The following is a 225750-nucleotide window of genomic DNA, read 5'->3' as shown; positions in this document are numbered from 1 at the left end:
CCGCTTCTTCGGCGCCGTCAGCGAATTGCCGAAAGGCCTGCTGCGAGATTTCCTCGAGGTCGGCGAGCGCGATCGTTTCACCATCGTGGCGACGATGATGGTTGACGGCTTCGAGACCATCGTGGCCGAAGCGCGCTATGCCTTCCATACCGAGACCGCGACGCTCGAGTTCGGCCTCTCGGTCGATGATCGCTGGCACGGCCACGGCATCGCCACCGCGCTGATGAAGAATCTCGAATGCCGCGCCGCCGCGCTCGGCGCCGAGCACATGTTCGGCGACACGTTGCGCTCCAACGAGGCCATGGTCTCGCTCGCGCGCAAATCCGGCTTCGCCTTCGTCAACCATCCCGACGACTGGAAGCTGGTGCGCTTCGACAAGGAGATCAGCGTTGGCCCGAAAGAGATCCCTTGCGCGAGCTGGCGCCTCGCCGCCCTTTCCCGTCAGGCCGACAACCCCTCAGCCTCGGCCTGACAACACTCCGAGCCCGGCCTGGCCCAGCCAGAGCCGGGCATTTTTTTCGAGACGAACTCAATCGTATCCCGCAAGAGCGCCGACCCATTCCTCTGCAATCCAGATGCCCCGTTCGCTCGAAGCGGTGAGTATCGCCTCGATGTCTTCAGGTTCCGCCTTGGCCGACGGTATCAACTCGTTCAAGTGATGGAACGTGACATAGCCCGTCTTCTCCGCCAGGACGGCGGATGACCCCAGAGATATCCATTCAGCGCTCCTTGAAATAGGGTACCTGCTATGAAGTAGGGTACCTGCTATATGGAGTCAGCTGATAGTCGGGGTTGCTCGGAGGACCAATCCTACTTCCCCGTGAATACCGCCTTGCGCTTCTCGATGAAGGCCTGAACCGCTTCCTTGTGGTCGGCGGTCGTGGTGAGGCGGACCAGCCGTTCGGCTTCGTGGTCGCGCGCGGTCTCGAAGTCGAACAGCAAGGCCTCGTCGAGATTGTCCTTCATGTAGCGCAGCGCGAGGCGTGGGCCTTCGGCGAGCGATTTGGCCAGCGCGAACGCCTCAGTCTGCAATTTGTCATCGGGCACGACGCGGTTGACGAGGCCGATCGCTTCGGCGCGTGCGGCATCGACACGGTCGCCGGTGAACATCAATTCGCGCGCCCGCGCGGTGCCGACGAGGCGGGTGAGCAGCCAGGCGATGCCGTAATCGCCTGACAGCGCGATGCGGGCGTAGCCGGTGGCGACGAAGGCCGATTGCGCGGCGATGCGAATGTCGCAGGCCATGGCGATGGCGAGGCCGGCGCCGACCGCGGGGCCGGGCAGGGCGGCGATCGTCGGCTTGCGCACCGACACCAGCGCTCCGGTCAGCAGCCTCTGCCGCTCCTGCAGATCGGCGACCTTGTCGTCAAAGGACATGTCGAGCTTTGCCCTGTCGCGATGCGCGCCCATGCCCTTGACGTTGCCGCCGGCACAAAACGCTTCGCCCGCGCCAGTCAGCAGCAGCGCGCCGACATCAGGATTCTCGCCGCAGCTCCGGATCATGCTGCGCAGCGCCGGCGTGAGCGCGTCCGACAGCGCGTTGCGCGCTTCCGGCCGGTTCAGCGTGATAATCGCGACGCGGTCGCGGATGACGCAGAGCAACTCGTTGGTGCCGGTGTCGATGGTGGTTTCCGTGGTCATTGATCCTCCCTGCCGTCATTGCGAGCGAAGCGAAGCAATCCAGAAATGTATCCGCGGAGACAGCCCTGGATGCTTCGTCGCAAGGGCTCCTCGCAATGACGGTTGTTGTGGCGACGTTATCGCCTCAAAAATTCTCCACCCACGGCCGCAGCTCCAGCTCCCAGCTCCAGGCGCTGCGCGGCTGCTGCAACACGTTCCAATAGCTGTACGCGATCGCACCGGGATCGAGCATCGAGTCGGGCTTGTCGTCCGGTTCGGTGCGCGCCGCGCTCCTAATTCCGCCGTCGATGACGAAATGCGCGACATGGATGCCCTGCGGCGACAGTTCGCGCGCCATGCTCTGCGCGAGGCCGCGCAGCGCGAACTTGCCCATCGCGAACGGGGCCGACTGCGCATAACCTTTGACGCTGGCGGAGGCGCCGGTGAACAGGATCGCGCCGTGCTTGTTCGGCAGCATGCGTTTGGCCGCCTGCTGCGCCACGAGGAAACCGCCATAGGCGCTGACCGCGATCGCCTGCGCGACGTCGGCCGGGACGAGGTCGATGAACGGCCCGCGCGTGCGGCCGCTGGCGTTGTAGACGACGAGGTCGGGCGTGCCGATCTCGCGTTCGACGAGGCCGAACAGCCGCTCCACCTCGTCAGGCTCGGTGGCGTTGCAGGCATAGGCCTTGGCCCCGATCTCGGTGCAGAGCGCGCCGAGCTTCTCGATCCTTCGCGCGGCGAGCGCGACGCGGATGCCTTGCGCTGCAAGCAGGCGCGCCAGCGATGCGCTCAGGCCTTCGCCGGCGCCGACGATGAGGGCGATCTTGTATTTCGGATGTTCCATGGCGTGATCTCTCAGGACGGGGAGCCGTTGATCTATGCATGGCCCGCGCGAACAACCAGCCAGAGCGCCCACAATTCCGCAGGGCGAATTGCTCCCTCGCCACGGTCATGCCGCCCTGACGATTTGCGGCTTTATCGGCGTCCGCCTCTGGAGCATGATCGACATCATCCCAAGCGGCAAGCGCAAAGAATTGCCGTCGGGCGGAAACGACGAGGACGATCATGCACAAACCGGCCACAGCGCAGCCACAAAATGTCGCGGCCGCACCATCCGGCCTGCTGGCGCCCGATACGTCAGGCATGAATTTCTACCGCGCCGATCCGGCGCTGGCGGACCTCTTGCGCATCCATCTGCCGGATAATCTGTTCCGCCATATCGAGCCGCATCTCGACCGCCTCGGCGAACTCGCCGGCGGCCATCTCGACGAATGCGCGCGGCTGGCCGACCGGCACACGCCCATCCTGCATCAGCGCGACAAGTTCGGGCGCGACGTGCAATGGATCGAATATCACCCGGCCTACCGCGAGTTGGAAAAGGCTGCATTCGGTGAGTTCGGCATCCACGCGCTCTCGATCCGCAAGGGCATCATGGGCTGGCCAGACAAATATCCCGTCGTCGCCAAGCATGCTTTCACCTTCCTGTTCAACCAGACCGAATTCGGCATGGGCTGTCCGATCAACGTCACTGACGGCTGCGCGAAGCTGCTCGCAAATTTCGGCAGCGAGGCGCTGAAGGCGAAATATTTGGACGGCCTGACCTCGACCGACATGAGCAAGCTGACCCAGGGCGGCCAGTTCATGACGGAGAAGGAGGGCGGCTCCGACGTCGGCACGCTGACCACGCGCGCGGTGCAGGAGGGCGATCATTGGCGTCTCTACGGCGAGAAATGGTTCTGCTCGAACGCCGATGCTGAGGTCGTGATGCTGCTGGCGCGCCCCGAAGGTGCCGGCCCCGGCACGCGCGGCGTCGGCCTGTTCCTGATGCCGCGCTTCCTCGATGACGGTGCGCAGAACCAATACCGGATCGTGCGCCTCAAGGACAAGCTCGGCACGCGCTCGATGGCGTCAGGCGAGATCAAGCTCGAAGGCGCGATCGCCTATGCCGTCGGCAAGCTCGACCGCGGCTTCGTGCAGATGGCCGAGATGGTGAACTCGTCGCGGCTCTCCAACGGGGTCAAATCGGCCGCGCTGATGCGCCGCGCCTATCATGACGCGATGACGGTGGCGACCAACCGCGTCGTATTCGGTCGGCGCATCATCGATCTGCCTCTCGGGCGGCGGCAAATGATGAAGATCATGCTGCCGGTCGAGCAGGCGCTGTCGATGAGCTTTCTCACCGCGGACGCGCTAGACCGCGCCGAAGCCGGAAGCCAGGACGCGGCGGCGCTGCTGCGTATCCTGACCCCGACGCTGAAGTTCCGTGCCACGCGTGACGCGCGAAAGGTCTGCGGCGATGCGCTCGAGATGCGCGGCGGCATCGGCTACATCGAGGAATTCGCCACCGCCCGCCTGCTGCGCGATGCCCATCTCGGCTCGGTCTGGGAAGGCACCGGCAACATCGTCGCAATCGATGCGCTGCGACGCGCCGTGGGCCGTCACGGCGCGGAGTCCGCGCTTGCTGCCGATCTGCACGCCCGGCTCGACGACAGCGTCTCCGTGCCGCAGGCCTGGCGCGACCATCTGCGCGGCCTCACAGATCGCGCGGTCGGCTTCGCACGCGAGGTCGCGGGCAGGTCCGAGAACGAGGCTGATGCGCGCCGCGCCACCAGCCTGCTCTATCATGTTGCAAGCGCCGTCGCGCTCGCCTGCGAGGCGCATCGCATCCACGAGAGGCGCGGCGATGCGCGCCGACTGCTGCTGTCACGCCTCGTCATTGACCATCGGGTTTCGCCGAGCGACCCGTTCCGGCTGACGGAAAATGCAGCGCAGACGAAGATCGCCGAACTGCTGCTCAGCGATCGCGCAGGTGGCATGAGCGAGGTTGGCGAGCTGGTTCTGGCAGCGTAGGCTCTCCGTCCACCTCTCCCCATGGGAGAGGTGGAGTCCCTGCAAGGCAACGAAATCATAACAACGAGGAAACACCGATGAAGGCCGCCGTCCTCTACGAAGTCAACAAGCCGCTCGTCATCGAGGACATCAGCCTGCCGAAGCCGGGTCCGCGCGAGGTTCTGATCCGCACCGCCGTCGCCGGCCTCTGCCACTCCGATCTGCACTTCATGGAAGGGCTCTATCCGCATCCGCTGCCTGCGGTGCTCGGGCACGAATCCGCCGGCGTGGTCGAGCAGGTCGGCTCGGACGTCACTTACGTCAAGCCGGGCGACCATGTCGTGACTTGCCTGTCCGTGTTCTGCGGCACCTGCGACAACTGCACCACGGGCCGGACCGTGCTCTGCACCGACACCACGGTCAAGATGATGCCGGGTGTCTCGAACCGGATGCAATGGTCGAAGCCGGAAAAGCTGCACCAGTTCCTCAATCTCTCCTCCTTCGCCGAGCAGATGCTGGTGCACGAGAACGCCATCGTCAAAATCAGGAAGGAGATGCCGCTGGATCTCGCCGCACTGATCGGCTGCGGTGTCATCACCGGCTACGGCGCGGTCGTGAACACCGCGAAGGTGACGGCCGGCGAGACCGTGGCGGTGATCGGCTGTGGCGGCGTCGGCATGGCCGCGATCAACGGCGCACAGATCGCCGGCGCCGGCCGCATCATCGCCATCGACACCAATCCGGCCAAGCTCCAGCTCGCGACCAAGCTGGGGGCGACCGACATCATCAACCCGGCGGACGGCGATGTCGTGAAGCAGGTGCGCGATCTCACCAATGGCGGCGTGCATCATTCCTTCGAGGTGCTCGGCCGCAAGGAGACCGCCGAGCAGGCTTTTGCGATGCTCGCCTCCGGCGGCACCGCAACGATCGTCGGCATGATCCCGTTCGGACAGAAGATCGAGCTGCACGGCTTCGACTTCCTGCGCGAGCGCAAGATCCAGGGCTCCTCGATGGGCTCGAACCACTTTCGCGTCGACATGCCGCGCCTGGTCGATTTCTACTTGCGCGGCCGGCTGCACCTCGAGGACTGGATCTCGGCCAAGCTGAAGCTGAACGAGATCAACGAGGGCTTTGCCAGCATGAAAGCCGGCAAGACGCTGCGCAGCGTGATCGTGTTCGATAGCTGAGGGGCGCGCGGAGCGCGAACCCGGAATCTCGAAATTGTTCTGCTCCGTCATTGCGAGGAGCTCTTGCGACGAAGCAAATCCAGACTGTCGACTCGGAAAGATGCTGGATTGCTGCGCTTCGCTCGCAATGACGATCAAGGCTAATCGTCAAATAATGGCGGCGGTTCGAACCCGCCAAATTCGCGCTCGATCAGCTCGGCGAGCTTGAGGGGCGTGCGGTCCTCGAGGAAGGGGCCGACGATCTGCACGCCGACCGGCAGGCCGTCTTTCGACAGGCCGAGCGGAACGGCGGTCGCAGGCAGGCCCGGAAGCGTCGCAACGCCCGGCCAGGCAAGCTGGTCGGAATAAGGGTAGTCTTTGCCGTCGATGCTGATGCGTCGCAGGCGCTGTTCCGGCAAATGATCATGCGGAAAGGCCGGTGTCGGCATGATCGGCAAGATCACCGCGTCGAAGCTGTTGAACAGCGCGCGCCATTGCGCACGCAGGCCGGCGCGGCTACCTGCGTCGAGCACCCAGGCGCGGTGGCTCGCGGTGATGCCGCGCAGTCGTTCGGCGCCGAGGCTCCGGTCCTCCGGCGACAGCCGGCTCGCCCGTGCCTGCGCATCCGCCAGCGCGTCGGGAGGTAAGAACGCGCCGAGGAAGCCCAGCAGCATGCGCATGTAAAGCCACGACGTCTCCGCGAAGTCCGGGAGCAGCGCGCTCTCGCGCGCGACGGTGACGCCGGCCCTCGCAAGATCGGAGAGGCCTACGCCGCCCCGATCAATATCCCCACTGCCAGCACGATGGCGCCGCCGAGCACGATCTGGAATACGGCCTGGAGGAACGGCGTGTCCATGTAGCGCGAGCGGATGAAGGCGATCGCCCACAACTCGAAGAACACGACGACGCAGGCGATTCCGGTCGCGATCCAGAATGCGTTCGCCCAGCTGTCGGGCACGAGATAGGGCGCGGTGTGGCCGAGCCCGCCGAGCGTCGTCATTGCGCCGCAGGTGATGCCGCGCAGCCAGGGCGAGCCGCGCCCCGTGAGCGAGCCGTCGTCGGACAAGGCTTCCGCAAATCCCATGCTGATGCCGGCACCGATCGAGGCGGCGAGGCCGACGAGGAACGTCTGCCAGTTCTGGTGCGTGGCGAACGCGGCCGCGAACAGCGGCGCCAGCGTGGAGACCGAGCCGTCCATCAGGCCGGCGAGGCCCGGCTGCACATATTGCAGCACGAACATCCGCCGGCGCGTGCGGTCTTCCTCCGCGCGCACGTCGGGCTTGAGGATTTCGCCGGTCAGCCGTGCGGCGGTGTGCTCATGGCTCTTCTCGGCTTCGGCGAGATCGCCAAGCAGCCGGCGCACGTTGACGTCCTCGGCCTGCTCGGCGGCTTTCGCATAGAAGCGCTCGGCCTCGAGCTCCATGGTCTCGACTTCCCTGCGGATGGTGTCGAGCGGCAGGTTCTTGGTCAGCCAGATCGGGCGGCGGCGCAGAAAACCCTTGACGTCCTCGCGGCGGATCGGCGGCAGGTGCTGCCCGAAGCGCTGCTCATACATTTCCAGCAGCATGTGACGGTGGCCGCGCTCCTCCTCGGCCATCTGCTCGAACAGCTTTGCCGAGTCGGGATAGCGCTCCTTCAGATCCTCGGCAAAGGTCATGTAGATGCGGCTGTCCTCCTCCTCGGAGGAGATCGCGACCGCCAGCACCTCGCGCTCGGTCAGATCGGCAAAATTCTTCACGGCGGCCCTGTTTCAATTGTTTAGAATTATTCTAAACTATATAGGACGCCACCGTTTCCGGGTCAAATCAGGCCGTGCCGGCCTTTGCGAGAAAGTCGAGCAGCAACCGGCTCACCTCGGCCGGCTGTTCCTGCTGCACCCAATGGCCGGCGCCGTCGACGAGATGGCAGCCGAGCATCTTCGTGCACGCGCGCCCCTGCATCGTCTCGAACACGCCGGGACGCTGGTAAGTGCCCCAATCCTGCTTGCCCGAGATGAAGCAGGAGGGCACGTCGATGCTGCGGCCCGAGAACAGCTGCATCTCGTTGTTGAGCATGCCCGACGTGCCGTAGCGATACCATTGCAGCCCGCCCTGGAATCCGGTGCGGCTGTATTCGGCGCTGTAATAGGCGAGATCGCTGTCCGGCAGCCATTGGTTGGCGGCGACCGCGGCCGGCGACGGCATTTCCTTGGCGACGGTCTCGGCCATGGTCTCGCCGAGGTCCATCACGTAATAGGTCGGCAGCTTTGCGAGCTCGTCCGCCGACCACGACTTCAGCGGATAAGGCTTATTGTCGGCCCAGTCCGCGCTCTTGTGATGATAATAGGCGCGCAGGAAATCATGCACGCCCTGCGGCGCCCGGTGCATGTCGGCGTTCGCCTCGCGCGTCGAGTAGTACCATTGATAGTGTTTTCGCGGCCGCGGCAGCGCGGCGAGCTCGCGATGCACGGGATCTTCGAGCGCAGGCTTGCGCGGGCCATCGACCGTGTCGAACGGCAATGGCGGCGCGCCGCCGAACGGCGCGCTCATCAGCGTCACCGAGCGAAACACATCCGGCCTTATCAGCGCACACCACGCCGCGACCGGGCTGCCGAAATCATGACCGGCCAGGTCGACCTGCCTGTAACCGAACGCTGACACCAGTGAAAGCGCGTCGCGCACGAGGTTCGGAAGCGAGAACGGCGTAAGATCACCGTCATAGTCCGCGGACCATCCGGTGGTGCGGCCATAGCCGCGCTGGTCGGGCGCGAGCACGTGGTAGCCGGCGGCGGCCAGCGCCGGCATCACCTTGCGCCAGGAGAAGGCGAGCTCGGGAAAGCCGTGCAGCAGCAGGACGCAGGGACGGTCCCTGGTTTCGAAGCCGGCCTCGAGCACATGCATGCGCAGGCCGTTGATGTCGTCGACATAACGCGAGCGGATGCCGGCGGGAAGGGGAATGTCGGGCAGATCGGCCATGATTGCTTCCTCGTCATGGCCGGGCTTGTTCCGGCCATCCACGTCCTTCGTCGCCATCGATTGTAAGAACGTGGATGCCCGGGACAAGCCCGGGCATGACCGAAAAGAAAGGTCGCCTTAAACCGCCACGCAGACGAACCCGTTGCCCTTGCGCCTGATCTTGCCGACCGACGGCGAGGGGAAATGCGCGGTGCAGCACAGCGTGTCGCTGTCGCAATAGCGCTCCAGGAAGCTGCGGCGCGTTTTCGCCGCCGCGTCCGGATCGACGTCGAACTTGATCGAGAGCTCCGGATAGTGCGTCTGCAACGGCGAATGCATGAGATCGCCGGAGAATACCGCGTCGTCCTTGCCGCGGCCCATCGTGAAGGCGACGTGACCGGGCGTGTGGCCCGGCGTCGGCAGGATGCGGACGTGGTCGCCGATCGCATGGTCGTTGCCGACGAGCTCATGGCGTCCCGCCTCCACGACCGGCAGCACGCTATCGGCGAAAGGGGGGATCTCCGCCTTCGCATTCTGTGCGGACCAGTGATCGAACTCCTGCTTCGCGAAGATGTAGCGCGCCTTCGGGAAGGTCGGGACCCAGCGACCGTTCTCCAGCCGCGTGTTCCAGCCGACGTGATCGACATGCAGATGCGTGCACATCACGAAGTCGATGTCATCGACCGAGAACCCCGCGGCGTTGAGAGCACGCAAATACGTGTCGTCGGTCTTCATGTTCCATTTCGGCCGCTGCGGCCGCGGCTTGTCGTTGCCGATGCAGCTGTCGATCAAAATGGTGTGGTGCGGCGTCTTCACCACATAGGACTGGAAGCACAGCAGCAGCACATCCTGCTGGTCCAGCGCCTTCGCTTCGCGCATCCATGCCCGGTTCTCGGCCAGCACTTCGCCCGTCAGCCCCGGCAGCATCTCAAGCGCCGGGACGAACGAGGTTTCCTGCTCGATGACACGATGGATGGTGAGATCGCCGACCGAGTATGTGAGGCTCATGAGAACTCCTGCGACTACGCCGGAGGCGGCACCGAAATCTTCATGGAGGGCCGCTCCAGCATCTTCTGGTGGAAGGCGTCGAGCTTGGGATAGGCCTTGCGCCAGCCGCAATCGGCGAAGCGGAAGTCGGCATAGCCGAGCACGCAAACGAGGCCGATCTGCGAGATGTCGAACGGGCCGTTCAGCACCTCCGGCATGTTCTCGAAGCGCGCCATGCCGGTCCAGGCCCTGTTCCAATGATCGTCCGACCAGGCCTGCCATTGCAGGCCCTGCGGCCGCACCATCTTCTCGTAGCGGCACAGCAGCATGGAATCGAGCATGCCGTTGATCAGCGAGTGGTTGGTCTTGGCCTTCCAGCGCCGCGGGCCGTAGTCCGGGACCAGGCTGCCGCCGGCCAGCTCGTTGAGATATTCGACGATGACATAGGAGTCCAAGATCACGTCGCCGTCGTTTGTGATCAACACCGGCAGCTTCTTCAGCGGCGTGATGCGCGAATAGTCCTCGTTGGCGGTGCCCGGCGCGACGGTGGCCGGCACGAGCTCGATCTTGTCGATCAGCCCGAGCTCGATCGCGGCGATCCGCACCTTGCGCGCAAAGGGCGAGGCGGGGGAGAAGGTGAGTTTCATGAGGACTATTCCCTGCAATCGATCTTTTGCGAACGGTGTCTCCTCCGTCATGGCCGGGCTTGACCCGGCCATCCACGCGTCGCGGTGTGGTCAGACTGCGAGACGTGGATGCCCGGGTCAAGCCCGGGCATGACGACGGAGTGTGATGCGCGTGCGGCCTACGCCGCCACGATCTCCTGGCGCTGCTCGCCGAGGCCCTCGATGCCGAGCGTGACGACATCGCCGACATTGAGGAAGGTCGGCGGCTTCATGCCGAGGCCGACGCCGGGCGGGGTGCCCGTCGTGATGATATCGCCGGGCAGCAGCGTCATGAACTGCGACACATAGGAGATGCACTTGGCCATGGAGAAGATCATGGTCTTGGTCGAGCCGGTCTGGCGGCGCTGGCCATTGACGTCGAGCCACATCGACAGGTTCTGCACGTCCTTGATCTCGTCCTTGGTGGCGAGCCACGGCCCGAGTGGCCCGAACGTGTCGTGCGACTTGCCCTTGGTCCACTGGCCCAGGCGCTCGATCTGGAATGCGCGCTCGGAGACGTCGTTGCAGACGCAATAGCCGGCGACATGGTTGAGCGCATCGGCTTCCGAGACGTACTTCGCACGGGTGCCGATGATGGCGGCGATCTCGACCTCCCAGTCGAGCTTGGTCGAGCCACGCGGCTTCTCGACCGGATCGTTCGGGCCGGACAGCGAGGTGTTGGCTTTCATGAAGATGATCGGCTCGCTCGGGATCTCTGCGCCCGTCTCCTTGGCATGGTCGCTGTAATTGAGGCCGATCGCCACGAATTTGGAGATGCCGGTGACGGGCGCACCGAGCCGCGGCTTGCCGGAGACGGAGGGCAGCGAGGCGGGATCGAGTGCCGCCAGCTTCTTCAGGGACTCAGGCGAATAGGCCTCGCCGGTGAGGTCCTTCACATGCGCCGACAGGTCGCGCAACTGGCCGGATCTGTCGATCAGGCCGGGTTTTTCCGCACCCTTCTCGCCATAACGAACAAGCTTCATTCTCGTTTCTCCCTGGAGATTGGACCGATCGGTTAATAGCTTCATGGAACAGGGCGGCAGGAAATTCAACCGCTCATAACGGGCCGTATTGCAGGCTTCTGGATTCGATGGGTGCGATCGTGTCCCGGACGCGGTGCAGCGTGCAACGCTGCTCCGCAGAGCCGGGATCCAGATCACTTGTGCCCGATTTGGCGCGGTATGGACCCCGGCTCAGCAGCGCATCACTTCGTGCTGCGCAGCGTCCAGGGCATGAGACCTACGCCAGCGCCACAAACCTGAACGCGTCCCCGTCGCGCCGGATGTGCCCGGCCGCGAAATGCCCGCCGATCACCAGCGTCGGCGTGTCGGCGAAGCGGCCGAACAGCGCTGCCCGCGTCTTGGCAGACTGCGCCCGGTCGGAATCGGCGGTCGAGGACCAGTCGAGATGCGCCATCTGGCAGGGATGATGGGCGACATCGCCGGTGAGCAGGCCCTGTTCGCCCTCAGACTGGATCAGGACACTCATGTGGCCGGGGCTGTGGCCCGGGGTCGGGACAACGCTGATCTCCTCACAGAGCCGGTGGTCGCTCGGAATCAAATCGGCCCTGTCAGCATCGACGATCGGCTGCACGGAATCGCCGAACACGGCCTGCTTGTCCGGCTCCGTCGAATGGTCGCGCCAGTATTCGTATTCGGTCTTGCCGAAAACGTAGCGCGCCGTCGGGAAAGTCGGCACCCATTTGCCGCCGGACCATCTCGTGTTCCAGCCGACGTGATCGACGTGAAGATGCGTGCACAGCACGGTATCGATGCTGTCGGGCGGAAAGCCGGCCGCCGTCATCGTCTCCAGAAATGGCGTGCTGCGGTTGTTCCAGGTCGGGACGTTGCGCCCCTGCTTGTCGTTGCCTAGGCCGGTATCGACCACGATACGCCTGCCGGGCGTCTCCACCACCAGCGAATGGATCGACATTTTCAGCCGGCCTTCTTCAGTTGCGAAATGCGGGATCAACCAGGGCAGCTTGCGGATTTCCTCGTTGCTCGCGAGCGGCAGAATGAAGCGGGTCGAGCCGACCGTCTCCAATTCCACAACTTTGGTGATTTTGACCCTGCCAACCTTCCACCGCATCCGGCACCTTCCCGTGTTCTTGCTTTGGCGCCGAAAGATGCGGCTTTCCGCCATCAAGCGCAATGGATCATCTGGCGCAATGCGGCGTTATCGCGGGAACCGGAGGAGGAGCCATGCCAGAGCTTGCAATATCCGCCGACAAGGTCGCCTTCATCATCGAGAAGGCACGCGAATTCGACGTCAAGGAGGCGGGCTCCGATCCGGATTCCGGCTCCAACCCGAGCGATGACGATGCGGTCGATGTCCTCGATGACGATGGCTCCGACCCCGTCATCCAAGAACTCGGAAGCTTCATGATCGCTTTGAATGAGGACGAGCAGCTCGATCTCGTCGCGCTGACCTGGCTCGGTCGCGGCGACGGCACGATCGAGGATTGGGACGATCTGCGGGCCCGCGCCGTCGAGGCGCGAGGGGAGTATCGCAGCCCGCGTCGCGAAACGGTGCACTATCTGCTTGGCGAGCCGATGCTGGGCGACCTGCTCGCCAATGGGCTCGACGAATTCGGCATCGACTGGACCGGCGAGCGCCTCACCGCCGATTCCTCCGATCCCAGCGCGCGGGACGAGGACGAATCGACGAAGCGGCGGTGACCAATATCATGTCGTGTCGCTTGCGAGCCCATCGCCGCGCCCCTTAAGAATGCGGCGCGGGAGCACACCTGCGGTGCCGACTACAGCGTGCCCGGGAACGCACCACCATCCAGCAGAATGTTCTGCCCGGTGATGAAGCCGGCCTTGGCGCCGCACAGGAAGGCGCAGGCGTAGCCGAACTCGTCGGGCTGGCCGAAGCGGCCGGCGGGGTTGAGCTTGGCGCGCTCGGCCAGGATCTGCTCAGGGCTGACGCCGCGCTTGTCAGCTTCGGCCTTCGCGGTGCCGGTGAGCCGATCGGTCTCGAACGGGCCCGGCAACAGGCCGTTGATGGTGACGTTGTTGATCACCGTCTTGCGCGAGAGGCCGGCGATGAAACCGGTGAGGCCGGCGCGCGCGCCGTTGGAGAGGCCCAGGATGTCGATCGGCGCCTTCACCGCGGCCGAGGTGATGTTGACGATGCGGCCGAACTTGCGCGCCATCATGCCGTCGACCGTCGCCTTGATCAGCTCGATCGGCGTCAGCATGTTGGCGTCGATCGCCTTGATCCAGTCGTCGCGGGTCCAGTTGCGGAAATCGCCGGGCGGCGGGCCGCCGGCATTGTTGATCAGGATGTCGGGCTCGGGGCAGGCCTTCAGCACCGCCTCGCGGCCGGCCGGCGTCGTGATGTCGCCGACTATCTCGGTGACCGTCACATCGGGATAGGCCTTGCGGATCTCGTCAGCCGTCTTCTTCAGGGCCTCGGCGCCGCGCGCGGTCAGCGTGACATGAACGCCGGCCTCCGCCAGCGAGATGGCGCAGGCGCGCCCGAGGCCTTTGCTGGATGCGCAGACGATGGCGCGGCGACCTTTGATCCCAAGATCCACTGTTTCACTCCCGTAAATGTCAGGCAGGTTTTGGACGGGACGCACTCTAGCCAACTGTGACGCCTCTGATAAGAGAGACGCTCGCACCAAAATGCATGCGCCTCCGTGCGGCGATGCATATGCGCCTGATCAGATGCGCCGCTCCTGCTTGAGGCGGTCGATCGCGGCCGCAGCCTCCGGCGGCAGCGACTTGAATCCCATTTGGCCGTCAGCCGAGAACAGCGGCCGCAGATGCGAGCCGGCGAGGAACTGCGGCTGCCGGTTGGCCGGCACGATCTGGTCGAACACCAGCACCAGGGTTGTGGCCACGAGGCCGACCCTGATGGCGCCGAGCGCGGCGCCGCCGAGCCGGTCGCCGATGCCGGCCTCGCCGATGGTGTCGTTCAGCGCGATGCGGCCCATATGGCCGAACAGCATGCCGACCACCACGAAGATGGCGAAGAACCAGATCCAGTTCTGCAGCAGCGGCGAGTTTGGATTGGCGGCGATTTGCGGTGCGATCATCGGCATCAGCGCCACCGCGACCGGCGCGGCGAGGAGATAGGCGAGAATGGTCATGCCGCTGCGCAGCAGACCGGTCCTGAAGCCGAAGCCGACCGCGACGGCGAGCACGGCATAGACCGCGAGATCGAAACTGTTCATGAGCGAAAGCCCTGCCTGACGAATGAACGCCGAACCGATCATTCCGGTTTCAGATCGTTAAAATCGTCTGTATTGATGGCTCCAAAAGCGAAGGGTTATCGCCAATGTCAGACCTATTCGACGTCAGTCAAGAAACCATCCTCGTCACGGGCGCGAGCCAGGGGCTGGGCCGGCAGTTTGCCCGGGTGCTGGCGGCGCATGGCGCGGCCGTCGCGCTTGCCGCGCGGCAGACTGACAAGCTGAATAGCTTGGAGGAGGAGATCCGCGGCAAGGGCGGCCGCGCGGCTGCGGTCGCGCTCGATGTCACCGACACGGCCTCGATCGCGAAGGCCGTCGATGCGGCGGAAGCGGCGCTCGGTGCCGTCACGGTGCTGATCAACAATGCCGGCATCGCCATCGAGAAGCTCGCGACCGAGCAGACCGAGGCCGATTGGGATGCCGTGATCGGCGCCAATCTCAAGGGCGCCTATTTCCTCGCGACCGAGATCGCCCGCCGCATGATCGCGCGCAAGCAGTCAGGCAACATCGTCAACATCGCCTCCGTGCTCGGCACCGGCGTCTTGAAGGCTGTCTCGCCTTACGCGATCTCCAAGGCCGGCATCATTCAGGCGACCAAGGCGATGGCGCTGGAGCTCGCCGGGCAGAACATCCGCATCAACGCGCTCGCGCCGGGCTATATCGACACGGAGATGAACCACGCGTTCTGGTCGACGCCGGCAGGCGAGCGCCTCGCCAAACGCATCCCGCAGCGCCGCGTCGGCGCCGAGTCCGATCTCGACGGCGCGATCCTGCTGCTGGCATCGAAGGCGTCGCGCTACATGACGGGGAGCGTGGTGACGGTGGACGGCGGGTTCCTGCTGAATTGATTTTCTCCATCGTCCCGGAGAAGCGCGATTCACTCAGGTGTCGTCCCGGCGAAGGCCGGGACCCATAACCACAGGATCAAGTTGGCAGCGCGCGCAGCGCCGGCGTCTCCATCGCAGACCCGTCGGCTCGCAATGACGGTGTTTGACGATCTACGACATGAGCCGCATCAACTTCTCCAGCCGCGCGATCTTGCCGCCGTAGGGCGGATAGAGATCGGCGAGGCGGTTGAACTTGGAGCGATAGAACACCGGCTTCAGCTTGCTGAACGTCCTAAAGCCCCATTCGCCGTGATAGACGCCGCTGCCGGAGGCGCCGACGCCGCCCATCGGCTGGTTGATTTGCGTGAAGTGAAACAGGCAGTCGTTGATCGTGACGCCTCCCGAGACGGTGCGCGCCAGCACCTCATCGCGCGCGCTGCGTTCCTTGCCGAACCAGTACAGCGCCAGCGGCCGGTCGCGGGCGTTGACGAAGGCGATCGCCTTCCGCCGCATCGCGAGTGCCGAGCACCGGCAGCACGGGCCCAAAGATCTCCTCCTGCATCACCGCCATCGCCTCGGTCGCACCAAGGATCAGCGTCGGCGGGAATTTGCGATGCGCCTTCCAGTTGGGATCATCGGGCTTTGCCGGTTGCAGGATTTTTGCGCCACGCTGCGCCGCGTCCGCGACCAGGCCTTCGAGCCGGGCATAATGCCGGTCGGAAACGATGGAGGTGTAGTCCTCATTTGAGGGATCGGTGCCGAACATGCGCCGCATCTGCGCGCGCACTTTCTCGGCCAAGGCCTGCAACGAGCGCTCCGGCACCAGCACATAATCCGGCGCGATGCAGGTCTGTCCGGCATTGAGCAGCTTGCCGTAGGCGATGCGCTCGGCTGCCTCGTCGAGATCGGCCGAGGCGTCGATGATCGCAGGCGACTTGCCGCCGAGCTCGAGCGTAACGGGCGTCAGGTTGCGCCCCGCGGCCTCCGCGACCAGCCGACCGACCCGCGTCGAGCCGGTAAACATGAGATGGTCGAATGGCAGGCCCGCAAAGCCCGTGGCGATCTCGTCCTCGACGCCGGTGACCAGCACCTCCGCGGCATCGAACTTCTCCCCGACCGCCTCTTTCAGCAGCGCCGCGAAGTGCGGGACCAGCTCGCTCGGCTTGATGATGACCCGGTTGCCGGCGGCAATGGCGCCGATCGCGGGCGCGAGCGTGAGCTGGAGCGGGTAATTCCAGGGCGCGATGATGCCGACGACGCCGAGCGGCTGTGGCATCAGCCGGTTGCGTGCGGGCAGGAGTTGCAGCGCGGTGGCGACGCGCTGCGGCGTCATCCAGGTCTTGAGGTGCTTTGTCGCATGCCGGATCTCGGAGAACACCAGCATGATCTCGGCGATGGTGGTCTCGACCGCCGAGCGGTGGCCGAAATCGGCCGAGATCGCCTGCCGGAAGCGCTCTTCATTGTCGGCGACGACGCTGCGCAGCCGCGCCAGCCGGTCGAGCCGCTCGGCAAGGTCCGGCGCCGGCTCGCTCCGCGACCGCACGATCATGGCGTGCAAGGCCTCCTCCAGCGTCCGCAGCGGGGCGGTCGTCAGGGATTTGTCCACGGCTTTCCTCCCTCGACCGGCGTTCCAGCCTTAATCTTGTTGCCGCAAGCTGGCCCTTTGTGGAACTTCTGGCAAGAGCGCGCGGAACGGAGCCGAAATCCGTCCATCTCCCTGTCATAAAGTCGAAAAAAACGTTCCCGCAGCCCTTTCCAAAGGCACCTCGCCTTGATACATACGCCCCGCACCCGACGGGCACTGCCCCCGGGTTGCCTTCCAAGGAAGCCTTTGGGACGGAAGAAGCAAGCTGCGCGAACAGCGCCGGCCTCAACCGACCGTCCCGGCATTTTGGCGAAGGCGCGCAAGTGTTTAACGCGGGGTGGAGCAGCCCGGTAGCTCGTCAGGCTCATAACCTGAAGGTCATAGGTTCAAATCCTATCCCCGCAACCAAATTCGGATTTCACCGGATCCGATGCGAAAATGGCCCGCTTGATGCGGGCCATTTTTTGTTTGGGCGGAGATTATTGCAGGGCCGTTTGGCCTCGTCGGCAGGCTCGGCTCGGCGAGACGTTGCAGCGGTGCGGACTTCTGGTCGCTCAGTCGAATGTGCAGCTCCCGCAATTCCCGAAGGCGGTTACATCCACCACATTCATCTATCTGCCGATGAATAGAATCATTCCGGCCTCGTTCGGATTGAACCCGCGGGGAAAGACAGTGCGATCATCGTATGTCGCGCCGCTCAGCCTTGCCCCGGCAAGACGTACACCCGTCAAATCGGCGCCCCTGAACCATGTGAGACGCCAGTTAGGCAACTCGCTGACGGCATTGGCACCGGAAAGATCGGCGCCGACCAACTTCGCGTTGGTGAAATCCGCACCGCCGATATTGGCCTGACGCAAGTCGGCACCTGACAGATCAGCTCCAATGAAATCGGTCGAACCGCCTAGATTGTCGAGCCCACAATTGGCACCGCGAAGGTCGGCTCGGCGCAGATTGGCGTCATTGAAGGTCGCGCCGCGCAGATCGCAACGCGCCAAAATGGCGCCTTCGAGCACCGCATCGTGAAACATCGCCCAGTAAAAGTTCGCTTCGGTCATGTCGACGCCAGCGAGCTGCGCGAACATCATGTCGCGGCCCTGCTGCACCGTCCTGGCCAGCGAGCAGTCGTTGGGCGGCAGGCGCACCGTGCGGTCCAGAGGATCATCCTCTTCAGGCAAATCATTGGGATCATCAAATCTAACCATGCACCTCTGTCGCGCGATCTGACGTTTTCGTTCGATCCGGGAGCGATTGCGAAAGATCAATGGCTTGAAGGAGGTTCACTGCGTTCGTGACGCGGGAGGTGCCTCGATCTGATCGCAACTTGAAGCGAATGCCGGTATTGGTATTTGCGCCGCCCCGATACGGAAATGGCCCGCGCGAAGCGGGCCATTTCCGTTTTAGATTCGGCCGCTCTCAAAAGTCCCTGATTGCCTTTCGGTCCCGACCAGCTTCGGGGGTGCTTCCCCGCACACCAAGCGATCAGGCTGAAACTTGATCGTCTTTCCGCCCTCGACGAACTCCGCAGAATTGCGCGGCGTTCCAGCCGACCCACGTCTTCGAGGGTCCCAAGATCAAGGGCCGCACGTCGACAGCACCGATCAAGAGCAGCGAGCTCACCATTCAACGATGCGGTTGTGGCGACAGCGCTTGACCGACACGGAGCTGACGGCGGCGTCTTTACTCCGTGGGGCCCGGAGCGTGCGAGATGCGATTGCTGTGACCCTTGATCAAAGCCGAAGACGGCGAAAGATCAGTCCCTGTACGGGCAGACCATCGTCAGATAGAGCAGGGTTGGCGCCTTGTCCTCGCCGTTGGCATATTCCCACTTGAGCCGGATCTCGTGTCGGTGCGCAAACGCATCGCTGGCTGCATGCGTGATGATGTTCGTCTTCATCGGGATCGGCGGCTCGGAGTTGAAGCATTTGCGGACGCTGGCATCGAGCAGATCGCAGCGAGTCAGCGGAATGACGCCGGGCTCGTCGTTGGAGAGCGGCGTGCAGTTCGGCTGGGTGCTGAGATCGACGCGAGCCCGGCCCTTCTCCTTGTGCCAATACGCAGCGCTCCCATCCGGCCATCTGTCGGCCGGCGTCAGGATCAGGTGGTATTGACCATACTCGAGGGTCGGCAGATGAATATCCGGCGACGCCTTCAGAATGTCCACGCTCCGCTGCATGTTTTCCAGCGGGAAATAATTATCGTTCATCAAATCCTTGAATGAAGCCCCGGTGTAAGTTCTCGAGCCCATCGCCTTTCCCTCAATATTTCCTTGGCTTTGCGAATAGACATACAACTCCGGCAACGCTGATCAGTCTGGCCGACCTCACGCCGTCGAAAATGTGCCCCATCTTTGCTGGGATTGTTTACGCTACCACTCAGGACTGTGCTTCGTCCAGATCGCCAACCGCACCGTGCCCGCTGACTGAGGAGCGAGCGCGATTGCTAAGCGGTTCTTGATAGGTATTGTTGTCGAAAGTTGCGGGTGGATTCTGATCGACAGAAGAACCGCGACCCTTGAGGCGCAGGGATGCATTGCTTCGCATGTCAGTCGGCGATCGATCCGGACGATAGCTGGTGCTCCAAATGCGGGGCCGCAGTGCGCAAGCAGGTCGATCCCGATAGCGAACGTCGTTTTGTGACGATCCTGCGAGCTGATGTCGTGGATTCCACGGGTCTTGTTGCCGAATTGGAGCCGGAGGAGGCCGTCTCGCGCCTCGAGCCGGCGCTGGCAGCGATGAGGGCCGCGGTACGTCAGTTTGGCGGAATTGTCAGCAAGGAGTTGGGGGACGGGCTGGCGGCGGTCTTTGGCGCCCCGATCGCCGACGACAACCATGCACCCTTGGCCTGCCACGCGGCCATCGAGCTGGTCCGGCGTGTAGGCAGCCTTGGCGATCCCGGACTTCAGGTCCGCGTCGGCCTCCACTCGGGCCATGTGGTGGCCTACATGGTCTCCAGCGAGTTTTCCAAGGTTTATGAGATTGGTGGCGCAGCCCAGCATTTGGCCGCGCGGCTGGAGTCGGCGGCTGAGGCAAACCAGATCTATGTGTCGGAAGCCTGCCAGAAGCTAGCAGACGGGCACGTCCGCTTTGATTTTCTTGGTCGCAAGAGCCTGCGTGGCTTCAGCGAAGCCCTGCCTGTGTATCGCATTGTTGGAGCGAGCGATCTTTCGAGTTGGCGGGTGCGGCGTGCGCGTAGCGTTTCCCGGTTCGTTGATCGCACGATGGAGCGGGCGCTGCTCTGGCGTGCCGCGGAAAGGGTTCCGACGAGTCGGCAGACCGTTCTGCTGATGGGCGACGCCGGCATTGGAAAATCGCGGCTTGCACACGAGTTTGTGCAGGATCTTCGGACCGATGGTTGGCTGCTGGTCGACGCCGAATGCAGCCCTAACCTTCAGGGGGCGCCATTCAGCACCTTGAAGCGTCTGGTGCTTTCTATTCTCGAGGCCGTCGCAAAGGACTGCGCTCGCCGTGGAGATCCTCGAGAGGATTTGTCGGCGGTGCATCGGCTTGCAATCGATGCAGTGCTGGATTTGCCCATTTCCGATCCGCGCTGGAGCGAACTGGAGCCTTACGCGCGTGGTCGCGCGATTTCCGAGGCAAGTTGCGCGATCGTGGAAAGCGTGGTCCGTGGAAAGAGCGCCATTCTGCTCATAGAGGACTTACACTGGGTCGATCGAGCCAGCGACAACGTTATTGCGGCGATTGCGTCGCTCCAGACTCCCAATCTGTTCGTGTTCCTGACGAGCCGACCGAACGGAATGCCGGAATGGATCGCGCGTTGTCGTGCCGAGGTCATTGCGATGCGTCCATTGGACGATGATTCAGGATTGGCGATGCTGACCGACATGCTTGGCACATCAGCGACAAATGGCGACTTGAAGAACCGGATCATTTCCCACACGGCAAACGTCCCGCTATTCATCGAGGAGGTCTGCCGGGGCCTGAAAGATAACGGTACGCTGCGCGGTCAGTGGGGCGATCTGGCTCTCGTTCGGCCGATTGAAGAGCTGGGTATCCCCGCGAGCATCCAAGGCGTGATTGCAGCGCGGCTGGATCGCGTGTCGAGGCAGGAGCGCCTCGTCTTGCAAGTGGCTGCCGCATTGGGGCCGCGATCGAACGAAGCGGTCGTGCAGAAGGTCTCGGAGTTGCCTGAAAGCGCCTTCCAAGATTGCCTTGCGGCGCTCGACCGCGCTGAGCTTCTCGTTCGGATCGATAGCGACCTCGAGAACTCGCTTGAGTTTCGGCATGAAATGGTCCGCCAAGTTACGTATGAATCGATGGTCGAAAAGGTGCGCGAGAGCATACATGCGCGCGTTCTTGCGGCTTTCGAGAGCGACGGTACGTGGAGAGATGATCCCGACTCACTCAGTTACCATGCGGTACGTGCCAAGGACTGGCCGAAGGCGTTCAGCTACGGGAGAAGCGCCGCACAAAAGTGTCTTTTGCGTTCGGCATATGCTGATGCGGTCGACTATTTCCAGACGGCGATGAGTGCGCTCGACAAAACCCCGATGACGCGTTCGCGCGAGATGAATGCCATCGATCTTCGGATGGAAGCGCGCATGGCTTTCATCTGGTCCGGCCGGATTGCCGAGTGGGTCGAGCTGGGAAAGGAGGCCGACCGCAGGGCCAACGAGATCGAAGACGTCGGTAGGAAGGTTGCCGCCATGACAGTCATGGCCGGCGGGCAGAACTTCTACGGGACGCCCACCGAAGCTGTTGCTCTCGGTGAGGAAGTTGTTGGTCTTGCCGAGGAAACAGGTAATCCGGGGTGGCGCAACCTCGCACTATACAATCTCGGCCAAGCGTACTTTCTTGCCGGGCGCTATCGCGAGGCAGAGCAGACCTTCGCACGGGCCCGTACTCATCTCTTGGGGATGGAAGCGAGTGCGCCTTTCGCCACGCCCCCGAAATACACACTCCTCCTCTGCTGCATGATGAAGAGCTTCACCCACACCGTCATGGGCCAGCTCGACGCCGCCGAGCAGCTCCAGCGCGAAGCCGCCACGATCGCCGAGGAGACCGGCCGCCCCTACGACCGCGTCGCCGCCGCCTATAGCGGCGGTTGGCTGAAGCTCGGGCAGAACGATCCGGCGGCGGCCGCCGCCATTCTCGAAGACGGTTTTGTCCTGGCGCAGAAGCACGGCATCCGGCTGTTCGTGCCGGTGCTCGCCTGCCATCTCGGCATCGCCTATCTGGAGCAGGGGCTGTTGGAGCGGGCGCGCGGCATGCTGACCGAGGCGCGCGAGGAGGCGAGGGCGGTCGGCTATACCTCGGCGGTGCTGCGCAGCTCGATCTATCTCGCGCTCGTCACCCACCGCCTCGGCGATATCAGGGCCGCGCAGAACATGCTGCGCGAGGCCCGCAACACCGCCTGTCAGCAGGGGTTTTCGGGCCTCGAGGCCGAAGCCCTGTTCGGCGAAGCCATCGTGACCCCGCCATCGGATGCGGCGAACAAGGCCGCTATCTTTGTCGCTCTGCGCGCCGCCATCGCGCTCGCCTCCGACAGCGGCGCGCTGCCGCTGAAGCACAAGGCCGAAGCGATGCTGAGTGCGATGCTGGCGAGCGGCGACGAGTTCACCTGACTCTGCCTCGGGCCGGTCCGCGATGCTGCTGCGGCCGACCTCAGCGCCGCTGCGAGCGAATTGAGGCCGATCGACCGGTTGTACGTCCCCGCGAGCCTCACTTCACGAGCGGGCAGCCGCCATCCTTCAGCGGCCGGAACGCCTGGTCGGCCGGGACTTCGGCGAGAAGCTTGTTGTAATCCCACGGGCCCTTCGATTCCTCGGGCTTCTTCACCTGGAACAGGTACATGCTGTGCACCATGCGGCCGTCCTCGCGCAGCACGCCGTTATCGGTGAAGGCATCCCTTACCGGCAGCGCGCGCATCTTGGCCATCACCGTCTTTGTGTCCTTGGTGCCGGCGGCCTGCACGGCCTTGAGGTAGTGTAGCGTTGCACTGTAGGTCGCGGCCTGATTCATGGTCGGCATGCGCTTGACGCGCTCCAGGAAGCGCTTGCCGAAGGCGCGGGTCTTGTCGTTGAGGTCCCAGTAATAGGCCTCGGTGATGATCAGGCCTTGCGCCAGCTTTAAGCCAAGGCTGTGCACGTCGGAGATGAACATCACGATCGCAGCCAGGTTCTGGCCGCCGGCGACGATACCGAACTCGCCGGCCTGCTTGATCGCGTTGATAGTGTCGCCGCCGCCATTCGCCAGGCCGATGATCTTGGCCTTGGACGCCTGGGCCTGAAGCAGGAACGAGGAGAAATCCGCCGTGTTGAGCGGATGCTTGACGCTGCCCAGCACCTTGCCGCCGGAGGCCTTCACGACGTCACCTGTGTCGCGCTCGACCGAATGGCCGAACACGTAATCGGCGGTGAGGAAGAACCAGGTATCGCCGCCATTCTTGACGATGGCGCTGCCGACCGTGTGCGCGTTGGCATAGGTGTCGTAGGTCCAATGCGCGGTGTAGGGCGAGCAGGATTTTCCGGTGATATCGGAGCTCGCCGCATCCGTCACGATCATGATCTTCTCGTACTGCCTCGACAGCTCCATCACCGCGAGCGCAGTGGCCGAGGTCGGCAGGTCGATGATCATGTCGACGCCTTCGGTCTCCCACCATTTGCGGGCGATGGTGGAGGCGACGTCGGGCTTGTTGAGCACGTCGGCACTGATCATCTCGATCGGCTTGCCGAACATCTGACCGCCAAAATCCTCAATCGCCATTTTGGTGGCCTCGACGTTCCCCATGCCGCCGATGTCGGAATAGACGGATGAGAAGTCGGAGAGCACCCCGATCTTGAGCGGCGCCTGCTGGGCATGAGAAGGGCAGATGGCAAACGCAGCGAGTGCGGCCGCAAATGCGGCGAACATAGTCCGGCACATGGTATTCCCCCTGATATTATAGTTGGTGCACGAATCCAGATTTGCTGCTCCGGAGTGTCAATTCTTGCGTGCTGGCGCCGCGCGGGCCGGCTAATTTGACGCAGCCAATCGTGCCGACTACGTTTGCGCAAACACAAAACGCTTGAATGCGGTGGGCCGGCGGATGCTCAGGCCACCATTCACGCAGGGTAAAGATTCAGGGGGAAGGACATGACCGGCGACACCGCAGCCAGCATCTCGAAAGCGCGCGAGCATTCCATCGGCGATCTCCTGCGCCGCTCGGCGGGCCGGGAGCCGAACAAGCTCGCGGTGAGCTGCGGCAATGTCGGCTGGAGCTTTGCCGAGATGGATGCGATCTGCAACCGGCTCGGCCGCGGCCTGCTGGGACTCGGCGTCAGGAAGGGCGACCGCCTCGCCGTGCTCTCGCGCAATTCGCACGCCTTCGCCGCGCTACGCTTCACCGTGGCGCGGATCGGCGCGGTGCTGGTGCCGATCAACTTCATGCTCAATCCGGACGAGATCAATTTCATCCTGAAGAGCTCCGGCGCCAAGCTGCTCGCGACCGGACCCGATTTCGTCGAGCCCGGACGCGCGGCCAGCGCCAAGGATTGCGCGGTCGAGAAGATGATCTGGCTGCCCGGCGAGGATCCGGCCACGGCGCCTGCGGGCCTCACCACCTTCGACGATCTCCTCGACGCCGACGGCTCCTTCCTGGACGCTTCCGTCGACAGCCGCGATCTCGCGCAGATCGTCTACACCAGCGGCACGGAATCACTGCCCAAGGGCGCGATGCTGACCCATGAAGCCGTGATGTGGCAGTATGTCAGCTGCATCATCGATGGCGGCATGAGCGTGGAGGACAAGTTCCTGCACGCGCTGCCGCTGTATCACTGCGCCCAGCTCGATGTGTTCCTGGGACCGCAAATCTATCTCGGTGCCTCCGGCGTGATCACGGGCAAGCCGACGGCCGACAACATTCTGGCGCTGATCCAGGCACACAAGATCACCTCGTTCTTCGCGCCGCCGACGATCTGGATCGCGATGCTGCGCTCGCCGAACTTCGACAAGACCGATCTGTCCACCTTGCAGAAAGGCTATTACGGAGCCTCGATCATGCCGGTGGAGGTGCTGCTCGAGCTGCAGCGCCGCCTACCCAACGTCAAGTTCTGGAATTTCTACGGCCAGACCGAGATCGCGCCGCTCGCGACCGTGCTGCGGCCGGAGGATCAGCTGCGCAAGGCCGGTTCGGCCGGCAAGCCCGTTCTCAATGTCGAGACGCGCGTGGTCAACACGGCGATGGAGGACGTGAAGATCGGCGAGGTCGGCGAGATCGTGCACCGTTCGCCGCACCTGCTGTCCGGCTATTACAACGATCCCATGAAGACCGCGGCGGCCTTCTCCGGCGGCTGGTTTCACTCCGGCGATCTCGCCACCGTCGACGAGGAGGGCCACATCACCGTGGTCGACCGCGTCAAGGACATGATCAAGACCGGTGGCGAGAACGTCGCGAGCCGCGAGGTCGAGGAGATGGTCTACCGCATCCCCGCCGTCTCCGAAGTCGCCGTCGTCGGCCTGCCTGATCCGCGCTGGATCGAGGCGGTGACCGCGATCGTCGTGGTCAAGAGCGGCGAAACGCTGGACGAAGACACCGTGATCAAGCACTGCGCCGGCCAGATGGCGCATTTCAAGGTGCCCAAGCGCGTCATCTTCGTGGATAGCCTGCCGAAGAACCCGAGCGGCAAGCTGCTCAAGCGTGAGCTGCGCCAGCGTTTCGTTGGCGGCGAGACGCTCGACAGGGCGATCCAGAAGAATTTTGGCTGAGGGCTGGATTGCTTCGCGGCGCTCGCGATGACTGAGAGGAGGAGGTTGCGGGAACCCAATCTTCTCCGCGTTGCGGCCCTCAATACTTCTTCACCGCCGCGCCAAAGGCCAGCCACAGCGCCATAGACGCGAGGCCGAAGCCGCCGAGCAGCAGGAAGGTCGGGCCGTAGCCGATCCATTGCGCGATCCAGCCGCCGAGTGCGGGACTGAGGCTCGCGCCGACGCCCTGCACCGTGATCACGGCGCCCTGGCCGAGATTGATGCGGCCGGTGCCGTTGAGCGAGCGCGCGACCATGCCGGGGACGGCGACAGTTTGCAGTCCGGTGCCGATGCCGTCGAGCACCTGCATCGGCACGACACCCCACCATCCCGTGACGAAGAAGGCAAGCACGCCGCGGACGGGTAAGAACATGAAGGAGACCAGGATCACCGGCCAGTAATTGCGCTTGCTCGCCGCCTTCATCGCGATCAGCGAGGTCACGATCATCATGCCCTGTGCGATCACGATGGTGGTTGCGACGAAGCTCGGGCCGTTGGCCTGGCCGTCGGCCACCGCCGCAAGTCCATAGAGCGGCACGATGGCGGCGTTGCCGAGATGGAACAGCGCGAGTGTCAGCGCCAGCACGAGCAGCGGCTTGTGCTTGAGCAGCATCGTGAGCGCATCCGGCGGAGCTTTGGAATCGTCCTCCTTGCTGCCGCGCGCGGCGCGATCATCGATCGCCTGGGCTGGAATCATCAGCACGCAGGCGATCGCGATGGCGCCGAATATGGCGGCCAGCAGGAACACGGCGACATACCCGAACTTGTAGCCGAGATAGCCCGACAACGCGGCGCCGACCATGTTGCCGGCGTGGTTGTACGCCTGGTTGCGGCCGTTGAGCGCGTTGAAGCCCTTCTGCTTGGCGATGCCGAGCGTGATACCCGTCACCGCCGGCACGATCGCCGCACTCGCCAGCGATTGCGCGACCTGGGAAAAGGTGACGGCCCAGAAGTTTTGCGAGATCAGGATGATCGCGGAGGCAAGGACCACGCAGATGCCGGGGATGACGACCCACATGCGCTTGTTGCGGCTGGAATCGATGAAGCCGCCGATCGGAGTGGTGATCAGCATGCCCGCAACGTTGCCGATCGTCATTGCGGTGCCGATCAACCCGCTGGCCCAGCCGCGCTCCTGCAGGAAGACGCCGACGAACGGTCCGATGCCGGACTGCATGTCGGCCATGAAGAAGTTGAGCGCGAACAGGGGCCAGATACGAGACGGTGAAGGGCGCGATGTCATCGAGACGCTCAACGCAATGTTGCCGATCGACTGGGATCTCGCATGAGGCGGAGACTGCGGGCTCATAGGTGCCCGGGCGGACCAGAACCTAACCTGCGCTCATGACGTTGGTTCCGATCGCCCTTGCGATCGCGGCCCCGCGACGTCATGTCATACTTGCGACGGTCTCAATAGGACTACGGCCATGCCACTCTGGACCTGCGAAACCTGCGGCGCGCAATTTCCGGATAGCGGACATCCGCCCGCATCCTGTCCGATCTGCGAGGACGAACGCCAGTATGTGAACTGGAAGGGGCAGACCTTCATGACGCGCGAGACGGTGGCCGAACGTCACCGCGTCGTCTGGCGCGACGATCTCGGCCTCACCGGTCTCGCCCTCGAGCCGAGTTTCGCCATCGGCCAGCGCGCGCTGCTGGTGCCGCAGGCGGATGGATGCATGATGTGGGACTGCGTGCCGCTGGCGACGCCGGAGGCGATCGCTCACGTCCGCTCGCTCGGCGGGTTGAAAGCGATCGCGATCTCGCATCCGCATTATTATGGTGCGCTCGCCGACTGGAGCGATGCCTTCGGCGGCGTGCCGGTCTATCTGCACGCGGACGATGGCCAATGGGTGACGCGTCCACATCCGTCGATCGTGCACTGGACCGGCGATCAGCATCGCATCTCCAATGACGTGCTGCTGCTGCGCACCGGCGGCCATTTCGCCGGCGCCACCATGCTGCACTGGGCACGCGGTACGGACGGCGCGGGCGCTCTGCTCACCGGGGACATCGCGCAGGTGACGATGGACCGCCGCTTCGTCAGCTTCATGTACTCCTATCCAAACTACATGCCGCTCAACGCAGCCGCGGTGCGGCGGATCGCTGCTGCCGTCGAGCCGCTCGCCTTCGATCGCATCTATGGCGCCTGGTGGGGACGCAACATCGCCAGCGCTGCCAAGGCCGCGTTCGCGGCATCGGTGGCGCGATATATCGCGGCCATCGCCTGAGACCCGGCGCCCGATCGGATTTGTCTTGCCGGTCCATAATAAATGTACTATAAGTACAGTTATTGAGTGTGACGCAATGGCGCGTCTGCTGCTGGCATGATCGATGCATCGCCGCTGCCGCGTCGCGTCGTGGGGGCCGCGAGCGAGAGTGGGACGCACAATGGCTGAGCGCGATTATGAGATCTTCGAGGCCGGCGACGTCGTGCTCCAATCCGGCGTCGTCTTTCCGAAGCTGAAGCTCGCCTACAAGACCTACGGAACGCTCAGCCCGGCCAGAGACAGCGTCATCCTCTATCCGACCTCGTTCAGCGCGCAGCACTTCGACACCGAGTGGCTGATCGGGCCTGACGGCGTGCTCGATCCCTCGCGCTATTTCATCGTCATCCCGAATCTGTTCGGCAACGGCCTGTCATCCTCGCCGTCGAACTCCGCCGCGCCGTTCCCCGAACTCAGCTATCACGACGCCATCGCCGTTCAGCATCGCCTTCTCGCCGAGCGCTTCGGCATCACAAAGCTCGCGCTGGTGTATGGCTGGTCGATGGGCGGCATGCAGGCCTATCACTGGGCGGCACTGCATCCTGATATGGTCGCGCGTGCCGCGGTCGTCTGCGGCAGCGCGCGTTGCGCGCCCTACAACTACGTCTTCCTGGAAAGCGTGAAGGCCGCCTTGACCGGCGATCCCGCTTTCCGGGACGGCCGGTTCGTCGAAAGGCCCGTCGCCGGCTATCGCGCCATGGGACGCGTCTATGCCGGCTGGGCGATGTCGCACGGCTTCTATCGCGACGAGCTCTGGCGCGAGGCCGGCTTCACCTCGCTCGAGGACTATCTCGTCCGCGCCTGGGATGCGACTTTCGCGCGGCGCGATGCCAACGATCTCCTGGCGCAGATCGGCATCTGGCAGCGCGGCGACATCAGCCGGTGCTCGGCCTTCGGCGGCGATCTCGATCGCGCGCTCGCCGCGATCAAGGCGCATATGCTGCTGATGCCGGGCGCGACCGATCGCTATTTCGACGTCCGCGACAACGAGGACGAACTCGGCAAGCTGATCAATGCAAAGTCAGCCGTGCTGCATCCGATCCCATCGCTGCACGGCCATCGCGCCGGCAATCCCGTCAACAATCCCCGCGACCAGGCCTTCATCAAGGCCGAGATCGCCGGGCTCCTCCGCAAGTAAGACAGGCACCCGATCATGACTGATGCAACCGTTTCCGAGTCCGGCCATCGCCTGAAGCCGCTGAGCCCGGCGATGCTGCGCGAACTGTCGGCCCGCTCCAATTTCCAGGGCGCGGTGCGCAGCCTTTGCCATTACGGCGTGGTCATTCTGGTCGGGTCGTTGATCTGGAAAGTCAGCTCGAGCTATGGCGTCCTTTGGGCGCTGCCGCTGATGGTAATACAGGGCTATTTCGTCGCCTTCCTGTTCATGGCGGTGCACGAGACCGCGCACAAGACCGCGTTCAAGAGCCGCGGCCTCAATCTCACGGTCGGCTATCTCTCGGCCTTCATCATCGGGCAACCTTACGAATATTACTGCTTGTTCCACTGGGACCATCATCGCTACACCCAGGATCCCGAGAGGGACCCGGAGCTGATCGTCGGCGTGAAGCCGAAATCCGACACCCAGATCGTGATCGCCTATAGCGGCTTGCTCCAGGTTGCGGGCCGCCTCCGGCTGATGCTCGGCCATGCCGTCACCGGCAACGTCACGGTGCCCTGGATCCCCGAGAACAAGCGCGCCATTATCGTGACCGAAGCGCGCGTCTATGCCGCCCTCTATGTTCTGCTGCTCGCGCTCTCGCTGTGGTTCTCCTCCGCGCTGCTGCTCATGGTCTGGGTCGTTCCGCTGGTCATCGGGCAATTCTTCCTGCGGCCCTATCTCTTGGCCGAGCACACCGGTTGCGATCGTACCCGCAGCGCCTTCCAGAACACCCGCACCACCTATACCGCTGCCATCGTCAAATGGTTCGCGTGGAACATGCCCTATCATGTCGAGCATCACGCCTATCCCTCGATTCCCTTTCACGCATTACCGAAACTGAACGAGATCGTCGACGGCGAGATCGTCCATCGCGGGCGCGGCTACATCAGGACGACGCGCGAGACCTGGGCGTGGTTTCGCCGACAGCGGCAGGCCGGCTGACACCAAAATCGCTTGAACGAACGCAAAACCCCGGCCGCAATGCGACCGGAGCTTTGTCGTGAACGCGAGTTATCAGTAGATCCCGTAGGCGCAGACATTCACGACGCGCACGCGCAGGCCGTGGCGGGTCCGGACGACGCGCTCCTGGTAGCAGTTGCTGACGCCGGTGTTGACGTAGATGCCGCCATAGCCCCAGCCCGGGCCCCAGCCATGACCCCAGTGATGGAAGCCGTGAGCCGAAGCGGCGGTGGGCGCGAGAGCGGCAGCGCCGAGCGAGCCGGCAGCGATCAGACCAAGAGCGAGCTTACGAAACATCTTCATTCTCCAGTTTGGCGCGAGGCCGTTGTTGTGTCCCTGCGTCTGCGTCGGCGCGAGCCGCGAACTCGTTCATGGCGCGAGGGAAGAATCGTGTTTCAGGATTGTTTCGTCGCTGCGGCAAATGTGCCGCTGTCAGGCTCTTCGTACCGCGCGATAGCGCACAGCCATCGCCTGTGTCAGCTCGGCCATCTTGTCGCGGAGATCGGCGGGTTCCAGCACTTCGGCCTCGGGCCCGAGCCGCAGCAATTCGGCTGCGGCGTGCCACGACGTCTTGCCGACCGGCAGTCGCGCAATGCGCCAGCCGTCTGCGTCGGCCGTCTCATCGAGCTGCGTGCGTGTCTTGACGTAGGGCTGGCTCAGCGCGTCGAGCAGCTTGACGCCGAACGGCGACAGCCGCACGATCGCGACGTTGGGATGCATCTCGGCCTCGAGGCGAAGTGTCGCGGCCTGCCAATAGGCGGCGAGATCGAAATCGGCGGGGCGATCGAAGCGGTCGTCGAGCGCCGTGCAGTCGAGCACGCGCGCGACGCGATAGGTTCGCACGCTGCCGTCGACTTGCCCGGCGAGGTACCAGCTGCCGCCTTTCAGCACGAGGCCGAGCGGGGCGACGCGGCGCTGCCTCTCCGCGCGCCAGCTCTGGTAGCGGATCTTGATCAGCGTGCCGCGCAGGACGGCGCCGGCGATGCTGCGCAGGTGCTTCGGGTCTTCCGCTTCGCCGAACCAGCCCGGCGCGTCGAGGTGAAAGCGCTCCTGCATCCGCCCGGCGTCCTCGCGCAGATTCGCGGGCAGCGCCGCCATCAGCTTGTTCTGCGCGGCGATCATCGCCGCGTCCAGCCCGAGCGCTGCGGCCGGGCCGGGCAATCCCGCCAGGAACAGCGCGCCGGCCTCGCTCTGCGACAGCCCGTTCAGCCGGACGCGATAACCGTCGAGCAGGCGATAGCCGCCTTCCGCGCCGCGGTCGGCGTAAACGGGAACGCCGGACGCGGCGAGCGCGTCAATGTCGCGATAGATCGTGCGCACCGACACCTCGCAGGCCTCGGCGAGCTCGGGCGCGGTGACCTGTCCCCGGGCCTGGAGGGTGGTGAGGATCGACAGCATCCGGCTCGCGCGCATGATCCCTTAAACCATACCTGACACAAGATGTCAGGTATGGTCCGCTACAAGCTGCGCCGTTGCCAACCCGCCAGATGGAGAGTGCCATGACCGATCCGATCCGCGTCACCCTGTTCTATTCGCCGCAGACGCGCGCCACCGGCACGCGGGTGCTGCTGGAGGAGCTGGGAGCACCTTACGATCTCCATATTCTCAACATGAAGGCCGGCGAGCAGCGCAAGCCCGCCTATCTCGCCATCAACCCGCTCGGCAAGGTGCCGGCGGTTCGCCACGGCGAAGCGCTGGTGACCGAGCAGGTCGCGATCACCATCTATCTCGCCGATCTGTTCCCGCAGGCTGGGCTGACGCCCGCCCTGAACGATCCGCTGCGCGGGCCTTATCTGCGCTGGATCGCCTATTACGGATCGTCGTTCGAGCCGGCCCTGATCGACAAGTTCATGCAGCGCGAGCCGGCGCCGATCACGCAATCGCCCTATGCCGATTACGACACCATGCTGGGTGCGCTCGAGGCCCAGCTGGCGAAAGGACCCTATCTGCTCGGCGAGCGCATGACGGCGGCCGATATCTTGTGGGGCGTCGCCTTCAGTTGGACCATGATGTTCGGCATCGTCCCGAAGAAGGACGTCTTCGTAAGATATGCCGAGCGCATGACCGCGCGGCCGGCGTTCCAGCGCGTCACCGCCGCCGACGCCGAGATGGCGGCGCAGCATGCCGCTGCGGCGGGTGGATGAGAGTTCAAAACCGCGGTGCTCTCTTTTCGGCGAACGCCTTGATGCCTTCCTTGATCTCCTCGCCGCGCATGCTGTCGCGGTGGCGCTGGTCGGCGGCTTCCTCATCGAGCTCACCGCGGGCGAACTCGTTGATCGCGCGTTTCATGCCGCGCATCGCCTGCGGCGCGTTGCCGGCGAGGAGGCCAGCGAGCTTGTCGACCTCCTCGTCCAGGAATTCCACCGGCACCATCGCGGTGAGATAGCCGATGCGCAGCATCTCCGGGGCGCTGATCTTTTGTGCGGTCAGGAACAGCTTCTTCGCATTTTCCACGCCGAGGCGGGTCACGTAGCGTTTGATACCGCTCGGGTAATAGTGCAGCCCAAGCCGCGCCGCCGGCATGAACATTTCCGCGGTATCGACGCCAATGCGGAAATCGCAGGCGAGCGCGAGGTCGGTCGAGCCGCCATAGACGCCACCATTGAGCCGGCAGATCGTCGGCACGCCGAGATCCTCGAGCCGGTTGACGACCACCTCGAAGGCCGAGCCCGCGCTCTGCTGCTCGCTGGCGCTGACAGCGCGTTCTGCCACCGAATTGAGATCGTAGCCCGCGGAGAAGGCGCGTCCGGTGCCGGTCAGCACCAGCACGCGAATGTCGCGATCGGCCTCGACCCGGTCGAACAGTCTCGTCAATTCGCCGAGATCCTCCGCCTGGAGCCGGTTGAGATGCTTCGGCCGGTTGAGGCGGATGGTGGCGCGGGCGCCGGTGATCTCGAGCAGGGGGCTGGATGCCGCCTCGGCTGTGTCCGACATTCTTGTCTCCATTACTTGTTCTCGAGCGCACGCCGTTTTGCTTCCGCGTCGATAGTTTCGGCGAGATCGGGATGCCGCGCCATCAGCACGCGGAAATCGACGAGGTCGAGCACCAGAAGCCGCGACACTTTCGTGGTCGAGACGTTCGCGCCGCGCTTGTTGTTGCCGAGCAGCGCCATCTCGCCGAAGAAGTCGCCTTCGCCGAGCTGCACCTTCTTGCCGGGCAGATCGACCTCGACCTCGCCGGCGGCGATAAAATACATGCAGTCGCCTTGCGCACCTTTGCGGATGACCGTGGTGCGCGCCGGCAGCTCGATGGTGCGCAGCATGTGGGTGACGTCGGCGATGGCCGCGGGTCCCAGGGTCGCGAAGAACGGTACCTTGCTGACGGACTCCCAGGTCTTGAGGAAATTGTCGCGCCGCGTCTCCGCGGCGAATCCGGTCGCCAAAATACCGGTCCAGAGGCCGAACACGCCGAGGCCGGAGATCATCACCAGGGCCGCCACCAAGCGCCCTAGCGGCGTGACCGGCACGACGTCGCCATAGCCGGTCGTCGTCAGGGTCACCACCGCCCACCACAGCGCGGCCGGTACGCTGCCGAAGGTCTGCGGCTGCACGTCGCGCTCGAGGAAATATTCGGCGACGGAAGCGAGGAAGACCACCATCAGGAAGATCACGAGCACGCTGAGCAGCGGCCCCGATTCCAGCACCAGCACGCGGCGCAGCTGCCGCAGGCCGGGAATGCCCGGCACCACCTTCAGCACCCAGAGCACGCTGAGCAGCCAGGCCGTCTTCGGCTCAACGCCGAGGAGAAGCGCGACCGGCACGGCCAGCGCCCCGATCGCGTCGACGATGCCGGCGGAGGAGGACACATAGAGCGAAAGACGCCCCTGCCGCGCCATGTGGCGCAGCCGCACCAGCCATTCGAACACGAAATAGGCGAGGCAGGTCCAGAGCAGGGCGTCGACCCAGCCGCGCGCCTCTTTGGCCTGGCTGTCCGTCAGCAACACCATGCTGAGCACGCCGACGATCACCGCGACATAAGCCGCCTTGGTCATGTTGCGGCCGGCCGTGGCGGCCGTGAACTGGGCCAGAGCGGAGATCAGCGGCTTGGACATGCGGGAAGGCTATTCGGTCTCGGGGCAAGTCTCGAGGCCCCGGTTGGGACGTCGACACCAAAGTGCCCGCCCGGGCGGAGGCCGTCAACGATGGCGCAGGCCGTTTTGCAGGCGCCGCTGCGCCGGGCCTTGCCGGTCCGTGCCGCCATCGCTGGCGGAGTGGCTATCTGAAGTGTGGCGGCTCGTCGTAGCCGCGACGGCTGCTGAAGAACAGCAGTACCATCAGCCCGACGCCGACGATGACGGAAAACCCCGCACCCAGCGCCAGCGCCACATAACCTTCAGTCGGGATCGGCTCACCTTCGACCGCCATCGCGGAATAGGCGAAGTAGCCGGCCGCCGCAAGCATTGCCAGAAGGAGGGTGATCAGGAGTGCACGCATGCCGCGTTCTCCGGTTGTAACTGAAAGCCAACGGTTGCGGATGGGCAGGGTTCCAGACCGCCGGCTCACGATCAGGCGGGACATCATAGCCTCAGTGCCGTGCCCCGGGCGCGGCGCAGCACGTATTGATGGCAGCGCATGGTGTGGTGGGTTCCTGGGTCCCGGCTCGGCGCCGCAACGCCTTCGGCATTGCAGCTTGTCCGGGACATGAGGGTGGTGGGTTGGCCCAGCCCGGTGGATCAGGCGCTCTGGGCGGTCTTCACCACCACGACATTGCTGTCGTCCAGCGGGGCCGGGCCGGCATCGCGCGCGGTCTTTTCAGCTTCGCTGGCATGACGTTTCAGATAGTCGCGGCGCATGCCGATTTCGTCGCGGACGAATTCGTAGCCGAGCTTGAAGGTGTCGAGCCCGTCGGTACTGATCGTGCCGTCTCTGAGGCCGATCACGGCGCCGCGCAAGATGGCCTCCAGCTCGTCTTGGAGGCATTCGAGCTGATCCAGCGAGTGGGCGTGCTCGATCCGCTCGCCGATATCGAGAATCGCAGTCGAGAGCTCGCTGGCCTTCTCCGGTGCGATGCGGGTGATCTTGGCGTAGATCGCCGCGAAGATCGAGCCGATGACGCTGAGCGCGGCGGCGCCCAGATACATCATGTCGCTGTACTTATCCATGAACGACTTGGTGTCGTCGTTGATGTAGTCGGCGGCGCCCCGATGCGCGATCACGAAGGCGTCCTTCTCGACGGAGGCTGGCTCTATCCTGGTGGCAAAGCCGTTGTCGAGTCCGAGTGCGGACTTGTTCTCGTAAATGGTGCGTGCGAGCTCGCCGGCGGTGGTCGGGGACATCCTGGATTGTGCGACCAGCAGCCATTCGAGCCCGATCGTGTCGAGATCGTCGTCGGGAATTTGCGGCGAGGTCGACAATGTACCCGCTGTCAGCGTCTCGTCGGAAATACCCGGGAATTTGCGCGCCAGCGCCTTGGCCTCGTCGATCGCGTTCAGCGTGAAGCCGCCGCGTTTGGCGGCTTGCTCATAGGACTTGTCCCGCACCGCCTTCGAAGCGTGGACGATGGCGACCACTGCGCCGAAGCCGTTTGACGGCGCAAACAGCTTGTCGAGTGTTGTGCCCTGCGGCGCCATCTGGATCTTCGCAGCGTCAGGGCCGTCGGGAACGTCGAGGATGCTGCGGACGAAGGCGAGCGAGGCTTCGTTCTCGGCGACGACCGCGACCCTCTTCTTCTTCAGCTCGGCGAGCGACTTGATCTTCTTGTTGCCGGGACCGAGCAGGAGCACGAGGTCGTGCTCGAGGATCGCGAGTGTGCGCGCCCGCAGCGGTACCCTGGCATCTGTGCGCAGCACGGTGAGGTCGGCTTGCCTGCGGTCGAACTGGACGACCGCCTTGGCGTTGTCGGCGTTGCTGACGATCTTGATCCGGAAGCGCGAGGCGTTGTTCTTCAGGAGAGCAGCGAGCTTGGCCGCGAACAGTGCCTCGTCGCTGTTGGGTCCACCGACGGCAAAGGTGAGCGTTTCCGAATTGTGCACCAGCGTGCGGCCGGCCCAGACGGTGGCAAGCGACAGCAGCAGGGTCAGCACGACGTAGAGGAAAACCTGCTGCTGGTTGGTCTTGATCACCTTGGTGCGCCGGGGCGGAGGCACGGTCGGCGATGCGGTGGGGCCTTCAGTACCCATGGCAGCACTCTGGCCTTACTCTTTGATGGCGGGTAGTGCGCTCATGGGCGGACGCCCCGTAATTCGTAAACGCCTGAAAAAAAGAACGATATTCTCTAGCGGCGATGATAGCGCCGGGCTAGCGGAATGCAAAGTTCGAGCCGGAGGGTAACCTTACCCGATGTGGCCGCGGCTATTGGTCATCCTATCACGTTAGCCACAGTTGGCGATTTTCCGGTTCCACCCGGCTGCATTCCGCCGCGGGAGATGTCATAAATCACGCGTCCCGGCGATTTGACCGGTCCAAGAAGAAGTCGCGCTGAACGCTCCAATTCTTCTCGTCACGTCAATGAGGGCGTCAGCTTGTCGTTTCCAACCATGTTATCGGCGATTCCGGTTGAAGCGCTCATTGGCTGGATGTTGCTGCTCACCTTCAAGCACATCATTGCCGATTTCGTTCTCCAAACCGCCTGGATGGCGCACGGCAAGGACCAGAAGCATGGCTGGGCCCTGCCGCTTCTGGTGCACTGCCTGGTCCACCTTGCCGTTGCGCTGCCCCTGATCGTGATCGTGGCGCCAAAATTCTGGTTCGTGGCCTTCATTGATTTCGCGATCCACATCACGATCGACCGCGCCAAGGGATTCGTCTCCGCCAATTTCGGCGTCGACCTCGCGCATCCCTGGTTCTGGACCCTGATCGGAGTCGACCAGGCGCTGCATCACCTGACCGGCTTCGGCCTCTCCATCTTCATGGCGGCGAACTGAGGGCTGCGCAGTCATTCCGGGGCGGTCCGCAGGACCGAACTATGGAGCGCAATTGCGCTCCTGAGAGAATCTCGAGATTCCGGGTTCTCGCTTCGCGATCCCCGGAATGACAGCAATCAGCAAAGCCCGCCCTCCTGATTCGCGGGTCACGCGCAACTACCCCGGACGACTGCCGCCCGGCGTGGTTAACCTTTCGTTAGAGAATTGCGCTGCATCTTCCGCACACGAGGGAGAACTGCAATGTTTTCAAGCCGCGACACCTTTGAAGGCGATTTCTGCCCGGTCCGCGACGAGCTCCTTGGCGAGATGTATCGCGCCAGCGAGAGTGGCCTGCCGAGGCTGGTTGAGAGTGTTTCCCCTGATGTTCGCGCCAGGCTGGCGCTGTTCTGCTACCGCCGCAGCCATCTGCACTCGCTGGCGGTCGCGATCGCAGCAAGCTGCAGCGAGCGCGACCTGATCGAGAACGGCGGCCGCGTCGGCTCGACGCTCTACACGCTGTCGCGCGAAGGCACGGCGAAATCCTCATCGTCGCTGTCGGGCGGGCGCAAGCCGATCACGCTGTCGACCAAACCGCTCTCGGTACTCGCACCGCTCGATGACGAGCTCGACGACGAGATCAGCGAAGCCGTTCCGGCCTAAACGGCCTCTATCATCGGCAACCCGAACTTCCGCCGCGCCATCGCGCATTCGGCATCGCCCGGCATGCAGGTGCGGCACACGTCCGGCCGCACTTCATAGATGCCGCAGGCCGTCGCTTTTCCGATTTCCCCCTGCAAGGCCGCGCAGCGATCACCCTCGCAGCGCATGCCGGACTGGCGCGCGTTGACCAGCGCGTCGGGAATCGCGGCAAGCTCCTCGTCGCTCTCGATCGAGAAGCGCGGCCAGTTCTCCGAATAGCTGCAGCAGGCGCCGCAACCCTGGCAACAGCTCGACAGGTCGATCTCTTCCATCGTCCTCACGTATCCTTTGGCGGACCCCAGACCAGGCTCTGCCGCCATCTTGCGCGCAGCACGTCGCGCCGCTCCGGATATTTCTCGTCGAGATAGGTCGCCTCGACCACGCGATCGGTGCGGAAGCTGCGGAAGTCGCCGCGCAGCTCGCACCAGGCTGCCAGCAGCCGCACCGCTTCGAGATAGCCGACCGAAATCGGCCAGATCACGCGCTCGCTGGGGCGGCCTTGCTCGTCGCGATAGCGCAGCATGATCTTCTTGCCTTCGTGGATATGAGTGCGGGTGCGCGCCATGTCCAGGCGGTCCGGCTCCCTGTTCCAGCTCGGCCGCGCCCGGCTCGCCGGCTCCAGCACGAAGGGCCGCAGGCGCTCAGGCACGGTGTCGGCGATCTTGGCCATCAAGTCTTCGGCCGCGCGCGCCAGAGCGGAGTCGGCGTGGCCTGCGACCCATTGCGCACCCAGCACCGCCGCCTCGATCTCGTCGGGTGTCAGCATGAGCGGCGGGAGGTCAAAACCCTTTTCCAGGATGTAACCCATCCCGGCCTCGCCGCGGATCGGCACGCGCTGGCCGATCAGGGTTGCGATGTCGCGATAAATGGTGCGCTTCGAGGTCTCGAGCTCGGCTGCGATCGCGTCCGCCGTCAGCGGCTTACGCGTGCGCCTCAGCACCTGGATGATTTGAAACAGCCGGTCGGCGCGTCTCATGACAGGTCTCTTATCGCTGCTTTTTCTCGGTGGTCTTTCTCAGAAGGCGGCGTGCGGCTGCTGACAGAATGTTGGCAGCAGGTGAGTTCTATACCGGGGCAACACATCGACTGAAGAGGATTTGTCCATGATCATTCCAACCCATTTCGGCCCGGCCGGCCCGTTGTGGCGGAGCCAGCCTTTCCAGGTGCAGGCGTGGCAGGCTTGGGCATTCAGCCGCCTCGTTTCGCTCGATTTCACCATTGTCGACCTCCGCCTTGCGCTCGGGACCGCCGTGACGCGTTCGCTGGTTCATGCCGCGGATGCGCTGGTCCGCCATTTCATGGGGCTCGCCTGGCGAGGGGCCCGCTTTGCAGAAGATATCACGGCTGCTGCCACCATGGTGGCAGCAGCAGACCGCTAGGTTCCTTCTCGTTCGACAGGTTCAGGAGAGCTCGCATGATCACGCTTTACGGCTTTGGCGCTGGCTTCGGCCTGCCGGAAATCAGCCCCTTCGTCACCAAGACGGAGGTGCAGCTCAAGATGGCGGGGCTGCCATACCGGAAGGAGCGGGCAATGCCGCCGGCTTCGCCCAAGGGGCAGCTGCCTTTCATCGACGACGGCGGCGAGGCGGTGGCCGATTCCACCTTCATCCGCGCCCACATCGAGCGCCGCTACGGCTTCGATTTCGATGCCGGCCTCTCGTTGCAGGAGCGTGCGCAGGCTTGGGCGTTCGAGCGCATGATCGAGCATCACGTCTACTGGGCGCTGGTCGGCGCCCGCTGGGTGGATCCGGTCAACTTCGCCAAGGGCCCTGCGCATTTCTTCGACGGTGCGCCGGAGCACAGCCGCGAAAAACTCCGCGAGGACGCACAGTTCCGCATCGCCGAGAACTATCTGCTCTCCGGCCTCGGCCGCCATGCGCCCGATGACGACGTCGATCTCGCCGTGCGCTCGCTGTTCGCGCTGTCGGTGCAGCTCGGCGACAAGGCGTATCTGATGGGCAACAAGCCCTGCGGCGTCGACGCCACCGCCTTCGGCGCACTCGCCGGGATCTTGACGCCATTCTTCGAATCTGGACTGCGGCAGCGGGCCGAGGGATTTCCAAACCTCACGGCGTATGTCGACCGCATGATGGACGATTACTATCCGGAGTTCGCCTGGACCCCGCTGCGGCAGGCGGCTTAGCGCTTGCAAGTCGGTTATTCGTGAAGCGCCGAACTCCCGACATCGTCATGGCCGGGACAAGCCCGGGCATGACGACCCAGGCGGCAATTTGATCCCGAAGAAGAACAAAAGAGCCGGCCCGATGGGCCGGCTCTCGTCGTCTCAAAACTGTCGCTCTGCCTACTTCACCAGCGAGTACTTGCCGTTCTTCACCGTCAGCAGGATGCGCGAGCGCTCGTCGAGGCCGTAGCGGTCCTTTTCGGTGAAGTTGTAGACGCCTTGACTCGCTGCAAGCTCCTTCTCTGACAGCAGTGCCTGACGAATCGCTTCGCGGAATTCCGGCGTTCCGGGTTTTGCGGTTTTCAGCGCGGTGGGGATCACGCGCTTCAGGATCTCGAATGCATCGTAGGAATGGCCGGCGAACTGGCTGCGGCTGTTCGGACCGTACTTGGCTTCATAGGCCGAGTTGAGCGCGAGGCCCGGCTTCTTGGTGGCAGCTTCGTCCGGCTGGTCTTCGGGGTCCATCACAGGACCCGAGGCCATCAGCACGCCCTCGGCCGCTTTGCCGGCGATGCGGATGAAATCCATGCTGGCCGCGCCATGGGTCTGGTAGATCAGGCCCTGATAGCCGCGCTCGCGCAGCTCGGTCTGCGGCAGCGCGGCGGCGGTGCCGGAGGCGCCGACCAGGATGGCGTCGGGATTGGCCGCGACGAGCTTTAGCACCTGTCCGGTCACCGAAGTGTCAGGACGGGCGAAGCGCTCCTCGTCGACGATGGTCATGCCCATCGGCACCGCCTGCGCCTTGAGGTCGTTGAACCAGAGATCGCCGTAGGAGTCCGAATAGCCGATATAGCCGAGCGTCTTCACACCCTTGGCTTTCATGTGGTCGTACAGAACCTTGCCCACGATCGGAATCGGCTGCGGCATTGCCACCGACCACTTCATGCGCTCCGGCGTGATCGGGAAGGGTGCCAGACCAAAGTGCGGGATGCCGGCTTCGTTGGCGACGTTGGAGACCGCGATCGTCGGCGGCGTCAGCGCCGAGCCCATGATGATGTCGGCCTTGGATTCGGTCACGAAGCGCCGGGCGTTGGTGGTCGCGGTGGTGGGATCGCCGCCGTCGTCGAGCACGATCACCTTCAGCGGCACGCCGCCGATCTCCTTGGGCACGAATTCCAGCGCGTTGCGCTCGGGAATGCCAAGCGCCGCGCCCGGTCCGGTCGTGGTGGTGGTGATGCCGATGGTGATTTCGCTGGTCTGGGCCAGCGCAGGCAGTGCCGGCAGCGCCAGTGCGGCCGCAGTGATGGCAGCGGTCAAATAAAAGCGTTTCATCTATTCCTCCCTTGACGTCGTTCTTTGAAAGCAGAAATCGGGGGCCAATTCAGCCCCCTCTTTTGGTGATGCGGCGATTTAGCGTCCCGTGAATTTGGCGACCATCTCCGGCGGAAACGGTGCCGATTTCAGCTTGTCGGGGTTGGCAGGATCGCGGCCGACCAGGACGCGGGTCTCGAACCCCTCGATCGCCAGCGCCTCGCCCTTGTAGACGTCGTGCTTCACCTCGAAGCTCGAGCGCTTGATGCTCTCGATTCTGGTTTCGATGGTGATCCAATCGCCATAGGTCGAGGGGATGTAGAACTTGGCCCGCGTGTCGACCATGGGAATGCCCACCAGGCCGTACTTGCGGACCAGGTCCTGCTTGGAGAAGCCGGCGACCTCGAACAGGGTCGAGGTCGAATCGTCGAACATCGCGAAATAGCGCGGGTAATAGACGATGTTGGCAGGGTCGCAATCACCCCACTGGATCTGGACCTCGCGCCGGTTCACGAACATGGCTTATGCATCCACTAGCGCTGTGCCACGCCTCTCCCGGAGGGAGAGGTCGAATTGCTCCTTGCGATGCGCAGCATCGTCAAGAGCAATTCGGGTGAGGGGTTACGGTCCCTCGATAGGGCAGGGCCCCTCACCCAGCGCTGCGCGCCGACCTCTCCCGATGGGAGAGGTAAGGTCGAGGTCGCTGTTGCAATCCCGCTCATCAATTTACTTCGGCGCCATGCGCAGCGAGCCGTCGAGGCGCACCACTTCGCCGTTCAGATAGGCATTCTCGACCATGTGCAGGGCGAGTGCGGCGAACTCGTCGGCATTGCCGAGCCGGCGCGGGAAGGGGATCGCGGCAGCGAGCGAGTCCTGGGCTTCCTGCGGCAGGTTGGCGAGCAGCGGCGTCAGGAACAGGCCGGGCGCAATCGTCAGCACGCGAATGCCGAACTGCGCGAGCTCGCGCGCGATCGGCAGCGTCATGCCGACGATGCCGCCCTTGGACGCCGAATAGGCGGACTGGCCGATCTGGCCGTCATAGGCCGCCACGGAGGCGGTGTTGATGATGACGCCGCGCTCGCCGCTCGCCTGCGGCTCCAGCTTGGACATCTCGGCCGCGGCGAGGCGCAGCATGTTGAAGGTGCCGATCAGATTGACCTTGATCACCTTGTCGAAGTCCGAAAGCGCCATCGGACCGTCACGGCCAACGACGCGTTTTGCCACGCCGATGCCAGCGCAGTTGACCAGCACGCGCGCCGGGCCGTGGGCCTTCGTCGCCTGCGCGATCGCGGCTTCAGCGGACGCGGCATCGGAGACGTCGCAGGTCACGGCCACGCCCTTGATCTCGGCCGCAACCGTTTCGGCAAGCTTGGTATTGAGATCGCACACCGCGACCTTGGCGCCCTGCGCCGCCAGCTTTCGCGCGGTGGCCGCGCCAAGCCCTGATGCGCCGCCGGTGACGATGGCTGCCTGATCCTTCAACAACATGGCGTTCTCCTTTGGTGATGATTTCTCAAGCGACCGATATCACACGGTCCGACGGATTGGCAGCGTAGAGCTCGTCGATCAATGCGGTGCGATGTTCCAGCACGGCGCGCTGGTTGATCGAGCCCTTGTCGGTGACCTCGCCCTTGTCGATCGACAGCGGCGTGTCCATCAGGATCGCGCGCGTGATCCGGGTCGAGGAGCCCGTGGCCTGGCTGAGGAAACCGGTCAGGCGCTCGCGGAAAGCCTCGCGAACCAGCCGGTCGCGCGTCGCGACGACCAGATCGTCGGCCGGCAGCGTCGGGTTGATCAGGCGGCAGCCGTCGAGATCGAGCACGACCAGCGCGCAGATCTCGTCGCGGTTGAGGCCGGCGATGACGACGTCGCGCACCAAGGGCGCGCAGGCCGCAACGAAGCGCGCGCGCAAGGGGCCGACGCTGACCCAGGTGCCGCTCGCCAGCTTGAAATCCTCGCTGACGCGTCCGTCGAAGTCGAAGCCGGCGTTGAGATCATTCGGGTCGGCGGGCTTGAGCGCGTCGCCCATCTTGTAAAATCCTTCCTCGTCGAAGGATTTTGCGGTGATGTCGGGCTGGCGCCAGTACCCCGGCATCACGTTCGGTCCCTTGGCGCGCACCTCCAGCTTGCCGTTGTTGGGCACCAGCTTGGCCTCGTTGCCTGACACCGGGAGTCCGACATGACCGGAGCGGCTGGTGCGCGGATTGACCGACATGAAGAACGGTGCGGTCTCGGTGGCGCCAAGGCCGGTCAGCATCGGCACGCGATAGCCCTTCTCCTTCACCGCGAGCTCGTCGAGACTATTCCAGACGAACGGCGATAACGCGGCGCCCGAGAAGAACATCGCGTGCAGCCGGTCGAAGAACTTTGCGCGCAGCCCCTGGTCCTCGCGCAAATAGGGCAGCAGCGATTCGTAGCCCTTGGGCACGTTGAAATAGACCGTCGGCGAAATCTCCTGGAGATTGCGCACGGTCTCCTCGATGCCGCCGGGCACCGGTTTGCCGGCGTCCAGATACATCGAGCCGCCATTGTAGAGCGTCAGCCCGATATTGTGGTTGCCGCCAAAGGTGTGATTCCACGGCAGCCAATCGATGATGACGGGCGGCTCGTCCTTGAGGAAGGCGAGCGTTTCGCGCAGCATCACCTGATTGGCGCAGATCATGCGCTGGGTGTTGATGACGGCCTTGGGATTGCCCGTCGAGCCCGAGGTCAGCAGGAATTTTGCGATCGTGTCGGGGCCGATCCTGCTATGGACGTCGTCGAGGTCGCCGCGGATCGGCGCGGCCATGAGGTCGGCAAGCAGGGTGACGTCGCGGCCCGGCACGCTGCCGTAGGACGCGGCGATCTCGGTGCCGAGCGAGACGTTGGCGGCAAGCGCATCGGCGAACTTGTCGGCGTCCTCGGCGAAGACGAGGCCCGGCGTCAGCAGCTTCATCAGGTAAGATAGCTTGCCGTAATCCTTCGACACCAGCGAATAGGCCGGCGACACCGGGCAGAACGGAACGCCTGCGTACAAAGCGCCGAAAGCCAGCAGCGCGTGGTCGATCGAATTGCCGGAGAGGATCACGACCGGCCGCTCCGCCGACAGGCCGCGCTGGATCAACGCGGAGGCAATGTGCCGGCTCGCGGTGAGCAGCTCGGCATAGGTGATCTTGCGCCAGCCGCGGCCGCCTTCACGTTCGGCCATGAAGACGCGGTCCGGCGTGGTCGTGGCCCAGTGATGCAGGCGATCGGTGATGCGGACCGGATAGTCGCCGAGCGGCTGCTTGGGCCTGAGATAGATCGTGCCGTCTTCACGCCGCTCGATGTTGACGACGGGATCGCCGAACGAGATCGGCCGCAGCGGGAAAGTGCTCGCGCCGCGCTCCATGCTGGAAGAGGACGGCTGCGCACTCATGACTTCGGCTTCACCTTTGCGGTCTTGTGCTCGAGGAATTCGCGGATCCTGCGCTTTGCCTCTTTATCGCTCTGCGCGACGGTCGCCATCAGCGACTCCATCAACAGGCCGGTCTGCGGATTGGCCTCGGCGATCATCGGCAACGCCTGGAGCACGGCGAAATTCGTCAACGGCGCGTTGGACGCAACCTTGGTCGCGAGCTCCAGCGCCTTGCCGAGCCCGTGGCCGGCCTCGGTCAGGTATTGCGCGAAGCCGTAGGACGCGCCTTCGGTCGCGCTATAGACGCGGCCCGTCAGCATCATGTCCATCATCCTGGCAACGCCAATCAGCCGCGGCAGCCGCACCGAGCCGCCGCCACCGACGAAGATGCCGCGCTGTCCCTCCGGCAGCGCGAAATAGGTCGAAGGCTCGGCGACGCGGATATGCGCAGCACAGGCAAGCTCCAGCCCGCCGCCGATCACGGCGCCCCTGAGCGCCGCGATGACGGGCACGCGGCTGTACTGGATGCGGTCGAACACCCGATGCCACATCTGGGAATGGAGCAGGCCGCCCGTGGCGTCATGCTCGGTCAATTCGGACAGGTCGAGACCGCTGGAGAAATGGTCGCCGATGCCGTGGATGACGACCGCGCCGATGTCCTCGGGCAGGTTCGCGAAACACTCGCCGATTTCCAGGATGATGCCGTCATTGAGCGCATTGCGCTTGGCGGGCCGGTTCAGACCCACGGTCAGAACCCGGTCTGCCCGCTCGATCCGGAGTAGCCCGGAGGCGCCCGCGTTCGCGGTCTCGGCGTTTCCCTGTGTCATTTGCGTCCTTGTCAGAATAGTTATGTTGTATAACGAATTTTGAGGGAGTCAATATGGGACAGGGTTCCCGCCCCAAGGGGGCGAGGACAGTGGCGACGGCCGCGCCGCGTCTTTGGTCGCAACACCCCGTCGCTAGCCCATCGCCACTCCGTCGCCCTTGGCGCCGTGCTCGCGCTGGTCGAGCCACAGCGTGCCGAGTGCAAACGCCAGCCAGCCGAAATCGTAGGCAAAGCCCATGATGAGGACGATCCCGCCGGGAAGCGGTCCGACGGCGGCACGATCGACGAACTCCGCCAGGTTCGCGGCCGGCGTCGGATGGATGGCGATCTTGCCGTAATAGGCGACCGCCTGGATGACGAGGATCCAAACATAGTTGCGACGCAGCCGCCGTCCTGCGGCGCGGACGAACGAGATGTGGTGACGGGGTGCGGTGTAGTCGCGCGCGAGAATGGCCTGCCAGGTATCGTCGTGTGCTTCGCCCGTGAACATCGGGGCGTAGAAATTCTTCTCCAGCCAGCGCGCGCGAGCCCGCCAAACGTTGAAATAGCGATAGCGCCGCGCCTCCATGGCGAGGAACACGGCGACCAGCAGGCCGACGAGCACCATCGGCAGTGGCGATGCTCCCGGGGTCGAAAAAGTCGTCGACAGCGCGATCCCCATCGTGACGATCGCCCAGTTGGTCGTGTTGTCGAGCCGCGTTCGCCAGATGGTCGAGCGATAGACCTCGCCGCGGTAGAGGTGGGCAATAGCGCCCATTTCGGCAGGATCGAAGCGGTGCTGCGGGCTCGAGCCGCTGGAAGCCATGAGGGACATGGTGGCACTCCCCTGGTCTGCGCAACCTTGCGCCGGACCATCCTGAAACCAGCCGAGCCCTGGGTCAAAGGCGGATTGCGATCCGACTTTCACGTCGCGTCGGGCGCACGTCTGCCTTCTCGCGGTGCGTTTCACTCGTTGTGCCAGACAGCGCTCCCTCGAAATGCTTGGAGGCGCAGGGTAGCTAGCCGCCGGCTGGTACCCGCGCCCCCTGTGCGCAGTTGAGGTATTGCTACTATCGGTTGCAGGAAATTGAATGCCTGCGGGCCAACTTCGTTGGCCGTCCAAGGGACGCACGGACTCCCTCACATCACCTGATGCACGTCGATCACCACGCGGTCCGCATGGCGCGCGGCGGAGGCCACGAAGATGTGCTGCATCAGCCAGCGATACATCTCGTGACCCGTCTCGAATTTCGGTACGGTGCGGAAATAGATCAGCTTCGGATCGACCGGCTCGCCGTGCTTCAGCTTCTGCAACAACTCGACCGGTCCGAAGCGCATGCCCTTGTTCTCTACATAGACGATTGCGCCATCGTCAGTCTCGAAGGCGTATTTCGCCTCCAGATCGATCAGCTCGTTGGGACGGATTGTCTGGAAGTCCGCGCCGAACGGCATCACCTTCCCGATGATGGTGCCCGTCACCTCGCCGCCGATGATCGGGATGATGCGACGAACGCCGATGCCGGTCTCGCCGGCGGTGATGACGTCGCCGATGCGCGCTGTGATGGTGAATACGTATTTGGTCTCGAGAGTGGGGGTCATCGATCACTCCAACTGTCATGTCAGAAGGCGCCGGCGTCTTCGCCTCTCCCCGCAAGCGGGGCGAGGGGGCTCACCGCCGTTGTGGCGACTGTCCAGCCTCAAAACGTCAATGCGCCATCATGCGCGTCGGCAGCCAGGTCGCCAGCAGCGGGAAGGCGATCAGGATCACGAGGCGCACGAGATCCGTCGCCACGAACGGGATCACGCCCTTGAAGATGGTGGAGAACGAGACGTCCTTCACCACGCTTTTGATGACGAAGACGTTCATGCCGACCGGCGGATGGATCAGGCCGAGCTCGACCGTCATCACGATGATGACTCCGAACCAGATCGGGTCGAAGCCGAGATGCATGATCACGGGGAAGATGATCGGCACGGTGAGGATGATCATCGCCATGGCGTCCATCAGGCAGCCGAGCACGAGGTACATCACCATGATCAGCGCCAGCACGCCGTAGGGTCCGAGGCCGAGCCCGGTGAGGAATTCAGTGACCTTCTGCGGCGTCTGAGTCACCGTGAGGAAATAGCCGAAGATCAGCGCGCCGATCAGCACGGTGAACACCGCGGCCGCAGTGCGCGTCGCCTGCAGCAGCGAGGCCAGCACCTTTTCGCGGTCGAGCCGGCCGGTCAGCACGCCGATGATGAAGGCGCCGGTGGCGCCGACGCCGCCGGCTTCCGTCGGCGTGAAGCGCGGCAGGAACGGCAGGCCATAGAGGCCGCCGATGACGAAGACAAACAGCAGCACCGGCGCCCAGATCTCCTTCAACCCGGCAAAGCGCTCGCGCCATGGCATCACCTTCCCCTTGGGCAGGAAGTCGGGCCTGAAATAGCCGATCAGGAAAATCGTGATCATGTACATGGTCATCGCCAAGAGGCCCGGGATGATGCCGGCGATGAACAGCTTTCCGATGTCCTGCTCGGTGATGATGCCGTAGACCGCAAGCACGGTGGAGGGCGGCAGCATCGCGCCCAGCGTGCCGCCTGCCGCGATCACGCCGGTGGCAAACGATTGCGGATAGCCGAAGCGGCGCATCTCCGGGTAGGCGACGGCGGAGAAGGTCGCGGCGGTCGCAACGGACGAGCCGCAGATCGCGGCAAAGCCGCCGCAGGCGCCGACCGTGGCAATGCCGAGCCCGCCGCGCAGATGTCCGACGAAACCGTTGGCGGCGCGGAACAGCTCGCGGCTCATGCCGGAATGGGAGACGAACGAGCCCATCAGCAGGAACATCGGAATGACGCCGAAGGTGTAGTCGGTCACGGTCCGCATCGAGGTCTGGCCGACCAGTTTCAGCGCCGGCGTCGCGCCGACCAGATAGGAGAAGCCGGAGACGCCGACGAGGCCCATGGCCATGCCGACGGGCACGCGCAGCAGCATCAGGAGAAATAAGGAAACGAAGCCGATAACGGCGACGGCATCGGTGCTCATGGTTACTCCGTCGCCTTGATCTTGGGGTCGTGCATCTCTTCGGGGTGGAAGATCAGCCGGTAGGTGCGGATCGCGATCAGCAGCACGGCGGAGACGTCGCCGATCCAGGCGACCGCGAAGAACGGCCAGGTCGGCATGTGCATGTCGAAGGTCTGGACATTGTCGTTGTAGGTGCCGCGCACCTTGTCGAACAGCGTCCAGGTCTGCACGGTGACGACGAACAGCAGCACCAGTGTTGCGAACACGTCGATCCAGCGCTGGTAGCGCGGACCGACATTGCCCCAGACGAGGTCGACCGTGATGTGGGTTCCGCGATAGGAGGTCGCCGCGATGCCCCAGAAAATGAGGATGCCGAGCAGCATGCGGCCAATGTCGAAGCTGTCGGGGATCGAATAGTTCAGCGTGTTGCGCAACAGCACCGACAGGAAGATGTCGAGCGCGACGAGGCCGACGAAGCCGGCCGCGATCCATTCGATCGAGTCGATCACGCGATCCATCCAGGCGCGCTTCATGGGGTGGTCCTATCGAGTGGCGTCATTTTGGGCTCAGGTCTCGCTGCGCATTTCGCCTCTCCCCGAATTCGCGCGCAGCGTGAATTCCGGGTGAGGGGGACTCTCCGCGAGTCTATCTGTCAGCAACTTTGCGGAAGCAGCCCCTCACCCCAACCTTCTCCCCGTAAGAACGGGGAGAGGGGGAGAGAGAGCCTGCCATCGCCTCACTCCGCGAGCGCGTTGTACTTTTTCAGCGAAGCCTTCAGATCCGCCAGCGCCGCGTCGGGATCGGCGCCGGCCTTCTTGGCGCCCTCGCCCCAGGTCTTGACCAGCGGTTCGGCGGCCTTCTTCCAGGCGGCGGTCTGCTCAGCCGTCAGCTTGTAGACCTCGTGGCCGGATTCCGCCTTCACCTTGTCGATGCCGGCATCCTCGAACTTGCCCCAGTGCTCGCCGACCGCGCCCGCCATCTCGATCGAGCAGTTCTTGTCGATCGCGGCCTTCTGCTTGTCGGACATCGCACTGTACTTGTCCTTGTTGATCACGAACACGAAGGTCGTGGTGTAGAGCGGCGCCTCCATGTCGTACTTCGTCACCTTGTCGATGCCGAACAGCACGAGGGAACCCCAGGGGAAGGTGACGCCGTCGGCGACGCCGCGCTCGATGATGTCGCGGACCTCGGGCGCCGAGGACTGCACGTTGGTGCCGCCGAGCGAGGTCACGAAGTTCGCCATGGTGGCGTGGGCGGGGCGGATCTTCATGCCCTTCACGTCCTCCGGGTTGACGATCTTCTTGGTGCGGGAATGGAACGAGGAGGGCGAATGGACGAAGGCGAGGCAGTATTTGACGTCCTTCATCTCCTTCTCGGCATATTTGCGATACCAGGCGTCCAGCCCCATCGAGCCGCCCTTGGCGTCCGAGATCAGGAACGGCAATTCGCCGGCGCCGATGATCGGGAAGCGGCCGGGCTGGTAGCCGGGATTGACGTAGGTGACGTCGGCGATGCCGTCGCGCGCCATGTCGTAATGGTCGAACGCCTTACCGAGCTGCTGGGCCGGAAACACCTTGCCGGTAATGGTTCCGCCGGAATCCCTGTTCACCGCGGCCACCCAGTCTTCCAGCGATTTCTGCAGCGGGTGCGACGCCGGCACCCAGTGCGAGACCTTCAGGTCGAAGGTCTTGTCCTGCGCGAGCGCTGGGCTCACGCTTGCTGCCAGCAGCAACGCCAGACAGGCTTTTTTCATCACGCGTTCTCTCCCTGTTTTCGACGGCGGGCTTCGATGGCCCGGTCTCGTTAATTAACATGTTATCTAATCGACCGGCACGTTCAAGCCGGAACTGACGCGCGCCTTGCCGCGCCATCTACGTCAGCCATGTTGCATGGGTTTGTCGCTGCTCGGACGACGAACGCTCCCCTTTTGCCAGACCGTTATATGATATAATTATCGTCTGCGGGCCTTCGCCACAAGCAGGCCGCGACGAAGCCTACAGCATCGGGAGGAGCAAGTATTGCGGACAAAAGTCGCAATCATCGGGGCCGGACCGGCCGGATTGTTGCTTGGGCAACTTCTGCACACATACGGCATAGACAACGTCATCCTGGAGCGGCAGAGCCCGGACTATGTGCTCGGCCGCATTCGCGCAGGTCTCCTGGAAGAAGGAACCGTCGCACTGCTCGATCAGGTCGGCGCTGGGGCGCGGGCCCATGCCGAAGGCCTGGTGCATGAAGGCATCGAGCTCGCCTTTTCCGGCAGCCGTCACCGCATCGACATGAAGGGCGCGACCGGCAAGACGGTGATGATCTACGGCCAGACCGAGGTCACGCGCGACCTGATGAATGCGCGGAAGGCTGCGGGTCTCGTCTCGGTCTATGAGGCCAAGGACGTGCAGCCGCATGATTTCGACGGCAGTCACCCGCGCGTGACCTACGTCAAGGACGGCGTCACCCATACGCTCGATTGCGATTTCATCGCCGGCTGCGATGGCTTCCACGGCGTCAGCCGCGCCAGCGTGCCGTCTTCGGCCATCGAAGAATTCGAGCGGGTCTATCCGTTCGGCTGGCTCGGCATCCTCTCGGACACGCCGCCGGTCAGCCATGAGCTGATCTACTCCAACCACGCCCGCGGCTTTGCGCTGTGCACCATGCGCTCGACCAAACGCAGCCGCTACTATGTGCAGTGCGCGCTCGACGATCATGTCGATCAATGGCCGGACGACCGCTTCTGGGACGAATTGAGACGCCGGCTCGACCAGGAGGCGGCCGATAGCCTGGTCACGGGACCCTCGATCGAGAAGAGCATCGCGCCCTTGCGCAGCTTCGTCGCCGAGCCGATGCGCTTCGGCAAAATGTTCCTGTGTGGCGATGCCGCCCACATCGTGCCGCCGACCGGCGCAAAGGGATTGAATCTCGCCGCCAGCGACGCGCATTATCTGTCGAGCGCCTTGCGCGAGTTCTACGACGAGAAATCCAGCGCCGGCATCGGCGCCTATTCCACCAAGGCGCTGGCCCGCGTCTGGAAAGCCGTGCGCTTCTCGTGGTGGATGACCTCGATGCTGCACAAATTCCCCGACACCGGCACCATCGGCGCCCGCATCCAGCTCGCCGAGCTCGACTATGTCACGCAGTCCAAGGCCGCGATGACTTCGCTGTCGGAGAATTACGTGGGACTGCCGTTTTGAGACGGTGCCCGCCCCACAATAGGTGTCATGTCCCGGCTTGATCGGGGCATCCAGTACGCCGCGGCCTCTCGGTGTCGACGCGCCGCCTCTGGAATACTGGATCACCCGCTTTCGCGGGTGATGACAGTCTTGAGAATTTTGCGACAGCGTCGCCATTTCAAACACTCGCGCAAATCCCGTTTAAAACTTTGTAGGCGGTGAAACCGTCATTCACATCGCGTTCAATGGCGGCAGCCAACGACACGCGAGACAGCCATGACCTCCACTGACATCCCCGCCGGCTTCGAGCCGCATTTCCGCAAGGCGCCGCTCACCGATCCCTGGGAGCCGCTCTATTCGAAGAAGACCGAGAAAGGCGTCACGGTGGGGCTGCGCCTGGCAATGCCGCACACCAACGCGCGCGGACTGATCCATGGTGGGCTGATCGCGGCGCTTGCAGACGCCGCCATGGGCTACAGCTGCGCCCACGCGACGAACTGGACGACGTCCTTCGTCACCATCTCGCTCTCGGTCGACTATGTCGGCGCGGCCGAGATCGGCCAGTGGCTCGCGGTCGAGGGCGACGCAATCAAGACCGGCAATACGATCTGCTTCGCGCAGTGCCTGATCAAGGCCGACGACGCCGTGATCGCGCGCGCCAGCGGCACGTTTCGCGTCGTGCCGAAGAAGGGGTAGCCGCGCTCTCGTGTCCCGACTCTGCGCCGCTGCGCGCTTGTCCGGGACACGCCTTACCCAAACCGCCACTCCGCCGTCTCCACCACGAGATCGATGAACGCGCGCACCTTGGCCGAGAGCAGGCGCGAGGTTGGATAGACGATGTGGATCGGCAGCGCCGGCTGTTCGTATTTCGCCAGCACGACTTTCAAGCGCCCGCGCTTCAGCCCCTCGGCCGCCTGATAGGCCAGCACCCGCGTCACGCCGCCGCCGGCCGCGGCATATTGCAGGGCGGCGTCGGCGCTGTTGCTGGTGAAGCGCGGCGACGGCGTCACCTCGATGTCGCGGCCGTCCTGCACGAAGTGCCAGCTGGCGGACGGGCCGAACTGGATGGTCTGATGTTCGCGCAGCGCCTCCGGCGTCTTCGGCTCGCCATGGCGCTTCAGATAGCTGGGCGCGGCCACCACGATCCGCCGCATCTCGCCGACCTGGCGCGCCACCAGCGAGGAATCGGCGAGATGGCCGATCCGCACCGCGGCATCGACGGCGTCTTCCACGAGATTGACGAGGTGATCGGAGAGCCTGAGCTCGGCGGCGACCTCAGGGTAGCGCTTGAGATAGGCGGTCATGACCGGCCCGACATGCAGCCGGCCGAAGCCGACCGGCGCCGACACAACCAATCGCCCAGTCGGCCGGTTGCGCTCCTGCCGCGCCGAGCCGTCGGCCTCCTCGACATCGGCGAGGATGCGCCGCGCGCGCTCCAGATAGCGCGCGCCGACGTCGGTCAGCGTCACTTGGCGCGTGGTCCGCTGCAGCAGGCGGGCGCCGAGATGCTCCTCCAGCGCCGCGATCATCCGTGTCACCACCGACGGCGACAGGCGCAGCTTGCGTGCCGCCGGCGCAAAGCCGCGCAGATCGGCGACAGTGACGAAGACGTGCATGGCGTCGAGGCGGTCCATGGCATTATTGCATATGCCGCAATGATGAAGTGTCAAGCGGCTAGATTGTTCTAGTCGGCGGAAGCTCCATCTTGATCGACGAAGACGCAGAGATGCGCCGGAATTTTAGGAGAGGTTCCGATGACCACCGCAACCCACACCTATGCCAGCGACGTCGCCTTCTCGCCGGCGGTGAAGGCGATCCAGGCCCGCAAGGGCTCGCGTGAGGCCTATGCGGATAGCGAGCAGCGTGGCTGGCGCACCGAGGTCGACGATAACCTCGCCGCGTTCCTGGCCGACGCCAACAGCTTCTACTTCGCCACCGCCTCAGCCGAGGGCCAGCCCTATATCCAGCACCGCGGCGGGCCCAAGGGCTTTCTCAAGGTGCTGGACAAGCAGACGCTGGCATTCGCCGACTATGCCGGCAACCGGCAGTTCATCACCCAGGGCAATCTCTCGGAGAATCCCAAGGCCTATATCTTCGTGATGGACTACGCCCATCGCCGCCGCGTGAAGATCTGGGGCGAGGCGCGCGTCGTCGAGGACGACGAAGCGTTGACCACGTCGCTGATGCCGAAGGGCTATCGCGCGCGGCCGGAGCAGGTCATCCTGTTCAAGATCGCCGCCTGGGATACGAATTGCCCGCAGCACATCCCGCAGAAATTCGACGCAGGCGATGTCGCCGCGGCGCTCGCGGCGAGGGACCAGCGGATCGCGGAGCTGGAGGCGGAGCTCGCGGCGTTGAAGGGGGAGAAGGGGACGGGAGCGTCGTAACGCCCTGCTTACTTACCCTCCAGGGGAGGGTAAGAGTCACAACACGCTCGCGCCTTCGTGCTGGAAGCCGAGATAGCTCGCCGCCACGCGCTCGTTCGCGGCGATGTCGCTGGCCTTGCCGCTGAGCACGAACTCGCCGAGCTCCATCACATAGGCCTGGTCCGCGATCTTCAGTGCGGCCTGGGCGTTCTGCTCGACGAGCAGCACGGAAACGCCGCTGGCGCGCAGCTCGGTGACGATGCGGAAGATGTCGGCGACGATGATCGGCGCGAGCCCGAGGCTCGGTTCATCCAGCATCAAGAGCTTCGGCTCGCCCATCAGCGCCCGGCCCATCGCGAGCATCTGCTGCTCGCCGCCGGACAAGGTGCCGGCGAGCTGCTTGCGGCGCTCCTTGAGCCGCGGAAACAGCGCATAGATCCGCTCGATCGAGGACCTCGCCCGGCTCCGCTCGATGCGGAAGGCGCCCAGCTCGAGATTGTCCTCGACATTCATGGTCACGAACAATTCGCGGTGCTCCGGGACGAGACCGAGGCCCATCGCGACGCGGTCCTCGATGTCGAGCCGGGCGAGATCCTGGCCGGCAAAGGTGACGCGGCCCTTCAGCGGCAGGATGCCCATGATGGCGGACAACAGCGTGGTCTTGCCGGCGCCGTTGGCGCCGACGATGGTGACGATCTCGTTGGTGCCGACCTCGAGCGAGACCGAGCGCACGGCCTCGACCTTGCCATAGGCGACATGCGCATCGGTGACGGACAACAGCGCGCTCATGCCGCCACTCCGAGATAGGCCTTGATCACTTCGGGATTGGTCTTGATCGTGGCGGGCGTGCCCTCGGCGATCTTGGTGCCGAAATCGAGCACCACGATGCGGTCGGCGAGGTTCATCACAAAGCCCATGTCGTGCTCGACCAGCAGCACGCTCATCCCGCCGTCGCGCAAGTCACGCAGCAGCGTCGCGAGGCGCTGCTTCTCCATGTGGCGGAGGCCCGCGGCCGGCTCGTCGAGCAACAGCAGCATCGGATCGACACACAGCGCGCGGGCGATCTCGACGATGCGCTGCTGGCCGAGCGAGAGGCTGCCGGCAAGCTGGTGCATCTGCTCGGCGAGGCCGACGCGCTCGATCTGGCGCGCGGCTTCCGCGAGCAGCTTGGCCTCATCAGCGCGGTCGAGCCGCAGCATCGAGGAGATCGGACCGGAATGGCCGCGCAGATGCGCGCCGATCGCGACGTTCTCCAGCACGGTCATGTCGGGGACCAGCTTGACGTGCTGGAAGGTCCTGCTGATGCCGAGCTTGACGATCTCCTGCGGCGGCGCGTTGTCAACCTTCCTGCCGAGCACCGAGATCGAGCCTGATGTCGCCGACAGCACGCCGGTGATCAGGTTGAACGTCGTGCTCTTGCCGGCGCCGTTCGGACCGATCAGCGCGACGATCTCGCGGGCCTGGACGTCGAAGGAGACGTTGTTGACCGCGACCACGCCGCCGAACTGTTTTCGCGCTTTCTCCACCTGAAGCAGAACGCCGGACTCGCCAACCGTGCGGGCGCGATGTTCCAGCTTCAGCGAGGTGTCAGGCTTCCTGCCACCCGTGCGCTCGGGCAGGAACGATATCAGCCAGGGCCACAGGCCGCCGGGCGCGAGCTGCAGCAGCGCCACCAGCATGATGCCGAACACGATGGTCTCGACCTGGCCGGAGCCGGGCAGGATCAGCGGCAGATAGCTTTGCAGCACCTCTTTCAGCACCACGACGATCGCCGCGCCGAGCACGCCGCCCCAGACATACCCGGCGCCGCCGACCACCGCGATGAAGAGATATTCGATGCCGGCCTGTGCGCCGAACGGCGTCGGGTTCACCGCGCGCTGAAGATGCGCGTAGAGCCACCCCGAAAGCCCCGCGAGCACCGCGGCATGGATGAACACCAGGAGCTTGGCCCGCGGCGTGTGCACGCCGAACGCCTCGGCCGCGACATGGCCGCGCCTGAGCGCGCGAATGGCGCGGCCGGTGCGGGAGTCCAGCAGGTTCATCGTCAGCAGCGCCGAGACGATCACCGCGACCCAGATCGCGTAGTAGATCGAGCCGGGCGAGAGCATCTTGAACGCACCGATCGACAGCGGCGGGATGGCCGAGATGCCGTCGTTTCTCCCTAAGAATTCCAGCTTGCTGAAGAGATAGAACAGGCCAAGCCCCCAGGCGAGCGTGCCGAGCGGCAGATAATGGCCGGAGAGGCGGACCGTGATCAACCCGAGCAGCACCGCCAGCGATCCGCTGACCACGAGCGACAGCGGCAGCGTCAGCCACGGCGACAGGCCGTAGGCCGTCGACAGCACCGCGGTGGTGTAGGCGCCGAAGCCGACGAAGGCGGCTTGCCCGAACGAGGTGAGGCCGCCGACGCCGGTCAGCAGCACGAGACCCATCGCGACCAGCGCCGCGAGACCGATATTGTCGAGCAGCACGATCCAGAACGGCGGCATGCCGGGGACGAACGGGATCGCCGCCATGAGAGCTGCGAAAACGAGAATGGGAAGCCGGCTCTGCATGCGCGTCAGTCCTTCTCTTCCTCGACTGCGGGAGCGGCGAGCGAGCGCAGCAGCAGCACGGGGATCAGCAGCATGAAGACGATCACCTCCTTGTAGTTGGAGGCATAGAAGGACGAGAACGCCTCGACGATGCCGACCACCAGCGCCGCGGCGGCGGTGAGGGGATAGCTGACCAGCCCGCCGATGATCGCGGCGACGAAACCCTTCAGGCCGATCAGGAAGCCCGAGTCGTAGTAGAGCGTCGTGATCGGCACGATCATGATGCCTGACAGCGCGCCGATGACCGAGGCCAGCAGGAAGGCGATCTGCCCCGACAGCGTGGTGCGGATGCCCGCAAGCCGCGCGCCCAACCGGTTCACCGCGGTCGCGCGCAGCGCCTTGCCGTAGAGCGTCAGGCCGAAGAACAGCCAGAGGGCGACGATGAAGGCGATGGTGATGGCGTAGACGGTGATGCTCTGGCCGGTGAAGCGCAGCGCGCCGGCAGTGAAGGCGCCGGACAGCACGGCAGGTCCGCGTTGGCCTTCGGCGCCGAAGAACAGCAGGCCGAGGCCTTGTAGCGCGAGATGCACGCCCACCGAGGCGATCAGCAGCACCAGCACGGAGGTGTGCGCCAGCGGCTGGAACGCGATGCGGTAGAGATAGAGGCCGATCATCGCCACGATCACCAGCGACAGCGCGATGCAGACCGGCACCGGCGGCTTCTGCGCGGCGAAGTAGAGGGTCAGCGCCAGCACGATGGAAGGCAGCACGATGTTGGTGATGAAGCTGCGAACCACCAGCCGCGCATGCAGCGCCCTGCGCGCCACGAACAGGTCGAAGGCGAAGGCGCCGATGCCGAGCGCGAGCGCGAGCTTGGCCGTGCCCGGCATCTGGCCCGCCGCCAGCGAGGCATAGGTCAGCGCGCCGTAGGTGACGAATTCGCCCTGGGGAATGAGGATGACGCGGGTGACGGCGAACACCAGCACCAGCGCCAGGCCGAGCAGCGCATAGATTGCGCCATTGGTGATGCCGTCCTGCACCAGGAACAGCATGATGGTGGTATTCAAGACCGGACGCTCCCCCTAATCCGGACCGGTCCTCTCGATTGCGGTGGACGGTCCGCTCACAGCCATTGAAAAACGCATGCGATATTTGATATGGTCCATAACAATTATCAAATATAACATCAAGGGTGGGAAGCGACCCCTCCCGAATTTAGCGGGATTACGAGCACGAGGCGATGACCGTTTCCAAAACCGCTGAAAAGACCTCCGAAAAGCCGGCTGACGCGGCCAAGGGCCGCAAGGATGCGGCCGAGCCGCAGAGCGAAGCTCTCCAGCTCGGCGAGCTATCCGAGCAGCTTGGCTATGTCCTGAAGCGGGCGCAGCTCAAGGTATTCGAGAACTTTCTGCGCTGCATGGCCTCGCTGCAGCTGACGCCGGCGCAGTTCTCGGTGCTGCTGCTGGTCGAGAAGAACCCCGGCCGGAACCAGACCGAGATCGCCTCCACCCTCGGCATCCTCAGGCCGAATTTCGTGGCGATGCTCGACAATTTGGAGAGCCGCGACCTCTGCGCGCGGATCCGCTCCACCAACGACCGCCGCTCGCACATCCTGGTCCTGACCGACAAGGGCAAGGCCGTGCTGGCGCGCGCGAAAAAGCTCGTTGCCACCAAGCACGAGGCCCGGTTGAACGATCTGCTCGGCCAGGCCAACCGCGAGGCCCTGATCGCGATGCTCGCGAAGATCGCGAACGAGTTTTGAGCCCCGCGGCTACCGGCGGTGGATCCTCACTCTCTGCCGTCATCGCCCGCGAAGGCGGGCGATCCAGTACTCCGAGACGGTTGTGATTTGTCGATAAGCCGCGGCGTACTGGATTCCCCGCTTTCGCGCCTCAATCCACCAGGATCACGCGGATATCATTCACATTGGTCAGCGTCGGCCCCGGCTGCAGCAGATCCCCCGTGGCTTCGAAGAACGTCGTCGCGTCGTTGTTGTCGAGATAGGCCTGCGGCTGAAGCGCCAGCGCCTTCATCTTCGCAAACGTCGCTGCGTCGATCAGCGCGCCGGCGGGGTCGGTGGGGTGGCCGGCACCACCATCGGCGCCGTCGGTGTCGCCGGCGAGCGCCGAAATGTCCGGCGTATCCTGGAGCAGCTCGGCGAGCGCCAGCGCGTATTCCTGGTTCGGTCCGCCGCGGCCATGGCCGCGCACGGTCACCGTGAGCTCGCCGCCGGAGAGGATCGCGACGCGCTTGCCCTGGGCGCGGGCTTGCAGCGCCAGCCTGGCATGATCGGCGGCGACCTCGCGGGCCTCGCCTTCGAGATCGGCGCCGAGATCGATGGTCTCGTAGCCGGACTGGCGCGCGAGCTTCACCGCGGCGTCCAGCGATTGCTTGGGCCGCGCGATCAGCTCGAAATGCGCACGCGCAAACGCCGCGTCACCCGGCTTGCAGCTCTCGTTATTGGGATCGTCGAGCGCGCGGCGCACCGCATCGTCGACGTCGAGCCTGTACTTGGCCACGATCGCGCGCGCATCCGCCAGCGTCGTCGCGTCGGGCACGGTGGGGCCCGAGGCGATCGCGGAGGGCTCGTCGTGCGGCACGTCCGAGATCGCGAGCGTGACGATCTCGGCGGCATTCCTGCCGGCGCGCGCCAGCCGGCCGCCTTTGATGCGCGACAGGTGCTTGCGAACGACATTCATCTCGCCGATCGGCGCACCCGAGCGCAGCAGCGCCTTGTTGACCGCCTGCTTCTGCACGAAGCTGATGCCCTCCACCGGCGCGATCCAGTTCGCCGAGCCGCCGCCGGTGAGCAGCACCAGCAAGAGATCGTCGGGCCCGGCCTCGCCGGCGAGCGCCAGCGTGTCGGCGGCGCCCTTCAGGCCGGCCTCGTCGGGCACGGGATGACCGGCCTCGACCACGCGGATGCGGCGCGTCGGCACGCCGTAGCCGTGGCGCGTGGTGGCGATGCCGACCAGCCGCTCCGGCGCGAGCTTGAGCGTATCGAGATAGTGCCGCTCCGCCGCCGCGGCCATCGCGCCGGCGCCCTTGCCGGCGGCAAGACAGATCACGCGTCCCTTGGGGGCAGGCCGCAAATGAGGGGCCAGCACCACGTCGGGATGGGCGGCGGCGACGGCGGCGTCGTAGAGCGCGCGGAGCAAAGGACGGCGGTCGGTCATGGACGATGGCCTTGAGCAGACTGAGGTGGCGGCGACAAGGTCGCCGGCCATCTGCCTACCGCATCGTGCGGCAAAGCGTAAGCGGCCTTTATCATCATTCGATTGTGCAATCGCATGATCATAATCCACGCGCAAGCAAAGCCCCCTGCGATCGTCTCGCGGGGGCTCGTCGTGTGTTTCGCGCTAGCCGCCGGCTTCCGCGTCGATCACGTCGCCGAACAGTTCCCATCGCTCGCCCTTGAAGCGTTGCAGCTGCAGTGAGCTGATCGGGGCGAAGTCGGTCGCCGACGTGTTGATCTTGATGCCGGGTAGCAGCACCTCGGTGCGGAAGTCCTTCAGGCTCGCGGCTTGTTTCATCACATTCGCGCGCGTGAGATCGTCACCGCAGTTCTTCAGCACCTGGACCAGCGTCTGCGCGACGCCGTAGCCGACGATCGTGCCGTTGTCCGTCTTGTCGCCTTCGGGGAAGTACTTCGTCATGAAATCGAGAAATGCCTTCATCCCGGCGTCGTTGGCCCATTGCGCATCGGTGGTGTCTTTCAGATAGGCCGCCGAGATGATGCCTTGCGCGTTCTCGAAGCCGGCGGGCTTGATCACGCTGCCGACCGAGGCGGAGACGTTGTTGAGGAAGTGGATCGGCTTCCATCCGATCTCGGCGTTCTTCTTGATCGCCTGTGCCGCGAATTTCGGCGTGGTGATGTTGACGAAGATATCGGCGCCGGTGGCCTTCAGCTTGACGATGTGGTTGTCGATCGTCGGTTCGGACGTCTCGTAGCTTTCCTCGGCCACGATCATGCTGGCGGCCTTGGCGCCGAGGCCATCCTTCAGGCCCTTGAGATAGTCCTTGCCGTAATCGTCGTTCTGGAACAGGACGGCGATCTTCGCGTTCGGCATCTCCTTCAGGATGTACTTCGCATAGATCTGCGTCTCGCTCTGGTAGTTGGGCTGCCAGCCCATGGTCCAGGGGAAATCTTTCGGATCGTTCCACTTGGTGGCGCCGGTGGCGACGAACAGCTGCGGCACCTTCTTCGAGTTCATGTATTTCTGGATCGCCGAGTTCGACGGTGTGCCGAGCGAGTTGAAGATCAGCAGCACTTCGTCGCTCTCGACCAGCTTGCGGGCCTGCTCCACCGTCTTCGGCGGCGAGTACGCATCGTCATAGCTGATGAAGTTGATCTTGCGGCCGTTGATGCCGCCCTCGTCGTTGACCTTCTTGAAATAGGCGGCTTCGGTGCGTCCGATGATGCCATAGGCGGAGGCCGGTCCGCTGTAGGGCATGATGTTGCCGATCTTGATCTCGGTGTCGGTCGCGCCGGTATCGTATTTCTTCTGGGCTGATGCAGATGAGGCCGAGGCCGCGATGAGCGCGAGCGCCAATGATGCGGCCGCAAGCTTGCCGGTGACAGCAGGCATTCCAATCTCCCTGTTTTTCTTGGTGTGTGCGTCCCTTTTCTTGTCTCGGGTTTTTTGGTGGCGCGACCGCAATTCAATACGATTTGCCCGAAAGCTTCAAGGAAAAGCCCCTGCGACTTGGCCGCAGGGGCTGCGTCTTTAGTCGTTATTCGCGCCTGTCGATCCCCTAGCCTCCGACGTCGCTGCTGAGAACGTCGCCGAACCGCTCCCAGGCTTCCCCCTTGAAGCGGATGAGCTGCAACTGGGAGATCGGAGCAAAGTCGGTGGGGCTGGTGTTAACCTTGACGCCCGGCAGCAGGCCGAGCGGTTCGAAATCCTTCAGGCTGGCCGCCTGCTTCATCACGTTCTCACGCGTCAGATCGTCGCCGCAGGCCTTCAGCACCTGCACGAGACCCTGGGACACGATGAAGCCGTACATCACCGAGGCGTCGGCCCGGTTGGCCTCGGGATAGTATTTGTCCAGGAACTCGTTCCAGGCCTTCATCGCGGGATCGTTCTTCCACTGCGGATCGGTGGGATCCTTGAAATATTGCGAGGAGATGATGCCCTGCGCGTTCTCGAAGCCTGCCGGCTTGATCACGCTGCCGATCGACGCCGACACGTTGTTGAGGAAATGGAGCGGCTTCCAGCCGATCTCCGCATTCTTCTTGATCGCCTGCGCCGCGAATTTCGGCGTCGTGATGTTGAAGAACACGTCCGCGCCGGACGACTTCAGCCTGACGATGTGCGAGTCGATGGTCGGCTCGGAGACTTCATAGCTGTCCTCGATGATGATCATCGAGGCCTTGTTCCCAAGTCCGTCCTTGAAGCCTTTCAGATAGTCCTTGCCGTAATCGTCGTTCTGGTAGAGCACGCCGATCTTGGCGTCGGGATGGTTCTTCAGGATGTACTTTGCGTAAATCTGCGATTCGCTCTGGTAGTTGGGCTGCCAGCCCATGGTCCAGGGGAAATCTTTCGGATCGTTCCACTTGGTCGCGCCGGTGGCGACGAAGAGCTGCGGCACCTTCTTGGAGTTCATGTATTTCTGGATCGCCGAGTTGGGCGGCGTGCCGAGCGAGTTGAAGATCAGCAGAACCTCGTCGCTCTCGACGAGCTTGCGGGCCTGCTCCACCGTCTTCGGCGGCGAGTAGGCATCGTCATAGCTGATGAAGTTGATCTTGCGACCGTTGATGCCGCCTTCAGCGTTGATCTTGCGGAAATAGGCTTCTTCCGTCTTGCCGATCACGCCGTAAGCGGAGGCCGGTCCGCTATAGGGCATGATGTTGCCGATCTTGATTGCGGTGTCCGATGCGCCGGTATCGTATTTCTTCTGCGCTGACGCTACGGTGGACAGAGCGGCAGACAGCGCGAGGGCAGCCGCAAGGGCCCCCAAACGCACATGCATTGCAGGCATCTCGATCTCCCTGGGTCTGTTGAATGTGTCGCTTGTTCTTGATTGGGAGCGCTCGTCTCGTGCCCTCCGGCTCACATTGAATACCCTTCTCCCGCACCCAGCAAGAAAAACGCCCCCGGCGAAACCATCGTCGAGAGCGTGATTTGATCGATGCGGTGCGGAATATTTCCATGCGGCAGTACTGCCGCGCCCGCGATCGCGCGAACCTGGAGTTGCGTCACTCCGATCTAATTAACTCCAAATTGCGGCTGCTCGCGACGGCTCTATTGTCCGAGCTCGCTCGAGATGATGTCGCCGAACAGCTCCCATTTCCGGCCCTTGAACCGCATCATCTGGAGCTGTTCGATCGGGGCGAAATTGTCCGGCGCGGTATTGATCTTGATGCCGGGCAGCAGCGTGTCGGGTGCGAAGTCCTTCAGGCTGGCGGCCTGCTTCATGACGTTCTCGCGGGTGAGATCGTTGCCGCACATCTGCAGCACCTTCACCATGGTCTGCGCGGCGGCATAGCCGAACGCGACGCCGGCATCGAGCTTGTTGGCCTTGGGGTCGTATTGGGCGAGGAAGTTGTAGAATTTCTTCATGCCGTCATCGGCATCCCACTGCGGATCGGAGCCGTCCTTGGTGTAGCTCGCCGACAGGATGCCTTGCGAGATCTCGAACCCCGCCGGTTCGATCACGCCGCCGACCGAGGCCGAGACGTTGGAGATGATCTGGACCGGATGCCAGTTGATCTCCGCGGCCTTCTTGATTCCTTGCGCCGTGAATTTCGGTGTGGTGATGCTGATGAAGACGTCGGCACCGGAGGCTTTCAACTTGACCACGTGCTCGTCGACCGCCGGCTCCGAGGTGTTGTAGGCCTCTTCCAGCACGATCATCGAAGCCTTGGCGCCGAGGCCTTCTTTGAGTCCCTTCAGATAGTCCTTGCCGAAATCGTCGTTCTGGTAGAGCACGCCGATCTTCGCCTGCGGCCTCTCCTTCATGATGTACTTGGCGTAGATGCGCGCTTCGCTCTGGTAGGAGGGCTGCCAGCCCATGGTCCATGGATATTGCTTGGGCTCGTTCCATTTCGACGCACCGCTCGCTACGAACAATTGCGGCACCTTCTTCTCGTTCATGTATTTGCGGATGGCGCTGTTGGTGGAGGTTCCGAGCGAGCCGAAGATCAAGAGCACCCCGTCGCTCTCGACCAGCTTGCGCGCCTGCTCGACCGTTTTCGGCGGCGAATAGGCGTCGTCATAGGAGATGAATTTGATCTTGCGGCCGTTGATGCCGCCCTCAGCATTGATCTTGTTGAAATAGGCTTCTTCGGCCTTGCCGATCGCGGCATAGGCGGAGGCCGGACCGCTATAGGGCATGATATTACCGATCTTGATCTCGGTATCGGAAGCTCCGCTGTCATATTTTTTCTGCGCCAGCACTTCGCTGCTCATTGCAGTGCACAACGCGAATGCGACCCAGAGCGTCGCAACCTGAAAACGAACGGCAGTCATTGTTCTCCTACCCCGAGCTGGATCGGCGCCGCATTGAACAAGATTGCGGCCAGACGTCAACAAAAAGCCCCCGCAGTTGCCTGCGGGGGCTCTTCGCGCTGAATTGTTGCATCAGCGTGTCATTCGGAGGCGACGTCGCCGCTGATGATCTCGCCGAACAGTTCCCACCTCTCGCCCTTGAAGCGCATCATCTGGAGCTGCGCGATCGGAGCGAAGTCGGCGGCGCTGGTGTTGATCTTGACGCCGGGCAGCAGGGTATCCGGCGCAAAGTCCTTCAGGCTCGCCGCCTGCTTCATGAGGTTGGCGCGGGTGAGGTCGTCACCGCACATTTCCAGCACCTTGGCCAGCGTCGACGCGGCGCCGTAGCCATAGACCATGCTGGTGTCGGACTTGTCGGCACCCGGCATGTACTTGTCGACGAACTCGTTCCACCTCTTCATGCCGGGATCGTTGACCCACTGCGGATCCGTCGAATCCTTGGCATAGGCCGCCGACAGCACGCCCTGCGCGCTCTCGAAGCCGGCCGGCTTCATCACGCTGCCGACCGAGATCGACACGTTGGTGAGGATCTGGAGCGGCTTCCAGCTGAGCTCGGCGGTCTTCTTGATGGTCTGGGCCGCGAACTTCGGCGTCGCATAGATCAGCAGCACGTCGGGATTGGCCGCCTTGATCTTGACGATGTGGCCGTCGATCGAAGGCTCGGAGACCTCATAGCTCTCTTCCATGATGATCATGGAAGAGGCCTTGGCGCCGAGCCCGTCCTTGGTGCCCTTGAGGTAGTCTTTGCCGAAATCGTCGTTCTGATAGAGGATCGCGACCTTGGCATCGGGCTTCTCCTTCATCAGCCATTTCGCGTAGATGTGCGCTTCGCTCTGGTAGGAGGGCTGCCAGCCCATGGTCCAGGGGAAGTTCTTCGGATCGTTCCACTTGGTGGCGCCGGTGGCGACGAAGAGCTGCGGGATCTTCTTGGCGTTGAGGTATTTCTGGATCGCCGTGTTCGAGGGTGTGCCGAGCGGATTGAAGACGGTCAGCACCTCGTCGCTCTCGACCAGCTTGCGGACCTGCTCGACGGCTTTCGGCGGCGAATAGCCGTCGTCATAGGTCACGAAATTGATCTTGCGGCCGTTGATGCCGCCCTTGTCGTTGATCATCTTGAAATAGGCTTCTTCGGTCTTGCCGATGATGCCGTAGGCCGACGCCGGACCGCTGTACGGCATGATGTTGCCGATCTTGATCTCGGTATCGGACGCGCCGGTGTCGTATTTCTTTTGGGCGAGTGCAGCGCCGGAGGTGAGAGTGATGGCCGCCGTTGCCGTGACCAGCGCGGCGGATCGCAGTGTTCTTCCGAAAAGCAATTGGGTCTCCTTGGTTAACGACTGTCCTTGAGAGTTTTCAGTTCTTCCTGAGCTTGCCAGCGAGTTGCTGGCCCAGGATTGCGGCCTGTCTTGCGCCGTGCGGCACGAGGTAGATGACGAGGAACAACAGCACCCCGAACACCGCGCCGGAAAGGCCCTTGGAGATGCTTTCCGCCATGTTCGGCACGAAGATGATGAAGGCCGCGCCGACGAACGAGCCGGGCAGCCAGCCGACGCCGCCGACGACCATGCCGAGGAACAGCGAGATCGCGAGCGTGATGGTGTAGCTGTCGGGCGCGACGAATTGCACGGCGATGGCGCCAAGCGAGCCGGCAACGCCGGTGATGCCGGCGGACACTCCGAAAGCGAGCGTCTTGTAGAGCGCGACGTTGACACCCATCGAGGAGGCCGCGATCTCGTTGTCGCGGATCGCCATGAAGGCGCGGCCGGAGCGGGAGCGCAGCAGGTTCACCGAGAAGATGTAGATCGCGACGGTCACGACGAGCGTGAAGTAGTACAGCCACATGTCCTGCGACATCGGCAGGCCGAACGGTGCGTCCGGCTTGGTGACGACGAGGCCTTGCACGCCGCCGGTCCAGTGCTCGAGGAAGTTCAGTTTCAACAGCTGTGGCATCGCGGTGGCGAGTGCGAAGGTCGCGAGCGCGAGATAGACGCCCGACAGCCGCAGCGCCGGCTTGCCGAACAGGTAGCCGAATGCGAAGCAGACCGCGGCGGAAATCGGAATGGTCAGCGCGTAGTTGATGTTGGCGTGCTCCATAAGCACCGCCGAGGTATAGGCGCCGACGGCGTAGAACGCGCTCTGGCCGAGCGAGAACTGGCCGCTTCCGCCGGTCAGGATGTTCAGCGCCAGTACCGCGAGCCCGTAGATCAGGAGCATCGTCATCTGGAAGATGATGAAGTTCTTGACGAACACCGGCACGATCAGCAGCGCCGCCAGCACCAGCAGCGAGGTGCCGGTGCCCAGCGTCATGGCCCGCTTCGGAACCGCCTCGACCGCTTCGTGGCCTTCGGCGACGACTTCTTCTGCAGCGCTCATGATCAAACTCGCTTGACGATGTGCCGGCCGAACAGGCCAGCGGGTTTGACGACCAGGACGGAAATGATCAGCGCGAGCGCGATCGGAAGTTTCAGCTCGTTGCCGACCCCTGGGATGTAGGTGCCGGCGAGATTCTCGAAGACGCCGACCAGGAAGCCGCCGACCACGGCGCCGAACGGGCTCGACAATCCGCCGAGCACCGCCGCGGCGAAGCCGTAGATCAGGACGCCGCCCATCATGTTCGGCTCGAGGAACACGACGGGAGCGATCAGCATGCCGGCGATCGAGCCGATCGCGGTCGCCATGCCCCAGCCGAGCGCGATCATCCAGCTCGTGTTGATGCCGACGAGGCGGGCCGATTCAGGCACCGAGGCGGCGGCGCGCATGGCGAGGCCGATCCTGGTGTACTGGAAGAAGAAATAGAGGCCGAGCAGCAGCAGTACGGTGACGCCGATCATGCCGGCCTGGTGGGTGGAGATCAGCTGGCTGCCCAGGAACGGCGCGGAGCCGAACGGGGTCGGATATTGCTTGATGGTGAAGTCCCAGATCAGGCCGGCCGAGGAGTTGATGATCGCAAACAGGGCGATGAAGCCGGCGACGTTGGTCAGCACCGGTGCCTTGGCGAGCGGCTTGAACAGGATGCGCTCGATCGCGATGCCGGCGACAAAGGAAAATGCCAGCGTAATGATGAAGGCAGCCCAGTAGGACACGCCCCACTGCATCAACTGCCAGGAGATGAAGGTCGAGAACATCGCCATCTCGCCTTGCGCGAAATTGAGATGGTCGATCGCCTGGTAGATCATGACCACGGCGAGCGCCATGCAGGCATAGATCGCGCCGGTGGCGATGCCGGCCAGGACCTGGTTGGTGAAAAGCTCCATGGACCTCGGGCTCCCCTATAGCGCTGCGAGTTGGGATTGAGCGAGAACGGCGTCGGCGACGACACCTCTTCCCAGCGGGGAGAGGTCGGATTGCGAAGCAATCCGGGTGAGGGGGCGCCGCTCCAACGAGAGACCGTAACCCCTCACCCGATTTGCTTTCGCAAATCGACCTCTCCCTTCGGGAGAGGTGTAGCGAGCGCGCGGATAGATCGATTCCATCGATGCACCCACCTCAATAACCCAGATAGGATTTGCGGATTTCTTCGTTGTTCGCGATGTCCTTGGCCTTGCCCGACATCACGATGCGCCCGGTCTCGATCACATAGGCCTGATCGGCGAGCTCGAGCGCGAGCTGGGCGTTCTGCTCGACCACCAGGATCGACACCTTGTCCTCGCGGTTGATCTTGCCGAGGATGCCGAACAGATCGCGCACCACCAGCGGCGCGAGCCCGAAGGAGGGCTCGTCCAGCAGCATCAGGCGCGGCCGCAGCATCAGCGCCCGAGCGACCGCCAGCATCTGCTGCTCGCCGCCGGACAGCGTGCCGGCCTGCTGGGTGTGGCGCTGCTTCAAGACTGGGAAATGCGCATACATGCGCTCGATGTCGGAGACGATGCCGGCGCTGTCCTTGCGGGTGATCGCCCCGAGCTGGAGGTTCTCCTCCACGGTCATGTTGGTGAAGGTGCCGCGGCCCTGCGGCACATGGGCAATGCCGTACCGCACGATGTTCTCGGTCGAGCGGTTGTTCAGCGGCTTGCCGTCGAACTCGATCGCGCCGGTCGAGCGCACCATGTTGCAGATCGCGCGCAGCGTCGTGGTCTTGCCGGCGCCGTTGGCCCCGAGCAGCGTCGTCAGCGATCCCTCGTTGAGCGAGAAGGACAGGCCATGGAGCGCCTGGACCTGACCGTAATAGGCGCGCAGATCCTTGACGTTGAGCAGTGTCGTCATTGGTCTTTGCTCCCGAGATAGGCCTTGATGACGTGAGGGTCCGCCTGCACCTGGGCGGGGGTGCCTTCCGCGAGCTTCTTGCCGAAATTGAGCGCGACCACGTGGTCGGCGATCGACATCACGAGGCCCATGTGGTGCTCGACCAGCAGCACGGTCATGTGGCGCTCATCGCGGATGCGGCGGATGAGGTCGCCCAGCACATAGACCTCCTCATGATTGAGACCGCCCGCCGGCTCGTCGAGCAGCAGGATCTTCGGGTCGGCGGCCAGCGCGCGCGCCAGCTCGACCCGCTTCTGCGTGCCGAAGGGCAGGCCTGACACCACGGTGTGGGCGACGTCCTCGAGATCGAGATAGGCGAGGATCTCGTGCACCTTCTTGTTGACCTCGGTCTCGCTGCGCCGGACCCAGGCCAGCCTTAAGGAGTCGCTGATGATGTCGCTGGAGGTCTTCGAATGCGCGCCGACGCGGACGTTGTCCATCACCGACAGATTCGGGAACAGCGCCACGTTCTGGAAGGTGCGGCCGATGCCGATCTCGGCGATCCGGTGCGGTGGCCGCGACAGGATGCTCACGCCTTCCATCAGAATGTCGCCGGACGACGGCTGGTAGAGCCGGCTGAGGCAGTTGAACAGCGTGGTCTTGCCGGCGCCGTTGGGCCCGATCAATCCGAGGATCTGGCCCTTGTGCATGTCGAAGGACACACCGTTGAGCGCAACGATGCCGCCGAACACGACGCTGACGTCGCGAACTGCGAGCAGGGGCGATGTCCCCCGCGCGAGCTGTGCCTGCGTCATCTCGTCTCGCTCACGTTCTTCAGTGAGCGATGGGGCGATGCGAACCGCTCCCGGTGACGACAAAGGCTATCTGAATCCCTCGGCCACACGCGCAACTTTTCCTCCTGATTTCAGCTTTTTGCTGATGTCTTTTTTGGAATGCGGCATCAGACCCCCGAGCGCCGCTTCGATGTTCCTTACCATCGCAAGCAGACGCGGTCCAATGTCGTTGATCAAACGCTCTTCCGTGAAACGGAATGCTGGCGCGCCGCAATTGAATGCGTAAGGTCCGGTTCCGTCGTTGAGCTTGAGCGCCACTCCGGCGGCGCCGATGTCGTCGTGCCAGTCTCCGACCGAAATGGCGAAGCCATACTTCGCTATGATCTCGCCGGACCGCTCCAAGCCGTCGCGCATCTTCGGCCAGCGGCTGCCGTAATGTTCGCGCAGAATGCGCGACACTTCAGCGCGACCCTCGTCGTCGAGGGCCCAGTAATAGGCGCGCCCCATCGCGGTAGTTGCAATCGGCACGCGCGAGCCGACGTCAAGTTGAACACCGACCGTCTCGCTGCCGCGACTTTGCCCGAAATAGATCATGCTGTGACGATCGCGGCCGCCGACGGCGACGGCGCCGCCGGTCGCGCGCATCACTTCCTCGCGGAACGGCTCGGACAAATGCCGAACGCCCAGATTGGCTAATGCCGCGTAGCCGAGGGACATCGCTGCAGGGGCGAGCTGGTACTTCTCGAACCGGGGAACCGGCGTCAGATAACCGAGCTTGGTCAACGTGTAGGTCAGCCGCGACACGGTCGGCTTGGGCAGCTTGGTGCGGGCCGCAATCTCCTGATTGCCGAGCAGGCCGTCATTGGGTTGGAACGCGCGCAATACATCCAGTCCGCGGGAAAGCGCGACGACGAAATTCCGATCGGTCGCAGCCTTCTTTCCTGTACGCTTCATCCCTGATCTGCTTCTTGCGCGGAGTCGTTGACAACGTCCGTGCTTCAAAATAACCCTGCCGTCAAGATGCGGAATTAAATTCCGCACCGCGAAATCGAACAAAAGTAAATCCCCACCAAGGAGGGACACCGTGAGCGAAGTGGTCAAGCTTGAGCGTCATGACGAAGTCGGGATCGTCACGGTCAACAGTCCGCCGGTCAATGCGCTGAGTGCCGCAGTCCGCGGTGGTATCCTCGAGTGCATCAAGGCCGCAATCGCCGATCCCGCCATCAAGGGCATCGTGCTGACCTGCGCCGGCCGCACCTTCATCGCCGGTGCCGACATCACCGAGTTCGGCAAGCCGCCGAAGCCGCCCGCCCTCAACGACGTGCTGTCCGAGATCGAGAATTCGCCCAAGCCGGTCGTTGCCGCTATCCACGGCACGGCGCTCGGCGGCGGTCTCGAGGTCGCGCTCGCCTGCCATTTCCGCGTGGCGGTGAAAGAAGCCAAGCTCGGCCTGCCCGAGGTGAAGCTCGGCCTGTTGCCCGGCGCCGGCGGCACCCAGCGCCTGCCGCGCGCGGTCGGGCCCGAGCTCGCCGTCAAGATGATCGTCGGCGGCGACCCGATCGGTGCGGCGGAAGCGCTGAAGAACGGCTTGATCGAGGAGATCGTCGAAGGACCGGCGTCCGGCGGCGAAGCCTTCGTTCGCAAGCTCATCGCCGAGAAGCGTCCGCTGCGCCGGCTGCGCGACGACGATTCCAAGCTCGCGGCCGCCAAGGCCGACCGCTCGATCTTCACGAATGCGGTTGCCGCCATGACCAAGAAGTCGCGCGGCCTGGAGGCGCCGTTCGCGGCCGCCGACGCCGTCGGCTATGCCATCGACCTGCCCTTCGACGAAGGTCTGAAGAAGGAGCGCGAAGGCTTCCTCAAGCTCGTCGCCAGCGATCAGTCCAAGGCGCAGCGCTACGCGTTCTTCGCCGAGCGCGAGGCCAACAAGATCGCGGGCGTCCCTGATGGCACCAAGCCGCGTCCGGTCAACCGTGTTGCCATTCTCGGCGCCGGCACCATGGGCGGCGGCATCGCGATGTCCTTTGCCAATGCCGGTATTCCGGTCACCCTGATCGAGACCGGCGAGGAGCAGCTCAAGCGCGGCATGGGCGTGATGCAGAAGAACTGGGAAGCGACCGCTGCGCGCGGCGGCATTCCGGCCGATGCGCCCGCCAAGCGCATGGCGCTGATCGACGGCAAGGTCGGCATCGAGAATGTCGGCGATGCCGATCTCGTCATCGAGGCCGTGTTCGAGACCATGGCAGTGAAAAAGGAGGTGTTCGGCAAGCTCGACCAGTACGCCAAGCCCGGCGCCGTGCTCGCCTCCAACACCTCGTACCTGAACATCGACGAGATCGCCAAGTCGACCAAGCGTCCGCAGGACGTGCTCGGCATGCACTTCTTCTCGCCGGCCAACGTCATGAAGCTGTGCGAGATCGTCCGCGCCGACAAGACCGCGCCGGATGCTCTCGTGACGGCCGTCACGATCGCGCGCAAAATTGCAAAGGTGCCGGCCGTTGTCGGCGTCTGCGATGGCTTCGTCGGCAACCGCATGCTGGCGCAGCGCGGCAAGCAGGCCGAGAAGCTCCTGTTCGAGGGCGCCCTGCCGCAGCAGGTCGACGCGGTCGTCACCAAGTTCGGCATGCCGATGGGACCGTTCGCGATGGGCGATCTCGCCGGACTCGACATCGGCTGGCGCTCGCGGAAAGACCGCGGCATCAAGTCGGAGATCGCGGACGCGCTGTGCGAAGCCGGCCGCTTCGGCCAGAAGACCGGCAAGGGCTACTACAAGTACGAAGCCGGCTCCCGCGCGCCGCTGCCCGACCCGGAGGTCGAGAAGCTGATCGACGAGACGCTTCTCCGCCTCGGCCGCAAGAAGCGCGTCGTCAGCGACGAGGAGATCCTCGAGCGCATGATGTACCCGATGATCAACGAGGGCGCGAAGATCCTCGAAGAGGGCATCGCGGCGCGCCCCTCCGATATCGACGTGGTCTGGCTCTACGGCTACGGCTGGCCGATCTATCGCGGCGGCCCGATGTACTGGGCCGACACCGTCGGCCTCAAGCACATCGCCGACCGTCTCGCCTTCTATGCCAAAGAGACCAACGACCCCAGCCTCGAGCCCGCGCCGCTGCTGAAGAGGCTCGCGGCGGAGGGCAAGACGTTCGCCTCGCTCGCGGCGGCGTCGAAGGCGGCGTGATGGCCGCTGCTGCCCCTGCCCGAAGGGCGAACTATGGTGCGCAGCTGCGCACCTGAGAATCCCGAGATTCCGGGTTCGGCTCTTCGAGCCGCCCCGGAATGACGGTCTGCGTGGTTTAGAGAAGCAATGATCCATCCCGGCGAACAGTTTTATCCCGAGGGCGTGCGGTGGGACGACACCATCGTCCAGGGCACGCTGCCCGACCTCTTGTCGAAAGCCGCCGCCGATTACGGCCCGCGCACTGCGATCGAGTTTCGCGACCGGCCCATGACCTACACCGAGCTTGCCGCGATGGTGGATCGCGCCGCCGCGGCGTTCTTGCGGGCCGGCTGCGGCAAGGGCACGTCGGTGGCGTTGTTCCTCGGCAACACGCCCGACCACCCCATCAATTTCTTCGGCGCGCTGAAGGCAGGCAGCCGCGTCGCGCATCTGTCGCCGCTCGACGGTGAGATCGCGCTGACCCACAAGGTCTCCGACTCCGGCTCGCGCGTGCTCGTGACCTCGAACCTCCAGGCGCTGCTGCCGACCGCGCTGAAATTTTTGGAGAAGGGCCTGATCGATCGCCTCGTCGTCTGCGAGGACGATCATTGGGGCAAGGTCGGCACGCCGCAGGCGGCGATCCCCGATGATCCCCGCATCGTCACCTCCAAGACCTTTGTCGAGGGCGCGACCGCACCGGCACAGTGGCCGTCCGTGACGGCCGACGACGTGGCGCTGCTGCAATATACCGGCGGCACCACCGGCCTGCCCAAGGGCGCGATGCTGACCCACGGCAATCTCACCGCGGCGGTGTCGATCTACGACGTCTGGGGCAAGCCGGCGCGCGCCGCCCGCGGCGACGTGATCGAGCGCGTGATCTGCGTGCTGCCGCTGTTCCACATTTACGCGCTCACCGTCGTGCTCTTGTCCTCGCTTCGCCGCGGCAACCTGATCTCGCTGCATCAGCGCTTCGACGTCGAGGCCGTGATGCGCGATATCGAGGTGAAACGCGCGACTTATTTTCCGGGCGTGCCGACGATGTGGATCGCGATCGCCGCGCTCCCCGATCTCGACAAGCGCGACTTCTCCTCGCTTGCCACCATCGGCTCCGGCGGCGCGCCGCTGCCGGTGGAGATCGCGAGCTTCTTCGAGCGCAAGATCGGCAAGAAGCTGCGCAGCGGCTGGGGCATGACCGAGACCTGCTCGCCCGGCACCGGCCACCCGCCCACCGGCCCGGACAAGCCCGGCTCGATCGGCCTGATGCTGCCCGGCATCGAGCTCGACGTCGTCGCGCTCGACGATCCCAAACGCGTGCTGCCGCCGGGCGAAGTCGGCGAGATCCGCATCAAGGGCCCGAACGTCACCAAGGGCTACTGGAACAAGCCGGAGGGATCCGCTGAGGCCTTCGTCGACGGCCGCTTCCTCACCGGCGACATCGGCTATGTCGACACCGACGGCTATTTCTTCCTGGTCGATCGCAAGAAGGACATGATCATCTCCGGCGGCTTCAACGTCTATCCGCAGATGATCGAGCAGGCGATCTACACCATTCCGGGCGTGCACGAGGTGATCGTGCTCGGCATTCCCGACCAGTATCGCGGCGAGGCCGCGAAGGCCTTCATCAAGCTCAAGCCGGACGCAAAGCCGTTCTCGCTGGACGAATTGCGCGCGCAGCTCGCCGGCAAGCTCGGCAAGCACGAACTGCCGGCCGCGGTCGAGTTCGTCGACGATCTGCCGCGCACGCCGGTCGGAAAATTGTCGCGCCACGAATTGCGCCAGCAGCAGAAACCGTCACAATCCACCAAAACCGCATCAGGAGGTCGTTCTTGACCGACGCCGTCATCGTTTCCACTGCCCGCACCCCGATCGGCAAGGCCTATCGCGGCGCGCTCAACGCCACCGAGGGCGCAACCCTGCTCGGCCACGCCATCGGCGAAGCCGTCGCGCGCGCAAAAGTCGACCCGAAGGAGATCGAGGACGTCGTGATGGGCGCAGCCCTCCAGCAGGGCGCGACCGGCGGCAACATCGCGCGCAAGGCGCTGCTCCGCGCCGGTCTGCCCGTCGCCGTCGCCGGCACCACCATCGACCGGCAATGCGCCTCGGGCCTGCAGGCCATCGCGCTCGCCGCGCGTTCGGTGATCTTCGACGGCGTCGAGATCGCGGTCGGCGGCGGTGGCGAGTCGATCTCGCTCGTGCAGAACGACAAGATGAACGGCTTCCACGCCCAGGATCCGGCGCTGCTCAAGATCAAGGGCGAGGTCTACATGCCCATGATCGACACCGCCGAGGTCGTCGCCAAGCGCTACGGCATCTCGCGCGAACGCCAGGACGAATATTCGCTGGAGAGCCAGCGCCGCACCGCTGCGGCCCAGCAGGGCGGCAAGTTCAAGGAGGAGATCGCGCCGATCACGACGCAGATGGCGGTCACCGACAAGGCAACCGGCGCCGTGTCGATGAAGGAGGTCACGCTGTCGCAGGACGAAGGCCCGCGCCCCGAGACCACGATCGAGGGCCTCGCCGGCCTCAAACCGGTGCGCGGCGAGGGCTTCACCATCACCGCCGGCAATGCCAGCCAGCTCTCCGACGGCGCCAGCGCCTCCGTCATCATGAGCGACAAGGAAGCCGCCAAGCGCGGCCTTGCGCCGCTCGGCATCTTCCGCGGCTTCGTCTCCGCCGGTTGCGAGCCGGACGAGATGGGCATCGGCCCGGTCTTCGCCGTGCCGCGCCTTTTGAAGCGCCACGGTCTCACCGTCGACGACATCGGCCTCTGGGAGCTCAACGAAGCCTTCGCGGTGCAGGTGCTGTATTGCCGCGACAAGCTCGGCATCGATCCCGACAAGATCAACGTCAATGGCGGCGCGATCTCGGTCGGCCATCCCTACGGCATGTCGGGCGCGCGCCTCACCGGCCACGCTTTGATCGAAGGCCGCCGCCGCAAGGCCAAATATGCGGTCGTCACCATGTGCGTCGGTGGCGGCATGGGCGCTGCCGGGCTGTTCGAGGTGCTGCAGTAACGGGCCCCGTCGTTCCCGGGCATTCGCGGCACGCGAATGAACCCGGAACCTCGAGCCAAAATTTCGAGATTTGCGGGTTCGCGCTTCGCGCGCCCGGAATGACGAATAGGGAATAACGTTCACAGGAGGATCCGATGGATCTCGCATTCACGAAAGAAGAGCAGGCGTTTCGCGAGGAAGTGCGGCAGTTCTTCCGCGACAACGTGCCGCCGGATACGCGGCGCAAGCTGGTCGAGGGCCGGCATCTCACCAAGGACGAGATGGTGACGTGGTGGCGCATCCTCAACAAGAAAGGCTGGGGCGTCAGCCACTGGCCCAAGGAATATGGCGGCACCGGGTGGACCGCCGTGCAGCACTACATCTTCAACGAGGAGCTTCAGGCGCATCCCGCGCCGCAGCCGCTCGCCTTCGGCGTCAGCATGGTCGGCCCCGTCATCTACACCTTCGGCAACGAGGAGCAGAAGAAGAAGTATCTGCCGCGCATCGCCAATGTCGACGACTGGTGGTGCCAGGGCTTTTCGGAGCCCGGCTCCGGCTCCGACCTCGCTTCGCTGAAGACGAAAGCCGAGCGCAAGGGCGACAAGTGGATCATCAACGGCCAGAAGACCTGGACCACGCTGGCCCAGCACGCCGACATGATCTTCTGCCTCTGCCGCACCGACCCCTCCGCGAAGAAGCAGATGGGCATCTCCTTCATCGTGTTCTCGATGAAGTCGAAGGGCGTCACCGTGCGTCCGATCCAGACTATCGACGGCGGCCATGAGGTCAACGAGGTGTTCTTCGACGACGTGGAAGTCCCGATCGAGAACCTGATCGGCGAGGAGAACAAGGGCTGGGACTACGCCAAGTTCCTGCTCGGCAACGAGCGCACCGGCATCGCGCGGGTCGGCGTCTCCAAGGAGCGCATCCGCCGCATCAAGGATCTCGCCTCCAAGGTCGAATCCGGCGGCAAGCCGATCATCCAGGACCCGGCCTTCCGCGAGAAGCTGTCGGCCTGCGAGATCGAGCTGAAGGCGCTCGAGCTGACGCAGCTGCGCGTCGTCGCCGACGAAGGCAAGCACGGCAAGGGCAAGCCCAATCCGGCCTCGTCCGTGCTGAAGATCAAGGGCTCCGAGATCCAGCAGACCACCACCGAGCTCTTGATGGAAGTAATCGGCCCGTTCGCCGCGCCTTACGACGTGCACGGCGACGACGGCTCGAACGAAGCCATGGACTGGACCGCCCAGATCGCGCCGAGCTACTTCAACAATCGCAAGGTCTCGATCTACGGCGGCTCCAACGAGATCCAGCGCAACATCATCGCCAAGGCGGTGCTGGGGCTGTGATTGCAACTCGTCGCCATGCACTCGACGTCATGGCCGGGCTTGACCCGGCCATCCACGCCTAGCGGCACGGAGAAACGTGGATGCCCGGCACAAGGCCGGGCATGACGACATCAGATACCGGGAGAGTAGAGAAACATGGATTTTGATTTGAACGAGGAGCAGCGGCTTCTCAAGGAAAGCATCGACGGCCTCTTGACCGATTCCTACGATTTCGAGAGCCGCAAGAAGTACATGGCGGAGAAGGGCGGCTGGAGCAAGACCGTCTGGCTCAAGCTCGCCGAGCAGGGCCTGCTCGGCCTACCCTTCAGCGAGGCCGACGGCGGCTTTGGCGGCGGCGGCGTCGAGACCATGATCGTGATGGAGGCGCTCGGCAAGGCGCTGGTGCTGGAGCCGTATCTCGCCACGGTCGTGATCGGCGGCGGCTTCCTGCGCCATGCCGGCACCGATGCGCAGAGGGCCGCGCACGTGCCCGGGATCATCGACGGCAGCAAGACGCTGGCCTTCGCGCAGCTCGAGAAGAACTCGCGCTACGATCTGTTCGACGTCACCACGACCGCGAAGAAGAAGGGCGATGGCTGGATCATCGACGGCGAAAAATTCGTCGTGCTCAATGGCGAGAATGCCGACACGCTTGTCGTCACCGCCCGCACCAGGGGTGACCGCCGCGACAAGACCGGCATCGGCGTGTTCCTGGTCCCGGCGAATGCCAAGGGCGTCGCCAGGAAGGGCTATCCGACGCAGGACGGCCTGCACGCCGCCGACATCACCTTCACCGGTGTCGAGGTCGGCCCGGATGCCGTGCTCGGCAACCCCGAGGATTCGCTCGCACTGATCGAGCGCGTGGTCGATGACGCCCGCGTCGCACTCTGTGCCGAGGCGGTCGGCCTGATGGATGAATCGCTCAAGACCACCGTCGAGTACATCAAGACCAGAAAACAGTTCGGCGTCGCGATCGGCTCGTTCCAGTCGCTCCAGCACCGCGCCTCCGACATGTTCGTCGCCGCCGAGCAGGCACGCTCGATGTCGATGTTCGCGACCATGGCGAACGATTTCGAGAACGCCAAGGAGCGGTCCAACGCGATCGCCGCGGCCAAGGTGCAGATCGGCAAGTCCGCCAAATTCGTCGGCCAGCAGTCGATCCAGCTCCACGGCGGCATCGGCATGACCATGGAGGCGAAGATCGGCCACTACTTCAAGCGCCTCACCATGATCGAGAACACGTTCGGCGACACCGACTACCACCAGCGCCGCGTCGCGGACGCGGGCGGGTTGATCTGAGTATCACCACCGTCACGTCACTGCGAGCGAAGCGAAGCAATCCAGGATCTTTCCGTTGAGGCAGTCTGGATTGCTTCGTCGCAAGAGCTCCTCGCAATGACGGAGGCCGTTGAAGCATCGAGGCAACGACAATGAAAAACACCCCGTTCGATCTCACCGGCAAAGTCGCGGTGGTCACCGGCTCCAGCCGCGGCATCGGCCGCTGCTCTGCTGAACTCCTGGCGAAGCTCGGCGCCAAGGTCGTGGTTTCCTCGCGCAAGCTTGAGCCCTGCAAGGAGGTCGCCGACGGCATCATTGCTGCCGGCGGCGATGCCCTCGTCATCCCCTGCAACATCGCGCGCAAGAACGAGGTCGAGGCGCTGATTGCAGGCGCGACCAGGCATTACGGAAAGATCGATATCCTCGTCTGCAACGCCGCGGTGAATCCCTATTACGGCCCGCTGCTCGACATCACCGATGAAGCCTTCGACAAGATCATGGGAAGCAACGTCAAGAGCAACATCTGGCTCTCCGCGCTGGCGATCCCGCAAATGGCCGAGCGCGGAGGCGGCTCCGTGATCATCATCTCCTCGATCGGGGGCTTGCGCGGCTCGACCGTGATCGGCGCCTACGGCATCTCCAAAGCCGCGGACTTCGCACTGTGCCGTTCGCTCGCCGGCGAATGGGGCCCGAAAGGCGTCCGCGTCAACTGCATCGCGCCCGGCCTCGTCAAGACCGATTTCGCCCGCGCCCTCTGGGAAGACGAAGCCAACCTGAAGCGCCGCACCGCCACCACGCCGCTCCGCCGCATCGGCGAACCCCACGAAATTGCCGGCGCCGTCGCCTATCTCGCCTCCGACGCCTCGAGCTTCATGACCGGGCAGACCATCGTCATCGACGGCGGAGTGACGACGGCGGCGGTGTAGGGTTTGACCACTTGCAATTGTATTGAACTGGCGCTTCACTTCACCCTCCCCTGGAGGGGACCCCTCCAGGGGAGGGTAAGAGAAGGGCCGCGCGAGCCGCTACGTTCGGCGGTGCTTCAAGGGTGTCGTCTCTGCCTCGCGCGATCCGTACAGCTCGACATAGATGCATTCGAGAACGGCGGTCAGATCACTCGTGATCTCCGAATTCCAGAATCGGATGACTCGATAGCCTTCGTTCTCAAGCCAGCGTTGACGTTCGAAGTCGCGTGCGGCCGTATCGTCTTCATTGTGGTGGCCGCCATCGAGCTCGATGATGAGGCGCTTGGCTGGACAGAAGAAGTCGACAATGTAAGGACCAATTGGAGCTTGGCGGCGGAAGTGTGAGCCTTGGAGCGGGAGCTCCTTCAGCGCACGCCATAACATCCGCTCGTGCGGCGTGGTGTTGGCTCTCAGCTTCTTCGCGGCCGCGCGTCGGATTGATGTTGACACCATTGCTGTGGCTTCACCCCACCCCGCTCGCGCTAGGCGCGAGCGACCCTCCCCCTCCAGGTAGGGGAATCGCATATGGTGCTGGCAGGGTGTTGCCAAGCGGTTGGAACTGGATTCTTTGGGTGTCTCTCGATTCCAGAGGGAGACCTGAATGCGCAAGCTCAAGCGCCTGTTTCGACCGCTCAAGGACCCGCGCGCCAGCAACACCCGACATGATCTTGTGGAGATCCTCGTCATCGCCTTGGCGGCGACGCTGGCTGGCGCCAAGACCTGCACCGAGTTCGAGTTCTTTGGCCAAGGCCGCGAGGAGCTGTTGCGGCGCTTCCTGGAGCTCAGGCACGGCATCCCAAGCCACGATACGTTCAGCAATGTCTTCCGTGCTCTGGACCCGAAGGGGCTTGAAGCGGTTCTGCGCAAGTTCAGCAAGAGCTTCGGCATCAAGGGGGTGGTCAGCATCGACGGCAAGGCGCTGCGCGGGGCCTACACGCGGGGCCGGCAGGCCACGCCGCTGCATATGGTCAATGTCTGGGCCGCAGGCACTCGCATGGCATTGGCCCAGAGAAAGGCTCCCAACCGCAACGAGGTTGCCGGGGCTCGCGAAGTCCTCGCGCTGCTCGATCTGGACGGGGCTCTTGTCACCGCCGACGCCTTGCATTGCCGGCCCGATACCGCGCAGGCCATCCTCGATCGGAAGGGGCACTACGTGTTGGCCATCAAGAGCAACCGTGGCCGGCTCTTCAAGGCCGCCAAGACGTTGGTCGATACAGCCCGAAAGCCCGCGCGAGCGAGTCAACGAAGAGCCACTGCCCACGGTCGCGCCGAGCGCCGGCAGGCCATCGTCGCGCCGGCTCCTCAGTTGGCGAAGCAATACGACTTCCCCGCTATCGCCGCAGTCGGTCGCATCGACAGCTGGCGCGCAAACTCTGGCAAGACCGCCAAGCATACGGTCCGATACTTCCTCGCCTCGCGCCTGCTGTCGGCCAAAAAGCTGCTCGAGGTCGTGCGTGCTCACTGGAGCATCGAGAACAACCTGCACTGGGTCCTCGACGTCCTGTTCGACGAGGATGCCTGCCGCAGCCGCAAGGATCACGCCACCGAAAATCTCGCCCTCATCCGCAAGCTGGCCATCAATACCCTGCAGGCAACGCCCGGTCCTGCCCGCATCAGCCACAAAATGCTCCAAGCCAGATGGAATAATGACTTCCTTCTCTCCGCCCTCGCCCATATGCGATAGCCCTACCCCTCCAGGGGAGGGTAAGCGAGACCTACCTTGACCTTGCCGTCCTAATCCGCTCCCTTTGGCGCGACACAACGACTCCTCTCTGGGAAAACGCCAAGGTTAACTTCCATGTCTTTCGTCCTCGCCATCGACCAGGGCACCACCTCTTCGCGCGCGATCGTGTTTCGCGGCGATATTTCCATTGCGGCGAAGGCGCAAGCCGAGTTTCCGCAGCATTTCCCGGCCTCGGGCTGGGTCGAGCACGAGCCGGAGGACATCTGGACCTCGACCGTGATGGTCTGCCGCGAGGCCATCGAGCACGCCGGCATCAGCGCGAAAGACATCGCCGCGATCGGCATCACCAACCAGCGCGAGACCACCGTGGTGTGGGATCGTGCCACGGGCCAAGCCGTGCACCGAGCCATCGTCTGGCAAGACCGCCGCACCGCCGACATCTGCGCCAAGCTCAAGGCCGACGGCCATGAGCCCGTGATCTCTGAGAAGACTGGCCTGATCATCGATCCCTACTTCTCCGGCACCAAGGTCGCCTGGATCCTCGACCACGTCCCCGGCGCACGGGCACGCGCCGCGCGCGGTGAGCTGATGTTCGGCACCGTCGATTGCTACCTGCTCTGGCGCCTCACCGGCGGCAAGGTGCACGCCACCGACGCCACCAATGCTTCGCGCACGCTGCTGTTCAACATCCATACCGGCCAGTGGGACGACGAGCTCCTGGAGATCATCGGCGTGCCGCGCTCTATGCTGCCCGAGGTGAAGGATTCCTCCGCCCGCTTCGGCGAGAGCACCCCGGATTTGTTCGGCGGACCGATCGCAATTGCCGGCATTGCCGGCGACCAGCAGGCCGCAACTATCGGCCAGGCCTGTTTCCGCCCGGGCATGATGAAATCCACTTACGGCACGGGCTGTTTTGCCTTGCTCAACACCGGCACCACGCCGGTCGCCTCCAAGAACAAGCTGCTCACCACCGTCGCCTATCAGCTCGAGGGAAAACGCACCTACGCGCTCGAAGGCTCGATCTTCGTCGCCGGCTCCGCCGTGCAATGGCTGCGCGACGGCCTCGGCATCATCAAGCACGCCGCCGAGACCGGACCTCTCGCCGATCAGTCGGACTCCATGCAGAGCGTCTATCTCGTCCCCGCATTCGTCGGCATGGGCGCGCCCTATTGGAATCCGCGCGTGCGCGGCGCGCTGTTCGGCCTCACCCGCAACACCGGCCCTGCCGAGCTCGCCCACGCCGCGCTGGAGAGTGTTTGTTACCAGACCTTCGACCTCTGGGCCGCGATGCGCGCGGACTGGCCGAGCTCGGAAACCGCCAGCGTCGTGCTGCGCGTCGACGGCGGCATGACCGCCTCCGACTGGACCATGCAGCGCCTCGCCGATCTCCTGGACGCGCCGGTCGATCGCCCCGTGATCCAGGAGACCACGGCGCTGGGCGCCGCCTACCTCGCCGGCCTCAATGCGGACGTCTATCCCGAGCCGACCAAATTCGCCGACAACTGGCGCCTCGAACACCGCTTCAAGCCGAACATGAGCGAGGCGACGCGGCAGCGGAAGCTCGCGGGATGGGCGAGGGCGGTGAAGGGCGTGCTGGCGAGCGATGAGGGGGAGGGGTAGGCGTAGACACAGCCTCGCAGCTCGATGCCGCGAGGCGCGCGCAACTGCCTTCACGTCGTCATTGCGAGGAGCTCTTGCGACGAAGCAATCCAGACTGCCTCCTCGCAAAAGATTCTGGGTTGCTTCGCGGAGCCTGTCGTCGGGCCGCGCTATGCGCGGACCCGTTGGCTCGCAATGACGGAGTGCGGCGCTGCTGTCTTTCCTCAAAAGACACCGCCCGCTAGCCCATTACGAAGGGAAGCAACGAACCATGATCCTCCCCGACGGATATTCCGACGTGCCCGCCGGCAAGATCGCCGCCGTCGTGACCCATCTGGAGATGACCGCACCTCCCGCGCGCCGCGACGATCCGCCCGGCGCATGGAGCTTGCGCAAGGTCGAAGCTCCGCCGCTTCCCTGGTACCGCGATCTCCACCGCCGCGTCGGCGAGGACTGGCTGTGGTTCTCGCGCGCACGCATGACCGACATGGAGCTCGCCGCAATCATCCACGCGCCGGGCATCGAGGTCTATGCCTTGGCCGTCGACGGCCGCGATGAAGGCCTGCTCGAACTGGACTTCCGCGAGCCCGGCCAATGCGAGCTGGTCTATTTCGGCGTCACCGCCCCCTTGATCGGCACTGGCGCCGCCCGCTTCCTGATGAACCGCGCGCTGGAGCTTGCCTGGTCACGCGACCTCCGCCGCGTCTGGGTCCACACCTGCACGCTCGATCATCCCTCCGCGCTCGCGTTCTATCAACGGTCCGGCTTTCGCCCCTTCCGCCGCCAGATCGAGATCGCCGACGACCCACGCCTCGACGGCACCGCGCCGCGGACGGCGGCGAAGCATGTGCCGATCATCGAGTAGAGCCCCGGCCGCCTCCTCCTCCGTCATTGCTGTCGATGTTCAATAATTCGCTGATTGGATCGCGGTGGTCTTGGTAGCGGCGAGCACATGCGGGTGCTGACCGCTGCGAAGCTGGTGCGAGCCAAACGGATCAAGCAGTGGACGATGTATAGGCGCAACGAGACCGCGATCGCTCCGATCAAGCGCGCGATCCAGGACGGCCTATGAGCGTGGAGCGCATGAGGCCGTCGCCGCGTCATTGCGGCTGGCGCAATGCTCCATTTCCGATATATTTGTTGCGCCGCATCGACCTGGTCGTGGAGACTGGCCGGCCCTGCCTTGTCCAATGATCGAGAAGAGCGAGAACCATGTTCCTGATCGGCCAATATGATTCCCCCTTCGTCCGCCGCGTCGCGATCGCGCTGCGGCTTTACGGGCTCGCCTTCGAGCACAGACCGTGGTCGACCTTCGGCGATGCCGACAGGATCGCGCCCTACAATCCGCTGCGCCGCGTGCCGACCCTGGTGCTCGACGACGGCGAGGCGCTGATCGAAAGCATGATCATCCTCGATTATCTCGACGATCTCGTCGGACCCGAGAAGGCGATGCTGCCGCGCGGCAGCACCGATCGCCGCAAGCATTTGCGCATCTGCGCGCTCGCCTCCGGTCTCGGCGACAAGGCGGTCAGCCTGCTCTACGAGCGCGTGCTGCGGAAGGAGCAGCTCGCGCTGTGGGTCGAGCGTTGCCAGGCGCAGATCGCGGACGTGCTTGCCGTGCTCGAAGCCGAGCGCGCCAAGGTGACGACGCCGTACTGGCTGGGGATGCGCATCGGCCATGCCGACATCGCGGTCGCCTGCGTCGTCCGCTTCACCCGCGAGGCACACCCGCAGCTGTTCGAGCCTGCGCGGTACCCGGCGCTCGCGGCACATAGCGAGCGTTGCGAGGCACTGGCCCCGTTCAAGGAGATCGTGCAGCCATTGGCGCCGCCGAAGGGCTGAGGCGGGCTCGTGTCCCGCTCTGCGGCGCAGCGTGCAACGCTGCGCCGGGACCCAGGCGGCACGCGTCGCTGGAGACGTGGGACCGCGGCTCTGCAGCGCATCGCTTCGCGCTGCGCAGCGTCCGGGGCACGAGACCGAGAGCAGGGTGAGGGGCGCTCCCATCCGCCGGAGTGCGAAGGCCGGCACTGCAGCTGATGATGGAATATTACCCCTGTTTTGCCCGACGTCGCAACCCGTTTTCGGCAAGACCGAAATTGCGCAACCTTTTCAACCCCATCGCTACTGTGCATGGGGTTGTTTTCTCATTTTTTGTTTTTAGGCGCGCTTATCCGGCCCCCGCGCGCTTCTTCTGCCAGACGAGGTGCACCGCGCAGGTGCAGCCCGGCGGATGCGAGGCGAGGTCTTTCGGCATCTCGTCGTTCGCCGGCTTGGCCGGGAAGGCCTTGTCTGTTCCCTCCTGCGACGGGATGTAGTTCAGCACCGGCGCGAGCCAGCGCTCGGCTTCCGCGACGCTCATGCCCTTGCGTGCCGCGTAGTCCTCGACCTGATCGCGCTCGATCTTGCCGACGCCGAAATAATAGCTCGCAGGGCTGGCGAAATAGAGCCCGGACACGGACGAGCCCGGCCACATCGCAAAGCTCTCGGTCAGCTTCACGCCGGCGGTGGCTTCCGCATCGAGCAGCGCGAACAGCGTTGACTTCTCGGTGTGATCGGGCTGGGCGGGATAGCCGGGCGCGGGGCGGATGCCCTGATACTTTTCGAGGATCAGTTCCTCGTTGGTGAGCGCCTCGTTCGGCGCATAGGCCCAGAACTCGCGGCGCACGCGGGCATGCATGCGCTCGGCAAAGGCTTCGGCGAGGCGGTCGGCCAGCGCCTTGCACAGGATCGAGGAATAATCGTCATTCGCGCTTCTGAAGCGGTCGGCGACCGCATCCTCGCCGATCCCGGCGGTGACGACGAAGCCGCCGATATAGTCGGGAACGCCGGCGGGCGCGATGAAGTCGGCGAGCGCCGCATTGAAGCGGCCCTCGCGCTTCTCGAGCTGCTGGCGCAGCGTGTGCAGCGTCGCGATGCTCTTGGTCCGGCTTTCATCGGCATAAAGCACGATGTCGTCGCCTTGCGCATTCGCCGGCCAGAAGCCGATCGTGGCGCGGGCCCGGAACCATTTCTCCTTGACGATGGTGTCGAGCATCTTGCGCGCATCGTCGTAGAGCGAGCGCGCGACCTCGCCGACCTTGGCGTCATCGAGGATGGCGGGGAAGCGTCCCGCGAGCTCCCAGGTCTGGAAGAACGGCGTCCAGTCGATGTAGGGCACGAGCTCGGCGAGGTCGTATTCGTCGAAGCTGCGGGTGCCGAGGAAGGTCGGCTTCACCGGCTTGTTCGCGACGAAGTCGACCGGCACGCGGTTGGCACGGGCGTCGCTGAGCTTCAGGCGCTTCTTGTCGGCCTGCGCGCGCAGATGCGCCTCCGAGATCTTGGCGTATTCGGCCCGCACTTCGGCGGCATAGGTCTCGCGCTTCTCCGGCGAGAGCAGCGCAGAGGCGACGCCGACCGCGCGGCTGGCGTCGTTGACGTGGACGACGGGACCGGCGCGATAGCTCGGATCGATCTTGACAGCCGTATGCACGCGGCTCGTCGTGGCGCCGCCGATCAACAGCGGCAGCTTCAAGCCTTCGCGCTGCAACTCGCCGGCGAAGAACGCCATCTCGTCGAGCGAGGGCGTGATCAGGCCTGACAGCCCGACGATGTCGGCCTTCTCCGCCTTCACGGTCTCGACGATCTTCGCCGCCGGCACCATCACGCCGAGATCGATGACCTCGAAATTGTTGCACTGGAGCACGATGCCGACGATGTTCTTGCCGATGTCGTGGACGTCGCCCTTGACGGTCGCGAGCACGATCTTGCCGGCCGACGAGGAGCCTTCGGTGCCGATGCCGCTGGCGAGGTTGCGCGCCTTTTCTTCCTCCATGAACGGCATGAGATAAGCGACGGCCTGCTTCATCACGCGCGCGGACTTCACCACCTGCGGCAGGAACATCTTGCCGTCGCCGAAGAGGTCGCCGACCACGTTCATGCCGGCCATCAGCGGTCCCTCGATGACATCGAGCGGGCGCGAGGAATTCTTGCGGGCCTCCTCGGTGTCCTGCTCGATGAATTCGGTGATGCCGTGCACCAGTGAATGCGACAGGCGCTTCTCCACCGGCCATTCGCGCCAGGCGAGATCGGCTTCCTTGGTTTCCGACTTCTTGCCGCGGAATTTCTCCGCGAGCGCCAGCAGACGCTCGGAGGCGCCGGGATCGCGGTTGAGGACGACGTCCTCGCAAGTCTGCCGCAGCTCCGGATCGATATCGTCATAGACGATCATCTGCCCGGCATTGACGATGCCCATGTCCATGCCGGCCTTGATGGCGTGATACAGGAACACCGAGTGCATGGCCTCGCGCACCGGCTCGTTGCCGCGGAACGAGAAGGACAAATTGGAGACGCCGCCCGAGACATGCGCGCCCGGCAGGTTCTGGCGGATCCAGCGCGTCGCCTCGATGAAGTCGACGCCGTAATTGTTGTGCTCCTCGATGCCGGTCGCGATCGCAAAAATGTTCGGATCGAAGATGATGTCCTCAGGCGGGAAGCCGACCTTGTTCACCAGGATGTCGTAGGCGCGCTTGCAGATCTCGGTCTTGCGCGCGAACGTGTCGGCCTGGCCGACCTCGTCGAATGCCATCACCACGACGGCCGCGCCGTGGCGGCGGGCGATCCTCGCCTCGTGGATGAACTTCTCCTCGCCTTCCTTCATCGAGATCGAGTTGACGACCGGCTTGCCCTGCACGCATTTCAGGCCGGCCTCGATCACGGAGAATTTCGAGGAATCGATCATGATCGGCACGCGCGCGATGTCCGGCTCGGCCGCGACGAGATTGAGGAAGGTCACCATGGCGGCTTCGGAGTCGAGCAGCCCTTCGTCCATGTTGACGTCGATGACTACCGCGCCGTTCTCGACCTGATCGCGCGCGACCTGGAGCGCGGCGGCGTAGTCCCCGGCGGTGATCAGCTTGCGGAAGCGCGCCGACCCCGTGACGTTGGTGCGCTCGCCGACATTGACGAAGGGGATCGCGTCCGTCAGCACGAACGGCTCGAGCCCGGAGAGCCGCAGGCGCGGCGCGATCTCGGGCACGATGCGAGGCTTGTGCGGGGCCACCGCGGCGGCGATCGCGGCGATATGGTCCGGCGTGGTGCCGCAGCAGCCGCCGACGATGTTGACGAGGCCATCGCGCGCGAACTCGCCGATCAGCCGCGCCATGTATTCGGGCGTCTCGTCATACTGGCCGAACTCGTTGGGCAGGCCGGCATTGGGATAGGCACACACGAGCGTATCGGCGACGCGGCCGATATCGGCGATGTGCGCGCGCAGGTCTTCGGCGCCCAGCGCGCAGTTGAAGCCGATGGTGATGGGCCTGGCGTGCCGCACCGAATTCCAGAACGCTTCCGGCATCTGCCCCGACAGCAGCCGGCCGGACTTGTCGGTGATGGTGCCCGACACCATCACGGGCATGTCGATGCCGAGCCCTTCGGTGATCTCGGCGATCGCATAGAGCGCCGCCTTGGCGTTGAGCGTGTCGAAGATGGTCTCGACCAGCAGGAGGTCGACGCCGCCGTCGATCAGGCCGCGGATCTGCTCGCCGTAGGATTTGCGCAAATCGTCGAAGGTGACGGCGCGGTAGCCCGGATTGGACACGTCGGGCGAGATCGAGGCGGTGCGGTTGGTGGGGCCGATGGCACCTGCAACGAAGCGCGGCTTGCCGTCCTCGGCCTCGACGCGGCGGGCAGCATTGCCGGCGAGGCGGGCGCCTTCGCGCGCCATCTCATAGACAATGTCGGTGAGGTCATAATCGGCCTGCGCGATCGAGGTCGTCGAGAAGGTGTTGGTCGCGACGATGTCGGCGCCGGCACGCAAATAGGCGGCGTGGATGTCCTCGATCGCCTGCGGCTGGGTCAGGATCAACAGATCGTTGTTGCCGCGAAGGTCGCGATGGAAATTCTTGAAGCGCTCGCCGCGGAAGGCGGCCTCGTCGAGCTGCAGATTCTGGATCATCGTGCCCATGGCGCCGTCGAGCACGAGGATGCGCTCGCGTGCGGCGTTCAGCAGGGCAGTTCGCTTGGCGGAAACGGGTAAGGTCATTTTCTCTTACGCTGCCTTCTGGGCGGTCTTGGCACGGATGCCGAGCAAATGGCTGATCGCGAACACGAGATCGGCGCGGTTCATGGTGTAGAAGTGGAAGGTATCGACACCGTGCTTGGCGAGCTTCTGCACCTGGCCGGCGACGACGGTCGCCGCCACCAGCTTGCGGGTCTCGGCGTCGTCATCGAGGCCCTCGAACTTCGCGGCGAGCCAGTCGGGCACGGTGGTGCCGTTCCGGGTGACGAAATTGCGCGCCTGCTTGAAATTGTGCATGGGCATGATGCCCGGCACGACCGGAATGTTGATCCCGCGCGCGCGGACGCGGTCGAGATAGCGGAAGTAAAAGTCGTTATCGAAGAACACCTGGGTGATCGCGCGCGTTGCGCCGGCGTCGACCTTGGCCTTCAGCGTGTCGATATCGGCATCGAAGTCGCGCGCCTCGGGGTGCTTCTCGGGATAGGCGGATACCGACACCTCGATATCGCCGTGCCGCTTCTTGATTCCCGCGACGAGGTCGGCCGAGCTCTGATAGCCGTCGGGATGGCTGGAATAGGGTGTTCCGATGCCGCCGACGGGGTCACCGCGCAAGGCCACGATGTGACGCACGCCGACCTCGTGATAGCGGTCGACGATCGCGTCGATCTCGCCGCGCGAGGCGCCGACGCAGGTCAGGTGCGCCGCCGGCAGCAGCGCGGTTTCTTTGAGGATGCGCGCAATGGTCGAATGGGTCCGCTCGCGGGTCGAGCCGCCGGCGCCGTAGGTCACCGAGACGAATTTCGGCTCGAGCGGGGCGAGCCGCTTGATGGTCTCCCAGAGATTGCGCTCCATCTCCTCGGTCTTGGGCGGAAAGAACTCGAAGGAAATCGCAGGCCGCTTCAGGTGCCCGTCTTGCCCATTGGCTTGGCCAGGCGTCGTCGCGTCAGTCATGGCACCACTCACTCCAGGGTCTCGCTCAGCCACAGCGGCCAGCAGCGGCATCCAGCTCGGGGAGGCCTAAGATAGGGCAAAGTCCGTTGGATCGACAGCCCATCAGGGATGGGAAGTGGCCCACTTGGGCCAGGAATTGACGAATTATTGAACGTTGATCGATCTGAGTGGGAAGTCGGCGCAAAAAATATTTCTATTACAAATCAGTGCATTGGCTGGGGTCTGATCGACGTTAAGCGCCTCTCTCCTACGTGGGCGGCGCCAGCATTGCGTCATTGTAGCTGTCTCAATCCCACCCTTCCGCTCGGTCGGGCGTGACGAGCGCTCCGCTGGCACGCATCTGACCTGCGGAGCTGGCCCATTGCCGCTGCGCGGACGTCCATTACCTTAAGCCGCCATGATCCCGCTCTCAGTCCTCGACCTCTCCGTGGTCACCACCGGCACCAAGCCTGCCGCGGCGCTGCGCAACAGCATCGACCTGGCGCGCCACGTCGATGGGCTCGGCTATGTCCGCTACTGGCTCGCCGAGCATCACAACCTCGCGTCCGTCGCGAGCCCCGCGCCCGATGTGATGATCGGGCAGATCGCGGCGGTGACGAAGCACATCCGGGTCGGCTCCGGCGGCGTGATGCTGCCCAACCACGCGCCGCTGGTCGTGGCCGAGCGCTTCAAGATGCTGGAGGCGCTGTTTCCCGGCCGGATCGATCTCGGTCTCGGCCGTGCGCCGGGCACCGATGGCGCCACAGCCTACGCGCTCAGGAGCCGGCTCGACCGTCGCGAGGGCGACGATTTCCTGGAGCGGCTGCACGAGCTGATCCTGTGGGAGACCCGCGAATTCCCCGCTGGGCACCCCTACAACAGCGTCGTTGCGATGCCCGACGATACCAGGCTGCCGCCGATCTGGCTGCTTGGCTCCAGCGATTATTCCTCGGAATTGGCCGCCCAGGTCGGCATGGGCTTCGCCTTTGCCCATCATTTCGCCTCCCACGACGCAATCGATGCGATGGTACATTACCGCAACCGTTTCCAGCCCTCAGCCTGGCGCGCGGCGCCGCATGCGATCCTCGCGGTTGCTCTCATCGCGGCCGATACGGACGAGGAGGCCGAAAGGCTCGCCTCTTCCTTCGACCTCAACCGCCTTCGCCGTGACCGTGGTCAATATCTGCCGCTGCCGAGCGTCGAGGAGGCGATGGCCTATCCGTATACGGACGCCGAGCGCACCTCGATCCTGCGCAACCGCTCGCGCCTGTTCGTCGGCAGCCCCGCGACGGTGCAGAAGAAGCTGCAGCCGCTGATCTACGCGAGCAAGCCGGACGAACTGATGGTGATCACCGCAGTGTACGACCACGAGGCGCGAAAGAAATCTTATTCGCTGCTGGCGGAGGCGTTCGGGCTTGGTAGGACAAGTGGCTTAAGCGATTGATCGTCATTCCGGGCGATGCGAAGCATCGAGCCCGGAATCTCGAGGTTCCCAGGTGCGCAAGTGCGCACCATAGTTCACGCTTGGCGTGCCCCGGAACGACAGTCTCAATCCTGCGTCTCGCTGAATGTCGCCCGGAACGGATGTCCCGGATACACGCCGACGATGCGGAATTCGCGCGAGAAGAATTTCAGCTCCTCGATCGCGAAGGCGAGGCCCTTGTCATCGGGGTGGCCGTCGACGTCGGCATAAAACTGCGTGGCGAAGAAATTGCCGTCGACCATGTAGCTCTCGAGCTTGGTCATGTTGACGCCGTTGGTGGCGAACCCGCCGAGCGCCTTGTAGAGCGCCGCCGGCAAATTGCGCACGCGGAACACAAAAGTGGTGACGAGCGGGCCGGTGCCTTGCGGCGCCCATTTCGGCTCGCGCGCCAGCACCACGAAGCGCGTGGTGTTGTGGGCCTCGTCCTCGATGTCGTCGGCAAGGATGTCGAGGCCGTAGATCTTGGCGGCCAGGCGCGAGGCGATCGCAGCGACGGTCTTGTCCTTGCGCTCGGAGATATCGCGGGCACTGCCGGCGGTGTCGGCGTGCACGATCGGCTTGATGCCGAGTTTGCGGATGATGCGCCGGCACTGGCCGAGCGCATGCACGTGGCTCTCGACGCTCTTGATGTCTTCGAGCTTGGTGCCCTTCACCGCCATCAGCTGATGCCGGACCGGCAGAAACCATTCGCCGATGATGAAAAGTCCGGAGGCCGGCAAGAGATGATGGATGTCGGCAACGCGGCCCGCGACCGAATTCTCGATCGGAATCATGCCGAGATCGGCCTCGCCCGAGGAGATCGCCGACAGCGCGTCCTCGAAGGTGGCGCAGGGCATCGGCTCGGCGTCGGGATAGGCCTCGACGATGGCGATGTGGGAATTGGCTCCGGGCTCGCCCTGGAATGCGATCTTCATCTTGCTCATGGTCGGCCTTGTAGCAGCGGCTCAGGATTTGGAAAGGATGCTGCGCGCGGTTTCGAGATCGGGCGGCGTATCGACGCCCCGGGGGACGCTGTCGACGATCATGATGTCGATGCGCATGCCGGCCTCCACCGCCCGCAGCTGTTCCAGGCTTTCCTGGCGTTCCAGGGGCGAAGGCGGCAGCGACACGAACCGCTCCAGCGCGGCGCGGCGATAGGCGTAAAGGCCGATGTGGTGGTATCGCGGTCCGTTGCCGTAAGGAGCTGTGGCGCGGGTGAAATAAAGTGCCCGCAACCGCTTCGGCCCGATCGGCGAACCGATAGCCTTCACCACGCTCGGGGCGAGGTCCTCCTCCTCGGTGTGGATCTGCGAGGCCAATGTGACGATGTCGACCGCGGGGTCGTCGAAGGGCGGCAGCACCTCGCGGATCGTTGCCGGCGTGATGGTCGGGAAATCACCCTGGAGATTGATCACGATCTCGGCCTTGCCCTCGGGATCGAGCTTTTGCATGGCCTCGTGAATGCGGTCCGAGCCGGAAGGGTGGTCGGCGCGGGTCATCACCGCCTCGCCGCCATGGGCGGTCACCACCGAGGCGATCTCGTCGGTGTCGGTGGCGACCGCGACCCGGCCGATTGCCGCGGCCTCGGCACGGCGCAGCACGTGCACGATCATCGGCAGACCTGCGATATCGGCGAGCGGCTTGCCGGGCAGGCGGGTGGCGGCCATGCGGGCCGGGATCAGCACCAGGATGCGAGGATCGGTCATTTGGATTCAAAGGTCCGGGGTCGAGAGCCTGGAAACCGGGCGTTTTCCGCGCCGAGAAATGGAGTGGGGACGGGCTGAAAGCCGGGTCGCTTATACGGGTTGCCAGACCCCGGGCAAACCGATATCTCAATGACAAAACTCGGGGAAACAATAAGGAACGTTTTGATTCTCCCGAGGCTCGTCCTGGCGGCCATCCGGGCCGCTGTTTCCTTCTTGCGGTGGGGCCTGGCCGGAAATGGACTCTTTCGAACTCAATAAGATTCTCGGTGCCGTGCTCGGCACCTGTCTCGTTCTGCTGGTGACGAGCTTCACCGCCCAGGCGCTATTCTCCCCCAAGATGCCGGAAAAGCCGGGCTTTGAGATCGCGGTGAAGGAAGATGCCGGCCACGGCAAGGAAGGTGGTGCCGCCGCCGCAGCGTCCTCCGAGCCGATCGAAAAGCTGCTCCAGACTGCCTCCGTCGAGAAGGGCGCTGCCGCCGCCAAGAAATGCGGCGCCTGCCACACATTCGAGAAGGGTGGCCCGAATCGGGTCGGTCCGAACCTCTATGGCGTTGTCGGCGAGCCGAAGGGCGAAGGCCGCGGCTTCAACTTCTCGGCCGCCATGAAGGCCAAGGGTGGCACCTGGACCTTCGACGATCTCAACAAGTTCATTGCCAACCCGAAGGGCTTCATTCCGGGCACCGCGATGGGCTTCGCCGGCATTCCGAAGGACTCCGAGCGCGCCGACGTCATTGCCTATCTGAACTCGCTGTCGGACCATCCTCAGTCGCTGCCGACCGCGTCGAAGTAAGGCCTCCAGAACTCATTCGGAATGTGCGGCCGGGCTGAAAAGCCTGGCCGTTTCCTTATCCGGACCTCGCGACGACGTTATCGGGGCGTTTGGCCGCATGCGATGGGTCGTCGGGGCTTCCAAGATGAGGAAAAAGCAACATATTCCGTCGAAACCTCGCCTATATTGGGAACTTAAAGGAGTAGCCTCCTTCAAGACAGGGATGTTGATTTGGCCATTACCCGACGCGATCTCCTGCTCACCGGCACTGCTGCCGCAGCGCTTCCCGCCCTTGGTTCCGTCGCGGGCGTTGCCGTCGGCTCGGCGCATGCGCAATCAGCAGCTGAGCTGCCCTGGCGCCATGCGCTGTCGCTGTTCGGAAAGGTCAAGTACCCCGCCGACTTCAAGCGCTTCGACTACGTCAATCCGGACGCGCCCAAGGGTGGCGTGGCGCGCCAGATCGCCGTCGGCACATTCGACAATTTCAACATCGTCGTATCGGGTGTGAAGGGGCAGGTGGCCGGTGCGATCGCCTTCATCTACGAATCCCTCACGACGCCCTCGCTTGACGAGGTCTCGACCGAATACGGCGCGCTGGCGGAAGCGGTCAGCCACCCCGATGACTTCTCCTTCGTCACCTATCGCTTGCGGCCGCAAGCCAAATGGCATGACGGCAAGCCCGTGACGCCGGATGACGTGATCTTCTCGCTCGATTCCTTCAAGAAGAACCATCCGATGTACTCGGCGTACTACAGCCATGTGGTAAAGGCCGAGAAGGTCGGCGAGCGCGAGGTGCGGTTCGTCTTCGACGCACCCGGCAACCGTGAACTGCCGCAGATCGTGGGACAGCTTATTGTCTTGCCGAAGCATTGGTGGGAGGGGACGGACGCGCAGGGCCGCAAGCGCGACGTTTCCGCCACGACGCTCGAAGTGCCGCTCGGTTCCGGCCCTTACCGGGTCAAGGAATTCGTTGCAGGACGATCGATCGCGCTGGAGCGCGTCAAGGACTATTGGGGCGGCGATCTGCCTGCCAATGTCGGCCGCAACAATTTCGACGAGCTGCGCTACGAATACTTCCGCGACGCCACTGTCGCGATCGAGGCCTTCAAGGCCGACCAGGTCGATTGGCGCACCGAGAACAGCGCGAAGAACTGGGCGACAGCCTACGATTTCCCGGCGGTGACCGAAAAGCGCGTGATCCTCGAGGAATTCCCCAATCGCAGCTCGGGCGTGATGCAGGCCTTCGTGCCGAACCTGCGCCGCGCCAAGTTCAGCGATCCCCGCGTGCGTCGCGCGCTCAACTACGCATTCGACTTCGAGGAGATGAACAAGCAGATCTTCTACGGTCAGTACAAGCGCATCAGCAGCTATTTCGACGGGATCGAAGATCTGATGGCGACCGGCCTGCCACAGGGGAAGGAGCTCGAGATCCTCGAGACCGTCCGCGCCCAGGTCCCGCCCGAAGTCTTCACCACCGCCTACACCAATCCGGTCGGCGGCAGCCCCGAGGCCGTGCGCGACAATCTTCGCGAGGCGCTGCGCCTCTTCAAGGAGGCGGGCTACGAGGTGCGCGACCGCAAGCTGATCGACGTCAAGACCGGTGCCCAGTTCTCTCTGGAACTGCTGAATTCGGATCCGAGCTTCGAGCGGATCGCGCTGTTCTACAAGCCGTCGCTGGAGCGGCTCGGCATTGCCGTCAGCGTGCGTACCGTCGATCCAACTCAATACGAGAACAGGACCCGCGAGTGGGATTTCGACATGGTCACCAACTCCTGGCCCGAATCGCAGTCGCCGGGCAATGAGCAGCGCGAATTCTGGTCCTCCAAGACGGCCGACATCGCCGGCTCGCGCAATCTTGCCGGCATCAAGAATCCGGCGGTTGACAAGCTGATCGAGCGGGTCATCTACGCCACCGATCGCGACGATCTCGTTGCCGCGACCAAGGCGCTCGACCGCGTGCTGCTGTGGAATCACTACGTCGTGCCGCAGTGGAATTATCCAAAGCTGCGTACCGCGCGCTGGGATCGCTTCGGCCGGCCGGGGGAATTGCCCAGATATGGCCTGTCCGGCTTCCCGTTCATCTGGTGGTATGACGCAGAGAAGGCAGCGCGGATCGCAAAGAAGTCGTGAAGGACAACCCCCGCATGACGCAGATGTCACGCCGCCATGTGTTGGTCTTGGGCGTTGGCGGCGCCCTCGGGGCGTCGCTGGGTGCGCAGCCGCTACGCAGTGCGCGAGCGTCGGAAGCGGCGACCGAGGCGCACGGCATCTCGGCGTTCGGCGATCTCAAATATCCGGCCGACTTCCATCATTTCGATTACGTCAATGTCGACGCGCCGAAGGGAGGCACGTTCTCGCTGATCCCGTCGGTGCGCTCGTACAACCAGTCCTACCAGACCTTCAACTCGCTCAACGCTTTCATCCTGAAGGGCGACGGCGCGCAGGGCATGGACATGACGTTTGCACCGCTGATGGTCCGCGCAAACGACGAGCCCGATGCGATGTACGGGCTGGCCGCCCAATCCGTGCGGATATCGCCGGACAAGCTGGTCTATCGCTTCACCATGCGGCCCGAGGCGAAATTCCACGACGGCACGAAGCTCACTGCGCATGATGCGGCGTTCTCGCTGACGGCGCTGAAGACCAAGGGCCATCCGCTCATCATCGTGCAGATGCGCGACATGGTCAGCGCCGAAGCGCTCGACGATGCGACGCTCGTCGTCACTTTTGCCAAGGGACGCGCCCGCGACGTGCCGCTCTATGTCGCCGGGCTTCCGATCTTTTCGAAGGCGTACTACGCGTCTCGCCCGTTCGATGAATCGTCTCTGGAGACTCCGCTGGGCTCTGGTCCGTACAAGGTCGGCAAGTTCGAGGTCAATCGCTATATCGAGTATGAGCGGGTGAAGGACTGGTGGGCTGCCGATCTGCCGCCCTGCCGCGGCACCTACAATTTCGATGTCGTGCGCTATGAGTTCTATCGCGACCGCGATGTCGCCTTCGAGGGTTTCACCGGCAAGAGCTATCTCTACCGCGAGGAGTTCACCTCGCGCATCTGGGCGACACGCTATGACTTCCCGGCCGCGAAGGATGGCCGCGTCAAGCTGGAGGTCGTGCCCGACGACACGCCGTCCGGCGCGCAAGGCTGGTTCATCAACACGCGGCGCGACAAGTTCAAGGACGCGCGCGTGCGCGAGGCCCTGATCAACGCCTTCGATTTCGAATGGACCAACAAGACCATCATGTACGGGGCTTATGCCCGTACCGTGTCGCCGTTCCAGAACTCGGACCTCATGGCGGGCGATGGGCCTCCTTCGCACGAGGAGCTCAAGCTGCTCGAATCCTTCCGCGGTCAGGTTCCCGACGAAGTGTTCGCTGCGCCGTTTACGCCTCCGGTGTCAGACGGCTCCGGGCAAGACCGCAGCCTGTTGCGCAAGGCGCAGCAACTGCTGAACGAAGCCGGCGTGCCGATCAAGGACGGCAAGCGGGTGCTGCCGAATGGCGAGGTGTTCAGGATCGAGTTCCTGCTGGATGAGCCCTCGTTCCAGCCGCACCATGCGCCCTACATCAAGAATCTGGCGACGCTCGGCATCGAGGCGAGCGTGCGTCTCGTCGATGCCGTGCAACACAAGGCGCGCCAGGAAGATTTCGATTTCGACATGACCATCCAGCGCTTCAGCATGTCGGCGACGCCAGGCGATGCCATGCGCGCGTTCTTCTCCTCGCAGGTGGCGAACACCAAGGGCTCGTACAATCTCGCGGGCGTCGCCAGTCCGGCGATCGATGCAATGATCGAGAAGATCATGGCGGCTGACAGCCGCGAGGAGTTGACGATCGCCTGCCGCGCGTTCGATCGTCTGTTCCGCGCCGGCCGCTATTGGGTGCCGCAATGGTACAACAAGACGCACCGGCTGGCTTATTGGGATCAGTTCGGCCATCCGCAGAAATTGCCGCGCTATGCCAACGGCGTCGGCGCGCCCGACATCTGGTGGCATGAACCCGCCAAGGCGGCCAAGCTCGAGCAGGCAAAATAGCCATGAGCGCCTATATCGCCCGCCGCATCCTCCTGATGATCCCGACGCTGCTCGGAATCCTCTTCGTGTCCTTCGTCGTCGTGCAGTTCGCGCCGGGCGGCCCGGTCGAGCGCGTGATCGCGCAACTCTCAGGCGCCGATACCGGCGGCACGTCGCGCATTTCGGGCGGCGGCGATTTTGCGCAGCGCGCACCTGGGCAGGTCGGTGCCGGCGGCGATGCCATCAATTCGAAATATCGGGGGGCGCAGGGGCTCGACCCTGATTTCATCAAGAAGCTGGAGGTGCAGTTCGGCTTCGACAAGCCGGCACCGGAACGCTTCCTGCTGATGGTGTGGAATTTCGCTCGCTTCGATTTCGGCAAGAGCTATTTCCGCGACGTCAGCGTGCTCCAGCTCATTAAGGAGAAGCTGCCCGTCTCGATCTCGCTCGGACTGTGGCTGACGCTTCTGACCTATCTGATCTCGATTCCACTCGGCATCCGCAAGGCGGTGAAGGACGGCACGCGATTCGACACCTGGACATCGACAGTGCTCGTGCTCGGCTATGCGATTCCCGGTTTCCTGTTTGCGATCCTCCTGATCATCCTGTTTGCCGGCGGCTCCTTCTTCAACTGGTTCCCGCTACGCGGACTGACCTCGGACGGTTGGTCGCAGTTTCCCTGGTACTGGAAGATCCTCGATTACTTCTGGCACCTGACGCTGCCGCTGATCGCCATGGGGCTTGGCGCGTTCACCACCATGACGTTCCTGACCAAGAACTCGTTCCTGGACGAGATCCGCAAGCAATACGTCATGACTGCGCGGGCCAAGGGCTGCACCGAGAGCCGGGTGCTCTATGGCCACGTCTTCCGCAACGCCATGCTGATCGTGATCGCCGGCTTCCCCGGAACCTTCATCCACGCCTTTTTTTCCGGCTCGCTGCTGATCGAGACCATCTTCTCGCTGGATGGGCTCGGGCTGCTCAGCTTCGAGAGCGTGCTCAACCGCGACTACCCGGTGGTGTTCGGCACGCTCTACATCTTTTCGCTGGTCGGTCTCGTGATCAATTTGATCTCCGACCTGACCTATATGTGGATCGATCCTCGGATCGACTTCGAGGCGCGGGAGGTCTGATGACGATTACCGCGCCGACGCCGATCGAGACCACGGCCAAGTCTCCGCTGGGAGGGGTCGTACCGATCACGCGCAAGCCCTACGCGCCTTCGCCACTCAACAGGCGGCGTTGGCAGAACTTCAAGGCCAACCGGCGCGGCTATTGGTCGTTCTGGATTTTCATCGGCTTGTTCGTGGTCTCGCTGTTTGCGGAACTGATCGCCAATGATCGGCCCTTCCTGATCAAATTCGACGGCCGTCTCTATTGGCCGGCCTTCGTGACCTATTCTGAGACGACCTTCGGCGGCGATTTCGAGACGGCGGCGGACTACCGCGATCCCTATTTGCAGAAGCTGATCAAGGACAAGGGCGGCACCATCGTCTGGCCGCTGATCCGCTATTCCTACGACACGCATAATCTCGACCTGCCGACACCGGCACCGTCGCCGCCGACCTGGATGCTGACGGAGAAGCAGTGCAAGCCGGTGGTGGAGAAGAAGGGGCTGAAGAGCTGCCGCGACCTCGAATACAACTGGCTCGGCACCGACGATCAGGGCCGCGACGTGGTGGCGCGATTGATCTACGGCTTCCGCATCTCGGTGCTGTTCGGCCTTTGTCTCACCATCGTTTCGTCCGTTATCGGCATCGCGGCGGGAGCGGTGCAGGGCTATTTCGGCGGCCGGGTCGATCTCATCTTCCAGCGCTTCATCGAGATCTGGACGGCGATTCCCTCGCTCTATCTTCTCCTGATCCTGTCCTCGGTCCTCGTGCCCGGCTTCTTCGTGCTGCTCGGAATCCTCCTGCTGTTCTCCTGGGTCTCGTTGGTCGGTCTGGTGCGGGCCGAATTCCTGCGCGGGCGCAATTTCGAATACATCCAGGCGGCGCGGGCGCTCGGCGTGTCCAACCCGGTCATCATGTTCCGTCACTTGCTGCCGAACGCGATGGTCGCGACCATGACCTTCCTGCCCTTCATCGTGTCGAGCTCGGTGATGACACTGACGGCCCTCGATTTCCTCGGCTTCGGCCTGCCACCGGGCTCACCTTCGCTCGGCGAGCTGCTGTCGCAGGCCAAGGCCAACGTGCAGGCACCGTGGCTCGGCTTCTCAGGTTTCTTCTCGGTTGCGATCATGCTGTCGCTGTTGATCTTCATCGGCGAAGCCGTGCGCGACGCCTTCGATCCGCGCAAGACGTTCAGGTAAGGTCATGGACGCCATCAACCAGCCCCTGCTCAGCGTGCGCGATCTCTCGGTGGCCTTCCATCAGGCCGGCGCCACCACGCTCGCGGTCGACAAGGTCTCGTTCCAGATCAAGCGCGGCGAATGCGTCGCGCTGGTCGGCGAGTCCGGCTCCGGCAAGTCGGTCAGCGCGCTCTCGATCCTCAAGCTGCTACCGTACCCGAACGCCTCCCATCCTTCGGGCAGCATCCGTTTCAAGGGGCAGGAGCTGATCGAGCAATCCGAGCGGCAGATGCGGGAGATCAGAGGCAGCGACATCTCCATCATCTTCCAGGAGCCGATGACCTCGCTCAATCCGCTGCACACGATCGAGGCGCAGATTGGCGAGATCATCCAGCTGCATAATCCGACCAGCAATGCCGAGGCGCGCAGACGGACGCTGGAGCTGCTCACGCAGGTCGGCATCCCCGAGCCCGAGACGCGGCTGAAGAGCTATCCGCACCAGCTCTCCGGCGGTCAGCGCCAGCGCGTGATGATCGCGATGGCGCTCGCCAACGAGCCGGATCTGTTGATCGCGGACGAGCCGACCACGGCGCTCGACGTCACCGTGCAGGCGCAGATCCTGGCGCTGCTCGCCGAGATCCGTTCGCGGCTCGGCATGAGCCTCTTGTTCATCACCCACGATCTCGGCATCGTCCGCCGCATCGCCGATACCGTGTGCGTCATGAAGGGCGGCGTGATCGTCGAACAGGGGCCGGTCGAGCAGGTCTTCAAGACCCCGAAACATCCCTATACGCGCGACCTGCTCGCCGCGGAGCCGAAGCCGGATCCCGCGCCGCCGCAGCCGAGTGCGCCGGTGGTGATGTCGGCCGATGATCTCAAAGTCTGGTTCCCGATCAGGCGCGGCCTGATGCGCAAGACGGTCGGCCACATCAAGGCAGTCGATGGCGTCAGCGTCGCCGTGCGCAAGGGCGAGACGCTCGGGGTGGTCGGCGAATCCGGCTCGGGCAAGACCACGCTGGGGCTCGCACTGCTGCGGCTGATCTCCTCGAATGGCCGTATCGTGTTCTTAGGCAAGGACATCCAGGGCCTGCGCTTCAAGGAGATGCGCCCCTTCCGGCGCGACATGCAGATCGTGTTCCAGGATCCGTTCGGCTCGCTCTCACCGCGCATGTCGGTCGCCGACATCGTCGCCGAGGGCCTGTCGGTGCATCAGCCGAAGCTGTCGCGTGAGGAGCGCGAGGCACGCGTCGTCAAGGCGCTGGAGGATGTCGGGCTCGATCCGGAGACGCGCTTCCGCTATCCGCATGAATTCTCGGGTGGCCAGCGCCAGCGCATCAGCATCGCGCGGGCGGTGGTGCTGGAGCCGGATTTCGTCGTGCTGGACGAGCCGACCAGCGCGCTCGACATGCTGTTCCAGGCGCAGATGGTCGATCTGCTGCGCGAGCTCCAGCGCAAGCGCGACCTCACCTACATGTTCATCTCGCACGACTTACGCGTCGTCGCCTCGCTCGCCAGCCATCTCATCGTGATGCGCGGCGGCAAGGTGGTCGAGGAGGGGCAGGCGGCCGAACTGTTTCGGAATCCGAAGACGGATTACACGCGCGCGCTGTTCGCGGCCGCGTTCCGGCTGGAGACCGCGGGGAACGGGGCGGTCGCGACGTAGCGTTCGTGATTCCGGGGCGCGCGCAGCGCGAACCCGGAACCCAGAGATTATGGTGCGAGGTGCTCAGGTGCGCAATTGCGCACCATAGTTCAGGCGCGATGCGCGTGCCCCGGAATCACAAGAACAATCAGAGCCGCTTGATCGCGACGACCTCGCTGCCGGCCTGCTTGATCCGCGCAATCGCGGGCTCGATCGGTTCGATCACGGTCGCCATGTGATGGGCATTGGCGTGAACCATGGTGCTGCCGTCGCGGACGATGGCGACATGGCCCTTCCAGAAGATCAGATCGCCACGCAGCAGGCTGCTCCGCTCATGCGGCTCCAGCGCACGGCCGAGACCGGCGAGCTGCATGTCGCTGTCGCGCGGGCAGCCGATCCCGGCTGATGCCAGCGAGACCTGGACCAGGCCCGAGCAATCGATGCCAAAACTGCTCTTGCCGCCCCAGAGGTAAGGTGTGCCAATGAAGCGCTCGGCCACTGCGACGAAATCCGGCTCGTAATGATCGAGCGGCGCGAGGTGAGTCCGTGGCAAGAACGTTCCGTCCCGCGTCACCGCGAAGGCCCCGTCCTCGCGCGCGATCGTGAGCCTTGATCCCAGGACCAGCGTGGCAGCCGGCGGCAGCTTGATCGACGGGCCGGGAAACGCAAACGTCCGGAGTGCGCTGACCTTGTGCGTCGGCGCGGCCGTCGGCTTCAACAGCGCCGCGTCGGGCAGCCAGCCGACATAGCCGTCGCCATTGAGCTGGCCCCAGGCCCAGCCTTCGCCGTTGCGGTCGTAGACCGTGACGCGCTCGCCCCGCAGCGCCTCCGTCATCAGCATCGCATTCGAGGATGGCTGCTCGCGCAACGGCGCGAGCGCGTCGATGACCTCGAATTCTTCGCCGGTGACGAAGCGCTCCGCCGCAACCTTGCCTTCGAGATACTTCGCGGCGATGTCGCCCCGCGCCGGCGTCAGCCTTGGATCGTGTCCTGGATCACGCATAGCGCTCGCTCAGCAATGCGTAGATGGCGCGCGCGGCCTGGCACTCGCCGCCTTCGGGCCGCGCCGGCTTCGCCGACGGCGTCCAGCCGTAGATGTCGACATGCAACCAGCTCTTGGCGTGCTCGACGAAGCGCTGCAGGAACAGGGCGCAGGTGATCGAGCCGGCAAAGCCGCCCGACGGCGCATTGGTGATGGTCGCCGTCTTGGAGTCCAGCCAGGAATCGTAAGGCGGCCACAGCGGCATGCGCCACAACGGATCGTTCTCCTTCGCCGCGCAGCGCGCGACGTCGACGGCCAGCGTCTCATCATTGGTGTAGAAGGGCGGCAGGTCCGGCCCCAGCGCGACGCGCGCCGCGCCGGTCAGCGTGCCCAGGTCGATCAGCAGGTCCGGCTTCTCCTCGTCGGCCAGCGCCAGCGCATCGGCGAGCACCAGGCGTCCTTCCGCATCCGTGTTGCCGATCTCGACCGTGATGCCCTTGCGCGAGGTAAAAATGTCGAGCGGGCGGAAGGCATTTCCGGCGACCGCATTCTCCACCGCCGGGATCAGCACGCGCAGCCGCACCTTCAGCTTCGCATCCATCACCATGCGCGCCAGCGCCAGCACGTTGGCGGCGCCGCCCATGTCCTTCTTCATGATCAGCATGCCGCTCGACGGCTTCAGGTCGAGGCCGCCGGTGTCGAAACACACGCCCTTGCCGACCAGCGTCACCTTGGGATGATCAGGATCGCCCCAGCCGATGTCGATCAGCCGTGGCGCGCGGCTCGAGGCCATGCCGACGGCGTGGATCAGCGGGAAATTCGTCTTCAGATCCTCGCCGATTGTGCAGGCGAAGCTTGCCCCGAACTCGGCCGCGAGCGCCTGCGCGGCCGCCGCGAGCTCCGACGGGCCCATGTCGTTGGACGGCGTGTTGATGAGGTCGCGCGCGAGCATCGCGGCATCGGCAATACGCTCGATCTCGGCCGGGTCGACACCGTCAGGTGGGACCAGCCGGACCTCGGGGCGATCAGCCTTGCGGTAGCGGGCAAAGCGGTAGCAGCCCAGTGCGAAGGCGAGCGCCGCCAGTCGCGCATCGTGCGGTGCATTGGCAAAGCGATAGGTGCCCGGCGGCAGCAGGCCGGGCAGGGCGCCCGGCCGGAACAGGTCGCGCGATCTGGCGCCCTCGTCCTCGAGACCGAACAGCACCTGCGCGATCGCGCCATCCGGCGCGGGCAGCGCCAGATAGCTGCCTGGCTTGGCGGCAAAGGCGCTCGCCCTTGCGAACTGGCGGTGCGCCGGTGGCAGCGTCTCGGCGACCTGATCCCAGCTCGACTTGGTGACGAAGGTGATCGGGGTGGCGGTGGGTGAGGTCTCGAAGACAGAAGGCATTGGCGGGTCCGGATCGTCGGATCAAGCGGGTCATGCGAACGGACCAGACTTCGCAGAGTTTCGCCGCCGCTGCAATCGGCTTTGCCGTCACCGTTCAGCTAGCCGCTACTCGCCGCAAGGAGGCCATGCTAGGTTCCGGAGAGCGGCCGCCTGAAGTGGAGATCGCCGGCGACCGATGAGGAAGCGCCGGGAGGAAATGCGATGGAATTCGTGTGGAGCGTGGTCACGTTCATCGGCCAGGCCATCGAGGCGATTTTTGGCTATGTCGAGCATCACCATTGGATCTTCGCGTTCCTTGCCGGCGGCTACGTCTTCTATCTCCACGACCGCTCCGTGCACGCGCGGTTCGACGCGCTCGACAAGCGCGTAGACGAAATCCGCAAGCGGCTCGCCGTCGAATATTGACCTGGCGAGACGAAACCGTCCTCGGCGGATCTCGTATCTCACGTCGACGACTGCCGTTCGCAAAAGCACCGCCGCAGGGCTTTACTAGCGTTGTGGTTGTGGCATTATTGACGAATATTTAAAATTGTGCCGTCCGCTCCGCATACACCGAACGCGGACACGCGGCGGCACGCGGTTGATACCTGTCCAGGTTCGTTCTTGGCTGATACGGCCTGAATCTGTTCGTCGAAGCATTTCTCTCATCGTTTGGGCGGCGCAGCATTTGCAGATGAGCGGCGCAAAATGGATAGATCGTTCGTCATTGTGCAGATTTCCGACCTGCATCTGGACGGGTCGGGCCGGCTGCTATCGACCGTCGAGACACTCAGGGCCGCGATTCGCGAAAAGATGACGGGCGTCACGGATGTCCCCGATCGCATCCTGCTGATCACGGGGGATCTGGTGGACGATCCGAATCCGCGCGCGCTCGACGAGGCGCTCGCCGTGATCGCGACTTTCCGGCAGACCGGGCTGTTCACCGACATCCAGGCCGTTGCCGGAAATCACGATGTCAAGCGGCCGAGCCAGCGTGCCGGCCGTCACGACGCCTATGATTACCTGCATCTGCCACGAACCTCGAAGAGTGTCTATTACCGGCAGGCAGGCCTCGAGCTGGCGCTGCTCGATTCCAATCGCGCAAGCCTGATGGCGCTCGCGAGCGGCAAGATCGACGAGAGCACTTACAAGGCGATGGTCGCAGAGTCCGCCCGGCTCAGCGCCGAACTCGCGGCCAGCATGGGTTCTGCGGGGCGCGCCGATTATGCCGAGCCGGCGGAAAACCTGGTCCGTGTGCTCGCCCTGCACCATCATCCGCTGCCGCAGGCGACCGGCGAAGGAAAGCGCTTTCTCGGCGTGCCCGACGAACCGCTGATGTATCTCGCCGCGCCCGCGACCTTCCTCGAGGCTGCCATCTCGCTCGATGTCGATCTGGTTCTGCACGGTCATCGCCACGTCGAGGGACTGACCCGCTATTCCGTCCCCGATCCGCGCGCGACATCGAGCGAGAGCAGGGAGGCGTTCTGGCGCACGATCTACGTGCTCTCATGTCCATCCTCGACCGGCCAAGCCGGCGACGCCGCCGGCTTCAACCTCATCCATTTCGGCCCCGCGTCCCGTGGCTGGCGCACGGAACATCGTTTCGCGATCACCCGCTATTCAAGGCTGCGCAACGATGCCGCCTTCACGCTGCTCGATTCGAACCTGCCTGACGGCGTCATCAGACTGCCGGCAGCGCGGAACTTTTCCCGTGATCCGGCCGTCCAGGCGGCGATCGAGGTCGCCTCATCCGCCTCAGTGAAGCGGGATCAGATCGCGGCGATCACCCGCCGGCTGTTCATGCGCCGCAGCTTTTATGATGAAGCCGACCCGAACTGGGCGGATGCGCTCTACGCCTACGTCGTCTCGTCGCATGCCTGGACTGAGCTCGAAGGCAAGATCGCGAGGTCCGCGCCCAGATCTGACATCGACACGCTTGCGGCGGTGAGAATGCTGCTCGGCCGATTGGTCGAGCAATCCGCCGAGGTGCTCGGCATCGATAGCGCTCAGCTCGGTGAACTCTGCGGGAGGGGTCTGATCAACTGTGACGACTTCCTGCGCCAAGTGCCGCGGTTGCCCTGCGAGGGCGTCGACGTTCAGTGGCAGGCGCGGCAGAGACTGCAACTGCTGCGGGACTTGGACGAACAGGTGAAGACGCTCGGCCTCCATCTGGATCTCGGCGGTGAGGTGCCGTCGTAACAATCGCCGCCGTGAGAGGAGTAGGCCCGAGACGGCGTTAACCGGCCGTTAGGGTTAACATTCTATTGCTGACGCGTTCGGCTCGATCAAGCGGCTCGAGAGTCAAGGCGTCATGCGTCAACGGATCAGTCTTACCCGGCTACTTGCCTCCACGTCGCTGGTCGCGATGCTGGCGATGGGACTCGGCGGCTGCACGGCCATGTCGAAACTCTCCGAGGTGACCGGCTCGGTCGGGCCTCGGGCGGAGGCGGTTCCCACCGATCGTGCGCCCACCGATCCAGCGCGTGCGGTCGAAGTCTATGGCGAGCGCTACCGCGCCAATCCCAAGGATGCCGACGCCGCGCTCGCCTACGGACAGGCCCTGCGTGCCAACGGTCAGCGCGCCCAGGCCGCCGCCGTGCTTGAGCAGGCGACCATCGCCAATCCCGGCAACAAGGCGCTGCTTGCCCTGTACGGCCGCGCACTCGCCGACAACGGCAATTTCCAGCAGGCTTACGACGTTCTGTCGAAGGCGCATTCGCCCGACAATCCCGACTGGCGCCTGCTTTCGGTACAGGGCACCGCGCTGGACCAGATGGGCCGTCACGAAGAGGCGCGATCCTATTACGCGAGCGCGCTGAAGATCGCACCGGGTGATCCCGGCGTGCTCTCTAATCTCGGCCTGTCCTACATGTTGTCGAGAGACCTGCCGAAGGCCGAAGAGGCGCTGCGGCAGGCCTACGCCTCGCCGCGTGCGAGCGCCCGGGTGCGGCAGAACCTCGCTTTGGTCGTCGGTCTCCAGGGCCGCTTCGCGGAAGCGGAGACCATCGTGAAAGCGGACCTGCCACCGGACCAGGCCGCGGCCAATGTCGCCTATCTCAAGGACATGCTGAGCCGCAGCGACGCCCCGCGCGGCGCACCGAAGCGGACGCCGGTTGCCTCGCTGAGCCAGCCCGACTGATCGGATCCGACCGTCTGATCTCGGCTTGATTGGTGAACGGCGCGGTTCGCTCGGGCTCAGTGCATCTCTGTGATCTTGATGCCGGTCGGTCCGAGAATGACCACGAACAGCACCGGCAGGAAGAACAGGATCATCGGCACCGTCAGCTTCGGCGGCAGAGCGGCGGCCTTCTTCTCTGCCTCGTTCATGCGCATGTCGCGGTTCTCCTGCGCCATGACGCGCAGCGACTGGCCGAGCGGGGTGCCGTAACGCTCCGCCTGCTGAAGCGCCAGACACACCGACTTGACGCCCTCGAGCCCGGTGCGACGTGCCAGATTCTCATAAGCGACCTTGCGATCCTGCAAATAGGACAATTCGGCCGTGGTCAGGGTGAACTCCTCCGACAGCGCGATCGACTGGCCCACGATTTCGTTCGCAACCTTGCGGAACGCCATTTCGACCGACATGCCGGATTCGATGCAGATCAGGAGCAGATCGAGCGCGTCGGGAAACGCACGCTTGATCGAGAGCTGGCGCTTGGAGATCGCATTCCTGAGGAACAGCATCGGCGACTGGAGGCCGAGATAGGCCGCGCCGATGCAGATGCCGATCTTGACCGGCATCGCCTGCTCCATATGCGCGATCACGAAGACGTAGAGGGCCGAGCCGATCAAGAGCACGATCGGGGCGACCATGCGGGCGAACAGGAAGGTGATGTACGGCGCCTGGCCGCGGTAACCTGCCATGATGAGCTTGTCTCGCGCAGCCTCCTGCGCGAGCCATTTGGTCAGATTGAAGTCCTCGACCACCTTGGAGACGAGTTGCTTCGGCGTCTGGCGCAGCGAGACCTTTTCGTTCTTGTGAAGACGCTCACGCTCGCGCTGCCGGATGCGTTCGCGTTCGCTCGCCACCGCTTTCATCCGCTTGGAGAGGCCCTCGCCGGCGAACAACGGCATCACCAGGGTATAGACGGTGGCGCTCGCGGCGATGGCCGCGAGCAGCATGGTCATGAAGCGGACGTCGTGCAGTTTCGAGACGAGGAATTCGACCATACGGCACCGTCAGAAATCGAAATTGATCATCTTCTTCATCACCATGATGCCGATCGACATCCAGACGACGCAGCCGACCAGCATCAGCTGTCCGGTGGGATGAGTCCAAAGCAGCGAGATGTATTGCGGCGTCGTGAGGTAGACGAGGAACATCACGATCGGCGGCAGCGAGCCGATGATGCCGGCGGAGGCCTTGGCCTCCATCGACATCGCCTGGATCTTTTCCTTCATCTTCTTGCGGTCGCGAAGCACTTTGGAAAGATTGCCGAGCGCTTCGGAGAGGTTGCCGCCCGACTTCTGCTGGATCGACACCACAATGCCGAAGAAGTTGGCCTCCGGAAGCGGCATGCGCTCATAGAGCCGCGCGCAGGCCTCGCCGAGCGGCATCCCGATCGCCTGCGTCTCGATGATGGCCAGGAATTCGCTGCGGAGCGGCTCGGGCGAGTCCGCGGCCACGACCTTGATCGACTCGAACAGGGGCAGGCCCGCCTTGATGCCGCGGACGATCACGTCGACCGCGTCGGGCAGCGCAGCCAGGAACTTGGTTTCACGACGCTTCTTCAGGAAGCCCAGAGCCCAGCGCGGCAGGCCGAAACCACCGGCAAAGGCGAGACCGGCAGCGCCGATCAGGCCGCCGCCGGCGAACAGAGCGACCGCGAAAAATACGCCCGCCACGACGGCGGATACGGTCCAGAATTTCTGCGGCGTCCAGTCTAGCCCCGCCTGCGACAGGCGGACGCTGAGCGGAGCGCTCTTCTCCTGCGCGCGCCGCGCCTCGAGGTCCTTGAGCGTGGTCTCGACCTGCTCACGGCGCGAGCGTTGGGTCTTCTCGGCCTGGCGGGCCGTGGGAGCTTCGGCGCGCGCGACCGAGGCGCGCCGGCTTTCCGCCTTTCGTTCTCCGGACAGCAGCGGATAGAGGAATACCCAGGCGATGCCACCGACCGCTGCGGTGGCGAGGAAGGCGAGGGCGAGGACCTGCATGTTCATGGCGGTGCTGACCTGCTCACGTCTTCGGCGCGACTTCCGCCGCGTCGAGCGCCGCGGCAAGGCGCTTCTCCTCGCCGTAATAGCGGGCGCGTTCCCAGAACTTCGGACGGCCGATGCCGGTCGAGCGGTGGCGGCCGATGATCTTGCCGTTGGCGTCCTCGCCGACCATGTCGTAGAGGAAGATGTCCTGGGTGATGATGGTGTCACCTTCCATGCCCATCACCTCGGTGATGTGGGTGATGCGTCGGGAACCGTCGCGCAGGCGTGCGGCCTGGATGATGACGTCGATCGAGGCGCAGATCATCTCGCGGATGGTGCGCGAGGGCAACGAGAAGCCGCCCATCGTGATCATGGATTCGCAGCGCGACAGCGCCTCGCGCGGGTTGTTGGCGTGCAGCGTGCCCATCGAACCGTCATGGCCGGTGTTCATGGCCTGGAGCAGGTCGAAGGCTTCGGGTCCGCGAACCTCGCCGACGATGATGCGTTCGGGCCGCATACGCAGGCAGTTGCGCACCAATTCGCGCATGGTGACCTGGCCCTCGCCTTCGATATTGGGCGGGCGGGTTTCCAGCCGCACCACATGGGGCTGTTGAAGCTGGAGCTCGGCGGCGTCCTCGCAGGTGATGACGCGCTCGTCGTGCTCGATGTAATTGGTGAGGCAGTTGAGCAGGGTGGTCTTGCCCGAGCCGGTACCGCCGGAAATCAGCACGTTGCAGCGAACGCGGCCGATGATCTGAAGGATCTCGGCGCCTTCGGGCGTGATCGCGCCGAACTTGACGAGCTGATCCAGCGTCAGCTTGTCCTTCTTGAATTTGCGGATGGTGAGCGCGGGGCCGTCGATCGACAGCGGCGGCACGATGGCGTTGACGCGAGAGCCGTCGGCGAGGCGCGCGTCGCAGATCGGCGAGGATTCGTCGACGCGCCGGCCCACCTGGCTGACGATGCGCTGGCAGATGTTGAGAAGCTGTTGGTTGTCGCGGAAGCGGATGCCAGTGCGTTGGATCTTGCCGCCGACCTCGATGTAGACGGTGTTGGCGCCATTGACCATGATGTCGGCGATGTCGTCGCGCGACAACAGCGGTTCGAGCGGGCCGTAGCCGAGAACGTCGTTGCAGATGTCGTCGAGCAGCTCCTCCTGCTCGGCGATCGACATCACGATGTTCTTGATCGCGATGATCTCGTTGACGATGTCGCGGATTTCCTCGCGCGCGGACTCCGAATCGAGTTTGGCGAGCTGGGCAAGGTCGATGGCCTCGATCAGTGCGCCGAAGATGGTCGCCTTGACCTCGTAATAATTGTCCGAGCGCCGGCTCTCCATGGCCGGAGGCGGCGGGGCCTTGGCAGGGGCAAGCGGCGGCGAGGCGACGGCCGGCGGAGGCGGAGCGCGCGACACCGTCGGCGCTTGAGCCTGGGCAGGCTCGAGCGACACGGCGCCGGGCTTGGGCGCCCGAAAGTCGGTGTCTGTTCCGCTACGCTTACCGAACACTTAACAACTCCATGCGGCGGCTTATCTTCCCCGCAACTTCTCAATCAGAGGTGAAAGCAGGGACGACTTTTGTTTCTTGGTCTCGCTGCGGCCGGTCAGACGCTGGGCGATCTGCAGGAACATCTCGATCGACTTGTGGTTCGCGGATATCTCCGCGATCATCTGGCCGTTGTTGGCCGCCGAGCCGAAGATCTGCGGCTCGAACGGGATCGAGACGACCGGCTGGCTCTCGATCGCCTTGGCGAACTCCGCGGCGGCGATTTCGGGCCGTTTCGGCACGCCGACCTGGTTCAGGCAGTAGAGCGGCGGCCGGTCGTTGGGGCGCGCGGCCTTCAACAGATCGAACAGGTTCTTGGTATTGCGCAAATTGGCGAGGTCGGGCGCGGCCACGATCAGGATATCGTCCGCTCCGATCAGAGCGCGCTTGGTCCAGCCCGACCATTGATGCGGAACGTCGAGCACGATGCAGGGCATGGTGGAGCGCAGCGTGTCGAACACGGCGTCGAAAGCGTCGGTGCCGAAATCGTAGACCCGGTCGAGCGTGGCAGGCGCCGCCAGCAGGCTGAGATGGTCGGTGCATTTCGACAGCAGGCGGTCGATGAAAGCCGTGTCGACGCGGTCGGGCGAGAACACGGCATCGGCAATGCCCTGCGGCGGATCCTGATTGTAGTCGAGCCCGGCGGTGCCGAAGGCGAGGTCGAGGTCGGCGACGACGGCGTCCATCGCGAGGTCGCGTGCGATTGCCCAGGCGACATTGTGGGAGATGGTGGAGGCTCCGACGCCGCCCTTGGCGCCGACCACGGCGATGATGCGGCCGACCGCCTTGGCTTCCGGCGCCGAGAACAGGTTGCAGATCGAGCGCACGACATCGATCGCGCCGACCGGCGCGAGCACGTAATCGCTGACGCCGCGGCGCACCAGCTCGCGATAGAGCGTGACGTCGTTGATGCGGCCGATCACGACCACGCGGGTGCCGGCGTCGCAGACGGTGGCGAGCTGGTCGAGGCCGCCCAACAGATCGCTGCGGCCGTCGCTCTCGAGCACGATCACGTTCGGCGTCGGGGCCGAGCGGTAGGCCTCGATCGCGGCCGCCATGCCGCCCATCTGGATTTTCAGATGGGCCTTGCCGAGACGGCGATCCTCGCCGGCCGACTGGACCGCGGCGGCAGTCTCCACGGTCTCGCAGAAGGCCTGGACCGAGACGCGCGGCGCGGGCGCGATATGCTCCTCGACCGGCGGAGGAGCTGCTGCCGGCTGCTCTTCTTGTGTCTGGCGCGCGTAGCTGATCATTTGCCGGTGTCGCTCAGTTTGGCCTTGTCGGCGTCGGGATAGGTGGTCGCCGTCGTGCTTCCCTTGCGATACTTCTCCAGGCTGGTGATGCGCCGCGCCGTATACGACGGAGTTTCGGGCCGCGGCTGCTCGAGGTCCGACGGATTGTCGACCATGGCCGCGAGGTTGCGCTGATAGGCGCAGCCGTAATTGTAGTAATCCTTGTTCTCGAACCAGCGCTTGTTCTTCATCGAGGGGCCGATGTCCTCCGGCCACAGGCCGCAGGGGCCGGCGACCGCCGCGATCTTGGAATAGGTCAGCCGGATCGGCGGCAGGAAACGCTTGTCTTCCGGTTGATACGGGTGGACGCTGACGCCGCGTGCCGGAACGCCCGCCGCCGCCAGCATCGCCTGGATCTCACGCATCGTATCGGCAACCGGACGAGCATTGGGCGTATTGGAGGGCACGTCGATGCGAATGGCGCCGGTGCCTTCGTGCAACCATGCCGATGCGACGCCCATTACGTCGGCGCGCTGGGCGGCGGTCAATCCACCGCGGGCATGGCCGACGAAGACGACGATCGAGCGGTTCTGCTCCTCGACCGCGATCGGGTGGCGCTGCTTGTAATCGTCGGGAATCGAGGCCGTGAGGACCTCGTCGTGCTGGCAGCCGCCGAGCACGAGCGCCATGCCGACGAGCGCGCCACCGAGGCGGATGGCGCGTTTGCGAAGCTGGGGTGGTCTTGTGATCATCGTGAAGTCCCCGTTCCGCCTCAGTCGGTAATGAAGCCGTAGGTGCCGCGGTAGCTTTTGGCCGGTTCGGTCCGTCCGGGCACGCCGTAGAGCCGGTTGATATTGCCGATCAGCTGGGCCTGCGGATCCGCAGGCGGTGCGAAGCCGTCGTCCGGCCGCGACAGATCCTTTGGTGCCACCGCGCGAACGACATAGGGGGTCACGATCACGACCAGCTCGGTCGCGTTGTTGACGAAGTCGCGGCTGCGGAACAGCGTGCCCAGGATCGGGAGCTGCATCAGTCCCGGCAATCCGCTGATCGCCTGCTTGGTCTGCTGCTGGATCAGACCGGCCATCGCCATCGCGCCGCCGGAGGGAATTTCCAGCGAGGTCTCGGCGCGGCGGGTCCTGATCGAGGGCACCGTCAGCGAGTTCACCGAATTCGAGGTCACCGCCTGCGACAGCGTGATCGCATTCTCGTTCGACAGTTCCGAAACCTCGGTCATCACCCGCAGGCTGATCTTGCCTTCGCTCAGCACCACGGGAGTGAAGTTCAGGGAGATGCCGAACTTCTTGAAGCTGATCTGGGTGGTACAGACATGCGTGGTGGGGTCGCAGGCATAGCCTGCCGGGACCGGGAATTCACCGCCGGCGATGAACGTCGCCGACTCGCCGGAGATCGCGGTCAGGTTCGGCTCGGCCAGCGTGCGGATCACGCCCGCGGTTTCCATCGCGCGCAGGGTGGCCTGCACCGACGGCGCGGCGCCGAACTTCGTGGTCAGGTTATTGCTGTCCACGAGGTTCTTGCCGAGAGCCGTGAACGGATTGGAGTTGGAAAAGCTCACCACCGACGTGCCGTAGTTGAGGTTGGCGGTCAGGTCGATGCCGAGCTGCTTGATGATGCTGCGCTGGACTTCCGCCACCGTCACCTTGAGCATGATCTGGTCGCGGCCGCGCACCACGATCGAGTTCACCACCTTCTCGGGGCCGCCGGCCAGGCGCGCGGCGAGATCGTTGGCCTGCTGCGCCTCCATCGGGTTGGCAGCCGTGCCGGTCAGGACGATACCATCGCCGAGGCCATCGATCTGGATGTCGGCATTGGGCAGGACCTGCTTCAGCGCGGCCCGTACGCCATTGAGGTCGCGCTTGACCGCGATGTCATAGGCCGCAATCTGCTGACCGGCGGAATCGAAGAAGACGATGTTGGTCTGACCGACCGCGGCGCCGATGATATAGGCGCGCTGCGCCGAGCGGACCACCGCATTGGCGATCTTGGGATCGGCGACCAGCACGTCCTTGATGTCGCGCGGCAGGTCGATCACGATGGACTTGCCGACGCCGAGCGAGAGGAAACGCGCGTTGATCTGGCCGTCCATCGCGGCCGGAGCCACGGGGCGGTAGTCGGCAGCGACCGCCGGGTTGAGCGCCAGCGCGAGGGCGGCCGAAAACGACAGGGCGCGGACCAGCGAGGTTCGCATCGTCGCCGAATTTGCCCTGCATTTCATATCGACTGTCTTCATCGTGCCTTAGCCGTCTGACTTGGAATGCCGTAGCGAATGATCGAAACACCCTCTCGCTTCTGCGCGGAGTCATCGAGCGTGATTTCGCTCATCTTGACGTCGACGATACTGCGCAGCGCCAGTGACAGCGTGCCGCTCTGCCGCGCCGCGGACAGCGTTGCGGTCTGCGCGGGAGTGAGCTCGAGGGTGACGGTCTTGCCGATCACCGCGTTCTGGCCGTCCTTCTCCTTGGGCGCCTGGTCGATGGCGAGGACGCGGATATTGGCCAGGATGATCTCGGAGGTGACGACGTCGGGGGCGCCGCTGCCCTGGTCCGGGTTCTTCGACCGGCGCGTGAGCAGGACGTCGACACGGTCGTTGGGCAGGATGAACCCGCCTGCGCCGGTCTCCGGCGAGATCTCGGTCGAGATCGCCCGCATGCCGGTGGGCAGGATTGCCGCCATGAAGCCGGAGCCTTCGGCCTTGACCAGTTTCTGGTCGCGGATCGGCTCACCCTGAATGAACGGAGCCCGCGCGATCGAACCGGCCACCTGGGTCGCACCATCGGGGCGCTCGTTGCGGCGGATGAAGGTGGTGCTGGCGGTCGCGGCCGGCCAGGTCTGCCATTGCACGTCTTCGGGCTTCACGGTCTGGCCGAGGCCGATGTCGTTCTTGGCGACGAGGACGTCGACGGTCGGCAGCTGCGCGACCGGAAGCGGAGGCGGCGCAGAATTGTCGGTGCCGCTCGCCAGGTACGCGGCGATGCCGCCGGCGCAGATGGCGACCGTCAGGACGACAATGCGTGCCCTATTCATACGCTTCAACTTTCCAACAATACGCCGCGACGCTACCGCCGCCGTGATCGGCAGTTGACCAGCTATTCGTCAAAGCATGGTTAATGAGGCGTATCTAAATCGCCTTAACGCCGGGTTTACCCCATAGGCGTTAAGGTAGCGCGAGCATCGATTGATACGGACGTTTTCGAGGAGGCTCGCGCAGGTGCCGCCCAAGCGCTCGCTTTCTGCGGCGAAAGCAACGGATGGTTGGTTGTGGAATGATCGCTTGTAGCAAGGATGCAACGAGTTGTTGCAAAACACGCCAAGCGCCAGGTGCCGTCAGGCGGCCTGCGTCCAGCGGGGAGAGTCCTCGAAGTCGCGGGCAAGCGGCTCGAGCAGCAGGATGATCAAGAGGTGTGCCAGCAAGTAGGGCTTGGCGGAGCGCGGATCGGTTCCAGGTGGCGTCTTGAGACCAATCAGACTCTTCAGTCGCTTGAAGCCAAGTTCGATGCGCCATCGCAGTCGATAGAGCGCGAGTACATCCTTGGTGGAGAACTCGTCCCGCGCGAGCGACGTGACCAGAATGACCCAATCCGCGGCTTCCAGAGTTTCTTTGGAGATGACGCGGTTTTCGTCTTGTGCGTCGCGCCGGGCTTTACGGCGCGACGCCGCGACTGCACCGGCGGGCTTCTTGACTGCGACCAGACGCATAGCCAGAGGCGCACCGTCCTTGCGTTTGATCCAAATCCTCCGATCGATCAGTCCGTGCGCCTTCGCCGCACGCAATTGGGCCATCAGATCGAACGGAAGGCCTTTGGCATCAAGCCAACGTGCGTTCTTCCAGCCCGCTCGGATCAAAACGTCTGCCCCGGCGTCGCGCACAGCGGCGATGCGGTCAGGTTGTAGATAAGCGCGGTCAGCAATGCGGATCTCGTTCTTGACCACCGGTATCCGGTCAAACGTTTCGCCTTCTTGCTGATCTGTCAGCTCGAAGTGACCAAAGCGCTCATATGGCAGATCGAATGCACTATGAACGCGCCAAAGCTCACTGTTCCTGCGCGCAGCCGGTCCTGCCTGAGGCACTGTCGTCGCATCGATAATGCGGATCAGGCGGCCTCGGCTCGCTTTCGGGGCTGCCGCAGCGAGCAAGCCCTCCACCAGCACTGCAAACCAATCGCCACATTGACGCAGGCGATAGAACAACGCCACGCTGCTGAGGTCGGCAAGGCCAACAGAAGCGGCCCACGCGGCTGTCGATCTCAACCCTCTTTCACCCAGACAATAGGCCAGCATCAGCCGAAGTAACGACACCGCATCTGGAATTTGGCGCCGCCGCACGAAAGCCTTCGTCTGGCGCGCACTTATTTCAAGCTGCGCAGCCCCGCCGAGCTGCGTAACCACTCTCGTCCAGTCCTCGTTCAGAAGCGATTCGTCTGCCATCCCGCCTTGGAATCACGTGTGATTCCAACACTCAAGAACAAACTTAACGCCTATGGGGTTTACCCGGTGCGTTCAGCGCAGTGCGAGGTGAGTGAGGTCGATCGCCTTCACCCATTCGGTCTCCGGGTAGACCATCAACGCGCTCAGCGCGAGCGCGATACCGTAAGGAATGCCGCTCTCCTTGTCGTGCAGCCGTGCGAGCCAGGCCTGAGCCGCGAGCCCGTAGGGCAGCGGCCATTGCCGGACCTGGAGCAGGAGCAGCGTCAGCGCGCCGCCGAACAGCGAAGCGTAGAGCAGGAAGTTCATAAGATGTGCAAAGCCGAACCAGAGCGCGACGGACGCCGCGACTTTGGCATCGCCGCCGCCCACCCAGCCCATCGCAAAGCAGGTGAAGGCCACGACCAGCAGAACCGCACCGGCGCCGATATGGCTCAGCATCTCGTAAGGTGCCATGCCACCGGCGAGGGCGAGCACGAAGAAGCCCGCCACCAGCGCCAGCGAGACGCGGTTCGAGATCGTCATCGTGAATAGATCACTCGCGGCGGCGAATGCCATCAGGGCCGGGAAGAGCAGAAGGCGCGCAAGGTCGAGGATCATGAGCTGCGTCTTGAGGCCTGGTTTAGTCGCGGATCGGGCGTCGCCGCATGCTAGCCGGCAGTGCTAAACAAACCGACAACGGCAGCAATGGTCTGAACAGCAGAACCCGCCGATAGCGAGTTCACAACAGGCTGGCAATGCGCGCGCCGAGTACGATCGTCGCGAGCAGCAGCGCAAGGCAGACCCAATAAGTGGGCGAGCCGGCCTGCGACGCGCCCGCATCGTTCGCCGTCACCGCAGCATCGGTTCTGTACTTACGCAACGCCACTGGAACTCGCCGTCTTCAAAAAACAAAGGCCCCGGAGATCCGGGGCTTTTGCCGTCGTTCGTCGGCTGCTTACTTCAGGCTGGACTGGATCGAGGTGAACTTGGTGTTCAGCGTGCCGCCGAGCTGGTTGACGACGGTGATGATGGCCAGCGCGATGCCGGCGGCGATCAGGCCGTACTCGATGGCGGTGGCGCCGGATTCATCCTTCGCGAAACGCGCAATCACGTTCTTCATGAATAACACTCCGTCTAGTGGGATCGCCTCGCTCGGCGCTGTCTTTGACGCGATGACCATGAGAGCCGAGCTCTTTCGGTAGAGTTAATTCGATCGGGTAAACCCACGCCAGGCGCGATGCTTTTGCCCAGAGTGAATTTCGCCTTAAGACGGTAGCTGCAATTCGTTCCGGTTCCGGATGCATCGGCAGCGCGGCGCCGGCTTCACCCTCCCTTAAATTTCGCGGAGTAGGCCTAAGCAGGACCGGAATTCGCAAGAGAGGCGACGATGTCGAGCCTGCCCATGCAAGTTGCCCTGATGCTCGGCGAGACCATCGTGAAGGTGATCCCCGTCACCTTCGTACTTGCTGCGATCTTCACAGTGCTGGAGCATTTCTGGGCCTGCAATCCCGGCGTGCCGTGGTGGCGCAAGCGGGAGATTCTCACCGACATCTGCTACTGGTTCTTCGTTCCGGTGTTCGCCCGCACCATGCGGATCGGGCTTCTGATCGTCGGTGCCGGCGTCGTCTTCAACATCCACGACGCGGACGAACTCATCGCCTTCTACGACGATGGCCACGGTCCGCTGTCGCAGCTGCCTCTATGGATGCAGGGCCTGCTGTTCCTGGTGCTATCCGATTTCATGCTGTACTGGCTGCACCGGCTTTTCCACGACGGCGGCTTCTGGAAGTACCACGCCGTCCATCATTCGTCGGAGGAGATCGGGTGGATCTCCGCGGCCCGTTTCCATCCCGTCAATCTCTTGCTCGGGACGATCAGCGTCGACGTCGTGCTGCTGATGGCCGGTATCTCCCCGAACATCATGATCTGGGTCGGCCCGTTCACCACCTTTCATTCGGCCTTCGTGCACGCCAACCTGAACTGGACCTTCGGACCGTTCAAATACGTGCTGGCGACGCCGGTATTCCACCGTTGGCACCACACTTCGCTCGAAGAGGGTGGCGACACCAATTTCGCCGGGACGTTTCCGATCTGGGACGTGCTGTTCGGTACCTTCCGCATGCCGGAGGGGAGGCTGCCGCAGGATTACGGCAAGGACGAAGCGACCATGCCGAAGGAGATCGGAGGCCAGCTCGCCTATCCGTTCCGCCATTAGGAGAGACCAGTGGGGCCCGCAAACGCCAGTCCGTTCAAACAATCGTCGGCGAGTTTGCGGAACGTTCACGAATTGGAGGCAGGTTGGCCGGGTCGGGCACCGGCTCCGCTGTTATCTCATCGCTTCTGCCGGTTTGTGACGTCCCGGGGTAAGAGTATGCGTAAAGAATTACTGCGCCGTCATGCGCGCGTCTGTCTTCTGGTTGCCGCCGCGGTGCTGGCATGGCCGGCCGCTGGCCTTGCCGAGCCTACCGCCGACATCATCGCCGTCAATGTCGATCAGGCCAAGCTGGTGCGGCTGCCCGGCAAGGTGGCGACCATCGTGGTCGGCAATCCCCTGATCGCCGATGTCACGCTCCAGCCGGGCGGCATGATCGTCGTGACCGGGAAGGGCTATGGGGCCACCAACTTCATCGCGCTCGACCGGGGCGGCGAGATTCTGGTCGACCGCCAGATCCAGGTTGAAGGCCCGAGCGACCGGCTCGTCACCGTCTATCGCGGGATTGAGCGCGAGTCCTACAGCTGCGTACCGCTTTGCCAGCGTCGCGTGACGCTCGGCGACAGTGACACCTATTTCAACAACACGATGAGCCAGGCCGGCTCGCTCAGCAGCAGTGCCAGCAGCGGCGGTGGTGCCGGTGCGGCCGCCAAACCCAACTAGCCGACCGGCGGGTCTGCCGGGGGATCCCCGCCAGGCTGCTTGCGGATTCGCGCGCGGCGCGTTTCCGCGCTTCGGTTGGCGTCAGGTTAACGCATTCCTAACGGCGCGGTCCGCCGGACGCGGATCGCTTGAAACATTTAGACAATCAGTTTCCGCTATTGAACGGGCAGATGATCGCCCGTTGCTGGGGAATTTGACCTTATGCCATCGCCCGCACCTACGAGGTTCACGCTCCGGAAAGCGCTGGCCCGGTTTCGTGGCAACCGCCGCGGCTCCGCAGCCGTCGAGTTTGCGCTGGTCGCACCGATGTTCTTCGCGCTGTTGTTCGCCGTCATCGAGACGGCGCTGATGTTCTTCTCGAGCCAGGTGCTCGAGACCGTCGCGCAGGACTCGGCGCGCGCGATTCTGACCGGCCAGGCGCAGGCGCAGGGCGGCTCGGTGGCGGCCTGTCAGACCACCCCCAACACGGTCTCTGCTTGCGATCAGACGACGTTCAAGACCTATGTCTGCAGCCAGATTCCGGCGCTGTTCGATTGCAGCAAGCTTTACGTCGACGTTGTCAGCACCAGTTCCTTCGGCGCGCTAAGCCTCACCAACTATGGCAATTCCTGCAACTTCAATCCCACCTCCGGCATGCAGTACAATGCCGGAACTTCCGGTCAGGTGGTCGTGGTGCGGCTGTTCTATCAATGGCCGCTCTTCGTCACCGGCCTCGGCTACAACATGGGATGCAGCAACAAGCGGCTGATGGTGGCGACCGTGGCGTTCAAGAACGAACCCTTCTGAGGCAGATGGATCTGAGCGGACCGATGCAGGCGATTGCGAATATCTGGAGGAATGCACGTTGCTTCGTGCGCGACTTCGTCGCCGACAAGCGCGCGCTTGCGGCGACCGAATTCGCGGTCATCGTACCGCTGATGCTGGTGATGTTCTTCGGCACCGTCGAGTTTTCGTCTGCCGTGGCGATCGACCGCAAAGTCACGTTGATTGCACGGACACTGTCCGATTTGACGTCGCAGTCGACGACGCTCGCCGATGCCGACATGCAGAACACGTTTACGGCAAGCATCTCGATCGTCATGCCTTACGACGCTACCCTCGTGAAGGGCACGATCTCCCAGATCTACATCGATGCCAACAGCATCGCCACGGTCCAGTGGAGCAAGGCCGGCACCATTGCGAGCGGCGCGACACAAGCCACGCTGGTGACCTCGGCTCGGAAGGCCGGGGACAAGGTCACCACGATGATTCCCCCGACGCTCTTGATTCCGTCGAGCTATCTCATCCTGAGCGAGGCCAACTACACTTACACGCCGGCAGTCGGCTACGTGTTGAAGTCGAGCATAACGCTGGGCGATCTCTCCTACACGCGGCCGCGCCAGGTCGCCTGCGTGCCTTACAACGGCGTGCCGTCGACGTGTTGAATTTGCGAGCCGACCCTGGAATGAAAAAGGCCGTGCGTCACGCACGGCCTTTTTTAGTTGCTTTGTTTGCTCTGCCTCGCTCGAGCCGGTCGGGGCTCAGGGCCGGCGGGCTCAGCTCGCAGCGCGGAGATTGTCCGCCGCCGACTTGCCGGAGCGGCGGTCGGACACGATCTCATAGGAGATCTTCTGGCCTTCGCGCAGCGAGCCGAGACCGGCGCGCTCCACGGCGCTGATGTGGACGAACACGTCTTGGCCGCCGTCGTCGGGCTGAATGAAGCCATAGCCCTTGGTTGCGTTAAACCACTTCACGGTTCCCATGCTCACGGGGGTAGTCCCTTCTCAGATAACACAATGTCGAAGCCCGCTCGCACGGGCAGGTTAGATCGAATTTCTGGAAGGGTCGTCAGCGTGTCTGAACCGGCTGTACCGGTGGATGCTAATGTCGTCCGGCCGAAAATCGATTAATTCATTTTATCGGAAACAGGGGCCCGAAACAATCCGGACGTGCACGATTTTTTGATCCGCCGTGATGTCAACGGCAGATCATCATACAGGTCGGAGTTTTATCTCGCGCCCCCGCGCCGTAGCCGACTAGCGGCGGCGGAACTGGCCGCCACGCTGTCCGGGACGGGGCGGTCCGCCCGCCGTGCTGGGGCGTTCGTCCTTGTGGCGGAAAATCAGCCGGCCCTTCTCGAGGTCATACGGCGACATCTCCACTGTCACGCGGTCGCCCGCGAGCGTCTTGATGCGGTTCTTCTTCATCTTGCCGGCGGTATAGGCAACGATCTCGTGTCCGGCGTCGAGCTGCACGCGGTAGCGGGCGTCGGGGAGGATTTCGGTGACCAGTCCTTCGAACTGGATCAGCTCTTCCTTAGCCATGAATTTCTCCAGGTCGTGGACGGCTAGTGCGAATAGGGTTTGCGGTTCGGTTGGCTGTTTGGCCGACTCTCGCGGCGCAAAAAGGCAACGCCTTGTATCCCATCAGGCGTCCCGGCGCTATGCGCGGAACGCTGTTCCGGACGGTCGACAGGCGATGAGTGCATCTTACCACCGGACCGGCGGCGGCGAGAACCCTTGGACGCATTCGGGCCGCTGCCGGGCCGTCCGTCAGCATGCCTTGCCTCGGCGTGCCGGCCTTCACCGTGCCTGCCGTCGCCTTGCTTGCCGGCACTATGGTGGCGCCCATCGGCATGCCGTTCGTCGCCACGCCGCCCGTCGCCATGCCGTGCGCCTTTTGGGCGCTGGCCGGGACGGCCGCCTGGCCGGCCCTGTCGTTGCTGCGACGGGGCGGGGCCGGCATCGCGGCGGCCGGCGTCGGTGCGATGGTCCTCCTGCGGCAGGGCCACGCGGATCAGCCGCTCGATGTCGCGGAGATAGCTGAGTTCCTCGCCGCCGGCGACCAGGGAGATCGCGGTGCCGTCGGCGCCGGCACGCGCGGTGCGGCCGATGCGGTGGACGTAAGTTTCCGGCACGTTGGGCAGGTCGAAATTGATGACGTGGCTGATGCCGTCGACGTCGATGCCGCGGGCGGCGATGTCGGTGGCAACCAGGGTGCGGATCTCGCCCGAGCGGAACTGGGCGAGCGTGCGCTCGCGGTGATTCTGCGATTTGTTGCCATGGATGGCGTTGGCAGCGATGCCGGCCTTGGCCAGCGTCTTCACCACCTTGTCGGCACCGTGCTTGGTGCGGGTGAAGACCAGAGCGCGGTTGATCGTTTCGTCTTGCAGCAGCTTGGTCAGGAAGGCGGGCTTGGCCGAGAAGTCCACCTGCAGGATACGCTGGTTGATCCGCTCGGCGATCGAAGACACTGGGGTCACCGCGACACGGGCGGGGTCCCGCAGCATGGAGTCCGCGAGCTCGGCGATATCCTTGGGCATGGTGGCCGAGAAGAACAGCGTCTGCCGCTTGATCGGCAGCTTGGCGACGATTTTGCGGATGTCGTTGATGAAACCCATGTCGAGCATGCGGTCGGCCTCGTCGAGTACGAGGAATTCAACGCTCGAAAGCCTCAAGCCGTTGCTATGCACGAGGTCGAGCAGGCGGCCGGGGGTGGCGACCAGTACCTCTACGCCCGGCATCAGGGCGCGGACCTGGCGGCCCATCGGCACGCCGCCGATGGCGAGCGTCGAAGACAGGCGGATATGGCGGCCATAGGCATTGAAGCTGTCAAGGATCTGGCCGGACAGCTCGCGGGTCGGCGACAGCACCAGGACGCGTGCTGTCTTGGGCTGCGGCTTGATGCGGTTCTCGAGCAGGCGATGCAGGATCGGCAGCGCGAAAGACGCGGTCTTGCCGGTGCCGGTCTGGGCGATACCCACGACGTCGCGGCCGGTCAGCGCCAGCGGGATGGTCTGGGCCTGGATCGGGGTCGGGGTGACGTAGTTTTCTTCTTGGAGGGCACGGGAAATGGGATCGGCCAGGCCGAAGTCCTGAAAGGAAGTCAAAAGAGGGGTTCTTTCCATGTCAAAAGCGGACGCCCGGCGCATTCAGCGCGGCGCGCGCAAAAGGGTGTCGAGAAGACACCTGCGTGTTTGGGGTGTCGGATGGCTTGGGTGATATGGGGCAAGCCAGAGGCCCGGAGGGGCTTAAGAACACGCGGCTCGCTACGACCCCTTGATTCGCAAGAGGTCTCCGCCGCTTATATGGAACATCGAGGAGGCGCTTTCAAGGCAACTCGGTCTCAAACAGCGGTTGCGGCGCAGAAATAGTGATGCCGGAAATTTAGCCAGATTTGGTAATTTGCTCAGAAAATAGCCTGCATGCCGCTTTCGCATACATTTAAATTGCCTGTAGTTTAGGCGGAATGACTGCGGCGAAACTTGGATTTCTGGCGATTTTATAAGTAGAGTCAATGAGTTGATGGGTGCTCAGTCCATGGCATGGTTCTTGCGATTCCGTTAATCGCAGGCGGCCATGGGGCCGTTTCGCAGCGTTTTCACGTCTGCGTCAGGGAGATGAGACACTCATGTTTAGCAAATCCACCCACGATATCGCGGCGTCATTTTGCCGCCGCGGCGTGCTCGCCGCGACGGCCGGACTGGTGCTTGGTCTGGCTTCATTGACTGGCGCGAAGGCCGCGGACGGCACCATCAAGGTCGGTGTACTCCACTCCCTGTCCGGCACCATGGCGATCAGCGAAACCACGCTGAAGGACACCATCCTCTTCCTGATCGACGAGCAGAACAAGAAGGGCGGCGTGCTCGGCAAGAAGCTGGAGGCCGTCGTCGTCGACCCCGCGTCGAACTGGCCGCTGTTCGCCGAAAAGGCGCGCGAGCTGATCACCAAGGACAAGGTCTCGGTCGTATTCGGCTGCTGGACCTCGGTGTCGCGCAAGTCGGTGCTGCCGGTGTTCAAGGAGCTCAACAACATCCTGTTCTACCCCGTGCAGTACGAGGGCGAGGAGAGCGAGCGCAACGTGTTCTACACGGGTGCCGCGCCGAACCAGCAGGCGATCCCCGCCGTCGACTACCTGATGAAGGAAGAGAAGGTGAAGCGCTGGGTGCTCGCGGGCACCGACTACGTCTATCCGCGCACCACCAACAAGATCCTGGAAGCCTATCTGAAGTCCAAGGGTGTCGCCCAGGAAGACATCATGATCAACTACACGCCGTTCGGTCATTCCGATTGGCAGACGATCGTGGCCGACATCAAGAAGTTCGGCTCGGCCGGCAAGAAGACCGCGGTGGTCTCGACCATCAACGGCGACGCCAACGTTCCCTTCTACAAGGAGCTCGGCAACCAGGGTATCAAGGCGAAGGATATCCCGGTCGTCGCGTTCTCGGTGGGTGAGGAAGAGCTCGCCGGCATCGACACCAAGCCGCTGGTCGGCCACCTCGCTGCCTGGAACTACTTCGAGTCGATCAAGACCAAGGACGGATCGAACGAGAAGTTCATCAAGGACTGGCAGGCCTACACCAAGAATCCGAAGCGCGTGACCAACGATCCGATGGAAGCGCACGTGATCGGCTTCAACATGTGGGTGAAGGCGGTCGAGAAGGTGAAGTCGACCGATCCGGACAAGGTGATCGATGCGCTTCCCGGCATCGAGGCGCCGAACCTGACCGGTGGCGTGTCGAAGATGCTGCCGAACCACCACATCACCAAGCCGGTGTTCATCGGTGAGATCAAGGCCAACGGCCAGTTCGACGTGGTCTGGAAGACCCCCGGCCTCGTCGCGGGCGACGCCTGGTCGAAGGAGCTCGAGGGCTCCAAGGACCTGATCGGCGACTGGGTCGGCAAGAAGTGCGGCAACTTCAACACCAAGACCAACAAGTGCCTCGGCTCGGGTTCCTGATCCCGACCTGACGCCCATTGCACGACCGGAGAGGGCGGCGATCCGGCCGCCTTCTCCACTCATTTCTGCCGGGGTCATTCACAGTGCCAGCCCATCTGTCTGCCCGTCTCTGCTCGCTTGCACTCTCGTTGTTGCTGATCGCGTTCGCGCTGCCGGCCTTCGCCGGTCCGTTCGAGGATGCAGTCGCCAAATTCGCCAATGACGATTTTTCCGACACGGAAGAGGCGATCGGTGTGGTCGCGGGCAGCGGCAACAAGCTGGCCTTTCCGATCATCAGCGCGCTCCAGGACGGCCGCCTCATGGCGGATCCTGACAGCAAGAAGGTTTACGTCACCGGCACCGACGGCAAGTCGATCGATGCCGCGACCGGCGAGACCGTTGCCAGCGTTCCCGACAGCGCGAGCGCGGTTCGCCTCAACAACCGCCTGCGCCGCAGCGTCGATGCCGCGCTCGGTAGCCTGACGCTGCAGTCGCCGGACGTCGGGACGCGCCTGCAGGCTGCGCAATCCGTCTTCAAGTCGCATGAAGAGACCGCGCTCGAGGCGGTCGATGCCGCGCTCGCCAAGGAAACCAACCGATCCGTCAAGGCCGCGCTCGGTGAGGCCCGCGCGGCGATCCTGCTGTTCAAGTCCGATGCGACCGAGGTCGAGAAGCTCGAGGCGGTGGCAACCCTCAAGGCGCGCGGCGACCAGGAGGCGCTGGCGCTGCTTACCGGCATGGGCGACCAGCCGGCGTCGGTCACCAAGGCCGCCACGAGCGCGATCGGTTCGATCCAGAACTCGCTCGCGGTCTGGTCCATGGTGCAGAATGCCTGGTACGGGCTCTCGCTCGGCTCGGTGCTGCTGCTCGCCGCGATCGGGCTCGCCATCACCTTCGGCGTGATGGGCGTCATCAACATGGCCCACGGCGAAATGGTGATGCTAGGGGCCTACACCACCTTCGTGGTGCAGGAGGTGATCCGCAGCCGTTATCCAGGCCTGTTCGACTATTCGCTGCTGATCGCCGTGCCGCTCGCCTTCCTCGTCGCGGGCGCGATCGGCGTGCTGATCGAGCGCAGCATCATCCGCTTCCTCTACGGCCGGCCGCTGGAGACGCTGCTCGCGACCTGGGGCCTGTCGCTGGTGCTGCAGCAGGCGGTGCGCACCATGTTCGGTCCGACCAACCGCGAGGTCGGCAATCCCTCCTGGATGAGCGGTGCGTTCGAGCTCGGCCAGATCACCATTACCTATAACCGGCTCTGGATCCTTCTCTTCACGCTCGCCGTGTTCGCGATCCTGCTCGCGATGCTGCGCTACACCGCGCTCGGCCTCGAAATGCGCGCGGTGACGCAGAACCGCCGCATGGCGGCTTCGATGGGCATCGCCACCTCGCGCGTCGACGCGCTCACCTTCGGCCTCGGCTCGGGCATTGCCGGCATCGCCGGCGTGGCGCTGTCGCAGATCGACAATGTCAGCCCCAATCTCGGCCAGAGCTACATCATCGACAGCTTTATGGTCGTGGTGTTCGGCGGCGTCGGTAATCTATGGGGAACCCTCGTGGGCGCCTTCACGCTCGGCATCGCCAACAAATTCCTTGAGCCGGTCGCCGGCGCGGTGCTCGGCAAGATCGCGATCCTGGTTCTCATCATCCTGTTCATTCAAAAGCGGCCGCGCGGCCTGTTCGCGCTCAAGGGCCGTGCGGTGGAAGCATGACCCCTCACATGCTGACGCGATCGCTGGACCGCGGCGCGACGATCTTCCTCGCGATCGTCGCGGCCTGCGGCATCCTCATCCCGCTCTCCAACCTGCTGCTGCCCGCGGGCTCGTTCCTGCAGGTGCCGACCTATCTCGTCGCGCTCTGGGGCAAATATGTCTGCTACGCGATCCTGGCGCTCGCGATCGACTTGATCTGGGGCTATTGCGGCATCCTCTCGCTCGGCCACGGCGCCTTTTTCGCGCTCGGTGGTTACGCCATGGGCATGTACCTGATGCGGCAGATCGGCACCCGCGGCGTTTACGGCAACCCGATCTTACCCGACTTCATGGTGTTCCTGAACTGGCAGAAGCTGCCCTGGTACTGGTATGGCTTCGACATGTTCTGGTTCGCAGCGCTGATGGTGCTGGTCGTGCCCGGCCTGCTCGCCTTCTGCTTCGGCTGGCTCGCCTTCCGCTCCCGCGTCACCGGGGTGTATCTCTCGATCATCACGCAAGCGATGACCTATGCGCTGCTGCTCGCCTTCTTCCGCAACGATTTCGGCTTCGGCGGCAACAACGGCCTGACCGACTTCAAGGACATTTTGGGCTTCAACGTGCAGGCGGAGGGCACGCGTGCCGCGCTGTTTGCGCTGAGCTGCCTGGCGCTGATCATCGGCTTCCTGATCTGCCGCGCCATCGTCTCGTCCAAGCTCGGCAAGGTGCTGATCGCGGTGCGCGACGCGGAATCGCGCACGCGCTTCCTCGGCTACCGCGTCGAATCCTACAAGCTGTTCGTGTTCACGGTATCGGCCTGCATGGCCGGCGTCGCCGGTGCGCTCTACGTGCCGCAGGTCGGCATCATCAACCCCTCGGAGTTCGCGCCGGGGAATTCGATCGAGGCGGTGATCTGGGTCGCGGTCGGCGGCCGCGGCACGCTGGTCGGCGCCGCGCTCGGCGCCGTCGTCGTCAACTACGCCAAGACATTCTTCACCTCGGGCGTGCTCGCGCCGTACTGGCTGTTCATGCTGGGCGCGCTGTTCATCCTGGTGACGCTGCTGCTGCCGAAAGGCATCGTCGGCACCTTCAACGCCTGGTGGGCCTCGACCAGGGAAAAAAGCACCGCTGCAGCCATTGCGAGCGCCGCGGCCGAAAATGGCGTCGAACCCAAGATGGCGGAGTAGGCGCAATGAACGTCATGGATACCCGCGCGACCTCCGCAATGCTTTACCTGGACGGCGTGCACGTCTCCTTCGACGGCTTCCATGCCATCAACAATCTGTCGCTGACGCTCGAGCCCGGCGAGATGCGCGCCGTCATCGGCCCGAACGGCGCCGGCAAGACCACGATGATGGACATCATCACCGGCAAGACCAAACCCGACGAGGGCACCGTGCTGTTCGACGGCGTCACCGACCTGACGCGCCTCGACGAGACCCGCATCGCCGAGCTCGGCATCGGCCGCAAATTCCAGAAGCCGACCGTGTTCGAGAGTCAGACAGTGCAGGACAATCTGCTGCTGGCGCTCAATGTCGATCACTCCGTCCGCGGCACGCTGTTCTGGCGCGGCAGCAAGGCGGAATCCGAGCGGATCGACAAGGTGCTGGAGACGATCCGCCTCACCGACGCCCGCAACCGCCTGGCCGGCAGCCTCAGTCACGGCCAGAAGCAGTGGCTCGAGATCGGCATGCTGCTGGCGCAGGACCCAAAACTGCTGCTTGTCGATGAACCCGTCGCGGGGATGACCGACGTCGAGACGCATCTCACCGCCGAGCTGCTGAAGGAGATCAACAAGACCCACACCGTGATGGTCGTCGAGCACGACATGACCTTCGTGCGCGAGCTCGGGGTCAAGGTCACCTGCCTGCACGAAGGCACGGTGCTCGCGGAAGGTACCATCGACCAGGTCTCGGCCAACGAGCGGGTCATCGAAGTCTATCTGGGACGCTGAGCCATGCTTGAGGTCAAGGACATCAACCTGTTCTACGGCGCGGCGCAGGCGCTGCGCGGTGTCTCGATTTCGGCCGCGCCGGGCAAGGTGACTTGCGTGCTCGGGCGCAACGGCGTCGGCAAGACTTCGCTGCTCCGCGCCATGGTCGGGCAATATCCGATCTCCTCGGGCGCGATCGTGCTCGACGGCAATGATATCACGGGCTTGAAGCCCTACGAGCGGGCGCGCAAGGGTATTGGCTTCGTGCCGCAGGGCCGCGAGATCTTTCCGCTGCTGACGGTCGAGGAGAACCTCAAGACCGGCTTCGGCCCGCTCAAGCGCGAGGACAAGCACATCCCGGACGACGTGTTTTCGCTGTTTCCGGTGCTGCAATCCATGCTCGGCCGGCGCGGCGGCGACCTCTCCGGCGGCCAGCAGCAGCAGCTCGCGATCGGCCGCGCGCTGGTGATGCGGCCGAAGCTGCTTCTGCTCGACGAGCCGACCGAAGGCATCCAACCCTCGATCATCAAGGACATCGGCCGCGCCATCTCGTACCTGCGCAACCTCGGCAACATCGCCATTGTGCTGGTCGAACAATATCTCGACTTTGCCTGCGAACTCGGCGACAGTTTTGCCGTGATGGATCGCGGCGCGGTGAAGTTCACCTGCGACCGCTCCAATCTCGACGCGAGCGAGATCAGCCGCCAGATGGCGCTGTAAGCCATTCTGTCGCAACCGGCTGGGGAGGCGGATGCGCAGCGACGTTTCAACCACGTCAGGGGTTTTCGAGGCGAACCGCGCCCGCGGCGCGGTGCGGTTCGACGTGCACGCACGTGACGGCGTGACGCGACGCGGCACCTTGCATGAATCCGGTTCGCTCCGTGTCCGCTTTCCGTCCCCGGAAGATCAGGGCCTGTCCGGCGTGTTCGTCAACACCGCCGGCGGAGTCGCCGGCGGTGATCGCTTCGACATCGAGATATCGGCGGCGGATCGCGCGCGATTGACGCTGACGACGGCGGCGGCGGAGAAGGTCTATCGCGCGCCGGGGCCCGCGGCGCAGCTCAATATCTCGCTCAAGGCCAGCGCAGGCGCGCATTTGTCCTGGCTTCCGCAGGAGACGATTCTGTTCGACCGCGCCCGCGTGCAACGCCGCTTCGACATCGCGCTCGACGAGACTGCCTCGCTTCTGCTTTGTGAGATTGTCGTATTCGGCCGTACCGCCATGGGCGAGCGGATGGAGCAGGGCGAATTTGTGGACCGCTGGCGGATGCGCCGCGCCGGCAAGCTGGTGTTCGCAGAAACCGTCCGGCTCGACGGCGATATCGGCGCAAAGCTCGCGCGATCCGCGGTCGCCAGAGGCGGCGCGGCGATTGGCACGGCCCTGATCGTGCCCGGTGACGAGGCCTTGGTCGAACGCATTCGGGAAGCCTCGGAGTCTTGCTCCGGCGAGGTCGGAATCTCGGCATGGAATGGCTTTGCAATGGCGCGGTTCTGTGCCCAAGATGCTGCGCGCTTGCGCGCCGACATGATGGCCGCGCTGGCGCGCACCGGCGCGGCCCTGCCACGGCTCTGGCTGAACTGATGATTGGCTGAATTGACGTGTTGAACGGAAGAGATTTCGCATGAACCTGTCTCCCCGCGAAAAGGACAAGCTTCTGATCTCGATGGCGGCGATCGTGGCGCGCCGCAGGCTGGACCGCGGCGTCAAGCTCAACCATCCCGAAGCGGTTGCGATCATCTCCGATTTCATCCTCGAAGGCGCCCGCGACGGCCGCACCGTCGCCGAACTGATGCAATCCGGCGCGCAGGTCCTGACCCGCGACCAGGTGATGCCGGGCATCCCCGAGATGATCCATGACATCCAGGTCGAGGCGACCTTTCCGGACGGCACCAAGCTCGTCACCGTGCACGAGCCGATCAGGTAACTAGAATTCACCATTCCGGGGCCCCCGCAGGGCGAACCGGAATCCAGAGGTTTTGGTTTCGAGAATCCGTGTTCTCGCTTCGCGAGCCCCGGAATGACGAGGAGGATAGAATGATTCCGGGCGAACTCTTCATCCAGAACGGAGAGATCGAGCTCAATGCCGGCCGCAAGACCGTGACGCTGACGGTCGCCAACACCGGCGACCGGCCGATCCAGGTCGGCTCGCACTACCACTTCTTCGAGACCAACCCGGCCCTGAAATTCGATCGCAAGAAGTCCCGCGGCATGCGCCTCGACATCGCCGCCGGCACCGCCGTCCGCTTCGAGCCCGGCCAGACCCGCGAAGTGCAACTCGTCGCCATGGCGGGGAAGAAGACGATCTACGGCTTCCGCGGCGACGTCATGGGGAAGCTGTGACCTCCACAGGAACGAGCGCGGCGCGGCACGGTTGAGACCGAAATGGAGGTCCTTGCCATGCTGTCACCCGTTTGTCTCGTCTCGGAAGCTGCCGAGCTTGCCGCACGCCGCCATAACGGCATGGCGCGAAAAGGGCGCGGCAACGATCCTTACATCAACCATCTCGCCGAGGTCGCGAACCTGCTCGCCACCGCGACCGAGGGCGCCGACGCCGAGTTGGTCGCAGCCGGCTGGCTGCATGATACGATCGAGGACACCGACACCACGCGCGAGGAGCTCGCGCAGATATTTTCGGAGCGTGTCGCTTCACTCGTCGTCGAATGCACCGACGACATGAGTTTGCCGAAGGCCGAGCGGCGGCGCCTTCAGGTGCTCGAAGCGCCGAACAAGTCCCCTGGCGCCAAGCTGATCAAGATCGCGGACAAGATCAGCAACACAGAGGCGCGCATTCAAACCGACCCGAGTGCCGAGGAACGCGACGATCTCGCCGATTACGTCGCGTGGGCCACGCAGGTCGTCGCCGGCTGCCGTGGCGGCAATGCGTGGCTCGACACGAAGTTCGACGATGCCGTGAAAGCAGCGAGGGCGCTGCTGTGACCCACCAGACATTCAAACGCAAACGGGGCTTGTGATGTCCGTCAAGATGAAGAGATCCGTCTATGCCGACATGTTCGGCCCGACCACCGGCGACAAGGTGCGCCTCGCCGACACCGACCTCATCATCGAGGTCGAGAAGGATTTCACCACCTACGGCGAGGAGGTGAAGTTCGGCGGCGGCAAGGTGATCCGCGACGGCATGGGGCAGTCGCAGGTCACCAACAAGCAGGGCGCGGCCGACACCGTCATCACCAATGCGCTGATCGTCGATCACTGGGGCATCGTGAAAGCCGACGTCGCCATCAAGGACGGCATGATCTCGGCAATCGGCAAGGCCGGCAATCCCGACATCCAGCCCGGCGTCACCATCATCATTGGTCCGGGCACGGATGTGATCGCGGGCGAAGGAAAGATCCTCACGGCCGGCGGCTTCGACAGCCACATCCATTTCATCTGCCCGCAGCAGATCGAGCACGCGCTGATGAGTGGCGTCACCTCGATGCTGGGCGGCGGCACCGGCCCGTCGCACGGCACCTTCGCCACCACCTGCACGCCCGGCCCCTGGCACATCGCGCGGATGATCCAGTCGTTCGATGCCTTCCCGGTCAATCTCGGCATCTCCGGCAAGGGCAATGCCTCGCGGCCCGCGGCGCTGGTCGAGATGATCAAGGCCGGTGCCTGCGCGCTGAAGCTGCACGAGGATTGGGGTACGACGCCGGCCGCGATCGACAATTGCCTGTCGGTGGCCGACGATCACGATATCCAGGTGATGATCCACACCGACACGCTGAACGAATCCGGCTTCGTCGAGGACACGATCAAGGCGTTCAAGGGCCGCACCATCCACGCCTTCCATACCGAGGGCGCCGGCGGCGGCCACGCCCCCGATATCATCAAGGTGGCCGGCTTGAAGAACGTGCTGCCGTCCTCGACCAACCCGACGCGGCCGTTCACGCGCAACACCATCGACGAGCATCTGGACATGCTGATGGTGTGCCACCATCTCGATCCCTCGATCGCGGAAGATCTGGCCTTCGCCGAAAGCCGTATCCGCAAGGAGACCATCGCCGCCGAAGACATCCTGCACGACCTCGGCGCGCTCTCGATGATGTCCTCGGATTCCCAGGCCATGGGCCGCCTCGGCGAGGTCATCATCCGGACCTGGCAGACCGCGGACAAGATGAAGAAGCAGCGTGGCTCGCTGCCGCAGGACAAGGGCAAGGACAACGACAATTTCCGCGTCAAGCGCTACATCGCCAAGTACACGATCAACCCCGCGATCGCGCATGGCGTGTCGAAGCTGATCGGCTCGGTCGAGAAGGGCAAGCTCGCCGATCTCGTGCTGTGGTCGCCGGCCTTCTTCGGCGTCAAGCCGGACTGCATCGTCAAGGGCGGCACCATCGTGGCTGCGCCCATGGGGGATCCCAACGCCTCGATCCCGACGCCGCAACCGGTGCACTATCAGCCGATGTTCGGCGCCTTCGGCAAGGCGAGGACCGCGTCCTCCGTCGTCTTCACCTCGAAGGCGGCTGTCACCGGCGGCCTGGCGCGAAAGCTCGGGATCGAGAAGAAGCTCTATGCGGTCCAGAACACCCGCGGCAAGATCTCCAAGAAGAGCATGATCCACAACGACGCCACGCCCGATATCGAGGTCGATCCGGAGACCTACGAGGTCCGTGCCGATGGCGAGCTGTTGACCTGCGCGCCCGCCGAGGTGCTGCCGATGGCGCAGCGATATTTCATGTACTGAAATAGCGCCTCGACGCATGTCCCGCGAGTATATTCGGAGTGCGTGTCCGGGGACGGCTTTTGCCGTTTTGCGTTCGGTCCCGCCTGGTCTAATGTCCCGCCCGGTATCGTAACCTCTAGAAGAAAAGCCGGGAGGATTTCTCGTGATCTACGTCGTCGCCACCCTGACCATCAAGCCCGAGACGCGCGCCGAATTCATTGCAGCCGCCACCGCCTGCATCAAGGAAACGCGGAAAGAGCCCGGCAACATCGCCTATGATCTGCATGAGAGCGTCACCGATCCCAGCAAGATGGTATTCGTCGAGCAGTGGGAGAATGCCGAGGCGCTCGTGCCGCATCGGACCATGGAGCACATGAAGACCTTCGGTCGCGTCGCGGTGAAGTGCTTCACGGCGCCGCCGAAGATCGAGGTGATCACGCCCGAGAAGGTCGAGACACGGTAACGAGGTAAGACGCATGATCCGGGCGACGCAGGTCAAGGGACAGCACCGCTTCACGGAAGCGCCGGCGGACACGGTCGTGCTCGATTTCGACGATCGGCACCGCCGCCGCATGGCGATGACGGGCACGCGGGGGCTCGAATTCCTGCTCGATCTGGAGCACGCCGTCGCGCTGCGCGGCGGAGATGCGCTGGTGCTGGAGGACGGAAGACTGATCGAGGTGGTGGCGGCGCCGGAGCCGCTGCTGGAGATCCGCGGCCGCGATCCGCATCACCTCATCCGCGTCGGCTGGCATCTCGGCAACCGTCATTTGCCGACGCAGATCATGGCCAAGGCCCTGCGCGTTCGTCGCGACCATGTCATCGAGGCCATGGTGAAGGGCCTCGGTGCGCGCGTGATCGAGATCGAGGCGCCGTTCGATCCCGAAGGCGGCGCCTACGCCGATGCCGGCCATGGGCACGACGATCATGCGCACCACGGTCACGGCCATCACGATCACCATGATCATCACGGCCATGGTCACCACCATCATGATCGTGCCGCGCATGACCATAGCCACGAGCACCACCATCACCACGACGAGCATTGCGACCATCCCGACCATCACCACGGCCACACCCATGCTCATGACCACAAATGAGCCGGTCGGCGTCGGTGACCTCGCCGAGGGTGAGGCGGCGGCGCTGTACCGGCTGATGACCTGGCTGTCGCCGGCCTTCCCGGTCGGTGGTTTTTCCTATTCCAGCGGCCTCGAATGGGCGATCGAGGCGGGCGACATCACCGACGTGACGACGCTGGCGGATTGGCTCGATGCGATGCTCGGCGACGGCTCCGGCTTTTGTGACGCGACGTTTCTGGTCCACGCCTATCGCAGCACGGAAGCGGACGAGACGACGGCTTTGAACGAGATCGCCGAGCTCGCCGCCGCCTTCGTGCCGTCGCGCGAGCGGCAGCTGGAGACGACCTCGCAGGGCCGCGCCTTCATCGATATCGCCCGCGCCGCGTGGGATGCCGACGGGCTGGATGCCACGATCGCGGCATGCAGCACGCCGCTGGTCTATCCGGTCGCCGTCGGTGTTGTTGCGGCGAGGCACGCCGTTCCGCTGGCACCGACGCTGCACGCCTTCCTGCATGCGCTGGTCTCGAACTGGATTTCCGCGGCCAGCCGGCTCATTCCGCTCGGCCAGACCGATAGCCAGCGCGTTCTGGTGAGACTGGAAGCCGCCGTCGCCGCGACCGCCAATCGTGCGCTGAATACGACATTGGACGATCTCGGCAGTGCCACCTTCCGCGCCGATCTCGCCAGCTTGCGGCACGAGACGCAATATACGCGGCTGTTTCGTTCGTGACCTGTGCGGCCTTTAACCCATCAAGAGAGAGCGAGTTACATGTCGAAATCTCACGGCCCCTTGCGTGTCGGCGTCGGCGGCCCGGTCGGATCGGGCAAGACCGCGCTGATGGACCTGCTCTGCAAGACCATGCGCGAGCGCTATGACATTGCCGCGATCACCAACGACATCTACACCAAATGGGATGCGGAGTTCCTGGTGCGTTCGGGATCGCTGACGCCGGACCGTATCGCCGGCGTCGAGACCGGCGGCTGTCCCCACACTGCGATCCGCGAGGATGCCTCGATGAATCTCGCTGCGGTCGCGGACATGCGCGCGAAATTTCCGGGGCTCGATCTCGTTCTGATCGAGTCCGGCGGCGACAACCTCGCTGCCACTTTTTCTCCGGAGCTGGCCGACCTCACGATCTACGTCATCGACGTCGCCGCCGGCGACAAGATTCCGTCCAAGGGCGGCCCCGGCATCACCCGGTCCGACCTCCTGGTCATCAACAAGACCGACCTCGCGCCCCATGTCGGCGCCTCGCTGGAGAAGATGGAGACGGACGCCAGGCGCATGCGCGGCGAGCGTCCTTTCGTGATGACCAACCTCAAGAAAAGCGAGGGCCTCGACCGGATCGTCGGCTTCATCGAGACCAAAGGCGGCCTGAAACGACAGGGCTGACCGGACGCGACCACTTGGCGCAGGCGTTTTTCGCCGTTAACGCCCGGGGCAACGCCGTAACCGCGGAACAAATTTCGGACACGGCGATTAACTACCTCCGGCGCGCGGGGGCGAATTCATCCCGTCCAGACCATCGGCCGGGCGGATTAAGCTTCTCAGGCGACCCAAGTTGCGTACCGATGCCTCCTCCTCCATTATCTCCGGCACTGGGGTTCACCCTGTTTCGGCAGATGGCCGTTCGGGCGGCGTTCATATGCTCCGTGTTTATTGCCGACCTCCTGCTTTCGCCTGAGTAGTCGCGTGGTCAGGCTGGGCTTCATCATCGGCTTCATCGCTCTGCTGGGAGCCTTGCTCTCCGGGCTTGCGGCCTACCGCGTCCACGACCAGGAGCTGGCGCTGGATCGGATCGCGCTCGCGCGCGCGATCGACGTTCATGCGAGTCTGGTTCAGGACCGCCTCACCGAGCGGGAGCTGCTCGCGCGTGTCGCCTCAGGCCTGTTCCGCGCGCCATCCGTGATCAAGCCGAACATGCTGGAGCCGCTGCGCTCGGCGATCTACGCCTTCAAGACCGATTTCGTGGTGGCCGGCTGGATCGCCCGGCTGAAGCCGAACGAGCTTGCGGCCGCGCAGACCGCCATTGCCGGCGCCGGCTTCCCAAATCCGCAGCTTCGCTCCTATGACGACAAGCCGATCAATACGGCCGAAATCACCCAGCCGATCGACGTGCTGATGGACCTCGAGCCACGCAGCAACGAGACCAAGACGCTGCCCGGCCGCAGCTACGATCAGGATCCGGTTCGCAGCGCGATGCTGACGCGCGCGCGCGCCGAGAAGAAGTCGGTTGCCTCCGATCCGGTGCCGTTGGTCGGCGGGAACGGCGCGATCGGCATCATCGTGGCTGCGCCCGTCATTCCCGAGGGAGCGATGGAGCCGGCCGGGTTCGTCACGTTTTCCTACGAGCTCGCCTCGCTGATGCTGACCAATGATGACATGTCGTTGTTCGCGGTCGCGCTTAGGGATCCGCGCAAGGAAGGCGGCGAACTGATCGCCAACGATCAGGGTGTGGTCTCGACACGCATGATGGCGGACGGACCGGCGCCCTCGGCGACGCGCACGGTAAGCTTCGGCGGCCGTGATTGGCAGCTCGGCTATTACGCGAAGACCAACTCGATGCGCCGCGCCGAGCAGACCGCGATCATCGTGGCGGCGATCGGATTTGCGATCACGGCAATGGTGTGCGGCCTGTTCGGTTATGTCGCCTACAACAATCTGCGGCTCAGCCGGGAGATCCAGGTCAGAATCGGCTTCGAGCGCCGGCTGACCGCCGTCATCGACGAGCTCAACCATCGCGTCAAGAACATCCTCGCGGTGATCCAGTCGATCGTGACGCGCACCTTGCGCCATGGCTCGGATATCGACATCGCGCGCGAGCTCTTGATCGGACGCATCCACGCCATGTCCAACGTGGTCTCGCTGCTCAGCGAGAGCCAGTGGCAGGGTGTCAAGCTGAAGGGCCTGTTCGAGGCGCGCGCCATCCCGCATGCCGACCGCATCGCCGTCACCGGTCCTGATATCGCGGTCAGCGCACGCGCGGCGCAGAGCCTCTCGCTGCTGTTCTTCGAGCTTGCCTCGCATTCCGACGAGGGTCTGTCGCTGGTTGGAAAGCATCCTCACATCACCGCCACCTGGACGGTGACAGGCGACGAGGGCGACGAGGTGTTCCGTTTCCGCTGGGAGGAGTTCAACACCAGCGAGGCGACGCGCCGGCCCGACTCCGATTTCGGCCTGATCCTGCTCGACCGCGTCGCGCCCGAGGCGTTAGGGGGCACCGCCAAGCGCTTCTTCACGGACGTTTCCTACGTCTACGAATTGACCGCGCCGATGGAGACGGTGGTCGACATGACCGAGCGCGACCGCACCGACAAGATCTCGGCGCCGGTCAGGCCTGTGCGCAGCTAACCCTTCGGCCGCAACACGAGGTTGACGAGGTTACGTGCGTAAGCCGGCGTGACCGGCGCGATGCCGAAGACATAGCGATAGAAGAGGCTGCCATAGATCGCGTCGTAGAGATCCTCAGGAAGCCCTTCGGCCAGAATGCTGCCATCCTTCTGGCCCGCGGCGATCATCTCGACCAGCAGGTCGCGGCGGAATTGCAGATAGCGCGCGTAGAACAGCTCCGCCGAGCCGGTCTTGGAGATGCATTCGGAGATGACAGCGAGCTGGACCCTGCCGAACTCGCCCTGGAGTGCTTCGGCATAAGCGGCCGCATGGCGGCGCGCGCGCGCCGCGGGGCTGCCGGAGCTTGCCGGGGGCAGGGGCAGCATCTGCGCGGCGTGGTGAAGAAAGGCGTCGATCAAAAGCGCCTCGCGGGACGGCCACCATTTGTAGATCGTCATCTTGGAGACCCCGGAGTGCCGCGCGACCGCGTCGATGGTGGTGGCGGCAAGGCCGGTGGAGGCCATCAGCGCATAGGCACTTTCGAGAATGGCGTTGCTGGTCTCGATCGACCTTGGTCGGCCGCGCCGGGGCGCGCTGTCAGCCTCGTCACCCCCGCCTTTCCCCATCGCCACGCCCGGTCTCCTCACGCAGAGTTCCGGCATAGCGCAGCCGCCGCCTTCGGCCTAGCAGAATCGCACGATTCTTCTTCTAAAGCGCGATGAGATTTGGATGAATCGTCATCGCGCTTTAGCTTGTTGTTTACGCATGATCTTTCCGAAAAACCGCTTCGCACTTTTCCGGATCATGCTTTAGGCCTGTTGCCGCAGGGCCGCGGGCAGGTCCTGCCGCTTCGACCAGGTGATGTAATAGGCGAGTGCGGTCATCGCGGCGAAGCCCGCAAGGCTCACGACGATCTGCATCACGATCAGGTTGGGGCCGGTGATCAGGATCAGATGGCCGGCGAAGGACAGGAACACGCCGACGCAGAACACGGCAAGCCATTCCTCACCGCATCTGATGACCGCCTGAAGCGGCTTCAGTTGCAGGCCAGGATGATCGGCCGGAATGAGATGGGTGGCGACGAGCGCGAGGGCTAGGAAGTGGAGCACGCGATAGGGTGCGAGATTTTCCTTGTCGGTCGGCGCGATGTTGTTGAGCAGCAAATCGGGCAGGTAGGCTGACAGCGCCGGCGAATGGCGCATCAGGGTAACCGCCATCGCGAGGACGAGGTACGCGCCTGCGAGGATCCGCAGCCAGATCATGCCGCGCAGCATGCGCCCCGATGCGCCTGTGACGGCAAACCAGCCGCCCAGCACCATCAGCATCTGCCAGCACAGCGGATTGAAGGTCCATTCCTGGTCCGGATAGACCCGAAAGTTCCAGTCGAACCAGCGAGCGGCGACGTACAGCGCGATTGATGCCGCCAGCGTCAGGTTCGGCCATCGCAGCAGGCCCCACAGCACGAGCGGAAAGAACGTCATTAGCGGGATCATCAACTGCAGCAGGTCGAGGTTCAGCGGCTCTTCCTGGAGCACGAGACCACGGATCAGGATGCGCAGCGGGTGCTCGAGAATCCCCGAGATGTTGTATTCGTGGATGATCTCCGGCGCCATCGATTGCGAGGCGACATAGGCGATGGTGTCGATATAGATCACGAACAGCACGACATAGGCAGCGTAGAGCCGCCAGACGCGGCGAAAGATCCGCGTCGCCGCGACCACGTAGCCGCGCTCCAGCGCCATCCTGCCATGGATGATGGCAACGCCGTAGCCCACCACGAACACGAAGAGATCGGCCGCGCCGCTGAAGCCGAAGTTGCGCAGCGTCAGAAGGTTGACGACGTTGTGCGGAATGTGGTCGACGAACACCGACCAATTGGCGATGCCGAGCGTCAAATAGAGCCTGGCGTCGTGCTGGAATGCGGCGAGGTTCGCCTTGACGGACGGTTTCATTGAGTAAAATAGCTTTGGGAATCAGGGTGATGCTTTTACCGGCAACCGTCTGCCCATCCGAGTAGCGTTTCCGTGAACGGCAGGCATTCGTGCCGGACGGCGCAAAATTGCGCGGCGTCGCCTGAGTCGATTTCAGATGGATGCGCTCGCAGGACCTGCGACGAAATTTTCTAACCCATTCTGACCGTTACTCGGCAGGTTCGGCCGACACCTCGTCGGATGCACCGGCGCGGCTCGCCAGGATACCGAGGGCGACACCGCCAATCGCCAGGATCGGCAACAGCCGCTTGATCCCGATGGCGCGAACGATCTGAAGTCCGGTGGCGAGGAGCATCGGATCTGCAAGCATGCTCTGCGCCGCCGACTTCGCGGCCCGCTCGGCCGCGATCTGGGCACGCTTCTTCACCTCGCGCTTGTAGCCCCAATAGGACCCTGCCGCGGCGAGGGTCAGCAGGAAGAAGATGCCGGCGCCGGTAAGACAGGCCTGCACCGGGCCATATTTCTGCAGCACCGAGATGAAGGCGGCGGCGCAAAGGAAGCATGTCGTCACCAACAGCGCGAAGGCCGCGCCTGCGGCAAGGGAGGTCAGCCGAACAGTCGTGCCGGTGGATGCACTGATCCCGTCGATGATGCGCTGAAACATGGCCTTGCTCCTCAAATCCCCCACAAGCCGAACCGCCACACGCCGGCACCGGCGGCGCCGCCATCTCGAGCTCCGTTCCGCAAACCTACCGGCGCCAGGCGACGCCGATCAGGAAACCAATGCCGAGCGCGAGTCCGACGGTCGCGAGCGGCCGCTGTGTGATCGCCTCTTCCAGCGTCTCCTCGATCGAGCCATAGGCGTCCTGTGCTGCCTCCATCATCGCGCTGCCGCGCTCCGACATGTCGTCGATCGTGGAATCCATGTTCTCGCGCGCCTGGCGGTAGCCGCGGCGAGCCTGCCTGCTAGTGGAATTGGCGAAGGTATTGAGTGCGTCGGTGATCTGCTCGGTGAGGGCGGCGATATCGCTTTTCACGGCTGCTACATCCTTCTCGAGGCGTTCTCTGGTGGCTTTGTCGGTCCAGTCTCTCATCCCGGCTTCGGCATTGCTCGTGGACATCGGGAGCTCCAAACTGTTGACGGCTGAGATGTGCGGAGAACGTTTCGTCGACGGGTAAGTTCCGTTCGCTGAAACCGCTCAGGCCTGCGGCAGCTGCGGCGAATCGGCCGGCAACAGATGCTCCTTGAGGATCAGACCAACGATCAGGAGCGGCGACGACAGGAATGCGCCCATCGGGCCCCACATCCAGGTCCAGAATGCGAGCGCAAGCAGAACCGCAAGCGCGTTCAGCGCCAGCCGCCGGCCGATGATGGTCGGGGTGACGAAGTGTCCCTCCAGGAAGGTGAGGCCGCTGAAGGCGAGCGCGGCCATCAGGCCGCCGCCGATGGTCGGGAAGGCGACCAGCCCGACGACGACCAGCACCGCGAACATCGCCACAGGCCCGATGATCGGGATGAAATTGAGCGTTGCCGCCAGCGCGCCGAGCCCGGCGGGATTGGGCATTCCGGTGAGCGCGCAGATGAGGCCGGTGCCAACGCCCACACCGATGTTGATGACGGTCACGGTCAGGAGATAGTTGCCGAGATGGACCTCGATCTCGTTGAGGATCCGCAGCGTGCGCAGCCGCGCGTCATGGTCACTGAAGGTCATGATCATGGCCCGCCGCAGGTCGCGCCAGCTTGCGATGAACAGAATGAGGGTGACGAAGAACAGCACAAATTCGGTAAAGGTCGGTGACAGGAATTCCAGCGTTGGTTGCACCCACTCGAACTTCGGAATCTGAAAGTTAGGGAATTGCTCCGACCCGCCGACCATGCCTTGCAGCTCGCGCCACAGCGCCAGCGGCCGGTCGAACACGTGCAGCTTGTCCCTCAGTTGCGCGCCGAGCTCCGGCAGGCGCGTGCTCCATTCCATAATCGGCGAGGCGATCAGCGCGAAGACGAACGCGACCACCGCAGTCCCAGCGACCACGATCAGGACGGCTGCGAGCGCGCGCGGCACCTTGCATCGCTCGAGCAAGCTCGCCGCCGGGGACAGCATGGTGCCGATCACGAAGGCCATGACCACGGGCAGGAAGAATGCTTTTCCGGCATAGAGCACGGTGGCGATCGCAATCAGCAGGAGGCCTGCGAGTGCGAAAGCGATGAACTCGGTGCGGCGGATGACTGGCGGCAGCTCACCGTGGCTGTCGGGAAGCGGTTCGCTCTCGCTGTTGCCGGAAATCAGGCGTTCACTGGGAAGGACGCGCACAATATCTCTCCCGCACGGAAACGCGATCCGCGCGCCCATTGACGACCTCACAACGCGTGGACGGCGTGCCGGTTCCATCGCGCCTTCGTGAATAGCCGCTCGCTTGACTGTGACGTCGCTGCCGCACGCTGCGCCGGAACTTCGATCCAGCCGGCGGAGTTTGTTGGGCAGCGCATCACCCTGATGCACATATCCAACGGGGCAGCACATGAAAAAGTTGTTTGCAGTCCGTCGCAGCTTCTCGCCGCGCGCTGTTACCGCATTCGTTTTCGCAACCGCTCTGCTCGCAGTGCCCTTAGGGACGGCGAGCGCGCAAACGTTCGGCTACGCGCGAATCCAGCCGTGGGCGTACCCGCAGGACCAGGGTTACTCTCATGACGGCTTCAACGAGACGCCGCAGGCCGCCGACGAGGACGCCCAATTGCCCGATCGGCTGCGCAAGCAGATCGTCAGCTTCGATAGGAGCGAGCCGGCCGGTACCATCGTCATCGATACCAACAATACCTATCTCTATTACGTTCTCGGCAATGGCCGCGCGATCCGCTACGGCGTCGGCGTCGGCCGCGAAGGTTTTACCTGGTCCGGCGTGCAGAGCGTCAGCCGGAAGGCCGAGTGGCCGGACTGGTATCCGCCGGCCGAAATGATCGCGCGTCAGCCCTATCTGCCGCGCTTCGTCGCCGGCGGCCCCGGCAACCCGCTCGGTGCGCGTGCGATGTATCTCGGCTCGAGCCAATACCGTATCCACGGCACCAACGATCCCTCGACCATCGGCAAGTTCGTTTCGTCCGGCTGCATTCGCTTGACCAACGAGGACGTCATCGACCTGTTCAATCGCGTCAATGTCGGCACCAAGGTCGTGGTGCTGCCGAAGAACGCTCCCTTGATGGCCAAGGGAGGCGATAAGGGAGGCGATAAGGGAGGCGACAAGGCCGTCGACCCCGTGCGCAAGCGTCCGGCCGCGACGACGTTGCCGTCGGGCAGGCAGGCGTTGAACATCACGACATCGGCCGTCAACTAAGCATGAGCGAGGTCCTATGAGCAGACGCCTGGTTGGCAAAGTGGTTGGCGGTACGGTGATCTTGATCGCCGTCTCCGCTGGTCTGGTGTCGGCACCGTCGGCGCATGCGGAGGATTTCTTCTCGGCATTGTTCGGCGGCTTCCGGATGCGGCCGCCGCCGGAGATCCGGATGCCGTTCCCGACCGACGACATGCCGCGCTATGACGCGCCGCGCCAACGGGCCTCCTATGGCGGCGGCACGGCCTATTGCGTGCGCGGCTGCGACGGCCGCTATTTCCCGGCGCAGGGAAGCGACGCCGAGAGCAAGGCGCAGTCCTGCAAGAGCTTCTGCCCGGCGTCGGAAACCTCGCTGGTCTACGGCAGCAATATCGACGACGCCATGACGGAGACTGGAAAGTCCTATTCCGACCTGCCGAACGCGTTCCGCTATCGCAACGAGATCGTCGCGGGCTGCACCTGCAACGGCAAGGACCCCGTCGGTCTCGCCCAGATCAAGGTCGAAGACGACCCCACCCTGCGCAAGGGTGACATCGTCGCGGGTGCCGGCGGCCTCGTGGTCGCCAGCCGCAATGCCAACGACGGCCGCGGCGTCGCGATGAATTTTTCGCCGTTGCCGGCGTCGGTGCGCGCCAAGTTCCGCCAGGTCCCGGTGGTGGCGAAGGAGTAGGGACGCGGGCGTTGGCTAAGTTGCCGCGCTAGCAGCCTTGCAAGGCTTGTCGTCCCGGACAAGCGCGCCAGATCCGGGAATCATAGCCACAGGGCGTGTTCGGCAAAGCCTCGGAGTTGCCAGCTCGCGCGCCAATTGTCCGCTATGGCTCCCAGATCGGCGCTCCGCTCGAGACAACGCTACGCGTCGCCGGAAGCTGCGCTTGTCCGGGAGGACACCGATCGTGTTGCGCCGGCGTACCCTTCGCACGTGCCAGGGCGGGCATCAGCTCGTCGCGGATGCCGCGGATGTATGTCTCGACGTCCTTGTCCATCTGGATGTCGGAGGTCACCTGACGGCTGCTGGTCGAGCGGTCGGAGCGGATGTTCGCCATCGCCTTGAACACATCGGCGGAGATCGCTGCTACCGCGACGATCCGGTTCGCCTGCTGAAGCCGGCACCATGAATTCCATGCACTGATCGAGAAGCCGATCACGACGACGAGTGCGGTGGACAGGATCACCGCTTTCAGCAGCGTGGAGACGTTCGAACTTCGAGCGACCAAAGGGATGTATGCAGCAAAGGCGTCGGCCAGCGGCAGGCGCTCGAATCGCATTTGGCCCCAAAAGGCTAGAAACTTAGACAGTAATAGTGCCGTACAATTACAAGCGGAATCGCGCCGCCGACAGAAATACAAAAGATTTCAATAGGTTGCCAGGATGGAACCGGCGCGCTCTGCGAGCGTTAGGACAACGTCAGCAACTTGCCTGAAGGGGGAGCCAGCGATGCTGGTCGGTGTACTCGTCACCTTTCTCGTCGTCATTCTGGTGCTTTATCTCATCAACATGCTGCCGATGGATGGTCGCGCCAAACAGATCGCGCGCGTGATCGTCATCATCATCGGTATCGTGTCGCTGCTGAAATATCTCGCGGTGTTCTAACGAGACGCGGAGCCCGAATGGAGCTTAAAGCGAAATCCGGGTCATGCCTCATGCTGCGAGGGTCCCGGATTACGCTTCTGCTCCGTCCGGGCTGCGCTTCCTCGAACGATAAGCCCCGGTGTGAGCCGGGGCTTCGTCATGCTGTGTCAGTGTAGCGACTTCAGCCAGTCGTCGACGTCTTTGCGAACCTGGTCCTTGGCCTTGCCGTAGCGTTCCTGGAGCCGGCCCTCGAGCTGCTCGCGGCGGCCCTCGATCAATCGGAGATCGTCGTCAGTGAGCTTGCCCCATTTCTCCTTGGCCGATCCCTTGAACTGCTTCCAGTTTCCTTCGATGCGATTCCAGTCCATGACCATCTCCCGTGGTTGATGGCCCGACAACGCTAGGCGTGCGCAGGCGTTCCGGGCCCGCCACGACGTTTCACGCGACAAAAAACCCCGGCTCGCGCCGGGGCTTTTGTCATTCAGTGAGATGGCTCAGCCGAGCGCTTTCGCCTCCCGGCGGCGCGCGGTGAGGATGTATTCGGTGTAGCCATTCGGCTGCTCGCGGCCCTTGAAAATGAGGTCGCAGGCCGCCTTGAAGGCGACGCCGTCGAAGGCGGGCGCCATCGGCTTGTAGATCGGATCGCCCGAATTCTGCTTGTCGACCACGACGGCCATGCGCTTGAGCGATTCCATCACCTGGGCCTCGGTGATCACGCCCTGGTGCAGCCAGTTGGCGAGATGCTGGCTGGAGATGCGCAAGGTGGCGCGGTCTTCCATCAGGCCGACATCGTGGATGTCGGGCACCTTGGAGCAGCCGACGCCTTGGTCGATCCAGCGCACGACATAGCCGAGAATGCCTTGGCAGTTGTTGTCAATCTCCTGCCTGACGTCGTCCGGCGCCCAGTTCGACTTCGACACCGGAATGGTGAGGATGTCGGAGAGTTTTGCGCGCGGACCGCCCTTGGTCAGCTCCTCCTGGCGCGCGATGACGTTGACCTGGTGGTAGTGCAGCGCGTGCAGCGTCGCCGCGGTCGGCGAGGGTACCCAGGCGGTGGTGGCGCCGGCCTGCGGGTGAGCGAGTTTCTGCGCCAGCATGTCCGCCATCTTGTCGGGCGCGGCCCACATGCCCTTGCCGATCTGGGCGTGGCCGGGCAGACCGTCGATCAGACCCATGTCGACATTCCAGTCCTCGTACGCCTTGATCCAGGCCTGCGCCTTCATCTCGTTCTTGCGGATCATCGGGCCCGCTTCCATCGAGGTGTGGATCTCGTCGCCGGTGCGGTCGAGGAAGCCGGTGTTGATGAACATGATGCGCTTGGAGGCACGCTGGATGCAGGCCTTGAGGTTGACGGTGGTGCGCCGCTCCTCGTCCATGATGCCGACCTTGAGCGTGTTCTCGGGCAGGCCGAGCATCTTCTCGACGCGGTCGAAGATCTCGCAGGTGAGCGACACCTCGTCGGGGCCATGCATCTTCGGCTTGACGATATAGGCGGATCCCGTGCGGCTGTTCCTCACCTTGGAGTTGCCCTTGAGGTCGTGAATGGCGAGCAGGCCCGACACTGCGGCATCGAGCAGGCCTTCGGGGACCTCCTCGCCCTTCTCGTCCAGCACCGCATCGGTGAACATGTGGTGACCGCAATTGCGCATCAGCAGCAGGCTGCGGCCGTGCAGCTTGAGCTCGCCCTTGCCGTCAGGCGTCTTGTAGACGCGGTCGGCATTGAGCGAACGCGTCAGCGTCTTGCCGCCCTTCTCGAAATCGGCCGACAGCGTGCCGTTCATCAGGCCGAGCGTGTTGCGGTAGACCAGCACCTTGTCCTCGGCGTCGACCGCGGCGACCGAGTCCTCCATGTCGAGGATGGTCGAGACGGCGGCCTCCAAGATCATGTCGGCGACGCCGGCCGGATCGTCCTTGCCGATCGCGCTGCTGCGATCGATCTTCACCTCGACATGCAGGCCGTTGTTGACCAGCAGCACAGCGGACGGCGCGGCGGCATCGCCCTGGAAGCCCGCGAACTGCGCGGCGTTCTTCAGCGCGGTGGCGTTGCCGCTCTTGAGCTTCACCGCAAGCTGGCCCGCGACCACGCTATAGGCGCTGACGTCGGTGTGGCTACCGGTCGCGAGCGGCACGGCGGTATCGAGGAACGCCTTGGCCTTGGCGATCACCTTGTCGCCGCGCGCCTTGTTGTAACCCTTGCCGCTTTCAGAGGGGTCGTGAGGGATCGCATCGGTGCCGTAGAAGGCGTCGTAGAGCGAGCCCCAGCGTGCATTCGCCGCATTCAGCGCATAGCGCGCATTGGTGAGGGGAACGACGAGCTGCGGGCCGCAGATCTTGCCGATCTCCTCGTCGACATTGGCGGTCTCGACCTTCTGAGTCGGCGGCTCCGGGACGAGATAGCCGATCTCCTTCAGGAAGGCGGTGTAGGCGTCGAGGTCGAACGCCTTGCCCTTGTTGGCGCGGTGCCAGTCGTCGATCTTGGCCTGCAGCGTGTCGCGGAAAGCAAGCAGTTCGCGGTTCTTGGGGCCCAGCTCCTTGATGATGGCGGCCACCCCGGCCCAGAACGCATCCGGCGCGATCCCCGTTTTCGGGGCCGCTTCCTTGGCGATGAAGTCAAACAGGACGGGAGCGATCTTCAATCCGTGGACGTCGACGCGTTTCATGATGGGCTTTCTTGTTGGAAATGGCTGTTTTTGGCTGCTTTTGACCCGACAGCAGCAAAATGCGCCCACGCAGGGCAGCTTTCGGGACCTATTAGCCCCAAAATCGGGGCGGTGAGAAGACCCCCAGGGGCTTGTCAAAATGTCAAGAAGAGGGGGAGAAGGCCCCACGCACCGGTGTCATTCCCCGCGAAAGCGGGGAATCCAGTACGCCGCAGCTTCTCCGTATCCCAACGCTGTCTCTTCAATATTGGGTCGCCCGGGCAAGCCGGGCGACGACAGCGGGGACTAAAGCATGATCCGGAAAAGTGTGCAGCGGTTTTCCGAAAAGATCATGCTCAAACATAACCTGAAGCGCGATGGTGATTCATCCTGATCCCATCGCGCTTTAGGGCGGACTCAAATATTCGCAGCGAGGTCCACGACTTCGTCGAACAGGACGCCGGTCGTCTTCAGCATGTGCTCGATCTCGTCCGCCGCCTCGGTCACCGTCCGCTTCGACGTGTCGATCACGAGCTCGGCGGCCTGGGGTGCCTCATAGTCGTTGCCGATGCCGGTGAACGATGCCAGCGCGCCGGCGCGTGCCTTCTTGTAGTGGCCCTTGGGATCGCGCTCCTCGCAAACTTCGGCCGGCGTCGCGACATGGATCTCGCGGAACGCGGTGTCGGCGATGCGGCGCGCGGCGGCGCGGTCCTCGCGCGCGGGCGAGACCGCCGCGACGATCGCGATGTGGCCGTTGCGGGCGAGATGCGTCGCGACCTCGGCGAGGCGGCGGATATTCTCGCTGCGATCGGCGGCGGAGAAGCCGAGATCGCTGTTGAGCCCGGCGCGCAGCGTGTCGCCGTCGAGCAGGATCGGCGAGCCGCCATTGGTGAACAGACGCCGCTCCAGCGCCCGCGCCAGCGTCGACTTGCCGGAGGCCGGCAGGCCGGTGAGCCAGACCACGGCACCGTTGTGGCGATAGCGCGCGGAGCGCTCGTCGGGCCGCAGCGCCGATTCCACCGGCACGATGTCGACAGGCATGGCGCGTTGGCCGGCATCGACCGACAGCACGAGGCCGCCGCCGGCGATGCGCCCGGACACCTCGATCACGAGACGGCCGGTGCGTGGATTCTCCGTATAGGGATCTGTGGCAATCGGGTTCGACAGAGAAATGTCGATCTCGCCGACATGGTTACGGCCGATCGCCTTGTTCTCGGTGCTCGACAACTCGCCGGGATCGACGGCCTTCTCGATCGCGACGACGGTGGCGCGGCTTTCCTTCGGCCCGCAGCGCACCAGCAGCTGGTCGCCCTTGGCGAGCGGCTTGTCGTGCAGCCAGAAGATCCGCGCGCGCAGGCGGCGCGTCTCGCGCGGAGCACTGCCCGCATGCGCGATGATGTCGCCACGCTCGATGAACAATTCGCGGTCGAGGGTGATGCCGACCGAGCGGCCGGCGCCTTGCCGTCCTGCGAGTGGTGTCACCGGCCAGCTCTCGACCGTCTTGATTTTCGCGATCTTGCCCGCCGGCATGATCACGATCTCGTCGCCGGCAATCAGGCTGCCGGACTCGATGCGGCCCGCCACGATACGGCGGTCGTCGAACTTGTAGATCGCCTGCACAGGCAGGCGCAGCGCCAACGCTTCCAGCGCCCGTGCCGGTTCGAGCCGATCAAGCGCCTCGACCACCGTCGGACCCTTGTACCAGTCGATGCGGTCGGTGCGCTCGGCGACGCCATCGCCGTCGCGTGCGGAAATCGGGATCACGGCGGTCGGCGTCACGCCGAGGCCGCTGAGATGCGCGGAGATCTCGTCGCTGATCTCCTTGAAGCGATCGGCCGAGAAATCGACCCGGTCCATCTTGTTGACGACGACCGCGACCTGCTTCACGCCAAGCAGATGCAGCAGATAGCCGTGCCGCCTGGTCTGGTCGCGCACGCCTTCGAGCGCATCGATGATCAGCACGGCGCCGTCGGCCTGCGACGCCCCGGTGATCATGTTGCGCAGGAATTCGGCGTGGCCGGGTGCATCGATCAGCACGATGTCGCGCGAATTGGTGCGGAAGCGGATCTGCGTGGTGTCGATGGTGATGCCCTGGTCACGCTCGGTCTGCAGCGCGTCGAGCAGGAACGACCATTCGAACGGCATGCCGCGCCGCGCGCTGACGGCTTTGAGCATCTCGAGCTTGCCCTCGGGCAGGCTGCCGGTCTCGTGCAGGAGGCGGCCGACCAGCGTCGACTTGCCGTGATCGACATGGCCGACGATAACGATGCGCACTTGCGGACGCGTGGTGCCGTTCGGAGTGGCCGGCGAAGCCGTGGTGACGATCATGTTCATGCGACGCTCGCGTCCTTGGGAATCAGAGATAGCCGGCGACGCGAAGGCGCTCGAAAGCGTCCTCGGTCTCGTGGTCGAGCGCGCGCCCCGAGCGCTCCGGCACCTTGGTCTGTTCGAGCTCGATCAGGATCTCGTCGATGCTCGATGCGGTCGAAGCGACCGGATTGGTGATGTCCTGATCGCCGAGCGAGCGATAGCGCTTGCCGTCCTTGGCGAGATACAGCGGGATGATCGGGATGTTCTCGCGCTTGGTGTAGGCCCAGATGTCGGCCTCGGTCCAATGCAGGATCGGATGGATGCGTAAGTGCGCTCCTTGCGGCGGCGAGGCGTTGAAGTGATCCCAGAACTCCGGCGGTTGATCGCGCACGTCCCAGTTACCCTCGAGCCCGCGCGGCGAGAACACGCGCTCCTTGGCGCGCGTCGCCTCCTCGTCGCGGCGGATGCCGGCGATCAGGCCGTCGAAGCCATATTTGGCGAGCGCCATCTTGAGGCCCTCGGTCTTGCGCGCGGCGGAACGGGCGGCTGGCGGCAGTGTCGGGTCGACGGCATCGATCGGGGGGCAGGGCTCGACACGCAGGTCGAGATCCCACTCTTTACCGTAATGATCGCGGAAGCGATACATCTCCGGAAATTTCTTGCCAGTGTCGACATGGAGTGCCGGAAACGGCATGCGGCCGAAGAACGCCTTGCGTGCCAGCCAGATCATGACGTTTGAGTCCTTGCCGAGCGACCACAAGAGCGCAATCTTCTTCAGCCGGGCAAACGCCTCGCGCAAGATGTAGATGCTCTGCGCTTCGAGCTGATCGAGATGGTCCATGCTTGGAGCAAGCTCGGCAGAAAATTTTTGCGTGCGCACGCGCTCGGCGAGCGCCGGATTGCTCAGTCGATCAGCAGCGGAATCGTCCTTGAGAAGATGCATCTCTGCCACTTTGCGTTTGGAGGCGAAAATTCTATAGTTGCAGCGCCGAAGAGAAGAAAAAATTTTCTCTTTGCGCGCTCGTAGCGAGACATATATAGAAAATAATTCCAGTCAACCCCGTTTGTGGGGAAGCGAGTATCGCATGCGGTTCTTGCCGGTGTTTCTCGATCTGAAGGCCGGTCCGGTGGTCCTCATCGGCGCGGGTGAGCTTTTGCGCGCCAAGCTGCGCGTGCTCGCCGCTGCCGGTGCGCGCATCCGCGTGCATGCGATCGACGGCAATCAGGATTTTGGCCTCGGCTCCGAGGACGCGACGCGCGTCGAAATCGCAGCCGGCGATCCGCTGACTGCTGATCTCTCCGGCGTCATCGCCATCGTGTGCGCGGGTGCGGGCGACGTCGGCGTCGCCATGTCGGTCCGTGCCAAGGCGCTTGGTCTGCCCGTCAACGTCATGGACGATCTCGAGCACTCCAGTTTCATCTTCCCGGCCATCGTCGACCGCGGCGACGTCGTGGTCGCGGTCGGCACCGGCGGCACCTCGCCCGTGGTGGCGCGGCGCGTGCGCGAGAAGATCGAGGCGCTCCTGCCGGCGCGCATCGGCGAGCTCGCCGAGTTCATCGGCACCTTCCGCAAGTCCATCAACGAACGCATTGCCGAGTTTCCGTTGCGCCGCCGCTTTTGGGAGCGCGTGATCGACGGCCCGATCGGCGCTGCCGTGCTCGCCGGCCGCAACGGCGAGGCGGACGCGGCACTCGGTGCTATTTCTGATCCCTCCGCATTCGCGCGCGCCGACAAGCCGGAGGGCTCGGTGGCGCTTGTCGGCGCCGGTCCCGGCGACCCTGACCTTCTCACCATCAAGGCACTGCGCGCACTTCAGGACGCGGACATCGTCTTCCACGACGAGCTGGTCTCGCCCGAGATCCTCGACCGCATCCGTCGCGACACCACGCGCGTTGCGGTCGGCCGCCGTGTCGGCAAGCCCGGCATCGGTCAGGACGCCATCAACAAGCGCATGATCGAAGCCGCGCAAGCCGGCCAGCGTGTGGTGCGGCTGAAGGGCGGCGATCCCTTCGTGTTCGGCCGCGGCGGCGAAGAGGTCGAAGCGCTGCGCGCCGCCGGCGTCGCCTATTCGATCATTCCTGGTATCACCGCAGGGATCGGTGCTGCCGCCGATTTCGAGGTGCCGCTGACCTATCGTCACGAAGCGAACCGCATCACCTTCCTCGCCGCGCACAAGGCGCGCGATGCCGAAGCTGTGGACTGGTCGACGCTGACCGACACCAAGATGACCGTCGTCGTCTACATGGGCATGACCGCAGCGCCGGCCGTGCGCGCGGGCCTGTTCGCGTCGGGCCGCTCACCGGAGATGCCGGTCGGCGTGTTCGCCCGTGTCACGCGGCCGGATGCGCAAAGCGCGATCGGTACGCTGCGCGACCTGCCCGAGCTCGTGCGGCGGATTCATGGCGGTCCCGCCATCCTCATCATCGGCGACGTGGTCCGGCATGCCGGCTCGCTTCGCCGCCAAACCCCAAAGCAAATCATCTCTGACCTCTTGGATGCAGCCGAATGACCTCTCCGCTTGAACAGAAGAAGATCAAGATCGCCGGCCCCTCGATCGTGACCGCCAACCGCACCTGGGACGGCATCGTGGTCTATCGCACCGCTGCCAAGGGCTGGTCCGCGGACCTTTCGGAAGCCGCGATCGTGCGCAACTCCGACGAGGCCAAGGCGTTGCTTGCGGAAGCCGTGGCCGATGACGTCGGTGCTATCGGTCCCTATATCGCGCCCGTGCAGGTCGGCGACGACGGCAAGATCCTGCCGGGCAATCTGCGCGAACAGATCCGCCGCACCGGCGTCACGATCGGGCAGCCGGCCCAGGTTTAAGGCATTCTCTATGTACGCTTACGACGAAATCGACCGCACGCTCGTCAACGAGCGCGTCTCGGAGTTCCGCGACCAGGTGAAGCGCCGCCTCTCCGGCGAGCTCACCGAGGACGAGTTCAAGATCCTGCGATTGCAGAACGGCGTCTATCTGCAACTCCACGCCTACATGTTCCGCGTCGCGATCCCCTACGGCACGCTGGCCACGAACCAGCTGCGGGCGCTCGCGCACGTCGCGCGCAAATATGATCGCGGCTACGGCCATTTCACCACGCGGCAGAACATCCAGTTCAACTGGATCAAGCTCGCCGAGCTGCCGGACGCGCTGGCTGATCTTGCCAAGGTCGGCATCCATGCGATGCAGACTTCCGGCAACAACATGCGCAACGTCACCTCGGACCAGTGGGCCGGCGTCGCGCCGGGCGAGATCGAGGATCCCCGCATCTGGTCGGAGCTGATTCGCCAGCACACCACGCTGCATCCGGAATTCTCGTTCCTGCCCCGCAAGTTCAAGATCGCGATCACCGCGTCGGACCATGACCGCGCCGCGATCAAGATCCACGACATCGGCCTCCGCTTGATCAAGAACGAGAAGGGCGAGACCGGCTTCGAGGTGCTGGTCGGCGGCGGTCTCGGCCGCACGCCGTTCATCGCCAAGACCATCAAGCACTTCGTGCATGGCCGCGACATCCTCAGCTATATCGAGGCTATTTTACGCGTCTACAACCAATACGGCCGCCGCGACAACATCTACAAGGCGCGCATCAAGATCCTGGTGCACGAGCTCGGCATCGAAAAATTCTCGCGCGAGGTCGAGGACGAGTGGCAGCAGATCCGCAACTCCTCGCTCCAGATCGACGACGAGGTGATCGAGGACATCCGCTCGCGCTTCACCTATCCTCCTTACGAGAAGCTGCCGCACATGCCGGACGAGCTGCGCCAGGCCGCGGCCGATCCCGAGTTCGAGGCGTGGCGCAAGAACTCGGTCGCCCCGCACAAGGTGCAGGGCTACTCGATCGTCACGATCTCGCTGAAGCCGACCGGCGGGCCGCCCGGCGATGCCACGGCCGAGCAGATGGATGCGCTGGCCGATCTCGCCGATAAATACTCCTTTGGGGAGATTCGTGTCGGCCACGAGCAGAACCTGGCGCTGCCGCATGTCGCCAAGCGCGATCTGCCGGCGCTGTGGAAGGCGCTCGACAAGCTTGGCCTCGCGACGCCCAATGTCAACCTGATCACCGACATCATCGCCTGCCCAGGACTCGACTATTGCTCGCTGGCGAACGCGCGCTCGATCCCGATCGCGCAGGAACTGACGCGGCGCTTCGCCAATCACGAGCTGGCCAACCTGATCGGCCGTCTCCACATCAACATCTCCGGCTGCATCAATGCCTGCGGCCATCACCATGTCGGCCATATCGGCATTCTCGGCGTGGAGAAGAACGGCGAGGAGGTCTACCAGATCACCATCGGTGGCCGTGCCGACGAGAACGCCGCGCTCGGCACCCTGATCGGTCCCGGCGTCAAGTTCGACGAGGTCGCCGATGTCGTCGAGGACATCGTGGAAGCCTATCTGGCGCTGCGCGAGCGGCCCGAAGAATTGTTCATGGATACGGTGAAGCGCCTCGGCGTCGAACCCTTCAAGGAGCGCGTGTATGCCACTCGTTAATGGCGGAAAGATCGTCGACGACGGCTTCGTCAAGCTCGCCGTCGACACGCCGCTGCCCGAGGGCGGTGACATCCTGGTGCCGGCCGAGCGCTTCCTGGGCGAGGCCGAGGGCTTGCTCGAGCGTGCCGGCAAGGTCGGTGTGATCTGGCCCAACAATCGCGACATCGCCGAGCTCGTGCCCTATCTCGGCAAGGTCGCGGCCGTTGCGCTGGTGTTCCCGACCTTCCGCGACGGACGCGCCTACAGCCAGGCGCGGCTGCTGCGCGAACGCTATAACTATCGCGGCGAGTTGCGTGCGACCGGCCAAGTGCTGCGCGACCAGTTCGTGTTCATGCTGCGTGCCGGCTTCGATGCCTTCGAGGTCAAGAAGCAGGCCGACGCGGAAGCGTTCATGCAGACCGCGAAGCGCTATTCGGTGTTCTACCAGCCGACCGGCGACGGCCGCATCACGGCGCTGCACCGGCGCATGCAGCTGCGTCACTCCGAAGGTGTCGGCACGTGAACGTGATCGCACCCCAGCTCTCGTCCGTGTCCGCGTTGCCTTCGGCGGAAGAGCTCGATCGTGCCTTGCGCGATGCTTTGCCCGCGGAGATCATCGCCTCGGCACTGAAGACGGTCGGGCGCGAGAAGCTCGCGCTCGTGTCGTCCTTCGGCACGGAATCGGCGACGCTCTTGAAGGTGATGGCGGATGTCGATCCTGCGATCCCCGTGATCTTTCTCGACACCGGCTGGTTGTTCGAGGAGACGCTGGCCTATCGCGATACGCTGATTGCGACGCTGGGCCTGAAGGACGTCCGCTCGATCAAGCCCGCCGAGGAGACGCTGTCGCGCGAAGATCCCGACCGCGACCTCTGGTTCTCCGATCCCGACGCCTGCTGCCGCATTCGCAAGGTTGAGCCGCTGGCGCGCGCGCTGAAACCGTTCGATGCCTGGCTCAACGGCCGCAAGCGGTTCCAGGGCAATGCGCGCGCCGACATTCCGGTCGTCGAGGACGATCGCGCGCGGTTGAAGTTCAATCCCTTCGCCAATGTCTCGCGCGAGGAGATCGAGGCGATCTTCACCCGCGCCAAATTGCCGCGTCATCCGTTGGCCGCCTCCGGATTCCTGTCGGTTGGGTGTATGCCTTGCACCAGTAGAACGGCTGAAGGCGAGGATGCACGCGCCGGTCGCTGGCGCGGCCGCGCCAAGACGGAATGCGGCATCCACACGATGAAGGTTTGATAGCACAGTCACGCTGCCACGCTGCGAACAAGAAAATCCGGTTCCGTTGACTTAAGAGCGTTTCGCCCCGAGTTATGCCTGCCATCGATGACGCCGATGTCGTCGAGGTGAATGGAGATGGACATGATGCGCCGTATCGTTCCGCTCGTGGCAGGACTGCTCGCAACGGGTTTCTTGGCAAGCTCGGCTCTCGCCGCCGATATCAATCTGTTGAACGTGTCGTACGATCCGACACGCGAGCTGTATGTCGAGTTCAACAAGGCGTTCGCGAACGCCTATCGGAAGGAAACCGGCAAGAGCGTCGAGATCAAGCAGTCGCATGGCGGCAGCGGGTCGCAGGCGCGCGCGGTGATCGACGGGTTGCAGGCTGACGTGGTGACGCTGGCACTCGCCTATGACATCGACGCAATCGCCGGCAAGGGCCTCACCGCCGCCGACTGGCAGAAGCGGCTGCCGCAGAATTCGTCACCCTATACGTCGACCATCGTGTTCCTGGTCCGCAAGGGCAATCCCAAGGGCATCAAGGATTGGGACGACCTGCTCAAGCCGGGCGTCGCGGTGATCACGCCGAACCCGAAGACATCAGGCGGCGCGCGCTGGAACTATCTTGCGGCCTGGGGCTTTGCGCAGAAGAAATACGGCTCGGCCGACAAGGCCAAGGAGTTCATCGGCAAGCTGTATCAGCAGGTGCCGGTGCTCGATACCGGCGCGCGCGGCGCGACCGTGACTTTCGTCGAGCGCGGCGTCGGCGACGTGCTGCTCGCCTGGGAGAACGAGGCGTACCTCGCCCTGAAAGAGTTCGGCGCGAACAAGTTCGAGATCGTGGCGCCGCCGCAATCGATCCTCGCCGAGCCGCCGGTCGCCATCGTCGACAAGGTTGCCGATAAAAAAGGCACCCGTAATGCCGCCGACGCCTACCTCCAATATTGGTACACCAAGGAGGGGCAGGAGATCGCCGCGCGCAACTTCTACCGTCCGCGCGATGCGGAGATCGCCAAAAAGTATGAGAATGCCTTCGCCAAGGTCGAACTGTTCACGATCGACGACGTCTTCGGCGGCTGGACGAAGGCACAGCGGGAACATTTTGCCGACGGCGGCGTCTTCGATCAGATTTACAAGAACTGATCGCGCGCTGTTGTAGGTGGCTTTAGCAGGGGGCCGGGTGAGCGCAGTCGTTGCACGACGTCGGACATTGCCGGGCTTCGGTCTCACCATGGGACTGACGCTTTCCTGGCTATCCGTCATTATCCTGATTCCGCTCGCCGGCCTGTTCCTGAGATCGCTCGAGCTCAGTCCCGAGCAGTTCTGGAACATTCTCTCCAGTCGCCGCACCCTGAACGCGCTCCGCGTGTCGTTTGGGCTCGCTTTCGCGGCGGCCTGCGTCAATCTGGTGATGGGCAGCATCATCGTCTGGGCACTGGTCCGCTACCGCTTTCCCGGCCGGCGCATCTTCGATGCCATCGTCGACGTGCCTTTCGCGCTGCCCACGGCGGTCGCCGGCGTCGCGCTGACCGCGCTGTTCGCCGAGAAGGGCTGGCTGGGCGCGCCGCTCGCAGCACTCGGCATCAAGGTGGCGTTCACCCCGGTCGGCATCTTCGTCGCCATGATCTTCATCGGCATTCCCTTCGTAGTGCGCACGGTGCAGCCGGTGCTCCAGGATCTCGACCCAGAGATCGAGGAGGCTGCGGGCAGTCTCGGCGCCAGCCGCTGGCAGACCATCGTGCGCGTGATCCTGCCGTCGCTCGCACCGGCGCTGCTCACCGGCCTCGCGCTCGCCTTCGCCCGCGCGGTCGGCGAATATGGCTCGGTCATCTTCATCGCCGGCAATCTGCCCAACGTCTCCGAGATCGCGCCGCTCCTGATCGTGATCCGGCTCTCCGAATTCCGCTACGCCGATGCGACCGCCATCGCGGTGGTCATGCTCGTCGTCTCCTTCGTCATCATCTTCGCCGTCAACCGGCTCCAGCGCTGGGCGCAGAGCCGGATCCCGGCACGCTGAGGGCGGATCATGACGATGCAGATCGCAGATTCCGTGTCGCTATCGGCCTCCGAGGCCAAGGCACGTGCAAAGGCGCGCGCGCATGCGGCGGCGGCCCGCGACAACCTCCGCACAGAGCCGCGCGCGGTACGCATCGTCATCATTGCGCTGGCGGTGATGTTTCTCACCGTCTTCGTCGTGCTGCCGCTCGTCGTCGTGTTCGCGCAGGCGTTCTCGCGCGGCCTCCTCGCCTATTTCGCCGCGCTCGCCGAGCCGGAGGCGATGGCGGCGATCGAGCTGACATTGATTGTCGCGGCGATCTCGGTCGGCCTCAATCTGGTGTTTGGCCTCGTCGCCGCCTGGGCCATCGCCAAGTTCGACTTCAAGGGCAAGACCTTCCTGATCACGCTGATCGACCTGCCGTTCTCGGTCAGCCCGGTGATCTCGGGCCTCGTCTTCGTGCTGCTGTTCGGCGCGCAGGGCTATTTCGGCACCTGGCTGCGCGATCACGACATCCAGATCCTGTTCGCGGTGCCAGGCATCGCGCTCGCCACCACCTTCGTGACCTTCCCGTTCGTGGCGCGGGCGCTGATCCCGTTGATGCAGGAGCAGGGCACGCAGGAGGAGGAGGCTGCGATCTCGCTCGGTGCCTCGGGCCTGCAGACCTTCTTCCGCGTCACCCTGCCCAACATCAAATGGGGCGTGCTCTACGGCGTCCTGCTCTGCAACGCCCGCGCGATGGGCGAGTTCGGCGCGGTCTCCGTCGTCTCCGGCCACATCCGCGGCGAGACCAACACCATGCCGCTGCTGGTCGAGATTCTTTACAACGAGTACCAGTTCGTCGCCGCCTTCGCGATCGCCTCGCTGCTGGCGATGCTCGCGCTGATCACGCTGATCGTAAAAACCGTTCTCGAACGTCATCTCGACGAAGGAGAAGACGCCAGTGACCATTGAAGTCAGAAATCTCGTCAAGAAGTTCGGCAGCTTTGCCGCGCTGGATGGCGTCGACCTCAAGGTCGACAACGGCGAATTGCTGGCGCTGCTCGGTCCCTCCGGCTCCGGCAAGACCACCTTGCTGCGGATCATCGCCGGCCTCGACTGGCCCGATTCGGGCGAGGTCTCGTTCAACGGCGAGGACGCGCTGGCGCAGGGCGCGCGCGAGCGGCATGTCGGCTTCGTGTTCCAGCACTACGCGCTGTTCCGCCACATGACCGTGTTCGAGAACGTAGCGTTCGGCCTGCGCGTGCAGCCGCGCGCAGTCCGGAAGGACGAAGCGAGCATCCGTGCGCGCGTAAAAGAGCTGCTCGATCTCGTCCAGCTCGACTGGCTCGCGGACCGCTATCCGAGCCAGCTCTCCGGCGGCCAGCGCCAGCGCATCGCGCTCGCCCGCGCGCTCGCGATCGAGCCGCGCATCCTCCTGCTCGACGAGCCCTTCGGTGCGCTCGATGCCAAGGTGCGGAAAGAGCTGCGCAAATGGCTGCGCTCGCTGCACCACGAGATCAACGTCACCTCGATCTTCGTCACCCACGATCAGGAGGAAGCCCTGGAAGTCGCCAACCGCGTCGTGGTGATGGACAAGGGCAGGATCGAGCAGATCGGCTCGCCCGATGACGTCTACGAGACGCCGGCGACCGCCTTCGTCCACGGCTTCATCGGCGAATGCATCGAGCTGCCGGTTCAGGTCGCGGACGGTGTTATCAGGCTCGGCGAGCAGCCGCTCAAGCTCGCAGCGGATGGATTGGTGCCTGGCGCGTCACGACTGTTCGTGCGGCGACATGACATGCTGGTCGGTCCGCCCGGCAGCGGCGCCTTCGAGGGTGCCGTGCAGCACGTCCGCAATTTCGGTCCCGTGCAGCGCGCCGAGGTCGCCCTATCAGGCGGCGAAACCATCGAGATCGACGCGCCGCGCGACAAGGAGCTGCGTGCCGGCGACACGATCGGCCTGGAACCTCGCCGTTACCGGATCTTTGCGGGCTAATCCCGTCGTTCCGGGCGCGCGCCAGCGCGAACCCGGAATCCCGAGGTTTTGGCGCGAGATTCTCAGGTGCGCAATTGCGCACCATAGTTCGATGCTTCGCATCGTCCCGGAATGACAACTACGATTTTCCTCAAAATTCACCTTTCAGCCACTGTTGGTATGCAACAACGGCCCCTCATTTGGGGGCTTCTAAAAATGCGCGCTGCGGCCGCAATTCTCATCACTTTGCTGCTCGCCGGCTGTGCCGGCAACGAAGCACCGGTCCAGGAGCCGTCGATGTATACCGACATGGCGGTGCCGGGCTCCAAGCTCGATGCACAGGCCGCCGCGGTGATGATCTCGCAATACCGGCAGAACAACATGCTCGGCGCGGTCGTGGTCGACGCCGACCTGATGCGGCTTGCCGAATCCCAATCCCAGGCCATGGCCGCGGCCAACAAGATGGACCACGACGTCCGTGCGCCCTTGGCCAAGCGCCTTGCCGCCGGCGGTTATCCCGCGACCGTGGCGGTCGAGAACATCTCGGCCGGCTATCATACGCTGGCGGAAGCGTTTTCCGGCTGGCGCGACTCGCCGCCTCACCGCGCCAACATGCTCAAGGGCGGTGTCACAAAATTAGGCATCGCGGCGAGCTATGCTCCCGGCACCAAATACAAGGTGTTCTGGACCATGATCCTGGCCTCGACGGAGCCCCGATAAGCCAGACTTGATCCGGGATGCATTGACGCCGCGGCGGAGTGTCGCCACGGTGGTGCGCCATTTGCTATTGTTTCCGCATGATCGATCATAGTCCGGAATCCACCAGCGTCCCCGCCAATGCGCAACGCGTCCTGGTCCTCCAGGGCGGCGGCGCGCTCGGCTCCTATCAGGCCGGCGCCTACCAGGCACTGTGCGGCTACGGCTTCGAGCCGGAATGGGTCGCCGGCATCTCGATCGGCGCGGTCAACGCTGCCATCATCGCCGGCAACGAGGGCCACACCCGCGTCAAGCGGCTGAAGGAATTCTGGGAAATGGTCTCTGCGCCCGTGCCGTGGAAGCCGGTCGGCAAGAGCGACCACAGCCGCGAGCTGTTCAATTCGACCAGCGCTGCGCTGATCGCGACGTTCGGCGTGCCCGGTTTCTTCACGCCGCGCATTCCGCCGGCGCCGCTCTGGCCGCCGGGACATCCCGAAGCGGAGAGCTATTACGACACCTCGCCGCTCAAGAAGACGCTGGAGCGTCTCGTCGATTTCGATCGCATCAACGATCTGGAGACGCGGCTGTCGGTCGGCGCGGTCGGCGTCACCTCGGGCAACTTCAAATATTTCGACAATTACGAGTTCAAGAAGCTCGGCAAGAAGATCGGCCCCGAGCACATCATGGCCTCGGGCGCGCTGCCGCCCGGCTTTCCCTCCGTGGTCATCGACGGCGAGCATTATTGGGACGGCGGTATCGCCTCCAACACCCCGCTCGACTACGTGCTCGATGCCGGGGTCGAACGCGACATGCTGATCTTCCAGGTCGACTTGTTTTCCGCGCGCGGCGACCTGCCGAATTCGCTGCTTGAGGCCGCCGAGCGCGAGAAGGATATCCGCTATTCGAGCCGCACGCGGATGAACACCGACAAGAACAAGCAGCTGCACAACGCGCGCAGGGCCGTGCGCGACCTGATCGGCAAATTGCCGGACTATCTCAAGAATGATCCTTCCGTCGAATTCCTGGCGAAAGTGTCGCGTGAAAGCACCGTCACCGTGGTGCATCTGATCTATCGCAGCAAGAACTACGAATCCTCGTCCAAGGATTACGATTTCTCGCACGTCGCCATGGTCGAGCATTGGGAGGCCGGCGTGCGCGACGTGCATCTGTCGATGCGTCACAAGGATTGGCTGGAGCGGCCGCAGTCCGGCGAGACCATGGTGACCTACGATCTCACGGGGGACGTCACCGCGCCCCCGGCAAAAAGGAGCGAATAGAATGGGTAGTCTGTCAGGGAAGAACGCTGTCGTGACCGGATCGACCAGCGGCATCGGACTCGCTTATGCGCGCGCCTTCGCCGCCGCCGGAGCCAACGTCGTCATCAACGGCTTCGGCTCGCCCGAGGACATCGAGAAGGAACGCGCCAAGATCGAATCCGACTTCAAGGTCAAGGCAATCTACTCGCCTGCCGACATGACCAAGCCGGCCGAGATCGCCGGGATGATCGCGCTCGGCGAGAAGACGTTCGGCTCGGTCGACATCCTCGTCAACAATGCCGGCATCCAGTTCGTGTCGCCGATCGAGGAATTCCCGCTCGAGAAGTGGGACCAGATCATCGCCATCAACCTGTCCTCGGCCTTCCATGCCATCCGCGCCGCAATCCCCGGCATGAAGAAGAAGGGCTGGGGTCGCATCATCAACACGGCGTCGGCACATTCGCTGGTCGCCTCGCCCTTCAAGTCGGCCTATGTTTCGGCCAAGCACGGCATCGCCGGCCTCACCAAGACCGTGGCGCTGGAGGTCGCGACCCACAAGATCACCTGCAACTGCATCAGTCCCGGCTACGTCTGGACGCCGCTCGTCGAGAAGCAGATCCCCGACACCATGAAGGCGCGCAATCTGACACGGGAGCAGGTCATCAACGACGTGCTGCTCGATGCCCAGCCGACGAAGGAGTTCGTCACCTCCGAGCAGGTCGCAGCCCTCGCTCTGTTCCTGTGCAGCGACGACGCCGCGCAGATCACCGGCACCAACCTGTCGATCGACGGCGGCTGGACCGCGGAGTAGCGGCACCGACTTGTCTTGCCGATGTCATGCCCCGCGCAGGCGGGGCATCCAGTACGCCGCGGCCTCTCGGCTCAACCACAGCCGCCTCTGAATACTGGATCGCCCGGTCAAGCCGGGCGAGGACAGCGAGACGGAACGATGTCCGTCCTTCGCTAGTGGCTCCACGCCAGCGCCGTCACGATCGCCGACGACAAATTCAGCTCCGCGAACATGATCTTGCCGGCGACCACGAACAGCACGCTGGCGAGGGTCAAGCGCAGTACCGGTTCGGGCACGCGCGTTGCACTATAACTGCCGACGACGATGCCGGGCAGCGAGCCCATCAGCAGCACGCCCATCAGGCCCCAGTCGACGTCGCCGAGCGCCCAGTGCCCGACGCCCGCGACCAGCGTCAGCGGCACGGCATGGGCGATGTCCGAGCCGACGATGCTCGCCATCGGCAGGCGCGGATAGAGCAGCAGCAAGACGGTGACGCCGACCGCGCCGGCGCCGACGGAGGAGATCGAGACCAGCGCGCCGAGCACGATACCGGTGACGACGGTCGCGACCGCGGTGGTGCGCTCGTCGACCCGCTCCAGGCTCTTGCGGTAGCGCTCCATGAGCGCCTTACGGAAGATCAGCGACGTGGCGGTCAGCAGCAGTGCAAAGCACAGCACCACGTTGACCAGGCTGCGCTCGGTGTCGCTTCTGGGGTCGAGCTTCCACAGCACCAGCAGCGTCAGCGCGCTCGCCGGAATGCTGCCGCAGGCCAGCCGCAGTACCGCCGGCCAGTGCACGCTGCGCGACCAGCCATGCACGATGCTGCCGCCGGTCTTGGTCGCGGCGGCATAGAGCAGGTCCGTCCCGACGGCAGTGGATGGATGGACGCCGAACAACAGGATCAGCAGCGGTGTCATCAACGAGCCGCCGCCTACGCCGGTCATGCCGACGAGCAGGCCGACACCAAATCCGGAGGCGACGTAGAGTGGATCGATCATGGTCCGGGGAATGTTGGGTTTATCTCGTCGGTTGAGCAATATGACGTAGAATAAACTTTCCCTGGGGCGCAACTACTTAGGAGGAATAAGAAAAATCATGCTGCCGACCGGGGGCGGGTAGTCGTTTTGCCTCGTTGCCGGGCTTTTCACGCCATGGGCGTTTCTCAAGCGGCAGGGCAGGCGGAGCTATTTACCAAACGCCAGCACGTGCAGTCCCAGTCGCTGCCGCACGATCCAGAACAAGAGCACCGTCTCGAAGCTCAGCGAGATCGAGGTCGCGGCCGCCGCGCCGTGACCGCCGAAGCGCGGCACCAGGATCACGCAGAGCGCAACGTTCATCACGAAGGCCAGCGCATAAGCCAGCGCGCAGATCTTCTGCTGGCCGAGCATGTTGAGCAGGCGCTCGACCGGGCCGATCGCGGCGCGCACCACGAGGCCGATCGCAGCGATGAACATGATGTCGTAGCCGACCGTGAATTGCGGCCCGAACAGCCAGAGCAGCGGCTTGCCGAGCGCGAGCAGTACGATGGTCGCGGCCAGCGACGGCCAGAACGTCCAGTTGATGGCATGCGCCACATAGGCCGACAGGCGCGCCTTGTCTCCGAGCGCATTGTATTCCGCAAATCGGTGCGCCGTCGTCGCCGACATCGCGTAATGGATGAACGAGACCAGCGCCAGCGTCTTCACCACGGCGAAATAGACGCCGACCTCGTCGGACGGGCGGAACTGCTGCAGCACCAGCACGTCGGTGTAGGACAAGAGCAGGTAGAAGCTCTCCACCAACAGGATCGGAAGCGACACGGCGAGCCAGCCCCTGACGTCATAGGCCTTCGGGCCCGGCTCGATGTGATCGGCGAGCCTGCGGTTCAGCACCACAATCTGCCCGGTCATCGCGATCCAGACCGCGGCGGCGCTCGCCACCATCGCAGCGACCGCGCCGAGGTGATAACCAAGCACGAACGCGCCGGCCGTGATGCCGATGATCAGGGCCTGACGGATGATGAATTGCGGCATCAGGCCGAGCTGCATCCAGTCGTACGAGCGCGCGATGCCGTCCTGGGTGTTGGCGACCACGAAAGCCGGCAGCGTGATGCAGCCGATATAGAGCGGCAGCACCTCGGCCGGATCGATCCAGGGCGACAGCAGCTTGACGATGGCGACGAGGCCGAGCGACACCAGGGTGGATACGGCAAAGGTCAGCCAGCGGCTGCCGGAGAGGAAGCCGCGCAGCAGCGCATGCTCGCCGCTAGTCCGGTACTCCGGGATGATCTTTTGCGCGGAGGCTGAGATGCCGAAATCCATCATGCTGCCAAGTAGCAGCACCCACGTCCAGACATAGACATAGATGCCGTAGTCGGACGTGCCCATCCAGCGCGCCAGCAGCACCTGCGAGACATAGGCAAGCCCGGCGCTGATGACGCGGATGACGAAGATGGTGCCGGCGAGCCGCCGCGTCAGCGACGCCTCGCTCGATCCGCCCGCGAGCTTAGCCCGCAGCCGCGCGATCAGGCCGGCCGCTCCGGTCGTTGCGGGTTGTGCATCCGTCACGGCCAATTCGAAAATCCCCAAGCGCGTTCCGCACGCGCTACAGGGTTGGGACTTAGCAACCATTCGTTAAGATTCGGTTGGGTGGCCGTCCCATCCTCGGTGTCGTCCCGGACAAGCGAAGCACCGATCCGGAGCCCATAGCCCAGGGAGACGTTGGAGCGCGAGCTGTTAACTCCGAGTCTCGGCGCGCGCTTGGGGCGCGCTTGTCCGGGACGACAGCTGAGAGTGGGCGAGACAGCGCAACTCACTCGCCGCCGTCCTGACCGTTGCCGGGACGACTCTTCACTCCAGATTCGTATTGAACTCGTACGCCTTGTCCGGCCCGACCAGCGTGAACTTCAGCGCGGCGCCCTCGGGCTTGGCGCCCGGCGGCAGACCGTCGAGTTCGAACGTAAACCGCATCACCCCAGGCGGGCTGGGCTGCACCGGCGCCGGAATCGGCAGCGCCCAGTCCGGCGTCGGCCCTTCCACGAACAGATTGACGTTGCGGCTGTCGGGCGCAACCACGTCGACCACGACGTTCTTCGGCCCGTCACGCTTGACGTCGCGGATGGTGAGCGGATTGGGGTCGCCGATATTGGCGGGCTTCGGCACGGTGTCGAGCGCCGCGCGCAGGTTCGCATCCTCGGTCGAGGCGACGCTGTTGAAGCCGAGCTCGGCGTTGGCCTCGACGGGAATGCAGAGTTTCTCGCACACCGCGTAATTGATCTCGGCGCGCAGCGTCACCGGCTTGTCGGCCGATTTGGCGACGATACGCAGGGGCAGTACGATCTGGTCGTGATACCCGATCGAATGGCCGCCCGCGCCGTCGTCGAATTTCAGCGGCGCCGGCCACATGATCGTCACCGCTTCGACATTGTCGGATTTCGAGAAGTCGAACCGGGGTGGAACGCCGGAATCGCCGGGGGTACGCCAGTAGGTCTTCCATCCCGGCTGGAGCTGGAACGCGATACCGCCCAGCAGGACCGCGCCGCTGCGCGATCCCGCCAGTAGCCGCACCGCGGAATGTCCGTCGCGCTGCCACGGCGAAGCGTCATCGGCGCGGGCTGCGATGGCGAACGAGGACGCGAGCAGGGTTGTCGCGACGCCAATCGCCGCACGCAGGGGAACTCTTGTGAGCATGGCACGTCTTTACAGGGTCGTCCCAGGCCAAACCATTGAATTGCTTGTGATGGATGCACTCGAATCCAATCGCCGCAAGCCTTGATTTGACAGCGGCTAGGTCCGACATCAGGATAGGAATTGAAACCGGAGTGCTTCACCGATGGCTCCCACTGGCAAGAGGACGGGCGAAGGCACCCGCAGCTCGGGCCCCCCGCTGCCCAATTCGGCCGGTTATCTCGACGGCCGGCTCCTGATCGCGATGCCCGTGATGGGCGATCCCCGCTTCGAGCGCTCGGTGATCTATCTCTGCGCTCATTCCGCCGAGGGCGCGATGGGCATCATCGTGAACCACCCGGCCGGCAGCATCGACTTCCCCGAGCTGTTGGAGCAGCTCGGGATCATCAAGAAGGGCGACCACATCAAGCTGCCGGAGAATGCCGAAAGCATGAAGGTGCTGCGCGGCGGGCCGGTCGATACCGGCCGCGGCTTCGTGCTGCATTCCAGCGACTTCTACATCGAGAATGCGACGCTGCGGATCGATGACGGCGTCTGCCTCACCGCGACCGTCGACATCCTGCGCGCGATCGCCAATGGCTCCGGCCCCAAGCACGCCATCCTCGCGCTCGGCTATGCCGGCTGGGCGCCGGGCCAGCTCGAGACGGAGATCCAGAGCAATGGCTGGCTGCATTGCGATGCGGATACGGATCTGATTTTCGGCGACGACGTCGAGGACAAATACAATCGCGCTTTGCAGAAGATCGGCATCGATCCGGGCATGCTCTCGAACGAAGCGGGGCACGCGTAGCTGGCGCGACACCTTCCGCTGTTGCGCGTCACCCTCAGCTGTCATGCCCCGGCTTGATCGGGGCATCCAGTACGCCGCGGCTTATCTTCTATCACAACCTTCCCGGTGTACTGGATCGCCCGGTTCCCGGCTCCGCTAAAGCATGATCCGGAAAAGTGCGAAGCGGTTTTCCGGAAAGATCATGCGTGAACAACAAGCTAAAGCGCGATGACGATTCATCCAAATCTCATCGCGCTTTAGGCTACGCCGGGCCTACAGGGGTGCTCGGCCGCCGAAGCTTCAGCGAAGGCGGCAAGCCGGGCGATGACACCAGGGCTGAGTAGCGCTGTGCAGTGGTGATTGACCCCTACTCCGCCGCCTGCTGCTGCACCGTCGGCTGGGTCCCCGCCACCGTCGCGCGGCGCATGTCGCGGGGCTGCGACTGGTCGTAGCGGCGAACGCGATGCATGGTCTGACGGTTGTCCCACATCACGAGGTCATGCAGCTTCCATTTATGGACGTAGACGAACTCCGGCTGCGTCGCGTGCTCGTTGAGATCGCGCAGCAGGAGGCGTCCCTCCGGCACGCTCATGCCGACGACCTTGCCGGCATGCGATGAGAGATACAGCGATTTGCGGCGATGCACGGGATGGGTCCGTACCAGCCGCTGCAGCACCGGCTTGAACATCTCCTTCTCTTCGTCGGTGTATTCGGTGAAGCCGAGCGATCCGCGCGAATACATCAGCGAGTGCTCGCAGACGAGGTCCTCGATCTCCGCCTTGATCTCGTCGTCGAGCGCATCATAGGCCGCACGCATGTCGGCGAATTCGGTGTTGCCGCCTTTCGGGTTCACCACGCGTGCCGACAGCAGCGAGAATTTTGCCGGGATGGGGCGGAACGAGCTGTCGGAATGCCAGAGGCAATTGCCGAGGTTGAACAGATGCGTGCGGCTGTCTTTCGGCAGCGGCTTGCCGTCCTTGCCGAGATTGGAGACGTCGTTCAGGCCGGATTGCAGCCGGTAGTCCTTCTCCTTGGTCACGGTGCCGCCGCGCGCGTCCTCGCGCCGGCCGAAATTCAGCGCGAAGGCCATCTGCTGCTCGTCGGTGATGTCCTGGTCATGGAAAACCAGCACCGCATATTTGTCCATAGCCGCCTCGACCTCGCGCGCCTCATCCGGTGTGAGAGGCTTTCGCAGGTCGAGGCCGGAAACCTCGCCGACAAAATGCTTCTGAAGCTGCCGGATGGCGATGGTCATGGCGTTTTCTCCCGCGGATTGCGAGCGGTTGGTCCCGCTCTGTTGGCGAAAAAGCTACTCCCGCAACAGGCGTTGTCAACGCTCGCAGCGCATGGCTGCCCGTAGCACGGATAGAGCGGCAGCGTAATTCGGGAAGTCTTTCCGCGAGGTGAGAGCCCCGGATTACGCGCAGCGAAATCCGGGCTACGCACCTTCGATGCCTCTCACGCATTCCGCGCCATCAGCCCGCCATCGACCGGGATCACCGCACCGGTGAGGAACGACGCTGCCGGCAGGCACAGGCTCAGCGTCATATGCGCGACCTCTTCGGGATCGCCGTAACGGCCGAGCGCAGTACGGCGCTTGGCGTAGATGGTCTTGTGCTCCTCCGGGATGCGATCGGTGATGGCGGTGCGGATCGGACCCGGGCAGATGCAGTTGACGGTGATGCCCTCGCGTCCAAGCTCCACCGCCAGCGAGCGGGTGAGGCTCACGACGCCACCCTTCGCTGCCGAATAGGGGCTGTGCAATGCGGTGGCGCCGAGCGCCTCGGTCGAGGCGATGTTGACGATGCGCGGGCTCTTCGACTTGCGCAGGTAGGGCAGCGCCGCGCGAATGATGCGCGGATGCGCCGTCAACATCACGGCGATGCCCCTGGCCCAGGCGTCCTCATAGGCCTCGTCGTCGATCGCGACACGCACGGAGATACCGGCATTGTTGACGAGGATGTCGAGCCCGCCGAAATGCGCCGCGACATCACCGAACACGCGCTTGATCTCGCCGCCGTCGGCGACGTCGAGCCTCCAGGCCCTTGCAGCGCCACCGCTCGCTGCAATCTCCTTGGCGACCGCATGCGCACCTTGCTCGTCGAAATCCGTGGCGGCAACATTCGCACCCTCGGCGGCGAACACGCGCGCGGTCGCGCGCCCCATGCCGCTGGCCGCGCCGGTGACGAGAACGGTGAGGCCCCTCACGGACCGGCTGAGCTCCCTAAAGTCGGACATGCTGTTTCCTCGCGCGGGGCTTGTTCTTGTTGATTGACAAGGCTGGCATCGATCCGCAGACAGGTCAAACAAGCAAGACAAAGGGGAGGCCGAGAATGGCGAACGAGCTCGATTTCTCAGGCAAGCAGGTACTGGTGGTCGGCGGTTCCAGCGGCATCGGCAACGGCATCGCGCAGGCTTTTCGTACCAAGGGCGCAACTGTTGCCGTTTGCGGCACGCGCGCTCGCGCAACGGAATATTCAGCTGAAGAAGGCTCCGATCTCACCGGCCTCGCTTACGCGCAACTCGACGTCAGCAATGCCGCCGCAATCGAGGCGTTCAAGCCGTTGTTCGACCGGCTCGACATCCTCGTGCTCGCGCAGGGCGCGGTGCTCTATCGCCGCGGCGAGTTCGAGATGGCCGGCTTTCGCAAGGTGGTCGAGGTCAATCTGATGAGTCTGATGGCCTGCGCGAGCCGCTTTCATTCCATGTTGCGGGATTCCAAGGGGTCGCTCATCATCGTGTCCTCGACCGCGGCCTATCATTCCACCATGGGCAATCCCGCCTACAATGCATCGAAGACCGGTGCAGTCGGACTGACGCGCACGCTGGGCGAGGCCTGGGCCGAGGACGGCATCCGCGTCAACGGCATCGCGCCCGGGCTCGTCGACACCAAGATGACGAAGGTCACGACCGACAATCCGAAACGCCTGGAGGGCGCGCTCGCCCGCATCCCGCTGCGGCGATTGGGCACGCCGGCCGACATGGCGGGTGCCGCGCTGTTCCTGGCCTCGCCGCTGTCGTCCTACATCATCGGCCAGACGCTGGTCGTCGATGGCGGGCTCATTCTGTAGGCAATCGCAAGGAACCGCGCTGCTTTTGATCGGTTACTTCGGCTGATCACCGAGGAGGATTATCATGGACGCGGATCGGATCGTTGGATCAGCCAAGGAAATGGCGGGGGGCGTGGAAGGCACCGTCGGCGAGATGGCGGGAGACGCGAAAACGCAGGCCTCAGGCAAGGCACGGGAAGCCGCGGGCACGGTGCAGAATCTCTACGGCCAGGCGAAGGATGCGGTGCGCGATGCCACGGACACCGCCGCGAGCTATGCCAAGGACGCCTATGAGAACAGTGGCGAGAGCTTCCGCGACGGCTCGAAAGCCATCGCGCAGAAGGTGCACGACAACCCGCTTGGCGCGCTGCTGGTTGCTGGCGGCATCGGCTTCGCGCTGGCGCTTCTGATGTCGCGCCCCGCGCGCCGCCCGCCGCCGCGTTGGCGCTATTACGGTTGAGCGACAGCCGATCATCGTGCCCCGGACGCAGCGTAGCACCGTCAGCGCGTTCACGCGCGTCTTCGACGCCGTTGCGTCCGGGACACGAGACCGCAGCTCAGAAGCCTACCGGAACATCTCCGCCGATCGCCCGACGTTGCCCGGCGGGCGCGGGATTGCTGGATTTGAGTTCGGATTGCGCGGCCCTGGGGCTGGCGTCAATTGACGCGGCGGCGGAGGTTGCGGAGAGCCGAAGCCGAAGAAATCCCGGAATGAGGGCGTTGCCTGCGCCGGCTGCTGCGGCGGGACCTGCGGCTTTTTCGGCGCGAGCTTTGGCGGAGCGATCGCCGCGGCCGCCCCTGATGCATTGGGAGAGGCGGCGCCGCCGTCGGGCGTCGTTGCGGCCACCGGCGTATCGCCCTTGGCCTGCTCGCGGCCGACTTCCCGGCGCGGCCAGACATAATCGTCGGCGCGGCCGGCCGGCGCGGCCAGCGGCTCACCCTTCACCATGGTCTTCGCAGCGAGCGCATCGACGGCAGCGGGACGCGTGCCTGGCCCGCCCAGCAATTGATCGGTCGAAATCGAGGCTGCAACCAGCGGCACGATCGGCCCGGCCAGCGGGCGCGGTGCAGGCTTGCCCGGCTCGGCGCTGGTATCGGGGGTCGCAGGCTCGCTCGGCAGCGTGATCGGGCCGGAGCGCCCCGCAAGCAGGCGCGTGATCTCGCGCTCGACATAGTGCGCCAGCTTGCGCGCGCCGGCCTTGGTGAAATACACGCCGTCGGAGCTGCGGAGCTGACGGATCTGGCCTTCGAAATCCGGGCCCTTCTGCAGGAAGCGGCCGGCTTCGTCGACGAAGCCGTCCCACACGTCGACATAGGTTATGCCGGCCTTGGCCGCGCCCTCACGGTACAGCGAATCCAGGAACAGCGTGTCCGCGGTGCCCTTCGGTCCGCGAACTGCGGGGAGGCCGACCCAAAGGACCGGCACGCCCTTGGCCTTGAGGACGCCCGCGAGCTCCTCGATCTTCTTGCCGTAGAGTTCGACCCAGCGCTCGTCGCGGAATTCGTACAGGCCATTGGGATTGCGCGCAGTCTTCTCCGGCGCGGCCGCCGGCGTGTCGGCATTGTCGGCGTCGTCCTGCGGCAGGTCGGCATCGGCAGGCTTATCGTCAGGCTTGGCGGCGGTGTCGGGCTTGGCGTCGCCGGGCCTGGCGTCGCCGGGCTTGGCCGGTTGCTTGGCGCGCGCGCCCTTGTCGTTCTTCTTGTCCTTGTCTGAAGCCTTGTCCGACTTGTCGGCGGCGGGCTCGCGGATCGCGATGCGGTCGTTGAGGCCGAGCATGACGACGATCACGTCGGGCTTCTCGGTCTCGAGAATGCCCTTGGCTGCGGCCGCCCAGTCCGCGGGCTCGCCCTTCGGCTGATACTTGATGAGGCCGGACGTGGTCTTGTGCTTGCGGATCACGCCCATGTCGGGCTGCTCGGCGTAGGCGTCTTCGAGGCCATAGGCGAGCCAGTCGGCCATGGCGTCGCCGATCACCAGCACGTTCTTCTCAGGAATCGTGTCGCGCTTGGCTGGTGCCGGCGCGCGCGAAAAATCCTGGCGCGGTGCCTGCGGCGGCGGCTGTTGGAACGGCGCGAAGAAATCGCCGCCGAACCAGCCGCCACCTCCGCCGCCCCGGGGCGGTGGGGCCGAACGTTGCGGCGGGCCGCCGAAGCCGGGGAAGTTGAAGAACTGTGCCGAGGCAGGTCCTGCGACCGAGACCAGGATCGCAAGCGCCGTCCCCAGCGCGATCAACGGGCCGGTCTCGGTCAGCGCCTTGAACAGGGACTTCTTCGACATGCGATCTCGGGCACGCGCAATGGGGATAGGAGTAGCTCGACATAATAACGGAATCAGGCGCCAAACGGGCAAATTCCATCGCAGATTCTTGTCCCATACACCGGGGAACAGCCGGCTCCGTCAAAGCTGCCGGCCAAAATCCCCGTTCAGGGTTACTTTCGGCGCGATTTTACCGCCCGCGCAGCCGGTCCAGCACGTCGGACGAGGCAAATCCGTCGGCGGGCATCCCGATCGAGGCCTGGAAGTTGCGCAGGGCTTCCCGTGTCTGGCTGCCGAACTGGCCGTCCGGAGTGCCCTTGTAGAAGCCGCGCTGGGCCAAGAGCTGCTGCAGTTCCAGCCGCTCGGTCCGCGACAGCTCGCGCTCCTGGCGCGGCCAGGGCTGCACGAAGGGCTGCCCGCCGCGCAGACGGTCGGCGAAATGGCCGATCGCCAGCGCATAGGCTTCGGCCGGATTGTACTTCATGATGACGCGGTAGTTCTGCAGCATCAGGAAGCCTGGCCCCTGCGCGCCTGCCGGCGCCAGCAGGTAGGCTTTCTCCGCCGGATGCGGGAAGGGCTGGTTATTCGCCCGCCTGAGCCCGAGCTTCTCCCATTGCGCGATCGGCATCGCCTTGGCGCGGTCGGCCAGCATGTAGTTGAATCCTTCGGGCACCACGACCTCGAAGCCCCAGGTCTGGCCGGGCTGCCAGCCATCCTTCTTCAGATTGTTGGCAGTCGATGCAATCAGGTCGGCCGGATTGTCGACGACGTCGCGCCGTCCATCTCCATCGCCGTCGACCGCAAAACGCTTGAACGCGGTCGGCATGAACTGGGTCGGACCGAAGGCGCCGGCCCAGGAGCCGCGCATCTGCTCCGGGCGCAGATCGCCGCGGTTGAGGATCTCCAATGCGGAGAGGAACTCATCTTTGAAATAGGCCTGGCGGCGTCCGATGCAGGCGAGCGTCGCGGTCGATTGCAGCACGCTGCGGTCGCCCATCTGCGTCGAGTAGTTGGATTCGATGCCCCAGATCGAGGCGATGATGTAGCGGTCGACGCCGGTGGCCTTTTCGGTGGCGTCGAACTGCGCCTTGTATTTGGCGAGGATCTCGCGGCCCTTGGCGAGGCGGTTGTCGTTCACCAGGATGTCGAGATAGTCCCAGATCGATTTGGTGAACTCCGGCTGCGAGTCCATGAGGTCCATGATGCGCAGGTCAGGAGAGAGCCCGGCGGTGAAGCGCTCAAAATTCTCCTGGGTGATGCCGCGCCGTGCGGCATCAGGCCACATCGCCGCGACGCAATTGTCGAAGTTGCCGGCGGCCTCGCGGATCGCGGCAGCCGTCATCAGCGGATGGCCGGAGGCGCCGTCCTCGCCGCTCCAAGGCAACGCTCCCGTCTGCGCGCCGCCGGGCGCTGCTTGCGTTGGCGCCGAATTCTGGCCGGAGAAGATGCCGCCGAACAGATTGGACAGGCCGTTCTGCGCCTGGGCGTGCGCGCATGCCGGCATCAGCAAAGCTGCCGCGATCATCGCTGTCCCGGCCAGGAATCGAACCCGTCCTGCCACTGATTGCATCATGTCCCACCCGTCGGCCCGAAAATCCGCCACAGGAGGCCTGGTTAGCGTTGCCAATAGCTTAACAAAGGTGAAATTTTGGTGGCGGCCTTTTTCTTAACTCTGTCGGGGCGAGGCCCCACATCCGCCTTTGTTGGCGGCTGCAAACAGGCTAGCAAGATGCCATTGCTCCGTTCACGTCCTCAGGTATTCGATCGATCACATGAAAATTCGCAAAGCTGTATTCCCAGTCGCCGGCCTCGGCACCCGCGTCCTGCCTGCCACCAAGGCGATGCCGAAGGAAATGCTGACCATCGTCGACAAGCCCCTGATCCAGTACGTCTACGACGAAGCGAAGGAAGCCGGCATCGAGCACTTCATCTTCGTCACCGGCCGCAACAAGAGCGTCATCGAGGATCATTTCGACCGGATGTTCGAGCTCGACGCGACGCTGGCCGCGCGCGGCAAGAAGGCCGAGCAGGACATCCTGGCGCAGAACCAGCCCGACGCCGGTGCCGTCAGCTTCACCCGCCAGCAGGCGCCGCTCGGTCTCGGCCACGCCGTCTGGTGCGCGCGCGACATCGTCGGTGACGAGCCGTTCGCGGTCGTGCTGCCCGACGAGCTCGTGCTCAACACGCCCGGCTGCCTGAAGCAGATGATCGAGATGGCATCCTCGCTTGGCGAGAAATCCAATCTGATCGCGGTCGAGGCGGTGCCCGATCATCTGACCCATCAATACGGCATCTGCGGCGTCGGCAAGCGCAATGGCAAGATGTTCGAGGTCGACGGCATGGTCGAGAAGCCGGCCAAGGGCACGGCGCCCTCCAACCTCTCGATCACCGGCCGTTACATCCTCCAGCCCGAGATCTTCAAGATCCTGGAGACCCAGGAGCGCGGCGCCGGCGGCGAGATCCAGCTCACCGACGCCATGATCGGACTTGCCAAGACGCAGAAATTCTACGGCGTCGAGTTCGAGGGCGAGCGCCACGATTGCGGCTCCAAGCCCGGCTTCCTGCGCGCCAACATCGCCTACGGCATGAAGCGCCCGGAATTGCGCGACGGCCTGATCGCCGAGATGAAGAAGTATCTGGGGCAGTAGCTCCCGCCGTCATTGCGAGCGAAGCGAAGCAATCCAGAATCTTTCCGCGGAGAAAGTCTGGATTTGCTTCGTCGCAAGAGCTCCTCGCAATGACGGGGGGAGAGCGCCTCACGCCACCAGCGACAGCTTCGGCAGGCTCGCGACCACGGACTGGTTGCGCCCACCGGCTTTGGCGGCATAGAGCGCCTTGTCGGCGGCGGCAACGAGGACCGACCAGTCCATGCCGGCGGCAGGGACGAGACCGGCGATGCCGCAGGAGACAGTTGTGCTTGCCTGATCGTCGGAGCAGCCCTGCACCTTGAGGCGGATCGTTTCGGCCACCTTGAAGGCATCGGCAGCCGAGGTGTTCGGCAGCAGCACGGCGAATTCCTCGCCGCCATAACGCGCGGCGCAGTCGCCGGCGCGGCTCACCGAATCGGAAATGCAGATGGCGATGCCCACCAGCACCTGGTCGCCGGCCTGATGGCCGAACGTGTCGTTGTAGGCCTTGAAATGATCGGCATCGATCATCAACAGCGCGATCGGTGCCTTCTGGCGCATGGCGCGTCGCCATTCGGCGTCGATGACGGAATCGAATTTGCGGCGGTTCTTCAGGCCCGTGAGCGCGTCCGTCGTCGCCATCTCCTCGAGCTTGCGCTCGGCATCGGCGCGCCGGCCGATCTCGCGCGCGAGCACCAGCGTCGATCCCAGCACGAACAGCGCGAGCGCCAGCACCACGACGCCGATGCGGAGCGCCTCCTTCTCCCAGAGCGCGAACACTGCGGCCAGGGGTTTGCCCGCCACCACGAACAGCGGTCCACCGTTGCTGCTGCGGACATAGAGCCGCAGCGTCGCATCGACCGGGCCCTGTCCCGAATACGAGGCGCCGGCCGGGAGATTGTCGGCCTTCCAGTTCTGGCGGTCGTTCAGGTTCGTGCCGATGATGTCGAGATCGAACGGCCGCCGCATCATGATGGTGCGGTCGCGCTTGAGCACGGTGATGGTGTCGTCGGGATCGAGGTTCAGACGCTCGAACAATTCGTGGAAATAGCTGAAGCGGATCGAGCCTGCGACGACGCCCATGAAGCCGCCGTCACCGTCACTGATGCGCCGGCTCAGCACGATGGAATAGGCGCCGCGAAACAGCATCGGGCGGCTGATGAAGAGCCCGAGCTCCGAATTGTCGCGATGAACCCTGAAGTAGTCCTCCTCGCTGCGGTTGTCGGGGAGGGGATCGAGCGTGGAGGCGTCGATGGTCAGCCGGCCCTCGGCATCGAATACCTGGATGGCGCCGAAATGCCTGGCGGTGGCCGCATGGTCGAACAGGATCAGTTGACGGATCGGCTTGGAGACCGTCGCGAGCTCGGGCAGCAGCATGTTGGCGGCGACCGCCTTCAGCGACAGGTCGTAGATCTCGATGTTGCGGCTGATGTCGGACTCGATGGTCGTCGCGAGGTTCTCCAGCGTCTGGTGGGCGAGCGCCTCCTCGCCGCGGCGCATGTCCAGCATCACGTTGGCGCAAATGGCGGAGAAGCCGATCACCGTCACCACGGACGAGATGATCAGCAGCTTCGCCGAAATCCGCCACGGCTGGCGGGCCGTGACGTCGCGCCATCCAGACAACATTGTTCGCTCCTGGCACTAGTGGATGCGCCCGAAAGCTTGAGCAGTGTTTAAGGCAGGACGGCGCTGCCGCAATGAGTTAAGAATCGGTGTATGCGGCGCACGGTTTTGGGCAGCCGCATGTGAGCGGGACGAGAGGACGATTGTGAACGACTACCACGCGTTGCGCGATTATCTGATGCGGCAGAAGCAGGACGAGTTCGTGCTGAGCTTCGAGCAGATCGAGGAGATCATCGGCGCGGCACTGCCGCGCGCAGCGCATCGTGCCTCCTGGTGGGACAGCCTGCGCAGCCCCGACATCCAGATGCCGCAACGCGAAGCCTGCCTCGCCGCCGGCTTCGTGGCGATGCGGATGCCGGATGGCCAGAGCGTGCGGTTCAGGAAGCAGAAGAGCGACCGGCGGCGGTAGCGCGTGCGGCACGCTGCCACCCTCCCTGGAGGGCGGCCCTTGTGGGCAGGGTAAGAGAATCTAGCTCGCCGCTTCCAGCCGCACTTCCGTCAAGAGGCGCATTGCGGCGTCCGCGTCCATCGGCTCGCCGAAGGCAAAGCCTTGCGCGTATTCGCAGCCCATCTGGTAGAGCTCGACGGCGTCGGAATCGGTCTCGGCGCCTTCGGCCACCACATCCATGCCGAGATCGTGCGCGAGCGCAATGATCGACTTCAGGATCACCGGGCGGGTGCCGCGGCTGGTGGTGCGCACGAAGGACTGGTCGATCTTGATGGTGTCGAACGGGAAGCGCTGGAGATAGGCCAGCGACGAGTGGCCGGTGCCGAAATCGTCGAGCGACAGCCCGGTGCCGAGCTCGCGGATCCGCGTCAGCATCTGCGCCGCGTGCTCCGGATTCTCCATCACCAGCGATTCCGTCAATTCCAGCTTCAGCGTGCCGCGCGCCACCGAGGAGCGCGACAGCACGGTGCGGACGTCGTGGATGAGGTCGTGGCGCAACAGCTGCCGTGACGAGACGTTGACGGAGGCGAAGATCGGCTCGCGCGAGCGCATCGCGCGCTGCCAAACCGAGAGCTGCTTTGCGGTCTGGTCGAGCACGAACATGCCGAGGTCGACGATCAGCCCGGTCTCTTCGGCGATGGTGATGAACTCCGACGGCGCCATGCGGCCGAGCTTCGGGTGGTCCCAGCGCGCCAAGGCCTCGAAGCCGGCGATCGAGCGATCCTCCAGCCGCACGATCGGCTGGTACAGAATGGTGATCTCCTGCCGCTCGATGGCGCGGCGCAATTCGCTCTCCAGCGTCAGGCGATCCGTCTTCCGCGCACGCATCGCCGGCTTGTAGACGTCGATGCGGTCGCCTCCGATGCGCTTGGAATGATACATCGCAAGCTCGGCGTCCTTGATGATCTCGTCCGTCAGCTGAACCTGCGGATCGGAGAGCGCAAGGCCGATCGATGCCGTGAGGAAGATCTCGCGATCGTTGAAGGCGATCGGCGCGCGGATGGTCTTGCGGATGGTCTCGGCGAAATTGGTGATCCGCGCCGGATCCTGCTCCGACAGCAGGATCAGGCCGAACTGGTCGCCGGCGAGCCGCGCCAGCGTGTCCTGCGGCTTGAGGATGCGGGTGAGACGACGGGCGAGGGTCAGCAGGATGGAATCGCCGACCGCAATCCCGACGGAATCGTTGACCTGCTTGAAGCGGTCGAGGTCGATCACCATCAGCGTCGGCCGCAGCGTCGGTACGGTCTTGGCGAAGTTTGCGACCGCGCCGAGCCGGTCCATGAACAGTTTTCGGTTGGGCAGGCCGGTGAGGTTGTCATGCACGGAATCGTGCAGCAGGCGCTCTTCGGCGTTGCGCAGCTCGGTGACGTCGGTGAGGGTGCCGACCACGCGCGAGACTTCACCATCGGAGCCGACGACGGGGCGGGCCTTCAGCGCGAACCACATGAAATGGCCGTCCGGCGTGCGCAGGCGGAAATCCTGCACCAGGCGGCCGCGGCGTTGGTCGAGCACGCTGTCGAGCGCAGCGCGGAAACGGTCCTGGTCGAGCGGATGCAGCACCTCGAGCCACGAGGCTGCGGGCCCTTCCAGCGTGCCGCGCTTGAGGCCGAGCAGGGCTTCGGTCTCGGGGCTGGTGAAGACCTTGTCGGCGGAGACGTCCCAGTCCCAGATCAGGTCGCCGGAGCCGGCCAGCGCCAGCGCACGGCGCTCGATGTCGGAGACGACGCCGGTGGTGGCGCCGCCGCCGGCAAAGGCGTGCTGCATCACCGTGAAGCCGATCAGCATCACGATCAGCACGAGGCCGCCGAGCAGGGCAGGGCCGACGATGTCGTTGGTGACGGAGCCGGCGACCGTCATGCCGGCTGCGACCACCCAGACCACGAGGAGGAACCAGGTCGGGATTAGCAGCACGGCGCGGTCGAAGCCGTGGGTGGAGAGATAGACGATCAGCGAAAAGCCGGCGAAGGCGATCAGCACCAGCGAGATGCGCGCGATGCCGGAGGCGACGGCCGGATCGAACAAGGCGAGTGCGACGAGAGACCCGAGGAACGCCAGCCAGCCGACCGTGATGTGCGAATAGCGCACATGCCATCGACTGAGGTTGAGATAGGCAAACAGGAACACCAGCAGTGTCGCCGCCAGGATCGCCTCACCCGCCGCGCGCCAGATGCGCTCGGCGTTGTTCGACATGTCGAGCACCTTGCCCCAGAAGCCGAAATCGACCCCGATATAGACCAGCACCGCCCAGGCCAGCGCCGCGGCCGCCGGGAACATGATGCTGCCCTTCACCACGAACAGAATGGTGAGCACGAGAGCCAACAGACCGGAGATGCCGATCACGATGCCCTGGTAGAGCGTGAAGGAGTTGACCTTGTCCTTGTAGGCTTCCGGCTCCCACAGATAGAGTTGCGGCAGCTTGTCGGTGCGCAGCTCGGCGACGAAAGTGACGACGGCGCCGGGATCGAGCGTGATGCGGAACACGTCGGCGGTGGCGCTTTCCTGACGTTCGGGCCGGTCACCGATCGAAGGCGTGATGGTCGCGATCCTTGACAGCCCGAGATCGGGCCACAGCAATCCTGAGGAGACGATGCGGTAATGCGGGGCGACGATCAGGCGGTCGAGCTGGTCGTCGGTGTTGTTGGCGAGCGCGAACACCACCCAGTTCTGGCCGCCTTCGCGCGCGCGCACCTCGATGCGGCGGACGATGCCGTCGGTACCGGGCGCCGTGGAGACCTGGATGCGATCGGCATCACTGCGCTGATGCTCGAGCACGCCGGTGAGGTCGATCGCGGGCGCGTCGCTACGGACGCTGACGGCGTCGAGCGCACGCGCGGGATACGCGGCGACAAGAATCATGAGGCCCAGCGCGATGGGCGCGAGGCACCTGATCAGACGCAAGGTCAGCTCTCCGCGTTCGACGCAAACTCTTTAGTGCAAGGCGAATCTAAAAGGCGATTTCAGACCGGACCGAGGTGGTTCGGTGCGTCGCGATAGATGCCACGAAAGCGAGGAAAATCAAAGGGTTTCCGGCCTGCTTTGGTGGGCCGGCGGCCTAGGCCTCCAACACAATTTTGCCAATATGTGCGCTCGTCTCCATGCGCCGGTGGGCGTCCGCCGCCTTTTCCAGCGGGAAACTGCTGTCCATCACCGGCTTGATGCGGCCTTCGCGCAAAAGCGGCATCACTTTCTGCTCGATCGCGGCCACCATTGCCGCCTTGTCCGCATTACTACGGGGGCGCAGCGTCGAGCCGGTATGAGTCAGGCGCTTGAGCATGACCTTGGCGATATTGACGCTGACCTTGGGGCCGTTCAGGGTCGCGATCTGGACGATGCGGCCGTCGACCGCGGCGGCATCATAGTTGCGATCGACATAGTCGCCGGCGACCATGTCGAGGATCAGGTTGACGCCGACGTTGTTGGTCTCCGCCTTGACCACGGCGACGAAATCTTCGGTCTTGTAGTTGATGGCGCGGTCGGCCCCCAGCTTGAGGCAGGCGTCGATCTTGTCCTGCGATCCCACAGTGACGAACACCTTCGCGCCGAATGCTTTCGCAAGCTGGATCGCCATGGTGCCGATGCCGGAGGAGCCGCCATGGATCAGCAGGGTCTCGCCGGCCTTGAGGCCGCCACGCTCGAACACGTTGTGCCAGACCGTCATCAGGGTTTCCGGCAGCGCGCCGGCTTCCTTCATCGACAGTGCCGGCGGCACGCTCATGGCCTGGGCGTCCTGCGCGATGCAATACTGCGCATAGCCGCCGCCGGCGACCAGCGACATCACCTTGTCGCCGATCTTGTGCCGCTTGGCGTTGCTGCCGACCGCGACGACTTCACCCGCGATCTCGAGGCCGGGCAGGTCGCTGGCGCCGGGCGGCGGCGGATAGGCGCCGGAGCGCTGCGCGACGTCGGGCCGGTTGACGCCGGCTGCTTCGACCTTGACCAGGATCTCGTCAGGACCCGGCTGCGGCACGGCGCGTTGTTCGGGCACCAGCACCTCCGGTCCGCCGGGCTTGGAGATGGCGACCACGGTCATTTGCGCGGGCAGCTTGTCCATGATGTGTCCTTGAGCAAAGGTGCAGGAGGAAACGAGGCCCTTGCTTAGCCAGCGCCATCCAAGCTGGCAACCATCTCGGCCATGGTCCAGCGCGAATGCAGGAGGAACGACATGCCGATCGAAGACGACGACCGTCCGCGCAAGAAGGTCACCCACGAAATCGGCCAGGATCTCTCACTCTTGTCGCTCGAGGAACTGACGGAGCGCGTCGCGCTGCTCAAGACCGAGATCGCAAGATTGGAAGAAGCTGCCACCAAGAAACGCGCCTCGCGCGATGCGGCGAACAGTTTCTTCAAGTCGTAGGACTCTCCTCTCGTGTCCCGGACACGGTGCAGCGCATGGCGCTGCTCCGCAGAGCCGGGACCCATGCCTCGCCAAACGTCTCAGCCAAAGGACTGGGCCCCGGCTCAGCAGCGCAGCACTTCGTGCTGCACTGCGTCCGGGGCACGTCGGCGGCTCGGCCACTGGCCGACATGGCTAACGAACTCTCAAAAAATTAGCTCGTTTACTTCAGATTAAGCTTTCGGGTTTATGACCGGAACTGTCCTTGTTTGGACACCGAGTGGCTCCTGTCCACTCTGTTTGACGCCTCCCTGTTATCAACTTTCAAAGCCGCCGGTCTCCGGCGGCTCTTTTTTGTTTTGCGTCTATTCCCGGTTGAATTCCAAAGGATGACCCGCGGAAACCATATCCGCGCTTGTCACTGGACTCCGCGCTCCGCCCGCGCAATGATTTGTTCATCATAAGCCGGCGCCCAAGCCGGACAGTCAAACAGTTGCGTAAGAGGCGTTAACCATGGAACGTTTGCAGGCCGAGGGCGCTCTCGTTCAACTCAGCGAGAGGTTCACCAATTCTGCGGCGTTCGGCAACCTGTTCCGTGAAGGCATGGATCTCGTCGAGGAAACCGCCGCCTATCTCGACGGCGCAGGCCGCGTCGAGGCCAAGGCGCTCGACCGCGCCGTCAGCCTCACCTATGCGACCGAGAGCATGCGTCTCACCACGCGCCTGATGCAGCTCGCTTCCTGGCTGCTGCTGCACCGCGCGGTGAAGGAAGGCGAGATGACGCTGGTGCAGGCCAACCGCGAGAAGACCAAGGTCAAGCTCACCGCCGCCGATCCCGGCCCCGCCGACACCATCGAGAAGCTGCCCGCACAGCTCCAGGACCTGATCCATCGCTCGATGAGCCTGCAGTCCCGTGTGCGCCGCCTCGACACCACCATCCACACCCCGCCGGCGGAACACTCCGCGATCGGCAACCCGCTGGTGCCGCACCTCAACGCGCTGAAGGCCGCGTTCGAGCGGTAAGGCCCATCTGCCGTCACTGCGAGCGAAGCGAAGCAATCCAGAAATCCCGCTGCAGGGGCAGTCTGGATTTGCTTCGTCGCAAGCGTTCCTCGCAATAACGATAGCCGCAAAACAAAAACGCCCCTGGTCTCCCAGGGGCGTTTTTCGTCTCAGCCTTGCGGCCGGATCAATCCTTTTTGAGGAAGCCCGAAAACTTCTTCTGGAAGCGCGAGACGCGGCCGCCGCGATCCATGATCTGCGCGGAGCCGCCGGTCCAGGCCGGGTGCGACTTCGGGTCGATGTCGAGGTTCAGCGTGTCGCCTTCCTTGCCCCAGGTCGAGCGGGTCAGGTACTCGGTTCCGTCGGTCATCACGACCTTAATCGTATGATAATTCGGATGAATTTCGGCTTTCATGGCAAATTCCTCGGCGCCCGGCGCCTGTTCTGGTGGCTAGCGAATGACGGATTTGGGCGGCTCTATACCTCACGAAACCCAGCAAAACAAGCCATCCCGGGCGGCTGGACCGGGTTTGCCCCTAAGGGACTTCCCGGATTTGCCACTACCACCACACCGGCCTATTGGGAGCAAAGCAATGCAATAGGTCGGATATCATGAGCGCAGTGGAACGGCTTGATGACCACGAAGTCGAACGGCCTGCAATGAACTCCGCGGACATCCCCTCGATCGAGGCCGAGCTGATCGAACAGCCCGCCAAGGGACGCGCGAAGCTGCGGCCGCTGCTTGCGCTCGCGCCCTATGTGAGCCGCTATCGCGGCCGGGCGGCGCTGGCCTTCGTTGCGCTCACGATCGCAGCACTGACGACGCTGCTGGTGCCGGTCGCGGTGCGCAGGATGATCGATTTCGGCCTGACGCCCGAGGGCATCGAGCTGATCAACAGCTACTTCTCGGTCATGCTCGCGGTCGTCGGCGTGCTCGCGTTCGCGAGCGCCGCCCGCTACTACCTCGTGATGACGATCGGCGAGCGCATCGTCGCCGATTTGCGCCGCGACGTCTTCGCCCATCTGCTGTCGCTCTCACCCGCCTTCTTCGATTCGGCGCGCAGCGGCGAGCTGATCTCGCGCCTCACCGCCGACACCACGCAGATCAAGTCCGCCGTCGGCGCCTCCGTGTCGATCGCGCTGCGCAACCTGATGATGTTCCTCGGTGCCGCCGTGATGATGGTGATCACCAGCCCGAAGCTGTCGGGCTTCGTGCTGCTGGCGATACCTTTGATCGTGCTGCCGCTGGTCGCATTCGGCCGCTGGGTGCGGCGCCTGTCGCGCAATGCGCAGGACACGCTCGCCGAGGCCTCCGCCTATGCGGGCGAGCTGGTCGGTGCGATCCGTACCGTGCAGGCCTATACCAGCGAGCGGTTTGCCGAGACGCGTTTCGGCGGCGAGGTCGAGCAGGCCTATGAAGCCGCGCGAACCTCGAGCCAGGCCCGCGCCGTGCTCACGGCCATCATCATCTTCATCGTGTTCGCAAGCGTGGTCGCGATCCTCTGGATCGGCTCGCATGACGTGCTTACCGGCGCCATCACGCCGGGCCGGCTCGGTCAGTTCGTGCTTTACGCCGTGTTCGCGGCAGCGGGCCTCGGCCAGCTCAGCGAGGTCTGGGGCGAGGTCTCGGCGGCTTCGGGCGCGGCCGAGCGCCTGTTCGAGATTTTGCATGTAAAGCCCGAGATCACCGCGCCCGCGGCGCCGCTTGCGCTGCCGCTGCCGGTGCGCGGCGAGGTCGGCTTCGATCGGGTCAGCTTCGCCTATCCGGCGCGGTCCGACGTCAAGGTGCTGGACGCGGTGTCGTTCACCGTGCGGCCCGGCGAGAAGGTCGCGATCGTCGGTCCTTCCGGTGCCGGCAAGAGCACGATCTTTCATCTGCTGCTGCGCTTCTATGATCCGCGCAGCGGGACGGTCGCGCTCGACGGCGTCCCGGTCAAATCCGCCGCTCCCCGTGATTTCCGCGCCCGCATCGCGCTGGTGCCGCAGGAATCGGTGGTGTTCGCGGCCACCGCCCGCGAGAACATCCGGTTCGGCCGGCCCGATGCGACCGATGCCGAGGTCGAGCGCGCCGCCGAGCTCGCCCACGCCGCCGAGTTCATCCGCCGCCTGCCCGAAGGTTTCGAGACGGCGCTCGGCGAGCGCGGCGTGACGCTGTCAGGCGGCCAGCGCCAGCGCATCGCGATCGCCCGCGCCATCCTGCGCGATGCGCCGCTCTTGCTGCTGGATGAAGCCACCTCCGCGCTCGATGCCGAAAGCGAGACGCTGGTGCAGACCGCGCTGGAAGAATTGATGCGCCACCGCACCACGCTGGTGATCGCGCATCGCCTCGCCACCGTGCTCTCCTGCGACCGCATCCTGGTGATGGACCAGGGCCGGATCGTCGAGCAGGGCACGCATGCCGAGCTCGTGGCGGCCAACGGGCTCTATGCGCGGCTGGCGCGGTTGCAGTTCGAGGGGGCGTGAGCCTGACCGTTTCACCACGACAGCTGTCATCTCCCGCGAAGGCGGGGGAGGGTGGCGGCAGCAAACCCCTAGCAGGGCTTCCATACCATCTTCAGCACCGGCCGGCCCGAGGTCGGGTTCACGTCGTCGCCGGCATGGGCAAAGCCGTTGCGCTCGTAGAAGCGTATGGCGCGGGCATTGTCCTTGTTGACGAGCAGCGTGACGGCCGACGGCGACAGCCGCTTGGCCTCATCCACCAGCAGCCTTGCTGCGTCCGAACCCCAATGGACGGGATCGACCACGAGCTGATCGAGATAGCCTTCGCCGTCGATGGTGACGAAACCGATCGGCGCGCCGTCCTGTTCCGCCACCACGACCTGGGCCTTCGGCACCAGATCCTTGCGCCAGCGCTCGCGCCACCAGTCCCGCCGCGCGGCGAAGTCGATCTGCGGATAAGCCTGCTGCCAGGTGCGATGCCAGAGATCGATCGCAGCGGCTTCGTCCTCAGTGCGGTAGGGGCGGAGGTGGAACGCGCTCACTACCGCTCCGTCAGCTTCAGCTCGATGCGGCGGTTGCGCTTATAGGCCTCCTCGGTGTTGCCGGTATCGAGCGGCTGGAATTCGCCGAAGCCGGCGGCGACGAGGCGCTGGGCCGGCACGCCGAGCGAGATCAGATATTGCACCACCGAGATGGAGCGGGCCGCGGACAGGTCCCAGTTCGACTTGAAGTTCGGACCGTTGACCGGACGCACATCGGTATGGCCGTCGACGCGCAGCACCCAGGGAATCTCGCTCGGGATCTTCTTGTCGAGGTCGATCAGCGCGGTGGCCAGGGTGTCGAGCTCGGCGCGCCCCTCGGGCAGCAGCGTCGCCTGGCCGGTGTCGAAGAACACTTCGGACTGGAACACGAAGCGGTCGCCGACGATGCGGATATCGGGGCGGTTGCCGAGGATGGCGCGCAGCCGGCCGAAGAATTCCGAGCGATAGCGCGACAATTCCTGCACGCGCTGCGCCAATGCAACGTTCAAGCGGGAGCCCAGATCGGCAATGCGGCTTTGCGATTCCTTGTCGCGCTTCTCGCTGGCATCCAACGCCTCTTCCAGCGCCGCCAATTGCCGGCGCAGCGCGCTGATCTGCTGGTTCAGCACCTCGATCTGCGCCAGCGCTCGCGCCGAGACAGCCTTCTCCGACTCCAGCGCCTTGCCGAGCTCGGCGGTCTTGCCCTGCGCGTCGCTGCCGGCGGCGGCTAAGCCCTCATAGAGACCCTTGATGCGGTCGCGCTCGGACTCGGCCGAGGCGAGGCCCGCTTTCAGTTGCGACACCTGGTCGTCGAGCGAGAGCTTGCCGAGCTTCTCCAGCGACAACAGCTCGTTGAGCTGGGCGATCTTGGCGTTGAGCTGCTCCAGCGCCTTGTCCTTGCCGGTGACCTCCTGCGAGAGGAAGAACTGCACCACCAGGAACACCGACAGCAGGAACACGATCGACAGCACCAGCGTCGACAGTGCGTCGACGAAGCCGGGCCAGTAGTTGAATGCGCCTTCGCTGCGGCGGCCGCGCGCTAGAGCCATTTCCGTCTCCGTTTCTCTCGTGTCCCGGACGCGGTGCAGCGCCTTGCCGGTGCGCCGCTGAGCCGGGATCCAGCGCTGGTTGAAGATTCTGGGCCCCGGCTCGGCAGCGTATCACTGCGTGCTGCGCTGCGTCCGGGGCACGCGCTCTCCATTGCTGCTAACTCTTCTCCGGCTGCCGCGCGATGCGCTCCAAGAGGCGTCGGATCTCGCGGTTCTGCTCGCCCTGGCCGTCGGCCCATTCGCGGATCATCTGTTGCTCGGTGCGCATGTGCGAGACCAGCGCCTGGATCGCTTCGGCAAGGCTCGCCATCGCCGCCGTGGTGCCGCGGTTGGCGCTGCCTTCCTCGAGCACGGAGCGCAGCCGCTCGACGGCGGCCTGGAGTTCGCCGCTGGCCACGCCACCGCCGCCGGCCGCGGCCGCCACTTCGTCCTTGCCATACTCGCGCACGGTGGTGGCGAGCCAGTCTTCCAGGTCGGTGTAGAAGCGGTTCTGCGCCTGGCTCGATTGCAGATCGAGGAAGCCGAGGATCAGCGAGCCGGCAAGGCCGAACAGCGAGCTGGAGAACGAGATGCCCATGCCGCCGAGCGGGGCGGCGAGGCCCTCCTTGAGGGTGTCGAACAGGGAGGCGGCATCGCCGCCGACCTTGAGCCCGTCGATCACCTTGCCCACCGAGCCGACCGTCTCGATCAGGCCCCAGAAAGTGCCGAGCAGGCCGAGGAAGACCAAGAGGCCGGTCATGTAGCGCGAGATATCGCGGGCTTCGTCCAGCCGGGTCGCGATCGAATCGAGCAGGTGCCGCATCGTGGTCTGGGTGATGGTCATCCGCCCAAAGCGCTCGCCGCCCAGGATCGCCGCCATCGGCGCCAGCAGCTTGGGGTGGCGGGCCGGGGCAACGCCAGGATCGGCGATACGGAAATTATTGACCCAGGAGACTTCGGGGTAGAGCCGGATCACCTGGCGGAAGGCCAGCACGATGCCGATGAACAGCACCGCCCCGATCAGGGCATTGAGCCCGGGATTGGCAAAGAAGGCCTGGATGATCTGCTTGTAGAGCACCACGCCCACCAGCGTGCACAGCACCAGGAAGACCAGCATCCGCACCAGGAAGACGCTCGGCGAGGACAGTTTGGTGTACTCGATATCCATGGTGGAGCGGGAAGTGCCAGACCGCATGCCTGTATCATCCGTTACGAAGCTTGATTGCGGGGCGCACTATGGCACAGCGCCAGCCCAAAAAAAGCGCCGGATGCGCCGATTTCGGGGACAGCTTGTCCGCCGCCTGATTGCGCTGTTCCGTCGCAGCACGCCGCGATGGAACTCGACTCACAATCGGGTGAGTCTGCAAAAGCCATCTGAACTCAACGGGATATGCCGTGTGACAATGAGCCGCCCGCGGCATGCGTTGCGTCGCAGCACCGCCATTCTATTTTGACGGCATCGGCCGCGCGCCGCGACCCAGAACGGGCCCGCGCGGAGTGTGATCAGTTTCAACAACACCGGGGCACCCCACTTCATGTCAGGACTTCGTGCGCGATCGGCATGCGTTGCAATGATGCTCGCGGCCCTTGCGCCGCTGCTGGGCGCTTGCGAGGAATCCAGCTCCGCCGTGTCCGCCGCCCAGCCGCCCGACCCTGACGTCAGCATCGTCGTCGTCAAGCCGCAGCCGCGCGCCGTGGTGCGTGAGCTGCCGGGCCGCATCGCACCGACGCGGGTCTCCGACGTGCGGCCGCGCGTGTCCGGCATCGTGGTCGAGCGTCTGTTCCGCCAGGGCAGCGAGGTGAAGGCGGGTGATCCGCTCTACCGCATCGATCCGCGTCCGTTCGAGGTCGAGGTGATGGCGAGCGAGGCCGCGCTTGCCAAGGCCGAAGCCGCCGCGATGCAGGCGCACCAGCAGGCACGCCGCATTGCTGCGCTCACCAAGGATCGCGCCGCGCCGGAGGCCGAGAACGAGAAGGCCATCGCCGCCGAACGCCAGGCTCAGGCCGAGGTCGAGGGACGCAAGGCCGAGCTTGCGCGCGCAAAGCTCAATCTCGACTACGCGACCGTGCGCGCGCCGATCGACGGCGTGGTGGGTGCGGCGCTGGTCAGCGAGGGCGCGCTCGTCGTGCAGAACGAAACCAATCTCGCCACCATCCAGCAGCTCGATCCGATCTATGCCGACTTCACCCAGTCGGTGACCGAGCTCAACCAGCTCCGCCGTGCCTTCGAGACCGGCGACCTCGAGCGCATTGCGGCGGATGCCGCCAAGGTGCGCCTGGTGCTCGACGACAACACCATATACTCGCTCGACGGCAAGCTGCTGTTCTCCGACGCCAAGGTCGATGCCCATACCGGGCAGGTGACGTTGCGCGGCGAGTTCCCCAATCCCAAGCGCGAACTGCTGCCGGGCATGTATGTCCGGGTCCGTATCGACCAGGGCCTCGATTCCGACGCGATCGCGGTGCCGCAGCAGGCGATCCAGCGCAATGGCGGCGGCGGCAGCGAGGTGTTCGTGGTCAAGGACGACAACCATATCGCGGTGCAGCCGGTGCGAACCGGGTCGGTGCAGGACGGACTCTGGTTCATCACCGAAGGCCTGAAGGCCGGCGACAAGGTCGTGGTCGAGGGCTTCCAGAAGTTCGCGGCCGGCGACAGGGTCAAGCCGCAATCCTGGTCGGAAGCGGAGGCAACCGCGGACAACAGGCACGCCCTTAAGCTCACGCGGTAACGCGCCAGCGCCACTCAGAACACCTCTCCCGTAGGGAGAGGTCGGATCGTATCGAAAGATGCGATCCGGGTGAGGGGTTTCAGTTTCACGGAGCGTTGCGGCCCCTCACCCGGATTGCTCTGGACGATGCTTCGCATCGCGAGGTGCAAGCCGACCTCGGACAACCGGCCGAACCTAACTTCATCAAGCCCGAACGAAACAACGAGGGTAAAGCGGCAAATGCCGAGCTTCTTCATCGACAGGCCGATCTTCGCCTGGGTGGTCGCGCTGTTCATCTGCTTGATCGGTGCGATCGCGGTGCCGCTGCTGCCGATCGCGCAATATCCGATCATCGCGCCGCCCTCGATCTCGGTCTCGACCAGCTATCCCGGCGCCTCGCCCGAAAACCTCTACAACAGCGTCACGCGGCTGATCGAGGAAGAGCTCAACGGCGCCGCCAACATCCTCAACTTCGAATCGACCAGCGACTCGCTCGGCCAGGTCGAGATCATCGCGAACTTCCAGCCGGGTACCGATACCAGCGCCGCCTCGGTGGAGGTGCAAAACCGCATCAAGCGCGTCGAGGCGCGCCTGCCGCGCGCAGTGATGCAGCAGGGCATCCTGATCGAGGAAGCCTCCAGCGCGGTGCTTCAGATCATCACGCTGAACTCGACCGACGGCAGCTTGGATGAGGTCGGCCTCGGCGACTTCATGATCCGCAACGTGCTCGGCGAGATCCGCCGCATTCCCGGCGTCGGGCGCGCCACGCTGTATTCGACCGAGCGCTCGCTTCGCGTCTGGGTCGATCCGGCCAAGCTCGTCGGCTATGGGCTGACAGCCGACGACGTCAACAAGGCGATCGCCGCGCAGAACGCGCAGGTCGCCTCGGGCAGCCTTGGTGCCGAGCCGTCGACGTCGAGCCAGCGCACCTCCGCACTGGTGCTGGTCAAGGGTCAGCTCTCCTCCCCGGAGGAGTTCGGCGCCATCATCCTGCGCGCCAATGCCGACGGTTCGACCGTACGCCTGCGCGACGTTGCACGCATCGAGGTCGGCGGCCTCAGCTACCAGTTCAACACCCGCCTCAACGGCAAGCCGACCGCCGGTCTCTCCGTGCTGATGTCGCCGAGCGGCAACGCGCTGGCGACCGCGAGCGCGGTCGAAGCCAAGATGAAGGAGCTGTCGCGCTTCTTCCCGGCCAACATCACCTACGAGATCCCCTACAACATCACGCCCGTGGTCGAGGCCTCGATCAAGAAGGTGCTGTCGACGCTGGTCGAGGCCGTGGTGCTGGTGTTCGTGGTGATGTTCCTGTTCCTGCAGAATATCCGCTACACCATCATTCCGACCATCGTGGTGCCGGTAGCGCTGTTAGGGGCTTGTTCCACGCTGCTCCTCGCCGGCTACTCCATCAACATGCTCTCGATGTTCGGCATGGTGCTTGCGGTCGGCATCCTCGTCGACGACGCCATCGTCGTGGTCGAGAACGTCGAGCGCATCATGGCCGAGGAAGGTCTCTCGCCGAAGGAAGCGACGCGGAAAGCGATGTCGCAGATCACCGGCGCCATCATCGGCATCACCTTGGTGCTGATGGCGGTGTTCGTGCCGATGGCGTTCTTCCCGGGCTCGGTCGGCATCATCTACCGCCAGTTCTCGGTCACCATGGTCGCGGCGATCGGCTTCTCCGCCTTCCTGGCGCTGTCGCTGACGCCGGCGCTGTGCGCCACCCTGCTCAAGCCCGTTGCGGCCGGGCACGGTCATGCGAGGCGGGGCGTGTTCGGCTGGTTCAACCGCATGCTCGAAGGCGGCAAGGAGCGCTATTCGCGCACTGTCGGCTTCTCGCTGAAGCGCACCGGCCGTTTGATGCTGGTCTATGCCGCGCTGCTGGTCGGCCTATCCTGGGCCTTCGTCAATCTGCCCGGCGGCTTCCTGCCCGTCGACGACCAGGGCTTCGTCACCACCGACGTGCAGACGCCGTCGGATTCGTCCTATGCCCGCACCGAGGCGGTGATCGAGAAGGTCGAGAAATATCTCGCCGCACGGCCGGGCGTGAAGGATGTCACCTTCCTCACCGGCTTCAGTTTCTCCGGCCAGGGCATGAACACCGCGCAGGCGTTCATCACGCTAAAGGATTGGTCGGAGCGCGGGTCGAAGGATTCCGCCTCGGCGATCGTCAACGACATCAACCGCGACCTGTCCTCGATCCGCGATGCCAAGATCTCCGCGCTGCAGCCGCCGCCGATCGACAATCTCGGCAATTCCTCCGGCTTCTCGTTCCGTCTCCAGGACCGCGGCCAGAAGGGCTATCAGCAATTGATGCGCGCCGCCGACCAGCTGATCGCGGAGGCCAATGCGAGCCCGGTGCTGCAGAAGGTCTATATCGAAGGCCTGCCCGAGGCCGGCGTGGTCAATCTCATGATCGATCGCGAGAAGGCCGGCGCCTTCGGCGTCACCTTCGAGGACATCAACAACACGATCTCGACCAATCTCGGCTCGAACTACATCAACGATTTCCCGAACCGCGGCCGCATGCAGCGCGTCGTGGTGCAGGCCGACGCCCGCGACCGCATGCGGACCGAGGACATCCTCAACTACAACGTCAAGAACAGCCGCGGCCAGCTGGTGCCGTTCTCGTCCTTTGCCACGGTGGAATGGGCACGCGGGCCGACGCAGATCGCCGGCTTCAACTACTATCCGGCGGTGCGCATCTCAGGCGAAGCCAGACCCGGCTTCACCTCGGGCGATGCGATCGCCGAGATGGAGCGGCTCGCCGACAGATTGCCGCGCGGCTTCGGCTATGAATGGACCGGACAGTCGCTCCAGGAGAAGCTCTCCGGCTCGCAGGCGCCGTTCCTGCTCGCGCTCTCCGTGTTTGTGGTGTTCCTGTGCCTCGCCGCGCTGTACGAGAGCTGGACCATTCCGCTGGCGGTGCTGCTCACCGTGCCGCTGGGTATCGTCGGCGCGGTCGCCGCAGCGACGCTGCGGAGCCTGCCCAACGACGTCTACTTCACCGTCGGCCTGATCACGATCATCGGCCTTGCGGCCAAGGACGCGATCCTGATCATCGAGTTCGCCAAGGATCTGCGGAAAGAGGGCAAGCCGCTGGTCGAAGCCACCATCGAAGCCTGCCGCCTGCGCTTCCGCCCGATCCTGATGACCGGCCTCGCCTTCATCTGCGGCGTGCTGCCGATGGCCATCGCCCACGGCGCCGGTGGCGCCAGCCAGCAGGCGCTCGGCAGCGTCGTGATGGGCGGCATGATCGCGGTGGTGATCCTGGCACTGCTGATGGTGCCGGTGTTCTTCGTCTCGGTGCAGCGCGTGCTGGGCGGAGATCGGGAGCCGCAGGCGGCGAAGGAAGGCGAGGCGTATGGACCGCCGGCGCCGGTGAAGCCGTAAGGCACATTGTCATGCCCCGCGCAGGCGGGGCATCCACTACGCCGCGGCCTGTCCGTATCAAACTGACGTCTCTGGAATACTGGATCACCCGCTTTCGCGGGTGATGACAGCGAAGTGGGTGAGCGAGCTTCTGCCTTACGCCGGCTTCCGCAAAATCTTCACCAACTCCCCGTGCACGAACTCATTGCCGCACACGACGTGACCCGTCGCCAGCGCATCGCCCGGCGTGTCGATGTCGCTCACCGTGCCACCGGCTTCCTTGACCATGATCTGCCCGGCCGCGATGTCCCAGGGCGACAAATTCCGCTCCCAATAGCCGTCGAGGCGCCCCGCCGCGACGAAGGCGAGGTCGAGGGCGGCGGCGCCGAAGCGGCGGAGTCCCGCGACGCGGTTCTGGATCGCGGTCATCTCGCGGCGGAATTCCTCATGGTCGCCGCGGCCGATATGGGGCAGGCCGCAGGCCACCACGCATTCATTCAGCTGGCGGCGGCCGGCGACGCGCAGGCGCTGGTCGTTGAGGAAGGCGCCCTTGCCGCGCTCGGCGATGTAGAGCTCGTCATTGGCGGGGTTGTAGATCACGCCGGCGATCACGGTGCCTTCGCGCGCGAGGCCGATCGAGATCGCAAATTGCGGGATGCCGTGCAGGAAGTTGGTGGTGCCGTCGAGCGGATCGACGATCCAGGTGTGGCTCTTGTCAGTGCCCTCGCGCGTGCCGCCCTCTTCGCCGATGAAGCCGTAGCCGGGCCGGGCCTTGGCGAGATCCTGATAGAGGATCTCCTCGGCGCGCTTGTCGGCAAGCGAGACGAAATTCGCCGGCCCCTTCAGCGAGACCTGGAGATGCTCGATCTCGCCGAGATCGCGCTTGAGGCTGCGGCCGGCGCGGCGCGCCGCCTTGACCATGACGTTGATAGTGGCGGAATACAGCATGAGCTTTCGGTCTAGATCGGGGAAATGGCGCAGAACCGCGCCTGTTTGAGGGATGGGGTGCCCTGCGAGGACGCCAACGTCAAGTCATTTGGTCCCGAGCCATTTCCTGGCGGCAGCCTCAGCCTTGGCGCGGTCCTCAGCCGGCAGTTCAGAGAACTGCTTGTCGAGCTCAGGGTCGCCCTTGCCGCCCGTTTTGGCCACCAGGTGCCATTTGAAGCCCTCGACCTTGTCCATGGGGGTGCCCACGCCGTTGATCAGCACCCATGCCAGCCGGTTCTGCGCGATCGCGTTGCCTTGCCGGGAGGCCTTGCGGAGCAACGCGACGGCAGCCGGCTGGTTCTTCGGCGTGCCGGTGCCGTTGAACATCGCGATCGCATATTCGACCTCGGCATCGACATTGTCGGCGAGCGAGGCAGCCTGGAGCAGCCGCACCGCGCGTTCCGGGTCCTTCGGCACGCCGGTGCCTTCCTTGTAGAAGGTCGCGAGTGCGTATTGCGCCTCGGGCAGGCCGGCGTCGGCGGCCTGGCGCAGCAGCTCCGCTGAGCGCCGGACGTCCTGCGGGAGCGTCTGGCCGTCCAGATAGAGCAAGGCGAGGTTGTAGGCCGCCTTGGGCTCGCCGAGCTTGGCGGCGGAGGCCATCAGCTTGACCGCCTCGTTCTTGTCGACCGCACCGCCGCGACCCGAAATGCGCAGCATGGCGAGCGCGAACATCGCCTCGCGGTCGCCGGCATCCGCCGCGCGCTTGTACCATTCGGCTGCCTTGGCGTAGTCGCGCCGGATGCCCATGGCGTTGGAATAGAGCTCGCCCAGCATGGTCATCGCCTTGGGATCGCCGGCTTGTGCGCGGCCGGTGGCGAGCTCGAAGGCCGTCTTGTACTGGCCGCGCTGATAGGCGCCGAACACCAGATCCACATTGGGGTCGTCGTTGGGCGGCGCCGGGATCACGGTCGCGGCCGGCTGGGGCGAGGGCGACGGCTTGGGAGAGGCCGAAGGCTTCGGCGCGGGCGCGGCCTCCTTCTTCTTGGTGATCGTGTGCGGTTTCGGCTTCGGTTTTTCGGCGGGTGCGCTCGGCGTTGTGGCCGGCGGCGTGATCTGGAGCTGTGCGGCCGCGGACGCTGTGAGCAGCAGCGTGGCCAGCATGGTGATGCATGGGAGCTTCATGTCGGGCGCTAGCCGTGCTCCTGACTCGCAGGATCTTGGCCGGCCGGCGCCGTCGCATGGGCCTTCTTGATCGCAGCATCGACCTCGATCAGCGCGGCCTTGGGCCCGCGGGGATCGGCCCAGATGAAGTCGCCGACCAGCACGAAATCGGCCCCGCTGGCGGCGAAATCGTGCGCCTCGTCCAGCGAAGTGGCAAAGCCGACGCAGGGCGGCTCGAACAGCTCGGCCCACCAGTCCAGCCGTTCGGCAATGGCCTGGGATGACGGGCGCTGGCCGTTTTTGTCGGGCTCGCCGAACAGCACATAGTCGGCGCCGATCTCGCCCGCGCTCATGGAATCGTGGCGCGTGGCAAGTCCTCCGACGCCCGCGATGCGATCGGGCTTGAGCGAGGGCATCGCCTCCTCCAGGGCGGCGATCCCGGAGAGATGCGCGCCATCGGCGCCGCCGCGCGCGACGATTTCAGGATGACCATCGACGAGGAGCGCTGCGCCTGCCTTCTGCACCGGCGGCGCCAACGCCTTGATGCGCGAGATCATGGTGCGCTGATCGGTCTCCTTCAGCCGCAGCAGCACGGCGGCGACATCGGCGGAGGCGAGCAGGGCCGGCAGCTCGGCGACCAGCGCAGCTGGATCATCGACCACAGGCGTCGCGAGGTAGAGGCGCGGCGCCGGGCGCGGCGGAGGCGGTTTGTTCGACAAGATCTAGGCTGCCTTCTGTTCCAGGCTGCTTTGCCATTCGCCCTTGGACGCAAGGCCGTTCATCCGGGCGCGATGGCTGAAGGCGCGCTGGCCGGCCGCGACATTCTCGGCTTTGCCCGACCAGGCCTTCTGCGGCGCGGCCTGCAGCGCGCGGCCGTAGGAGAAGGTCAGGCTCCAGGGCAGCGGGCCGAGCTTGTGCATGGCGTTGAGATGCGCGGTTGCCTCCTCGTCGGACTGGCCGCCGGAAAGGAAGGCGATGCCGGGCACCGCCGCGGGCACGCAGGCCTTCAGCAGCCGTATCGTCTTCTCCGCGACCTCTTCCACAGAGGCCTGCTTGGGACATTTCTTGCCTGAGATCGCCATGTTCGGCTTCAGCACCATGCCTTCGAGCGCCACGCGCTGCACGCGCAGCTCCTGGAACGTGTTGTCGAGCACGCGTTGCGTCACCTCATAGCAGCGATCGATGTCGTGGTCGCCGTCCATCAGCACCTCCGGCTCGACGATCGGCACGATCTGCGCGGTCTGGCACAGCGCGGCGTAGCGCGCCAGCGCGTGGGCGTTGACGTTGATCGCCGTCATCGAGGGGATGCCGCTGCCGATGTCGATCACCGCGCGCCATTTGGCGAAGCGCGCGCCGCGCTCATAGTATTTCTTCAGGCGCTCGGCGAGCTTGTCGAGCCCGACGGTCACGAGCTCGCCCGGGCACATCGGCAGGGCTTGCGTGCCCTCGTCGACCTTGATGCCGGGAATGGCCCCGCTCTGCTCGATCAGCTTGATCAGCGGCGTGCCGTCCTTGGCATCCTGCCAGATCGTCTCGTCATAGAGGATGACACCGGAGATGTATTGGCTCATGGCGTCCTTGGAGCGAAACAGCATCTCGCGATAGTCGCGGCGGTTCTCTTCCGTCGATTCCACGCCGATGGCATCAAACCGCTTCTTGATGGTGCCGGAGGATTCGTCGGCGGCAAGGATACCCTTGCCGGGGGCGACCATGGCGGTCGCGATCCGGTTGAGCTCAGTCAGATTCATCGAGAGGTCCTCCCAAAAACGATTCTGCCCTTGCCCGCGAAAATAGACCGTTCTCGGGCAATTGCCGAGTTAACGTTCGTCGCAGGGTAAAGGGGCTTTCTGCCATTCCGGGATGCGCCGAAAGGCGCAGGCCCGGAATCCATAACCCCAGGCTGTGGTTATGGATTCCGGGCCCACGCTTCGCGCGTCCCGGAAACCCGGGAATGGGCTTGAAACGGCTTACGCCACCTTCGCGATCGCTTACGCGACGCGGGGATCGAGCTCGCCCTTGGCGTAGCGCTTGGCCATCTCGGCGGTGGTCAGCACCTTCTTGATCTTGGAGGCCTGGCCCGCCGTGTTGAACTCCTGCAGGCGCTGCTTGCACAGCTTGGTCATGGCTTCCATCGCCGGCTTCAGGTACTTGCGCGGATCGAACTCTTCCGGGCTGTCCTTGAGCACTTTCCGGATCTGGCCGGTCATCGCCATGCGATTGTCGGTGTCGATGTTGATCTTGCGCACGCCGTTCTTGATGCCGCGCTGGATCTCGCTGACAGGTACGCCCCAGGTCGGCTTCATCTTGCCGCCATAGGCGTTGATGATGTCCTGCAGCTCCTGCGGCACTGACGAGGAGCCGTGCATGACGAGATGCGTGTTCGGCAGCTTGCGGTGGATCTCCTCGATCACGTTCATGGCGAGGATGTCGCCGTCGGGCTTGCGGGTAAATTTGTAGGCACCGTGGGACGTCCCCATCGCGATCGCGAGCGCGTCGACCTTGGTCTCCTTGACGAACTTCACGGCCTCGTCCGGGTTGGTCAGGAGCTGGTCGTGGCTGAGCTTGCCTTCGGCGCCGTGGCCGTCTTCCTTGTCACCCATGCCGGTCTCGAGCGAGCCGAGCACGCCGAGTTCACCCTCGACGGAGATGCCGCCGAGATGGGCCATGTCGGTCACGGTCTTGGTGACACCGACATTGTAGCCCCAGTCGCCGGGGGTCTTGCCGTCGGCCTTGAGCGAGCCGTCCATCATCACGGAGGTGAAGCCGGCCTGGATCGCGGTCATGCAGGTCGCGGGCTCGTTGCCGTGGTCGAGATGCACGCAGACAGGAATGTGCGGATAGATCTCGGTCACCGCGTCCATCATGTGCTTGAGCATGACGTCGTTGGCGTAGGAGCGCGCGCCGCGCGAGGCCTGGATGATGACGGGCGCATCGACCTGGTTGGCCGCGTCCATGATCGCCAGCGCCTGCTCCATGTTGTTGATGTTGAAGGCCGGTACGCCGTAATCGTTCTCCGCCGCATGGTCGAGCAGTTGACGTAACGTGATCCGAGCCATCTGTCTTTTTCTCCCGTTGGGGCCTGCAAGGCCGCTTGATTACTTGGTGCGCAGAACTTCGACGCCGGGCAGGGGCTTGCCTTCCATCCATTCAAGGAACGCGCCACCGGCGGTGGAGACATAGGTGAAGTCACCGGCCACATGGGCCTGGTTGAGCGCCGCGACGGTGTCGCCGCCGCCCGCGATCGAGATCAGCTTCTTGGCCTTGGTGCGCTCGGCGGCGTGCTTGGCGGCCGCGACCGTGCCGCGGTCGAACGGCTGCAGCTCGAAGGCCCCGAGCGGTCCGTTCCAGACCAGCGTCGCCGCATCGTCGATCGCGGCGTGGACGCGCGCGACCGATTGTGGGCCGACGTCGAGGATCATGCCGTCGGCGGGGATCGCGTCGAGCCCATAGGCATGCGCGGGCGCGTTGGCGGCGAAATGGTAGGCGACGGTGGCGTCGACGGGAAGGATGATGGCGCAGTTGGCGGCGTTCGCCTTCTCCAGGATGCGCAGCGCGGTCGGCGCGAGGTCCTTCTCGGCCAGCGACTTGCCGATCGCAACGCCCTGCGCGTGCAGGAAGGTGTTGGCCATGCCGCCGCCGATCACGAGCGCATCGACCTTGGTGACGAGGTTTTCCAGCAGGTCGATCTTGGTCGAGACTTTTGCGCCGCCGATGATCGCGATCACAGGCTTGGTCGGCGACCCCAGCGCCTTCTCCAGCGCATCGAGCTCGGCCTGCATGGTGCGGCCTGCATAGGCGGGCAGCTTGTGACCGAGGCCTTCGGTCGAGGCGTGGGCGCGGTGTGCGGCCGAGAAGGCGTCATTGACCCAGATGTCGCCGAGCTTGGCGAGCTCCGCGACGAAGGCAGGATCGTTCTTTTCCTCTTCCTTGTGGAAGCGGGTGTTTTCGAGACACAGGATGTCGCCGTCCTTCAGGCCGGCCACCGCCTGTGCTGCGGGCTCGCCGATGCAATCGTCGGCGAAGGCGACGGGTTTTTTCACCACCTTGGACAGCGCTTCGGCAACCGGCTTGAGCGAGTCCTTGGCATCGCGTCCCTTCGGCCGGCCGAAATGCGCGAGCAGGATGACCTTGCCGCCCTTGTCCGAGATTTCGCTGATGGTCGGCGCAACGCGCTCGAGCCGCGTGGCATCGGTGACGCGCCCGTTCTCCATGGGCACGTTGAGATCGACGCGCAGCAAGACGCGCTTGCCCTTCACGTCGACGTCGTCGAGGGTGCGGAATTTGTTGGTCATCTGAGAGGCCCTTGTCCCGGGCGCACCGCGGCGCGCAGCGCTGCTGTGCAGAACCGGGACCCACGTTGCGGCGAGTCCCGCGGTTGAGATGGGTCCCGGATCTGTGAAGCAGCGTTTCACGCTGCATCGCGTCCGGGACATGGAGCGTCCTCAGATCACCTTGCTCATCGCGACGGCGGTGTCCGCCATGCGGTTCGAGAACCCCCACTCGTTGTCGTACCAGGACATCACGCGCACCAGCGTGCCGTTCTGCACCTTGGTCTGGTCCTCGTGGAAGGTCGAGGAGTGCGGGTCGTGGTTGAAGTCGATCGAGACGTTCGGCGCGTTGGTGTAGCCGAGGATGCCCTTGAGCTGCTGCTCGCTGGCGCGCTTCATCGCCGCGTTGACTTCCTTGGCGTCGGTGGCGCGCTTGGCGACGATCTTGAGGTCGACGACCGAGACGTTCGGGGTCGGCACGCGGATCGCGACGCCGTCGAGCTTGCCCTTGAGTTCCGGCAGCACGAGGCCGATCGCCTTCGCAGCGCCGGTCGAGGTCGGGATCATCGACATCGCCGCGGCGCGGCCGCGGTAGAGATCCTTGTGCAGCGTGTCCAGCGTCGGCTGGTCGCCGGTGTAAGCGTGGATCGTGGTCATGAAGCCGGTCTCGATGCCGACGAGATCGTTCAGCACCTTGGCGACCGGCGCGAGGCAGTTGGTGGTGCAGCTTCCGTTGGAGACGACGAGGTGATCCCTGGTCAGCGTCTCGTGATTGACGCCGTAGACGATGGTGGCGTCGGCGCCGTCGGCGGGCGCGGAGACCAGCACACGCTTGGCGCCGGCGGTCAGATGCGCGGAAGCCTTGTCCTTCGAGGTGAAGATGCCGGTGCATTCCAGCGCGATGTCGACGCCGAGATCCTTCCACGGCAGCTTCGAAGGATCGCGCTCGGCGGTCACCTTGATCTTGCCGCTGCCGAGGCTGATGGAGTCGCCCTCGACGGTGACGGTGCCGGGGAAACGGCCATGGACGCTGTCGTAGCGGAGGAGATGGGCGTTGGTCTCGACCGGGCCGAGATCGTTGATGCCGACGACCTCGATGTCCTTGCGGCCTGACTCGGCGATAGCCCGCAGGACGTTGCGGCCGATGCGGCCAAAACCGTTAATTCCGACGCGGACTGCCATGTTTCGTCTCCTTCAATGACCGTTGTCATCCCGCACAACGCGCGCTTGGCGCGCTTGCGAGGGTTTTTTAGGGGCGGACGCCCGGTTCGGCCGGGCGGTGCTTGATCATATGGGAGATTACGTAGTCCTTTTTTGCGGCAAGCTCAACTCTCAGGAAACGCGCTTCAGCACAGCGTTAACCGCGGCCTCGGCGGTAATGCCGAAATGCTTGTAAAGCTCCTTGGCAGGACCGCTTTCGCCGAAGGAATGCATGCCGATGAACTCGCCGTCCTGGCCGATCACGGCATCCCAGCCCCAGCGCACGGCGGCCTCGATCGCAATCTTGACCGGCGCGTTGCCGATGATTGCGGCGCGTTTCGCCTCTGGTTGCGCTAACAACAGCTCGAGCGAAGGAACAGAGACAACGCGTGACGCGATGCCGCGTTCCGTGAGCTGTTTTTGGGCAGCCACCGCGATCTCGACCTCGGAGCCGGAAGCGAACAGCGTCACCTTGGCTTCGCCCTGGGCTGGGACGAGCTCATAGGCGCCGGCCGCACAGGGATTGTCGTTCGGTGCGGTGGTACGCAGCTGCGGCAGGTTCTGCCGCGTCAGCGCCAGCACGGTCGGTCCGTCCACGCGGTTGAGCGCGAGCTCCCAGCACTCGGCGACCTCGATGGCATCGCAGGGACGGAACACGCGCATGTTGGGAATGGCGCGAAGCGCGGCGAGATGCTCGACCGGCTGATGGGTCGGGCCGTCCTCGCCGAGGCCGATGGAGTCGTGAGTCATCACGTAGACGACGCCGGCACCCATCAGCGCGGCAAGGCGCATCGCGGGACGGGCGTAGTCGGTGAATACCAGAAACGTCGCGCCGTTCGGCGCGAAGCCGCCGTGCAGGAAGATGCCGTTCATCGCAGCCGCCATGCCGTGCTCGCGGATGCCGTAATGGATGAAGCGGCCCTTCGGCGTCTTGGCCGAGAAGGCAGTCGCCGATTTCGCTTTGTTGTTGTTGGAGCCGGTGAGATCGGCGGAGCCGGCCAGGAATTCCATCGGCATCGCGGCGGCGATCGCCTCGATCGCGGCTTCCGATGATTTGCGGGTTGCCGCCGTCAGCGGCTTCTCGAGCAATTCCTTCTTGTGCGCGCGCAGCGCCTTTGCGAGCGACGCCGGACGCTCATGTCGCAGGCGGCGCTCGAACTCGGCACGCTTGCGGCTGCCGAGCTCACTGATCCGTCCTTCCCATTCCTGCCGCGCCACAGCGCCGCGGCTGCCGGCTGCGCGCCAGGCCTTCAGCACGTCGTCAGGCACGGAGAACGGCTCGAGCGAGATGCCGAGATTTTCCTTGGCGGCCTTGAGCTCGTCGGCCCCGAGCGCCTCGCCATGCACCTTCGCGGTGCCGGCCTTGTGCGGCGCGCCGAAACCGATGGTGGTGCGGCAGGCAATCAGCGTCGGCTTGTTCGATTTCCTGGCGCGCGTGATGGCGTCGGCGATCGCGGCCTGGTCCTGGCCGTCGATCTTCTCGGCCGCCCAGCCCGCCGCTTTGAAGCGCTTCACCTGGTCGACGGAATCCGCGATCGAGGTTGGGCCATCGATCGAGATGCCGTTGTCGTCGTAGAGCACGATCAGCTTGTTGAGCTTCCAATGCCCGGCCATCGCGATCGCTTCCTGCGACACGCCTTCCATCAGGTCGCCGTCGGATGCGAGCACATAGGTATGGTGATCGACGATCTTCTTGCCGAACTCGGCGGCGAGCATCTTCTCGGCGAGCGCCATGCCGACTGCAGTCGAGATGCCCTGGCCGAGCGGTCCCGTGGTGGTTTCGATGCCTTTGGTGCGGAAATTCTCGGGGTGGCCGGGAGTGAGCGAGTTGACCTGGCGAAACTGCTTGATCTGGTCCAGCGTCATCTCGGTATTGCCGGTGAGATACAGCAGCGAATAGAGCAGCATCGAGCCGTGGCCGGCCGAGAGCACGAAGCGGTCGCGGTCAGGCCAGGCTGGCGCGGCGGCATCGAATTTCAGGAACTGCGTGAACAGCACGGTGGCGATGTCGGCGGCACCCATCGGCAGGCCGGGATGGCCCGATTTGGCCTTCTCGACAGCGTCCATCGAAAGGCCGCGGATCGCGTTGGCCATGCGGGTGTGGTCGACCTGCGTATGGGCCATACGGGTGGCATCGAGCTGCATCATGGTGAAAATCCGTCTGGAATGAGGTGCTTGATGGCCGTGTGCGCCGCGCTGGATCGAGACTGGCGGTCACGGGAGCTGGGGCTGGATAGCATCTCGGTTCCGGGAGTCCAAGGCAATCAAGCGCGTTCCGAGCGCGAAAAATCGCCCAAGTATCATCCAGGTATTATCAAGGCATGATCCGGAAAGTGGGAACCGTTTTTCCGAAAGATCATGCACACGGGAACCGGTAGGCCGGGATGCCGGATCCCATCTATCGGTGCATAGCTTTGCGGCGGCGTTGCGCTGGGCTTTCCTGCCACGTAAATTTCTGCTTCTAACCGCTTGCCGAACCGAGTCTTTTGCCGGACGGCAAGCTCCAGGGAAAGGCCACTGGGCAAAGGCCGCCAGGTTCCGCCGCTGACTGCATGAACGATCGCGTATCAAACAGTTCCGCCATGACGGAGTCATCTGCCGTCGAGATCGAGATTGCGACCCGCCGGCTCACGGCGGCGCTCGACGCGCTCGAAAGTGCGGTGGAGCGGCGGCGCGATGCCGATCGCGACGAGAACGAGCTCGCGGCGCGGATTCAGGCGCTCGGCGCGGATCGCTCGCGCCTTGCCGACGAGCTCGACGGCGCACTGGTGAAGGCGCGCAAGCTCGAGCGCGCCAATCGCGAGATCTCTGACCGGCTGGATTCCGCAATCGTCACGATACGCTCGGTGCTCGATACCGGAGAGGACGGATGAGCCACATCAACGTCACCATCAACGGCCGGCAATACCGCATGGCCTGCGAGGAGGGCCAGGAGGTGCGGCTGCTCAAGCTCGCCGAAACCCTGGAGACACGCATCCAGTCGCTGCGCGGAAAATTCGGCGAGATCGGCGATGCGCGGCTCACCGTGATGGCGGCGCTGACCGTGTGTGACGAATTGATCGACACCAGCAACCGTGTCCGAACCCTCGAGCAGGAGCTGACCGAGCTCCGGGATTTCCGCAACGCCGCCGTCGAGCGCGCCAGGATGACGCAGACCGCCGTGGTCAACGCACTGAACGCCGCCGCCGAACGCATCGAGAAGTCGACCCAGGTGCTGAACCGCACCGTCGGCAACGGGATTGCGATCGGGTAGGCGAGAGCCACGCGACCGGTGCGCTCCCTCCCCAGCTCGCGGGCAGGGCTATCGCATATGGGTCGTGGCTGCAGCCTGCGCGCACGCCTCGTCCTTCGAGAGCCCGCCTAAGGCGGGCGTCTCGAAGGATGGCCGCAGGGAAAGGATCTCAGATGCGATAGCCCTGCGCTCGCGGGGGAGGGTTGCGGAGAGGGTGTTTCCGCTGGGCGAGAACCCCCAGGAGGAGAGAGCCCTCACCCGCCGCGCTTCGCGCGTCGACCTCTCGCGCAAGGAGTTGCGAACCAGCCGCGACTCGGGCTGGCGATTCGTCAGTATCGTTGTTAGATTGCCTGAGCGAGGCTGCGACGTGCGTCAGGAGCCATATATCCCCGGGGCCTTATCGATCCTTTAGGGAACTGTCCCTGGCCGGGCCCGTGGGCCCGGACATATGGTGCCCACCTACTTTCGTAGGGAACTCCGGGATCGAGTGCTTCAACGGCGTACGCGGCTTCGCACTTGTCTGCTTGATTTGTTGTCTGCTTGATTTGTGCTTGTTGAAACGACTGCGGCCGGTTCAACAGGTGTCATGTTCCGCCTGGTGCGCAATTGCGTACGGGGGCGGGGCATCCAGTACGCCGCGGCCTTTGTGTGAATCACCACCGGCTCTGGAATACTGGATCGCCTGCTCCAGTGCGCAATGGCGCACAAGGCGGGTGATGACTTTGGGGGACCAGCACATGTCCAACTCGAAATCCGAGCTCCGCGCCAAAGCCCTCGCCAAGCGCGATGCGCTGAGCGAGAAGAAGCGCACTGCCGCCGCCGCAAAGCTCGCCAAGCGCGGGCTGCCGTTCAAGCTGCTGCCGGGCAGCATCGTCTCCGGCTATTCGCCGATCCGCAGCGAGATCGATCCGATGCCGCTTTTGACCAAGCTCGCGGAGGAGGGCGCGAGGCTGGCGCTGCCTTGCGTCACTGCGCGCGGCCAGTCGCTGATCTTCCGCCTCTTCCATCCGAACGATCGCCTGATGCTCGGCCCACTCGGCATTCCCGAGCCGTCGCCTGCAGCGGCCGAGGTCGTCCCCGATATCATGCTGACGCCGCTCGCCGCGTTCGACCGCCTCGGCCATCGCATCGGCTATGGCGCGGGACATTACGATTTCACCTTCGCGCATCTGCGGAAAGCCAAGCACATCGTCGGCATCGGCCTTGCGTTTGCAGCACAGGAGATCGAGACGGTTCCGGCACTATCGCACGACGTCGCGCTGGATTATGTGCTAACGGAAACGGACGTGTTCGATTTCCGGAGTTCTGAAGTTGCGCATTCTCTTCGTGGGTGACGTCGTCGGCCGTAGCGGGCGCGAGGCCGTCGCCGAATATCTGCCCGGCATGGTCAAGGACTGGTCGCTCGATTTCGTCGTGGTCAACGGCGAGAATTCGGCCGGCGGCTTCGGCATCACGGAAGCGATCTACCAGGAGTTTCTCGAGGCCGGCGCCGACGCGGTGACGCTCGGCAATCATTCCTGGGATCAGCGCGAGGCGCTCGTCTTCATCGAGCGCGCCGACCGCCTGGTGCGGCCCGCGAACTATCCGCGCGGCACGCCCGGCCGCGGCGCCGCCTTGGTCGAGACCAAGAACGGCAAGCATGCACTCGTCGTCAACGCTTTGGGCCGCGTGTTCATGACCCCGTTCGACGATCCCTTCGCCGCGCTCGAGCGCGAATTGGGAGCCTGCCCGCTCGGCGTCGCCGCCGACGCCATCGTCGTCGACTTCCATTGCGAGGCGAGCAGCGAGAAACAGGGCATCGGCTTCTTCTGCGACGGTCGCGCCAGCCTCGTCGTCGGCACCCACACGCATGTCCCGACCGCCGACCACCAGATCCTGTCCGGCGGCACCGCCTACATGACCGACGCCGGCATGACCGGCGATTACGACTCCATCATCGGCATGCAGAAGGAAGAGCCGCTGCGCCGGTTCACCACGGGGATTCCGTCGGGGCGCTTCGAGCCGGCCGCAGGCGCTGCGACGCTCAGCGCCGTTGCGGTCGAGACGGACGATGCAACGGGCCTCGCGCTCAGGATCGCGCCGGTGCGTGTGGGCGGAAGGCTGGAGCCCGCGACGCCGAAGTTCTGGTTGAGTTGACGGTCATGCAGCAATCGCCCCTGCCACCCTCCAGGGGAGGGTAAGAGCGGCGCGCTACTCCGCCGTCTGACCCCGCAACTCCGCCACGTCCTTCGCCGTCAGCTTCGAGCCCTTCGCACCGAACCGCGCCGTGACGTAGTTCGCCACCGCCGCGATCTCGTCGTCGGTATACGCATTGCCGAACGCGGGCATCGACAGTGCACCATCAGGCGTATGCCGCTTGGTGCCCGAGATCACGATCTGCGCGACGTTGGTGGCGGCGGGGTCGTTGACGGCCCAGGTGCCGGTCAGCGTCGCCATCGGCGAGACAGGGCTCTCGCCGCTCCAGCCGTGGCAGCTGGCGCAGGCGCTGGCGAACACCTTCTTGCCGCGCGCGTCCGCGGTGACGCCGTCGCGGTGCGAGGCGGGGGCGACGGGCGCCGTGGTGGCCGGCAGGTCGGGCGAGGGCTGCGGCGGCACGCTGCGCAAGTAGGCAACGATGCTGCTGATGTCTTCGGGTGCGAACCGGCTGAAACTGTGGTCGACCGCTTCACCCATCGGACCCGAGGCCGAGCCGTGGCTAGGTGCATGGCCGAGCGACAGATACGAGATCAGATCCTGATCGCTCCAGTTGCCGAGACCGGTCGCCTTGTCGGAAGAAATGTTGAAGGCGCGCCAGCCCGCCGTGATGGCGCCGGCGAACTTCTTGCGGTTGTCGAGCGCGAAGCCGAGATTGCGCGGGGTGTGGCATTCGCCGCAATGCGCCAGCGCCTCGACGAGATACGCACCACGATTCCACTCCGGGCTCTTCGAGGTATCAGGCGCAAAGCGCGTATCCGGATTGAACACCGCCGACCAGACAATCATCGCCCAGCGCTGGTTGAACGGGAAGGACAGCGTGTTCTCGGGCGCCTTGGCGCGCACCGCCGGCAGGCTGAACAGATAGGCCTTCACCGCCAGCACGTCCTCGTCGGTCATGAAGGTGTAGGACGTGTACGGCATCGCCGGATAGAGCCGCGCGCCGTCACGGCGCTTGCCGTGCTGGACCGCGTTCAGGAAATCCTGATCGCTGTAATTGCCGATGCCGGTGTCCTTGTCCGGGGTGATGTTGGTCGAATAGAGCGTGCCGAACGGCAGCTTGAAGGCGAGCCCGCCGGAATACTCCTTCTCGCCAGGCTTGGTGTGGCAGACCATGCAGTCGGCCGCCTTTGCGAGATACTCACCGCGTTCGGCCAGGCTTGCCTTCTCCAGCTTGGCCGGCACGCCCGTCGGCTTGCCGGCGCGGTAGTCCGCCAGCGCCACCTTGGTGCCGCCTGCAAAGTCGAGCGGGCCGGGCCCGCGGATGATCCAGACGCCGAGCGCCACCGCGACGATGGCGATCACGAGCAGGCTCGTGAGGATACGCATCTTGCCGCTCATGCCTTCTTCCCCGCAGCCAGCAGTTTCCGATCGATTGGCAGGCGCCGCAGCGCCACACCGGTTGCCGCATAAATCGCGTTGCGCAACGCCGGTGGTCCGGCATTGACGCCGGCCTCGCCGATGCCGCCCGGCGCCTCGCCGCTCTTGACGACGATCACCTCGATCTTCGGCGTCTCGTTGATGCGCATCATGCGGTAGTCGTGGAAGTTCGACTGCTGCACGCGGCCCTTGTCGATGGTGATCTCGCCATAGAGTGCGGCGGTGAGGCCGAAGATCAAGCCACCCTCGATCTGCGCCTTCACCGTATCGGGGTTGACCGCGATACCGGTGTCGACCACCGAGGTAACGCGGCGGAGCGTGATCTCGCCGATGTCGTCGATCTCGGCCTCGACCACCGTCGCGATGAAGCTTGCGAATGAGGGCTGCACGCAGACGCCGCGGCCGACGCGCGGAGGCAGCGGTTGGCCCCAGCCGGATTTCTCCGCGACCTGGTCGAGCACCGCCAGCATGCGCGGGTTTTTCGTCAGCATGGACTTGCGGAATTCAATGGGGTCCTTGCCCGCCTTGCGCGCGAGCTCGTCCATCGCGCATTCGACCGCGAACACATTGTTGTTCGGGCCGACGCCGCGCCAGAAGCCTGTCGGCACCGACAGCGGTTCGGCACGGACATATTCGACGTGGAAGTTGGCGAAGTCGTAGGGCGCATCGACGGCAGCGTCGACTGCATCGATATCGATTCCCTTCTGGAACGCCGGCGGCAGCCAGCGCGCCAGCACGGCGGAGCCGGCGACCTTGTACTTCCACCCCGAGACCTTGCCGTCGACCAGCGACGCCGTGATCTGATCGCGATAGACCGGGCGGTAGACGTCGTGCTGGATGTCCTCCTCGCGGGTCCACACCACCTTCACGGGGTAGTCGACCTGTTTTGCGATCTTGACCGCCGCGACAACCATGTCCGGCTCGAGCTTGCGGCCGAAGCCGCCGCCGAGCAGATGGTTGTTGACGATGACCTTGTCGACCGGCAGCCCCGCGGCCTTCGCCGCCTCCGACTGCACGCGCGTCATGATCTGCGTGCCGGTCCAGATCTCGCAGGAGTCGGGCTTCACGTGCACCGTGGCGTTGATCGGCTCCATCGAGGCATGCGCCAGGAACGGCAGCTCGTAAGCCGCTTCGAACTTGTCGCCGCTCGCCAGCGCCTTGGCGATGTCGCCGTCGGATCTGGCGATCGCGCCGTCTTTCTGGCTGGCCTTGCGCAGATCGTCCCAGATGTCCTTGGTGGAGATCTCAGCGTTCGACCCCTCGTTCCACTCGATCTTGAGCGCTTCGAGACCTTTCTTTGCCGCCCACATGTGATCGCCGATCACGGCGACTGCGTCATCGAGTACGACGACCTTGCGCACGCCGGCGACTTTCGTCGCGGCGCTGTCGTCGACCTTGCCGACCTTGCCACCAAATACCGGGCAATTGGCGATCGCGGCGATCTTCATGCCGGGGAGGATCGCGTCGATGCCGTAGAGCGCCTTGCCGTTGACCTTGTCCGGCGTATCGAGCCGCTTCAACGGCTGACCGATGAGGACGAAGTCCTTGGGATCCATGATTGCGACATCTTTCGGAGGCGTCTGGGCCTGCGCGGCAAGCGCCAGTTCGCCATAGCCGAGCTTGCGGCCGCTCGCGTCATGCGCGACCTCGCCCTTCGACGCGCTGCAGCTTGCAGGCTCGACGCCCCATTGGGCGGCTGCGGCCTGCACCAGCATCGCGCGCGCGGTCGCGCCGGCCTTGCGCAGCGGCAGCCACCAGGCGCGGATCGAGTTGGAGTTGCCGGTGACTTGCAGGCCGAAGGTGGGATTGCCGTAGAGCTTGTCATTCGGCGGGGCGTGCTGCACCTCGACCTTGCTCCAGTCGGCATCCAGCTCCTCGGCGAGTACCGCGGAGATCGACGTGTACGTGCCCTGGCCCATCTCGACCTGCGGCATGATCAGCACCGTGCGGCCGGTCTCGTCGATGCGGATGAACGCGTTGGGCGCGAACTTTCCCTGGGTGTTGTCGAGCGGCTGCACCGGCTCGTTGATTGCGGCGCGCAGCGGCAGATGGAAGGCGAGCAGGAAGCCGCCCGCGAGACCGCCGGTCAGCAGCGAGCGGCGGGAGAGGCTGTTGCGTGCATTCATGGCGAACCTCAGGACTGGCGGCCGTTGGCGGCCTGCTTGATGGCCTCGCGGATGCGCACATAGGTGCCGCAGCGGCAGATGTTGCCGGCCATCGCGGCGTCGATATCGGAATCGTCAGGATTCGGCGTTGCCGCCAGCAGCGCCGCGGCCGCCATGATCTGGCCTGACTGGCAGTAACCGCACTGGATCACTTCGGCCTCGAGCCAGGCCTTCTGCACCTTCGCGCCCGCCGGCGTGCTGCCGACATGCTCGATGGTGGTCACATTGCGGTTCTCGACCGCGCTCACCGGCAACACGCAGGAGCGCACCGCCTTGCCGTCGATATGCACCGTGCAGGCGCCGCATTGCGCGATGCCGCAGCCGAACTTGGTGCCGGTCATGCCGAGGATGTCGCGCAGCACCCACAGCAGCGGCATGTCGGGTGGCGCGTCGAACGATTTCGTTTCGCCGTTGATAGAGAGTGTTGTTGCCATGTGCATCCCCTTGCTCGACGAGCGCTTACGGCGTCGGCGATTTGCGCGTGACCCTAATCATATCGATGCGACGCGATGAAGCTTCCAAATTCGCAGCAATGCATATTTGGGCGGTCGAAGCGGCAGACCATGACATTCACGAATTTGTGCGGCGACCGCTGCGCCTATTCCAGGCTATTTGATATGATAAACGTCATATTTCGATGCATTTTCGTCGCTTTGCGTGGTCTAACGCCGCAGATCGTCGTGCGAATGCGCAAAATCATGCGATGACGAAAATCGTGCGATTGGGAAAGTCGGGCGGCCCATTGCTGTGCCCTCTCCCCTTGGGCCCCCTTGAGGCACTTCCAGCAAGTTGAAAGCAAAGAGCTGGAAGTTGGACGGTTGCGCTCGCTGAACAGCGGCGGTCGCCGTCAAACCTGCTCGATCCTTTGATATAGCTCAAAGCGACCTCGCAGTGCGTGATCATTTCTGCGACGGAGCCTGGGGGCGTAACCTACCTGGGAGATTGCCATGTTGAAGACAGTAGTGATCGGAACAACCGCGCTCTTCCTTGCTGCCTCCTCGATTGCCAACGCACAATCCTCGCAAACCTCCTCTCCTGCGATACCGGAACGGTTAAATGCAACCGACCAGAATACACTTACGGATATGAGGGTTGATCTGGTGAAGGCCGCGTTGCAGTTGACACCTGACCAGGAAAAGCTTTGGCCGCCCGTAGAGAGCGCCATTCGTGCCAATGCGGAGGATCGGAGAGCCCGTATTGCAAAAATCCAGGAAACAGTGGGTAGAGCGGCCAACGAAAGCCGTGTCGAACTCATGCGCAATCGTGACCCCATCGCCTTTTTGCAACAACGCTCGCAAGCATTGGCTCAACGTTCAGCCGATTTGGATAAGCTCGCCGAGGCGTGGCAGCCACTCTACGGTACGCTTAGCCAAGAACAGAGGCGGCGCATGGCGGCGCTCGCGATCTTTGTAATCCACGATATGAGCAACGTCGTAGATCGGCGCCGTGCGCAGTTTCAGGAGAACGAGGACTGAAGCAAAGTAGTTCGATGCTCAGGCTTAAATAGCCGCGTGTGCTCCGCCCATTATACGGCAGCAGCGGCGATGTCTGCTTTTGTGCAAGGCCGACATCCCCCAGGGTTTGGCGAAGCCGAAGCGTTCGCCAGCCCATGGCAAAGCCGTTTCGGAACTCCGGATCTGTGCCCATCGCGACCGTTTGGGCGCAGCAGGGACATGTCCGAAGTGGAGCGCAGACCGGAAGTCTACTCCGAGAAAGGAGCTATATGATTTCGGTGCAGGACAGTTGGTCTTGTGGCGCCATCGAACAGCACTGTAATGCCTGTTGTGCGAAGGCCGACTTCGACAACAGTGCCGGTGCGAGCCAAATCTGGGCACCGAAGGCCCTAAAGCATGATCCGGAAAAGCGTGCAGCGGTTTTCCGAAAAGATCATGCTCAAACAATAACCTGAAGCGCGATGGTGATTCATCCTGATCCCATCGCGCTTTAGGCTCGCTCATCTTGAGTGCCGACAACAAGCCTGTCGGTCTCTGCGTTTGCCAACAATCATACTGAAACAGAAGGGCTCAGTGTATCCGATTGGTCAGCACTTCTGCCACAACTGGAAGGCGCATAATCGTACCTCCCGTAAACCGCGCGCTGGCCAAAATCGAAACTTCGAGTGTTGCCGCCCCGATACATCGCATGCTCATCAAATCAGCTACGTTCAGGTCGGAATGCCGCAACAAGTAACTCGCGGTCGTTTCAGACCGAAACGACGGGATGGAGCAATGACAATGAAGAAGTTTTTGCTGAGCACCGTGGCCTTGCTGGCCGTGGGCATGGCCGCGCCCGCGTCGGCGGCTGATCTGGCTGCTAAACCTTACGTCAAGGCGCCGCCCCCGGTCGCGCCGATCTATGATTGGACCGGTTTCTACATCGGCGCCAACGGCGGGTGGGGCCAAAGCCACAATTGCGTGGATTTCGTCACGCTCGCAGGAACAGTCGCAAGCGGTTGCCGTGACCGTTCCGGAGGGGTTGTCGGCGGGCAGATCGGATATCGCTGGCAGACCAATCAGTTTGTGTTCGGATTGGAGGCACAGGGCGATTGGGCCGACCTCAGCAACACCCGTGTCAGCCTGTTCAACCCGACGCTTTCAACCACGGTGAAGACCGATGCCATCGGCCTCTTCACGGGCCAACTCGGTTGGGCATGGAACGCCTCACTGTTCTACGTGAAGGGCGGCGCGGCCGTGACCAGAAACCGCTTTACAATCTTCGACAACACCACCGGGATCGGGCTGGTCTCGGCAGATAACACGCGCTGGGGCGGCACCCTGGGTGTCGGCTGGGAGTATGGTTTCGCACCGAACTGGTCGGTCGGTCTTGAATACGACCATCTGTGGATGGGACACGCCAATAACTCCTTCTCCGTCGCCGATCCGCGCCTTGCGGCCGTACTCAACGATCGGATTAGCCAGGACGTGGATATGGTCACTGTGCGGTTTAACTACCGCTTCGGCGGCTACGGCTATCCTCCGGTCGCGGCCAAATACTGACCCTCTTCTCGACGCTTTTTCCAGCATGATGGGCCGGGCAGGTTTGCCCGGCCTTTTTGTTGCATGCGGATGTCCGAAAAGATTGCGAAGCGATCTATCAGATCATCTCGAACGAACCGCCAAGCGATTGCGGAACGCATCAACGCCGCATTCGAGACCAGCGATATCGCCGAGATTTGTGACGGGCATCCAATGGGCAATCGTTCGAGGTGAAAGTGGACCACGTTCCCGACCAATGGCGGAGGAGTGGGTCCGTGAGATCGAGAGCGCGTGTCGCGAAGCGGCGCGGCATTTTTTTCAAACAATGGGGCGGCGTTCGCAAGAACCGTACTGGCAGGGCAGTATCGGGGGCGCACCTTCGATGAGATGCCGCTTGGGACACTATCGAGACGCCCGAGGTGGCAACTTCGGAATAATAGCATTATGCCCCTGTTTTGCCCGACAAGTCAAAGCGCGCCACGGCTTGCCTGCATAAGCCATTGATTTCGCACACCCCGGCTACTGTGCATGGGGTTGTTTTTCAGGTTTTTGATTCATGGGCCGCAGGAGCGCCCGTCAGCCCTGCCGGAAACCCATCCGGAAGGCGCCCCCGTGCCTGCCCAGGAGCAACTGTGTTGAAGTAGACCGGTGCAGGAGAGCGGGCACTACAGCTTGTAAGCCGTGCGGAATCCGCCCCAGTGCCGTCCCTTGACGCGGATCGGCACGTCGATCTCGCGCATCATGACCGTGCTCCCGTTGCCCATGTCGCGGGCGTAGCTCTGGACCAGGTACGAGCGCTGGTTGTGCGCCGCAGCCAACCCCGCCGGATCGTTGAAGATGCGCCGGTTGCGGCTGTTGGCGGTGTTCCAGGCGATGTCGCCCGGCCGCTGCGGATGCGAATAGATCTTGTTGTGCACCGGCAGGAAGCCGTTGCGGTCGACCATGGCGCAGAACGCCATGCGCGGGTCCTTGGCGAGGAAGGCGTCCTGAAACGGCGGCAGCGCGCGGTCGGCCCAGTCGAGATATTTCGTGCGGTATTGCTGCGGATTGGTGCCGGCGATCTCCACATAGTCGGTGTCGAAGAGGTCCTCCATCTTGACCTCGCCGCGCGCAACCGCCTGCTCGAATATTTTCGTCAGCGCATTGCCCGCCTCCATGGCACGGGTGACGAACTCCGTATTCTCCTCATGGATCGACCAGAGCTTATCCTCGATCTTCTCGTTGAGCGCGGCGTTGGGACCGACGAATTGCGCGCGGGCGCCGGCGCTGGATTGTGCGACCACGCGCAGGCGGCAGGCGCCGATGTCTTCGAGGCTGCCTTCGATCATCGCTTGCGGTGCAAGCCCGCCTGCGTCCGGGCCGCCGATGAGTACGCCTTCCATCGCGATCTCATAGACCGGCATCACGCCACGCGTGGTCTCGAACTTGAGGTGACAGGGCAGCCGCTCGCTCTTGCGGCGGTCGTCGTGCTCGCTCTGACGCAGCAGCACGGCGCAGCGCGATTTCAGCTTCCGAGCAAATGTGGTGACGGCCTTGCCGGCACTGGCGACGCTCTCGCCATGGGTCTCGGCTGCCTTGGTCGCGGCATCGATCTCGGCCGCGCTCTCGCCGACCGAGATGATGAACTCCGAGGCGCTGGCGGCGTTGCCGGAGACTTCGCTCGTGGTGGCAGTCTGCTCGGCGACCGCGCCGTTGACGGTGTCGAACACCGGGCGGATCGCCTCGATCGCCTGCGAAATGCGATGCACGGCATCCGCAGAGCCGGCGGCGTCGCGCTGCAGCGCGTCGATCTTCCGGGTGATCTCTTCCGTGGCGCCTTGCGTCTGCACTGCGAGCGCCTTGACCTCGGTGGCGACGACCGCAAAACCCCTGCCGGCGTCGCCGGCGCGCGCGGCCTCGATCGTCGAGTTGAGCGCGAGCAGCGTGGTCTGCCGCGCGATCTGCGCGATCAGATTGACGACATTGCCGATGGCGGCGGAGGATTCGCGCAAGCGATCGACGTTGGCGCGGGCTTCCTGCGCCGCGGCGCTGGCCTCGTCGGCGAGGATGCCGGCTTCGCGGACCTGCGCGCCGATGCCCTGCGCGGACTGGGTGAACTTGTCGGCGGCATGGGCGAAGGTGGAGGCGGTCGACTGCGCCGCATTGGTGCGGCCGGTAAGGGCGTCGGTGCGGGCGCGAATGGCGGCGAGCGTCGCGGCGGTCGCCTCGGCGCCGCCGGCCACGGAATTGGCGGCGCGCTCGAGCTGGCGAATCATGGCGCCGAGCTCGAGTTCCAGCAGTTCCAGGATTTCCCTGGCGGAATCGCCCTCGCTGGCCGGGGCGGGCTCGGAATGGGCCACCGGCTGCGCGGCCTGCGGAGCTGCCACGGGCGCAGCGATGTCAGGCAGACGCCTCCGAAATAGTCCGAATGCCATCACGTCTCTCTTGTCGGGGAACGGGCGGAGGCTATTTTTGCAGGCCGGAATGAAATCAGGGTTAACGATGCCCGATCTTTAGGCACGAACCATTACGGCGGCTACCTCTACAGTGCTACCTTGAGACAACCAGAGCCCTTTGATTCCGGTGGGTTGGCAGCCTATAAGGCCGCGCTTCCCACGCTCACCCTTGGCTGACGATTCCTTAAGAGACCACGCATGGCCGGACATTCCCAATTCAAGAACATCATGCACCGCAAGGGGCGGCAGGATGCCCAGAAGTCGAAGATCTTCGGCAAGCTGGCGCGGGAAATCACCGTCGCCGCCAAATTGGGTACGCCCGACCCCGCCATGAACCCGCGCCTGCGTGCCGCCGTGATCGCGGCGCGCCAGGAGAACATGCCGAAGGACAATATCGAGCGTGCCATCAAGAAGGCGATCGGCAGCGAGGGCGAGAACTATGACGAGATCCGCTACGAGGGTTACGGCCCCGGCGGCGTCGCCGTCATCGTCGAGGCGCTCACAGACAACCGCAACCGCGCCGCCTCCGACATCCGCTCCTTCTTCACCAAGTCCGGCGGCAATCTCGGCGAGACCGGCTCGGTGTCCTTCATGTTCGACCGCACCGGCATCATCGAATACGACCGCAGCGTCGCCTCCGACGACGCGGTGCTGGACGCCGCGATCGAGGCCGGCGCAGATGACGTGGTTTCCGGCGAGGGCGGCCACGAGATCTACGCCTCGACTGAAAACTATCGCGACGTCGCCAAGGCGCTGGAAGCCAAGTTCGGCGAGCCGCGCAAGGCCGCGCTGATCTGGAAGCCGCAGAACACTGTTACGGTCGACGACGAAACCGGCGAGAAGCTGCTCAAGCTGATGGACCTGCTCAACGAGCACGACGACGTCCAGAACGTCTACGCCAATTTCGAGGTGTCGGACGCGCTGATGGCGAAGATGGGTGGCTGATAGCCAGCTCCGAATTCCACTGTCTCGCCTGGCTTGACCGGGCGACCCAGTATTCCGGAGACACCTGCGAGATCCGGACAAGCCGCGGCGTACTGGATACCCCGCTTTCGCGGGGTATGACGGCATGCCCTGTGGTGGCAGCTCCTGCCCCACTTCCCCTGTTTACTTCCGTTCTGTTTCTGTTTCCCTCGGTCCGGCCAGCCGCTATCACTGGCCCATGACCGAGCTCCCGATTCGTGGCCCCGTTCGCATCATCGGCATCGACCCCGGCCTGCGCCGCACCGGCTGGGGCGTGATCGAGGCCGAGGGCAATCGCCTGATCTACGTCGCCTGCGGCTCGGTGGAACCGCCGGACAATCTGCCGCTGTCGGGTCGGCTGCTCGCGATCCATGAAGGGCTGGCGGCCGTTCTATCCGATCACCAGCCGATGGAAGCCGCGGTCGAGCAGACCTTCGTGAACAAGGACGGCGTTGCGACGCTGAAGCTCGGTCAGGCCCGCGGCGTCGCCATGCTGGCGCCCGCAATGTTCGGCATCTCTGTCGCCGAATACGCGCCGAACCAGGTCAAGAAGACGGTGGTCGGCGCCGGCCACGCCGACAAGCAACAGATCGCGATGATGCTGAAGATCTTGCTGCCGAAAGCCGAGCCGCCGTCCGCCGACGCGGCCGACGCGCTCGCCATCGCCATCACCCACGCCCATCACCGCCAGAGCACCGCGCTCCGGCTGAAGGTGGTGGGGATATGATCGGCAAGCTCAAGGGCCTGATCGATTCCTACGGCGAGGACTTCGTCATCCTCGACGTCGGCGGCGTCGGCTATCAGGTGCACTGCTCGTCGCGGACGCTGCAGCATCTGCCGTCGTCGGGTGAGGCCGCCGTGCTGTCGATCGAGACCTATGTCCGCGAGGACCAGATCAAGTTGTTCGGCTTCCGCACCGACCAGGAGCGCGAATGGTTTCGCCTGCTCCAGACCGTTCAGGGCGTCGGTGCCAAGGTCGCGCTCGCGGTGCTCGGCACGCTGTCGCCTGCCGATCTCGCCAACGCCATCGCACTGCGCGACAAGGCTGCGGTGGCGCGCACGCCCGGCGTCGGCCCCAAGGTCGCCGAGCGCATCGTCACCGAATTGAAGGACAAGGCACCGGCCTTCGCCAATGTCGATCCGGCCGTGGTGCATCTCGCTGGTGCCGTCGACGATCAGCGCGCGCCGCGCCCGGTGGCGGATGCGATCTCCGCGCTGGTCAATCTCGGCTACGGCCAGCCGCAAGCCGCCGCCGCGATTGCATCGGCCTCGCGCAGCGCAGGTGAGGGCGCCGAGACGGCGCAGCTCATTCGATTGGGTTTGAAGGAACTGGCCAAGTGAACAACGGCCGGCGCCTCTCCGAGTGGGGTCAAGGTGCGGCACGCCAGCATTTGCGGCGCCTCGGCCGTATGTTCGTCGTCGTCTTCTGCGGAACACTTTTTGCCGGGTATCTTGCAATGCTGGCGTTTTCGGCATCAGGTTGTTTTCTTAGTCGTGTCATTCGATGCTTTTCGGTCTCGCGCGACCTGATCGGATTCAGCTGGTTTGCCGTGAAAGGCTTGTTCTTGCCCGCGGCCGTTGTGGCCTTGATGGTTGCAATCTTCCTGCAAATCCGAGGCTCCGTTGTCTGGTGGAACGTTCTCGTTGCAAGCTTGCTTTCGGCGCTGGTGATTGGCTCTGTTGGAAGAACACTGAGTGAACCGGCTGAGGCATTTGTTTTGCTTGTGGTAAGTTTGATCTTCTTTGCAGGTGCTCAAGCTGCCCTTCTTATCGACAAGCGACTGTGCAGGACTTCCGCATGACCACTCCCCCCCGCATGGTCTCGCCCGAACGCCGCAGCGACGATGTCGGCGACACCGCGCTGCGCCCGCAATCGCTGTCCGATTTCGTCGGCCAGCAGCAGGCGCGCAAGAATCTCTCGATCTTCATCGAAGCGGCGCGCAAGCGCGGCGAGGCGCTGGATCACGTGCTGTTCGTCGGTCCCCCCGGCCTCGGCAAGACCACGCTGGCGCAGATCGTGGCGAAGGAGCTCGGCGTCGGCTTTCGCGCCACGTCGGGTCCTGTCATCGCCAAGGCCGGCGACCTCGCGGCGCTCCTGACCAATCTCGAAGAGCGCGACGTGCTCTTCATCGACGAGATCCATCGCCTCAGCCCCGCGGTGGAAGAGGTGCTCTATCCCGCGATGGAGGACTTTCAGCTCGACCTCATCATCGGCGAGGGCCCGGCGGCGCGCTCGGTGAAGATCGAGCTGTCGAAGTTCACGCTGGTCGGTGCCACCACGCGCGCAGGCCTTCTCACCAATCCCTTGCGCGACCGCTTCGGCATTCCGATCCGGCTCAATTTCTACACCATTGAAGAACTCGAGAGCATCGTCAGCCGCGGCGCGCGTGTGCTCAATGTCGGCATGAGCGCGGACGGCGCCAACGAGATCGCGCGCCGCGCCCGCGGCACGCCGCGCATCGCCGGCCGCCTGCTGCGTCGCGTGCGCGATTTCGCCTCCGCGGCCGATGCCGATAAGATCGATCGCAAGATCGCCGATCACGCGCTCAGCGCGCTCGAGGTCGATGCCGCAGGGCTCGACACCATGGATCGGCGCTATCTCTCGACCATCGCTCTCAACTATGGCGGCGGCCCCGTCGGCGTCGAGACCATGGCCGCGGCCTTGTCGGAGCCGCGCGATGCCATCGAGGACATCATCGAGCCCTATCTGATCCAGTGCGGCTATCTGCAGCGCACGCCGCGCGGCCGGCTGCTGACCTCGCACGCCTTCCGCCATCTCGGCATCGCCGAACCCTCGCGCGATGCGGCGGCGCAGTTCGGCCTGTTCGGCACGGATGACGGCGACGAGTGACCTGCTGAAGCGTCCGCCGTTCCGGCTTTGATGAACTTCCGGTAATCTCGTGCAGACGATCTGCACGAACGCACCCCAATTCCGCTCCAATCAGATATCATCAAGACGCCGCATCACCATCGAGCTTCCATGATCACGCGCCGTCATCTCATCCGTTCCATCGGCGGCCTGTCCGCCCTCGGCGTCTCGACCGCGGCCTATGGCGTCGGTGTCGAGCCGATGCTGCGGCTCCGCGTCACCCGCTATCATCCGACGCCGCGGCAGTGGCCGGCGGATCTTCCGCTGAAGATCGCCGTCGTCGCCGACATCCATGCCTGCGATCCCTGGATGCCGCTGGACCGGATCGCGGCCATCGTCGATCGCACCAACGCGCTGAAGCCCGACCTCATCGTGCTGCTCGGCGACTACGTGGCCGGCCTGCATCAGGTCACGCGCATCATCCCGTCGAGCGAATGGGCGAGAGTGCTGGCGGGCCTCAAGGCGCCGCTCGGCGTCCATGCCGTCATGGGCAACCACGATTATTGGGACGACGGGACGGTGCAGCGGGCCGGGCAGGGGGCGACCGTCGCGCATCGTGCACTGGAGGCGGCCGGCATCCCCGTCTACGAGAACGATGTCGTGCGCCTCACCAAGGACGGCCGCTCGTTCTGGCTCGCCGGCCTCGGCGATCAGCTCGCCTTCCTGCCGGCGCGACGTTTCCGGAGCATGGTGCGCTTCGGTGCCGACGATCTCAATGCGACGCTCGCCAAGGTCACGGACGATGCGCCCATCATCCTGCTCGCGCATGAGCCCAACATCGCGCCGCGCGTGCCCGCGCGCGTCGCGCTGCAACTGTCCGGCCACACCCATGGCGGTCAGGTCCGCCTGCTCGGCTGGTCGCCGGCCGTTCCAAAGCAGCAGGGCATCCGGCTTGCCTATGGTCATCTCAGGCTGAAATGCGACGTCATCATCTCCGGCGGCCTCGGTTGCAGCATCATGCCCGTTCGTGTCGGCGTGCCGCCGGAGATCGTCGAGGTGACGCTGGGGCGGACTGCGCCGGTCGTGTCCTGACACGCTTGCGCGGACCTCGGTTTTTGCGCAAAACGGGGCCGACAGCGACAAGCGAAGAGGCTCGCGACGTGACTGCCCATCTCGACGGCGAGATCCGCGACGGTCGCCACCACATGCAGGTCCGTGTCTACTACGAGGACACGGATTTTTCCGGCATCGTCTATCACGCCAATTATCTGCGCTACATGGAGCGCGGACGCACCAATCACCTCAGGCTGATGGGCGCCGAGCAGCAGGCGCTGTTCGAGCAGACCGAGACGGAAGGCGCCGGTTTCGCCTTCGTGGTGCGCTCGATGCATCTGGACTTTTTGAAGCCCGCGCGGATGGACGACGTGCTCGATGTCGTGACCTGGCCGATCGCGGTGAAGGGCGCCTCCATCATGCTGGCGCAGGAGGTGCGACGCGGCAACGACGTGTTGGTGAAAGCCGAGGTCCGCGTCGCCTTCATCAGCGGTGGCCGCGCCCAGCCGATCCCGAAGTCGATCCGCACGCTGATGAAAGCCGATTTGATTTCCTGATCGCCCGATAAGTGATCGCCTGATTTGTGATGGCCTATCGACTCCGCCAAACGCGGCGATAAATTCTCGGCCCCCGATCAACCGATGAGGCCATCATGTCGCGCCCGCCGCTTCCACCCTTCACCCGCGAGACCGCCGCGCAAAAGGCCCGCATGGCCGAGGACGCCTGGAATTCACGCGATCCCGTGCGCGTGTCGCTCGCCTATACCGAGGACAGCCGCTGGCGCAATCGTTCGGAAGTTTTTCAGGGCCGCGAAGCCATCGTCGCCTTTCTCACCCGCAAATGGGAGAAGGAGCAGGACTACCGCCTGATCAAGGATCTCTGGGCCTTCGACGGCAACCGCATCGCGGTGCGCTTCCAGTACGAATGGCACGATGCAAGCGGCCAGTGGTATCGCTCCTACGGCAACGAGCAGTGGGAGTTCGACGAGCACGGCCTGATGAAGCGGCGCGAGGCTTCGATCAACGACATCGTGATTGCAGAGAAGGATCGCCGGTTTCACTGGGCGGCGCCGGGACCGCGGCCGGCCGATGTGCCGGGGCTGGGGACGGATCCGTTCTGAGCCGCGCAGGCAACTCTCAATCCTCACGGTGAGGAGCCGCGAAGCGGCGTCTCGAACCATGCAGGCCCCGCTGGTGCAGCAGGGGCCTCCATCCTTCGAGACGCGCGCGAGAGCGCGCTCCTCAAGCTGAGGAGATCGGTTTGCGTGCCAGAAACCTCGTAATCGCCCCACCGAGCTTCGCGCTGTCCATCGGCTCCGCCAGCGACGCCCGCGCCGTCGCGACGACATCATCCGGCGCTTTCCCTTCGCGCAGTTCGCAGCAAACTTCCGCGAACGCTACATCGAATTCCGGATGCGGCTGCACTGTCAGCGTCGTGCCGTTGGCATAGAGCAGGCCAGCATGCGGGGTGAAGTCGGACGAGAGGATCGTCAGCGCGTCGTTTGGCGGCTCGATCACCTGATCCTGATGTGAGGCGGCGATCGCGACCGCTTCGCCATCGATGACGCCGTTTTCCGGCAGCACCTGATAGACGTGCCGCCCGATGCCCCAGCCCTTCTCGGATTTGCGCACGGTGCCGCCCAGCGCCTGCGCGATCAGCTGATGGCCGAAGCAGACGCCGACCATCGGTGTCTTGTTGGCGTAAGCCGTGCGCACGAAATCTTCCAGCGGCGCGATCCAGTCGAGCCCGTCATAGACGCCGGCCGCAGCGCCGGTGATCAGGACGGCCTCGAGCTTGCTCGGATCGGGAAGCGCATCGCCGTTCGGAATGCTGACGACCTCGACCGTCGCCGTCGAATCCTCGGCACGGATCATGCGTTCGAACATGTCCGGAAACGAACCGTGGTGCTCGCGATATTTCGGCGGTACCTGCCCGGTCTCGATGATCGTGATGCGTGCCATATGCCCCCAGGCTGAAACGTTGCGCGTGTGATCGCAAGCTCAGTTGCTTTCTGTCCCATGTTGCTGGTGAGGCGCTGTGCGCTCCAGCAGTGCGCTCTCCTTGCGGACCTCGTTGAGAAAGGCCTTCGCCAGACGCGACAGCGGTTCGGCTTCCGACCATAGCATATAGGCGACCGCCTGCGTCGTCGGAGTGAACGGACGGACGACGAGGCCGCTGCCGCCGTTCTGCCGCGGCGAAAAGGGATCGACCACCGCAGCGCCGACGCCCGCGGCCGCGAGCACGCAGGCCGTGTTGCAATAGCGCACCTCCACGCTCGGCTGGAACGGCGCGCCGGCGCGGGCAAAGCTGTCGCGCACGGCTTCGCCCAGCCGCGTGCCGCGCTCGAGGCCGATGAAGGGCAGGCCGGAGAGGTCCGCAGCCGAGATCACCGGCCTGTCGGCGAGCGGGTGCTGCGGCGGCAGCACGCAGACCATCTCGCCGGTGTGGACCACCTCGTGCGCGATGCCGGGATGATGCGTCAGCCCGAGCGCGAAGCCGAGTTCGGCGACACGGCTGAGCACGCCCTCGATGATGCCCTCGTAGCGGCGCACGTCGAAGAACATGCGCGTCTCCGGGCGGCGGCGCAGGAACCCTGACAGTGCCGAGGGAATGATGCTGTAGGCGAGCGGCGGCGTCGCGACGATGGCGAGATGCCCGGAGCGGTTCTCCCGCAGATCGCGCACACGGTTTTCGAGCTTGGCGTGCAGCGCGAAGATCGCCTCGCTCTCCTTGTAGAGCGCCATCGCTTCCGCGGTCGGAAACAGCCGGTTGTTGACGCGCTCGAACAGCGCGAAGCCCGCCTGCGCTTCCATCGTTTTCAGCGCATTGCTGACCGCGGGCTGCGACAGCGCCAGTTCGTCCGCCGCCGCAACCGTGGTGCGGTGGCGGATGACGGCACGGAGAATCTCGAGCTGACGCAGGTTCATATCACTGCCGGTTATACTCAGGGCCAAAAGATCATAGCAGAGCGAATTGATTTTGCAGCCCCGCTCACTCGTAATGGCAGCGGATTTGCGCATCGCATCAAAGGGTTCACTCGCCCATTGAGGCAGCACTGCGCATAGATTGGAGGCAATCTTGGTTCGTGTCCTTCGCGCCGCCGCAGCCCAGATGGGGCCGACGCAAAAAGCAGATCCTCGCGAGCACACGCTGGCTCGAATGCTCGCGCTTCTGGAGGAGGCCGCCGGCCGTGGCGCCAGCCTCGTGGTGTTTCCGGAGCTTGCCTTCACGACCTTCTTTCCGCGCTGGCTGCTCGAAGGCGAGGCGCTCGACCGGTATTTCGAGCGCAGCATGCCGAACGCGGCGGTGGCAAAGCTGTTCGACCGCGCACGTATGCTCCGCGTCGGCTTCTATGTCGGTTATGCCGAGCTGACCCCGGACGGTCGGCGCTACAATTGCTCTATCCTGGTCGATCGCGACGGCGAGATTCTCGGCCGCTATCGCAAGGTGCATTTGCCGGGCTCGGTCGAGCCTCGCGAGGGCGCGCGCTACCAGCAGCTCGAGAAGCGCTATTTTGAATATGGCGACCTCGGCTTCCCCGCCTTCCGTGCCGGGTCGGCGTGGGCCCACGCCATCATGGGCATGATGATCTGCAACGATCGACGCTGGCCGGAATCCTGGCGCGTGCTCGGCCTGCAAGGCGTCGAGCTCGTCTGCATCGGCTACAATTCGGCGGCCTATGATCCGAACGGCGGCATCACCGAAGACGCTTCCTTGCGCACGTTCCATTCCACGCTCGTGACGCAGGCCAATGCCTACATGAATGCGACCTGGGCGATCTCGGTGGCGAAAGCGGGCGAGGAGGATGGCTCCGGCCTGATCGGCGGCTCCTGCATCGTCGATCCCAATGGGCGCATCGTCGCGCAGGCGCAGACGCTGGCCGACGAGGTGATCGTCGCCGACATCGATCTCGATCTCTGCCGTCAGGGCAAGGACAAGATGTTCAACTTCGCCGCCCACCGGCGGCCCGAGCAATACAGGGTGATCACCGAACGCGCTGGCGTGATCGAGCCGGCCGTTCTCGATGCCGACTGAGCAAGTGGCACGGCGCTCGCAACGGCGCTGGCAACGGAGCTGACATGGGCAAAGGAGCTGACATGACACGCCTCTCATTTTCTCTCGCTGTTGCCACGCTGGCTGCGGTGACCTCTGCACGAGCCGCCGAGCTGCCGGCGGAGATCAAGCAGGCGGGCGCGTTGAAGCTCACGGTCAACTCCACCTACGCGCCGATGGAATATCGCGATCCCGCGACGGGCGAGCTGGTCGGGCTCGACATCGATCTCGCCAATGAGCTCGCCAAGCGGCTCGGCGGCCTCAAGATCGTCTGGAGTGAGACGCCGTTCGCCGAGCTGATTCCTTCGCTTCAGACCAAGCGCGCCGATTTCATCATCTCCGGCATCTCCGATCGCGCCTCGCGGCGTGAGACTGCCGATTTCGTCGACTACCTCGCGACCGGCCCGCAGTTCTTCGTGATGGCGGACAGTCCGGTCAAGGATGCGACCGATCTGTGCGGCAAGAAGGTCGGCACCACCCGCAGCACCAGCTTCCCGGTCGAGATCGAGAAGTGGAGCAAGCAGAATTGCGAGCCGGCCGGCAAGCCGGCGATCCAGTACGTCCCCGGCGAGAACTCGATCGACGTCCGCAACCAGCTCAAGCAGGGCCGCATCGACGCCGCCGTGCAGGGCAGCGAGACGCTGCCCTATGCGCAATCCCAGGAGCCCGGCAAATACCGCATCGTCGGCGAGGCGTTTGCAAAAGGCTACCAAGGCATCATGTTCCGCAAGGACGATGCCGCCTTGCGCGAGGTGGTGACGGAGAAGCTCGCCGCCATGATCGCCGACGGCTCCTACAAGGCCATTCTCGACAAATGGGGCCTCGGGGCCAATGCGGTGGCCCAGCCCATGCTGAACGCGGCGCCGCAATGAAGCCGGCGCCGGCACTCGCGGAGGGATTTCCCGATCTGTCGGGCATGCGGATCGCGCGCGAGCCGCACTGGTTCCGCTGGCTCAGCGCGGCCCTGATCGTCCTCGTGCTCGCGGCGATCGCGCGCGCGTTTGCGAACGGTCAGATCGAATGGTCCTATGTCGGCCGCTTCCTGACCGTGAAGGTCATCCTCGAAGGCATCGTCAACACCATGGTCATGGCCGTGCTGGCGATGATGCTCGGCATTTTTCTCGGCATCGTCGTCGCGATCATGCGGCTGTCGCCCAATCCGGTGCTGAAGTCGGTGGCTGCCGGCTACACCTGGCTGTTCCGCGGCACGCCGCTGATCCTGCAATTGCTGCTGTGGTTCAACCTCGCGCTGGTGTTTCCAACGATCGGAATTCCTGGTCTGTGGTCCGCGCGGGCCGTCGACGTCATGACGCCGTTTCTCGCCGCGTTGCTCGGGCTCGGCATCAACCAGGGCGCCTACACCTCCGAGGTGATGCGCGCCGGCATGCTGTCGGTTGATGTCGGTCAGTACGAAGCGGCGCAGGCGATCGGCATGGGACGGCTGCGCGCGCTGCGCCGGATCGTGCTGCCGCAGGCGATGCGCGTGGTGATCCCGCCGCTCGGCAACGAGTTCATCGGCATGGTGAAGGCGACCTCGCTGGCCAGCGTCATCCAATATCCGGAGCTGCTGCACAACGCCGAGAACATCTACTACGCCAACTCCCGCGTCATCGAGCTCCTGATCGTCGCCGGGCTGTGGTACCTGCTTGTGGTCTCGATCCTGACCCCGTTGCAGATGCTGCTCGAACGCCGCTTTGCGCGCGGCACATTGCGGCCGGCGCGATGACAAAGCCCCTCGTCGCGATCCGCTCCGTCAGCAAGAGCTTTGGAGAGTTCCAGGCTCTCAAGAACGTTTCGCTCGACGTCTGGCCCGGCGAGGTGATGTGCCTGATCGGCGCCTCCGGATCGGGCAAGACCACGCTGCTCCGCTGCATCAACCAGCTCACCACGATCGATGCCGGCGGCATCTGGCTCGACGGCGAGCTTCTGGGCGTGCGCGAGCACGGCGGGCGGCTGCATCGACTGAGCGAGCAACAGATCGGGCGGCAGCGGCTGAAGACCGGCATGGTGTTCCAGCGCTTCAACCTGTTTCCGCACAAGACCGCGCTGGAGAACATCACAGAAGGTCCGACCCAGGTTCAGGGGCGCAAAGCCGATGAGGTACGTGCCGAGGCACTCGAACTGCTCCGGCGCGTCGGGCTGGCAGCCAAGGCGGACTCGTATCCGGCACAGCTCTCCGGCGGCCAGCAGCAGCGCGTGGCGATTGCGCGCGCGCTCGCCATGAAGCCGATGCTGATGCTGTTCGACGAACCCACCAGCGCGCTCGATCCCGAGCTCGTCGGCGAGGTGCTCGCGGTGATGAAGGAGCTGGCGAAGAGCGGCATGACCATGATGGTGGTGACGCACGAGCTCGGCTTCGCCCGCGAGGTCTCGGACCGCGTCGTCTACATGGACCAGGGCGCGATCGTCGAGCAGGGCCGCGCCTCGGACGTGTTGGGTGCGCCGCGCGAGGAGCGCACCAAGGCATTTCTGTCGGCTGTAATCTGAAATAGGGGGCGTGGTGATGAAGAGACTTTTGCTTGCGGCGGCATTCCTGGGCGCCATCAGTGCATCGGTGATGGCGATCGAGTTGCCGCCCGACATCGTCAAGCGCGGCAGCCTCAAGGTGGCGCTGGTGCCGAACTATCCGCCGATGGAGTTCCGCGATCCCGCCACCAACGCGCTGTCCGGATTCGATATCGATCTCGGCGAGGCGATCGGCCGCAAGCTCGGCGTCAAGATCGAGTGGACCGAGACCAGCTTTGCCGAATTCATGCCGTCGATTTCGACGGGACGGGTGGATGCCATCCTGTCGGGTTTCACTGACTATGCGAGCCGGCACGAGATCGCGTCCTTCGTCGATTATTTGCGCAGCGGTCCAAAATTCTTCGTGCAGCAGTCCCGTGCGTCCGAGTTCAAGGACATGGCTGCGCTCTGCGGCAAGAAGGTCGGCGCCAGCCGCCGGACCATGTTTCCCGCTGAGATCGACAAGTGGAGCCAGAAGAACTGCGGCAGCAATCCGGTCCAGTTCGTCGGCACCGACGGCTCGGCCGATGCGCGTAACCAGCTCAGGCAGGGCCGTATCGACGCCGCCGTGCAGGGCAACGAGACGCTGCCCTATCTGATGGACCTCGAGCCGGGCACCTATGCGCCGGTCGGCGATCCCTTCGCGACGCAGTTCACGGGCATCGCGCTGCCTGTCAAGGAAAAGGCCCTTCAGCAGGCCATGCTCGAAGCCGTCGATGCGCTGATCGCGGACGGCACCTATAAGACCCTGCTGACGAAGTGGAAACTGAGCGACAACGCAATAGAGAAGGCGACCATCAATGCTGGACAGTAAGGCACTCGAGAGCATCCCGCTCGTTCCGGCCAACACCGCGGATCCCGCGCCAAACTATCCATGGCCGAAGCCGTACACATCCGCGATGTTCCTGTCGTTCGACGTCGACGCCGAGAGCGCCTGGACCAGCAAGGACGCAGGTCACGCGCAGCGGCTCATCACCATGAGCTATGGGGGCTATGAGGCGCGCGTCGGCACGCCGAAGCTGCTGGAGCTGCTCGACCAGCTCGATCTCAAGGCGACCTTCTTCGTCACGGGTTGGTCGGTCGATGCGCATCCGGCGATGGCCGAATCGATTCTGAAGGCCGGCCACGAGATCGGCCATCACGGCTACCACCATCTGCTGCCCGATCCCGGTGATCCCTGGATCGAGGAAGAGCTGGAGCGCGGCTTCGAGGCGCTGAAGCGCCGGCTCGGCGTCAAACCGACCGGCTATCGCGCCCCTTACGGCGAGTTCACCGAGGAGCTGCGCGTCGCGCTGGTGCGCCACGGCATCGTCTACACCTCATCGTTCCGCGATGACGTGCGGCCCTATCGCCATCGTCTTGCCGACGGCAAGCCCGGCACGATCGAGCTGCCGGTCACCGCGAGCTATGACGACTGGATGCATGGCCTCTCGGCGCGCTTCAGTCCGCGCTCGATCTTCCCGAAAGAGCATGTGCTCTCAATGTGGAAGGACGAGCTCGACGAGGTCCGCGACTGGGGCGCGATGGTGACGACGGTGCTGCACCCGCAATGCAGCGGCCGTCCGATGCGGCTGCGGCTGCTGCGCGAGTTCCTGACTTACGTGAAGTCGTGCCCGGATGTCTGGATCACCACCGGCGAGAAGATCGCGGAGAACTTCCTACGCCACGAAGCCGGCAGCCGCTGAGCAGTGCCATGACCCGCCGCCGCATCCTCGTCATCAACCCCAACTCCTCGGCGTCCGTGACGGCGGCGATCGACGATGCAGTGGCGCCGCTGCGGATCGCCGGCGGGCCCGACATCGAAGTGATCGGACTTGCCGAGGGTCCGCCGGGCATCAGCTCGCAGCGCGATGCCGACAGCGTCGTCATGCCGCTGGTGAACCGCGTGACGCGCCACGATGCGGATGCGTTCGTGCTCGCCTGCTTCAGCGATCCCGGCCTGCATGCGGTGCGTGAGGCGGCCGGTGGACGCCCGGTACTCGGCATTGCCGAATGCGGCATCTTTCGTGCTC

212 protein-coding genes, 1 tRNA gene, 1 other RNA gene and 2 pseudogenes (2 of these 216 running past the window's edge) are annotated in these 225750 nt (G+C 64.3%); 107 read left to right on the top strand and 109 right to left on the bottom strand.

Going from position 1 to position 225750, the window contains the following annotated elements; translation table 11 throughout:
• Positions 1-472, top strand: partial view of a GNAT family N-acetyltransferase gene (locus BRAD3257_RS36415; protein WP_122405845.1) — the 3' portion only. It extends 152 nt beyond the left edge of the window; only the last 472 of its 624 coding nucleotides appear in the window; the start codon falls outside the window, past its left edge; its stop codon occupies positions 470-472.
• A 57-nt stretch (positions 473-529) separates the two neighbouring features.
• Here BRAD3257_RS36415 and BRAD3257_RS41610 read toward each other — a convergent pair whose 3' ends face one another.
• The 3 genes from BRAD3257_RS41610 to BRAD3257_RS36400 all read right to left on the bottom strand — a co-directional run bounded on the left by BRAD3257_RS41610 (position 530) and on the right by BRAD3257_RS36400 (position 2467).
• Positions 530-691 carry an RNA polymerase sigma factor region1.1 domain-containing protein gene (locus tag BRAD3257_RS41610; RefSeq protein ID WP_283809977.1) on the bottom strand — a complete coding sequence of 54 codons (162 nt, stop codon included), beginning with the start codon at positions 689-691 and terminating at the stop codon, positions 530-532.
• 119 nt (positions 692-810) lie between these two features.
• Complete coding sequence (locus tag BRAD3257_RS36405; protein WP_122405843.1) at positions 811-1641, bottom strand: enoyl-CoA hydratase; 831 nt, start codon at positions 1639-1641, stop codon at positions 811-813.
• A 124-nt stretch (positions 1642-1765) separates the two neighbouring features.
• Positions 1766-2467, bottom strand: coding sequence for an SDR family oxidoreductase (locus BRAD3257_RS36400; protein WP_122405842.1), 702 nt, complete (start codon positions 2465-2467; stop codon positions 1766-1768).
• Positions 2468-2688: 221 nt separating this feature from the next.
• On the opposite strand from BRAD3257_RS36400, the gene BRAD3257_RS36395 reads away from it, so the two are divergent.
• Together BRAD3257_RS36395 and BRAD3257_RS36390 are read left to right on the top strand one after the other, a co-directional pair.
• Positions 2689-4473, top strand: coding sequence for an acyl-CoA dehydrogenase family protein (locus BRAD3257_RS36395; protein WP_122405841.1), 1785 nt, complete (start codon positions 2689-2691; stop codon positions 4471-4473).
• A 77-nt stretch (positions 4474-4550) separates the two neighbouring features.
• Positions 4551-5639: a Zn-dependent alcohol dehydrogenase gene (locus BRAD3257_RS36390; RefSeq protein WP_122405840.1), complete on the top strand. Its 1089-nt coding sequence runs from the start codon at positions 4551-4553 to the stop codon at positions 5637-5639.
• Positions 5640-5779: 140 nt separating this feature from the next.
• Here BRAD3257_RS36390 and BRAD3257_RS36385 read toward each other — a convergent pair.
• The 7 genes and pseudogenes from BRAD3257_RS36385 to BRAD3257_RS36355 form a co-directional block, all read right to left on the bottom strand.
• Positions 5780-6376: pseudogene (locus tag BRAD3257_RS36385) on the bottom strand (amidase family protein); the annotation flags it as partial.
• Positions 6377-6384: 8 nt separating this feature from the next.
• On the bottom strand, positions 6385-7356 hold the full coding sequence (mbfA, locus tag BRAD3257_RS36380; protein ID WP_122405839.1) for an iron exporter MbfA: 972 nt from the start codon (positions 7354-7356) through the stop codon (positions 6385-6387).
• A gap of 67 nt (positions 7357-7423) precedes the next feature.
• Positions 7424-8572 (bottom strand): alpha/beta hydrolase, encoded by a 1149-nt coding sequence (locus tag BRAD3257_RS36375; protein ID WP_122406950.1) that lies wholly within the window; start codon positions 8570-8572, stop codon positions 7424-7426.
• Positions 8573-8689: 117 nt separating this feature from the next.
• The gene (locus BRAD3257_RS36370) at positions 8690-9559 is read right to left on the bottom strand and encodes an MBL fold metallo-hydrolase (RefSeq protein WP_122405838.1); all 870 of its coding nucleotides are present in this window, start codon (positions 9557-9559) and stop codon (positions 8690-8692) included.
• A 14-nt stretch (positions 9560-9573) separates the two neighbouring features.
• Positions 9574-10185, bottom strand: a complete 612-nt coding sequence (locus tag BRAD3257_RS36365; RefSeq protein WP_122405837.1) for a glutathione S-transferase family protein — start codon at positions 10183-10185, stop codon at positions 9574-9576.
• 158 nt (positions 10186-10343) lie between these two features.
• Positions 10344-11186 (bottom strand): fumarylacetoacetate hydrolase family protein, encoded by an 843-nt coding sequence (locus tag BRAD3257_RS36360; protein WP_122405836.1) that lies wholly within the window; start codon positions 11184-11186, stop codon positions 10344-10346.
• 256 nt (positions 11187-11442) lie between these two features.
• Positions 11443-12291, bottom strand: a complete 849-nt coding sequence (locus tag BRAD3257_RS36355) for an MBL fold metallo-hydrolase (protein ID WP_162500467.1) — start codon at positions 12289-12291, stop codon at positions 11443-11445.
• Between the two features lie 113 nt (positions 12292-12404).
• Between BRAD3257_RS36355 and BRAD3257_RS36350 the strand changes: the two genes are divergently transcribed.
• Entirely contained in the window at positions 12405-12881 is a 477-nt protein-coding gene (locus BRAD3257_RS36350) for a DUF3775 domain-containing protein (RefSeq protein WP_122405834.1), read from the top strand.
• An 80-nt stretch (positions 12882-12961) separates the two neighbouring features.
• Here the strand turns inward: BRAD3257_RS36350 and BRAD3257_RS36345 are convergent, their stop codons facing one another.
• A complete protein-coding gene (locus tag BRAD3257_RS36345) occupies positions 12962-13744 on the bottom strand; it encodes an SDR family oxidoreductase (protein WP_122405833.1) in 783 nt (260 codons plus the stop codon).
• 129 nt (positions 13745-13873) lie between these two features.
• Positions 13874-14386: a CvpA family protein gene (locus BRAD3257_RS36340; protein WP_122406949.1), complete on the bottom strand. Its 513-nt coding sequence runs from the start codon at positions 14384-14386 to the stop codon at positions 13874-13876.
• A 104-nt stretch (positions 14387-14490) separates the two neighbouring features.
• Here BRAD3257_RS36340 and BRAD3257_RS36335 point away from each other — a divergent pair, with 104 nt between their 5' ends.
• The gene (locus BRAD3257_RS36335; protein WP_122405832.1) at positions 14491-15252 is read left to right on the top strand and encodes an SDR family oxidoreductase; all 762 of its coding nucleotides are present in this window, start codon (positions 14491-14493) and stop codon (positions 15250-15252) included.
• 150 nt (positions 15253-15402) lie between these two features.
• Here the strand turns inward: BRAD3257_RS36335 and BRAD3257_RS36330 are convergent.
• A pseudogene (locus BRAD3257_RS36330) lies at positions 15403-16780 on the bottom strand (coniferyl aldehyde dehydrogenase).
• 367 nt (positions 16781-17147) lie between these two features.
• Between BRAD3257_RS36330 and BRAD3257_RS36325 the strand changes: the two are divergent.
• Positions 17148-17224, top strand: a tRNA-Met gene (locus BRAD3257_RS36325).
• Positions 17225-17427: 203 nt separating this feature from the next.
• On the opposite strand, the gene BRAD3257_RS36320 is transcribed toward BRAD3257_RS36325, so the two are convergent.
• Both BRAD3257_RS36320 and BRAD3257_RS36315 read right to left on the bottom strand, forming a co-directional pair.
• A complete protein-coding gene (locus BRAD3257_RS36320; RefSeq protein WP_145987096.1) occupies positions 17428-18078 on the bottom strand; it encodes a pentapeptide repeat-containing protein in 651 nt (216 codons plus the stop codon).
• A 488-nt stretch (positions 18079-18566) separates the two neighbouring features.
• On the bottom strand, positions 18567-19061 hold the full coding sequence (locus BRAD3257_RS36315; protein ID WP_122405830.1) for a hypothetical protein: 495 nt from the start codon (positions 19059-19061) through the stop codon (positions 18567-18569).
• Positions 19062-19340: 279 nt separating this feature from the next.
• Here BRAD3257_RS36315 and BRAD3257_RS36310 point away from each other — a divergent pair, with 279 nt between their 5' ends.
• Positions 19341-22397 carry an ATP-binding protein gene (locus tag BRAD3257_RS36310; protein WP_122405829.1) on the top strand — a complete coding sequence of 1019 codons (3057 nt, stop codon included), beginning with the start codon at positions 19341-19343 and terminating at the stop codon, positions 22395-22397.
• Between the two features lie 97 nt (positions 22398-22494).
• On the opposite strand, the gene BRAD3257_RS36305 is transcribed toward BRAD3257_RS36310, so the two are convergent.
• Positions 22495-23685: an ABC transporter substrate-binding protein gene (locus BRAD3257_RS36305; RefSeq protein ID WP_162500654.1), complete on the bottom strand. Its 1191-nt coding sequence runs from the start codon at positions 23683-23685 to the stop codon at positions 22495-22497.
• Between the two features lie 222 nt (positions 23686-23907).
• Here BRAD3257_RS36305 and BRAD3257_RS36300 point away from each other — a divergent pair, with 222 nt between their 5' ends.
• Positions 23908-25518: an acyl-CoA synthetase gene (locus BRAD3257_RS36300; RefSeq protein WP_122405827.1), complete on the top strand. Its 1611-nt coding sequence runs from the start codon at positions 23908-23910 to the stop codon at positions 25516-25518.
• A 79-nt stretch (positions 25519-25597) separates the two neighbouring features.
• On the opposite strand, the gene BRAD3257_RS36295 is transcribed toward BRAD3257_RS36300, so the two are convergent.
• Positions 25598-26797 carry an MFS transporter gene (locus BRAD3257_RS36295; protein ID WP_122406948.1) on the bottom strand — a complete coding sequence of 400 codons (1200 nt, stop codon included), beginning with the start codon at positions 26795-26797 and terminating at the stop codon, positions 25598-25600.
• 184 nt (positions 26798-26981) lie between these two features.
• Between BRAD3257_RS36295 and BRAD3257_RS36290 the strand changes: the two genes are divergently transcribed.
• The 3 genes from BRAD3257_RS36290 (at position 26982) to BRAD3257_RS36280 (ending at position 29922) form a co-directional block, all read left to right on the top strand.
• The gene (locus tag BRAD3257_RS36290; RefSeq protein WP_122405826.1) at positions 26982-27785 is read left to right on the top strand and encodes an MBL fold metallo-hydrolase; all 804 of its coding nucleotides are present in this window, start codon (positions 26982-26984) and stop codon (positions 27783-27785) included.
• Positions 27786-27945: 160 nt separating this feature from the next.
• Positions 27946-28959: an alpha/beta fold hydrolase gene (locus BRAD3257_RS36285; RefSeq protein ID WP_122405825.1), complete on the top strand. Its 1014-nt coding sequence runs from the start codon at positions 27946-27948 to the stop codon at positions 28957-28959.
• A 15-nt stretch (positions 28960-28974) separates the two neighbouring features.
• A complete protein-coding gene (locus BRAD3257_RS36280; RefSeq protein ID WP_122405824.1) occupies positions 28975-29922 on the top strand; it encodes a fatty acid desaturase in 948 nt (315 codons plus the stop codon).
• Between the two features lie 72 nt (positions 29923-29994).
• Here BRAD3257_RS36280 and BRAD3257_RS36275 read toward each other — a convergent pair whose 3' ends face one another.
• On the bottom strand, positions 29995-30237 hold the full coding sequence (locus BRAD3257_RS36275) for a hypothetical protein (protein ID WP_122406947.1): 243 nt from the start codon (positions 30235-30237) through the stop codon (positions 29995-29997).
• Positions 30238-30372: 135 nt separating this feature from the next.
• Entirely contained in the window at positions 30373-31353 is a 981-nt protein-coding gene (locus BRAD3257_RS36270) for a helix-turn-helix transcriptional regulator (protein ID WP_122405823.1), read from the bottom strand.
• Positions 31354-31439: 86 nt separating this feature from the next.
• On the opposite strand from BRAD3257_RS36270, the gene BRAD3257_RS36265 reads away from it, so the two are divergent.
• Positions 31440-32084 (top strand): glutathione S-transferase family protein, encoded by a 645-nt coding sequence (locus BRAD3257_RS36265; RefSeq protein ID WP_122406946.1) that lies wholly within the window; start codon positions 31440-31442, stop codon positions 32082-32084.
• Between the two features lie 4 nt (positions 32085-32088).
• Here BRAD3257_RS36265 and BRAD3257_RS36260 read toward each other — a convergent pair whose 3' ends face one another.
• The 4 genes from BRAD3257_RS36260 to BRAD3257_RS36245 form a co-directional block, all read right to left on the bottom strand.
• A complete protein-coding gene (locus BRAD3257_RS36260) occupies positions 32089-32874 on the bottom strand; it encodes an enoyl-CoA hydratase/isomerase family protein (protein ID WP_122405822.1) in 786 nt (261 codons plus the stop codon).
• 11 nt (positions 32875-32885) lie between these two features.
• Positions 32886-33992, bottom strand: coding sequence for a cyclic nucleotide-gated ion channel (locus tag BRAD3257_RS36255; RefSeq protein ID WP_122405821.1), 1107 nt, complete (start codon positions 33990-33992; stop codon positions 32886-32888).
• Between the two features lie 163 nt (positions 33993-34155).
• The gene (locus BRAD3257_RS36250; protein WP_122405820.1) at positions 34156-34374 is read right to left on the bottom strand and encodes a hypothetical protein; all 219 of its coding nucleotides are present in this window, start codon (positions 34372-34374) and stop codon (positions 34156-34158) included.
• Between the two features lie 239 nt (positions 34375-34613).
• Entirely contained in the window at positions 34614-36059 is a 1446-nt protein-coding gene (locus tag BRAD3257_RS36245) for a TAXI family TRAP transporter solute-binding subunit (RefSeq protein WP_122405819.1), read from the bottom strand.
• 396 nt (positions 36060-36455) lie between these two features.
• Here BRAD3257_RS36245 and BRAD3257_RS36240 point away from each other — a divergent pair, with 396 nt between their 5' ends.
• Positions 36456-36803: a DUF3307 domain-containing protein gene (locus BRAD3257_RS36240; protein WP_174221653.1), complete on the top strand. Its 348-nt coding sequence runs from the start codon at positions 36456-36458 to the stop codon at positions 36801-36803.
• A 240-nt stretch (positions 36804-37043) separates the two neighbouring features.
• Positions 37044-37442 carry a hypothetical protein gene (locus BRAD3257_RS40165; protein ID WP_162500465.1) on the top strand — a complete coding sequence of 133 codons (399 nt, stop codon included), beginning with the start codon at positions 37044-37046 and terminating at the stop codon, positions 37440-37442.
• On the opposite strand, the gene BRAD3257_RS36230 is transcribed toward BRAD3257_RS40165, so the two are convergent.
• Together BRAD3257_RS36230 and BRAD3257_RS36225 are read right to left on the bottom strand one after the other, a co-directional pair.
• Positions 37439-37753, bottom strand: a complete 315-nt coding sequence (locus BRAD3257_RS36230; protein WP_162500464.1) for a YkgJ family cysteine cluster protein — start codon at positions 37751-37753, stop codon at positions 37439-37441. The two genes, BRAD3257_RS40165 and BRAD3257_RS36230, sit on opposite strands and share 4 nt — an antisense overlap.
• A 5-nt stretch (positions 37754-37758) precedes the next feature.
• A complete protein-coding gene (locus tag BRAD3257_RS36225) occupies positions 37759-38457 on the bottom strand; it encodes a helix-turn-helix transcriptional regulator (protein ID WP_122405816.1) in 699 nt (232 codons plus the stop codon).
• 127 nt (positions 38458-38584) lie between these two features.
• Here BRAD3257_RS36225 and BRAD3257_RS36220 point away from each other — a divergent pair, with 127 nt between their 5' ends.
• Both BRAD3257_RS36220 and BRAD3257_RS36215 read left to right on the top strand, forming a co-directional pair.
• Complete coding sequence (locus tag BRAD3257_RS36220; protein WP_122405815.1) at positions 38585-38860, top strand: hypothetical protein; 276 nt, start codon at positions 38585-38587, stop codon at positions 38858-38860.
• Positions 38861-38895: 35 nt separating this feature from the next.
• Positions 38896-39624: a glutathione S-transferase family protein gene (locus BRAD3257_RS36215; protein ID WP_122405814.1), complete on the top strand. Its 729-nt coding sequence runs from the start codon at positions 38896-38898 to the stop codon at positions 39622-39624.
• Between the two features lie 159 nt (positions 39625-39783).
• Here the strand turns inward: BRAD3257_RS36215 and BRAD3257_RS36210 are convergent, their stop codons facing one another.
• From BRAD3257_RS36210 to BRAD3257_RS36165, 10 genes are all read right to left on the bottom strand, one after another.
• The gene (locus tag BRAD3257_RS36210; protein ID WP_122405813.1) at positions 39784-40935 is read right to left on the bottom strand and encodes an ABC transporter substrate-binding protein; all 1152 of its coding nucleotides are present in this window, start codon (positions 40933-40935) and stop codon (positions 39784-39786) included.
• Positions 40936-41013: 78 nt separating this feature from the next.
• The gene (locus BRAD3257_RS36205) at positions 41014-41433 is read right to left on the bottom strand and encodes an acyl-CoA thioesterase (protein ID WP_122405812.1); all 420 of its coding nucleotides are present in this window, start codon (positions 41431-41433) and stop codon (positions 41014-41016) included.
• Between the two features lie 207 nt (positions 41434-41640).
• A complete protein-coding gene (locus BRAD3257_RS36200) occupies positions 41641-42402 on the bottom strand; it encodes an SDR family NAD(P)-dependent oxidoreductase (protein WP_122405811.1) in 762 nt (253 codons plus the stop codon).
• Between the two features lie 25 nt (positions 42403-42427).
• Positions 42428-44311, bottom strand: coding sequence for a feruloyl-CoA synthase (locus BRAD3257_RS36195; RefSeq protein WP_122405810.1), 1884 nt, complete (start codon positions 44309-44311; stop codon positions 42428-42430).
• Entirely contained in the window at positions 44308-45117 is an 810-nt protein-coding gene (locus tag BRAD3257_RS36190; RefSeq protein WP_122405809.1) for a crotonase/enoyl-CoA hydratase family protein, read from the bottom strand. Before BRAD3257_RS36190 ends, BRAD3257_RS36195 begins: the two co-directional genes overlap by 4 nt.
• A gap of 132 nt (positions 45118-45249) precedes the next feature.
• Positions 45250-45930, bottom strand: a complete 681-nt coding sequence (locus tag BRAD3257_RS36185; protein WP_122405808.1) for a DUF2270 domain-containing protein — start codon at positions 45928-45930, stop codon at positions 45250-45252.
• Between the two features lie 305 nt (positions 45931-46235).
• Entirely contained in the window at positions 46236-46694 is a 459-nt protein-coding gene (locus BRAD3257_RS36180; protein ID WP_122405807.1) for a DUF3237 domain-containing protein, read from the bottom strand.
• Positions 46695-46800: 106 nt separating this feature from the next.
• Complete coding sequence (locus BRAD3257_RS36175) at positions 46801-48120, bottom strand: TRAP transporter large permease (protein WP_122405806.1); 1320 nt, start codon at positions 48118-48120, stop codon at positions 46801-46803.
• A gap of 2 nt (positions 48121-48122) precedes the next feature.
• On the bottom strand, positions 48123-48632 hold the full coding sequence (locus BRAD3257_RS36170) for a TRAP transporter small permease (RefSeq protein ID WP_122405805.1): 510 nt from the start codon (positions 48630-48632) through the stop codon (positions 48123-48125).
• A gap of 203 nt (positions 48633-48835) precedes the next feature.
• A complete protein-coding gene (locus BRAD3257_RS36165; RefSeq protein ID WP_122405804.1) occupies positions 48836-49852 on the bottom strand; it encodes a TRAP transporter substrate-binding protein in 1017 nt (338 codons plus the stop codon).
• Between the two features lie 265 nt (positions 49853-50117).
• On the opposite strand from BRAD3257_RS36165, the gene pobA reads away from it, so the two are divergent.
• Positions 50118-51287: a 4-hydroxybenzoate 3-monooxygenase gene (pobA, locus tag BRAD3257_RS36160; RefSeq protein ID WP_122405803.1), complete on the top strand. Its 1170-nt coding sequence runs from the start codon at positions 50118-50120 to the stop codon at positions 51285-51287.
• 255 nt (positions 51288-51542) lie between these two features.
• Positions 51543-51962: a PaaI family thioesterase gene (locus tag BRAD3257_RS36155; RefSeq protein ID WP_122405802.1), complete on the top strand. Its 420-nt coding sequence runs from the start codon at positions 51543-51545 to the stop codon at positions 51960-51962.
• A 53-nt stretch (positions 51963-52015) separates the two neighbouring features.
• Here BRAD3257_RS36155 and BRAD3257_RS36150 read toward each other — a convergent pair whose 3' ends face one another.
• Positions 52016-52900, bottom strand: coding sequence for a LysR family transcriptional regulator (locus BRAD3257_RS36150; protein ID WP_122405801.1), 885 nt, complete (start codon positions 52898-52900; stop codon positions 52016-52018).
• A gap of 120 nt (positions 52901-53020) precedes the next feature.
• Here BRAD3257_RS36150 and BRAD3257_RS36145 point away from each other — a divergent pair, with 120 nt between their 5' ends.
• Complete coding sequence (locus BRAD3257_RS36145) at positions 53021-53653, top strand: pyridoxamine 5'-phosphate oxidase family protein (RefSeq protein WP_122405800.1); 633 nt, start codon at positions 53021-53023, stop codon at positions 53651-53653.
• A 36-nt stretch (positions 53654-53689) separates the two neighbouring features.
• Here BRAD3257_RS36145 and BRAD3257_RS36140 read toward each other — a convergent pair whose 3' ends face one another.
• From BRAD3257_RS36140 to BRAD3257_RS36130, 3 genes are read right to left on the bottom strand one after another with little or no spacing between them, the layout of a single operon-like run.
• The gene (locus BRAD3257_RS36140) at positions 53690-54421 is read right to left on the bottom strand and encodes an ABC transporter ATP-binding protein (RefSeq protein ID WP_122405799.1); all 732 of its coding nucleotides are present in this window, start codon (positions 54419-54421) and stop codon (positions 53690-53692) included.
• Entirely contained in the window at positions 54418-56187 is a 1770-nt protein-coding gene (locus tag BRAD3257_RS36135) for a branched-chain amino acid ABC transporter ATP-binding protein/permease (RefSeq protein WP_122405798.1), read from the bottom strand. The genes BRAD3257_RS36140 and BRAD3257_RS36135 overlap by 4 nt, the downstream gene beginning before the upstream one ends.
• 5 nt (positions 56188-56192) lie before the next feature.
• Positions 56193-57233 (bottom strand): branched-chain amino acid ABC transporter permease, encoded by a 1041-nt coding sequence (locus BRAD3257_RS36130; protein ID WP_162500463.1) that lies wholly within the window; start codon positions 57231-57233, stop codon positions 56193-56195.
• A gap of 173 nt (positions 57234-57406) precedes the next feature.
• On the opposite strand from BRAD3257_RS36130, the gene BRAD3257_RS36125 reads away from it, so the two are divergent.
• Positions 57407-57928 carry a MarR family winged helix-turn-helix transcriptional regulator gene (locus BRAD3257_RS36125; RefSeq protein WP_122405797.1) on the top strand — a complete coding sequence of 174 codons (522 nt, stop codon included), beginning with the start codon at positions 57407-57409 and terminating at the stop codon, positions 57926-57928.
• 130 nt (positions 57929-58058) lie between these two features.
• Here the strand turns inward: BRAD3257_RS36125 and BRAD3257_RS36120 are convergent, their stop codons facing one another.
• From BRAD3257_RS36120 to BRAD3257_RS36075, 10 genes are all read right to left on the bottom strand, one after another.
• Positions 58059-59342 carry a glycerate kinase type-2 family protein gene (locus BRAD3257_RS36120; protein WP_122405796.1) on the bottom strand — a complete coding sequence of 428 codons (1284 nt, stop codon included), beginning with the start codon at positions 59340-59342 and terminating at the stop codon, positions 58059-58061.
• Between the two features lie 183 nt (positions 59343-59525).
• Positions 59526-60755, bottom strand: a complete 1230-nt coding sequence (locus BRAD3257_RS36115) for an ABC transporter substrate-binding protein (protein ID WP_122405795.1) — start codon at positions 60753-60755, stop codon at positions 59526-59528.
• Positions 60756-60921: 166 nt separating this feature from the next.
• Positions 60922-62148, bottom strand: coding sequence for an ABC transporter substrate-binding protein (locus BRAD3257_RS36110; RefSeq protein WP_122405794.1), 1227 nt, complete (start codon positions 62146-62148; stop codon positions 60922-60924).
• A gap of 263 nt (positions 62149-62411) precedes the next feature.
• Positions 62412-63638 (bottom strand): ABC transporter substrate-binding protein, encoded by a 1227-nt coding sequence (locus tag BRAD3257_RS36105; protein WP_122405793.1) that lies wholly within the window; start codon positions 63636-63638, stop codon positions 62412-62414.
• 119 nt (positions 63639-63757) lie between these two features.
• Positions 63758-64993 (bottom strand): ABC transporter substrate-binding protein, encoded by a 1236-nt coding sequence (locus BRAD3257_RS36100; RefSeq protein WP_162500462.1) that lies wholly within the window; start codon positions 64991-64993, stop codon positions 63758-63760.
• 37 nt (positions 64994-65030) lie between these two features.
• On the bottom strand, positions 65031-66050 hold the full coding sequence (locus BRAD3257_RS36095) for a branched-chain amino acid ABC transporter permease (RefSeq protein WP_122405792.1): 1020 nt from the start codon (positions 66048-66050) through the stop codon (positions 65031-65033).
• Between the two features lie 2 nt (positions 66051-66052).
• On the bottom strand, positions 66053-66931 hold the full coding sequence (locus BRAD3257_RS36090) for a branched-chain amino acid ABC transporter permease (protein ID WP_122405791.1): 879 nt from the start codon (positions 66929-66931) through the stop codon (positions 66053-66055).
• 232 nt (positions 66932-67163) lie between these two features.
• Positions 67164-67877, bottom strand: coding sequence for an ABC transporter ATP-binding protein (locus tag BRAD3257_RS36085; protein WP_122405790.1), 714 nt, complete (start codon positions 67875-67877; stop codon positions 67164-67166).
• Positions 67874-68671, bottom strand: coding sequence for an ABC transporter ATP-binding protein (locus BRAD3257_RS36080; RefSeq protein ID WP_122405789.1), 798 nt, complete (start codon positions 68669-68671; stop codon positions 67874-67876). Before BRAD3257_RS36080 ends, BRAD3257_RS36085 begins: the two co-directional genes overlap by 4 nt.
• 66 nt (positions 68672-68737) lie before the next feature.
• Positions 68738-69604, bottom strand: a complete 867-nt coding sequence (locus BRAD3257_RS36075; protein WP_162500653.1) for an IclR family transcriptional regulator — start codon at positions 69602-69604, stop codon at positions 68738-68740.
• Positions 69605-69734: 130 nt separating this feature from the next.
• On the opposite strand from BRAD3257_RS36075, the gene BRAD3257_RS36070 reads away from it, so the two are divergent.
• From BRAD3257_RS36070 to BRAD3257_RS36045, 6 genes are all read left to right on the top strand, one after another.
• Positions 69735-71831, top strand: a complete 2097-nt coding sequence (locus BRAD3257_RS36070; RefSeq protein WP_122405788.1) for a 3-hydroxyacyl-CoA dehydrogenase NAD-binding domain-containing protein — start codon at positions 69735-69737, stop codon at positions 71829-71831.
• A gap of 126 nt (positions 71832-71957) precedes the next feature.
• On the top strand, positions 71958-73640 hold the full coding sequence (gene pimA, locus BRAD3257_RS36065) for a dicarboxylate--CoA ligase PimA (protein WP_122405787.1): 1683 nt from the start codon (positions 71958-71960) through the stop codon (positions 73638-73640).
• Positions 73637-74824 (top strand): acetyl-CoA C-acyltransferase, encoded by a 1188-nt coding sequence (locus BRAD3257_RS36060; protein WP_122405786.1) that lies wholly within the window; start codon positions 73637-73639, stop codon positions 74822-74824. Before pimA ends, BRAD3257_RS36060 begins: the two co-directional genes overlap by 4 nt.
• A 134-nt stretch (positions 74825-74958) precedes the next feature.
• A complete protein-coding gene (gene pimC, locus BRAD3257_RS36055; protein ID WP_122405785.1) occupies positions 74959-76149 on the top strand; it encodes a pimeloyl-CoA dehydrogenase large subunit in 1191 nt (396 codons plus the stop codon).
• 135 nt (positions 76150-76284) lie between these two features.
• On the top strand, positions 76285-77427 hold the full coding sequence (pimD, locus tag BRAD3257_RS36050; protein WP_122405784.1) for a pimeloyl-CoA dehydrogenase small subunit: 1143 nt from the start codon (positions 76285-76287) through the stop codon (positions 77425-77427).
• A 131-nt stretch (positions 77428-77558) separates the two neighbouring features.
• Entirely contained in the window at positions 77559-78332 is a 774-nt protein-coding gene (locus BRAD3257_RS36045; RefSeq protein ID WP_122405783.1) for an SDR family NAD(P)-dependent oxidoreductase, read from the top strand.
• Between the two features lie 99 nt (positions 78333-78431).
• Here the strand turns inward: BRAD3257_RS36045 and BRAD3257_RS36040 are convergent, their stop codons facing one another.
• Positions 78432-78980: an endonuclease domain-containing protein gene (locus BRAD3257_RS36040; protein WP_244607825.1), complete on the bottom strand. Its 549-nt coding sequence runs from the start codon at positions 78978-78980 to the stop codon at positions 78432-78434.
• Between BRAD3257_RS36040 and BRAD3257_RS36035 the strand changes: the two genes are divergently transcribed.
• The 4 genes from BRAD3257_RS36035 (at position 78973) to BRAD3257_RS36015 (ending at position 83496) form a co-directional block, all read left to right on the top strand.
• The gene (locus BRAD3257_RS36035) at positions 78973-80055 is read left to right on the top strand and encodes an ISAs1 family transposase (protein WP_122405781.1); all 1083 of its coding nucleotides are present in this window, start codon (positions 78973-78975) and stop codon (positions 80053-80055) included. The genes BRAD3257_RS36040 and BRAD3257_RS36035 overlap by 8 nt on opposite strands.
• Before the next feature lie 114 nt (positions 80056-80169).
• Positions 80170-81675 carry a glycerol kinase GlpK gene (glpK, locus tag BRAD3257_RS36030; protein WP_122405780.1) on the top strand — a complete coding sequence of 502 codons (1506 nt, stop codon included), beginning with the start codon at positions 80170-80172 and terminating at the stop codon, positions 81673-81675.
• 250 nt (positions 81676-81925) lie between these two features.
• Complete coding sequence (locus BRAD3257_RS36025; protein ID WP_122405779.1) at positions 81926-82519, top strand: GNAT family N-acetyltransferase; 594 nt, start codon at positions 81926-81928, stop codon at positions 82517-82519.
• A 347-nt stretch (positions 82520-82866) separates the two neighbouring features.
• Positions 82867-83496, top strand: coding sequence for a glutathione S-transferase family protein (locus BRAD3257_RS36015; RefSeq protein WP_122405778.1), 630 nt, complete (start codon positions 82867-82869; stop codon positions 83494-83496).
• 325 nt (positions 83497-83821) lie between these two features.
• On the opposite strand, the gene metH is transcribed toward BRAD3257_RS36015, so the two are convergent.
• Entirely contained in the window at positions 83822-87673 is a 3852-nt protein-coding gene (metH, locus tag BRAD3257_RS36010) for a methionine synthase (RefSeq protein ID WP_122405777.1), read from the bottom strand.
• A 6-nt stretch (positions 87674-87679) separates the two neighbouring features.
• Positions 87680-88600, bottom strand: coding sequence for a methylenetetrahydrofolate reductase [NAD(P)H] (gene metF / locus BRAD3257_RS36005; protein WP_162500461.1), 921 nt, complete (start codon positions 88598-88600; stop codon positions 87680-87682).
• A gap of 397 nt (positions 88601-88997) precedes the next feature.
• On the opposite strand from metF, the gene BRAD3257_RS36000 reads away from it, so the two are divergent.
• A complete protein-coding gene (locus tag BRAD3257_RS36000) occupies positions 88998-90023 on the top strand; it encodes an LLM class flavin-dependent oxidoreductase (protein ID WP_122405776.1) in 1026 nt (341 codons plus the stop codon).
• A gap of 104 nt (positions 90024-90127) precedes the next feature.
• Here BRAD3257_RS36000 and BRAD3257_RS35995 read toward each other — a convergent pair whose 3' ends face one another.
• Positions 90128-90985: a prephenate dehydratase gene (locus tag BRAD3257_RS35995; RefSeq protein ID WP_122405775.1), complete on the bottom strand. Its 858-nt coding sequence runs from the start codon at positions 90983-90985 to the stop codon at positions 90128-90130.
• A 21-nt stretch (positions 90986-91006) separates the two neighbouring features.
• Complete coding sequence (locus BRAD3257_RS35990) at positions 91007-91747, bottom strand: 3-deoxy-manno-octulosonate cytidylyltransferase (protein WP_122405774.1); 741 nt, start codon at positions 91745-91747, stop codon at positions 91007-91009.
• A 235-nt stretch (positions 91748-91982) separates the two neighbouring features.
• Here BRAD3257_RS35990 and BRAD3257_RS35985 point away from each other — a divergent pair, with 235 nt between their 5' ends.
• From BRAD3257_RS35985 to BRAD3257_RS35960, 6 genes are all read left to right on the top strand, one after another.
• The gene (locus BRAD3257_RS35985) at positions 91983-92537 is read left to right on the top strand and encodes a c-type cytochrome (protein WP_122405773.1); all 555 of its coding nucleotides are present in this window, start codon (positions 91983-91985) and stop codon (positions 92535-92537) included.
• Positions 92538-92747: 210 nt separating this feature from the next.
• Entirely contained in the window at positions 92748-94646 is a 1899-nt protein-coding gene (locus BRAD3257_RS35980; protein ID WP_122405772.1) for an extracellular solute-binding protein, read from the top strand.
• A gap of 14 nt (positions 94647-94660) precedes the next feature.
• A complete protein-coding gene (locus tag BRAD3257_RS35975; protein ID WP_122405771.1) occupies positions 94661-96547 on the top strand; it encodes an extracellular solute-binding protein in 1887 nt (628 codons plus the stop codon).
• 2 nt (positions 96548-96549) lie between these two features.
• Positions 96550-97659 (top strand): microcin C ABC transporter permease YejB, encoded by a 1110-nt coding sequence (locus tag BRAD3257_RS35970; RefSeq protein WP_122405770.1) that lies wholly within the window; start codon positions 96550-96552, stop codon positions 97657-97659.
• Complete coding sequence (locus tag BRAD3257_RS35965; protein ID WP_122405769.1) at positions 97659-98837, top strand: ABC transporter permease; 1179 nt, start codon at positions 97659-97661, stop codon at positions 98835-98837. Before BRAD3257_RS35970 ends, BRAD3257_RS35965 begins: the two co-directional genes overlap by 1 nt.
• 4 nt (positions 98838-98841) lie before the next feature.
• A complete protein-coding gene (locus BRAD3257_RS35960) occupies positions 98842-100479 on the top strand; it encodes an ABC transporter ATP-binding protein (protein WP_162500460.1) in 1638 nt (545 codons plus the stop codon).
• 127 nt (positions 100480-100606) lie between these two features.
• Here the strand turns inward: BRAD3257_RS35960 and BRAD3257_RS35955 are convergent, their stop codons facing one another.
• Both BRAD3257_RS35955 and BRAD3257_RS35950 read right to left on the bottom strand, forming a co-directional pair.
• Complete coding sequence (locus BRAD3257_RS35955; RefSeq protein ID WP_122405768.1) at positions 100607-101461, bottom strand: C40 family peptidase; 855 nt, start codon at positions 101459-101461, stop codon at positions 100607-100609.
• Positions 101454-102827 (bottom strand): leucyl aminopeptidase family protein, encoded by a 1374-nt coding sequence (locus BRAD3257_RS35950; protein ID WP_122405767.1) that lies wholly within the window; start codon positions 102825-102827, stop codon positions 101454-101456. Before BRAD3257_RS35950 ends, BRAD3257_RS35955 begins: the two co-directional genes overlap by 8 nt.
• Positions 102828-103028: 201 nt before the next feature.
• On the opposite strand from BRAD3257_RS35950, the gene BRAD3257_RS35945 reads away from it, so the two are divergent.
• The 3 genes from BRAD3257_RS35945 (at position 103029) to BRAD3257_RS35935 (ending at position 105945) form a co-directional block, all read left to right on the top strand.
• Positions 103029-103232 (top strand): hypothetical protein, encoded by a 204-nt coding sequence (locus tag BRAD3257_RS35945; RefSeq protein WP_122405766.1) that lies wholly within the window; start codon positions 103029-103031, stop codon positions 103230-103232.
• A 282-nt stretch (positions 103233-103514) separates the two neighbouring features.
• Positions 103515-105005, top strand: a complete 1491-nt coding sequence (locus BRAD3257_RS35940; protein ID WP_122405765.1) for a metallophosphoesterase family protein — start codon at positions 103515-103517, stop codon at positions 105003-105005.
• Positions 105006-105117: 112 nt separating this feature from the next.
• Complete coding sequence (locus BRAD3257_RS35935; protein WP_122405764.1) at positions 105118-105945, top strand: tetratricopeptide repeat protein; 828 nt, start codon at positions 105118-105120, stop codon at positions 105943-105945.
• Positions 105946-106001: 56 nt separating this feature from the next.
• On the opposite strand, the gene BRAD3257_RS35930 is transcribed toward BRAD3257_RS35935, so the two are convergent.
• From BRAD3257_RS35930 to BRAD3257_RS35885, 11 genes are all read right to left on the bottom strand, one after another.
• Positions 106002-106976, bottom strand: coding sequence for a type II secretion system F family protein (locus BRAD3257_RS35930; RefSeq protein ID WP_122405763.1), 975 nt, complete (start codon positions 106974-106976; stop codon positions 106002-106004).
• A 9-nt stretch (positions 106977-106985) separates the two neighbouring features.
• Positions 106986-107963 (bottom strand): type II secretion system F family protein, encoded by a 978-nt coding sequence (locus BRAD3257_RS35925; protein WP_122406940.1) that lies wholly within the window; start codon positions 107961-107963, stop codon positions 106986-106988.
• Between the two features lie 16 nt (positions 107964-107979).
• Positions 107980-109449, bottom strand: a complete 1470-nt coding sequence (locus BRAD3257_RS35920) for a TadA family conjugal transfer-associated ATPase (protein WP_122405762.1) — start codon at positions 109447-109449, stop codon at positions 107980-107982.
• A 21-nt stretch (positions 109450-109470) separates the two neighbouring features.
• On the bottom strand, positions 109471-110739 hold the full coding sequence (locus BRAD3257_RS35915; RefSeq protein WP_122405761.1) for a CpaE/TadZ family protein: 1269 nt from the start codon (positions 110737-110739) through the stop codon (positions 109471-109473).
• Positions 110736-111470 carry a CpaD family pilus assembly protein gene (locus tag BRAD3257_RS35910; protein WP_122405760.1) on the bottom strand — a complete coding sequence of 245 codons (735 nt, stop codon included), beginning with the start codon at positions 111468-111470 and terminating at the stop codon, positions 110736-110738. Before BRAD3257_RS35910 ends, BRAD3257_RS35915 begins: the two co-directional genes overlap by 4 nt.
• Before the next feature lie 20 nt (positions 111471-111490).
• The gene (locus tag BRAD3257_RS35905) at positions 111491-112954 is read right to left on the bottom strand and encodes a type II and III secretion system protein family protein (RefSeq protein ID WP_162500652.1); all 1464 of its coding nucleotides are present in this window, start codon (positions 112952-112954) and stop codon (positions 111491-111493) included.
• An 11-nt stretch (positions 112955-112965) separates the two neighbouring features.
• A complete protein-coding gene (gene cpaB / locus BRAD3257_RS35900) occupies positions 112966-113763 on the bottom strand; it encodes a Flp pilus assembly protein CpaB (protein WP_162500459.1) in 798 nt (265 codons plus the stop codon).
• Positions 113764-114063: 300 nt separating this feature from the next.
• Positions 114064-115164, bottom strand: a complete 1101-nt coding sequence (locus BRAD3257_RS35895; RefSeq protein ID WP_122401899.1) for an IS4 family transposase — start codon at positions 115162-115164, stop codon at positions 114064-114066.
• Positions 115165-115236: 72 nt separating this feature from the next.
• Positions 115237-115761: an A24 family peptidase gene (locus tag BRAD3257_RS35890; RefSeq protein ID WP_122405757.1), complete on the bottom strand. Its 525-nt coding sequence runs from the start codon at positions 115759-115761 to the stop codon at positions 115237-115239.
• Positions 115762-115882: 121 nt separating this feature from the next.
• Complete coding sequence (locus BRAD3257_RS40490; protein WP_164937099.1) at positions 115883-116029, bottom strand: hypothetical protein; 147 nt, start codon at positions 116027-116029, stop codon at positions 115883-115885.
• 69 nt (positions 116030-116098) lie between these two features.
• Positions 116099-116263 carry a Flp family type IVb pilin gene (locus BRAD3257_RS35885; RefSeq protein ID WP_122405756.1) on the bottom strand — a complete coding sequence of 55 codons (165 nt, stop codon included), beginning with the start codon at positions 116261-116263 and terminating at the stop codon, positions 116099-116101.
• 267 nt (positions 116264-116530) lie between these two features.
• Between BRAD3257_RS35885 and BRAD3257_RS35880 the strand changes: the two genes are divergently transcribed.
• The 4 genes from BRAD3257_RS35880 to BRAD3257_RS35865 all read left to right on the top strand — a co-directional run bounded on the left by BRAD3257_RS35880 (position 116531) and on the right by BRAD3257_RS35865 (position 119442).
• The gene (locus BRAD3257_RS35880) at positions 116531-117358 is read left to right on the top strand and encodes a sterol desaturase family protein (RefSeq protein WP_122405755.1); all 828 of its coding nucleotides are present in this window, start codon (positions 116531-116533) and stop codon (positions 117356-117358) included.
• Between the two features lie 156 nt (positions 117359-117514).
• Positions 117515-118018 (top strand): pilus assembly protein N-terminal domain-containing protein, encoded by a 504-nt coding sequence (locus BRAD3257_RS35875; protein ID WP_122405754.1) that lies wholly within the window; start codon positions 117515-117517, stop codon positions 118016-118018.
• A gap of 201 nt (positions 118019-118219) precedes the next feature.
• Positions 118220-118804 carry a TadE/TadG family type IV pilus assembly protein gene (locus tag BRAD3257_RS35870; RefSeq protein WP_122405753.1) on the top strand — a complete coding sequence of 195 codons (585 nt, stop codon included), beginning with the start codon at positions 118220-118222 and terminating at the stop codon, positions 118802-118804.
• 23 nt (positions 118805-118827) lie between these two features.
• Positions 118828-119442: a TadE/TadG family type IV pilus assembly protein gene (locus tag BRAD3257_RS35865; RefSeq protein WP_164937100.1), complete on the top strand. Its 615-nt coding sequence runs from the start codon at positions 118828-118830 to the stop codon at positions 119440-119442.
• 111 nt (positions 119443-119553) lie between these two features.
• Here the strand turns inward: BRAD3257_RS35865 and BRAD3257_RS35860 are convergent, their stop codons facing one another.
• From BRAD3257_RS35860 to BRAD3257_RS35850, 3 genes are all read right to left on the bottom strand, one after another.
• Positions 119554-119766 carry a cold-shock protein gene (locus tag BRAD3257_RS35860; RefSeq protein WP_122405751.1) on the bottom strand — a complete coding sequence of 71 codons (213 nt, stop codon included), beginning with the start codon at positions 119764-119766 and terminating at the stop codon, positions 119554-119556.
• A 267-nt stretch (positions 119767-120033) separates the two neighbouring features.
• On the bottom strand, positions 120034-120321 hold the full coding sequence (gene infA, locus BRAD3257_RS35855; RefSeq protein WP_024340539.1) for a translation initiation factor IF-1: 288 nt from the start codon (positions 120319-120321) through the stop codon (positions 120034-120036).
• Positions 120322-120344: 23 nt separating this feature from the next.
• A complete protein-coding gene (locus BRAD3257_RS35850) occupies positions 120345-121928 on the bottom strand; it encodes a DEAD/DEAH box helicase (RefSeq protein ID WP_122405750.1) in 1584 nt (527 codons plus the stop codon).
• A gap of 479 nt (positions 121929-122407) precedes the next feature.
• Between BRAD3257_RS35850 and urtA the strand changes: the two genes are divergently transcribed.
• The 15 genes from urtA (at position 122408) to BRAD3257_RS35775 (ending at position 136434) form a co-directional block, all read left to right on the top strand.
• On the top strand, positions 122408-123736 hold the full coding sequence (urtA, locus tag BRAD3257_RS35845) for an urea ABC transporter substrate-binding protein (protein WP_122405749.1): 1329 nt from the start codon (positions 122408-122410) through the stop codon (positions 123734-123736).
• Positions 123737-123819: 83 nt separating this feature from the next.
• Positions 123820-125427, top strand: a complete 1608-nt coding sequence (gene urtB, locus BRAD3257_RS35840; protein ID WP_122405748.1) for an urea ABC transporter permease subunit UrtB — start codon at positions 123820-123822, stop codon at positions 125425-125427.
• A complete protein-coding gene (gene urtC, locus BRAD3257_RS35835) occupies positions 125424-126590 on the top strand; it encodes an urea ABC transporter permease subunit UrtC (protein WP_122405747.1) in 1167 nt (388 codons plus the stop codon). Before urtB ends, urtC begins: the two co-directional genes overlap by 4 nt.
• Positions 126591-126595: 5 nt before the next feature.
• Positions 126596-127357 carry an urea ABC transporter ATP-binding protein UrtD gene (gene urtD / locus BRAD3257_RS35830; RefSeq protein ID WP_122405746.1) on the top strand — a complete coding sequence of 254 codons (762 nt, stop codon included), beginning with the start codon at positions 126596-126598 and terminating at the stop codon, positions 127355-127357.
• Between the two features lie 3 nt (positions 127358-127360).
• The gene (gene urtE, locus BRAD3257_RS35825; protein WP_122405745.1) at positions 127361-128056 is read left to right on the top strand and encodes an urea ABC transporter ATP-binding subunit UrtE; all 696 of its coding nucleotides are present in this window, start codon (positions 127361-127363) and stop codon (positions 128054-128056) included.
• A 31-nt stretch (positions 128057-128087) separates the two neighbouring features.
• Positions 128088-128918 carry an urease accessory protein UreD gene (locus tag BRAD3257_RS35820; RefSeq protein WP_122405744.1) on the top strand — a complete coding sequence of 277 codons (831 nt, stop codon included), beginning with the start codon at positions 128088-128090 and terminating at the stop codon, positions 128916-128918.
• A 40-nt stretch (positions 128919-128958) separates the two neighbouring features.
• Positions 128959-129261: an urease subunit gamma gene (locus BRAD3257_RS35815; RefSeq protein WP_027553946.1), complete on the top strand. Its 303-nt coding sequence runs from the start codon at positions 128959-128961 to the stop codon at positions 129259-129261.
• Positions 129262-129371: 110 nt separating this feature from the next.
• Positions 129372-129677, top strand: coding sequence for an urease subunit beta (locus BRAD3257_RS35810; RefSeq protein ID WP_122405743.1), 306 nt, complete (start codon positions 129372-129374; stop codon positions 129675-129677).
• A 57-nt stretch (positions 129678-129734) separates the two neighbouring features.
• On the top strand, positions 129735-130274 hold the full coding sequence (locus tag BRAD3257_RS35805; RefSeq protein ID WP_122406939.1) for an HD domain-containing protein: 540 nt from the start codon (positions 129735-129737) through the stop codon (positions 130272-130274).
• Positions 130275-130308: 34 nt separating this feature from the next.
• Positions 130309-132024, top strand: coding sequence for an urease subunit alpha (gene ureC / locus BRAD3257_RS35800; protein WP_122405742.1), 1716 nt, complete (start codon positions 130309-130311; stop codon positions 132022-132024).
• Positions 132025-132166: 142 nt separating this feature from the next.
• Entirely contained in the window at positions 132167-132466 is a 300-nt protein-coding gene (locus tag BRAD3257_RS35795; RefSeq protein ID WP_122405741.1) for a putative quinol monooxygenase, read from the top strand.
• A gap of 13 nt (positions 132467-132479) precedes the next feature.
• Positions 132480-133103, top strand: a complete 624-nt coding sequence (locus BRAD3257_RS35790) for an urease accessory protein UreE (protein ID WP_122405740.1) — start codon at positions 132480-132482, stop codon at positions 133101-133103.
• Positions 133084-133812: an urease accessory protein UreF gene (locus tag BRAD3257_RS35785; protein ID WP_122405739.1), complete on the top strand. Its 729-nt coding sequence runs from the start codon at positions 133084-133086 to the stop codon at positions 133810-133812. Before BRAD3257_RS35790 ends, BRAD3257_RS35785 begins: the two co-directional genes overlap by 20 nt.
• Before the next feature lie 39 nt (positions 133813-133851).
• Positions 133852-134475 (top strand): urease accessory protein UreG, encoded by a 624-nt coding sequence (gene ureG / locus BRAD3257_RS35780; RefSeq protein ID WP_122405738.1) that lies wholly within the window; start codon positions 133852-133854, stop codon positions 134473-134475.
• A gap of 300 nt (positions 134476-134775) precedes the next feature.
• Positions 134776-136434, top strand: a complete 1659-nt coding sequence (locus tag BRAD3257_RS35775; RefSeq protein ID WP_122405737.1) for a CHASE domain-containing protein — start codon at positions 134776-134778, stop codon at positions 136432-136434.
• On the opposite strand, the gene BRAD3257_RS35770 is transcribed toward BRAD3257_RS35775, so the two are convergent.
• The 5 genes from BRAD3257_RS35770 to BRAD3257_RS35750 all read right to left on the bottom strand — a co-directional run bounded on the left by BRAD3257_RS35770 (position 136431) and on the right by BRAD3257_RS35750 (position 140656).
• Complete coding sequence (locus BRAD3257_RS35770; RefSeq protein WP_162500651.1) at positions 136431-137039, bottom strand: TetR/AcrR family transcriptional regulator; 609 nt, start codon at positions 137037-137039, stop codon at positions 136431-136433. The two genes, BRAD3257_RS35775 and BRAD3257_RS35770, sit on opposite strands and share 4 nt — an antisense overlap.
• 183 nt (positions 137040-137222) lie before the next feature.
• Positions 137223-138365 carry an OpgC domain-containing protein gene (locus BRAD3257_RS35765; protein ID WP_122405736.1) on the bottom strand — a complete coding sequence of 381 codons (1143 nt, stop codon included), beginning with the start codon at positions 138363-138365 and terminating at the stop codon, positions 137223-137225.
• Between the two features lie 187 nt (positions 138366-138552).
• Entirely contained in the window at positions 138553-139008 is a 456-nt protein-coding gene (locus BRAD3257_RS35760; RefSeq protein WP_162500458.1) for a hypothetical protein, read from the bottom strand.
• 85 nt (positions 139009-139093) lie between these two features.
• Positions 139094-139465 (bottom strand): ElaB/YgaM/YqjD family protein, encoded by a 372-nt coding sequence (locus BRAD3257_RS35755; protein WP_122405735.1) that lies wholly within the window; start codon positions 139463-139465, stop codon positions 139094-139096.
• A 78-nt stretch (positions 139466-139543) separates the two neighbouring features.
• Entirely contained in the window at positions 139544-140656 is a 1113-nt protein-coding gene (locus BRAD3257_RS35750) for an AI-2E family transporter (RefSeq protein ID WP_162500457.1), read from the bottom strand.
• A gap of 208 nt (positions 140657-140864) precedes the next feature.
• On the opposite strand from BRAD3257_RS35750, the gene BRAD3257_RS35745 reads away from it, so the two are divergent.
• Positions 140865-141674 (top strand): L,D-transpeptidase, encoded by an 810-nt coding sequence (locus tag BRAD3257_RS35745; RefSeq protein ID WP_122405733.1) that lies wholly within the window; start codon positions 140865-140867, stop codon positions 141672-141674.
• A gap of 16 nt (positions 141675-141690) precedes the next feature.
• Entirely contained in the window at positions 141691-142341 is a 651-nt protein-coding gene (locus tag BRAD3257_RS35740; protein ID WP_122405732.1) for a DUF2865 domain-containing protein, read from the top strand.
• A gap of 142 nt (positions 142342-142483) precedes the next feature.
• Here BRAD3257_RS35740 and BRAD3257_RS35735 read toward each other — a convergent pair whose 3' ends face one another.
• On the bottom strand, positions 142484-142936 hold the full coding sequence (locus tag BRAD3257_RS35735; protein WP_244607824.1) for a hypothetical protein: 453 nt from the start codon (positions 142934-142936) through the stop codon (positions 142484-142486).
• A 169-nt stretch (positions 142937-143105) separates the two neighbouring features.
• On the opposite strand from BRAD3257_RS35735, the gene BRAD3257_RS40485 reads away from it, so the two are divergent.
• Entirely contained in the window at positions 143106-143261 is a 156-nt protein-coding gene (locus tag BRAD3257_RS40485; protein ID WP_008546817.1) for a Thivi_2564 family membrane protein, read from the top strand.
• Between the two features lie 146 nt (positions 143262-143407).
• On the opposite strand, the gene BRAD3257_RS35725 is transcribed toward BRAD3257_RS40485, so the two are convergent.
• From BRAD3257_RS35725 to cysD, 4 genes are all read right to left on the bottom strand, one after another.
• A complete protein-coding gene (locus BRAD3257_RS35725; RefSeq protein WP_162500456.1) occupies positions 143408-143608 on the bottom strand; it encodes a CsbD family protein in 201 nt (66 codons plus the stop codon).
• 126 nt (positions 143609-143734) lie between these two features.
• A complete protein-coding gene (locus BRAD3257_RS35720; protein WP_122405730.1) occupies positions 143735-145900 on the bottom strand; it encodes a malate synthase G in 2166 nt (721 codons plus the stop codon).
• 396 nt (positions 145901-146296) lie between these two features.
• Positions 146297-148213: an adenylyl-sulfate kinase gene (gene cysC / locus BRAD3257_RS35715; protein WP_122405729.1), complete on the bottom strand. Its 1917-nt coding sequence runs from the start codon at positions 148211-148213 to the stop codon at positions 146297-146299.
• A 22-nt stretch (positions 148214-148235) separates the two neighbouring features.
• Positions 148236-149030 (bottom strand): sulfate adenylyltransferase subunit CysD, encoded by a 795-nt coding sequence (cysD, locus tag BRAD3257_RS35710; RefSeq protein WP_122406936.1) that lies wholly within the window; start codon positions 149028-149030, stop codon positions 148236-148238.
• A gap of 244 nt (positions 149031-149274) precedes the next feature.
• Between cysD and cysG the strand changes: the two genes are divergently transcribed.
• The 12 genes from cysG (at position 149275) to BRAD3257_RS35650 (ending at position 160598) form a co-directional block, all read left to right on the top strand.
• Positions 149275-150699, top strand: a complete 1425-nt coding sequence (cysG, locus tag BRAD3257_RS35705) for a siroheme synthase CysG (RefSeq protein ID WP_122405728.1) — start codon at positions 149275-149277, stop codon at positions 150697-150699.
• Positions 150696-151013 (top strand): DUF2849 domain-containing protein, encoded by a 318-nt coding sequence (locus tag BRAD3257_RS35700; RefSeq protein WP_122405727.1) that lies wholly within the window; start codon positions 150696-150698, stop codon positions 151011-151013. Before cysG ends, BRAD3257_RS35700 begins: the two co-directional genes overlap by 4 nt.
• Before the next feature lie 10 nt (positions 151014-151023).
• Entirely contained in the window at positions 151024-152679 is a 1656-nt protein-coding gene (locus tag BRAD3257_RS35695) for a nitrite/sulfite reductase (RefSeq protein WP_122405726.1), read from the top strand.
• Entirely contained in the window at positions 152666-153181 is a 516-nt protein-coding gene (locus BRAD3257_RS35690) for a DUF934 domain-containing protein (RefSeq protein WP_122405725.1), read from the top strand. Before BRAD3257_RS35695 ends, BRAD3257_RS35690 begins: the two co-directional genes overlap by 14 nt.
• Complete coding sequence (locus tag BRAD3257_RS35685; RefSeq protein WP_122405724.1) at positions 153178-153900, top strand: phosphoadenylyl-sulfate reductase; 723 nt, start codon at positions 153178-153180, stop codon at positions 153898-153900. Before BRAD3257_RS35690 ends, BRAD3257_RS35685 begins: the two co-directional genes overlap by 4 nt.
• Positions 153901-154023: 123 nt before the next feature.
• On the top strand, positions 154024-155025 hold the full coding sequence (locus BRAD3257_RS35680) for a sulfate ABC transporter substrate-binding protein (RefSeq protein ID WP_162500455.1): 1002 nt from the start codon (positions 154024-154026) through the stop codon (positions 155023-155025).
• Positions 155026-155092: 67 nt separating this feature from the next.
• Positions 155093-155899 (top strand): sulfate ABC transporter permease subunit CysT, encoded by an 807-nt coding sequence (gene cysT / locus BRAD3257_RS35675; RefSeq protein ID WP_283811084.1) that lies wholly within the window; start codon positions 155093-155095, stop codon positions 155897-155899.
• Positions 155900-155908: 9 nt separating this feature from the next.
• Positions 155909-156832 (top strand): sulfate ABC transporter permease subunit CysW, encoded by a 924-nt coding sequence (gene cysW / locus BRAD3257_RS35670; protein ID WP_122405721.1) that lies wholly within the window; start codon positions 155909-155911, stop codon positions 156830-156832.
• On the top strand, positions 156822-157856 hold the full coding sequence (locus BRAD3257_RS35665; RefSeq protein ID WP_122405720.1) for a sulfate/molybdate ABC transporter ATP-binding protein: 1035 nt from the start codon (positions 156822-156824) through the stop codon (positions 157854-157856). Before cysW ends, BRAD3257_RS35665 begins: the two co-directional genes overlap by 11 nt.
• Positions 157857-158051: 195 nt before the next feature.
• Positions 158052-158555 (top strand): CAP domain-containing protein, encoded by a 504-nt coding sequence (locus BRAD3257_RS35660; protein ID WP_122405719.1) that lies wholly within the window; start codon positions 158052-158054, stop codon positions 158553-158555.
• Positions 158556-158632: 77 nt separating this feature from the next.
• Positions 158633-159808 (top strand): DUF3734 domain-containing protein, encoded by a 1176-nt coding sequence (locus BRAD3257_RS35655; RefSeq protein ID WP_122405718.1) that lies wholly within the window; start codon positions 158633-158635, stop codon positions 159806-159808.
• 1 nt (position 159809) lies between these two features.
• Entirely contained in the window at positions 159810-160598 is a 789-nt protein-coding gene (locus tag BRAD3257_RS35650; RefSeq protein ID WP_122405717.1) for a 3-hydroxybutyrate dehydrogenase, read from the top strand.
• A 152-nt stretch (positions 160599-160750) separates the two neighbouring features.
• Here BRAD3257_RS35650 and BRAD3257_RS35640 read toward each other — a convergent pair whose 3' ends face one another.
• The 3 genes from BRAD3257_RS35640 to BRAD3257_RS35630 all read right to left on the bottom strand — a co-directional run bounded on the left by BRAD3257_RS35640 (position 160751) and on the right by BRAD3257_RS35630 (position 164245).
• Complete coding sequence (locus BRAD3257_RS35640; RefSeq protein ID WP_122405716.1) at positions 160751-161575, bottom strand: sulfite exporter TauE/SafE family protein; 825 nt, start codon at positions 161573-161575, stop codon at positions 160751-160753.
• Positions 161576-161761: 186 nt separating this feature from the next.
• Entirely contained in the window at positions 161762-163129 is a 1368-nt protein-coding gene (locus BRAD3257_RS35635) for a flippase (RefSeq protein WP_162500454.1), read from the bottom strand.
• A 276-nt stretch (positions 163130-163405) separates the two neighbouring features.
• Positions 163406-164245: a protein-disulfide reductase DsbD domain-containing protein gene (locus BRAD3257_RS35630; RefSeq protein ID WP_122405714.1), complete on the bottom strand. Its 840-nt coding sequence runs from the start codon at positions 164243-164245 to the stop codon at positions 163406-163408.
• 142 nt (positions 164246-164387) lie between these two features.
• Here BRAD3257_RS35630 and BRAD3257_RS35625 point away from each other — a divergent pair, with 142 nt between their 5' ends.
• Positions 164388-165032: a YqgE/AlgH family protein gene (locus BRAD3257_RS35625; protein WP_122405713.1), complete on the top strand. Its 645-nt coding sequence runs from the start codon at positions 164388-164390 to the stop codon at positions 165030-165032.
• A 346-nt stretch (positions 165033-165378) separates the two neighbouring features.
• Here BRAD3257_RS35625 and BRAD3257_RS35620 read toward each other — a convergent pair whose 3' ends face one another.
• Positions 165379-166266 (bottom strand): TauD/TfdA dioxygenase family protein, encoded by an 888-nt coding sequence (locus tag BRAD3257_RS35620; RefSeq protein ID WP_122405712.1) that lies wholly within the window; start codon positions 166264-166266, stop codon positions 165379-165381.
• A gap of 203 nt (positions 166267-166469) precedes the next feature.
• Complete coding sequence (locus BRAD3257_RS35615; RefSeq protein ID WP_162500453.1) at positions 166470-167249, bottom strand: SDR family NAD(P)-dependent oxidoreductase; 780 nt, start codon at positions 167247-167249, stop codon at positions 166470-166472.
• Positions 167250-167344: 95 nt separating this feature from the next.
• On the opposite strand from BRAD3257_RS35615, the gene BRAD3257_RS35610 reads away from it, so the two are divergent.
• Entirely contained in the window at positions 167345-168082 is a 738-nt protein-coding gene (locus BRAD3257_RS35610; protein ID WP_122405710.1) for an SDR family NAD(P)-dependent oxidoreductase, read from the top strand.
• 64 nt (positions 168083-168146) lie between these two features.
• Complete coding sequence (locus BRAD3257_RS35605; protein ID WP_122405709.1) at positions 168147-168521, top strand: CsbD family protein; 375 nt, start codon at positions 168147-168149, stop codon at positions 168519-168521.
• A 105-nt stretch (positions 168522-168626) separates the two neighbouring features.
• Here the strand turns inward: BRAD3257_RS35605 and BRAD3257_RS35600 are convergent, their stop codons facing one another.
• Positions 168627-170339, bottom strand: a complete 1713-nt coding sequence (locus BRAD3257_RS35600) for an SGNH/GDSL hydrolase family protein (RefSeq protein ID WP_122405708.1) — start codon at positions 170337-170339, stop codon at positions 168627-168629.
• Between the two features lie 169 nt (positions 170340-170508).
• Positions 170509-171891: a lytic murein transglycosylase gene (locus tag BRAD3257_RS35595; protein WP_174221613.1), complete on the bottom strand. Its 1383-nt coding sequence runs from the start codon at positions 171889-171891 to the stop codon at positions 170509-170511.
• A 199-nt stretch (positions 171892-172090) separates the two neighbouring features.
• Here BRAD3257_RS35595 and BRAD3257_RS35590 point away from each other — a divergent pair, with 199 nt between their 5' ends.
• Positions 172091-172966, top strand: coding sequence for a UTP--glucose-1-phosphate uridylyltransferase (locus BRAD3257_RS35590; RefSeq protein ID WP_122405707.1), 876 nt, complete (start codon positions 172091-172093; stop codon positions 172964-172966).
• A 108-nt stretch (positions 172967-173074) separates the two neighbouring features.
• Here the strand turns inward: BRAD3257_RS35590 and BRAD3257_RS35585 are convergent, their stop codons facing one another.
• Positions 173075-174571, bottom strand: a complete 1497-nt coding sequence (locus tag BRAD3257_RS35585; protein ID WP_122405706.1) for a sensor domain-containing diguanylate cyclase — start codon at positions 174569-174571, stop codon at positions 173075-173077.
• Between the two features lie 142 nt (positions 174572-174713).
• Between BRAD3257_RS35585 and BRAD3257_RS35580 the strand changes: the two genes are divergently transcribed.
• Positions 174714-174977, top strand: a complete 264-nt coding sequence (locus BRAD3257_RS35580) for a DUF7662 domain-containing protein (RefSeq protein WP_162500452.1) — start codon at positions 174714-174716, stop codon at positions 174975-174977.
• 60 nt (positions 174978-175037) lie between these two features.
• Here BRAD3257_RS35580 and BRAD3257_RS35575 read toward each other — a convergent pair whose 3' ends face one another.
• Together BRAD3257_RS35575 and BRAD3257_RS35570 are read right to left on the bottom strand one after the other, a co-directional pair.
• Positions 175038-177914: an EAL domain-containing protein gene (locus tag BRAD3257_RS35575; protein ID WP_162500451.1), complete on the bottom strand. Its 2877-nt coding sequence runs from the start codon at positions 177912-177914 to the stop codon at positions 175038-175040.
• Positions 177915-178068: 154 nt separating this feature from the next.
• Positions 178069-179067, bottom strand: a complete 999-nt coding sequence (locus tag BRAD3257_RS35570; protein WP_122405705.1) for an NAD(P)H-quinone oxidoreductase — start codon at positions 179065-179067, stop codon at positions 178069-178071.
• A 111-nt stretch (positions 179068-179178) separates the two neighbouring features.
• On the opposite strand from BRAD3257_RS35570, the gene BRAD3257_RS35565 reads away from it, so the two are divergent.
• Positions 179179-179370, top strand: coding sequence for a DUF1192 domain-containing protein (locus BRAD3257_RS35565; RefSeq protein WP_122406932.1), 192 nt, complete (start codon positions 179179-179181; stop codon positions 179368-179370).
• Positions 179371-179862: 492 nt separating this feature from the next.
• Positions 179863-180372: a protease adaptor protein RcdA gene (gene rcdA, locus BRAD3257_RS35555; RefSeq protein ID WP_122405704.1), complete on the top strand. Its 510-nt coding sequence runs from the start codon at positions 179863-179865 to the stop codon at positions 180370-180372.
• Positions 180373-180538: 166 nt separating this feature from the next.
• Here rcdA and rpmE read toward each other — a convergent pair whose 3' ends face one another.
• The gene (rpmE, locus tag BRAD3257_RS35550; protein WP_027573780.1) at positions 180539-180766 is read right to left on the bottom strand and encodes a 50S ribosomal protein L31; all 228 of its coding nucleotides are present in this window, start codon (positions 180764-180766) and stop codon (positions 180539-180541) included.
• 197 nt (positions 180767-180963) lie between these two features.
• On the opposite strand from rpmE, the gene BRAD3257_RS35545 reads away from it, so the two are divergent.
• Entirely contained in the window at positions 180964-182814 is a 1851-nt protein-coding gene (locus tag BRAD3257_RS35545; protein WP_122405703.1) for an ABC transporter ATP-binding protein/permease, read from the top strand.
• Between the two features lie 68 nt (positions 182815-182882).
• On the opposite strand, the gene BRAD3257_RS35540 is transcribed toward BRAD3257_RS35545, so the two are convergent.
• From BRAD3257_RS35540 to BRAD3257_RS35530, 3 genes are all read right to left on the bottom strand, one after another.
• Entirely contained in the window at positions 182883-183332 is a 450-nt protein-coding gene (locus tag BRAD3257_RS35540) for a GNAT family N-acetyltransferase (RefSeq protein ID WP_122405702.1), read from the bottom strand.
• Positions 183332-184360 (bottom strand): peptidoglycan -binding protein, encoded by a 1029-nt coding sequence (locus tag BRAD3257_RS35535; protein ID WP_122405701.1) that lies wholly within the window; start codon positions 184358-184360, stop codon positions 183332-183334. Before BRAD3257_RS35535 ends, BRAD3257_RS35540 begins: the two co-directional genes overlap by 1 nt.
• Positions 184361-184517: 157 nt before the next feature.
• The gene (locus tag BRAD3257_RS35530; RefSeq protein ID WP_122405700.1) at positions 184518-185534 is read right to left on the bottom strand and encodes a flagellar motor protein MotA; all 1017 of its coding nucleotides are present in this window, start codon (positions 185532-185534) and stop codon (positions 184518-184520) included.
• Between the two features lie 340 nt (positions 185535-185874).
• On the opposite strand from BRAD3257_RS35530, the gene BRAD3257_RS35525 reads away from it, so the two are divergent.
• A complete protein-coding gene (locus BRAD3257_RS35525) occupies positions 185875-187068 on the top strand; it encodes an efflux RND transporter periplasmic adaptor subunit (RefSeq protein WP_122405699.1) in 1194 nt (397 codons plus the stop codon).
• Between the two features lie 14 nt (positions 187069-187082).
• Here BRAD3257_RS35525 and BRAD3257_RS39550 read toward each other — a convergent pair whose 3' ends face one another.
• Positions 187083-187304: a hypothetical protein gene (locus BRAD3257_RS39550; RefSeq protein WP_145987095.1), complete on the bottom strand. Its 222-nt coding sequence runs from the start codon at positions 187302-187304 to the stop codon at positions 187083-187085.
• Here BRAD3257_RS39550 and BRAD3257_RS35520 point away from each other — a divergent pair.
• Positions 187288-190440 carry a multidrug efflux RND transporter permease subunit gene (locus tag BRAD3257_RS35520; protein ID WP_122405698.1) on the top strand — a complete coding sequence of 1051 codons (3153 nt, stop codon included), beginning with the start codon at positions 187288-187290 and terminating at the stop codon, positions 190438-190440. The two genes, BRAD3257_RS39550 and BRAD3257_RS35520, sit on opposite strands and share 17 nt — an antisense overlap.
• A 135-nt stretch (positions 190441-190575) precedes the next feature.
• Here BRAD3257_RS35520 and BRAD3257_RS35515 read toward each other — a convergent pair whose 3' ends face one another.
• From BRAD3257_RS35515 to tkt, 8 genes are all read right to left on the bottom strand, one after another.
• Complete coding sequence (locus BRAD3257_RS35515) at positions 190576-191367, bottom strand: inositol monophosphatase family protein (protein WP_122405697.1); 792 nt, start codon at positions 191365-191367, stop codon at positions 190576-190578.
• Between the two features lie 84 nt (positions 191368-191451).
• Positions 191452-192528, bottom strand: a complete 1077-nt coding sequence (locus BRAD3257_RS35510) for a tetratricopeptide repeat protein (protein ID WP_122405696.1) — start codon at positions 192526-192528, stop codon at positions 191452-191454.
• Between the two features lie 8 nt (positions 192529-192536).
• A complete protein-coding gene (locus BRAD3257_RS35505; RefSeq protein ID WP_122405695.1) occupies positions 192537-193226 on the bottom strand; it encodes a thiamine phosphate synthase in 690 nt (229 codons plus the stop codon).
• A gap of 3 nt (positions 193227-193229) precedes the next feature.
• A complete protein-coding gene (locus BRAD3257_RS35500) occupies positions 193230-194255 on the bottom strand; it encodes a class I fructose-bisphosphate aldolase (protein ID WP_122405694.1) in 1026 nt (341 codons plus the stop codon).
• Positions 194256-194495: 240 nt separating this feature from the next.
• Positions 194496-195563, bottom strand: coding sequence for a class II fructose-bisphosphate aldolase (fba, locus tag BRAD3257_RS35495; protein ID WP_122405693.1), 1068 nt, complete (start codon positions 195561-195563; stop codon positions 194496-194498).
• Between the two features lie 39 nt (positions 195564-195602).
• A complete protein-coding gene (locus tag BRAD3257_RS35490) occupies positions 195603-196799 on the bottom strand; it encodes a phosphoglycerate kinase (RefSeq protein WP_122405692.1) in 1197 nt (398 codons plus the stop codon).
• 150 nt (positions 196800-196949) lie between these two features.
• Positions 196950-197957: a type I glyceraldehyde-3-phosphate dehydrogenase gene (gene gap / locus BRAD3257_RS35485; protein WP_122405691.1), complete on the bottom strand. Its 1008-nt coding sequence runs from the start codon at positions 197955-197957 to the stop codon at positions 196950-196952.
• A gap of 150 nt (positions 197958-198107) precedes the next feature.
• Positions 198108-200123, bottom strand: coding sequence for a transketolase (gene tkt, locus BRAD3257_RS35480; RefSeq protein WP_122405690.1), 2016 nt, complete (start codon positions 200121-200123; stop codon positions 198108-198110).
• A gap of 404 nt (positions 200124-200527) precedes the next feature.
• On the opposite strand from tkt, the gene BRAD3257_RS35475 reads away from it, so the two are divergent.
• From BRAD3257_RS35475 to BRAD3257_RS35455, 5 genes are all read left to right on the top strand, one after another.
• Positions 200528-200848 carry a DUF4164 domain-containing protein gene (locus BRAD3257_RS35475; protein WP_164937020.1) on the top strand — a complete coding sequence of 107 codons (321 nt, stop codon included), beginning with the start codon at positions 200528-200530 and terminating at the stop codon, positions 200846-200848.
• Entirely contained in the window at positions 200845-201228 is a 384-nt protein-coding gene (locus BRAD3257_RS35470; protein WP_061025095.1) for a cell division protein ZapA, read from the top strand. Before BRAD3257_RS35475 ends, BRAD3257_RS35470 begins: the two co-directional genes overlap by 4 nt.
• A gap of 333 nt (positions 201229-201561) precedes the next feature.
• Positions 201562-201722: non-coding RNA, 6S RNA (gene ssrS / locus BRAD3257_RS35465), on the top strand.
• 222 nt (positions 201723-201944) lie between these two features.
• Positions 201945-202541, top strand: a complete 597-nt coding sequence (locus BRAD3257_RS35460; RefSeq protein WP_122405688.1) for a 5-formyltetrahydrofolate cyclo-ligase — start codon at positions 201945-201947, stop codon at positions 202539-202541.
• Positions 202519-203343 carry a TIGR00282 family metallophosphoesterase gene (locus BRAD3257_RS35455; RefSeq protein WP_162500449.1) on the top strand — a complete coding sequence of 275 codons (825 nt, stop codon included), beginning with the start codon at positions 202519-202521 and terminating at the stop codon, positions 203341-203343. The genes BRAD3257_RS35460 and BRAD3257_RS35455 overlap by 23 nt, the downstream gene beginning before the upstream one ends.
• A 54-nt stretch (positions 203344-203397) precedes the next feature.
• On the opposite strand, the gene BRAD3257_RS35450 is transcribed toward BRAD3257_RS35455, so the two are convergent.
• From BRAD3257_RS35450 to BRAD3257_RS35440, 3 genes are read right to left on the bottom strand one after another with little or no spacing between them, the layout of a single operon-like run.
• Complete coding sequence (locus tag BRAD3257_RS35450) at positions 203398-204741, bottom strand: c-type cytochrome (protein ID WP_122405687.1); 1344 nt, start codon at positions 204739-204741, stop codon at positions 203398-203400.
• Positions 204738-206906, bottom strand: a complete 2169-nt coding sequence (locus BRAD3257_RS35445; RefSeq protein WP_162500448.1) for a xanthine dehydrogenase family protein molybdopterin-binding subunit — start codon at positions 206904-206906, stop codon at positions 204738-204740. Before BRAD3257_RS35445 ends, BRAD3257_RS35450 begins: the two co-directional genes overlap by 4 nt.
• Before the next feature lie 8 nt (positions 206907-206914).
• Positions 206915-207379: a (2Fe-2S)-binding protein gene (locus BRAD3257_RS35440; protein ID WP_174221612.1), complete on the bottom strand. Its 465-nt coding sequence runs from the start codon at positions 207377-207379 to the stop codon at positions 206915-206917.
• 513 nt (positions 207380-207892) lie between these two features.
• On the opposite strand from BRAD3257_RS35440, the gene BRAD3257_RS35435 reads away from it, so the two are divergent.
• The 3 genes from BRAD3257_RS35435 to BRAD3257_RS35425 all read left to right on the top strand — a co-directional run bounded on the left by BRAD3257_RS35435 (position 207893) and on the right by BRAD3257_RS35425 (position 210416).
• On the top strand, positions 207893-208420 hold the full coding sequence (locus tag BRAD3257_RS35435; RefSeq protein ID WP_122405684.1) for a Spy/CpxP family protein refolding chaperone: 528 nt from the start codon (positions 207893-207895) through the stop codon (positions 208418-208420).
• A 759-nt stretch (positions 208421-209179) separates the two neighbouring features.
• Positions 209180-209941 (top strand): outer membrane protein, encoded by a 762-nt coding sequence (locus BRAD3257_RS35430; protein ID WP_122405683.1) that lies wholly within the window; start codon positions 209180-209182, stop codon positions 209939-209941.
• 25 nt (positions 209942-209966) lie between these two features.
• Positions 209967-210416: a DUF5131 family protein gene (locus BRAD3257_RS35425; protein ID WP_197711520.1), complete on the top strand. Its 450-nt coding sequence runs from the start codon at positions 209967-209969 to the stop codon at positions 210414-210416.
• 169 nt (positions 210417-210585) lie between these two features.
• Here BRAD3257_RS35425 and BRAD3257_RS35420 read toward each other — a convergent pair whose 3' ends face one another.
• Entirely contained in the window at positions 210586-212334 is a 1749-nt protein-coding gene (locus BRAD3257_RS35420) for a methyl-accepting chemotaxis protein (protein ID WP_162500447.1), read from the bottom strand.
• A 219-nt stretch (positions 212335-212553) separates the two neighbouring features.
• Here BRAD3257_RS35420 and BRAD3257_RS35415 point away from each other — a divergent pair, with 219 nt between their 5' ends.
• The 8 genes from BRAD3257_RS35415 to BRAD3257_RS35375 all read left to right on the top strand — a co-directional run bounded on the left by BRAD3257_RS35415 (position 212554) and on the right by BRAD3257_RS35375 (position 218300).
• Positions 212554-213300, top strand: a complete 747-nt coding sequence (locus BRAD3257_RS35415; RefSeq protein ID WP_122405681.1) for a YebC/PmpR family DNA-binding transcriptional regulator — start codon at positions 212554-212556, stop codon at positions 213298-213300.
• Positions 213301-213517: 217 nt separating this feature from the next.
• Positions 213518-214045, top strand: a complete 528-nt coding sequence (gene ruvC / locus BRAD3257_RS35405) for a crossover junction endodeoxyribonuclease RuvC (RefSeq protein ID WP_122405679.1) — start codon at positions 213518-213520, stop codon at positions 214043-214045.
• Complete coding sequence (gene ruvA, locus BRAD3257_RS35400; protein ID WP_122405678.1) at positions 214042-214659, top strand: Holliday junction branch migration protein RuvA; 618 nt, start codon at positions 214042-214044, stop codon at positions 214657-214659. Before ruvC ends, ruvA begins: the two co-directional genes overlap by 4 nt.
• Positions 214656-215120, top strand: coding sequence for a hypothetical protein (locus BRAD3257_RS35395; protein ID WP_129144408.1), 465 nt, complete (start codon positions 214656-214658; stop codon positions 215118-215120). The genes ruvA and BRAD3257_RS35395 overlap by 4 nt, the downstream gene beginning before the upstream one ends.
• Positions 215117-216169, top strand: a complete 1053-nt coding sequence (gene ruvB, locus BRAD3257_RS35390; RefSeq protein WP_122405676.1) for a Holliday junction branch migration DNA helicase RuvB — start codon at positions 215117-215119, stop codon at positions 216167-216169. The genes BRAD3257_RS35395 and ruvB overlap by 4 nt, the downstream gene beginning before the upstream one ends.
• 129 nt (positions 216170-216298) lie before the next feature.
• A complete protein-coding gene (locus BRAD3257_RS35385; protein ID WP_122405675.1) occupies positions 216299-217219 on the top strand; it encodes a metallophosphoesterase in 921 nt (306 codons plus the stop codon).
• 68 nt (positions 217220-217287) lie between these two features.
• Positions 217288-217737, top strand: a complete 450-nt coding sequence (gene ybgC, locus BRAD3257_RS35380; protein ID WP_027577544.1) for a tol-pal system-associated acyl-CoA thioesterase — start codon at positions 217288-217290, stop codon at positions 217735-217737.
• A 95-nt stretch (positions 217738-217832) separates the two neighbouring features.
• Positions 217833-218300 (top strand): nuclear transport factor 2 family protein, encoded by a 468-nt coding sequence (locus tag BRAD3257_RS35375; protein WP_122405674.1) that lies wholly within the window; start codon positions 217833-217835, stop codon positions 218298-218300.
• A gap of 121 nt (positions 218301-218421) precedes the next feature.
• Here the strand turns inward: BRAD3257_RS35375 and BRAD3257_RS35370 are convergent, their stop codons facing one another.
• Together BRAD3257_RS35370 and BRAD3257_RS35365 are read right to left on the bottom strand one after the other, a co-directional pair.
• Complete coding sequence (locus tag BRAD3257_RS35370; RefSeq protein ID WP_122405673.1) at positions 218422-219141, bottom strand: type 1 glutamine amidotransferase; 720 nt, start codon at positions 219139-219141, stop codon at positions 218422-218424.
• Positions 219142-219180: 39 nt separating this feature from the next.
• Complete coding sequence (locus BRAD3257_RS35365; RefSeq protein WP_122405672.1) at positions 219181-220107, bottom strand: LysR family transcriptional regulator; 927 nt, start codon at positions 220105-220107, stop codon at positions 219181-219183.
• Positions 220108-220258: 151 nt separating this feature from the next.
• Between BRAD3257_RS35365 and BRAD3257_RS35360 the strand changes: the two genes are divergently transcribed.
• From BRAD3257_RS35360 to BRAD3257_RS35330, 7 genes are all read left to right on the top strand, one after another.
• Entirely contained in the window at positions 220259-221215 is a 957-nt protein-coding gene (locus BRAD3257_RS35360; RefSeq protein WP_122406930.1) for an N-carbamoyl-D-amino-acid hydrolase, read from the top strand.
• 62 nt (positions 221216-221277) lie between these two features.
• Positions 221278-222105 (top strand): ABC transporter substrate-binding protein, encoded by an 828-nt coding sequence (locus BRAD3257_RS35355; RefSeq protein ID WP_122405671.1) that lies wholly within the window; start codon positions 221278-221280, stop codon positions 222103-222105.
• Positions 222102-222959, top strand: a complete 858-nt coding sequence (locus BRAD3257_RS35350) for an amino acid ABC transporter permease (RefSeq protein WP_162500446.1) — start codon at positions 222102-222104, stop codon at positions 222957-222959. Before BRAD3257_RS35355 ends, BRAD3257_RS35350 begins: the two co-directional genes overlap by 4 nt.
• On the top strand, positions 222956-223720 hold the full coding sequence (locus tag BRAD3257_RS35345) for an amino acid ABC transporter ATP-binding protein (protein WP_122405669.1): 765 nt from the start codon (positions 222956-222958) through the stop codon (positions 223718-223720). The genes BRAD3257_RS35350 and BRAD3257_RS35345 overlap by 4 nt, the downstream gene beginning before the upstream one ends.
• A gap of 16 nt (positions 223721-223736) precedes the next feature.
• Entirely contained in the window at positions 223737-224552 is an 816-nt protein-coding gene (locus tag BRAD3257_RS35340; protein WP_162500445.1) for an ABC transporter substrate-binding protein, read from the top strand.
• On the top strand, positions 224539-225423 hold the full coding sequence (locus tag BRAD3257_RS35335; protein WP_122405667.1) for a polysaccharide deacetylase family protein: 885 nt from the start codon (positions 224539-224541) through the stop codon (positions 225421-225423). Before BRAD3257_RS35340 ends, BRAD3257_RS35335 begins: the two co-directional genes overlap by 14 nt.
• A gap of 8 nt (positions 225424-225431) precedes the next feature.
• Positions 225432-225750 carry the start of an aspartate/glutamate racemase family protein gene (locus tag BRAD3257_RS35330; protein ID WP_122405666.1) on the top strand. 338 nt of this gene lie beyond the right edge of the window, so 319 of the gene's 657 nt are visible here — the first part of the coding sequence; the start codon lies at positions 225432-225434; the stop codon falls past the right edge of the window.

Source organism: Bradyrhizobium vignae (assembly GCF_900324035.1).
Classification (GTDB): Bacteria; Pseudomonadota; Alphaproteobacteria; order Rhizobiales; family Xanthobacteraceae; genus Bradyrhizobium; species Bradyrhizobium vignae.
This window is presented reverse-complemented; position numbering and strand designations above follow the sequence as displayed.

Bases quoted from the DNA above. Each gene is read 5' to 3' on its own strand.
- BRAD3257_RS35525 (WP_122405699.1), top strand. From the start codon at position 185,875: ATGTCAGGACTTCGTGCGCGATCGGCATGCGTTGCAATGATGCTCGCG.
- BRAD3257_RS35915 (WP_122405761.1), bottom strand. From the start codon at position 110,739: ATGATCAGCTACGCGCGCCAGACACAAGAAGAGCAGCCGGCAGCAGCT.
- BRAD3257_RS36150 (WP_122405801.1), bottom strand. From the start codon at position 52,900: ATGGACCGCCTCGACGCCATGCACGTCTTCGTCACTGTCGCCGATCTG.
- BRAD3257_RS35735 (WP_244607824.1), bottom strand. From the start codon at position 142,936: ATGCGATTCGAGCGCCTGCCGCTGGCCGACGCCTTTGCTGCATACATC.
- BRAD3257_RS35415 (WP_122405681.1), top strand. From the start codon at position 212,554: ATGGCCGGACATTCCCAATTCAAGAACATCATGCACCGCAAGGGGCGG.
- BRAD3257_RS35975 (WP_122405771.1), top strand. From the start codon at position 94,661: ATGACGCAGATGTCACGCCGCCATGTGTTGGTCTTGGGCGTTGGCGGC.
- BRAD3257_RS35910 (WP_122405760.1), bottom strand. From the start codon at position 111,470: ATGATCACAAGACCACCCCAGCTTCGCAAACGCGCCATCCGCCTCGGT.
- BRAD3257_RS36115 (WP_122405795.1), bottom strand. From the start codon at position 60,755: ATGCCTGCTGTCACCGGCAAGCTTGCGGCCGCATCATTGGCGCTCGCG.
- BRAD3257_RS36230 (WP_162500464.1), bottom strand. From the start codon at position 37,753: ATGGAAGAGATCGACCTGTCGAGCTGTTGCCAGGGTTGCGGCGCCTGC.
- BRAD3257_RS35345 (WP_122405669.1), top strand. From the start codon at position 222,956: ATGACAAAGCCCCTCGTCGCGATCCGCTCCGTCAGCAAGAGCTTTGGA.
- BRAD3257_RS35545 (WP_122405703.1), top strand. From the start codon at position 180,964: ATGAGCGCAGTGGAACGGCTTGATGACCACGAAGTCGAACGGCCTGCA.
- BRAD3257_RS35620 (WP_122405712.1), bottom strand. From the start codon at position 166,266: ATGACCATCGCCATCCGGCAGCTTCAGAAGCATTTTGTCGGCGAGGTT.
- BRAD3257_RS36265 (WP_122406946.1), top strand. From the start codon at position 31,440: ATGACCGATCCGATCCGCGTCACCCTGTTCTATTCGCCGCAGACGCGC.
- BRAD3257_RS36315 (WP_122405830.1), bottom strand. From the start codon at position 19,061: ATGGGCTCGAGAACTTACACCGGGGCTTCATTCAAGGATTTGATGAAC.
- BRAD3257_RS35605 (WP_122405709.1), top strand. From the start codon at position 168,147: ATGGACGCGGATCGGATCGTTGGATCAGCCAAGGAAATGGCGGGGGGC.
- cysD (WP_122406936.1), bottom strand. From the start codon at position 149,030: ATGGACCATCTCGATCAGCTCGAAGCGCAGAGCATCTACATCTTGCGC.
- BRAD3257_RS35370 (WP_122405673.1), bottom strand. From the start codon at position 219,141: ATGGCACGCATCACGATCATCGAGACCGGGCAGGTACCGCCGAAATAT.
- BRAD3257_RS36390 (WP_122405840.1), top strand. From the start codon at position 4,551: ATGAAGGCCGCCGTCCTCTACGAAGTCAACAAGCCGCTCGTCATCGAG.
- BRAD3257_RS35385 (WP_122405675.1), top strand. From the start codon at position 216,299: ATGATCACGCGCCGTCATCTCATCCGTTCCATCGGCGGCCTGTCCGCC.
- BRAD3257_RS35940 (WP_122405765.1), top strand. From the start codon at position 103,515: ATGGATAGATCGTTCGTCATTGTGCAGATTTCCGACCTGCATCTGGAC.
- BRAD3257_RS35925 (WP_122406940.1), bottom strand. From the start codon at position 107,963: ATGAACATGCAGGTCCTCGCCCTCGCCTTCCTCGCCACCGCAGCGGTC.
- BRAD3257_RS35650 (WP_122405717.1), top strand. From the start codon at position 159,810: ATGGGTAGTCTGTCAGGGAAGAACGCTGTCGTGACCGGATCGACCAGC.
- BRAD3257_RS35690 (WP_122405725.1), top strand. From the start codon at position 152,666: ATGCCACTCGTTAATGGCGGAAAGATCGTCGACGACGGCTTCGTCAAG.
- BRAD3257_RS36240 (WP_174221653.1), top strand. From the start codon at position 36,456: ATGTTGCTGCTCACCTTCAAGCACATCATTGCCGATTTCGTTCTCCAA.
- BRAD3257_RS35425 (WP_197711520.1), top strand. From the start codon at position 209,967: ATGATGGGCCGGGCAGGTTTGCCCGGCCTTTTTGTTGCATGCGGATGT.
- BRAD3257_RS36140 (WP_122405799.1), bottom strand. From the start codon at position 54,421: ATGAGCGCGCTGTTGTCCGTCACCGATGCGCATGTCGCCTATGGCAAG.
- BRAD3257_RS36205 (WP_122405812.1), bottom strand. From the start codon at position 41,433: ATGTTCGTGAACCGGCGCGAGGTCCAGATCCAGTGGGGTGATTGCGAC.
- BRAD3257_RS35745 (WP_122405733.1), top strand. From the start codon at position 140,865: ATGAAAAAGTTGTTTGCAGTCCGTCGCAGCTTCTCGCCGCGCGCTGTT.
- BRAD3257_RS36185 (WP_122405808.1), bottom strand. From the start codon at position 45,930: ATGTCCCTCATGGCTTCCAGCGGCTCGAGCCCGCAGCACCGCTTCGAT.
- BRAD3257_RS35420 (WP_162500447.1), bottom strand. From the start codon at position 212,334: ATGGCATTCGGACTATTTCGGAGGCGTCTGCCTGACATCGCTGCGCCC.
- BRAD3257_RS35760 (WP_162500458.1), bottom strand. From the start codon at position 139,008: ATGTTTCAGCGCATCATCGACGGGATCAGTGCATCCACCGGCACGACT.
- BRAD3257_RS35680 (WP_162500455.1), top strand. From the start codon at position 154,024: ATGATGCGCCGTATCGTTCCGCTCGTGGCAGGACTGCTCGCAACGGGT.
- BRAD3257_RS36080 (WP_122405789.1), bottom strand. From the start codon at position 68,671: ATGACGCAGGCACAGCTCGCGCGGGGGACATCGCCCCTGCTCGCAGTT.
- BRAD3257_RS35625 (WP_122405713.1), top strand. From the start codon at position 164,388: ATGGCTCCCACTGGCAAGAGGACGGGCGAAGGCACCCGCAGCTCGGGC.
- BRAD3257_RS36220 (WP_122405815.1), top strand. From the start codon at position 38,585: ATGATCATTCCAACCCATTTCGGCCCGGCCGGCCCGTTGTGGCGGAGC.
- BRAD3257_RS35335 (WP_122405667.1), top strand. From the start codon at position 224,539: ATGCTGGACAGTAAGGCACTCGAGAGCATCCCGCTCGTTCCGGCCAAC.
- BRAD3257_RS36290 (WP_122405826.1), top strand. From the start codon at position 26,982: ATGCCACTCTGGACCTGCGAAACCTGCGGCGCGCAATTTCCGGATAGC.
- BRAD3257_RS36090 (WP_122405791.1), bottom strand. From the start codon at position 66,931: ATGGAGCTTTTCACCAACCAGGTCCTGGCCGGCATCGCCACCGGCGCG.
- metH (WP_122405777.1), bottom strand. From the start codon at position 87,673: ATGACCTTACCCGTTTCCGCCAAGCGAACTGCCCTGCTGAACGCCGCA.
- BRAD3257_RS36370 (WP_122405838.1), bottom strand. From the start codon at position 9,559: ATGAGCCTCACATACTCGGTCGGCGATCTCACCATCCATCGTGTCATC.
- BRAD3257_RS36335 (WP_122405832.1), top strand. From the start codon at position 14,491: ATGTCAGACCTATTCGACGTCAGTCAAGAAACCATCCTCGTCACGGGC.
- cysW (WP_122405721.1), top strand. From the start codon at position 155,909: ATGACGATGCAGATCGCAGATTCCGTGTCGCTATCGGCCTCCGAGGCC.
- BRAD3257_RS35490 (WP_122405692.1), bottom strand. From the start codon at position 196,799: ATGACCAACAAATTCCGCACCCTCGACGACGTCGACGTGAAGGGCAAG.
- BRAD3257_RS40485 (WP_008546817.1), top strand. From the start codon at position 143,106: ATGCTGGTCGGTGTACTCGTCACCTTTCTCGTCGTCATTCTGGTGCTT.
- BRAD3257_RS35765 (WP_122405736.1), bottom strand. From the start codon at position 138,365: ATGAAACCGTCCGTCAAGGCGAACCTCGCCGCATTCCAGCACGACGCC.
- BRAD3257_RS36125 (WP_122405797.1), top strand. From the start codon at position 57,407: ATGACCGTTTCCAAAACCGCTGAAAAGACCTCCGAAAAGCCGGCTGAC.
- BRAD3257_RS35475 (WP_164937020.1), top strand. From the start codon at position 200,528: ATGAACGATCGCGTATCAAACAGTTCCGCCATGACGGAGTCATCTGCC.
- BRAD3257_RS35615 (WP_162500453.1), bottom strand. From the start codon at position 167,249: ATGTCCGACTTTAGGGAGCTCAGCCGGTCCGTGAGGGGCCTCACCGTT.
- BRAD3257_RS35350 (WP_162500446.1), top strand. From the start codon at position 222,102: ATGAAGCCGGCGCCGGCACTCGCGGAGGGATTTCCCGATCTGTCGGGC.
- BRAD3257_RS35340 (WP_162500445.1), top strand. From the start codon at position 223,737: ATGAAGAGACTTTTGCTTGCGGCGGCATTCCTGGGCGCCATCAGTGCA.
- BRAD3257_RS36400 (WP_122405842.1), bottom strand. From the start codon at position 2,467: ATGGAACATCCGAAATACAAGATCGCCCTCATCGTCGGCGCCGGCGAA.
- BRAD3257_RS36170 (WP_122405805.1), bottom strand. From the start codon at position 48,632: ATGAAGCGCGCCTGGATGGATCGCGTGATCGACTCGATCGAATGGATC.
- BRAD3257_RS36000 (WP_122405776.1), top strand. From the start codon at position 88,998: ATGATCCCGCTCTCAGTCCTCGACCTCTCCGTGGTCACCACCGGCACC.
- BRAD3257_RS35790 (WP_122405740.1), top strand. From the start codon at position 132,480: ATGATCCGGGCGACGCAGGTCAAGGGACAGCACCGCTTCACGGAAGCG.
- BRAD3257_RS35515 (WP_122405697.1), bottom strand. From the start codon at position 191,367: ATGCTGTATTCCGCCACTATCAACGTCATGGTCAAGGCGGCGCGCCGC.
- cysC (WP_122405729.1), bottom strand. From the start codon at position 148,213: ATGAACATGATCGTCACCACGGCTTCGCCGGCCACTCCGAACGGCACC.
- BRAD3257_RS36245 (WP_122405819.1), bottom strand. From the start codon at position 36,059: ATGGGTACTGAAGGCCCCACCGCATCGCCGACCGTGCCTCCGCCCCGG.
- BRAD3257_RS36200 (WP_122405811.1), bottom strand. From the start codon at position 42,402: ATGTTGTTGAAGGATCAGGCAGCCATCGTCACCGGCGGCGCATCAGGG.
- BRAD3257_RS35630 (WP_122405714.1), bottom strand. From the start codon at position 164,245: ATGCTCACAAGAGTTCCCCTGCGTGCGGCGATTGGCGTCGCGACAACC.
- BRAD3257_RS40165 (WP_162500465.1), top strand. From the start codon at position 37,044: ATGTTTTCAAGCCGCGACACCTTTGAAGGCGATTTCTGCCCGGTCCGC.
- BRAD3257_RS35890 (WP_122405757.1), bottom strand. From the start codon at position 115,761: ATGATCCTCGACCTTGCGCGCCTTCTGCTCTTCCCGGCCCTGATGGCA.
- BRAD3257_RS35945 (WP_122405766.1), top strand. From the start codon at position 103,029: ATGGAATTCGTGTGGAGCGTGGTCACGTTCATCGGCCAGGCCATCGAG.
- rcdA (WP_122405704.1), top strand. From the start codon at position 179,863: ATGGAACGTTTGCAGGCCGAGGGCGCTCTCGTTCAACTCAGCGAGAGG.
- infA (WP_024340539.1), bottom strand. From the start codon at position 120,321: ATGGCTAAGGAAGAGCTGATCCAGTTCGAAGGACTGGTCACCGAAATC.
- urtC (WP_122405747.1), top strand. From the start codon at position 125,424: ATGACCCCTCACATGCTGACGCGATCGCTGGACCGCGGCGCGACGATC.
- BRAD3257_RS35520 (WP_122405698.1), top strand. From the start codon at position 187,288: ATGCCGAGCTTCTTCATCGACAGGCCGATCTTCGCCTGGGTGGTCGCG.
- metF (WP_162500461.1), bottom strand. From the start codon at position 88,600: ATGACTGACGCGACGACGCCTGGCCAAGCCAATGGGCAAGACGGGCAC.
- BRAD3257_RS36225 (WP_122405816.1), bottom strand. From the start codon at position 38,457: ATGAGACGCGCCGACCGGCTGTTTCAAATCATCCAGGTGCTGAGGCGC.
- cysG (WP_122405728.1), top strand. From the start codon at position 149,275: ATGCGGTTCTTGCCGGTGTTTCTCGATCTGAAGGCCGGTCCGGTGGTC.
- BRAD3257_RS36250 (WP_122405820.1), bottom strand. From the start codon at position 34,374: ATGCGTGCACTCCTGATCACCCTCCTTCTGGCAATGCTTGCGGCGGCC.
- BRAD3257_RS35535 (WP_122405701.1), bottom strand. From the start codon at position 184,360: ATGGCTCTAGCGCGCGGCCGCCGCAGCGAAGGCGCATTCAACTACTGG.
- BRAD3257_RS35880 (WP_122405755.1), top strand. From the start codon at position 116,531: ATGTCGAGCCTGCCCATGCAAGTTGCCCTGATGCTCGGCGAGACCATC.
- BRAD3257_RS35740 (WP_122405732.1), top strand. From the start codon at position 141,691: ATGAGCAGACGCCTGGTTGGCAAAGTGGTTGGCGGTACGGTGATCTTG.
- BRAD3257_RS36360 (WP_122405836.1), bottom strand. From the start codon at position 11,186: ATGAAGCTTGTTCGTTATGGCGAGAAGGGTGCGGAAAAACCCGGCCTG.
- BRAD3257_RS36035 (WP_122405781.1), top strand. From the start codon at position 78,973: ATGCGCAAGCTCAAGCGCCTGTTTCGACCGCTCAAGGACCCGCGCGCC.
- BRAD3257_RS36350 (WP_122405834.1), top strand. From the start codon at position 12,405: ATGCCAGAGCTTGCAATATCCGCCGACAAGGTCGCCTTCATCATCGAG.
- ureC (WP_122405742.1), top strand. From the start codon at position 130,309: ATGTCCGTCAAGATGAAGAGATCCGTCTATGCCGACATGTTCGGCCCG.
- BRAD3257_RS35815 (WP_027553946.1), top strand. From the start codon at position 128,959: ATGAACCTGTCTCCCCGCGAAAAGGACAAGCTTCTGATCTCGATGGCG.
- BRAD3257_RS35905 (WP_162500652.1), bottom strand. From the start codon at position 112,954: ATGAAATGCAGGGCAAATTCGGCGACGATGCGAACCTCGCTGGTCCGC.
- urtD (WP_122405746.1), top strand. From the start codon at position 126,596: ATGAACGTCATGGATACCCGCGCGACCTCCGCAATGCTTTACCTGGAC.
- BRAD3257_RS35510 (WP_122405696.1), bottom strand. From the start codon at position 192,528: ATGAAGCTCCCATGCATCACCATGCTGGCCACGCTGCTGCTCACAGCG.
- BRAD3257_RS35770 (WP_162500651.1), bottom strand. From the start codon at position 137,039: ATGGGGAAAGGCGGGGGTGACGAGGCTGACAGCGCGCCCCGGCGCGGC.
- BRAD3257_RS39550 (WP_145987095.1), bottom strand. From the start codon at position 187,304: ATGAAGAAGCTCGGCATTTGCCGCTTTACCCTCGTTGTTTCGTTCGGG.
- BRAD3257_RS35850 (WP_122405750.1), bottom strand. From the start codon at position 121,928: ATGCGCCGGGCGTCCGCTTTTGACATGGAAAGAACCCCTCTTTTGACT.
- glpK (WP_122405780.1), top strand. From the start codon at position 80,170: ATGTCTTTCGTCCTCGCCATCGACCAGGGCACCACCTCTTCGCGCGCG.
- BRAD3257_RS36095 (WP_122405792.1), bottom strand. From the start codon at position 66,050: ATGAGCGCTGCAGAAGAAGTCGTCGCCGAAGGCCACGAAGCGGTCGAG.
- BRAD3257_RS35595 (WP_174221613.1), bottom strand. From the start codon at position 171,891: ATGATGCAATCAGTGGCAGGACGGGTTCGATTCCTGGCCGGGACAGCG.
- BRAD3257_RS36375 (WP_122406950.1), bottom strand. From the start codon at position 8,572: ATGGCCGATCTGCCCGACATTCCCCTTCCCGCCGGCATCCGCTCGCGT.
- BRAD3257_RS35785 (WP_122405739.1), top strand. From the start codon at position 133,084: ATGCTCATGACCACAAATGAGCCGGTCGGCGTCGGTGACCTCGCCGAG.
- BRAD3257_RS36145 (WP_122405800.1), top strand. From the start codon at position 53,021: ATGACCACCGCAACCCACACCTATGCCAGCGACGTCGCCTTCTCGCCG.
- BRAD3257_RS36260 (WP_122405822.1), bottom strand. From the start codon at position 32,874: ATGTCGGACACAGCCGAGGCGGCATCCAGCCCCCTGCTCGAGATCACC.
- BRAD3257_RS35970 (WP_122405770.1), top strand. From the start codon at position 96,550: ATGAGCGCCTATATCGCCCGCCGCATCCTCCTGATGATCCCGACGCTG.
- BRAD3257_RS35365 (WP_122405672.1), bottom strand. From the start codon at position 220,107: ATGAACCTGCGTCAGCTCGAGATTCTCCGTGCCGTCATCCGCCACCGC.
- BRAD3257_RS35435 (WP_122405684.1), top strand. From the start codon at position 207,893: ATGTTGAAGACAGTAGTGATCGGAACAACCGCGCTCTTCCTTGCTGCC.
- BRAD3257_RS36280 (WP_122405824.1), top strand. From the start codon at position 28,975: ATGACTGATGCAACCGTTTCCGAGTCCGGCCATCGCCTGAAGCCGCTG.
- fba (WP_122405693.1), bottom strand. From the start codon at position 195,563: ATGGCTCGGATCACGTTACGTCAACTGCTCGACCATGCGGCGGAGAAC.
- BRAD3257_RS35530 (WP_122405700.1), bottom strand. From the start codon at position 185,534: ATGCGGTCTGGCACTTCCCGCTCCACCATGGATATCGAGTACACCAAA.
- urtA (WP_122405749.1), top strand. From the start codon at position 122,408: ATGTTTAGCAAATCCACCCACGATATCGCGGCGTCATTTTGCCGCCGC.
- BRAD3257_RS36025 (WP_122405779.1), top strand. From the start codon at position 81,926: ATGATCCTCCCCGACGGATATTCCGACGTGCCCGCCGGCAAGATCGCC.
- BRAD3257_RS36405 (WP_122405843.1), bottom strand. From the start codon at position 1,641: ATGACCACGGAAACCACCATCGACACCGGCACCAACGAGTTGCTCTGC.
- BRAD3257_RS35895 (WP_122401899.1), bottom strand. From the start codon at position 115,164: ATGGCAGACGAATCGCTTCTGAACGAGGACTGGACGAGAGTGGTTACG.
- BRAD3257_RS35590 (WP_122405707.1), top strand. From the start codon at position 172,091: ATGAAAATTCGCAAAGCTGTATTCCCAGTCGCCGGCCTCGGCACCCGC.
- rpmE (WP_027573780.1), bottom strand. From the start codon at position 180,766: ATGAAAGCCGAAATTCATCCGAATTATCATACGATTAAGGTCGTGATG.
- BRAD3257_RS36355 (WP_162500467.1), bottom strand. From the start codon at position 12,291: ATGCGGTGGAAGGTTGGCAGGGTCAAAATCACCAAAGTTGTGGAATTG.
- BRAD3257_RS36270 (WP_122405823.1), bottom strand. From the start codon at position 31,353: ATGCGCGCGAGCCGGATGCTGTCGATCCTCACCACCCTCCAGGCCCGG.
- BRAD3257_RS35500 (WP_122405694.1), bottom strand. From the start codon at position 194,255: ATGAATCTGACTGAGCTCAACCGGATCGCGACCGCCATGGTCGCCCCC.
- BRAD3257_RS35870 (WP_122405753.1), top strand. From the start codon at position 118,220: ATGCCATCGCCCGCACCTACGAGGTTCACGCTCCGGAAAGCGCTGGCC.
- BRAD3257_RS35610 (WP_122405710.1), top strand. From the start codon at position 167,345: ATGGCGAACGAGCTCGATTTCTCAGGCAAGCAGGTACTGGTGGTCGGC.
- BRAD3257_RS35820 (WP_122405744.1), top strand. From the start codon at position 128,088: ATGCGCAGCGACGTTTCAACCACGTCAGGGGTTTTCGAGGCGAACCGC.
- BRAD3257_RS35720 (WP_122405730.1), bottom strand. From the start codon at position 145,900: ATGAAACGCGTCGACGTCCACGGATTGAAGATCGCTCCCGTCCTGTTT.
- BRAD3257_RS35950 (WP_122405767.1), bottom strand. From the start codon at position 102,827: ATGCCTTCTGTCTTCGAGACCTCACCCACCGCCACCCCGATCACCTTC.
- BRAD3257_RS36210 (WP_122405813.1), bottom strand. From the start codon at position 40,935: ATGAAACGCTTTTATTTGACCGCTGCCATCACTGCGGCCGCACTGGCG.
- BRAD3257_RS35725 (WP_162500456.1), bottom strand. From the start codon at position 143,608: ATGGACTGGAATCGCATCGAAGGAAACTGGAAGCAGTTCAAGGGATCG.
- BRAD3257_RS35660 (WP_122405719.1), top strand. From the start codon at position 158,052: ATGCGCGCTGCGGCCGCAATTCTCATCACTTTGCTGCTCGCCGGCTGT.
- BRAD3257_RS35930 (WP_122405763.1), bottom strand. From the start codon at position 106,976: ATGGTCGAATTCCTCGTCTCGAAACTGCACGACGTCCGCTTCATGACC.
- tkt (WP_122405690.1), bottom strand. From the start codon at position 200,123: ATGATGCAGCTCGATGCCACCCGTATGGCCCATACGCAGGTCGACCAC.
- ruvC (WP_122405679.1), top strand. From the start codon at position 213,518: ATGACCGAGCTCCCGATTCGTGGCCCCGTTCGCATCATCGGCATCGAC.
- BRAD3257_RS35960 (WP_162500460.1), top strand. From the start codon at position 98,842: ATGGACGCCATCAACCAGCCCCTGCTCAGCGTGCGCGATCTCTCGGTG.
- BRAD3257_RS36190 (WP_122405809.1), bottom strand. From the start codon at position 45,117: ATGACACAGGGAAACGCCGAGACCGCGAACGCGGGCGCCTCCGGGCTA.
- gap (WP_122405691.1), bottom strand. From the start codon at position 197,957: ATGGCAGTCCGCGTCGGAATTAACGGTTTTGGCCGCATCGGCCGCAAC.
- BRAD3257_RS35355 (WP_122405671.1), top strand. From the start codon at position 221,278: ATGACACGCCTCTCATTTTCTCTCGCTGTTGCCACGCTGGCTGCGGTG.
- BRAD3257_RS36300 (WP_122405827.1), top strand. From the start codon at position 23,908: ATGACCGGCGACACCGCAGCCAGCATCTCGAAAGCGCGCGAGCATTCC.
- BRAD3257_RS35935 (WP_122405764.1), top strand. From the start codon at position 105,118: ATGCGTCAACGGATCAGTCTTACCCGGCTACTTGCCTCCACGTCGCTG.
- BRAD3257_RS35810 (WP_122405743.1), top strand. From the start codon at position 129,372: ATGATTCCGGGCGAACTCTTCATCCAGAACGGAGAGATCGAGCTCAAT.
- BRAD3257_RS35995 (WP_122405775.1), bottom strand. From the start codon at position 90,985: ATGAGCAAGATGAAGATCGCATTCCAGGGCGAGCCCGGAGCCAATTCC.
- BRAD3257_RS35640 (WP_122405716.1), bottom strand. From the start codon at position 161,575: ATGATCGATCCACTCTACGTCGCCTCCGGATTTGGTGTCGGCCTGCTC.
- BRAD3257_RS36305 (WP_162500654.1), bottom strand. From the start codon at position 23,685: ATGTTCGCCGCATTTGCGGCCGCACTCGCTGCGTTTGCCATCTGCCCT.
- BRAD3257_RS36215 (WP_122405814.1), top strand. From the start codon at position 38,896: ATGATCACGCTTTACGGCTTTGGCGCTGGCTTCGGCCTGCCGGAAATC.
- cpaB (WP_162500459.1), bottom strand. From the start codon at position 113,763: ATGAATAGGGCACGCATTGTCGTCCTGACGGTCGCCATCTGCGCCGGC.
- pimC (WP_122405785.1), top strand. From the start codon at position 74,959: ATGGATCTCGCATTCACGAAAGAAGAGCAGGCGTTTCGCGAGGAAGTG.
- BRAD3257_RS36105 (WP_122405793.1), bottom strand. From the start codon at position 63,638: ATGACTGCCGTTCGTTTTCAGGTTGCGACGCTCTGGGTCGCATTCGCG.
- BRAD3257_RS36275 (WP_122406947.1), bottom strand. From the start codon at position 30,237: ATGTTTCGTAAGCTCGCTCTTGGTCTGATCGCTGCCGGCTCGCTCGGC.
- BRAD3257_RS35565 (WP_122406932.1), top strand. From the start codon at position 179,179: ATGCCGATCGAAGACGACGACCGTCCGCGCAAGAAGGTCACCCACGAA.
- BRAD3257_RS36340 (WP_122406949.1), bottom strand. From the start codon at position 14,386: ATGAACAGTTTCGATCTCGCGGTCTATGCCGTGCTCGCCGTCGCGGTC.
- BRAD3257_RS36155 (WP_122405802.1), top strand. From the start codon at position 51,543: ATGACCTCCACTGACATCCCCGCCGGCTTCGAGCCGCATTTCCGCAAG.
- BRAD3257_RS36045 (WP_122405783.1), top strand. From the start codon at position 77,559: ATGAAAAACACCCCGTTCGATCTCACCGGCAAAGTCGCGGTGGTCACC.
- ureG (WP_122405738.1), top strand. From the start codon at position 133,852: ATGTCGAAATCTCACGGCCCCTTGCGTGTCGGCGTCGGCGGCCCGGTC.
- BRAD3257_RS36120 (WP_122405796.1), bottom strand. From the start codon at position 59,342: ATGACCGACCGCCGTCCTTTGCTCCGCGCGCTCTACGACGCCGCCGTC.
- BRAD3257_RS36165 (WP_122405804.1), bottom strand. From the start codon at position 49,852: ATGAAAAAAGCCTGTCTGGCGTTGCTGCTGGCAGCAAGCGTGAGCCCA.
- BRAD3257_RS36395 (WP_122405841.1), top strand. From the start codon at position 2,689: ATGCACAAACCGGCCACAGCGCAGCCACAAAATGTCGCGGCCGCACCA.
- ruvB (WP_122405676.1), top strand. From the start codon at position 215,117: ATGACCACTCCCCCCCGCATGGTCTCGCCCGAACGCCGCAGCGACGAT.
- BRAD3257_RS35600 (WP_122405708.1), bottom strand. From the start codon at position 170,339: ATGTCGAAGAAGTCCCTGTTCAAGGCGCTGACCGAGACCGGCCCGTTG.
- BRAD3257_RS36015 (WP_122405778.1), top strand. From the start codon at position 82,867: ATGTTCCTGATCGGCCAATATGATTCCCCCTTCGTCCGCCGCGTCGCG.
- pimD (WP_122405784.1), top strand. From the start codon at position 76,285: ATGGATTTTGATTTGAACGAGGAGCAGCGGCTTCTCAAGGAAAGCATC.
- pimA (WP_122405787.1), top strand. From the start codon at position 71,958: ATGATCCATCCCGGCGAACAGTTTTATCCCGAGGGCGTGCGGTGGGAC.
- BRAD3257_RS35585 (WP_122405706.1), bottom strand. From the start codon at position 174,571: ATGTTGTCTGGATGGCGCGACGTCACGGCCCGCCAGCCGTGGCGGATT.
- BRAD3257_RS35955 (WP_122405768.1), bottom strand. From the start codon at position 101,461: ATGCGTGATCCAGGACACGATCCAAGGCTGACGCCGGCGCGGGGCGAC.
- BRAD3257_RS35655 (WP_122405718.1), top strand. From the start codon at position 158,633: ATGATCGATCATAGTCCGGAATCCACCAGCGTCCCCGCCAATGCGCAA.
- BRAD3257_RS35805 (WP_122406939.1), top strand. From the start codon at position 129,735: ATGCTGTCACCCGTTTGTCTCGTCTCGGAAGCTGCCGAGCTTGCCGCA.
- BRAD3257_RS35990 (WP_122405774.1), bottom strand. From the start codon at position 91,747: ATGACCGATCCTCGCATCCTGGTGCTGATCCCGGCCCGCATGGCCGCC.
- BRAD3257_RS35375 (WP_122405674.1), top strand. From the start codon at position 217,833: ATGTCGCGCCCGCCGCTTCCACCCTTCACCCGCGAGACCGCCGCGCAA.
- BRAD3257_RS35445 (WP_162500448.1), bottom strand. From the start codon at position 206,906: ATGAATGCACGCAACAGCCTCTCCCGCCGCTCGCTGCTGACCGGCGGT.
- BRAD3257_RS35470 (WP_061025095.1), top strand. From the start codon at position 200,845: ATGAGCCACATCAACGTCACCATCAACGGCCGGCAATACCGCATGGCC.
- BRAD3257_RS36085 (WP_122405790.1), bottom strand. From the start codon at position 67,877: ATGACGACACTGCTCAACGTCAAGGATCTGCGCGCCTATTACGGTCAG.
- BRAD3257_RS36075 (WP_162500653.1), bottom strand. From the start codon at position 69,604: ATGAAGCGTACAGGAAAGAAGGCTGCGACCGATCGGAATTTCGTCGTC.
- BRAD3257_RS35965 (WP_122405769.1), top strand. From the start codon at position 97,659: ATGACGATTACCGCGCCGACGCCGATCGAGACCACGGCCAAGTCTCCG.
- BRAD3257_RS36295 (WP_122406948.1), bottom strand. From the start codon at position 26,797: ATGACATCGCGCCCTTCACCGTCTCGTATCTGGCCCCTGTTCGCGCTC.
- BRAD3257_RS35865 (WP_164937100.1), top strand. From the start codon at position 118,828: ATGCAGGCGATTGCGAATATCTGGAGGAATGCACGTTGCTTCGTGCGC.
- BRAD3257_RS35985 (WP_122405773.1), top strand. From the start codon at position 91,983: ATGGACTCTTTCGAACTCAATAAGATTCTCGGTGCCGTGCTCGGCACC.
- BRAD3257_RS35570 (WP_122405705.1), bottom strand. From the start codon at position 179,067: ATGGACAAGCTGCCCGCGCAAATGACCGTGGTCGCCATCTCCAAGCCC.
- BRAD3257_RS35460 (WP_122405688.1), top strand. From the start codon at position 201,945: ATGTCCAACTCGAAATCCGAGCTCCGCGCCAAAGCCCTCGCCAAGCGC.
- BRAD3257_RS35430 (WP_122405683.1), top strand. From the start codon at position 209,180: ATGAAGAAGTTTTTGCTGAGCACCGTGGCCTTGCTGGCCGTGGGCATG.
- BRAD3257_RS35875 (WP_122405754.1), top strand. From the start codon at position 117,515: ATGCGTAAAGAATTACTGCGCCGTCATGCGCGCGTCTGTCTTCTGGTT.
- BRAD3257_RS36110 (WP_122405794.1), bottom strand. From the start codon at position 62,148: ATGCCTGCAATGCATGTGCGTTTGGGGGCCCTTGCGGCTGCCCTCGCG.
- BRAD3257_RS36255 (WP_122405821.1), bottom strand. From the start codon at position 33,992: ATGTCCAAGCCGCTGATCTCCGCTCTGGCCCAGTTCACGGCCGCCACG.
- BRAD3257_RS36365 (WP_122405837.1), bottom strand. From the start codon at position 10,185: ATGAAACTCACCTTCTCCCCCGCCTCGCCCTTTGCGCGCAAGGTGCGG.
- urtE (WP_122405745.1), top strand. From the start codon at position 127,361: ATGCTTGAGGTCAAGGACATCAACCTGTTCTACGGCGCGGCGCAGGCG.
- BRAD3257_RS36195 (WP_122405810.1), bottom strand. From the start codon at position 44,311: ATGAGTGCGCAGCCGTCCTCTTCCAGCATGGAGCGCGGCGCGAGCACT.
- BRAD3257_RS35440 (WP_174221612.1), bottom strand. From the start codon at position 207,379: ATGGCAACAACACTCTCTATCAACGGCGAAACGAAATCGTTCGACGCG.
- BRAD3257_RS35885 (WP_122405756.1), bottom strand. From the start codon at position 116,263: ATGAAGAACGTGATTGCGCGTTTCGCGAAGGATGAATCCGGCGCCACC.
- BRAD3257_RS36175 (WP_122405806.1), bottom strand. From the start codon at position 48,120: ATGAGCACCGATGCCGTCGCCGTTATCGGCTTCGTTTCCTTATTTCTC.
- BRAD3257_RS35755 (WP_122405735.1), bottom strand. From the start codon at position 139,465: ATGTCCACGAGCAATGCCGAAGCCGGGATGAGAGACTGGACCGACAAA.
- BRAD3257_RS36180 (WP_122405807.1), bottom strand. From the start codon at position 46,694: ATGACCCCCACTCTCGAGACCAAATACGTATTCACCATCACAGCGCGC.
- BRAD3257_RS35700 (WP_122405727.1), top strand. From the start codon at position 150,696: ATGACCTCTCCGCTTGAACAGAAGAAGATCAAGATCGCCGGCCCCTCG.
- BRAD3257_RS36310 (WP_122405829.1), top strand. From the start codon at position 19,341: ATGCATTGCTTCGCATGTCAGTCGGCGATCGATCCGGACGATAGCTGG.
- BRAD3257_RS36135 (WP_122405798.1), bottom strand. From the start codon at position 56,187: ATGCAGAGCCGGCTTCCCATTCTCGTTTTCGCAGCTCTCATGGCGGCG.
- BRAD3257_RS35450 (WP_122405687.1), bottom strand. From the start codon at position 204,741: ATGAGCGGCAAGATGCGTATCCTCACGAGCCTGCTCGTGATCGCCATC.
- BRAD3257_RS35695 (WP_122405726.1), top strand. From the start codon at position 151,024: ATGTACGCTTACGACGAAATCGACCGCACGCTCGTCAACGAGCGCGTC.
- BRAD3257_RS36285 (WP_122405825.1), top strand. From the start codon at position 27,946: ATGGCTGAGCGCGATTATGAGATCTTCGAGGCCGGCGACGTCGTGCTC.
- ruvA (WP_122405678.1), top strand. From the start codon at position 214,042: ATGATCGGCAAGCTCAAGGGCCTGATCGATTCCTACGGCGAGGACTTC.